The organism is Candidatus Contubernalis alkalaceticus (assembly GCF_022558445.1).
GTDB lineage: Bacteria > Bacillota > Dethiobacteria > SKNC01 > SKNC01 > Contubernalis > Contubernalis alkaliaceticus.
This window is the reverse complement of the sequence record NZ_CP054699.1, coordinates 3,340,759-3,558,951: the sequence shown is the minus strand read 5'-3', so window position 1 is coordinate 3,558,951 and position 218,193 is coordinate 3,340,759. Positions and strand designations below refer to the sequence as shown.

205 protein-coding genes, 1 tRNA gene and 4 pseudogenes are annotated in these 218,193 nt (G+C 42.5%); 196 read left to right on the top strand and 14 right to left on the bottom strand.

The genetic code is table 11. The annotated features are described in order from the left end of the window. The 13 genes from rpmH (at nucleotide 1) to HUE98_RS17465 (ending at nucleotide 10,037) form a co-directional block, all read left to right on the top strand. Nucleotides 1-135: a 50S ribosomal protein L34 gene (gene rpmH / locus HUE98_RS17525; RefSeq protein WP_241421871.1), complete on the top strand. Its 135-nt coding sequence runs from the start codon at nucleotides 1-3 to the stop codon at nucleotides 133-135. Nucleotides 136-193: 58 nt separating this feature from the next. Then, on the top strand, nucleotides 194-547 hold the full coding sequence (gene rnpA, locus HUE98_RS17520) for a ribonuclease P protein component (RefSeq protein ID WP_241421870.1): 354 nt from the start codon (nucleotides 194-196) through the stop codon (nucleotides 545-547). After that, nucleotides 543-767 (top strand): membrane protein insertion efficiency factor YidD, encoded by a 225-nt coding sequence (gene yidD / locus HUE98_RS17515; protein WP_318036572.1) that lies wholly within the window; start codon nucleotides 543-545, stop codon nucleotides 765-767. Before rnpA ends, yidD begins: the two co-directional genes overlap by 5 nt. Then, nucleotides 768-1,424: a YidC/Oxa1 family membrane protein insertase gene (locus tag HUE98_RS17510; protein ID WP_241421868.1), complete on the top strand. Its 657-nt coding sequence runs from the start codon at nucleotides 768-770 to the stop codon at nucleotides 1,422-1,424. Beyond that, the gene (jag, locus tag HUE98_RS17505; protein WP_241421867.1) at nucleotides 1,411-2,061 is read left to right on the top strand and encodes an RNA-binding cell elongation regulator Jag/EloR; all 651 of its coding nucleotides are present in this window, start codon (nucleotides 1,411-1,413) and stop codon (nucleotides 2,059-2,061) included. Before HUE98_RS17510 ends, jag begins: the two co-directional genes overlap by 14 nt. A gap of 131 nt (nucleotides 2,062-2,192) precedes the next feature. After that, entirely contained in the window at nucleotides 2,193-3,569 is a 1,377-nt protein-coding gene (mnmE, locus tag HUE98_RS17500) for a tRNA uridine-5-carboxymethylaminomethyl(34) synthesis GTPase MnmE (RefSeq protein ID WP_241421866.1), read from the top strand. A 51-nt stretch (nucleotides 3,570-3,620) separates the two neighbouring features. Further along, entirely contained in the window at nucleotides 3,621-4,337 is a 717-nt protein-coding gene (gene rsmG / locus HUE98_RS17495; protein ID WP_241421865.1) for a 16S rRNA (guanine(527)-N(7))-methyltransferase RsmG, read from the top strand. Nucleotides 4,338-4,448: 111 nt separating this feature from the next. Next, the gene (noc, locus tag HUE98_RS17490; RefSeq protein WP_241421864.1) at nucleotides 4,449-5,294 is read left to right on the top strand and encodes a nucleoid occlusion protein; all 846 of its coding nucleotides are present in this window, start codon (nucleotides 4,449-4,451) and stop codon (nucleotides 5,292-5,294) included. A 168-nt stretch (nucleotides 5,295-5,462) separates the two neighbouring features. Then, nucleotides 5,463-6,224 carry a ParA family protein gene (locus HUE98_RS17485; RefSeq protein WP_241421863.1) on the top strand — a complete coding sequence of 254 codons (762 nt, stop codon included), beginning with the start codon at nucleotides 5,463-5,465 and terminating at the stop codon, nucleotides 6,222-6,224. Continuing rightward, entirely contained in the window at nucleotides 6,217-7,080 is an 864-nt protein-coding gene (locus HUE98_RS17480; protein ID WP_241421862.1) for a ParB/RepB/Spo0J family partition protein, read from the top strand. The genes HUE98_RS17485 and HUE98_RS17480 overlap by 8 nt, the downstream gene beginning before the upstream one ends. 201 nt (nucleotides 7,081-7,281) lie before the next feature. Then, complete coding sequence (locus HUE98_RS17475; protein WP_241421861.1) at nucleotides 7,282-8,424, top strand: aminotransferase class V-fold PLP-dependent enzyme; 1,143 nt, start codon at nucleotides 7,282-7,284, stop codon at nucleotides 8,422-8,424. Between the two features lie 89 nt (nucleotides 8,425-8,513). Continuing rightward, the gene (locus HUE98_RS17470; RefSeq protein ID WP_241421860.1) at nucleotides 8,514-9,455 is read left to right on the top strand and encodes a peptidoglycan DD-metalloendopeptidase family protein; all 942 of its coding nucleotides are present in this window, start codon (nucleotides 8,514-8,516) and stop codon (nucleotides 9,453-9,455) included. Between the two features lie 210 nt (nucleotides 9,456-9,665). After that, complete coding sequence (locus HUE98_RS17465) at nucleotides 9,666-10,037, top strand: bactofilin family protein (RefSeq protein WP_241421859.1); 372 nt, start codon at nucleotides 9,666-9,668, stop codon at nucleotides 10,035-10,037. Here the strand turns inward: HUE98_RS17465 and yyaC are convergent. Beyond that, on the bottom strand, nucleotides 9,983-10,624 hold the full coding sequence (yyaC, locus tag HUE98_RS17460; protein WP_241421858.1) for a spore protease YyaC: 642 nt from the start codon (nucleotides 10,622-10,624) through the stop codon (nucleotides 9,983-9,985). The two genes, HUE98_RS17465 and yyaC, sit on opposite strands and share 55 nt — an antisense overlap. 267 nt (nucleotides 10,625-10,891) lie before the next feature. Here yyaC and HUE98_RS17455 point away from each other — a divergent pair, with 267 nt between their 5' ends. The 13 genes from HUE98_RS17455 (at nucleotide 10,892) to HUE98_RS17395 (ending at nucleotide 23,296) form a co-directional block, all read left to right on the top strand. After that, the gene (locus HUE98_RS17455) at nucleotides 10,892-12,022 is read left to right on the top strand and encodes a hypothetical protein (protein WP_241421857.1); all 1,131 of its coding nucleotides are present in this window, start codon (nucleotides 10,892-10,894) and stop codon (nucleotides 12,020-12,022) included. Nucleotides 12,023-12,058: 36 nt separating this feature from the next. Then, entirely contained in the window at nucleotides 12,059-12,748 is a 690-nt protein-coding gene (locus HUE98_RS17450; RefSeq protein ID WP_241421856.1) for a CvpA family protein, read from the top strand. 102 nt (nucleotides 12,749-12,850) lie between these two features. Continuing rightward, nucleotides 12,851-13,501 carry an adenylate kinase gene (locus HUE98_RS17445; RefSeq protein ID WP_241421855.1) on the top strand — a complete coding sequence of 217 codons (651 nt, stop codon included), beginning with the start codon at nucleotides 12,851-12,853 and terminating at the stop codon, nucleotides 13,499-13,501. 180 nt (nucleotides 13,502-13,681) lie between these two features. Next, nucleotides 13,682-14,551, top strand: coding sequence for a mechanosensitive ion channel family protein (locus HUE98_RS17440; RefSeq protein ID WP_241421854.1), 870 nt, complete (start codon nucleotides 13,682-13,684; stop codon nucleotides 14,549-14,551). A 448-nt stretch (nucleotides 14,552-14,999) separates the two neighbouring features. Beyond that, nucleotides 15,000-15,188, top strand: coding sequence for a DUF951 domain-containing protein (locus tag HUE98_RS17435; protein ID WP_241421853.1), 189 nt, complete (start codon nucleotides 15,000-15,002; stop codon nucleotides 15,186-15,188). A 197-nt stretch (nucleotides 15,189-15,385) separates the two neighbouring features. Further along, complete coding sequence (gene ychF / locus HUE98_RS17430; RefSeq protein ID WP_241421852.1) at nucleotides 15,386-16,483, top strand: redox-regulated ATPase YchF; 1,098 nt, start codon at nucleotides 15,386-15,388, stop codon at nucleotides 16,481-16,483. A 184-nt stretch (nucleotides 16,484-16,667) separates the two neighbouring features. Further along, on the top strand, nucleotides 16,668-16,955 hold the full coding sequence (gene rpsF, locus HUE98_RS17425) for a 30S ribosomal protein S6 (protein WP_241421851.1): 288 nt from the start codon (nucleotides 16,668-16,670) through the stop codon (nucleotides 16,953-16,955). 19 nt (nucleotides 16,956-16,974) lie between these two features. Continuing rightward, a complete protein-coding gene (locus tag HUE98_RS17420) occupies nucleotides 16,975-17,370 on the top strand; it encodes a single-stranded DNA-binding protein (protein WP_241421850.1) in 396 nt (131 codons plus the stop codon). 64 nt (nucleotides 17,371-17,434) lie between these two features. Then, on the top strand, nucleotides 17,435-17,665 hold the full coding sequence (gene rpsR, locus HUE98_RS17415; protein WP_241421849.1) for a 30S ribosomal protein S18: 231 nt from the start codon (nucleotides 17,435-17,437) through the stop codon (nucleotides 17,663-17,665). 269 nt (nucleotides 17,666-17,934) lie between these two features. After that, nucleotides 17,935-18,378, top strand: a complete 444-nt coding sequence (gene rplI / locus HUE98_RS17410) for a 50S ribosomal protein L9 (RefSeq protein WP_241421848.1) — start codon at nucleotides 17,935-17,937, stop codon at nucleotides 18,376-18,378. A 35-nt stretch (nucleotides 18,379-18,413) separates the two neighbouring features. Then, the gene (lonC, locus tag HUE98_RS17405; protein WP_241421847.1) at nucleotides 18,414-20,336 is read left to right on the top strand and encodes a Lon family ATP-dependent protease; all 1,923 of its coding nucleotides are present in this window, start codon (nucleotides 18,414-18,416) and stop codon (nucleotides 20,334-20,336) included. 32 nt (nucleotides 20,337-20,368) lie between these two features. Beyond that, nucleotides 20,369-21,718 (top strand): replicative DNA helicase, encoded by a 1,350-nt coding sequence (gene dnaB, locus HUE98_RS17400; protein WP_241421846.1) that lies wholly within the window; start codon nucleotides 20,369-20,371, stop codon nucleotides 21,716-21,718. Between the two features lie 294 nt (nucleotides 21,719-22,012). Next, a complete protein-coding gene (locus HUE98_RS17395) occupies nucleotides 22,013-23,296 on the top strand; it encodes an adenylosuccinate synthase (RefSeq protein ID WP_241421845.1) in 1,284 nt (427 codons plus the stop codon). A 128-nt stretch (nucleotides 23,297-23,424) separates the two neighbouring features. Here the strand turns inward: HUE98_RS17395 and HUE98_RS17390 are convergent, their stop codons facing one another. Next, nucleotides 23,425-25,137, bottom strand: a complete 1,713-nt coding sequence (locus HUE98_RS17390; protein ID WP_241420966.1) for an IS1634 family transposase — start codon at nucleotides 25,135-25,137, stop codon at nucleotides 23,425-23,427. Between the two features lie 247 nt (nucleotides 25,138-25,384). On the opposite strand from HUE98_RS17390, the gene HUE98_RS17385 reads away from it, so the two are divergent. From HUE98_RS17385 to HUE98_RS17330, 12 genes are all read left to right on the top strand, one after another. After that, a tRNA-Glu gene (locus HUE98_RS17385) sits at nucleotides 25,385-25,459 on the top strand. Nucleotides 25,460-25,649: 190 nt separating this feature from the next. Then, nucleotides 25,650-27,044 (top strand): peptidoglycan DD-metalloendopeptidase family protein, encoded by a 1,395-nt coding sequence (locus HUE98_RS17380; RefSeq protein WP_241421844.1) that lies wholly within the window; start codon nucleotides 25,650-25,652, stop codon nucleotides 27,042-27,044. Between the two features lie 222 nt (nucleotides 27,045-27,266). Further along, entirely contained in the window at nucleotides 27,267-27,959 is a 693-nt protein-coding gene (locus HUE98_RS17375; RefSeq protein ID WP_241421843.1) for a response regulator, read from the top strand. Next, a complete protein-coding gene (locus HUE98_RS17370) occupies nucleotides 27,952-29,763 on the top strand; it encodes an ATP-binding protein (protein ID WP_241421842.1) in 1,812 nt (603 codons plus the stop codon). Before HUE98_RS17375 ends, HUE98_RS17370 begins: the two co-directional genes overlap by 8 nt. Next, on the top strand, nucleotides 29,747-31,375 hold the full coding sequence (locus HUE98_RS17365; RefSeq protein ID WP_241421841.1) for a two-component system activity regulator YycH: 1,629 nt from the start codon (nucleotides 29,747-29,749) through the stop codon (nucleotides 31,373-31,375). Before HUE98_RS17370 ends, HUE98_RS17365 begins: the two co-directional genes overlap by 17 nt. A gap of 36 nt (nucleotides 31,376-31,411) precedes the next feature. Next, on the top strand, nucleotides 31,412-32,296 hold the full coding sequence (yycI, locus tag HUE98_RS17360) for a two-component system regulatory protein YycI (protein ID WP_241421840.1): 885 nt from the start codon (nucleotides 31,412-31,414) through the stop codon (nucleotides 32,294-32,296). A gap of 111 nt (nucleotides 32,297-32,407) precedes the next feature. After that, nucleotides 32,408-33,667 (top strand): UDP-N-acetylglucosamine 1-carboxyvinyltransferase, encoded by a 1,260-nt coding sequence (locus HUE98_RS17355; protein ID WP_241421839.1) that lies wholly within the window; start codon nucleotides 32,408-32,410, stop codon nucleotides 33,665-33,667. Nucleotides 33,668-33,701: 34 nt separating this feature from the next. Next, nucleotides 33,702-34,331, top strand: a complete 630-nt coding sequence (locus HUE98_RS17350) for a histidine phosphatase family protein (protein ID WP_241421838.1) — start codon at nucleotides 33,702-33,704, stop codon at nucleotides 34,329-34,331. Nucleotides 34,332-34,402: 71 nt separating this feature from the next. Beyond that, nucleotides 34,403-35,566: a S1C family serine protease gene (locus HUE98_RS17345; RefSeq protein ID WP_241421837.1), complete on the top strand. Its 1,164-nt coding sequence runs from the start codon at nucleotides 34,403-34,405 to the stop codon at nucleotides 35,564-35,566. Nucleotides 35,567-35,611: 45 nt separating this feature from the next. After that, nucleotides 35,612-36,091, top strand: a complete 480-nt coding sequence (gene rlmH, locus HUE98_RS17340) for a 23S rRNA (pseudouridine(1915)-N(3))-methyltransferase RlmH (RefSeq protein ID WP_241421836.1) — start codon at nucleotides 35,612-35,614, stop codon at nucleotides 36,089-36,091. A 439-nt stretch (nucleotides 36,092-36,530) separates the two neighbouring features. Next, nucleotides 36,531-37,829 (top strand): type I glutamate--ammonia ligase, encoded by a 1,299-nt coding sequence (glnA, locus tag HUE98_RS17335; protein ID WP_241423601.1) that lies wholly within the window; start codon nucleotides 36,531-36,533, stop codon nucleotides 37,827-37,829. Between the two features lie 211 nt (nucleotides 37,830-38,040). Continuing rightward, nucleotides 38,041-38,661, top strand: a complete 621-nt coding sequence (locus HUE98_RS17330) for an MBL fold metallo-hydrolase (RefSeq protein WP_241421835.1) — start codon at nucleotides 38,041-38,043, stop codon at nucleotides 38,659-38,661. A gap of 237 nt (nucleotides 38,662-38,898) precedes the next feature. Here the strand turns inward: HUE98_RS17330 and HUE98_RS17325 are convergent, their stop codons facing one another. Further along, entirely contained in the window at nucleotides 38,899-40,953 is a 2,055-nt protein-coding gene (locus HUE98_RS17325; RefSeq protein ID WP_241421834.1) for a transglycosylase domain-containing protein, read from the bottom strand. A gap of 338 nt (nucleotides 40,954-41,291) precedes the next feature. Between HUE98_RS17325 and HUE98_RS17320 the strand changes: the two genes are divergently transcribed. The 17 genes from HUE98_RS17320 to prmC all read left to right on the top strand — a co-directional run bounded on the left by HUE98_RS17320 (nucleotide 41,292) and on the right by prmC (nucleotide 57,296). Then, entirely contained in the window at nucleotides 41,292-41,750 is a 459-nt protein-coding gene (locus tag HUE98_RS17320; protein WP_241423600.1) for a pyruvoyl-dependent arginine decarboxylase, read from the top strand. A gap of 114 nt (nucleotides 41,751-41,864) precedes the next feature. Continuing rightward, a complete protein-coding gene (speE, locus tag HUE98_RS17315; RefSeq protein WP_241421833.1) occupies nucleotides 41,865-42,695 on the top strand; it encodes a polyamine aminopropyltransferase in 831 nt (276 codons plus the stop codon). A 1-nt stretch (nucleotide 42,696) separates the two neighbouring features. Then, nucleotides 42,697-43,560, top strand: a complete 864-nt coding sequence (gene speB, locus HUE98_RS17310; RefSeq protein WP_241421832.1) for an agmatinase — start codon at nucleotides 42,697-42,699, stop codon at nucleotides 43,558-43,560. A 19-nt stretch (nucleotides 43,561-43,579) separates the two neighbouring features. Beyond that, nucleotides 43,580-45,199 carry a CTP synthase gene (locus HUE98_RS17305; protein WP_241421831.1) on the top strand — a complete coding sequence of 540 codons (1,620 nt, stop codon included), beginning with the start codon at nucleotides 43,580-43,582 and terminating at the stop codon, nucleotides 45,197-45,199. 295 nt (nucleotides 45,200-45,494) lie between these two features. Then, nucleotides 45,495-46,436 (top strand): signal peptide peptidase SppA, encoded by a 942-nt coding sequence (sppA, locus tag HUE98_RS17300; protein ID WP_241421830.1) that lies wholly within the window; start codon nucleotides 45,495-45,497, stop codon nucleotides 46,434-46,436. Next, nucleotides 46,433-47,053, top strand: a complete 621-nt coding sequence (locus HUE98_RS17295; protein WP_241421829.1) for a Yip1 family protein — start codon at nucleotides 46,433-46,435, stop codon at nucleotides 47,051-47,053. Before sppA ends, HUE98_RS17295 begins: the two co-directional genes overlap by 4 nt. A 200-nt stretch (nucleotides 47,054-47,253) precedes the next feature. Beyond that, entirely contained in the window at nucleotides 47,254-47,715 is a 462-nt protein-coding gene (locus HUE98_RS17290) for a helix-turn-helix transcriptional regulator (RefSeq protein ID WP_241421828.1), read from the top strand. 157 nt (nucleotides 47,716-47,872) lie between these two features. Further along, a complete protein-coding gene (locus HUE98_RS17285; RefSeq protein WP_241421827.1) occupies nucleotides 47,873-48,268 on the top strand; it encodes a response regulator in 396 nt (131 codons plus the stop codon). Nucleotides 48,269-48,288: 20 nt separating this feature from the next. Next, entirely contained in the window at nucleotides 48,289-49,143 is an 855-nt protein-coding gene (locus HUE98_RS17280; RefSeq protein WP_241423599.1) for a class II fructose-1,6-bisphosphate aldolase, read from the top strand. Nucleotides 49,144-49,315: 172 nt separating this feature from the next. After that, nucleotides 49,316-49,960, top strand: a complete 645-nt coding sequence (gene fsa, locus HUE98_RS17275; RefSeq protein ID WP_241421826.1) for a fructose-6-phosphate aldolase — start codon at nucleotides 49,316-49,318, stop codon at nucleotides 49,958-49,960. 43 nt (nucleotides 49,961-50,003) lie between these two features. Continuing rightward, nucleotides 50,004-50,981, top strand: a complete 978-nt coding sequence (glpX, locus tag HUE98_RS17270) for a class II fructose-bisphosphatase (RefSeq protein ID WP_241421825.1) — start codon at nucleotides 50,004-50,006, stop codon at nucleotides 50,979-50,981. A gap of 104 nt (nucleotides 50,982-51,085) precedes the next feature. Then, complete coding sequence (locus HUE98_RS17265; RefSeq protein ID WP_241421824.1) at nucleotides 51,086-52,084, top strand: sodium:calcium antiporter; 999 nt, start codon at nucleotides 51,086-51,088, stop codon at nucleotides 52,082-52,084. 231 nt (nucleotides 52,085-52,315) lie between these two features. Further along, nucleotides 52,316-53,584 carry a transcription termination factor Rho gene (rho, locus tag HUE98_RS17260; protein WP_241421823.1) on the top strand — a complete coding sequence of 423 codons (1,269 nt, stop codon included), beginning with the start codon at nucleotides 52,316-52,318 and terminating at the stop codon, nucleotides 53,582-53,584. A 77-nt stretch (nucleotides 53,585-53,661) separates the two neighbouring features. Further along, nucleotides 53,662-54,639 (top strand): peptidoglycan DD-metalloendopeptidase family protein, encoded by a 978-nt coding sequence (locus tag HUE98_RS17255; protein WP_241421822.1) that lies wholly within the window; start codon nucleotides 53,662-53,664, stop codon nucleotides 54,637-54,639. A 246-nt stretch (nucleotides 54,640-54,885) separates the two neighbouring features. Continuing rightward, nucleotides 54,886-55,086: a 50S ribosomal protein L31 gene (rpmE, locus tag HUE98_RS17250; RefSeq protein ID WP_241421821.1), complete on the top strand. Its 201-nt coding sequence runs from the start codon at nucleotides 54,886-54,888 to the stop codon at nucleotides 55,084-55,086. A gap of 170 nt (nucleotides 55,087-55,256) precedes the next feature. After that, nucleotides 55,257-56,324, top strand: coding sequence for a peptide chain release factor 1 (prfA, locus tag HUE98_RS17245; protein ID WP_241421820.1), 1,068 nt, complete (start codon nucleotides 55,257-55,259; stop codon nucleotides 56,322-56,324). A gap of 75 nt (nucleotides 56,325-56,399) precedes the next feature. Next, nucleotides 56,400-57,296, top strand: a complete 897-nt coding sequence (prmC, locus tag HUE98_RS17240) for a peptide chain release factor N(5)-glutamine methyltransferase (RefSeq protein ID WP_241421819.1) — start codon at nucleotides 56,400-56,402, stop codon at nucleotides 57,294-57,296. Here prmC and nikR read toward each other — a convergent pair. Continuing rightward, nucleotides 57,293-57,712, bottom strand: a complete 420-nt coding sequence (gene nikR / locus HUE98_RS17235) for a nickel-responsive transcriptional regulator NikR (protein WP_241421818.1) — start codon at nucleotides 57,710-57,712, stop codon at nucleotides 57,293-57,295. The genes prmC and nikR overlap by 4 nt on opposite strands. A 194-nt stretch (nucleotides 57,713-57,906) precedes the next feature. On the opposite strand from nikR, the gene sigG reads away from it, so the two are divergent. From sigG to HUE98_RS17195, 8 genes are all read left to right on the top strand, one after another. Beyond that, the gene (gene sigG, locus HUE98_RS17230; RefSeq protein ID WP_241421817.1) at nucleotides 57,907-58,692 is read left to right on the top strand and encodes an RNA polymerase sporulation sigma factor SigG; all 786 of its coding nucleotides are present in this window, start codon (nucleotides 57,907-57,909) and stop codon (nucleotides 58,690-58,692) included. A 5-nt stretch (nucleotides 58,693-58,697) separates the two neighbouring features. Next, complete coding sequence (locus tag HUE98_RS17225; protein WP_241421816.1) at nucleotides 58,698-59,447, top strand: stage II sporulation protein R; 750 nt, start codon at nucleotides 58,698-58,700, stop codon at nucleotides 59,445-59,447. Between the two features lie 336 nt (nucleotides 59,448-59,783). Beyond that, on the top strand, nucleotides 59,784-60,467 hold the full coding sequence (locus HUE98_RS17220) for an ABC transporter ATP-binding protein (RefSeq protein WP_241421815.1): 684 nt from the start codon (nucleotides 59,784-59,786) through the stop codon (nucleotides 60,465-60,467). Then, complete coding sequence (locus HUE98_RS17215; RefSeq protein WP_241421814.1) at nucleotides 60,436-60,825, top strand: DUF4920 domain-containing protein; 390 nt, start codon at nucleotides 60,436-60,438, stop codon at nucleotides 60,823-60,825. Before HUE98_RS17220 ends, HUE98_RS17215 begins: the two co-directional genes overlap by 32 nt. Before the next feature lie 74 nt (nucleotides 60,826-60,899). After that, nucleotides 60,900-61,835, top strand: a complete 936-nt coding sequence (gene cysK / locus HUE98_RS17210) for a cysteine synthase A (RefSeq protein ID WP_241423598.1) — start codon at nucleotides 60,900-60,902, stop codon at nucleotides 61,833-61,835. A gap of 201 nt (nucleotides 61,836-62,036) precedes the next feature. Beyond that, nucleotides 62,037-63,194 (top strand): cysteine desulfurase NifS, encoded by a 1,158-nt coding sequence (nifS, locus tag HUE98_RS17205; RefSeq protein ID WP_241421813.1) that lies wholly within the window; start codon nucleotides 62,037-62,039, stop codon nucleotides 63,192-63,194. A gap of 17 nt (nucleotides 63,195-63,211) precedes the next feature. Next, the gene (gene nifU, locus HUE98_RS17200; RefSeq protein ID WP_241421812.1) at nucleotides 63,212-63,601 is read left to right on the top strand and encodes a Fe-S cluster assembly scaffold protein NifU; all 390 of its coding nucleotides are present in this window, start codon (nucleotides 63,212-63,214) and stop codon (nucleotides 63,599-63,601) included. A gap of 76 nt (nucleotides 63,602-63,677) precedes the next feature. Further along, nucleotides 63,678-64,967, top strand: coding sequence for an O-acetylhomoserine aminocarboxypropyltransferase/cysteine synthase family protein (locus HUE98_RS17195; protein ID WP_241421811.1), 1,290 nt, complete (start codon nucleotides 63,678-63,680; stop codon nucleotides 64,965-64,967). A gap of 74 nt (nucleotides 64,968-65,041) precedes the next feature. On the opposite strand, the gene HUE98_RS17190 is transcribed toward HUE98_RS17195, so the two are convergent. Further along, entirely contained in the window at nucleotides 65,042-65,539 is a 498-nt protein-coding gene (locus HUE98_RS17190) for a rubrerythrin family protein (RefSeq protein ID WP_241421810.1), read from the bottom strand. Nucleotides 65,540-66,183: 644 nt separating this feature from the next. On the opposite strand from HUE98_RS17190, the gene HUE98_RS17185 reads away from it, so the two are divergent. The 24 genes from HUE98_RS17185 to HUE98_RS17070 all read left to right on the top strand — a co-directional run bounded on the left by HUE98_RS17185 (nucleotide 66,184) and on the right by HUE98_RS17070 (nucleotide 88,816). Next, nucleotides 66,184-67,788 (top strand): Na/Pi cotransporter family protein, encoded by a 1,605-nt coding sequence (locus HUE98_RS17185; RefSeq protein WP_241421809.1) that lies wholly within the window; start codon nucleotides 66,184-66,186, stop codon nucleotides 67,786-67,788. A gap of 127 nt (nucleotides 67,789-67,915) precedes the next feature. Beyond that, nucleotides 67,916-68,953 carry an L-threonylcarbamoyladenylate synthase gene (locus HUE98_RS17180; protein WP_241423597.1) on the top strand — a complete coding sequence of 346 codons (1,038 nt, stop codon included), beginning with the start codon at nucleotides 67,916-67,918 and terminating at the stop codon, nucleotides 68,951-68,953. A 151-nt stretch (nucleotides 68,954-69,104) separates the two neighbouring features. Further along, the gene (locus tag HUE98_RS17175) at nucleotides 69,105-69,584 is read left to right on the top strand and encodes a low molecular weight protein arginine phosphatase (RefSeq protein ID WP_241421808.1); all 480 of its coding nucleotides are present in this window, start codon (nucleotides 69,105-69,107) and stop codon (nucleotides 69,582-69,584) included. Nucleotides 69,585-69,723: 139 nt separating this feature from the next. Next, nucleotides 69,724-70,185, top strand: coding sequence for a ribose 5-phosphate isomerase B (rpiB, locus tag HUE98_RS17170; RefSeq protein ID WP_241421807.1), 462 nt, complete (start codon nucleotides 69,724-69,726; stop codon nucleotides 70,183-70,185). A 147-nt stretch (nucleotides 70,186-70,332) separates the two neighbouring features. Further along, the gene (locus tag HUE98_RS17165; protein ID WP_241421806.1) at nucleotides 70,333-71,568 is read left to right on the top strand and encodes a serine hydroxymethyltransferase; all 1,236 of its coding nucleotides are present in this window, start codon (nucleotides 70,333-70,335) and stop codon (nucleotides 71,566-71,568) included. Between the two features lie 92 nt (nucleotides 71,569-71,660). Continuing rightward, entirely contained in the window at nucleotides 71,661-72,131 is a 471-nt protein-coding gene (locus HUE98_RS17160; RefSeq protein ID WP_241421805.1) for a deoxycytidylate deaminase, read from the top strand. A 231-nt stretch (nucleotides 72,132-72,362) separates the two neighbouring features. Beyond that, on the top strand, nucleotides 72,363-73,388 hold the full coding sequence (locus HUE98_RS17155) for a lysylphosphatidylglycerol synthase transmembrane domain-containing protein (RefSeq protein ID WP_241421804.1): 1,026 nt from the start codon (nucleotides 72,363-72,365) through the stop codon (nucleotides 73,386-73,388). Nucleotides 73,389-73,508: 120 nt separating this feature from the next. Beyond that, nucleotides 73,509-73,757, top strand: a complete 249-nt coding sequence (locus tag HUE98_RS17150; protein WP_241421803.1) for an AtpZ/AtpI family protein — start codon at nucleotides 73,509-73,511, stop codon at nucleotides 73,755-73,757. A 2-nt stretch (nucleotides 73,758-73,759) separates the two neighbouring features. Continuing rightward, the gene (locus HUE98_RS17145; RefSeq protein ID WP_241421802.1) at nucleotides 73,760-74,155 is read left to right on the top strand and encodes an ATP synthase subunit I; all 396 of its coding nucleotides are present in this window, start codon (nucleotides 73,760-73,762) and stop codon (nucleotides 74,153-74,155) included. Between the two features lie 77 nt (nucleotides 74,156-74,232). Then, entirely contained in the window at nucleotides 74,233-74,934 is a 702-nt protein-coding gene (atpB, locus tag HUE98_RS17140; RefSeq protein WP_241421801.1) for a F0F1 ATP synthase subunit A, read from the top strand. Between the two features lie 239 nt (nucleotides 74,935-75,173). After that, nucleotides 75,174-75,425 carry an ATP synthase F0 subunit C gene (gene atpE, locus HUE98_RS17135; RefSeq protein ID WP_241421800.1) on the top strand — a complete coding sequence of 84 codons (252 nt, stop codon included), beginning with the start codon at nucleotides 75,174-75,176 and terminating at the stop codon, nucleotides 75,423-75,425. Nucleotides 75,426-75,502: 77 nt separating this feature from the next. Beyond that, the gene (gene atpF / locus HUE98_RS17130; protein WP_241421799.1) at nucleotides 75,503-75,988 is read left to right on the top strand and encodes a F0F1 ATP synthase subunit B; all 486 of its coding nucleotides are present in this window, start codon (nucleotides 75,503-75,505) and stop codon (nucleotides 75,986-75,988) included. Next, nucleotides 75,985-76,536 carry a F0F1 ATP synthase subunit delta gene (locus HUE98_RS17125; protein WP_241421798.1) on the top strand — a complete coding sequence of 184 codons (552 nt, stop codon included), beginning with the start codon at nucleotides 75,985-75,987 and terminating at the stop codon, nucleotides 76,534-76,536. Before atpF ends, HUE98_RS17125 begins: the two co-directional genes overlap by 4 nt. A 21-nt stretch (nucleotides 76,537-76,557) precedes the next feature. After that, nucleotides 76,558-78,090: a F0F1 ATP synthase subunit alpha gene (gene atpA, locus HUE98_RS17120; protein WP_241421797.1), complete on the top strand. Its 1,533-nt coding sequence runs from the start codon at nucleotides 76,558-76,560 to the stop codon at nucleotides 78,088-78,090. Nucleotides 78,091-78,125: 35 nt separating this feature from the next. Next, nucleotides 78,126-78,986 carry an ATP synthase F1 subunit gamma gene (gene atpG, locus HUE98_RS17115; protein WP_241421796.1) on the top strand — a complete coding sequence of 287 codons (861 nt, stop codon included), beginning with the start codon at nucleotides 78,126-78,128 and terminating at the stop codon, nucleotides 78,984-78,986. Nucleotides 78,987-79,020: 34 nt separating this feature from the next. Next, nucleotides 79,021-80,421 carry a F0F1 ATP synthase subunit beta gene (atpD, locus tag HUE98_RS17110; protein WP_241421795.1) on the top strand — a complete coding sequence of 467 codons (1,401 nt, stop codon included), beginning with the start codon at nucleotides 79,021-79,023 and terminating at the stop codon, nucleotides 80,419-80,421. 34 nt (nucleotides 80,422-80,455) lie between these two features. Further along, nucleotides 80,456-80,869, top strand: a complete 414-nt coding sequence (locus tag HUE98_RS17105; RefSeq protein ID WP_241421794.1) for a F0F1 ATP synthase subunit epsilon — start codon at nucleotides 80,456-80,458, stop codon at nucleotides 80,867-80,869. A gap of 502 nt (nucleotides 80,870-81,371) precedes the next feature. Further along, nucleotides 81,372-82,670, top strand: a complete 1,299-nt coding sequence (gene murA / locus HUE98_RS17100) for a UDP-N-acetylglucosamine 1-carboxyvinyltransferase (protein ID WP_241421793.1) — start codon at nucleotides 81,372-81,374, stop codon at nucleotides 82,668-82,670. Nucleotides 82,671-82,755: 85 nt separating this feature from the next. Further along, nucleotides 82,756-83,781 (top strand): stage II sporulation protein D, encoded by a 1,026-nt coding sequence (gene spoIID, locus HUE98_RS17095; protein ID WP_241421792.1) that lies wholly within the window; start codon nucleotides 82,756-82,758, stop codon nucleotides 83,779-83,781. Between the two features lie 124 nt (nucleotides 83,782-83,905). Next, nucleotides 83,906-84,724 (top strand): M23 family metallopeptidase, encoded by an 819-nt coding sequence (locus HUE98_RS17090; protein WP_241421791.1) that lies wholly within the window; start codon nucleotides 83,906-83,908, stop codon nucleotides 84,722-84,724. 124 nt (nucleotides 84,725-84,848) lie between these two features. Beyond that, on the top strand, nucleotides 84,849-85,103 hold the full coding sequence (gene spoIIID / locus HUE98_RS17085; RefSeq protein ID WP_241421790.1) for a sporulation transcriptional regulator SpoIIID: 255 nt from the start codon (nucleotides 84,849-84,851) through the stop codon (nucleotides 85,101-85,103). A 112-nt stretch (nucleotides 85,104-85,215) separates the two neighbouring features. Beyond that, the gene (gene mreB, locus HUE98_RS17080) at nucleotides 85,216-86,256 is read left to right on the top strand and encodes a rod shape-determining protein (protein WP_407080329.1); all 1,041 of its coding nucleotides are present in this window, start codon (nucleotides 85,216-85,218) and stop codon (nucleotides 86,254-86,256) included. Between the two features lie 475 nt (nucleotides 86,257-86,731). Beyond that, nucleotides 86,732-87,784, top strand: a complete 1,053-nt coding sequence (locus HUE98_RS17075; RefSeq protein ID WP_241421789.1) for a CehA/McbA family metallohydrolase — start codon at nucleotides 86,732-86,734, stop codon at nucleotides 87,782-87,784. A 117-nt stretch (nucleotides 87,785-87,901) separates the two neighbouring features. Beyond that, a complete protein-coding gene (locus HUE98_RS17070) occupies nucleotides 87,902-88,816 on the top strand; it encodes an LCP family protein (RefSeq protein WP_241421788.1) in 915 nt (304 codons plus the stop codon). A gap of 72 nt (nucleotides 88,817-88,888) precedes the next feature. Here HUE98_RS17070 and HUE98_RS17065 read toward each other — a convergent pair whose 3' ends face one another. Both HUE98_RS17065 and HUE98_RS17060 read right to left on the bottom strand, forming a co-directional pair. Next, entirely contained in the window at nucleotides 88,889-90,649 is a 1,761-nt protein-coding gene (locus HUE98_RS17065; RefSeq protein ID WP_241421787.1) for an SH3 domain-containing protein, read from the bottom strand. A gap of 27 nt (nucleotides 90,650-90,676) precedes the next feature. Then, nucleotides 90,677-92,020: a hypothetical protein gene (locus HUE98_RS17060; RefSeq protein ID WP_241421786.1), complete on the bottom strand. Its 1,344-nt coding sequence runs from the start codon at nucleotides 92,018-92,020 to the stop codon at nucleotides 90,677-90,679. Nucleotides 92,021-92,349: 329 nt separating this feature from the next. Here HUE98_RS17060 and HUE98_RS17055 point away from each other — a divergent pair, with 329 nt between their 5' ends. The 40 genes from HUE98_RS17055 (at nucleotide 92,350) to HUE98_RS16860 (ending at nucleotide 138,776) form a co-directional block, all read left to right on the top strand. Next, nucleotides 92,350-94,545: an LCP family glycopolymer transferase gene (locus tag HUE98_RS17055; protein ID WP_241421785.1), complete on the top strand. Its 2,196-nt coding sequence runs from the start codon at nucleotides 92,350-92,352 to the stop codon at nucleotides 94,543-94,545. Between the two features lie 29 nt (nucleotides 94,546-94,574). Then, the gene (locus HUE98_RS17050; RefSeq protein WP_241421784.1) at nucleotides 94,575-94,748 is read left to right on the top strand and encodes a hypothetical protein; all 174 of its coding nucleotides are present in this window, start codon (nucleotides 94,575-94,577) and stop codon (nucleotides 94,746-94,748) included. A 115-nt stretch (nucleotides 94,749-94,863) separates the two neighbouring features. Beyond that, the gene (locus HUE98_RS17045) at nucleotides 94,864-96,228 is read left to right on the top strand and encodes a hypothetical protein (protein ID WP_241421783.1); all 1,365 of its coding nucleotides are present in this window, start codon (nucleotides 94,864-94,866) and stop codon (nucleotides 96,226-96,228) included. Then, nucleotides 96,218-97,156 carry a UbiA prenyltransferase family protein gene (locus tag HUE98_RS17040; protein WP_241421782.1) on the top strand — a complete coding sequence of 313 codons (939 nt, stop codon included), beginning with the start codon at nucleotides 96,218-96,220 and terminating at the stop codon, nucleotides 97,154-97,156. The genes HUE98_RS17045 and HUE98_RS17040 overlap by 11 nt, the downstream gene beginning before the upstream one ends. Then, complete coding sequence (locus HUE98_RS17035; RefSeq protein WP_241421781.1) at nucleotides 97,153-97,803, top strand: HAD family hydrolase; 651 nt, start codon at nucleotides 97,153-97,155, stop codon at nucleotides 97,801-97,803. The genes HUE98_RS17040 and HUE98_RS17035 overlap by 4 nt, the downstream gene beginning before the upstream one ends. A gap of 70 nt (nucleotides 97,804-97,873) precedes the next feature. Next, on the top strand, nucleotides 97,874-99,331 hold the full coding sequence (locus tag HUE98_RS17030) for an MBOAT family O-acyltransferase (protein ID WP_241421780.1): 1,458 nt from the start codon (nucleotides 97,874-97,876) through the stop codon (nucleotides 99,329-99,331). Nucleotides 99,332-99,367: 36 nt separating this feature from the next. Beyond that, a complete protein-coding gene (locus tag HUE98_RS17025; RefSeq protein WP_241421779.1) occupies nucleotides 99,368-100,372 on the top strand; it encodes a hypothetical protein in 1,005 nt (334 codons plus the stop codon). Nucleotides 100,373-100,512: 140 nt separating this feature from the next. Further along, nucleotides 100,513-101,661: a GumC family protein gene (locus HUE98_RS17020; protein ID WP_241421778.1), complete on the top strand. Its 1,149-nt coding sequence runs from the start codon at nucleotides 100,513-100,515 to the stop codon at nucleotides 101,659-101,661. Between the two features lie 47 nt (nucleotides 101,662-101,708). Beyond that, the gene (locus HUE98_RS17015; RefSeq protein ID WP_241421777.1) at nucleotides 101,709-102,545 is read left to right on the top strand and encodes an ABC transporter permease; all 837 of its coding nucleotides are present in this window, start codon (nucleotides 101,709-101,711) and stop codon (nucleotides 102,543-102,545) included. 82 nt (nucleotides 102,546-102,627) lie between these two features. Next, nucleotides 102,628-103,893 carry an ABC transporter ATP-binding protein gene (locus HUE98_RS17010; RefSeq protein ID WP_241421776.1) on the top strand — a complete coding sequence of 422 codons (1,266 nt, stop codon included), beginning with the start codon at nucleotides 102,628-102,630 and terminating at the stop codon, nucleotides 103,891-103,893. Nucleotides 103,894-103,944: 51 nt separating this feature from the next. Beyond that, nucleotides 103,945-105,141, top strand: coding sequence for a CgeB family protein (locus HUE98_RS17005; protein WP_241421775.1), 1,197 nt, complete (start codon nucleotides 103,945-103,947; stop codon nucleotides 105,139-105,141). Beyond that, nucleotides 105,138-106,172, top strand: a complete 1,035-nt coding sequence (locus tag HUE98_RS17000; protein ID WP_241421774.1) for a glycosyltransferase family 2 protein — start codon at nucleotides 105,138-105,140, stop codon at nucleotides 106,170-106,172. Before HUE98_RS17005 ends, HUE98_RS17000 begins: the two co-directional genes overlap by 4 nt. Before the next feature lie 17 nt (nucleotides 106,173-106,189). Further along, nucleotides 106,190-107,614, top strand: a complete 1,425-nt coding sequence (locus tag HUE98_RS16995) for a mannose-1-phosphate guanylyltransferase/mannose-6-phosphate isomerase (protein WP_241421773.1) — start codon at nucleotides 106,190-106,192, stop codon at nucleotides 107,612-107,614. A 71-nt stretch (nucleotides 107,615-107,685) separates the two neighbouring features. Continuing rightward, nucleotides 107,686-108,471, top strand: a complete 786-nt coding sequence (rfbF, locus tag HUE98_RS16990; RefSeq protein ID WP_241421772.1) for a glucose-1-phosphate cytidylyltransferase — start codon at nucleotides 107,686-107,688, stop codon at nucleotides 108,469-108,471. Further along, entirely contained in the window at nucleotides 108,453-109,547 is a 1,095-nt protein-coding gene (rfbG, locus tag HUE98_RS16985) for a CDP-glucose 4,6-dehydratase (protein ID WP_241421771.1), read from the top strand. Before rfbF ends, rfbG begins: the two co-directional genes overlap by 19 nt. Continuing rightward, entirely contained in the window at nucleotides 109,540-109,989 is a 450-nt protein-coding gene (locus HUE98_RS16980) for a dTDP-4-dehydrorhamnose 3,5-epimerase family protein (protein ID WP_241421770.1), read from the top strand. The genes rfbG and HUE98_RS16980 overlap by 8 nt, the downstream gene beginning before the upstream one ends. Before the next feature lie 181 nt (nucleotides 109,990-110,170). Beyond that, on the top strand, nucleotides 110,171-111,070 hold the full coding sequence (locus tag HUE98_RS16975; protein ID WP_241421769.1) for an SDR family oxidoreductase: 900 nt from the start codon (nucleotides 110,171-110,173) through the stop codon (nucleotides 111,068-111,070). A gap of 92 nt (nucleotides 111,071-111,162) precedes the next feature. Further along, nucleotides 111,163-112,251 carry a GDP-mannose 4,6-dehydratase gene (gene gmd, locus HUE98_RS16970; RefSeq protein ID WP_241421768.1) on the top strand — a complete coding sequence of 363 codons (1,089 nt, stop codon included), beginning with the start codon at nucleotides 111,163-111,165 and terminating at the stop codon, nucleotides 112,249-112,251. Next, on the top strand, nucleotides 112,235-113,167 hold the full coding sequence (locus tag HUE98_RS16965) for a GDP-L-fucose synthase family protein (RefSeq protein ID WP_241421767.1): 933 nt from the start codon (nucleotides 112,235-112,237) through the stop codon (nucleotides 113,165-113,167). The genes gmd and HUE98_RS16965 overlap by 17 nt, the downstream gene beginning before the upstream one ends. 27 nt (nucleotides 113,168-113,194) lie before the next feature. After that, nucleotides 113,195-114,925: a phospho-sugar mutase gene (locus tag HUE98_RS16960; RefSeq protein ID WP_241421766.1), complete on the top strand. Its 1,731-nt coding sequence runs from the start codon at nucleotides 113,195-113,197 to the stop codon at nucleotides 114,923-114,925. Beyond that, the gene (locus HUE98_RS16955; RefSeq protein ID WP_241421765.1) at nucleotides 114,922-116,160 is read left to right on the top strand and encodes a glycosyltransferase; all 1,239 of its coding nucleotides are present in this window, start codon (nucleotides 114,922-114,924) and stop codon (nucleotides 116,158-116,160) included. The genes HUE98_RS16960 and HUE98_RS16955 overlap by 4 nt, the downstream gene beginning before the upstream one ends. A 75-nt stretch (nucleotides 116,161-116,235) precedes the next feature. Then, nucleotides 116,236-118,248 carry an asparagine synthase (glutamine-hydrolyzing) gene (gene asnB / locus HUE98_RS16950; RefSeq protein ID WP_241421764.1) on the top strand — a complete coding sequence of 671 codons (2,013 nt, stop codon included), beginning with the start codon at nucleotides 116,236-116,238 and terminating at the stop codon, nucleotides 118,246-118,248. Nucleotides 118,249-118,373: 125 nt separating this feature from the next. After that, nucleotides 118,374-119,123: an N-acetyltransferase gene (locus tag HUE98_RS16945; RefSeq protein ID WP_241421763.1), complete on the top strand. Its 750-nt coding sequence runs from the start codon at nucleotides 118,374-118,376 to the stop codon at nucleotides 119,121-119,123. Nucleotides 119,124-119,146: 23 nt separating this feature from the next. Beyond that, complete coding sequence (locus HUE98_RS16940; protein WP_241421762.1) at nucleotides 119,147-120,208, top strand: Gfo/Idh/MocA family protein; 1,062 nt, start codon at nucleotides 119,147-119,149, stop codon at nucleotides 120,206-120,208. A gap of 167 nt (nucleotides 120,209-120,375) precedes the next feature. Then, nucleotides 120,376-121,491: a DegT/DnrJ/EryC1/StrS family aminotransferase gene (locus HUE98_RS16935; RefSeq protein ID WP_241421761.1), complete on the top strand. Its 1,116-nt coding sequence runs from the start codon at nucleotides 120,376-120,378 to the stop codon at nucleotides 121,489-121,491. 49 nt (nucleotides 121,492-121,540) lie between these two features. Further along, complete coding sequence (locus HUE98_RS16930) at nucleotides 121,541-122,656, top strand: glycosyltransferase (protein WP_241421760.1); 1,116 nt, start codon at nucleotides 121,541-121,543, stop codon at nucleotides 122,654-122,656. A gap of 27 nt (nucleotides 122,657-122,683) precedes the next feature. Further along, nucleotides 122,684-124,060 carry a hypothetical protein gene (locus HUE98_RS16925; RefSeq protein WP_241421759.1) on the top strand — a complete coding sequence of 459 codons (1,377 nt, stop codon included), beginning with the start codon at nucleotides 122,684-122,686 and terminating at the stop codon, nucleotides 124,058-124,060. 52 nt (nucleotides 124,061-124,112) lie between these two features. Beyond that, nucleotides 124,113-125,288: a glycosyltransferase family 4 protein gene (locus HUE98_RS16920; RefSeq protein ID WP_241421758.1), complete on the top strand. Its 1,176-nt coding sequence runs from the start codon at nucleotides 124,113-124,115 to the stop codon at nucleotides 125,286-125,288. A 491-nt stretch (nucleotides 125,289-125,779) separates the two neighbouring features. Beyond that, a complete protein-coding gene (locus HUE98_RS16915; RefSeq protein ID WP_241421757.1) occupies nucleotides 125,780-126,826 on the top strand; it encodes a polysaccharide biosynthesis protein in 1,047 nt (348 codons plus the stop codon). Next, nucleotides 126,798-127,940, top strand: coding sequence for a polysaccharide biosynthesis C-terminal domain-containing protein (locus HUE98_RS16910; protein ID WP_241421756.1), 1,143 nt, complete (start codon nucleotides 126,798-126,800; stop codon nucleotides 127,938-127,940). The genes HUE98_RS16915 and HUE98_RS16910 overlap by 29 nt, the downstream gene beginning before the upstream one ends. Before the next feature lie 3 nt (nucleotides 127,941-127,943). Then, nucleotides 127,944-129,077, top strand: coding sequence for a non-hydrolyzing UDP-N-acetylglucosamine 2-epimerase (gene wecB / locus HUE98_RS16905; RefSeq protein ID WP_241421755.1), 1,134 nt, complete (start codon nucleotides 127,944-127,946; stop codon nucleotides 129,075-129,077). Between the two features lie 14 nt (nucleotides 129,078-129,091). Further along, nucleotides 129,092-130,369: a glycosyltransferase family 4 protein gene (locus HUE98_RS16900; protein WP_241421754.1), complete on the top strand. Its 1,278-nt coding sequence runs from the start codon at nucleotides 129,092-129,094 to the stop codon at nucleotides 130,367-130,369. Between the two features lie 455 nt (nucleotides 130,370-130,824). Then, entirely contained in the window at nucleotides 130,825-131,436 is a 612-nt protein-coding gene (locus tag HUE98_RS16895) for a sugar transferase (protein ID WP_241421753.1), read from the top strand. Between the two features lie 193 nt (nucleotides 131,437-131,629). Continuing rightward, nucleotides 131,630-132,595, top strand: coding sequence for an ATP-grasp domain-containing protein (locus HUE98_RS16890; protein ID WP_241421752.1), 966 nt, complete (start codon nucleotides 131,630-131,632; stop codon nucleotides 132,593-132,595). Further along, nucleotides 132,595-133,302: an HAD family hydrolase gene (locus HUE98_RS16885; protein WP_241421751.1), complete on the top strand. Its 708-nt coding sequence runs from the start codon at nucleotides 132,595-132,597 to the stop codon at nucleotides 133,300-133,302. The genes HUE98_RS16890 and HUE98_RS16885 overlap by 1 nt, the downstream gene beginning before the upstream one ends. Beyond that, a complete protein-coding gene (locus tag HUE98_RS16880; protein ID WP_241421750.1) occupies nucleotides 133,286-134,437 on the top strand; it encodes a DegT/DnrJ/EryC1/StrS family aminotransferase in 1,152 nt (383 codons plus the stop codon). Before HUE98_RS16885 ends, HUE98_RS16880 begins: the two co-directional genes overlap by 17 nt. A gap of 57 nt (nucleotides 134,438-134,494) precedes the next feature. Next, entirely contained in the window at nucleotides 134,495-135,163 is a 669-nt protein-coding gene (locus tag HUE98_RS16875; protein WP_241421749.1) for a YdcF family protein, read from the top strand. Nucleotides 135,164-135,215: 52 nt separating this feature from the next. Continuing rightward, nucleotides 135,216-136,268 (top strand): Wzz/FepE/Etk N-terminal domain-containing protein, encoded by a 1,053-nt coding sequence (locus HUE98_RS16870; protein ID WP_241421748.1) that lies wholly within the window; start codon nucleotides 135,216-135,218, stop codon nucleotides 136,266-136,268. Nucleotides 136,269-136,297: 29 nt separating this feature from the next. Next, nucleotides 136,298-137,623, top strand: coding sequence for an O-antigen ligase family protein (locus HUE98_RS16865; RefSeq protein ID WP_241421747.1), 1,326 nt, complete (start codon nucleotides 136,298-136,300; stop codon nucleotides 137,621-137,623). After that, on the top strand, nucleotides 137,580-138,776 hold the full coding sequence (locus HUE98_RS16860) for a glycosyltransferase (protein ID WP_241421746.1): 1,197 nt from the start codon (nucleotides 137,580-137,582) through the stop codon (nucleotides 138,774-138,776). Before HUE98_RS16865 ends, HUE98_RS16860 begins: the two co-directional genes overlap by 44 nt. Nucleotides 138,777-138,800: 24 nt before the next feature. Here HUE98_RS16860 and HUE98_RS16855 read toward each other — a convergent pair whose 3' ends face one another. After that, on the bottom strand, nucleotides 138,801-140,270 hold the full coding sequence (locus tag HUE98_RS16855) for an oligosaccharide flippase family protein (RefSeq protein ID WP_241421745.1): 1,470 nt from the start codon (nucleotides 140,268-140,270) through the stop codon (nucleotides 138,801-138,803). Nucleotides 140,271-140,677: 407 nt separating this feature from the next. On the opposite strand from HUE98_RS16855, the gene HUE98_RS16850 reads away from it, so the two are divergent. The 27 genes from HUE98_RS16850 to HUE98_RS16720 all read left to right on the top strand — a co-directional run bounded on the left by HUE98_RS16850 (nucleotide 140,678) and on the right by HUE98_RS16720 (nucleotide 173,023). Further along, the gene (locus HUE98_RS16850; RefSeq protein WP_241421744.1) at nucleotides 140,678-141,556 is read left to right on the top strand and encodes a glycosyltransferase family 2 protein; all 879 of its coding nucleotides are present in this window, start codon (nucleotides 140,678-140,680) and stop codon (nucleotides 141,554-141,556) included. Nucleotides 141,557-141,867: 311 nt separating this feature from the next. Continuing rightward, nucleotides 141,868-143,670: a polysaccharide biosynthesis protein gene (locus tag HUE98_RS16845; protein ID WP_241421743.1), complete on the top strand. Its 1,803-nt coding sequence runs from the start codon at nucleotides 141,868-141,870 to the stop codon at nucleotides 143,668-143,670. 325 nt (nucleotides 143,671-143,995) lie between these two features. After that, nucleotides 143,996-144,739, top strand: coding sequence for an ABC transporter permease (locus HUE98_RS16840; protein WP_241421742.1), 744 nt, complete (start codon nucleotides 143,996-143,998; stop codon nucleotides 144,737-144,739). Next, nucleotides 144,739-145,980 carry an ABC transporter ATP-binding protein gene (locus HUE98_RS16835; protein WP_241421741.1) on the top strand — a complete coding sequence of 414 codons (1,242 nt, stop codon included), beginning with the start codon at nucleotides 144,739-144,741 and terminating at the stop codon, nucleotides 145,978-145,980. The genes HUE98_RS16840 and HUE98_RS16835 overlap by 1 nt, the downstream gene beginning before the upstream one ends. A 12-nt stretch (nucleotides 145,981-145,992) precedes the next feature. Further along, nucleotides 145,993-147,105, top strand: coding sequence for a glycosyltransferase family 4 protein (locus HUE98_RS16830; protein WP_241421740.1), 1,113 nt, complete (start codon nucleotides 145,993-145,995; stop codon nucleotides 147,103-147,105). A 79-nt stretch (nucleotides 147,106-147,184) separates the two neighbouring features. Then, nucleotides 147,185-148,123 (top strand): GDP-mannose 4,6-dehydratase, encoded by a 939-nt coding sequence (locus HUE98_RS16825; RefSeq protein WP_241421739.1) that lies wholly within the window; start codon nucleotides 147,185-147,187, stop codon nucleotides 148,121-148,123. A gap of 36 nt (nucleotides 148,124-148,159) precedes the next feature. After that, the gene (locus HUE98_RS16820; RefSeq protein ID WP_241421738.1) at nucleotides 148,160-149,281 is read left to right on the top strand and encodes a glycosyltransferase; all 1,122 of its coding nucleotides are present in this window, start codon (nucleotides 148,160-148,162) and stop codon (nucleotides 149,279-149,281) included. Between the two features lie 208 nt (nucleotides 149,282-149,489). Beyond that, nucleotides 149,490-150,713 carry a peptidoglycan recognition protein family protein gene (locus HUE98_RS16815; protein WP_241421737.1) on the top strand — a complete coding sequence of 408 codons (1,224 nt, stop codon included), beginning with the start codon at nucleotides 149,490-149,492 and terminating at the stop codon, nucleotides 150,711-150,713. A gap of 129 nt (nucleotides 150,714-150,842) precedes the next feature. Next, nucleotides 150,843-152,399 (top strand): polysaccharide deacetylase family protein, encoded by a 1,557-nt coding sequence (locus HUE98_RS16810; RefSeq protein ID WP_241421736.1) that lies wholly within the window; start codon nucleotides 150,843-150,845, stop codon nucleotides 152,397-152,399. Between the two features lie 104 nt (nucleotides 152,400-152,503). Beyond that, entirely contained in the window at nucleotides 152,504-153,730 is a 1,227-nt protein-coding gene (locus HUE98_RS16805) for a glucosaminidase domain-containing protein (protein ID WP_241421735.1), read from the top strand. Nucleotides 153,731-153,899: 169 nt separating this feature from the next. Next, nucleotides 153,900-155,102 carry a class I SAM-dependent methyltransferase gene (locus HUE98_RS16800; protein ID WP_241421734.1) on the top strand — a complete coding sequence of 401 codons (1,203 nt, stop codon included), beginning with the start codon at nucleotides 153,900-153,902 and terminating at the stop codon, nucleotides 155,100-155,102. Nucleotides 155,103-155,118: 16 nt separating this feature from the next. Then, on the top strand, nucleotides 155,119-156,348 hold the full coding sequence (locus tag HUE98_RS16795) for a class I SAM-dependent methyltransferase (RefSeq protein WP_241421733.1): 1,230 nt from the start codon (nucleotides 155,119-155,121) through the stop codon (nucleotides 156,346-156,348). Between the two features lie 17 nt (nucleotides 156,349-156,365). Beyond that, complete coding sequence (locus HUE98_RS16790) at nucleotides 156,366-157,412, top strand: glycosyltransferase family 4 protein (protein ID WP_241421732.1); 1,047 nt, start codon at nucleotides 156,366-156,368, stop codon at nucleotides 157,410-157,412. Nucleotides 157,413-157,421: 9 nt separating this feature from the next. After that, nucleotides 157,422-158,765: a glycosyltransferase family 4 protein gene (locus HUE98_RS16785; protein WP_241421731.1), complete on the top strand. Its 1,344-nt coding sequence runs from the start codon at nucleotides 157,422-157,424 to the stop codon at nucleotides 158,763-158,765. Nucleotides 158,766-158,948: 183 nt separating this feature from the next. Next, nucleotides 158,949-159,398, top strand: a complete 450-nt coding sequence (locus tag HUE98_RS16780) for a GtrA family protein (protein WP_241421730.1) — start codon at nucleotides 158,949-158,951, stop codon at nucleotides 159,396-159,398. A gap of 9 nt (nucleotides 159,399-159,407) precedes the next feature. After that, nucleotides 159,408-160,463 (top strand): dTDP-glucose 4,6-dehydratase, encoded by a 1,056-nt coding sequence (rfbB, locus tag HUE98_RS16775; RefSeq protein WP_241421729.1) that lies wholly within the window; start codon nucleotides 159,408-159,410, stop codon nucleotides 160,461-160,463. Between the two features lie 69 nt (nucleotides 160,464-160,532). Continuing rightward, a complete protein-coding gene (locus HUE98_RS16770; protein ID WP_241421728.1) occupies nucleotides 160,533-161,228 on the top strand; it encodes a YveK family protein in 696 nt (231 codons plus the stop codon). A gap of 1 nt (nucleotide 161,229) precedes the next feature. Beyond that, a complete protein-coding gene (locus HUE98_RS16765; RefSeq protein ID WP_241421727.1) occupies nucleotides 161,230-162,258 on the top strand; it encodes a glycosyltransferase family 2 protein in 1,029 nt (342 codons plus the stop codon). Between the two features lie 2 nt (nucleotides 162,259-162,260). Continuing rightward, the gene (locus HUE98_RS16760; RefSeq protein WP_241421726.1) at nucleotides 162,261-163,490 is read left to right on the top strand and encodes an O-antigen ligase family protein; all 1,230 of its coding nucleotides are present in this window, start codon (nucleotides 162,261-162,263) and stop codon (nucleotides 163,488-163,490) included. Between the two features lie 103 nt (nucleotides 163,491-163,593). Then, the gene (locus HUE98_RS16755; protein ID WP_241421725.1) at nucleotides 163,594-164,616 is read left to right on the top strand and encodes a 50S ribosomal protein L11 methyltransferase; all 1,023 of its coding nucleotides are present in this window, start codon (nucleotides 163,594-163,596) and stop codon (nucleotides 164,614-164,616) included. Nucleotides 164,617-164,659: 43 nt separating this feature from the next. After that, nucleotides 164,660-165,745, top strand: a complete 1,086-nt coding sequence (locus tag HUE98_RS16750; RefSeq protein ID WP_241421724.1) for a GNAT family N-acetyltransferase — start codon at nucleotides 164,660-164,662, stop codon at nucleotides 165,743-165,745. Nucleotides 165,746-165,824: 79 nt separating this feature from the next. Continuing rightward, complete coding sequence (locus tag HUE98_RS16745; RefSeq protein WP_241421723.1) at nucleotides 165,825-166,973, top strand: DegT/DnrJ/EryC1/StrS family aminotransferase; 1,149 nt, start codon at nucleotides 165,825-165,827, stop codon at nucleotides 166,971-166,973. Nucleotide 166,974: 1 nt separating this feature from the next. Next, entirely contained in the window at nucleotides 166,975-167,949 is a 975-nt protein-coding gene (locus HUE98_RS16740) for a glycosyltransferase (RefSeq protein ID WP_241421722.1), read from the top strand. A gap of 24 nt (nucleotides 167,950-167,973) precedes the next feature. Then, on the top strand, nucleotides 167,974-168,948 hold the full coding sequence (locus tag HUE98_RS16735) for a glycosyltransferase (RefSeq protein WP_241421721.1): 975 nt from the start codon (nucleotides 167,974-167,976) through the stop codon (nucleotides 168,946-168,948). A 49-nt stretch (nucleotides 168,949-168,997) separates the two neighbouring features. Continuing rightward, complete coding sequence (locus HUE98_RS16730) at nucleotides 168,998-170,143, top strand: glycosyltransferase family 2 protein (protein ID WP_241421720.1); 1,146 nt, start codon at nucleotides 168,998-169,000, stop codon at nucleotides 170,141-170,143. 109 nt (nucleotides 170,144-170,252) lie between these two features. Further along, the gene (locus tag HUE98_RS16725) at nucleotides 170,253-172,061 is read left to right on the top strand and encodes an ABC transporter ATP-binding protein (RefSeq protein WP_241421719.1); all 1,809 of its coding nucleotides are present in this window, start codon (nucleotides 170,253-170,255) and stop codon (nucleotides 172,059-172,061) included. 38 nt (nucleotides 172,062-172,099) lie between these two features. Then, nucleotides 172,100-173,023 carry a glycosyltransferase gene (locus HUE98_RS16720; RefSeq protein WP_241421718.1) on the top strand — a complete coding sequence of 308 codons (924 nt, stop codon included), beginning with the start codon at nucleotides 172,100-172,102 and terminating at the stop codon, nucleotides 173,021-173,023. A gap of 5 nt (nucleotides 173,024-173,028) precedes the next feature. Here HUE98_RS16720 and HUE98_RS16715 read toward each other — a convergent pair whose 3' ends face one another. Continuing rightward, nucleotides 173,029-174,324 carry an RNA-guided endonuclease InsQ/TnpB family protein gene (locus tag HUE98_RS16715; protein ID WP_241421717.1) on the bottom strand — a complete coding sequence of 432 codons (1,296 nt, stop codon included), beginning with the start codon at nucleotides 174,322-174,324 and terminating at the stop codon, nucleotides 173,029-173,031. Nucleotides 174,325-174,328: 4 nt separating this feature from the next. After that, nucleotides 174,329-174,726 (bottom strand): annotated as a pseudogene (gene tnpA, locus HUE98_RS16710) (IS200/IS605 family transposase). 148 nt (nucleotides 174,727-174,874) lie between these two features. Between tnpA (HUE98_RS16710) and HUE98_RS16705 the strand changes: the two are divergent. The 29 genes and pseudogenes from HUE98_RS16705 to rfbB (HUE98_RS16560) all read left to right on the top strand — a co-directional run bounded on the left by HUE98_RS16705 (nucleotide 174,875) and on the right by rfbB (HUE98_RS16560) (nucleotide 201,241). Beyond that, entirely contained in the window at nucleotides 174,875-175,789 is a 915-nt protein-coding gene (locus HUE98_RS16705; RefSeq protein WP_241421716.1) for a glycosyltransferase family 2 protein, read from the top strand. 25 nt (nucleotides 175,790-175,814) lie between these two features. After that, nucleotides 175,815-176,939, top strand: a complete 1,125-nt coding sequence (locus HUE98_RS16700; RefSeq protein WP_241421715.1) for a glycosyltransferase — start codon at nucleotides 175,815-175,817, stop codon at nucleotides 176,937-176,939. Between the two features lie 20 nt (nucleotides 176,940-176,959). Beyond that, nucleotides 176,960-178,159, top strand: a complete 1,200-nt coding sequence (locus tag HUE98_RS16695) for a glycosyltransferase (protein WP_241421714.1) — start codon at nucleotides 176,960-176,962, stop codon at nucleotides 178,157-178,159. Continuing rightward, nucleotides 178,119-178,679 (top strand): GNAT family N-acetyltransferase, encoded by a 561-nt coding sequence (locus HUE98_RS16690; RefSeq protein ID WP_241421713.1) that lies wholly within the window; start codon nucleotides 178,119-178,121, stop codon nucleotides 178,677-178,679. Before HUE98_RS16695 ends, HUE98_RS16690 begins: the two co-directional genes overlap by 41 nt. Nucleotides 178,680-178,825: 146 nt before the next feature. Then, nucleotides 178,826-179,509 (top strand): YveK family protein, encoded by a 684-nt coding sequence (locus HUE98_RS16685; RefSeq protein WP_241421712.1) that lies wholly within the window; start codon nucleotides 178,826-178,828, stop codon nucleotides 179,507-179,509. Nucleotides 179,510-179,802: 293 nt separating this feature from the next. After that, the gene (locus HUE98_RS16680; RefSeq protein WP_241421711.1) at nucleotides 179,803-180,639 is read left to right on the top strand and encodes a tyrosine-protein phosphatase; all 837 of its coding nucleotides are present in this window, start codon (nucleotides 179,803-179,805) and stop codon (nucleotides 180,637-180,639) included. Between the two features lie 55 nt (nucleotides 180,640-180,694). After that, a complete protein-coding gene (locus tag HUE98_RS16675) occupies nucleotides 180,695-181,471 on the top strand; it encodes a CpsD/CapB family tyrosine-protein kinase (protein ID WP_241421710.1) in 777 nt (258 codons plus the stop codon). Between the two features lie 281 nt (nucleotides 181,472-181,752). Beyond that, nucleotides 181,753-182,676, top strand: coding sequence for a tyrosine-type recombinase/integrase (locus HUE98_RS16670; protein WP_241421709.1), 924 nt, complete (start codon nucleotides 181,753-181,755; stop codon nucleotides 182,674-182,676). Nucleotides 182,677-182,754: 78 nt separating this feature from the next. Further along, the gene (locus HUE98_RS16665) at nucleotides 182,755-183,780 is read left to right on the top strand and encodes a tyrosine-type recombinase/integrase (protein WP_241421708.1); all 1,026 of its coding nucleotides are present in this window, start codon (nucleotides 182,755-182,757) and stop codon (nucleotides 183,778-183,780) included. Between the two features lie 64 nt (nucleotides 183,781-183,844). Continuing rightward, on the top strand, nucleotides 183,845-184,180 hold the full coding sequence (locus HUE98_RS16660) for a hypothetical protein (protein ID WP_241421707.1): 336 nt from the start codon (nucleotides 183,845-183,847) through the stop codon (nucleotides 184,178-184,180). Next, the gene (locus tag HUE98_RS16655; RefSeq protein ID WP_241421706.1) at nucleotides 184,164-184,589 is read left to right on the top strand and encodes a type II toxin-antitoxin system VapC family toxin; all 426 of its coding nucleotides are present in this window, start codon (nucleotides 184,164-184,166) and stop codon (nucleotides 184,587-184,589) included. Before HUE98_RS16660 ends, HUE98_RS16655 begins: the two co-directional genes overlap by 17 nt. Before the next feature lie 15 nt (nucleotides 184,590-184,604). Continuing rightward, nucleotides 184,605-184,862 carry a hypothetical protein gene (locus HUE98_RS16650; protein ID WP_241421705.1) on the top strand — a complete coding sequence of 86 codons (258 nt, stop codon included), beginning with the start codon at nucleotides 184,605-184,607 and terminating at the stop codon, nucleotides 184,860-184,862. 12 nt (nucleotides 184,863-184,874) lie between these two features. Next, entirely contained in the window at nucleotides 184,875-185,180 is a 306-nt protein-coding gene (locus tag HUE98_RS16645; RefSeq protein ID WP_241421704.1) for a UPF0175 family protein, read from the top strand. A gap of 461 nt (nucleotides 185,181-185,641) precedes the next feature. After that, nucleotides 185,642-186,166, top strand: a complete 525-nt coding sequence (locus HUE98_RS16640; protein ID WP_241421703.1) for a MarR family transcriptional regulator — start codon at nucleotides 185,642-185,644, stop codon at nucleotides 186,164-186,166. A 325-nt stretch (nucleotides 186,167-186,491) separates the two neighbouring features. Continuing rightward, entirely contained in the window at nucleotides 186,492-186,638 is a 147-nt protein-coding gene (locus tag HUE98_RS16635; RefSeq protein WP_241421702.1) for a hypothetical protein, read from the top strand. A 537-nt stretch (nucleotides 186,639-187,175) separates the two neighbouring features. After that, nucleotides 187,176-187,436 (top strand): hypothetical protein, encoded by a 261-nt coding sequence (locus tag HUE98_RS16630; protein ID WP_241421701.1) that lies wholly within the window; start codon nucleotides 187,176-187,178, stop codon nucleotides 187,434-187,436. Further along, nucleotides 187,402-187,665 carry a type II toxin-antitoxin system RelE family toxin gene (locus HUE98_RS16625; RefSeq protein WP_241421700.1) on the top strand — a complete coding sequence of 88 codons (264 nt, stop codon included), beginning with the start codon at nucleotides 187,402-187,404 and terminating at the stop codon, nucleotides 187,663-187,665. Before HUE98_RS16630 ends, HUE98_RS16625 begins: the two co-directional genes overlap by 35 nt. Before the next feature lie 968 nt (nucleotides 187,666-188,633). Further along, nucleotides 188,634-189,794: an NAD-dependent epimerase/dehydratase family protein gene (locus HUE98_RS16620; RefSeq protein ID WP_241421699.1), complete on the top strand. Its 1,161-nt coding sequence runs from the start codon at nucleotides 188,634-188,636 to the stop codon at nucleotides 189,792-189,794. A 6-nt stretch (nucleotides 189,795-189,800) separates the two neighbouring features. Beyond that, nucleotides 189,801-190,814, top strand: coding sequence for a CgeB family protein (locus tag HUE98_RS16615; RefSeq protein ID WP_241421698.1), 1,014 nt, complete (start codon nucleotides 189,801-189,803; stop codon nucleotides 190,812-190,814). A 112-nt stretch (nucleotides 190,815-190,926) separates the two neighbouring features. Then, entirely contained in the window at nucleotides 190,927-191,481 is a 555-nt protein-coding gene (locus tag HUE98_RS16610) for an acyltransferase (protein WP_241421697.1), read from the top strand. Nucleotides 191,482-191,596: 115 nt separating this feature from the next. After that, complete coding sequence (gene wzy, locus HUE98_RS16605; RefSeq protein WP_241421696.1) at nucleotides 191,597-193,033, top strand: O-antigen polysaccharide polymerase Wzy; 1,437 nt, start codon at nucleotides 191,597-191,599, stop codon at nucleotides 193,031-193,033. Further along, complete coding sequence (locus HUE98_RS16600; RefSeq protein ID WP_241421695.1) at nucleotides 193,011-193,958, top strand: glycosyltransferase family 52; 948 nt, start codon at nucleotides 193,011-193,013, stop codon at nucleotides 193,956-193,958. Before wzy ends, HUE98_RS16600 begins: the two co-directional genes overlap by 23 nt. Before the next feature lie 29 nt (nucleotides 193,959-193,987). After that, nucleotides 193,988-195,352 (top strand): capsular polysaccharide export protein, LipB/KpsS family, encoded by a 1,365-nt coding sequence (locus tag HUE98_RS16595; RefSeq protein WP_241421694.1) that lies wholly within the window; start codon nucleotides 193,988-193,990, stop codon nucleotides 195,350-195,352. 111 nt (nucleotides 195,353-195,463) lie between these two features. Beyond that, nucleotides 195,464-195,667, top strand: a pseudogene (gene tnpA, locus HUE98_RS16590) (IS66 family insertion sequence element accessory protein TnpA); the annotation flags it as partial. Continuing rightward, nucleotides 195,664-196,125, top strand: a pseudogene (locus HUE98_RS16585) (IS66 family transposase); the annotation flags it as partial. The pseudogenes tnpA (HUE98_RS16590) and HUE98_RS16585, both read left to right, overlap by 4 nt. Before the next feature lie 215 nt (nucleotides 196,126-196,340). Further along, complete coding sequence (gene murJ / locus HUE98_RS16580) at nucleotides 196,341-197,873, top strand: murein biosynthesis integral membrane protein MurJ (protein WP_241421693.1); 1,533 nt, start codon at nucleotides 196,341-196,343, stop codon at nucleotides 197,871-197,873. A gap of 23 nt (nucleotides 197,874-197,896) precedes the next feature. Further along, nucleotides 197,897-198,781, top strand: coding sequence for a glucose-1-phosphate thymidylyltransferase RfbA (rfbA, locus tag HUE98_RS16575; RefSeq protein ID WP_241421692.1), 885 nt, complete (start codon nucleotides 197,897-197,899; stop codon nucleotides 198,779-198,781). A 28-nt stretch (nucleotides 198,782-198,809) separates the two neighbouring features. Further along, a complete protein-coding gene (gene rfbD, locus HUE98_RS17830) occupies nucleotides 198,810-200,219 on the top strand; it encodes a dTDP-4-dehydrorhamnose reductase (protein WP_318036509.1) in 1,410 nt (469 codons plus the stop codon). Beyond that, nucleotides 200,216-201,241, top strand: coding sequence for a dTDP-glucose 4,6-dehydratase (rfbB, locus tag HUE98_RS16560; RefSeq protein WP_241421691.1), 1,026 nt, complete (start codon nucleotides 200,216-200,218; stop codon nucleotides 201,239-201,241). The genes rfbD and rfbB (HUE98_RS16560) overlap by 4 nt, the downstream gene beginning before the upstream one ends. A gap of 775 nt (nucleotides 201,242-202,016) precedes the next feature. On the opposite strand, the gene HUE98_RS16555 is transcribed toward rfbB (HUE98_RS16560), so the two are convergent. Then, nucleotides 202,017-203,270 (bottom strand): IS4 family transposase, encoded by a 1,254-nt coding sequence (locus HUE98_RS16555; protein ID WP_241421690.1) that lies wholly within the window; start codon nucleotides 203,268-203,270, stop codon nucleotides 202,017-202,019. A 165-nt stretch (nucleotides 203,271-203,435) separates the two neighbouring features. Between HUE98_RS16555 and HUE98_RS16550 the strand changes: the two genes are divergently transcribed. The 5 genes from HUE98_RS16550 to HUE98_RS16530 all read left to right on the top strand — a co-directional run bounded on the left by HUE98_RS16550 (nucleotide 203,436) and on the right by HUE98_RS16530 (nucleotide 206,991). Further along, on the top strand, nucleotides 203,436-203,624 hold the full coding sequence (locus HUE98_RS16550; RefSeq protein ID WP_407080268.1) for a YhcH/YjgK/YiaL family protein: 189 nt from the start codon (nucleotides 203,436-203,438) through the stop codon (nucleotides 203,622-203,624). A 156-nt stretch (nucleotides 203,625-203,780) separates the two neighbouring features. Further along, nucleotides 203,781-204,512, top strand: coding sequence for a 3-deoxy-manno-octulosonate cytidylyltransferase (kdsB, locus tag HUE98_RS16545; RefSeq protein WP_407080267.1), 732 nt, complete (start codon nucleotides 203,781-203,783; stop codon nucleotides 204,510-204,512). Further along, nucleotides 204,493-205,011 (top strand): KdsC family phosphatase, encoded by a 519-nt coding sequence (locus tag HUE98_RS16540; RefSeq protein ID WP_241421687.1) that lies wholly within the window; start codon nucleotides 204,493-204,495, stop codon nucleotides 205,009-205,011. The genes kdsB and HUE98_RS16540 overlap by 20 nt, the downstream gene beginning before the upstream one ends. Nucleotides 205,012-205,156: 145 nt before the next feature. Beyond that, nucleotides 205,157-205,993, top strand: a complete 837-nt coding sequence (gene kdsA / locus HUE98_RS16535) for a 3-deoxy-8-phosphooctulonate synthase (RefSeq protein WP_241421686.1) — start codon at nucleotides 205,157-205,159, stop codon at nucleotides 205,991-205,993. Nucleotides 205,994-206,016: 23 nt separating this feature from the next. Then, nucleotides 206,017-206,991 (top strand): KpsF/GutQ family sugar-phosphate isomerase, encoded by a 975-nt coding sequence (locus HUE98_RS16530; RefSeq protein ID WP_241421685.1) that lies wholly within the window; start codon nucleotides 206,017-206,019, stop codon nucleotides 206,989-206,991. Nucleotides 206,992-207,300: 309 nt separating this feature from the next. On the opposite strand, the gene istB is transcribed toward HUE98_RS16530, so the two are convergent. The 3 genes from istB to HUE98_RS16515 all read right to left on the bottom strand — a co-directional run bounded on the left by istB (nucleotide 207,301) and on the right by HUE98_RS16515 (nucleotide 208,767). Then, on the bottom strand, nucleotides 207,301-208,023 hold the full coding sequence (gene istB, locus HUE98_RS16525; protein WP_241421684.1) for an IS21-like element helper ATPase IstB: 723 nt from the start codon (nucleotides 208,021-208,023) through the stop codon (nucleotides 207,301-207,303). Then, nucleotides 208,010-208,279 carry a hypothetical protein gene (locus tag HUE98_RS16520; RefSeq protein ID WP_241421683.1) on the bottom strand — a complete coding sequence of 90 codons (270 nt, stop codon included), beginning with the start codon at nucleotides 208,277-208,279 and terminating at the stop codon, nucleotides 208,010-208,012. The genes istB and HUE98_RS16520 overlap by 14 nt, the downstream gene beginning before the upstream one ends. Nucleotides 208,280-208,452: 173 nt before the next feature. After that, nucleotides 208,453-208,767 carry a hypothetical protein gene (locus tag HUE98_RS16515; RefSeq protein WP_241421682.1) on the bottom strand — a complete coding sequence of 105 codons (315 nt, stop codon included), beginning with the start codon at nucleotides 208,765-208,767 and terminating at the stop codon, nucleotides 208,453-208,455. 2,155 nt (nucleotides 208,768-210,922) lie between these two features. Here HUE98_RS16515 and ltrA point away from each other — a divergent pair. The 8 genes and pseudogenes from ltrA to HUE98_RS16480 all read left to right on the top strand — a co-directional run bounded on the left by ltrA (nucleotide 210,923) and on the right by HUE98_RS16480 (nucleotide 217,699). After that, a complete protein-coding gene (gene ltrA / locus HUE98_RS16510) occupies nucleotides 210,923-212,251 on the top strand; it encodes a group II intron reverse transcriptase/maturase (protein WP_318036508.1) in 1,329 nt (442 codons plus the stop codon). Nucleotides 212,252-212,596: 345 nt separating this feature from the next. Further along, complete coding sequence (locus HUE98_RS16505) at nucleotides 212,597-213,289, top strand: nuclease-related domain-containing protein (RefSeq protein WP_241421680.1); 693 nt, start codon at nucleotides 212,597-212,599, stop codon at nucleotides 213,287-213,289. A 176-nt stretch (nucleotides 213,290-213,465) separates the two neighbouring features. Continuing rightward, on the top strand, nucleotides 213,466-213,705 hold the full coding sequence (locus HUE98_RS16500; RefSeq protein ID WP_241421679.1) for a hypothetical protein: 240 nt from the start codon (nucleotides 213,466-213,468) through the stop codon (nucleotides 213,703-213,705). A gap of 167 nt (nucleotides 213,706-213,872) precedes the next feature. Further along, on the top strand, nucleotides 213,873-214,007 hold the full coding sequence (locus tag HUE98_RS17725; protein ID WP_277623689.1) for a hypothetical protein: 135 nt from the start codon (nucleotides 213,873-213,875) through the stop codon (nucleotides 214,005-214,007). Next, nucleotides 214,003-214,377: pseudogene (locus tag HUE98_RS16495) on the top strand (UDP binding domain-containing protein); the annotation flags it as partial. The gene HUE98_RS17725 and the pseudogene HUE98_RS16495, both read left to right, overlap by 5 nt. A 110-nt stretch (nucleotides 214,378-214,487) precedes the next feature. Continuing rightward, a complete protein-coding gene (locus HUE98_RS16490; protein ID WP_241421678.1) occupies nucleotides 214,488-215,543 on the top strand; it encodes an HRDC domain-containing protein in 1,056 nt (351 codons plus the stop codon). 717 nt (nucleotides 215,544-216,260) lie between these two features. After that, nucleotides 216,261-216,902: a hypothetical protein gene (locus tag HUE98_RS16485; protein WP_241421677.1), complete on the top strand. Its 642-nt coding sequence runs from the start codon at nucleotides 216,261-216,263 to the stop codon at nucleotides 216,900-216,902. A gap of 2 nt (nucleotides 216,903-216,904) precedes the next feature. Continuing rightward, on the top strand, nucleotides 216,905-217,699 hold the full coding sequence (locus HUE98_RS16480) for a hypothetical protein (RefSeq protein ID WP_241421676.1): 795 nt from the start codon (nucleotides 216,905-216,907) through the stop codon (nucleotides 217,697-217,699). Nucleotides 217,700-218,193: the final 494 nt, after the last annotated feature.

Below are 218,193 nucleotides of genomic sequence, written 5' to 3'. Positions count from 1 at the left end.
TTGAAAAGAACATATCAACCAAAGAGAATAAAAAGAAAAAGAAACCATGGATTTAGAGCAAGAATGAAGACAAAGGGCGGGAAATTAGTTATAAAAAGACGAAGAAAAAAAGGAAGAAATCTTTTATCTGCTTAGGTCGCATTAAAGGGCCTTTTTTAGCTTTTTAGGATTAAAAATTTTTGGCGGTGCTTATGTGATAAAAAGCATAAAGAAAAATTGGGAGTTTAAAAAAGTTTATAATCAAGGAAAATATATTGTTTCTCCCTACACAGTACTTTACCTTTTACCGAATAAAGAGGGAGAGAAGAGGTTGGGTATTACAGTCAGTAAAAAAGTAGGCAACAGTGTAGAAAGACATCGAATTAAGCGGATTTACAAAGAAATATTTCGGTTAAATCATAATAAAATTATTGATGGTTATGATATGGTTTTGGTAGCTCGAAAGAAGGCGGCAGAATTGAATTTTAAATTGGGCTGTAAAGATGTTATTGGCCTTTTAAAAAAAGGAAAATTATTGGAGAAAACGTATAAAAATGAAATTAATTAAAAAAATAACAGTTGTGGTTATTCGATTTTATTCAAAGTATATATCCCCTTTGTTTCCTCCAAGATGCAGGTTTTATCCGACCTGTTCAAGTTACGCATTAATGGCTTTAGAAGAGAGAGAATACAAGGAAGCCATTATACTAATTCTTAAGAGAATATCCAAATGCCATCCGTTTCATGATGGGGGCTATGACCCTCTGCCCGTTAAAAGGAGGAATTAGATGATTCAGTCCATAGTAGAAATACTTTTTGAGGTTCTGCTTTATTTTTATGAATTGACCGGAAATTATGGGGTTGCTATTATTATTCTTACGATAATCGTAAAAGTAATAACTTTTCCCTTAACAAATAAACAACTTCAGTCTACTAAAGCAATTCAAGAAATACAGCCTGAAATAAAAAAATTGCAGGAAAAGTATAAAAATGATAAAGAAAAATTAAATGAAGAAACTATGAAGTTGTGGAAAGAAAATAAAATTAATCCTCTGGCAGGTTGTTTACCGCTGATTGTTCAATTTCCAGTGCTGATTGCAATGTTTAGACTGCTTCAGGATACAGAGGCTTTATTTTTAAGTAAGGGAATTATGGAATTCGATAAAATGTTTCTTATTTTCGATATGACACAAAGAGATACAACATTTATTTTGCCTATTTTGGCAGGGGTATCAACGTTTTTACAACAAAGGCTTATGACTACCGACCAATCTCAAAAGGCAATGTTATATATGATGCCCATTATGCTTTTTGCATTTAGTATTTCCCTTCCGGCAGGACTGGCAATGTACTGGGTGCTGCAGAACCTGTTGTCTGTGGGGCAGCACATGTTAATTAATAAACCCGTTTTGAAAGGGGCGCTAAAAAAGAATGAAAACAGTTGAAAATACCGGGAAGACAATTGAAGAAGCAATTGAGTTAGGTTTGGAACAATTGGGAATTAAAAGAGAAAATGCAGAAATCGAGATATTATCTGAACCCAGTCAGGGGTTTTTCGGATTAATTGGAGCTCGCGCTGCAAAGGTTAGAATTAGTGTGAAAAAACTTCCCGCTGAATATGCCCGGGATTTTATATATGAATTAACCAAAAAAATGGGACTAGATAATGTTAAGGTTGAGATAGAAAAACAAAATGAAAATACAGTATACTTAGAAATAGTAGGGGATAATTTGGGTATACTAATTGGAAAAAGAGGACAGACCCTAAATTCAATGCAGTATCTGACAAATTTAGTGGTGAATCGACAATTTAATGAGTTTACCCGGGTAATGATCGATATAGAAAAATATAGACAGCGCAGGGAAAAAACCCTACGAATGCTGGCAGAGAATTTGGCACACAAAGTTACCAGAGGAAAAAGAAATATTGTACTGGAACCAATGATTCCACAGGAAAGAAGAATTATCCATACCGCACTTCAAAATAATTCATACGTTTCAACCTACAGCCAGGGAGACGAACCATTTAGAAAAGTAGTTATTACCTTAAGAAGAACGGGAGAAAACACCAGTTCAAAGTAAAGTTTGAAACAGTTCAAAAGGGTCAAGTTATTTACTAGATGGCACGGACACATTATGTGGAGGTGCCTTTTTTTATAAATCTAACTAAAAAGTATTTACGATAAAAGTAACTAGAAAGATAGGTGAGATAGGTGAAGGAAGATACTATTTCTGCCATCTCTACGTCACTGGGAGAGGGGGCCATTGGAATAGTCAGGATGAGTGGAAAAGAGGCTTTTATTATTGCCGAAAAGATATTTGTTAAGAAAAATCGAAAAATCCCTAAAAAGAATTATGTTTTAAATTATGGATGTATCAAAGATCCTGAAAATAATGCAATTATTGATGAGGTATTAATTAGTTTTATGCCGGCTCCTCATACCTATACCCGGGAAGATGTTGTGGAAATAAACTGTCATGGCGGTATTGTACCCATTAAAAAAATTTTAGATCTCACTTTAAGACTGGGGGCACGAATTGCAGATCCCGGGGAATTTACCTATAGAGCTTTTATGAATGGGCGTATTGACTTATCTCAAGCAGAAGCGGTAATAGATATTATAAGGGCCCGGACAGAGACTGCCGGAGAGGTAGCAGCTTTACAAATGGGGGGGTCACTTTCAAAAAAAATAGATTTAATTAAAACAGAAATAGAAAGGATTATTACTCAGATAGAAGTAAATATAGATTTTTCACATGAGGATATAGAAGAAATAAATCTTGAGGATATTAAAGATGATATAAAAAATTTGATTGAGGAAATGAATACTCTTTTAGAAACAGCAGATAAGGGCAAATTACTTCGGGAAGGAATAAAGACAGCCATTGTTGGGAAGCCCAATGTTGGGAAATCATCTCTATTAAATGCGCTGCTGCATGAACAGAGAGCCATAGTGACTGATATACCAGGGACTACCAGGGATCTGTTAGAAGAAACCATAAATATAAAGGGCTTACCGCTAAAGGTAATAGATACGGCAGGAATCCGAAAAACAGAGGATTTGGTAGAGAAAATAGGAGTGGAGAAGGCAGAACAATTAATATCTGAAAGTGACCTTATACTGTTTATTCTGGATGCCCAGACGGGAATAGAAGAAGAAGACGAAAGGATAATGGAAAAAGTCAAAGGTAAAAGGACAATTGTAATCATTAATAAGATAGATAAGGTTAATGAAGAAGAGGTAAAACAGCTGCAGAGTAAGATTAAAGAAGTTCTAATTCTAAAGGCTTCTGTAAAATATGGAAAAGGATTACCCCAGTTAGAGGAAATGATTTCTAGCTTATTTTTTGAAAAAGGCATAATTATTACTGAATCCCTATTGATTTCCAATACAAGGCATAAAAAATCCCTGGAAAAAAGCAGAAAGCTTTTAGAGGAGGCACAGACTGGATTGGAAGATGGAGTTCCCATGGATTTGATTACTATTGACTTAAAGAGCAGTTGGGATGCTATGGGGGAAATATCAGGAGAAAATCTAGATGAAAAAATATTGGGAAATATCTTTAGTCAATTTTGTATTGGTAAATAGTTTTTTAATTATATTTAAATTATAAATGGTAGTAATAGATGGGAGTATAATATGTTTCCTGAAAAAATACTTCAGCTGGGTGCTGAAGAAATGAATATAAGAATTGATAAAGAGAAAATGCAGAAACTTGAAATATTTTACAAAACATTGATTGAATGGAATAATTATTCAAATCTCACCCGTATTATTGAACCAGAAGAAATAATTACCAAACATTTTTTAGATTCTTTTACCCCGGCTGTTTTTTTGTCTTTTCAAGAGGGGAGAAGGGTATGTGATGTTGGTACTGGAGCTGGAATTCCAGGTATACCATTGAAAATATTATTTCCTGGGATATATATGACCTTGATTGAATCTCAAAAAAAGAAAGTGGCATTTTTAAAACATGTGGTTGGGATATTGAGAATGAAAGATATTAGTGTCCTTCACGGGAGAGCTGAAGTACTGGGAAGGCATAAAGAACACCGGGAAACCTATGACCTGGTTATGGCCAGGGCTGTGGCACCGCTGAATGTACTGGTGGAACTGTCTTTACCCTTTGTTGTGGTGGGGGGAGTCTTTATTGCCTATAAGGGGCCAAAAGCTTTAGAAGAAGTGAATGACGCGGGAAATGCTTTGGAGCTTCTAGGTGGAAAGATAGAGAAAATTGAAAGTATACAAATTCCCTATCGGGAAGAAAAGAGAAGCATAATATTAATCAAAAAGAAAAGAGCATCTACTGGCGGGTATCCCAGGAGGCCCGGAATACCCGAAAAAAAACCGTTGTAGTAAAACAATTATGGAAAAATATTTTAAATTTTCCGTAACAGGCAGGAGAGAGAAGGGTGTTTGTCGAATAATTTTATAAATTTAGCAAATATTTACACGGGTGGTGAAAATATGAAAGAGTGGCCTAAAATATTTAAAGCTACAGAACATGAAGATGATAACATAAGAAGCTTAGATATTAACAAAATACAATCTAACCCCTATCAGCCCAGGACATTATTTGACCCTGAAAAGATAAAAGAACTGGCTCAGTCAATAAAAACATATGGATTGCTGCAACCTGTTATTGTTCGGGACATGAATACCTGTTTTCAATTAATAGCTGGGGAAAGAAGATTATTGGCCTGTCGAGAACTGGGATGGGAGACTATACCGGCAATAATTAAAGATATAAATGACAGTGGTATGGGAGCGGTAGCCTTAATTGAGAATTTACAAAGAGAAAACCTGCATTTTTTAGAAGAAGCTTCAGGATTTCTAAGACTTATTGAAGAGTTTGGATTAACTCAGGAGGTTTTAGCTCAAAGATTAGGAAAAAGCCAGTCTACTATTGCAAATAAATTAAGAATTTTAAGGCTTTCTCCAGATATTCGTGAGCTGATATATGCAGGTAACTTAACAGAAAGACATGCCAGGGCACTGTTAAAGCTTCCTTTAGAAGAAGATCATGAAAAAATCTTAAAACAGGTAATTGAAAATAATTATAATGTTAAGCAGACAGAAAATATAGTAGAAAATTACCTTCAGTATTTAAAAGATAAAGAACGGCCCAAAAATATGAATAAAAAGAAAGTGGTAATTAGAGATTTAAGAATTTTCATAAATACCATACGTCAGTCTATTAAAGTAATTAAAAAGGCCGGCTTGAATCCTCTAGTCACGGAAAAAGATTGTGGAAATCATTTTGAAATTACCATTAGGCTTCCTAAAGATATGGAGAGCACCCATGAATATTAGAATGAAAAATTAGTTTTAAAGTTAAAAAAATATAATAAAAATAAAATCTCGAATATAACTTCGGGATTTTATTTTTTTGGGTTAAAGAAGGAACTTATAAAATAAATCACGAAAATAAGCTTTAGAAATTAAAATAGTATAGGGGAAAGCAAGAGGTGAAACAACCTGATGGCAAAAGTAATCGCTATAACTAATCAAAAGGGAGGGGTCGGCAAAACTACCACTTCAGTAAATCTAAGTGCCTGCCTGGCAGAACTTGAGCAAAAAGTACTTTTAATAGATATTGATCCACAAGGAAACAGTACCAGCGGAATAGGGTTAGATCGAATGAAAATTAAATTTTGTATTTATGATGCGTTAATTAATAACCTGCCGGTTAAAAATATTATTAAAGATACAGACGTAAAAAACCTTAAAATTTTACCTGCCACCATTCAATTGGCCGGTGCAGAAATAGAACTGGTGCCTACTATGTCCAGGGAGGTAAAACTTAAAAAAGTTATACAGATAATTAAAAAAGATTTTGATTATATTCTTATTGACTGTCCGCCCTCCTTGGGACTGCTCACCATTAATGCATTGACAGCAGCTGATTCTGTGTTGGTGCCCATACAATGTGAATACTATGCTCTGGAAGGCTTGAGCCAGCTAATTAATACCATTAAACTGGTTCAGAAGCATTTAAATCAAGATTTAAAAATTGAAGGAGCCCTTTTAACCATGTTCGATGTAAGAACTAATCTTTCATCACAGGTGGTAGATGAGGTTAAAAAATTCTTTGGTTCGCTGGTTTATAAAACCATAATACCCCGAAATGTAAGACTTAGCGAAGCTCCCAGCCATGGAAAAGCTATAATTCATTATGATGTTAAGTCAAAGGGAGCCCGGGTTTATCAAGATTTAGCCAGGGAGGTTGTCAGCAATGATTAAAAAAGGTTTGGGAAAGGGACTTTCTGCATTAATACCTGACGAAAATGAAAATGAGGCACAAGAAGCTCATAAAATATTACTTAAATTGATTTCCACTAATCCATATCAGCCCCGAAAGACATTTAATAAGGAAAGTATGGAGGAACTGGTTAAATCCATTGAAGAACATGGGGTAATACAGCCTATCCTGGTCAGAAAATCCGGTAAAAACTATGAATTGGTTGCAGGGGAGAGACGGTTTAGGGCTGCACAGCAGGCAGGATTAAAACAAATTCCGGCTGTGGTCTTGGATCTAGAAGATGATGAAATGCTGGAGTATGCTATTATAGAAAATCTTCAAAGGGAAGACCTGAATCCATTAGAAGAAGCAGAAGCGTATAAACAACTGATGGATGAGTTTAGCTTTACACAGGAAAAACTAGCTAAAAGAATTGGAAAAAGCCGGCCGGTTATCGCAAATACTTTGAGGCTCCTCAGTCTGGAACCAGAAGTAAAGCAATATTTAAGAGAAGGTAGTTTAAGCGCCGGCCATGCCAGAGCCCTGGCTTCTATAGAGGAAAAGAAAATACAAAGAAAAGCTGCGGGAAGGATACTGCAGGAAAAAATGACCGTTAGGGAAACAGAAAAATTCATATCAGATATCAATAAAAACCCTGAAGAAATTGGTGCTGAAAAAGAAGAAGGAATAAAGAAAAAGCAAATAGCAGTAGACCCTCAAATTATTGACATTGAAGAAAGGCTTTGTCGACAACTGGGGACACGGGTTAAGATAAAAGATAAGAAGCAAAAGGGAAGAATAGAAATCGAATATTACTCTCATGAAGAACTGGAAAGAATTTTAGAAAGGTTGTTCTAATCTGCTGGCAAGTACATGGTGAACAGGCAAAGTATTTTTTTATTAAGAAACTTAAAAAATGTTTCACGTGAAACATTTATAGCTATATGAATATAATAATGTAACGGACAAATTTTAAAAAGTGAAAGCGTTGGCTAAATGTTTCACGTGAAACATTTTCCCTTAATGAAACCATTACTAATCTAGGGGGAATTTCTAAAAATGATTTATCTGGATAATGCCGCTACTACCTGGCCTAAACCAGAGAGTGTCTACCAGGCTGTATTAAATTTTATGAGGGAAACAGGTGCAAATCCGGGAAGGGGTGGGCACAGGGCTTCAGTTAGAGCCGGTAAAATTATTGAGGATACCCGCAAAAAAATGGCCCGTCTTTTTAATGTTAAAAACTCCAACAGGGTCATTTTTACGTTTAATGCCACACATTCTATAAACCTGGCCTTAAAAGGACTTCTAAATAAAGGGGACCATGTAATTGCTACAGCACTGGAGCATAATTCCACCCTTCGTCCCCTTTTTAAACTAATGCAAAAGGGGGTAAGGGTAACCATAGTTCCCTGCTCTTCCCAGGGCTATATTGATCCAATGCTCATAAAAAAAGAAATACTCCCAAATACCCGCTTAATCTGTCTTAATCATGCCTCTAATGTGCTGGGAACCATAACTCCTGTTCAGGAAGTGGGCAATATAGCAAGGGAAAATGATATAATTTTCATGTTGGATGCTGCCCAGACCGCAGGAGTATTTCATATTGATGTAGAAGCCCTGAACATTGACCTGCTTACCTTTCCGGGACATAAGGGCCTTATGGGGCCACAGGGGATCGGGGGCTTATGTTTAGGAGACCGGGTAAAACTGGACAGTATTTTTGAAGGAGGCACAGGCAGCGTTTCAGAATCCTTTGAACAGCCCAGCAGACTTCCTGATAAGCTGGAAAGCGGCACCCCTAATACTCCCGGTATCGCTGGCTTGGGATCAGGAATAGATTTTATTCTGCAGGAGGGAATGGATAAGATTAGAAAACATGAAATTGAGCTAACCTCATATCTGCTGCAGGGCCTTGGGAAAATTGAAGGAATAAAGATATATGGACCCGGCAGTTCAGAAAAGCAGGCTCCTTTGGTGGCCTTCAATGTTAAGGAGAAGAACTCTACGGATATTGCCTATCTGCTGGATAAATATTTTGATATTGCCACCCGTTCTGGACTTCACTGTGCTCCGCTGGTTCATAAAGCCTTAGGTACGATGGAGCAGGGGGCGGTAAGGGTCAGCATCGGATATTTTAATACACGGGACCATATTGACAAATTGTTTGACGCTCTGGAGAATATAATGGAAGAATTTTAGGAAATATAAAGGAATTATGGGATGTTTGACGAACTATATTTCTTACGTTACTAAAATATTATTGTAGAGTGTTAAAAGGTGATATTAGTATGAAAAAGAGAAATAACAGGCTTACTATAATGTTTATCCCTCACTATGATAGTAATCCCCGATCCTTTGTCATTACCCATAAAGCCATATTAATTGCTGCAGTTATATCTATGTTGGCAGTAGTTAGTTTTTCTTTATTAGGAAATAACTATTATTTTATGCTGTCTCAAATGGATGAACTAAAACAGCTTCGGATTATTAATGACCTCCAGGGGGAACAGATTCTTTCTTTAGATGAAGAGACTAAAGCTATATCTCAAGAATTAAAAAGTATTGAAGCGTTGGATCGAGAAGTGAGGAGCATTTTAGAACTGGAGGATTTCCAGGAGATTTTATCGGAAATGGAAGTTCCTGAAAAACAGCATTCACTGCTTAGCCGAGGAACCTCCTATGATTTCCCTGTTCCTCCGGAAACCACAGGGGAAGTTAGAGAGGGTACTTTTGGCCTTTATGAAGAGTTGGACCAGATAAAAATAGAACTGCCCTTAACCAGGGCTGCCATGGAGGATTTAAAGGTCTTAGTTGAAGATAAGAAGGAGCAGTTGGCAGGCACTCCTACCATTTGGCCTACTCAGGGCAGAATAACATCTCCCTTTGGAGAAAGAAGGGCCCCCTATAGTCGTAGAATTGAGTTTCACAGCGGCATTGATATAGGGGCAAGCCGGGGCACTCCCGTTTATGCTACGGCTAGAGGCGTGGTGGAGATGGCAGCATACAATGGCGGCATGGGAAGAATGGTTACTATCAAACATCCTTATGAGCATCGAACCCTGTTTGCGCACTTGACCAATTATGTGGTGGAAGCGGGGGACTCAGTGGAAAAAGGAGACCTGATCGGGCACGTGGGAAGTACCGGTTTCAGCACAGGGCCTCACCTTCACTATGAAGTACATGTTAATGGACAACCTATGGATCCCATGCTCTTCATTCCCCAAAATTAATATTCTAATTACATTAAAAAACGAAAACCTGCCCATTAAAGGGCCGGTTTTTTAATTATCAGGGAAAGAAGCAGGTTTGGTTAGAGTTTTAGAAGAAACAAAAATATAAGAAAAAAAGAATAACCAAACATGGCAGGATATTCAAAAAATTAAGTAGAATATAAATTCTATTGTGATAGCGGGTATTTACCTTAAAAAAGGAGCCAATCCATGTTTAAAACTAAAAAAATAAATAGCGGAAATGTTGAAGTTTTAATGGGGAAAGAAAGTTTCTTTGAAGGAACCCTAAAATCCTCGGGTATTGTAAGAATAGACGGAAAAATTGAAGGAGCTTTAGAAGTAGAGGGTGACTTGATAGTGGGAGTATCGGGAGAGATTATTGGAGAAATCAGAGCTTCAAATGTTGCTTTGGCGGGAAGTGTTAAAGGAAATATTTATGTGGAGCAAAAAATGGAGATTAATAAAACCGGACGCTTAGAAGGGGATATCCGGGCAAACAGCTTAATAATTGAAGAAGGAGGTGTTTTTCACGGAACATCCCTTAGGTCTGAAGAAGAAGGGAAGGAACAGGAAAAAGAATAATTTTTTCTTAAGGCCATATGAATACCTGCAGATATTACTCTGGCTAGATTCATAACTAGAAATAGGCGGGTATTCTGCAGAACCAAATGTTCCATGTGTCCGCTGACATTTACCGTCCCTGTTACATGAAGGTCGCCTACGGCGGGAAGGTTTTTTTTAACGGCCAATCCCGGCAGCAGTGGCCCCTCTTCTATTTTTATCATGCCCACATTTTTTTTGCTTCCCAAGGCGGCATCTACTGCCAGTATAAAGGGATTTTTAAACTGACGGTTAATATTCTCTAAGGTTTCTTTCAGGTTTAAAGCATGCACTGGATCCCCTAATGTGCCTAAAACCACAATTCCAGGGGATCTACGCTCTTCCAGCTTGCTTCCTACCAGGGGGCCCAGGCAATCTCCTGTAGAGCGGTCACTGCCGACACCTACAAATATTAACTGGTTTTTTCCTGATGTGGGCAGAACCGAAGCTAGTAATTCTGCCAGTGTGTAAGGGGTTTTAGGGTCTTCTACCGAGAATAACTCTTTACGATTTTTCCCCGTTGAAGCCCTTTGATTATCTGGGGTTTTTTTATATAAAGGGATTTTCATGGTTTACCTCTCTTTCCATAATTAGTATATGTTAATTCCCGGGCAATATGTATGTTCTTTAATATTAAAAAGAGAACTGGTTTCAGCAAGCTGAAAAATTGGGGAATCAGGTGAAGACAGAGCTCCAGTTAATTAATAGCCATTACCTATCCTAACGCTTTATGGTGGGTTTTATACCCTAAAAAAAAGGTAAAGGGGTTATGGGTGAAAAGCCGAATAATTTTATAGGGTCGGCAAATATAATATAAATAGTCATAGGAGGTAAAATTGAAAAAGACGTTACTGGCGGGAACATTCCTGGTAGTTTTAATGCTGCTTATTGTTTATTCAGGCAAAATTGCGGAATTTTCCTGGGAAGGGAAAATGCCCGGAAGCAGTCCTGCAGAATTATGGGTTCGTCATGTATCCGGAGAGTTAACTGTGGAGGAAAGGCTTGGAAAAGTTGTTTTAAAGGAGGTCCTGGAGGGTAATACTTCGTTAATAGGAATTGATTATAATGGCAGGAATAAATGGCAGGAAAACTGGGATGGTAAGCCGGAAATTTATTTTGACAATCATTCCTGGGGCTATTATGATCAATCCCAAGGAACAATAACTTTCTTTGATTATAACGGCAACCTTGTCCGAAGAGTAGAACCTCCCCCCGATTATAAATACTTTTGGTCTGGTTCAAAAGGGGAAACTATTTTTAGCTGTAGTGTTATATCAGGGAAGGATAGGCTGGAGGGGTTATATGGAGAAAAGGGGATAGTTGTTAATAACCGGGGTGAGCAGATATTTGAAGAAACCTTCCCTGGGATGGGAATCATGGATATAAAATTTCTTTCCGGCACAGATAACCTGATTATCAGCCTGGTAGAAATATTTCCTTATATTTCAGCCAAAGTATATTTCTCTACCCTGGAGGGAGAAAAATTAGCAGAAATTAGGGGAGATCAATTCTTTTTTTCTCCTATTATTCTAAAGGACCATCAGACGGTAGTTCTTATTTCTGATTCACATCTTTATGTATATTCTTTTAAAGGAGCTCCTCTGTTTAAGAGGGAATGGGAAGACTCTATAAATGCTTCTTTCTCTGGGCCCGGGGGTGATAGCCTGATAGTAGTTATTACCCCTGAGCAGATACTAAAAGAAAAAACAAATCTTGTTTGTTTAAGCCTGGAGGGAGAAGTTATTTGGGAAAAAGAACTACCCGGTGCTTATCGACAGGGTAAGAGCAGACAAGATGGTGGGATATTGATAGAAACGGATCTGTTCTTATATCTTTTACAGCCCGATGGAAATACTCTGGGGTATTACTCTCCCGAAGAAGGGCATGAGATCTATCTTTTATCCACGGATACATTTTTAACCTTTGATAGAGGAAAGCTCACTGCATACAGATGGTCTTTAAAGTAAATATCAACCGGATAAGAAAAATGAGGAGAGAAAAGTATGCCTGTCAACTGGTTTGACATTGCTGTCCTGGGATTTTTGACCTGGGGGGCGGTTAATGGCTATTTCCGAGGGCTAACCTTGTCCCTTATCAATGTTTTGTTCTGGCTGTTCAGTATGGCCCTGGCCTTTTATGCGAAAGGGCCCGCTGCTGTATTTGTAAACCAGCAGTATGGCTTGAATCCTTTGATAACACAGGTATTATCTAAAAATATGGATTTATCCCTAAGGGTTACCACGGTGCCGGCAGTGGATGATGCCCTCCCTGTATTTATACAGTATATGCCTGTAAACCCCCCGGTAAAAGTGAGCATGTTGGAATATTTTTACCGGGAAGGAGAAAAATTCATATATCAGGGCAGCGGCCCGGCTGAGTTCCTCTACTCCTGGGTTGCGGAAGTTCTGGTTCAAATATTATGCTTTGCGGCTGCTTTAACTATCATTATTGCTCTTTTTAAACTGGTGGAGGGTGCGTGGGTTTTAAAAAAGCAAGAAAAACTATTGGCAGGAACTAAGTCTTTGACGGGGCTTTTTATGGGGTTTTTCAAAAATTTATTTGTACTGTCAGTTATTATATTTCTGGTAAGTCCCCTGTTGGAGGTATCTGATTTTTTCCTTATGGAGGATCTTAGCACTTCGTATGTGCTAAAAATTTCAAATTTTTTTCAATACATATTTTGGAGGATTTAATATATTTTTTTGGAATAGCAGGATTTTCAAATGCATACGGAGAACTTAATTTATGAAAATTCTGTTAATAAACTTACAGAAAAAATTGGGAGGGATTTTGTAATGCGTTTAATTTTATTAGGACCACCGGGAGCAGGAAAAGGAACACAGGCAGAAGGAATTGTACAAAAATATAACATACCCCATATTTCAACCGGCGACATATTCAGGGCAGCCCTGAGGGAAGGGACTGAAATGGGTTTAAAAGCCAAGGGTTATATGGATAGTGGACAGCTGGTACCAGATGAAATTGTAGTAGGCGTGGTAACCGAGAGGCTCCGTAAGTCTGACTGTGTAAAAGGTTTTCTTTTGGATGGTTTTCCTCGGAATGCTAACCAGGCAGAAGCTTTAGACAAAGTTGTGGAGCATATGAGCATTAAAATAGACGGAGTCATTAACATTGATGTTCCTGACGAAGAATTAGTGGACAGGTTGACTGGACGGAGAATGTGCAAAGGTTGCGGCGCAAGCTTCCATGTTAAGTTTAAAGCTCCAAAGGTAAGAAATGTTTGTGACAGCTGTGGAGGAGAACTATATCAGAGGGATGACGATACGGTAGAGACAGCCAAAGAACGTTTGGAAATATATCATTCCCAAACTGCTCCTTTAATTGAATACTATACAAAGAAGGGTGTCATTCTAAATATTAATGGCAACCAGGATATGAAAGCAGTTTTGGCAGAAATTATTGAAGCTTTAGGGAAAATAGAATAAGGAAAGAATCTATCCTTTTGCAAAATAACAGCGTCGGGACTGAAAAGGCCCGGCGCTGTTATTTGTATCAGGTATAATAAAACCATCGGGGTAGAGAATAATAAGTCAAAAAGAAAACAGGAGGTGAAAAAACTGGTTATTAATCTATTATATCTATCAATAGATTTTTAAACCAGTCAAATGGAGCCATATGTACAAACTATCCAGAAATACTTTAATTTAGATCAAGAAATTATTTCCGCGTCCATCACCTTGATTAAAATCTTGATTATTGCTATAATGTCATATTTTGCTCTGCGGTTAGGGTATGTTGCTATAGAAAAGCTATTTAAGGAAAGAGAAGGCAAATTTACTCTGTCTTCAGGAAAACTAAAGACCTTAAAAACACTAACTAAGAGTGTATTTCGCTATTTTATTTTTTTTATATTTGTTATTATGACCCTCCGGGAATTGGACATAGACTATACCCCTATCCTGGCCAGCGCAGGAATCTTGGGCCTGGCGGTGGGCTTTGGAGCCCAGAATTTAATTATGGATATTATAACCGGTTTTTTTCTTATTGTTGAAGGACAGTATACCGTAGGGGATTATATTACTGCAGGTAATTACTCGGGGGTAGTGGAGGAAATCGAACTTCGAACCACCCGTCTTCGGGATTTCTCCGGGGAACAGCACATCATTCCCAATGGCAAGATTGAAGTAGTTACAAATCACAGCAGTGGAAATATGAGAGCTATGGTGGATGTAGACGTTGCCTATGAGGAAGACCTGGAGAGGGTTGAACAGGTATTGAAACGGGTAAGCGATGATATGGCCGGGCGCTTTAGCGAGATAAAGCAAGGGCCTATGGTGTTAGGAGTGGTTGATTTAGCGGACTCCGGTGTGACCTTTAGAGTGATTGCTTATACCGAGCCGCTGCAGCAGTGGAATATAGAAAGAGAAATGAGAAAGACCATAAAGGAATTTTTTGACCGGGAAAACATCGAGATTCCTTACCCCCGCAGGGTGATTTACCAGCAGCATGAACAAATTTCCTTGCCAGAGGAGTAAAATAATAACAAAAAAAGAATAATGGGTATTGACATCTTATTCCATTACCATTATAATATGGATATATCGAACTCTTGTTCTTGCGGCATGCTGGTATTTTTTTATCTAACCTACAACTCAACCAAAAAGTTTATACTTAGAGAGGGTAGAGGTTTGAGCCGGGACAGAGTAGACAATTAATCCAATGCTATAGTGATGGTAGTTTTAAGCAGAAAGAGATTTCCTCAAACATTGGTAATTGATGAAAAAGCTATTATAATTCGTAAATTTTCCGGCTTTAACATGATAAAGGATCCGTAAGCTGACGACAGACAGTAGTGAACTGGTTCCAGCAAGCTTTAAAATCGGGGAATCAGGTGGAGACTCTACTCCACCTGATTAAAAGCCCCACCTACGCTAACGCTTAGAGGTGGGTGGGGTCTTATAAAAAAGGGAAAAGGGTACTATTATGGCAGACTATGAAGTTGGACAAATTGTCGAGATGAAAAAAACCCACCCCTGCGGCAGCAGCCGCTGGGAAATCATTCGGGTGGGAATGGACTTTCGTATTAGATGTATTAAATGCAGTAGAAGCATTATGCTGTCCCGGGTAAAGTTTGAAAAAAGTGCCCGTAGGGTTATTCCAAGAGAAGAATAAGACTTATAATGAACCCCTTACTATTTACTTTAAAAAGTGAACTGGTTTCAGCAAGCTTTAAAATCGGGGAATCAGGTGGAGACTCTACTCCACCTGATTAAAAGCCCCACCTACGCTAACGCTTAGAGGTGGGGGTCTTATACCCTAAAAAAAAGAGATAAAGGAAGTGGAGTTATCCGCTTAAAAGGAGGGAGATATTGTCATTTAAATGTGGAGTAATCGGTCTTCCTAACGCCGGCAAGACAACTCTTTTCAATGCTTTAACCGGCCTTGAGGCACAAGCGGCCTGCTATCCCTTCTGTACTATTGAGCCCAATATAGGCAGGGTATTTGTCCCCGATCCCCGGCTGCAGGTGGTTGCACAGATTGCTGGAGCACAAAAAATTACTCAAACCTATATAGAATTTGTAGATGTAGCCGGGCTGGTAAAGGGTGCAAGCCGGGGGGAAGGGTTAGGTAACCGGTTTTTGGGTAATATCAGAGAGGTGGACGCTTTGATTCATGTCCTGAGGCACCCCAGAGACCCTGGGTCCGTCGGCACTGAGGTAACAGGAAATTGTCGGGAGGACCTGGCCATCATACAATATGAATTGGTTATGGCCGACCTGGAGACAGTTAATAATAGAAGAGAAAAAACTATGAAAATGGTGAAAACCGGGGAGCGTCATTATAAAGAAGAATTGTCCTTCTTGGATAAGCTGGAGGCTCATTTGAACCAGGGGGGCATGGCCAGGGATCTCATGGGAGAAGACGAGGGAAGCTTTTTTCTTCAGGAGCTTTTTCTTTTGACTGCCAAGCCTGTACTGTATGTATTTAATATGCATGAAGATATTTCGGTTCAGGAGCGCCAGGTTCTTCGGGAGGAATTGATGCATGCTTTAGGAGACGAAAGTGCGGAAATATTAACTCTTTGTGCCCGGCTTCAGGCAGAACTAAATGACTTTACATTGGAAGAAAGAAGAGAGTTTCTGGAAGGATTGGAGTGGTCAGACACTGGAGTAGAGGAACTTATAATCGCCAGTTACCGGTTATTAAATCTCATTACGTTCTTTACAGCCAAGGGAAAAGAAACCAGAGCCTGGACTCTGCCAAAGGGGACAAGGGCGGTTACAGCCGCAGGCAAAATTCATACCGATATGGAAAGAGGTTTTATTCGTGCAGAGGTCATTCCCTTTGAAACATTAAAGCAGGAGAGCTCCTTTGTAAAGGCTAGAGATAAAGGCCTGATAAGGCTAGAAGGTAAGGAATATTTGGTGCAGGACGGTGATGTGATCCAGTTTCGTTTTAATGTGTAAAAGTATAGGTAGTGCCTACCTCGGCCAAGGGCAGTAAATAAAATAATAATGGGCAAAACCTTAATTTGCTTGCTCTTGTTAATAATGCCTGATATAATAGTCTTTGTCTGGCCAAAGCTGCCAGAAGAGAAGATCCCTGCTCCGCAGTTCCTGCGGGGCCGTTAGTCCGAAGGGAGGTGAGCTAATGCAAAAATATGAGACCATGTACATTCTTCAATCCCAGCTTGAAGAGGCAAAAACAGAGGAACTAATAGAAAAATTCAAGTCCATTGTTGAACGGGAAGGCGGAGAAGTGTCCAATCTGGACAAGTGGGGCAAAAGAAAGCTGGCCTATGAAGTAAAAAAACAAAAAGAAGGCTTTTACGTTTTGATGAACTATACTGCCCCCTCCAAAGCCTGTGACGAGCTGGAAAGGTCTTTTAAAATAGCCGAAGAGGTTCTGCGCTACCTGATTGTTAGAGAAGAAGATTAAAAAAAAGGTGGTGCGTTAAATGATTAATTCAGTAGTTTTAGTAGGAAGGCTTACCCGGGATCCGGAATTGAGGTATACTCCTTCCGGGGGAAACGCCGTAGTTAATTTTACCTTGGCTGTCAACAGGCCCTTTACTAACCAACAGGGTGAAAGAGAAGCAGATTTTGTTAGAATTGTAGCCTGGAGAAAACTGGCAGAGAACTGTGCCAATTTTCTAGGTAAAGGCAGATTAGCAGCGGTAACCGGCAGGCTGCAGGTCAGGAGCTACGAGGCCGATGACGGTCAAAGGAGAACTATAGCCGAGGTTGTTGCGGACAATGTTCAGTTTCTCGACAAAAAAGATTCACAGAACAAAGGTGATTCTTATGAAGATTTCATGGGGGGAGAAGTATCTGAAGATGATGTCCCCTTTTAAACTAGTTATAAACTAAAGGAGGTGTAACCTGACTGTATTATTGTTTTTGCAGTCGGGGATCTGCTTGAGAAGAGAGCGAGGCAGAAAAGGAAGAAAAAAGGTATGTAATTTTTGTGTAGAAAAAGTAAAAAGTATCGATTACAAGGCAGCTGATAAGCTCAGACGTTATATAACGGAACGGGGCAAAATCTTACCCCGTAGGATTTCCGGTAATTGTGCCAGTCACCAGAGACAGCTTACCAGGGCTATTAAAAGGTCTCGGAATATTGCCCTTTTGCCCTATACCATAGAGTAATATCCTAAAATTAAGGTGCATGTGCAATCAGGCTTGACCAGCAAATCCTGTTTTTTATTTTACGCATGGGGTTTGTTGGATAAGGGCAAATTACAATGGAGTAAAAACCCGTGTGGTGAAATTAGAGGGGGACATTTTTTAAAAAAGGTGTCCCCCTTTTCACTGTTTCCAAGTATAAAGAAAGTTACCATAAACTACTCTACAGGAGAGAAGGAAAAATCACTTTAACTAGAGAATTAAAGTTAAAGCTGTACAGAAAGGAGATTTCTATGAAGGTAATACTGCTCAAGGGAGTAAAAAAGTTAGGTGAAGCAGGGGATGTAAAGGATGTTTCCCAGGGTTATGCCCGCAATTATCTTATTCCCAACGGGATGGCTGTAGAAGCTACTCCCAGTGCATTGAAGGATCTGGAAAAGCAGAAGAACATTCTTGAGCGCAAGGAAAAGAATCTAATGGAAAAGATGGAGGCCATGGCTGAGAAATTAAAGGGGCTCCAGCTAACGCTCAGCGCTAAAGTAGGTGAAGGGGGCAAGCTTTTCGGTTCGGTTACCAGTAAAGACATTGCCGAGAAGCTTCAGGAACAGGGTTTCAATATCGACCGACGGAAGATTGACTTAAAAGATCCTATTCGGGGGCTGGGTGCTTATAACTTAAATCTGAAGCTGCATCCGGAAGTATCTGTGGAGATAGAAGTAATAGTGGAAGAAGGGTAGAAAAGGTTTTCGCTGCAGCGGGGAGGGATTAACATATGAAGAATTTAGAGCCGGATAACATAGATTCCCTATTAAAACGCTTTCAAAAAAACTTATCCCAGAAAGAAAAAACAAAGAAAAGAGTGTCTGCCATCTATGATATGCTGGCAGACATATATGGGGCAGACAAGCTTATCTTAAAGGCAGGAAAACTAGAGTCTTTGAAGCTGCTTCGTTCCAAGGAGACAGAAGAAAGGATTTTAGGGCTTCAGAAGATTTTATACGAAGACCCAACCCTGGAAAGCCCTCCGGAACCGGAGAATATCCCGGAGGTTTTGGAGGAATTAGAAGAAAAGATAGCAGATTTATTGGCACGGCAATCTCTGGAGGATTCCCTGCAGAGAAAAATTAACAAAAAGATGCAGGAAAAACATGATGAGTATATGCAGGATTTAAAAAAACAAATTTTAACTGAACAGGAGAGCGCTGAAAATTCACAGACCCTGAAAAAGCTGGCGGTTCTGGAAAAAAAAGAACATGTTCGGCTTTCCCGTTCCATAATGGAGGTACTGCGTCCTTCTGTTCTGCAGGAAATTGTAGGCCAGAGCAGTGCAGTCAAGTCCCTGCTGTCCAAATTGGCAGCCCCTTATCCTCAGCATATTCTTTTGTATGGACCGCCGGGGGTAGGGAAAACCACTGCAGCCCGGTTGGCGCTTCAGGCGGCTAAAGAACTTTCCTATACCCCTTTTGAGAGGGAAGCTCCCTTCGAAGAGGTGGATGCCACCACATTGCGTTGGGATCCTCGGGAAGCAACAAATCCTCTTACCGGTTCCGTGCATGATCCAATTTATCAGGGGGCAAAAAGAGACCTGGTGGAAGGGGGCATCCCTGAGCCGAAACCGGGGCTGGTTACTGATGCCCATGGAGGAGTATTGTTTATTGATGAAATTGGGGAAATGGACCTGCATCTGCAGAGTAAACTCTTAAAGGTGCTGGAAGATAAACGGGTTTTCTTTGATTCTGCTTATTATGACCCCAGCGATGAAAACATTCCTCAATATATAAAGAAGCTTTTTGATGAAGGAGCTCCAGCAGACTTTATTCTAATTGGAGCAACCACCCGAAGCCCCTCGAAGATATCTCCGGCCCTGCGTTCTCGCTGCACCGAAGTATATTTTGAGCCCCTGGGGCCTGAAGATATTAAAGCAATTATTATTGGGGCTGCCGGAAAACTGAAGGTGGAACTGTCCCCGGAAGTACCGGGTATCATCAGTGAATACACTATCGAAGGACGAAAGGCCATCAATATATTGGCTGATGCTTACGGACTGGCCCTTTATGAACAGGTGGGTGAGGCCGCCAATCCAAAGGACACCAATGTTCAGATAAAGTCGGAAGAAGTCTATAAAGTGTTACAAACTGCCCGTCTTGCTCCCCATGCTCCTGTTAAAGCCGGGTCAAAAGAACAGTCAGGAAAAATATTTGGGCTGGGTTCCTTTGGTTATGTAGGCGTGGTTCTGGAGATTGAAGCAGCCGTATTTCCCTCCTCCAACGGCAAGGGGAGTATAAGGTTCAATGATACCGCCGGTTCCATGGCCAGGGATTCCGTTTTTAATGCCGTAACCGCTATTAAAAGGCTTACGGGCCAGGATTTAAATGACTATGGCCTTCATGTAAATGTGGTTGGAGGGGGAAACATAGAGGGGCCCTCGGCGGGGGCAGCTATTTTAGCGGCCATGTACAGCGCTTTAAAAGACCTGCCCATTAAAACCGATCTGGCCGTAACTGGAGAAATATCCCTGCAGGGCACAATAAAGCCTGTGGGAGGCATACAGGAAAAAATCTACGGCGCTAAACAGGCGGGAATAAGCAAAATATTTATACCGAAGGCCAACCTTAAAGATGTTCACACCCGGTTTAGTGAAATTCAAGTGATAGGGGTCTCAACTGCTAAAGAGCTTCTAGAGCAAATTTTTTGAAACAAAAATAATAAATTTCGAGGATATCAAAAATGAGTAATTTGTTAGATAAGGTCCCTCCACACAGCCTGGAGGCAGAACAATCGGTGCTGGGCTCCATGCTTCTGGAACGGGAGGCTATTATTGCCGGATCGGAACATTTAAAACCCCAGGATTTTTATAGGGAAATACATCAGAAAATTTTTGAAGCTATGCTGAATCTCTCGGATCGTGGGGAACCGGTAGATCTGGTGACTTTAAGTGAAGAACTCCGCCAGAATAACCAATTGGAACTGGTAGGGGGAGTATCATACCTGACTCAAGTGGTGGATATGGTGCCCACAGCTGCCAACATAGTAACCTATGCTTCCATAGTAAGGGAGAAGGCAGTGCTCAGGCAGCTGATTGGTGTCTCTTCACAGATTGTCAGCCGGTGTTATGACGGGGGACGAGAGCTGGATGAAATATTGGATGAGTCGGAAAAGATGATCTTTCAGGTGGCCAACCGGGGTGATCAGAGGGGCTATGTGGTTATCAAAGACATTCTTATGGAAACCTTTGAGCGCATCGAATATCTGTATGAGCACAAAAAGGGGATAACTGGAGTACCCACGGGATTTGTGGACCTGGATAATATGACTGCGGGTTTTCAAAATTCCGACCTGATTATTGTTGCTGCAAGGCCAGCTATGGGTAAGACCACTTTGGCTCTGAACATGGCTCAAAATGTTGGCACCCGACAAAAACTCCCTGTGGCAATTTTCAGCCTGGAAATGTCTAAGGAGCAGCTGGTTATGCGTATGCTCTGCTCTCAGGCAGGGATAGATGCCCATCGTCTGCGCAGAGGTTTTTTAACAGGAGATGATTGGCCCAAGCTGGTTCGGGCCGTAGGGCCTCTGGCAGAAGCTCCTATTTATATTGATGATACCCCGGCTATAAGCGTAATGGAAATGCGGGCCAAATCCCGACGGCTGATGGCAGAGCATGGGCTTAGCATTATATTTGTGGATTATCTGCAGCTTATGCAGTCCCATGGGAGACAAGAAAACCGGCAGCAGGAAATTTCTTTAATTTCCCGTTCTCTCAAGGCCCTGGCTAAGGAATTGAATGTACCCATTGTAGCCCTTTCTCAGCTGAGCCGAGCGGTGGAGACCCGGAACGATAAGAGGCCTGTTTTGAGCGACCTGTTGGAATCCGGTGGCATTGAGGCTAATGCTGATCTGGTAGCCTTTATATATCGGGATGATTATTATCGACAGGATTCCCAGGACAAGAATATAGCAGAGATAATTGTTGCCAAGCAGAGGAATGGCCCTACAGGCACTATTCGTCTTGTTTTTCAGGATTCCTTTACCCGTTTTCAAAATGCATCAGCGGAGCACATGCAGGAAACGGGGACTTAGAGTTTTAGCCTTTCAATAAGGCTGGTCTGACGGGTTTCACTGCTTGACAGAATGGGGAGGTTCTGTTATTATCTCGTAGGTTGATGTTTTAATGTAAAAAGAAAAGAACATATTTTAATCAGCTGGACATATATAAGTAAGGTAGTCTTAAATTCATTAGAAAGAATTGACTGCATTATGAATCAAAAGGGGTCTAACCCGTTTGTTTATGTCTAATTACAGCAATTTTAAACGAATCAATTCTTTAAAGAAACACAGGAGCAGTTAAAATTTTGGATTCGGGAGGTTTTGTATTTGGGTACCATAGTAGTGGTGGGAACACAATGGGGAGATGAGGGAAAAGGTAAAATTACTGATATACTGGCGGAGAAAGCCGGTTTGGTAGTGCGTTTTCAAGGGGGAAACAATGCCGGTCATACCATCGTGATCGAAGACAAAACCTATAAACTTCACTTGATTCCCTCGGGAGTCTTTAATCCTGGGACCATAAGTATCATTGGAAATGGATTGGTAATAGACCCGGAGGTTCTGATAAATGAAATAAAAGGCCTGGAAATACAGGGTATCGATACCTCCTGTATTAAAATCAGTGACCGGGCTCACGTGATTATGCCTTATCATAGAAGGCTGGACACTCTGGAGGAGGAAAAGCGTCAGATCAAGATTGGCACCACTAAAAGGGGCATCGGCCCAGCTTACTTTGATAAAATATCCCGTACAGGGATTCGCATAGGAGAGTTGATTAACCCGGAGGAGTTTTCCCTCCGGTTAAAAACAGTTCTGGAATCAAAGAATGAAATTTTTGAAAAAATATATGGCGTAGAATCTATGAATTTTGAGGAAATATTTGAAGAATACAGCCAATATGCCCTTCTGTTGAAGGATAAAGTGGCAGATACCTCAATTTTAATCGACCAGGCGGTTGAGCAGGGGGAATCGGTATTGTTTGAGGGAGCTCAGGGAGTTATGCTGGATATCGACCATGGCACCTATCCCTTTGTTACCTCCTCAAATCCTACAGCGGGAGCAGTATGTGTGGGTGCAGGAATAGGCCCGGGCAGGATTGATAAGGTGGTAGGAGTGGTTAAAGCTTATACAACTCGAGTAGGGGAAGGCCCTTTTTCAACAGAACTTTTTGGTGAACTGGCAGACAGCCTTAGGGAAGCCGGAGGAGAATACGGCACAACTACAGGCCGGCCCCGAAGGATTGGTTGGATGGACGCAGTGGTGATGAGGCATGCCCGCCGCCTGAATGCTTTGACTCATCTAGCTATAACCAAGCTGGATGTGCTTAGCGGCCTTCCCACAGTAAAAATCTGCACTGGTTATGAATTGGATGGAAAGGTGATAAAGGAATGGCCGGCAAGCCTGGGAGTCCTGGAAAAGTGTAAGCCCATTTATGAGGAAATGGAGGGTTGGACTCAGGATCTGTCTAAAATTGATAGGTACGAAGACTTCCCCCCTCAGGCAATTGCTTATGTAAAACGTATTGAAGAGCTGGCAAATGTTCCTGTTTCCATTGTTTCTGTAGGTCCCGGCAGGAACCAGACCAAATTTCTTGAGGAAATCAGTTTTTAGTGTTGACAAAAGCATGAAAGTATAGTAATATCTCGTCTTTGACAGTTGTTACAAGCAAAAAGCTTGATGATCCCTGATTTACAAGGATTATCAAGCTTTTTTTGTATTCAAAAAAGTGAGTAATGTTTTTATTTTTTTGTCGCTTTAAAAATTTTTTTCATTTGTTTTGTTTTTATAATCTGGTAGTCTGTACGGAAATCAAATGCCTCATGTAAATCATCAGTAAAGTCAGTTCTCGTATATGTTGGAGTGTAACCCTCCCCCTTTATTTCATGAAAGTTCATATCCTTTAATCCTCTAATTATTTCACTGCAGGTATATTTCTCACCAAGCTTTTTTTCCAATAATCTGTAAATAATTAAGGATATAAAGCAAGTTGTAAAATGTGCTTCTATTCTGTCATCACGGCTTAAATAAACAGGTCTGGCTTTAAATTCACTTTTCATAATTCTAAAACATTCTTCAATCTCCCATCGTCTATTGTTTACTTTAATTATTTCAGAAGCATCATCCTCAAGGTTTGTACATACAGCATAAAACCCATCAAAGGCTTCTTCTTTAGCGATAACCTCTGTATCAATACTGTATATTTCTTTTTCAGCAATTTCTCCATCAGGAGTAAAATTAGTTTTTTTAATAAATCTTCTGCAATCATTCTGATTACATTTTTTTATTTTTGTAGGATTTGAATCTATTGTTTTTTGTGCACGTTCTATCTGTGAATTACGGATTTTTCTTTGATAATCTCTATACTTGATAGAGTACGTCACAATGATTTTTTGTTCAAGGTCATTTTCTTTAATCCAACGTTCTTTGTAAAACATTTTATTTTTAGCTTTCTCATCATCTAGTTTAGAGATGTCATAGGTTTTTACATCGTTAGAGAGGTGCCATTCGTTTGGATCAAGTGCCCATTTTTTTAGATGTGCTTTTAATTTCTTAATTGATTGAGTTGTAATAAATGCTCGTTCTTCCCTGTCGTTAAATTTTCTGTTATTTTTGGACGCTAGACCGGCATCGGTACATACGATAAATTTAGAAAGATTAAAATCAGATAGAATTTTCTTTTCTAAGGGTTTTAGTGTTAATTGTTCATTTGTATTTCCTTTGTTGATGCTAAATGCAAGAGGGATACCGTCTCCATCCATAAATAGGCCCATTTGAATGATTGGGTTTGGTCTATGCTCTTTTGATGGACCGTATTGCTTATCGCCATCTGCCTGTTCAATTTCAAAAAAATAATTGGTGCAATCATAATAAAGTACACCAGTATTTCTCTTAGAAACTTTTAAACTGTTGTTGTACAAGGATGATTGTAAAAAATCCGTTTCCTTAGCAATAACTTCAAGAGCTCTGTATATATGTTGAAGTTCAAAGTTAGGTTGTTCTATAAATCTTGAGGAAAGTTGGTAAGTGGCGAGCTTAGATGAAGGGAAGATTATTCTTCCGTAAATCAATCTGGAGAGTATGGAGTTTAGGTCATATGTAACCTTGTATTTTCCTAACATTTCTTTACATATTTTGTGAAGGCCAAGTTGATAGTATATTTGTTGAAGAAAAAGATAACCACCGTTAAAAGAGCGCTGTTCATCTTTCGTAATGACCTTGGAAGGTGAGTACTTTACCAACACATCAAGCTTTTCTTCCTTCTCTTTTTGATTCAGCTCTGCTATGTATTTCTTTGCCCATTCAATGGGATCCTGGCCGTTTAACTTTTTACTCAAATCATTAACTGTTCCAAGTTTTTCAACAATCTTTGATGAATGTACACCATTCTCATAAGTTGATTTAATTACGTAAAGAGATGTGGAATTTTTTGATTTCGAAATAGACAATCTCATATTAACCCCCCAATCCCTTATATTATAACATAATACTCAATAATACTCAATAGAAATAGGTGAAAAATTGACAAATTTGCAATAAAAAAAGCCCTATTTTCAAGGCTTTTAAGACATGTGTTCATTATTCAACTGTCAAAGACCCGAGGAACCAGACCAAATTTCTTGAGGAAATCAGTTTTTAGTGTTGACAAAAGCATGAAAGTATAGTAATATCTAAACTCGTGAGAGTGAATAATTCTTGTGTGGCCCCTTGGTCAAGCGGTCAAGACACCGGCCTTTCACGCCGGTAACGGGGGTTCGATTCCCCCAGGGGTCACCATTAAAATTAAAAGCAGCCACAGCTGCTTTTTTTTAATTCTTAAATTTAATTAATAATTTATCATGTTTTTGGCAGGAATTTTAAATATTTTATCGAAATATAATCTTTGGGTTAACAGGACAGAATCTCTTTGTTCTCCTATTTTATTACATATTTTCTGCTCCGGTTCTACAAAAACGGAGGTTATAGGATGATACTTAAAAGAGATGTAGATTTATCCCGTCGATTGATTGGGAGCTTAAAGCCCATGGCGGTCCTTATGCTGGTTGTTCTTCTCATCGCCGGTGCATTTTCTCTACACGACTATCTCGGTAGTTTTTATTACCAGGTTTGCCTGGATGGACAAGTTCTGGGAGCTATTAAAGATCCGGTGGAAGTAAAGGATTATGTGCTCCAATTACGAGATGAGGCTGAAGAATACTACGGGATGGAAGTTGTTCAGATGGGCATAATATCTGCCCCACAGGTCAGGGATGTTTCTCTGACTGAAGAGTCGGAAAATGTTATGGCTTTATTGAAGGACAAGCTCACCTATAAAACGGAGGCCTGTGATATTCAGATTAATGGGTCTACTAATTTTTTGGTGAAGAGCGATGAGGAATATGAAAAAGTTATAAGGCTGGTTAAGGAAAGCTATCTTCAAGACGGAGATGAAGGGAAAACATTAGTCGATGTATTTATTGAAGACGACATAACCGTCGATTATGTGCTGGCAGATCCTACCAGAATATTGGAACCTGAAGATGTAGCAACGGTTCTGGTGGAAGGACGAAATCGCCGTCAAGTTTATCTGGTTTCCCGGGGAGATACATTGTCTCAAATAGCACAGAGACATTCCTTAAAGACCAGCGAATTGCGGGAGATTAATCCGCAGCTTAACGGAGACTCACTTCAAATTGGTGACGAACTGAACTTGAGTGTGGTAGAAACACTGGTGAACGTAATAGTAGTTGAAGAAGTTGTCAAAGAGGAAAGAATTCCTTTCAAAACTAATACGACAAACAGCTCCACTATGCTGTACACTCAATCAAAGGTCACCACAGAGGGTGAAAACGGACTGAAAGAAGTGACTTACAAAATCACTTCAAAAAACGGAGTAGAAATTGAGAAAGAGATTCTAAAGGAAGAAGTTATTAAACAGCCTGTAACCCAAGAAGTAGTAAAAGGCACAGCAAGGCCTGTAGTCGTAAACAATAATACTGTGAAGGTTAATGCCACTGGACGGTTTGCTTGGCCGTCAGCATCCAGAAGAATTACTTCTTATTTTGGAGCCAGAGGAAGTGGATGGCACTCCGGTATCGATATTGCTGGACCTGTGGGTACTGCAATATACGCTGCAGACAATGGAGTTGTAACTTTTTCCGGTTATTCCGGAGCATATGGAAGAACTTTGATAATCAACCATGGAAATGGTTTTAGCACGTTGTATGCGCATAATTCTTCTAATCTGGTCGGAGTTGGAGCAACGGTAACAAAGGGTCAAACTATAGCTACCACCGGTGCAACCGGTAATGCAACGGGGCCTCATGTGCACTTTGAGATTAGAGTAAATGGCACCGCTGTAAACCCTTTAGGGTACTATTAAATTAAAAAAAAAGCCAATGTAACACAAATTTTACCCCATTGTAACTTAATTGTAACATTGAGTCGTTATAATAAGAGCATAAGTTGGAGTTTGACCCCCTCTTAATATATTCTTAAAAAGCGCGGCATAAGCCGCGCATTTTTTTTTGGATGCGGGATTATGCCAGGTGTGCTATAATTTTATATATATAGTTCCCATTAAATTGGGTCAGGGGGAATAACTATGCAGGCAAAAATCCTGGTGGTAGATGATGAAAAACCTATTGCCGACATAATTATGTATAACCTGGAACAGGAAGGATTTACGGTTTTAACCGCCTATGATGGAGAAGAAGCGGTAAACATTACCTTTAGGGAAAAACCCGACCTGGTAATTTTAGATATCATGCTTCCTAAAAAGGATGGGTTTACAGTTTGTCGAGAAATTCGAAAAAGGCTTTCTGTCCCCATTATTATGCTGACCGCCAAAGAAACGGAAACGGACAAGGTGTTGGGGTTGGAATTGGGAGCCGATGATTACGTAACCAAACCTTTTGGAACCCGGGAACTGATTGCCCGGGTCAGGGCCATATTAAGAAGGACCGAGGGCAGCATGCCGGGTCAGGAGATTATTAAGTGCGGCAGCATAGAAATAAACCAGAATACCATAGAAGTTAGAAAAGGCGGTCGATTGTTAGAATTGACCTACCGGGAATTTGAACTGCTTACATATCTGGTCAGAAATGCTGGCTGTGTGATTACCCGAAGCAAACTCTTATCCGATGTATGGGGTCATGATTATTATGGTGATGATCGTACCGTAGATGTAACGGTGCGGCGCCTTCGGGAAAAGGTGGAGGAAGACCCCAGCCGACCGGATTATATTTGCACCAAAAGAGGTATTGGTTACTATTTGAGGAGGCAGGAACATGTTTAAAAGCATGCAGTGGAAAATCGTGCTCATGTACAGCCTTCTCATTCTTTTTGCCATGCAGTTTTTTGGGTTTTACCTTTTACAGGGAATCGAGGAATACTATTTAAATGATTTTTCTGCATCTCTGGAGACCCAGGGAGAGCTTTTAGCAAGTTTTGTCCGGAGGCACCTGGTAGATGAACAGGCGGAGTTATACATACACGACCTGGTAAAGGGTTTTGGGCTCCAGGCCGGAACAGAAATTATGGTGTTGGATGGCTTTGGCAGGGTTATTAGCAGTAACAATGAAGACACCGAACTTTTGGGCAGAAGGATAGTGCATCAGGAGGTGACCCGGGCTCTAACCGGTCACAAGAGTGAAGATTTAAGAATCGTACCGGACACCAACCAGAGGAGTAAATACCTGGCGCTTCCGGTAAAATCAGGGCAGAATGTAGTGGGAGTAATTTATCTGGTGGGTTCTCTGGAAGGCCTGGATAATACCTTGGGACAAATTCGGAGAATTCTACTCACCGGAGGACTTTTGGTCATGACTATAACTGCCTGCCTGGGCTTTGTCCTGGCTAAGACTATTACAGTCCCCATACAGTTCCTTACCTCTAAAGCTGAAAAGATGGCCTCTGGAGATTTCAGTCAAAAAATCATAGTAAAAGAAGACGATGAGATCGGGCAGTTGGGCATGATGTTTAATCACCTGGCACAGCAGCTGGACGAAACCTTAAAAGAGATTTCTTCGGAAAAAAGTAAAAGTGAGGCAATTCTCAATTATATGACAGACGGGATTTTGGCTTTTAGCCGTCAGGGAATTTTAATTCATATGAACCCGGCAGCCCAGCAGATGCTGGGTATACATGATGGGCAGCCTGTTGAAGAATACGCTAATAAGCTATTGATTCAGATGTTTCCTCAAGGGGATTATTGGAGTAGTATGGAGGAGAAAGAACAGTTGGTTTCAGAGTTTACCTGGGGTGAGCAGGAGGAAAAAGTGCTTAAAGCTTTTTTTGCCCCTTTCAAAACCCGCGAGGGCTCTTTAACCGGTTTTTTAGTAGTGCTGCACAATATAACCCGGGAAAGAAAATTAAGCCAACTGCAGCAGGAGTTTGTGGCCAATGTTTCTCATGAACTGAGGACACCCCTTACCACCATAAAAAGCTATGTGGAAGCATTGGTGGAAAACCCCATGGATGACCGAAATTTACAGTCAAAGTTTCTTCGGGTGGTGAAAAACGAGACTGATAGGATGGTGCGCCTGGTTCAGGATTTGCTTACCCTGTCAAGGTTGGACTACCGACAGGTACGTTGGAAAAAAGAGTGGGTAGATATAAAAAAATTGGCAGAAGAAACTGTTGAGCTGGCAGCGGTGGAGCTGGAAGAATTAGGCATTTTTTGGAGCATTAAGTTTCCCAATTATCTTCCTCCCCTCTATTTGGACAGGGACCGCATCAAACAGGTACTTTTAAATCTGCTGAACAATGCCCAGCAGTATACTCCCTCCCAGGGCAGTATAACCTTGGAGATAGAAGTGGAGACAGACAAAGTTATCATTAGTTTGGAGGATACCGGCTGCGGTATTCCTGAGGAGGATCTCCCTCGGGTATTTGAAAGGTTTTATCGAGTGGATAAGACCCGCTCCCGGGATTACGGCGGCACCGGTTTGGGACTGCCTATTGCCCGTCAGATTATAGAAGCCCATGGAGGCCAGATGATAATTGTCAGTAATTTGGACCAGGGAACCCGGGTAAGTTTTATTCTCCCTCAGGACCTGGACCAGGAAGAAGGTGACAAATTTTATGTGGGAGAAAATTAAATCCTTTTTGCTGGTGTTTTTAATACTCCTAAGTACGGCCATGAGTTATCGGCTGTGGTTTGGTTCACCCAATTATGAGGCTATAATTTTACCCATCTTTGAACGTTTCCCAACAGGACAAGAATCCTCTGCAGTAAATCTGCTGCTTCCGGAAAAAATAATATACTATCAAGCTGTAGATTTGCCCCAAATACAGGAAGAGTCTTTATCCCCGGTGAATCAGGAAGAACAGGAAGGCCAGGAAGAACAGGAAGGCCAGGAAGAACAGGAAGGCTTGGAAGAACAGGAAGGCCAGGAAGAGCAGGAAGGCCAGGAAGAGCAGGAAGGCCAGGAAGAGCAGGAAGGCCAGGAAGAGCAGGAAGGCCAGGAAGAACAGGAAATGACGCCCTTGAACGAAGTTGAGGAAGCTCTTGTTACGACAGGTTTAACCGGGGGAGGAATTTACTCCTATAACTTTTCACAGCCTAATTTCGGCAGGCTTTGGGAAGCCTTTACATATCACCTTCTTAGAGTAGACAATATTTCCCTATCCCTGGTAAATTCGGAGGAAATAAGCTTCAGATTGAAAGAGAGAAGGAATTCTTCCCTGGAGTTATCTTTCACTGCTCCCTTTGATGCAGAATTATTCTTTTCCTCAATGGAAAGCACTTTAGATATGCAGGAGCTTCCGCTGATCCAAAATATCTTTATTTTTTGGGAGGAGGAACCAATGACTTTTTTTCAAACTTCTCAGGGGAGCACTTATCAAGTCAGTTGGGATAACAATTTTTCCTTTCTCTTTAACGAAGTAAAGGAACTGACTTCAACCAAAGAACCAGACCATTTCCTTTTGTCTGAGCTGGCGGATACAGTTCCATTTATCCTGGAAAATCAACTGATATTTGAGGAAATGTATGTCCCTGTTCAAAACCCTCTTCTTCCGGACTTTAATCTCAGCAGGGACTTTGCCAGGGGGGAGGAGCTTGCAAAAATGTTTTTTGTAGACCTTTCCCTGGTCAGGCAAATTAAAGAAAGAGATGAAGCCATTATTTTTACCGACGGGCAGAAAGGGCTGCGGATTAGCTCCCTGGGAATGATTGAATTTACCGCTCCCCTTGAGAGCGATGTGGGAAAAAGACTATCCTATCGTAATGCTCTAGAAATAGGGACCAAGTATGTCAATCTGTATGTGGCCCTGCCTGAGGAAATAAGTTTGAGGATAATGGAACTTAAACCTGTTGCTCTAAATAACAAAGAATACTATCAAATGAAGTTGAACGCTTATTATGGCGGCCTGGTCTTAGACCCGGAAAGTTTTATTTTGGAAATGACTTATGACGAACAGGGGCTGGTAAGCTATACTTGTCAAAGTTACACTATAAAGTCTAATAAAGAAGAACTTGTGGAAGTCCAATTGGAAAAAGCCCTGTCAGCAGTTCAGTCAAGCTTGCCGGAATTGTTCCAGGGAGAAACTGCCAGGAGGATAACCGGTGTCAATCTAACTTACATGGTGATAGAGGATGGATTGGAAGAACTGCTTCAGCCTTTTTGGAACATAGAAATTGATGAGAAGTATCTGGTTATGGTTAATGCCCGAAGCGGAGAAGTGACGAGTATGAAAGATGTGAATTAAAATTACAGGAAAAATAGGATCGGGGAGAATCTACGCATGGAATGGTCTAAAGCAAAAAACATTTTAATTATGATATTCCTGGCATTAAATCTGTTTTTAGGTTACAGCCTATGGGAAGATATTTATTTGAATTATCCCTCTCGGATAATATCTCAGAAGGAAATAGAAGAGGCTGAGGCCCGCCTGGAGGCAGTTAACCTGGAATTAAAGATTAATATTTCCCCTCAGATTTTTACTATGTCTTTTCTTACCGTCAGCAACCAGGAACAGCAGGGAGAAATTTTGGCGGAAAAGTTGCTTGATCCGGAACAACCCTTTAGCTTTAATAAGGGAACAGAAGGAACTCCTCAGGTTTATCGCCAGGATAAAAATCAGATTTATATCTGGGAAAACGGAAGGGTTATTTTTACCCGGGAACCCATGGTCGATCTGGAACAATCTCAAGATGAAGTCCTGGAGGAAGGGGCTGCAATTTCTTTAGCCGAGGAATATCTGGAGAACGCACAGCTTCTTCCCGTGGATGCCAGGTTAGAGGAGGTTCATTCTATTGGGGATAATCGTTACCAGATAAGGTATAATCAAGTTTACAAGAATCAAACCCTATATGGTGGTTACCTCTTGGTTCAGATAACACCCCGGGGATTGGAGCAGTTTGAATTATACTGGCTTGACCCTCAAGGTTTTAGCGGGCAGGAAATGAATAATATTTCAGCGGCGGCAGCCTTGGGAAGACTGGCGGACAGTCTGGAGCCCTTTTCAGAGAGAACTGCCGTGGAGTCCATGAACATTGGCTATTATAGTGAAGTTTTTGATGCCCAAAAATGGGACATGGTCCCTGTTTGGCGCATTCGGTTATCCAATAGAAGGACATACTATATAAATGCCTATACCGGGGAGTTGGAGGGGATAGAAGAACTGTAAATTTTTATCAAAACTTAAAATGTAATAATTAGAGAAGGTATAGGACTTTTTTTGCAGAATAAGTCCATAAATAATAGCATGACACTTTTATCACAGGAGGATTATTACATAATGGAACAACTGGTTGTGAACGGAGGAGTTTCTCTTGAAGGGGAAGTGGTAACCAGTGGGGCTAAGAATTCTTCCGTAGCTATTCTGCCCGCTGCCCTGATGGCAGGTTCTCCGGTAACTATAGAAAATCTCCCCTTAATAGACGATATAATTACACTAAAAGAGTTAATTCAATTTCTGGGAGCGGAAGTGCAAACTAATGGATACGGCAGTTTAACCGTTGATCCCCAAAAAGCTAATAGCTTTGAGGCTCCCTATGAACTGGTCAGCAAGCTTAGAGCATCTTATTATTTTTTAGGAAGCCTGCTTACTCGTTTTAAAAAGGCGATTATCCCCCTGCCTGGAGGGTGTCCCTTGGGGCCCCGTCCCATGGACCAGCACATAAAAGGTTTTCAAGCCCTGGGAGCCAGGGTGGAAATACGGCACGGCTGTATCCATATGGAAGCAGAACAGCTCAATGGCACAGAAATTTATCTGGATATAGTCAGTGTAGGCGCTACTATTAATCTTATGTTGGCATCAGTTACGGCCCAGGGAAAAACTATTTTGGAAAATGTGGCTAAGGAGCCTGAAATAGTAGATATTGCTAACTTTTTAAATGCCATGGGCGCTGATATTGTGGGCGCCGGTACCGATGTTATTAAAATCACCGGAGTTAAAAAATTGGGGGGGACAAACCACATGGTTATCCCTGACCGCATAGAAGCCGGCACCTTTATTTTGGCCGCGGCCAGCACTAACAGCAGTGTGCTTGTGAAAGAAGTAATACCCAAGCATTTGGAAGCAGTTACTGCCAAGCTTAAGGAGTTGGGGGTGGATTTGGATGTGGGAGAAGATTGGATTCATGTAAATGGCTGCTCATGTCCTAAACCCATAAGTATAAAGACTTTTCCTTATCCCGGGTTTCCTACGGACCTTCAGTCTGTAATTATGCCCATTATGACCAAGGCTAAAGGCCCCAGTATGATTACAGAGAATGTATTTGAGGCCCGCTATAAACATGTAGATGAGCTAAAAAGAATGGGAGCTAATATATTGGTGGAGGGAAGAACAGCCATTATAGAGGGAGGGGAAAGCCTCTCCGGGGCACCGGTTAGGGCAACGGACCTTCGAGCCGGAGCCGGTTTGATTATTGCTGGATTGATGGCTAAGGGTGAAACTATAATCAGTGGGGTAGATCATATTGATCGAGGATACGAAAACATAGAGGAAAAATTTAACAAGCTGGGAGCGGGCATAAAAAGGATAACTGAGGAGTAATTTAAGGTAGTATGATTTAGGAAGGACATCTACCTTGGAACTTTTTCTAGTGAGGCACGGTCAAACAAAAGCCAATAAAGAAAACCGTTTTCAGGGGTGTATAGATTATCCCTTGAGTCAGACAGGGAAAAGGGAGGCTCAGCAGGCCGCCCTAAGACTGGCTTCCATTTCCTTAGATGTTATTTACAGTAGTCCCTTAGTTCGCGCTTATGATACCGCACAAATTATTGCCAATGCACAGCATAAGGATGTCAGGGTATTAACTTCTTTAAAGGAGTTCCGCTGGGGCGTCATTGAGGGTTTAACCCGGGAGGAGATTCAGCAGAAGCACCCCGGTTTGGCTTACAGCTTAAAGAAGGGGTTCCAAAAGTCATCCATCCCCGGGCAGGAGCCCATAGATATTTTTTGGAATCGAGTAAACCGTACTATAAATTTTCTATGTGGTGCCCATGCGGGTAAACGGGTTCTGGTAGTAAGCCATGGGCGGTTTTTGAATGCATTTGCGGCGTCTTTTTTTAATATGAGTATTTGTAATAGCTGGCCCTTTCGTTTTTCTCATGGTTCACTTTCCCTATTTGAAGTGAACAGAGAAGGCAGGAGGGTTTTGATTTTTTTTAACGATACCTGTCACCTGGGGGAAACCCCTTATTGTCCCCTTTCCTGAAGTCTGGTATAATTTAATCATTAATTGAAAATTTTTAAATATTGCACTCATCCTAAAAGGGAGAAGTGTGTGTGAGGTGTGTTTTTAAGATGGATTCCTTTGACAACTACCAGAGAAAGTCTTCAAAAAACAAAATGCCTGTTTATTTTATAATGATTATTATGGGGATGGTCATCGGTGGGTTCTTAGTATCCTTTTTTCTTCCGGATATACTTGACCGCAGAGAATCCTTGAACGGGGACAGGCCTCCAGTGGATTGGGAAATTCCTGAGGAACATGAAGAGCCGGAGTACTATGAATACCAAAACACCGCTGTTGTCAAGGCAGCTGAAAAAGTAACGCCCTCTGTGGTAGGCATTACCAACATGGCTGTGGCGTATGACTTCTTTCAAGGGGACTCTCGATTGCAGGAAGTGGCCGGCGGTTCTGGAGTAATTATTGATTCCGCCGGTTATATTGCTACCAACAATCATGTAATAGCTGATGCCGATGAGATTGTGGTTACTCTATACAATGGAGAAGAACTAATTGCCGAAGTAATTGGGACGGATCCTGCTACAGACCTGGCAGTACTTAAGATTGAGCAAACCGGGCTTCCCGCAGCCAGTTTTAGCGACTCAGACAAAGTATTGGTAGGGGAACTGGCCATCGCTATCGGCAATCCCTTGGGCCTTGCCTTTCAGCATTCGGTAACCGTGGGATATATCAGTGCCCTTCAGCGTTCCATGCGGATTGGAGAACAGAATTTTTCATTTATACAGACAGATGCCGCCATTAATGCCGGCAACAGTGGAGGCCCTTTGGTTAATGCCGTAGGTGAAGTTGTCGGTATTAATACTGCAAAAATAAATATCACCGGTGTTGAGGGTATGGGGTTTGCCATTCCCAGCAACACAGTTAAGAAAATTGTCAATGACCTGATCGAACACGGCAGGATAATCCGTCCCTGGATAGGGATTTATATTCGTGAAATTGATGAAAAAATCGCAGAGGAAATGCAATTACCTGTGGGATATGGGCTGATTGTGGAGGAAGTGATAAGCGGAGGCCCGGCCCAGAAAGCAGGTTTAGAACCCAGGGATATCATCACGGATATTGAGGGTGAAAAAATTCAGACTTTTGACCGGCTCCGGGAAGTAATTAACCAGTATAAGGTGGGGCAAAAGGTGAACATTAAAATAATGAGAAAAGATACAGAGATAGAAGTGGGCCTGATTTTTGAAGAGATGCCATAGAGTCTCCTTGGCCCTTTGCTGTTTGACATCTTAGGAAGGTTAGCCATGCATATAAAAATTATTGCCGTGGGCAGGTTAAAGGAAAAGTATTTGCTGCAGGGAGTTTCAGAGTACTCAAAGCGCTTGAAGAAATATGCCCGGGTGGAGATATTGGAGATATCTGATGAGAAGGTCTCCGAAAAATTTTCTCCTGCTCAGGAAGAAACATTATTAAAAAAAGAAGGAGAGCGGATTCTTAAATTGCTGGAACCGGGCTCCTTCTTAGTTGTAATGGCGCTGGAGGGAAAGCAGCTGTCTTCGGAACAGCTGGCGGAAAAAATGGAAGGGTTGGCCCTGGGGGGCCGAAGTAAAATATTTTTTGTTATCGGTGGCGCCTTGGGTTTATCCCCAACAGTAAAAAAAAGGGCAGATCTGCTTCTCTCCTTCTCCCCCATGACCTTCCCTCACCAGCTTACCCGATTAATTCTCCTGGAACAGCTGTACCGGGCTTTTAAAATTATTAAAAGTGAACCATACCACAAGTGATTTAGCGGAAGTATACCTTCTAGAGGAAGCTATGCCTGCTTACTCTTATTTTTAGGTATAAGACACCCACCTCTAAGCATTAGCATAGGTGGGTATTGGGGAATCAGATGGAGTAGAGCCTCACCCGATTCCCCAATATTTCAGCTTGCTGAAACCAGTTCACTATAAACAGCATCATTGGACATCCCTCTGGAGTAGAGCGCAGGTTACTATTTATATAAATAGGCTCTCCTATGGGCCCGAACCCGGGCTCAGGCACAATAATATGTTCTAAGGCGGCATAAGCCTCTTTGAACCGAAGGCCTTATTTTGATAAAGTATAGTCAAAGGTGTAAAACACTGGAAATAGCCGGTGTTTTTTCATTTTAAAAATACAGGAGATGATTTTTTGTTATCTGGTAGTGACGATGTAGAGAAACTGAGGAAACAAATTAAGGAAATGATTGAAAAGGAGAAGATTAAATTTATTCGGCTGCAGTTTACGGATATTTTCGGGCAATTGAAAAACGTATCTATCAATTCCAAGCAGTTGGATCAGGCCCTGAATAATCAGGTGATGTTTGACGGTTCTTCTATAAAAGGGTTTGTTCGGGTAGAGGAATCGGATATGTATCTGGCACCGGACCCTTCTACTTTTACCATATTTCCCTGGAGGTCAGCGAGAGGGACGAAAACAGCACGACTTATATGTGATGTCCACACTCCAGAAGGGGAACCCTTTGAGGGCTGTCCCCGTAGTGTAATGAAAAAAATTCTAAAGGAATTAAAAGACATAGGTTATCAGCTGTTTGTGGGACCGGAGGTAGAGTTTTTTCTTTTTGAAACCGATGAAAATGGCAATCACAGTACTCGTACCCACGATAAAGCCGGATATTTTGACCTTGCCCCCACAGATTTAGGGGAAGATGCCCGGAGAGATATATGCCTTACCCTGGAGGAGATGGGTTTTGAAATAGAAGCGTCTCATCATGAAGCGGCTCCGGGGCAGCATGAAGTAGATTTTAAATACAGCGATGCTTTGACTGCCGCAGATAATGTTTCTACATTTAAGCTGGTGGTAAAAACAGTGGCCAAGGAACACGGCCTGCATGCCACTTTTATTCCTAAACCTATGACATGCGAAAACGGCAACTGCATGCATTTAAACATGTCTCTCTTTCAAAATGGAGTAAACGTTTTCCGCTCTGAAGAAGATGAAAAGGGATTAAGCCAAAATGCCTATTATTATATCGGGGGCCTTTTGAAGCATGCCCGGGAGTTTGCTGCCATCACTAACCCCACTGTGAATTCATATAAAAGACTGATGCCCGGTTTTGAAGCGCCTACACATATTGCCTGGGGTGAGGGAAACCGCAGTCCTTTGGTCAGAGTTCCTGCTGCCCGGGGCGAGGCAACCCGAATCGAACTGAGGAATCCCGATGCTACGGCAAACCACTACCTGGCCTTTGCTGCTGTTTTAAAGGCAGGAATGGAAGGAATAAGAAATAAAATTGATCCTCCCGACTGCTGCTGTGAAAATATGTATGATTTGGATGGTAAAACTCAAAAGCGCCGGGGAATTAAAAAATTTCCCGAGAATTTAAATGAAGCTGTACAGGAATTGGAAAACAGCCTGTTGATGAAAGAAACTGTGGGTGAACACATTTACAAACTCTATCTGAAAGCCAAAAAACGGGAATGGAAGGAGTACAGTAAAGCCGTTCACCAATGGGAACTCAATCGCTACATGGAAATGTAAGGGTAGAAAATGCAGGGAGCACAATGGGTTTTACTAAAAATTAGAATAAATTACAAATAAGTGTAGGATAATACAGGGGAAGTGGAGAATTCGTAAAACAATTCTATGAATTCAGTTTCGATAAAAGGATTTTGTGAAAACATGTAGTATAATAATCCAGTAAAGGGTATCCTTACAGTTGATACAGGATTCCTTACCAGGAGGTGCAGCAATGATATTAAAAAAGCTTGAAGTGGGCGGTTTTATGTCCAACTGTTATATTGTAGGATGCAGTGATACAAAGGAAGCGGTGGTGATTGACCCGGGGTCCGAACCGGAGGTCATCTTAGCCACGCTGGAAGAAATGGATCTGACGGTGAAGTATATTATAGCCACCCACGGACATATTGACCACATTGGAGCAGTTAAAGAAGTAAGGGAAGCCACCAAAGCCCCGGTAATTATCCATGAGGAGGATGCCGCCCTTTTTGAAAATACCCACGAAAATCTTTCCATGTTTGTAGGTTCAGAGCTGATTTTGAGCCCGGCGGAAAAAATTGTGGTAGAAGGGGATACCATATCCTTTGGTAATTACAATATGAAGGTGATCCATACTCCCGGTCATACCCGGGGAGGGATCAGCCTGAATATGGATGGTGTAGTTTTTACAGGGGATACTTTATTTGCTGCTTCTATAGGCAGGTCAGACCTGCCCGGCGGCAATCATCGTCAGCTAATTAGTGCCATTAAAGAAAAACTATTTCCCTTAGGTGATGATACGGCGGTATACCCAGGGCATGGACCGGAGAGCACTATCGGCAGGGAAAAAAAGGTCAATCCTTTTCTGCGCTAATCAATGGGAATTAACCCCGGCATAACAACTGTATGTGTTGTTAAAAAAGGCTGTAGCGAAGTTAAAGTTTTTCGGTTACAGCCTTTTTTTGCATTTTAATAAGACCCCCACCTCGAAGCGCTAGCGTAGGTGGGGGTCTTATTAAGGAGGAGTAGAGTCTCCACCTGATTCCCAGATTTTAAAGCTTGCTGAAACCAGTTCACTAATTTAGTTTCCTAATTAAAATGTTTTGGCTGCCTAAAACCAGGGCAGCTGGGGGATATCGAAAGGCCACTGCCAGCGGCGTTCCGGTTCTACATAGGGGCACGTGTCTTCACTACAATACTCCTGGGGTTCCGTGCCGCTAATAAAAATTTCCTCCAGGGCAGGGCCGCTGCACCGTTCGTTTTGCCTCAAACCGGTTTCAGCACAAAGCTTTACCTGTAAGATGCCCTGCGGCATCGAAAAATCCTGGGGAGAATAATCCATCAGAGCTTTCGCCATAAAATTGGCCCAGATAGGAACAGCCAACTTTCCTCCAGTCTGCCCCAGGGATTTGTTGTGGTCGTCCCCTACGTAAACACTGGCCACCAGCTGAGGGGTGTAGCCTACCATGTAGGCGTCGGTATAGTCGTTGGAGGTTCCGGTTTTTCCGGCAGCAGGCCTTTTTAGAATGTCCCCGGCAGCGGAACCGGTCCCCGGATAAACCAGCACACCTTTTAAAATATCGGTTAATATATAAGCCACCCTTTCATCCAGGGCCGCTGTTTGTTTGTAATCCTGTTCCCAGAGCACCCTACCCCGGTGGTCGGTGATGCGGGTGACAAACACCGGCTCTGCGGCCATTCCACCGTTAGCCAGGGGAATATAGGCAGCAGCCATCTCCAGTGCTGTTACTGTTGATGTTCCCAGGGCCAGGGAGGGGTATGGGTCCAGATGGCTCTTAATTCCCATATTGTGAGCATAGCGAATGGTTTCCTCCGGGCCTATGTCCATGTGCACCTTCACTGCGCTTACATTACAGGACAGCACCAGGGCTTCCCGGACCGTCAGATGCCGGTAATGAAATCCTCCCCCGTAGTCTTTAGGCTCATAGTCTTTGTTGGAGCCCGGGTTGGGAATTGCTATGGGTTCACAGAGGATTTGAGAAGCAGCCGTATAGCCTGAGTCTAAGGCTTTAGCATAAATAAAGGGCTTGAAAGCAGAACCAGGCTGGCGTTTGCTGTCTATAGCCCTATTTAAATTGCTTTCCCGGTAATTCAACCCCCCCACCAGAGCTTTTACATGTCCATTGGTAGGATCTACTGCTACCAAAGCCCCTTGGGGCTGCAGGATACCCTGCTCATCCACGTAACTCTGGGAGAAATTTTCCAACTCCTGCCGCAGGGCATCTTCTGCCGCTGCCTGCATGGTTGGATCCAGGGTAGTATATATATTCAGGCCGCCGCGGTAGACGTCTTCTCTCTGAATATCCAGCAGAACCTCCAGATGAGTGGAAGCAATATAATTGATAAAATGGCCTGCGGGACGGTCTCCACTTTCCAAAGATTTGTAGACTAGCTCCTGGTCCAGCGCCTCCTGTTTCTGTGCAGGAGTGATGAATTCCAACTCTACCATACGGTTTAATACGTGGGTCTGCCTGTTTCGGGCCGCCTGCTGGTTTCCTTCAATCAGAGGAGAATAATATCCGGGCCCCCGGGGGATTCCAGCCAGCATAGAGGACTCAGCCAGAGTAAGGTCTTTGGCTGATTTACCAAAATAACGCTTGGCCGCAGATTCTACCCCGTAATTGCCGTGGCCAAAATAAATAATATTTAAATACATATTCAGGATCTCGTCCTTGGTATAAGTCCTTTCCAGGTGCAATGTCAGAATCAGTTCATCCGCCTTCCGTTGAAAAGTCCGGTCGTGGGTCAAATATATATTTTTGGCCAACTGCTGGGTTATGGTGCTGCCCCCTTCTACAATGCGTCCCTTTTGAATATTTCTTAAGGCAGCTCGTCCAATGGACAAAAGGTTAATTCCAAAATGGTCATAAAAATGAGCGTCCTCTACGGCAATGACCGCTTGTTGAAGTTCTAAAGGGATTTCATTCAGCGTCACCTCCCAGCGGTCCTCCTGGTACATGGTGGTCAAAAGATCCCCATTACTGTCGTAAAACTTGCTGGTGAGAGCGATATCGGGTTCAGGCAGCGTATCTAGAGAGGCGATAGAGTAAAAAATATAGCCTGCACCTATAATGCCGGTAAGAAAAAACACAATAAAAGTTAAAATAATTATTTTGAAAAATGATATTTTTCTTTTTTTGGCCATAAGTATGCTCCTCGTTCTATCCTGACTATTATGCTTAAGCCATTATTCTAAAACTAAAATACAGATATAATTTAAGCATATTCTACCTTGTACATATTATACCATAGTTATCAAAGGTTTTATTCTAAATGGAGTTAGTAGAAAAGACCTCTGATTAATAAAGAGTATTTGGATATTGCAAGCAAAGTTTTACTCTATGAAAGCAGGGAATTAGGGTAAAGCTTGTAATTGGCAAGTCTAAAAAAAAAGTTTATTTTTTAAACTCTTTTTGGTATAATTGCAGATGTATGTGTTTGCTCAAAGACAATTATATGTTAAATATGGAAGAAGGTGCTTTGGTGATACCGATACCCACTAAATTTAAAATTGTAGCCGGTGCAGCGGAGGGAGAGCACAAGCTTACGGCTTTTGACCATGCCCTGCTGGAGGCCGGCATCGCTAACATTAACCTGGTAAGAATCAGCAGTATTATGCCCCCCGGTGCTCAGCAGGACCAGGATATGGCCATAGCTCCCGGCACCCTGGCACCTACGGCTTATGGAGCCATCTGTTCAGATATTCCCGGTACCGTAATTTCGGCAGCGGTAGGAATAGGCTTTTCTCATGACACCTTCGGAGTGATTATGGAATATGCCGGAGAATGCAGCAAAGAGGAGGCAGAGTCTCGTATCAGCTCTATGATTAAGGAGGCTTTTCATCTCAGGAATATGCCTCTGAAGGAAACCAGGATAAGCTCTGTGGAGCACGTGGTAGAAAAGACGGCTTCTGCCCTGGCTGCTGTAGTCTTGGGCTATTAAGCGGGTTTTTTTGCTGTAATAGAAGTTATACATTAAGGTTTATGTTTATAGTGTAACAACAATGTTTATATCGTGACGACTAACTGAAAAGAGATAAAGGAAGGAATCTAAAATATGGAGCTGTGGTATACGGAAAAACAGACTCCCCACCTGGGCATCACCTGTCAGGTTAAGGAGACTCTCTGCACCAGGATGACTGCCTTTCAGGAACTGGCCGTTCTGGATACTCTGCAGTTTGGCAAAATGTTGGTATTAGACGGAATGGTACAGACCACCGTGGAGGACGAATTTATTTATCATGAGATGATTACTCATGTGCCGCTTTTGACTCATCCTAATCCTAAGCAGGTGCTGGTGATTGGAGGAGGAGATGGTGGAACCATCAAGCAGATTGTCAAGCATCCGGGAGTATCCCGGGCTGTGCTGGTCGAAATAGATGAAGAAGTGGTAAAGGCCTGTAAAGAACATCTGCCGGAAATAAGCGGCGGCGCACTGGAGGATTCCCGGGTAGAGGTTATTATTACCGATGGATTAAAGTATGTAGAATCCTGCAAAGAACAATTCGATATAATCCTGGTGGACTCAACGGAACCGGTAGGGCCGGCGGTGGGGCTTTTTACCCAGGAGTTTTATCAGAATATCTTTGACGCCCTTACACCTCAGGGAATTATGGTGGCCCAGACGGAGTCACCCTTTTACAATAGGGACCTGATCCGCTCTGTAACTAAAAGAGTTGAAAAGGTATTCCCTGTAACGCGGCTGTATCTGGCTTCGGTGCCCACCTATCCCAGTGGATTGTGGAGTTTTACTTTGGGCTCTAAAGTGCATGACCCTTTGAAGGTGGAGATTTTTGAGGATTTGGATACCCGATACTATTCACCGGAGGTTCACAGGAGCTCCTTTGTCCTGCCGGGATTCACAAAAGAACTTTTGGAGGGGAAATAAATTGGATTTTCGGAGCTGCCTGGACAGTGAACAGGGTTTTATGGAATCCAGCCAGGACTATGAAGGCTCTTCTATCGTTCTTTTCGGGGCGCCTATGGACTATACCGTCAGTTATCGGCCCGGTTCCCGCATGGCGGCTCAGGCCATACGCCGGGTCTCTCGGGCTTTAGAGGAACACAGCCTGGTTTTGGAAAAAGACCTGAGGGAGGTCCGATTTTTTGATGGAGGCGACCTGGTCCTGCCCTTGGGCAATGTAGAGAAAAGCCTGGAAATAATAGAACAAGCCTGGAGAACACTTTTAAAGGAGGGTAAGTTCCCCCTGATGATTGGGGGAGACCATTTGGTAACCCTTCCTGCGGTGAAAGCGGCAGCAGAACTTTATCCGGATCTGGCGGTGCTGCAGTTGGATGCCCATGCAGATTTACGGCCCCATTATTTGGGGGAAGAGAAGAGCCATGCCTCGGTTATGTATAGGATATACTCAGATACCTGTGTGAAAGATATTTATCAGTTGGGGATCCGATCTGCCACCTCTCAAGAACTGGCTTTTGCCCGGCAGAATACAAGGTTCTTCCCCTTTGAAATAATAAAACCTTTGGAAACGCTAAAAGATGAACTGGCCAAGCGTCCTTTATATGTTACCTTAGATATAGATGTGGTTGACCCGGCATATGCTCCAGGGACAGGCACACCTGAACCCGGCGGCTGCAGCTCCCGGGAGATAATGGAAGCCGCAGTTAAGCTGTCGGATTTCCAGTTAGTAGGCTTTGACCTGGTGGAAGTGGCGCCAGATTATGACCGGGCTCAGATTACCTCTTTATTGGCTGCTAAAGTCATAAGAGAGATAATACTGTCACACGGCTAGAAAAAGGAAGGGTGATTATATGACCAAGTATATTTTTGTTACCGGGGGTGTGGTTTCTTCCCTGGGTAAAGGTATAACCGCTGCCTCCCTGGGGCGTCTTTTGAAGAACCGGGGACTGAAGGTTACTATTCAGAAGTTTGACCCCTATATCAATTTTGACCCCGGAACCATGAGCCCTTACCAGCACGGAGAAGTATATGTAACCGACGATGGCGCGGAGACTGATTTGGACATAGGGCATTATGAGCGGTTTATTGACATCAATCTGTCCAAGAACAGTAACATAACCACCGGAAAAATTTACTGGTCAGTGATCACCAAGGAACGGCACGGGGACTATTTGGGTGGGACGGTACAGGTTATTCCTCACATCACCGATGAAATAAAGTCACGGATTAAGGTGGCCGCCCAGGAAGAGGAACTGGATGTGGTGATTACCGAAATTGGCGGAACTGTCGGGGATATCGAAGGGCTCCCCTTCCTGGAGGCTATTCGTCAAATGAAGGTAGAGGTAGGCCGGAATTCGGTAATGTATATCCATGTTACTTTGATTCCTTATTTGGAGAAGGGTGGAGAACTGAAAACAAAGCCCACCCAGCACAGCGTAAAAGAACTGAGAAGCATTGGAATTCAGCCGGATATCATCGTCTGCCGGACGGAAAGGCCCCTAACCCGGGATATTAAAGAAAAAATTGCCCTGTTTTGTGATACGGACTTTGAGGCAGTCATAGAGAACCTGGATGTGGAAAGCCTTTATCAGGTACCCTTAATGCTAAAAAAAGAGGGCCTTGACGATATTGTAGTGAATAAGCTGAAACTGGAATGCGGCCCACCGGAACTGGCTCAGTGGGAGAGCCTGGTGCAGCGGACCCGGGAGATTAAGGCCCTGCCGCCGGTGAATATCGCCCTGGTGGGCAAGTATGTAGCTCTGCATGATGCTTACCTTAGTATAGCGGAAGCTTTGAACCATTCTGGTATTTATAATGGAGCAGAGGTGGAAATTAAATGGGTAAGTGCTGAGGAGCTGGAGGATGATCCCAAAGCTGCCTGCCTGGAGGGGGTAGACGGCATACTGGTCCCCGGTGGTTTTGGAAGTCGAGGGATTGAGGGCAAGGTTAAGGCAGCTAAGTACGCCCGAGAAAATCGGATTCCTTTTCTGGGGGTCTGCCTGGGACTGCATTGTGCTGTAGTGGAATTTTCCCGTAATGTGCTGGGGCTCAATGGAGCCCACAGCTCAGAAATAGACCCTGAGACCCCTTATCCTGTTATAGACCTGCTGCCGGAACAGAAAAAAGTTACCGATAAGGGAGGTACCATGAGGCTGGGCAGCTATCCCTGCGTAATCAAGGAGAACACTCTTGCTTATCAAGCCTATCAAGTTAATAATATTTACGAACGGCACAGGCATCGGTACGAGTTAAATAACAGCTACCGGGAAGTTCTGGAAAAAGGCGGCATGGTATTCAGTGGGATTTCTCCGGACCAAAGATTAGTAGAAATCATAGAACTGAAAAACCACCCATGGTATATGGCCACTCAGTTTCACCCGGAATTTAAGTCCCGGCCTAACAATCCGCAGCCGCTTTTCCGGGATTTTGTTAAAAATGCTATAAAGTTTCAAAAGGAAAAAAAGGTCTAAAGGCCTGTTGGTAGAAACCCTATGGTGTTTTATGTTTCTTGACATAAAACACCATAGGGTTTTTGTTTGAGCATATCTATTAGGGCACTACTTTTTGTTAACAGGAAGGAATAATTGTTTCTCAGCAGAATAGATAAATAATGGTAAGGTATTCTAAAAAAGCTGTGGGGAAATCTAAGAAAGCCTACTGGCTAAAAGAGATTCCCCAAAATATCAAGATAAAAAAGAACCAGGGAAAAGATAGCATGAAAATATGGAACAGGCAATAATAATAATTCCAAAAGGATGTGAAAAAATGAATGGGAAAAAAATAGTTATGATAGCTGTTGCAGCTGTCATTGTGATTACCCTGTTTCTCAGCGTCAGGGATGTTTTCTTGGGGAGAGGGGATTATGCCCCCAATAAAAGCAGTTCTCAAGGAGGGGGCTTGGCCTTGATTTATGTGGAAGGGGAAATATCCGGAGGCAGGTCACAGGGTGCCGGAATAATGACTGTATCCGGGGGCATGGACCATGTCCTGGAACAGCTGCGGGATGCTCGATTGAACCCCTCGGTGGAAGCGGTGGTGCTTCGGGTAAACAGTCCGGGGGGAACAGCCTCCGCCACCCAGGAGATCCACAGTGAAATACTCAAACTGAGGGAGGATGGCAAGGTGGTGGTGGTATCCATGTCGGATATGGCTGCCTCCGGCGGATATTACATTTCTGTGGCCGCCGACCATATTATGGCTAACCCGGGGACCACCACCGGAAGTATTGGGGTAATTCTACAGCATATTAGTCTGGAAGAACTCTTTGAAGAACTGGGCATAGAATTTGAAACTATTAAGAGCGGGGAATTTAAGGATATCGGGGATATCTCCCGGGCTATGACTTCGGAGGAAAGAGAAATTCTTCAATCTTTTTCCCAGGATGTGTATGAGCAGTTTGTGGAGGCAGTTGCCAGCGGCAGAAATATGTCTAAAGAGCAGGTTCTGGCGTTGGCTGATGGACGGGTGTTTACCGGCCGGCAGGCATTGGAACTGGGCCTGGTGGATGAACTGGGGAATATTTACGATGCGGTGGACCGGGCAGCTGAGCTGGCCGGCATGGAAGGGGCCCCTAATATTATTGGGCACGGAGGGATTACATTTTGGGATATTTTTTTCGGCAGCAGTATTAACTCTCCCATTGATTCCCGCAACTTTTTAGAACATTTGTACTTTTATCGCTGGAATAGAGGAGTGGAGATACGATGATGAGTAATTTTTTAGATGACATATATGACATTCTTTTCAGGCCCTCTCAGGGAATGGAGAAAATCAGCAAGAAAAAGAATATATGGCACGGATTTCTGGTATATACAGTGGTTTCCCTAATTGTATCCCTGGCCAACACCGCCAATCAAACGGGACAACTCTTAGAGGAATTTCAGGAGTTATCTGTACCCATTGAACTAATTCAGGGAATGAGCCGGTTTATGCCCTTTTTCAATCTGCCCTTTATTCCCTTGTATTTTTTTCTTTCCGCAGCGGTACTGCACTTAACTGCAGAATTGTTGGGAGGAGAAGGTCGGGTTTCCCGGTTAGGTGCTGTGTTGGGCTATGGGCAGATCCCCTATATTTTTATGGTACCCATCAGTTTGATAACTCGATATTTACCTATTGATCCAACCAATTTGTTTTCCCTGATAATATTCATATGGGCCCTGGTTCTAAAAGTCTTTGGTATTCAGGCAGTCTACGGTTTTTCCTCCGGCAAGTCCCTGGTGACCTATTTTCTTCCCATCATTATTTTAACTGCTTTGTTGGTGCTGTTTATGATTTTTCTTGCTGTTATCATGGCGCCTTTTCTGGGGGAGTTTTTTCAATACTAGTCTTTGGCCATTTCCCTGACAGCATACTCTTTGGAGAAGAGTCGGTTATCTGAGAAAATTTTTCGACAACGGCTTTTTCAAGGAGAATCTGGGACTTACTTTATCCATTGGAAGCTTTTTGCTGTATTTTCAAATGTTGACAATATCGAGGAATCCTTTTATAATTAATTGTTGTAATATACAACAGGGAGGTATGTTTGATGAGTATCTACCGACCGGGAAAAATACTGGGAACTTTTCAAGTTTCCGACCAGGGAGATTATAGTTTGGAATTCCTCCGGCTTTTACAAGAGCATAACATTGATTTGGACCCCTCGGATGAAGGGACGATCCTCTGGGAAAGTGAAGGTTTTTTAGTGAGAAGCTGCAGCACCCGAAATAAAAAATACATTATTGAATTTTTTAACGAGCAGGAAAAAGAGGTTACCGTAATTCTAAGAAAGGATTTTCCCCATCATCAGCGTCCACTTAACATTGTAGGAACAGCTGAAGCAGCAGAGATGTTGGGTTGGAGCCCAAAAAAAGTAAGCGTTTATCGACAGAGGGGAAAGCTGCCGCGGCCATTATATCAGCTGAAGATGGGGCCGGTGTGGAATAAGGAAGATATTGAACGGTGGGCCTTGGAACAGGGATTGATAAAAAAAGTTATTAAGTTTTACTAAAGGTTGAAGTTATGTTTTGAATCCTCCGGTAACAATTGGTATAATTAAATAGAGGCGAAAGAGATTGTTTCGTCGAAGGCCGCAGTTATTAAGGTTACATAATTTTTTTAAATGCAGCGTAAGGTAAATATCCAATATATGCTATGGGGGTTTTTTCATGAGTAGCGACAGACTAATACTGGTAGCCGATGACCAGGAGGGAATTCGTACTCTAATTAAGGAAATTTTAGAGGAGAGTTATTCCGTTCTGGTTGCTGAAAATGGTCCAGGTGCTGTGGAAATTGTAAAAAAGCAGCCGGTGGACCTGGTGCTTTTGGATATTAAAATGTCGGGAATGTCCGGCCTGGAAGCCCTGAGTTTAATCAAACAAGTGAAACCAAAAGTACCGGTGATTATGATCTCAGGTTTTAACGACCCTGAAACCCTCTCTCAGGTTTTGAAGAGGGGGGCCCAGGGCTGCCTGTTAAAACCTTTTGAAATAGAGGACATGTTGGACAAAATTGAAGATGTCCTTAATAAACATGAAACACAAAACCAGGTTTTTCAAGATTAAAGTCTAAGGAGGCAGCTGTAATTATGTTGATTACCTTAAAAGAGATGCTGGGGGAGGCCCAAAAAAACGGATACGCCGTAGGGGCTTTCAATACTAACAACATGGAAATTGTTCAAGCCATCGTGGAGTCTGCGGAGGAGGAAAGAGCGCCGGTAATTCTTCAGGCCAGTCAGGGAGGATTAAAGTATGCCGGAATTGAGTATATTACGGCTATGGTGAAAGCCGCTGCTAAAAAGGCTAAAGTCCCTGTGGCTCTTCATTTGGATCACGGGACCAGCTTTGAACAAATTATGCTGTGCATAAGGCACGGTTTCAGTTCAGTTATGATAGATGGCTCTAAGCTTCCCCTGGAGGAAAATATTGCTCTCACTGCTAAGGTGGTTGAGGCAGCCGGCCCTGTAGGGGTCTCGGTAGAAGGAGAGCTAGGGAAAATCGGAGGCACTGAGGATGATATCAGCGTTGATGAAAAGGATGCTCTTTTTACCAACCCGCAGGAGGCTCAAATGTTCGTAGAAAAAACCGGAGTAGACGCTCTGGCCATTGCTATCGGCACTGCTCACGGCCCTTACAAGGGTGAGCCTAAGCTGGATTTTGACCGGCTGGAGGAGATTAAGAAGAGAGTAACTATTCCCCTGGTCCTGCATGGGGCATCTGGTGTGCCAAATGAAAGTATCTGTCGGGCTATTGAGCTGGGAATCTGTAAGATTAACATTGACACTGACATTCGTCAGGCCTTTGCCCGTGCGGTAAAACAGGTTATTGCGGAGCATCCTCAGGAGTTTGATCCCAGAAAGATTTTAGGGCCTACAAAAGTGGAAATGAAAGAAATTATTAAGACTAAAATGAAGCTGTTCCGCTGTTCTGCCAAAGCGTAAAAAGCTTTGACTGCCGCCAGTCCTGTATGGGGATAGGCGGCGTTATAATGATTAATCCAAAAAGAGATAGACAAAAAAGGTACTATAAACAGTTATGGTTTTAAAAAGACAAAAGCATACTATAAAGGATAGATGAAGTGAGTGAATAAAAAAAAGATTGGAAGGTGAAAGGATGAAGCTTTTCCTGGATACCGCGAACTTGGAAGAAATTCGAACTGCTGCCGAATGGGGCATCATTACCGGAGTAACAACCAACCCCAGTTTGATTGCCAGGGAAGAAGGAGATTTTCAGGAGATTGTGAGGGAGATTACTACCCTGGTGCCGGGTCCGGTTAGTGCGGAAGTAATTAGCCTTACAGGGGAAGAAATGGTGGAGGAGGCCAAAAATCTTGCCAAGATGGCCTCCAATGTAGTTGTTAAAATTCCCATGACCCATGAGGGGATGAAGGCGGTAAGCGTGCTGGCCCCCGAAGGGATTAAGACTAATGTGACTCTGATGTTTTCTCTTAATCAGGCTTTGATGGCAGCCCAGGCCGGGGCATCATATATCAGTCCCTTCATTGGCCGACTGGATGATATCGGCCACTCGGGGGTGCAGTTGGTTAAGGAAATTGTTGAGGTTTACAACTATTATGGATATGAAACAGAAATAATTGCCGCCAGCATCCGGCATCCTCTGCATGTCATGGAGGTTGCCCAGGCCGGTGCGGATATAGCTACTATTCCCTTTAAAGTGTTAAGCCAAATGTTTCAGCATCCTTTGACGGAAAAGGGGATTAAAATGTTTTTAGATGATTGGCAGAAATCCGGAAGGTAACAATGTTTAATAATTAAATTCCTTAGAATGGGAGAGGATAAACTTGGAGAGAGAACTAGCGCTGGAATTTGTAAGGGTAACAGAGGCGGCAGCTTTGGCTTCAGCCAGGTTAATGGGCCGGGGGGATAAAATTGCTGCGGATCAGGCAGCAGTGGATGCCATGCGCCGAACCTTTGATACTGTATTTGTTGACGGCACAGTAGTTATTGGAGAAGGGGAAATGGATGAAGCCCCCATGCTTTACACCGGAGAAAAGGTAGGAACAGGAGATGAACCTCAGGTGGATGTCGCTGTGGATCCTTTGGAGGGGACTAACCTGGTGGCCAAGGGCCTGCCCAACTCTCTGTCGGTCCTGGCGGTATCGGGACGGGGATGCCTGCTGCATGCTCCGGACATATATATGGACAAGATTGCCGTGGGGCCAAAAGCGGCAGGGTCAATACACCTTGATGCCCCTGTAAAGGATAATCTTAAGGCTGTGGCTAAAGCGTTACATAGAAATGTAGAGGACCTGGTAGCCATCATCCTGGACCGCCCCCGTCACCAGAGGATTATTCAGGAGGTTAGGGAGGCGGGAGCCCGGGTAAAATTAATTACTGACGGTGATGTTTCTGCTGCTATTGCCACCGCAGTGGAGGATACCGGCGTAGATATTCTTTTTGGAATCGGTGGGGCGCCGGAGGGGGTTCTTGCTGCTGCCGCGTTGAAATGCCTGGGAGGGGAAATTCAGGCCCGGCTTTACCCCGAGGACCATGAGGACAAAGAAAAAATTATTAATATGGGTATTGCCGATATGAACAAGCTTCTTCTGTTGGACGACCTGGTAAAAGACGATGACGTTATCTTTGCCGCCACCGGCATAACCGATGGTGATATGCTCAAGGGTGTGCGATTTTTAGGAAAGACTGCCTCCACCCATTCACTGGTCATGAGGGGTAAGACCGGCACCATCAGGTTCGTGGAGGCTGTGCACCGCCTGGACAAAAAGCCCCAGTTTGTAGTCAGCCGGGATTGTTCTTAAATCGTGTTAATGACCTTCAGGTTCCACTTTTATTTGAAAATCTTATAATATTGTAGAAAGAGTCCTGCCGCTATTTCTGGCAAATAACCCCGGAGTTGATCTTTTTGACAATTTGGATAAAATTTATTTTGAGCATGGTATTAATAATCTTTGCCGGTACACGGCTGACCAGAAGTGCGGACTTAATCGCTGAAAGAACAGGATTAGGTATGATGTGGGCAGGGGCACTGCTGCTGCCCCTGGCTACTTCACTCCCGGAAATTGCCACCTCTGCCCGTTCCTCCTTGATAGGGGCCCCAGACCTGGCACTGGGGAACATTTTCGGCAGCAATATCTTCAATGTGGTCATTATTGCACTGATAGACCTGATCAGCCCCGGGTACCCTGTTCTGCGTCAGGTAAAGGTAGTTCACATTCTTACAGCGGGAATATGTATTGCCATGACCAGCTTTATTACCGTAAATATTATGCTTCCCACCACTATTTCAATTTTTGGGATCGGTTTGGAAAGCTGGATGATCCTAGTTTTTTATATTTTTGGCTCCCGTCTACTCTTGAGGTATGAAAGGCGTTTTCCGGTTTTGAAGGATGAAAACGTGTCCTGTCATCATCTAGAGGGGAAAACCCTGACTCAGGGGATTGTAGTTTTTCTTATCTCTTCGGCCATAATTATATTTGCAGGAATTATTTTGGTAGACTCAGGAAAAGTGATCGCTGATCAGACAGGGTTGGGGGAAACATTGGTGGGATCCATATTTATTGCTATTTCTACCTCCCTTCCGGAGCTGGTGACTACTGTTGCTGCTGCCCGCATGGGACTCCTGGACATGGCAATCGGCAATATTTTTGGCTCTAATTTTCTAAACCTGTTTATCGTTTTTATAGCAGAAATATTTTATAGTCCCGGTCCCGTTCTTAAAGATGTCAGCGTAGAGCACCTTTTAACCGCCCAAATAAGTATATTTTTAATGGCCGTGGCTATAATAGGCCTTATATATCGTTCCAAGAAACAGGTGGCCAGCCTGGGATTGGACTCAATAGCCATCGTTATAACCTATCTCATTACCGTGTTCCTGCTATTTTCCATGGGAATTACTTCTTGAACGAAGCCCCCTTATTTCATTCCTGTATTTTCGCTTATTTCAAAACTTATTAATTAAAGATATACGTAAAGAATATACTGGATTAATATATTTCTAATAACTTTATATTTTTCGCTTTTTGGCTGCAGCGAAGCAGTAATTATCAATCTACCTGTTAATAATGGAGGGTAGAATCACTTTGAGTACATATATAACAGGCATTAATTTATTTTAAAAAACAGGAGGACTTATATGATGGAAGCAGTTTACAAGGATTTAAAAATAGAAACTCTAGAAAAGATGACCCTGCCTGAGCTGGGAAAAATAGCTCAGGAACAGGAGGTCAAAGGGTATACAACCCTTAAGAAGAAAGATCTAATATTTGCCATAATGAAAGCGGCAGCGGAACAGGAGGGTTATTCCTTTGATGAAGGGGTTTTAGATATTATGCCCGATGGTTTTGGTTTTCTCCGGAACAAATCTTATCTTCCCGGGAATGAAGATATTTATATATCTGCTTCTCAAATCAAGCGCTTTGACCTGCGTACCGGGGATCAGGTAAGTGGTAAAGTAAGAAGGCCTAAGGATAATGAGCGCTATTATGCTCTGCTGCATGTTGGCGCTGTCAACGGATCGGACCCGGAAAAGGCTTCCAAAAGACCTTACTTTCCCTCTCTTACTCCGGTTCATCCTCATGAACAGCTTATACTTGAGACCTCTCCCCAACAGTTTGCTACCCGAATTATTGACCTGTTAGTCCCCATTGGAAAGGGGCAGCGGGGCCTGATTGTTTCTCCCCCCAAGGCTGGAAAAACCCTTCTTTTAAAAAAGATCGCCAACAGTTTGACCGAAAACTATCCGGCCTTAGAATTGATCGTGCTTTTAATTGATGAAAGGCCTGAAGAGGTAACGGACATGCGTCGTTCCGTAAAGGGTGATGTTTTAAGCTCTACCTTTGACGAACAGCCGCAGAACCATGTGCGGTTGGCTGAAATGGTATTGGAGAGGGCACAGCGTTTGGTGGAGCATGGTAGGGACGTGGTGATTTTATTAGACAGCATCACCAGGTTGGCCCGGGCCTATAACCTGGTGATTCCCCCCAGCGGCAGAACCCTTTCCGGAGGGATTGACCCCGGCGCTTTTCACAAGCCCAAGCGTTTTTTTGGTGCCGCAAGAAACATGGAAGAAGGGGGCAGCCTAACTATCTTAGCCACCGCCCTGGTGGAAACCGGCAGCCGCATGGATGATGTTATTTATGAGGAGTTCAAAGGTACTGGAAATATGGAGATTCATTTAGAAAGAAAACTGGCGGAGAGGAGAGTTTTCCCGGCTATAGATATAAACAAGTCGGGGACCCGAAGAGAAGAACTGCTGCTGCCGGAGAAAAAGCTGGAGCTGATGTGGACCCTAAGGAGAGCTATGCATAGTTCCAGCCCGGGGGAATTCGTGGAACTGCTCATCAGCAAGCTGTCTAAGACTGTTTCAAACGAAGAATTTTTAGCCAATATGCATAATTTATAGGATATTTAGTATATTTATTTAAAATTTAGTCAACAATAGGAGGTGAGTTATTATACCAAAAATGAGGTGACATGAAAATGGTTGGGAAATTGCGCTGTTCTTGCTGGGTTTTACTGATGGCAGCCTTTTTGTTTACGGTTTTTCCAAATAATGTCCAGGCCCTGGAACAGTCGGCGGCGGCCAATATTCGCCCGCCTTTTTTAGATAAGTTAATAGAATATGTGGACAAAAACAATCCTCAGGAAGAGGAAGTAGAGCCGGAGGAAGAAGAGGACCTTGTGGAGATAATCTTTCATCGGGTTCAGAGTGGGGAGACTGTGGACAGTATAGCTGACCGGTACAAGTCTTCGGGGGAGGTAATTGCCCTGAATAACCATCTAAACACATCAACCCAGATCCAGGAGGGGGAGGTTCTTAGAATTACTCGGGGGTATATGATTATCCATGAAGTTGCTCAAGGGGACACCATCTGGGATATAGCGTCAGAATACAGCATCGGCAGAAATGAACTGTTGGATGTCAACAATGTAGATAATCCTGAACAACTGCAGATTGGAGAAACTCTGATTATCCCGGCGGATAAAACCAGCCTGGAAAAGGTGGCAGCGGAAAATGACGCTCAAGCTACGATTGCTGCCCGCAGCGCCAGCACCCTTACTCTCAGTCGTCAATCTCCTTCATCGCCCCAATTTATTTGGCCTGCTGACGGCTGGATATCCTCTCACTTTGGACCCCGGAGCGGGGGGTATCATTTTGGACTGGATATTGCGGTGCCCACAGGGACTCCTCTGCTGGCCATTGCTTCTGGAAACGTAGAATATTCCGGCTGGAGAGGCGGTTATGGCCGGGCAGTGATCCTTGACCACGGTGATGGTTGGAGAAGCCTGTACGGTCACGCTTCCCGTCTGGAGGTAAGCCAAGGCCAGTGGGTGAACCAGGGCCAGGTGATTGCCCTGGCAGGGGAAACCGGAGATGCTACGGGACCTCACCTGCACCTGGAAATTATTAAAAATGGCGAAAAGCTGAACCCTATAAATCATCTGCCCAAAAGGTAAACCTTTTGGGCAGTTTTTAATAATTTTAAAAAATTTATCCAGGAAAGTGACAGAAAGTAATATCTGAGAAAAAGATTTTGGTTGCATTGGCTATTTAGCTGTGTTATGATTTATAAATGTTTAGACAGGAAATTCTGATGGACTTGCCCTCAGGATAAATGGCTGATATAATATATAAGGGTTAATTCAACGGGGTTTACCCCAGATTTGTGCATTTTTAATTTCTACCGAAAGAGGTGAAGACCATTGAAAGCAAAGATTCATCCTGAATATCACGCAACTACTATTAAATGTGCCTGTGGCAAGGTTTTTGAAATCGGATCCACAAAAAAAGATCTGAAAGTGGAAATATGTTCAGCATGCCACCCCTTCTTTACAGGGAAACAGAAATTTGTAGATGCCGGCGGACGGGTAGAGAGATTTAAACGTAAATACGGCAGGAATTAAGAAGCGGGGCGGAAAGGCTCTGCTTTTTCTTTATGGAGGGACAACTTTTGGAAAGCGAAAGAGAATTGATTTTTATTTAATTTTTCGATAAAATAAAAATACCAAGAGGTACAACTTTTGCCCGGATGGCTCTTAGTTCCGGGCTTACCTGTAGATATGAGGTGAAGAACATGTTAGAAAAACTGCAAAAGCTTGAAGATTATTTCCTGGAATTGGAGGCACTTATCAGCGACCCCGAGATAATCAACCGTCAGCAGGAATGGCAAAAGTATACCCGGGAACACTCCCGTTTGAGTAAAACGGTGGAGGTTTTCCGCAATTACAAAATAGTCAACCAACAGCTGATAGAGGCCCAGGAGATGCAGAATGAAAAGCTTGAGGAGGATATGGCCCTTATGGTCAAGGAGGAGGTGGCGCTTCTCTCAAATCAGAAGGAGCAGCTGGATGAGCAGCTGAAAATACTGCTTATTCCAAAGGACCCCTTTGATGAAAAGGATGTTATTGTAGAAATTCGTGCCGGCACCGGTGGGGATGAAGCGGCCCTTTTTGCCGGGGAATTATTCCGTATGTACGCTCGATATGCTGAGCGCCGAAACTGGAAGCTGGAAATCTTAAATTCCAGTGAGACTGATATCGGGGGATTTAAAGAAATTGTTTTCATGGTGGAGGGGGAAGGGGCCTACAGCTGCTTGAAATATGAATCCGGAGTGCATCGTGTGCAGAGGGTTCCTGCCACAGAATCCAGCGGAAGGATCCATACCTCTGCTGCTACGGTGGCGGTTTTGCCCGAAGCAGAAGAGGTGGAGGTGGAAATAAATCCCCAGGACTTGAGAATTGATACCTTCTGTTCCACGGGACCAGGAGGACAGAGCGTGAATACTACTAAATCTGCTGTTCGGATTACCCATGTGCCTACCAATATTGTGGCTTCCTGTCAGGATGAGAAATCCCAACACAAAAACCGGGATAAGGCCATGAAGGTCCTCCGGACCCGACTTTTAGAAGTCATACAGAATGAACATGATGCGGAGATGGCCCAGAACCGGAAGAGCCAGGTAGGTTCCGGTGACCGCAGTGAGAGGATTCGCACCTATAACTTCCCCCAGGGGAGAGTTACTGATCATAGGGTGGGTTTGACCCTGCATAAACTGGACCTGGTTTTAGACGGAGATATTGGTGAGTTTATAGAAAAATTGGCAGCAGCGGAACAGGAGGAACTTTTGAAACGGGCACAGTGATGGTGGACAGTGTTCAGTGGACAGTTGGTCGGTTGGTCAGGTGGATAAATAAGTTCTCACGAGGTGCACATAGATATGAAGAATGCAACAATAAAAGAAGCCCTGAAAGGGGCTTCTCTACAGTTAAAAGAGGCGGGAATTCCTGGCTGTGGCAGTGAAGGAGTGCTGCTTTTGGCCTTTTGCATGAAAAAAGACCGGGTGTTTATATATGCACATCCTGAAGAGGAAATATCTTCTGAACAGCTGGAGCATTTTCAGGAACTGGTGCGCAAAAGGGTTTCCGGTGTGCCCTATCATTATATCGTAGGAAGTAAGGAGTTTATGGGCCTGGATTTTAAGGTAACCCCTGAAGTCTTGGTTCCCAGGCCGGAAACAGAGATACTGTGCCAGACTGTCCTGGATTATATAGAGGGGCGATATTTAGGGCCCCTTCGCCTTCTTGACCTGTGCTGCGGAAGTGGAGTACTGGCCGTAACCCTGGCCAAAAGGCTGCCCTCCTGTCGGGTATGGGCTGTGGATCTGTGCCCTAAAGCTCTTAAGGTAGCAAAAGAAAACGCTGAATTTCATAGAGTATCCAAAAAAATCACCTTTTTAGAAGGTGACCTGTGGGAACCCCTCCGTGTTCAAGAGGAGCTTACTTTTCACGTGGTTGTTTCCAATCCTCCTTATGTAGCCACCGGGGAACTGGCTGCACTGCAGCGGGAAGTTAAGGGCCATGAACCGCTGCTGGCTCTCCAGGGAGGTAAAGATGGGCTGAACTTTTACCGAAGAATATTTGGCAGCCTTCATAATTTTTTAAAACCTCAGGGCATGACGGCCCTGGAGATGGGAAAGGGTCAAATGCTCAAGGTTAAGTCCCTGGCGGCCTCCACAGGAATATTTGAAACTTTGGATGTTGTAAAAGACTACAGCGGTATAGAACGGGTGCTAGTGGCCCTATCCGGGAAGAATGGCCTAAGCAAACTGCCTTAGTCCAGGTTTTTGCCGGTACTGGTAATTGAAAGCTGTCCGTGTTTAACCCCTTTGATGCTGATAAGTTTTTCCGCCAGTTTACGGGTATCCGAAGCTTTTCCCTTAATCACCAGCACCTCCAGGCAGTTGTAATGGTCCAGATGCACGTGCATGGTGGACAGTACCAGGTTATGGAAGTCGTGCTGTATCTCCATTAAAACGTTGGTAAGCCCCCTTACATGGTGGTCATATACCAGAGTAACAGTCCCTGCCACCTCCTGGTTTTCGTCCTCCCACTCCAGCTGAACCAACTGGTTGCGGATAAGGTCTCGGACCGCTTCTGACCGGTTGCTATAGCCCTTCTTGACAATTTGTTGGTCAAATTTTTCTAAAAGCTGTTCGTTCATGGAAACACCAAAACGTATTAATTTGCTCATAAAAATTATTCCCTCCGGGTTTAATTCGTTATTTAAATAGTAATAATATTCTCTTAAACTCTCCTATTTCCTTTGGAGAGTTAAATTTTTGTCCATAATTTACCCAATAATTTAAAAATTTATGAATATTTTTGTCTAAGGTCACTAAATATTGGCAATACTAATGGGTAGAGAAGTAAGAGGAGGGATAACTAATGCTGCCTCGAAAAGTGGAAATAAGTGGAGTGAACACTTTTAAACTTCCTACCTTGACCAATAAAGAGATTATGGAACTCTTTAAGCGTCTGCGGCAGGGACAAGAAGAGGTCCGGGAAGAGTTAATTAATGGAAATCTCCGATTGGTTTTAAGCGTTATGAAAAAATTTAACAACCGCGGTGAATATGTAGATGACCTGTTCCAGGTAGGCTGCATCGGATTGATGAAAGCTATAGATAATTTTGACCTCAGTCAGAATGTTCAGTTTTCAACCTATGCAGTGCCCATGATTATAGGAGAAATTAAGCGATATCTCAGGGACAATAGTTCCCTTAGGGTGAGCCGCTCCTTAAAATTACTGGCCCAAAAAATCATGCATACCCGGGATAAACTGGCCAGGGTCAACCAGGCAGAGCCTACAGTAGGGGATATTGCCAAGGAGCTGGGGATTACCAACGAAGAAGTAGTATTTGCCTTCAATGCCAACTATGACCCTGTCTCTCTACATGAACCGGTTTTCAACGACCCCACCGATCCTGTTTATGTAATGGATTTGATAAGTGACCAGAAACAGAGCTCTGATTTATGGGTGGAGGATTTGGCCCTAAATGAAGCCCTTAGCAAGCTGCCAAAGCGGGAAAAGGATATTATGGAAATGAGATTCTTTCAGGGTAAAACTCAAATGGAAGTTGCAGAGGAGATAGGTATTTCTCAGGCCCAGGTTTCCCGAATAGAAAAAACAGCCCTGAAGTTTATTCGCAGCAACCTTCAGGCGGAGGAGTAGATAATATGAGAAAAACCCTGTGGATATTCATACTGCTGGCGTTAATGGCTTTTCAGGGGTATCACAGTTTTTTTACCGAAAGCCTTTCTGGTTCCGTGCCGGAGGAACAACAGATAATCATGGTGGGGGGAGAATCCCTGGACAAAGAAGAAGCACTGCGTTTCCACGTGGTGGCTCACAGTGATGAGCCCAGGGATCAAGAGATTAAAGAACAGGTAACCCGGGAAGTATTGGTTTTTATGGCGGACCGTCTAAAAGAGGCAGAAACCAAAGAGCAGGCACGGGAATTATTGAAGGAAAAGATGCCTTTGATTCAGGCGCTGGTGGAGCAGGAGCTGGAGACGGCGGGCACTCCCCATGGGGTAGAAATAAGTTTAGAGCAGGAGATATTTCCTTCCAGGCAGTATATTTTCGGAGAATTTCCTGCGGGGGAATATGAGGCTCTGCGGATTGTCATCGGCAGCGGAGCCGGGGAAAATTGGTGGTGTGTTCTTTTTCCACCCTTGTGTTTTAACCACCTCCCTGAAGATAAGCAGGGAAAAGACAAAGACAGTATTAAAGGGATTTTAGACAGCCGCTGCACCGAAGACAGCCTCCAGGGATCTAAAGAGGATTCCTTGAACCAGACACCCTGCCAGGATTCCTCAAATAACTCAACGGAAAACGAAGGCGGGGAAGTAGAAGTGCGGTTTAGGGTGGTGGAATGGGTAAATAACCTGCTGCCCTCCTATTACGGTTTTGGACGTAGAGATTAATTTGGGTTTGTATTGTTTAATAAGCAGCCCTTGTTGGAACCCGGGGCAATTTTATAGGCAAAAAAGGCTTCCCGAACATACGGGGCAGCCTTTTTTGGTTTTTACCCGTAGGAAATTAAAAATGCCGGAAGAGAGTGTTATCTGCAGGAGAGGCCTTAGGAGCTTAAAAATTTATAATTTATATACTAGTAAATACATAGGAATTATAGTATAATTTTTTATAGCTTGTAAATCAGTGCTTTTAATTTAATTAAATGCTTTAGGAAATGAATAGCTGCTGTTAAAATATGAAGGATATTTTCTCATCTTAGAAGTAAATAAGGAGGGCGTAAGGCGGTGATTCAGACGGTTAGTGCTACTAAAATTTATAAACGTGGAGGCGAGGAAGTTTATGCCCTGGATCGTTTATCTTTGGAAATTAAAAAAGGTGAATTGCTGGGGATCCTGGGGCCATCCGGTTCGGGAAAATCTACTTTAATGAACCTTATGGGCCTTTTGGACCGTCCCACGGGAGGCAGCATTGATATTTTTGGCCTCCCGGTAGAAAAATTAAGTAATAAAGAGAGGGAAAAACTTCGCAGAGAAACCATAGGTTTTATATTTCAACAGTTTCTGCTGGTTCCCACCATGACAGCCCTGCAAAATGTAATGCTGCCGATGTATTTTTCCGGCAGGCAAAAGGCAAGGCAGCGGGCCCAGGAGCTGTTGGAACGGGTAGGTCTCACTGAACGTTTTAATCACCTGCCTTCTCAAATGAGTGGCGGTGAAACCCAGCGAGTTGCTGTAGCCCGGGCTCTGGCTAACCAACCGGAGATACTGCTGGCTGATGAACCTACCGGTAACCTGGACAGCAAAACGGCTGAGGAAGTATTTTCCTTGTTTAAAGATATTAACCGTTCAGGCACAACAGTGGTCATAGTTACTCACAATACTAAAATGTCGGCTCAACTACCTCGAATTATTACATTGCAGGACGGGAGGATGATGGATGATGTCAAAAAAAATGCTGCATTTAATTAGTAATGCCTTGATACTATTTGTTGTTATTAGTTTAATGGGCTGCAGTATAGGTCAGAAAAAAAAGTATGGGCAACCCATAGACAGTGAATCTGGACAGTTGGTGGAGATAGAATCTCTGTTTGCTGATACCCAAAACTATCAGGGAAAGAATGTTATAGTGGAAGCGAAAGTGGTTCAAGTCTGCCAGGCCTCAGGCTGCTGGATTATAGTATCAGAGGGGGCTGAGCAGCTGTTTGTTCAATTCTATGATTTTACGGTAACAATGTCTGCCGGCACTCCAATTCGGGTTCAAGGAGAGATTAGAATTCGAAATCAGGTGCCGTACCTGGCAGGCCAGGGGTTGGAAGTTCTGCTTTAGGAGAAAATGTGATTATTCACTTTGTAAAAGGTGAAAAAGCCATTAAAAAAAATATTACAAAGGGGTGATTAAAAATATCTGGTATAGCCGGGAATTTAACCGATTTGATTGGAAACACACCACTGCTTGAATTGTCTAACTACAACTGTATAAATGGTCTAAAGTCCAAATTGATTGCAAAGCTGGAATATTTTAATCCTGCCGGGAGCGTAAAGGATAGGATTGGCTATGCCATGATCAAGGATGCAGAAGAGAAGGGCTTGATAGGCAGAGGTTCAGTAATCATAGAACCTACCAGTGGCAACACCGGCATTGCCCTGGCTTTTGTATCTGCCGCCAGGGGCTACAGGCTGATACTTACCATGCCTGACACCATGAGCATTGAAAGAAGAAACTTGTTAAAAGCTCTGGGGGCCGAATTAGTTCTAACCCCGGGGGTTAAAGGTATGAAAGGGGCAATTGCCAAGGCTGAAGAGTTGGCGGCAAAAACACCCCGTTCATTTATCCTGCAGCAGTTTAAAAATCCTGCAAATTCGGAAATACATCGGAGGGCTACGGCAGAAGAAATTTGGAGGGATACTGGTGGGCAGGTAGATATATTTGTGGGTGGGGTGGGCACCGGAGGAACTATTACCGGAGTAGGTGAAGTGATAAAATCCCGTAAAACCGGTTTTCAGGTTATAGCCGTGGAGCCCTATGATTCACCGGTTCTCTCCGGCGGCGTTCCAGGCCCTCATAAGATTCAGGGAATTGGGGCTGGTTTTGTGCCGGAGGTGCTGAACTTAGATATTATCGATGAAATAATAAAGGTTAAAAACCAGGATGCTGTTGATACCACAAGGAATCTTGCCAGGACCGAGGGGCTGCTGGTGGGAATATCATCAGGGGCAGCAGTTTTTGCCGCCTTACAGGTGGCTAAAAGGCCGATAAACAAAGATAAAATAATCGTTGTCTTGCTGCCTGATACAGGGGAAAGGTATTTGTCGACAATTCTATACCACCATCCTTAAACCTTTTGAAATACCGGCGGGAATCCTTGGGGTTTACTGACCCCGCTGAGGGAGGTCATTAATTAGTTATTATTAAAAGTTGGAATGTCACATACATTTAAGGTCGGGTTATTAATTATTTAATTTTAGCAAATACCGGCGGAAATCCTTGGGGTCTATAGGCCCCGTGAGGACGTCATGGGAAAGGAAGGGTGTGGAGTTATGCGACAGGTATACATGGACCATAGTGCTACCACTCCGGTTGATCCGGAGGTTTTTAAAGCCATAATACCCTACTATAACGATAGGTATGGTAATCCATCCAGCATTTATTCCCTGGGCCTTCAGGCCAAAGGGGCTGTAGAACGAGCCAGAGAACAGATTGCTTACTTGATTAACGCTGACCCTGAGGAAATATACTTTACCAGCGGGGGGACCGAAGCGGACAATCAAGCCATTATTTCTTATATGATGACAAATAAGGATAGGGGAAATCACCTGATCACCTCTGCGGTGGAGCATCATGCCGTTTTAGATACCTGCCGTTTTCTGGAAAAACAGGGTTTTGAGCTGACTGTACTGCCGGTATGCCCTGATGGTTTGGTTGATCCGGAGGTCTTAAAAGCAGCGCTTAGAGAGGATACCCTCTTGGTGTCTATTATGCATGCCAACAATGAAGTTGGAACCATACAACCCATAAAGGAACTGGCGGCCATCAGCCGCCGGTCAGGAGCCGTTTTTCATACTGATGCAGTGCAGACTGCAGGTAAGATTCCCCTTAATGTAGGAGAGCTGGGGGTTGACATGCTGTCTGCCTCCAGTCACAAAATTTATGGCCCTAAGGGGATTGGTTGTTTATATATAAAAAAAGGGACACGGATTGAAAATTACCTTCACGGTGGAGCGCAGGAAAAGAAAATAAGGCCGGGCACTGAGAACGTACCAGGAATTGTGGGTTTTGGAAAAGCGGCTGAACTGGCACAACAGAACCTTGAGGAAAGGAGGGAAAAGTTAGATTCTCTGGCGTCCCAATTGAGGGAGGGAATACTAGACAAAATCCCCCGCACCAGGTTTACCGGGCATTGGGTAAACCGAGTTCCCGGGCATGTCAGCGTCTGTTTTGAGTTTGTGGAAGGGGAGGCTATACTCTTAATGCTGGATAGCTTCGGTATAATGGTCTCCAGCGGATCAGCCTGCACTTCCGGTTCCCTGGATCCTTCTCATGTGCTGCTGGCATTGGGCCTATCCCACGAAATTGCCCATGGTTCTTTACGGCTTACCCTGGGCAAAAATAATACCAAAGAAGATGTAGATTACGTGATAGAAGCTTTACCCGGAATTATTAATAATCTCAGGGAGATGTCTCCCTTGAGCAGATAAAGGAAGGTGGGTGTATTATGTACAGCGAAAAAGTAATGGAGCATTTTAAGAATCCCCGAAATGTGGGAGAGATTGAGGAGGCCTGTGGAACCGGTGAAGTTGGCAACCCTACCTGTGGCGATATTATGCATATTGAGATTAAAGTGAAGGACAACACAATAGAAGATATTAAATTTAAAACCTTTGGCTGCGCTGCAGCCATTGCCACCTGCAGCATGGTAACGGAAATGGTGAAGGGCAGGACCCTGGAGGAAGCAGAGAAAATTACTAACAAGACTGTTGCAAAAGCCCTGGACGGCCTTCCCCCCATAAAGATGCACTGCTCTAACCTGGCCGCTAACGCTCTGCATATGGCTATTAAAGATTACAGGAGTAGGGGCGCCAGGGAAAGGGGAAATCTCTTTTAATGCGAGGAATTTCAGGTTAAAATATAAGAATATTGACCACAAAAAGAAATAGTGAAGTTAAGGGGGAGATTAAAGGATGAGTGAAAGAAAACTTAAATTTGACACCTTACAGGTGCATGCCGGTCAGAAGCCTGACCCTACTACAAATTCCAGGGCTGTTCCCATTTACCAGACCACCTCTTACATGTTTGACAGCACGGAGCATGCAGCAGATCTGTTTGCCCTGAAGGATTCAGGGAATATCTATACCAGGATTATGAACCCAACCACAGATGTTTTTGAACAAAGAATGGCGGCGTTGGAAGGCGGGGTAGGAGCCTTGGCCACAGCCTCAGGTTCTGCTGCCATTACCTATGCCCTGTTAAATATTTTAGGAGCAGGTGATGAAATTGTATCAGCCGGCACTTTGTATGGCGGCACCTATAATCTATTTTCTTTTACCCTGCCTAAACTAGGGATTAACACAACCTTTGTGGATCCAGACAATCCTGAAAACTTTCAAAGGGCAGTCAATAAAAATACGAAAGCAATTTTCATAGAAACCATTGGTAATCCCGGGATAAACTTGATTGATATCACAGCAGTAGCCGATATTGCTCACAAAGAAGGTATTCCTTTAATTGTTGATAATACTTTTGCTACCCCTTACCTTATCAGGCCTATAGAATTTGGCGCAGATATAATCGTTCATTCCGCTACAAAGTTTATAGGCGGCCATGGAACTTCTATTGGCGGTATTATTATTGATTCCGGTAATTTTGACTGGGCAAAGAACGGAAGGTTTCCTGGTTTAACGGAGCCGGATCCAAGCTACCACGGGCTGAATTATGTGGATTCCTTCGGGCCTCAAGCCTATATCGTAAAGGCCAGAGTACAGCTGCTTAGGGATACCGGTGCGGTTTTAAGCCCGTTTAACTCCTTTTTGTTCCTTCAGGGACTGGAGACTCTTTCTTTACGGGTTGAAAGGCATGCTGCTAATACCAATAAAGTGATAGAATTCCTGCGGAAAAGCCCTTTTGTTTCGTGGGTGAACTATCCTGGTTTGGAGAACAGCAAATACTATCCTTTGGCCCAAAGGTATTTTCCTTTGGGAACCGGTTCTATATTTACCTTTGGTATAAAGGGGGGGGTTGAAGCGGCCAAGGAAGTGATTAATAATCTTGAGATTTTTTCGCTGTTAGCCAACGTTGCTGATGCCAAGTCCCTGGTTATACACCCGGCCAGCACCACCCATGCCCAACTTACCCAGAAGGAACAGCTGGCTTGTGGGGTAACTCCGGATATGATCAGGCTTTCCATAGGGCTGGAGGACCCAGAGGACCTTATCTATGATTTAGATCAGGCCTTTAATAGGGCGTTAGCATAAAATTCCCCCATCTGCACTTTATGCATAGGGTACAGATGGGGGAGTTTTAACCTGTAAAGGATGAAGCGATTATTCTAATAGGCTTTAAATACTTTGGATTTGGCATTGCAGATGGGACATTTTTCTGGAGCAGGGTCAGTTCCCACCCAACCGCAGATGGGGCACATAAATATCTGTTTATCCTCCATATCATTTCCCTGTTCAACCAGGGTCTTAAGTTCCTGTAAGGTTTGGTGGTGGACTTTTTCTGCCTCTATGGCGTATTCAAAGGATTTTAGTGCTTTATCCTGTCCTTCGGCTTTGGCAGTTTCAATAAAGGCGGGATACATTTCGGTAACTTCGTAATTTTCTCCGTCTACTGCTGTTTTCATGTTTTCCAGGGTGCTTCCCACTTTCCCCGCTGTTTCAAAATGTTTTAGGGCATGGGAGGTCTCTGCCTCGGCGATGGCCGTGAAGATTCTGGCAATATTTTTAAATCCTTCTTTCTCGGCCTTTTTAGCAAAGGCTAAATACTTCCGGTTTGCCTGGGATTCTCCGGCAAATGCTGCCAACAGGTTTTCAATAGTTTTCATAAATGATTGCACCTCTTTCTTTTAAATTAGATAAATAATTAAAAACATTGCTTGCATTTTCCAAGGATAGAAACAACTGATCAAGGGAAAACTTTTATCATCTTGTAATTATTATATGACAGCCGAAGGTTGAAGGTCAAGGGCTTAATTAAGCAAATTGCCTTTATGTGCCTTCCTTGTAAATTAAAGGATATTAGTTACATATTATTCACTGAATTTCTTTGTGGCAGGACTCTTTTTTTGAAATTTATCTCTTTTTGTTAGGTTATAAGGCCACCGCCTCTAAGGGTTAGCGTAGGTGGAGCTTAAAATCTGGTGGAGTAGAGTCTCCCCCTGATTCACCAATTTTAAAGCTTGCTGAAACGAGTTCACTGACATTATCTAATATTATTCTCAGATGGTCGTCAGATAATTCCATCTTTTACAGGGCAGTCACCCTCATGAAACATTAGAAACATCAATTACCATGGTGATTTTCTAAGGATATGGTATATTTCAGCCCAAAAAAAAATAGTGAAAGTGTCATTGAAAAACAAATTACAATCATTTATAATGAATTTGTTATGTCTGAATGATGGTTTTCCAGCAGTTGGAATTATGGCAGAATATTTCTGCTAATTCAATGGGGAAGGCAGGAATAAACCATGACCGCACAGATATTGATGGGCCTGGCAGGGGGCCTGGGGCTTTTTCTTTTTGGGATGCAGATTATGGCTTCCGGTATGCAGAAAGCAGCCGGCGATAAACTCCGAAAGATTCTGGAGGTATTGACGGCCAACCGGTATATGGCAGTTGTTACAGGATTCGTGGTTACCATACTGGTTCAAAGCAGCAGCACCACCACAGTAATGATTGTTGGTTTTGCCAACGCAGGCCTTATGAACTTGACTCAGGCGGTAGGAACCATAATGGGAGCTAATATTGGGACCACCGTTACCGCCCAAGCGATTTCTTTTAATCTGGAGTTCATAGCTCTTCCGGCCATTGGACTTGGGGCGGTGCTGAATTTTTTCTCTAAAAGACGTTTGAAACGTTATATAGGACAGGCGATTTTGGGCTTTGGCCTATTATTTTTGGGTATGACCACCATGTCCTCGGCTTTAAGCCCCTTGAGAGAATCACCATATTTTTTGAACCTGATTTCTAGTTTTGCACAAAATCCTCTGCTGGGGATTATGGTAGGGGCGCTGTTCACAGCGGCCATCCAGAGTTCCAGCGCTGCCACCGGAATAATTATAGCTTTATCTCTGCAGGATTTACTCACCTTTCAATCCGCTATGAGCTTGATTCTAGGCACCAACATAGGAACCTGTATCACTGCTCTTTTAGCCAGCATGGGTAGTTCCCTTTCCGGAAAGAGAGCTGCGCTGGCCCACATTACCTTTAATCTTATGGGATCTTTGTTTTTTTTGCTTATCATAAATCCTTTTTCCTCTCTAATGATGCTGACTGCCAATACTGTTCCCCGGCAGATTGCTAATGCCCATACCGTTTTTAATATAACGAATACTCTGCTGATGCTGCCCTTTTTTAATCCTTTTGTGAAGCTGATAACCAAGATTCTTCCCGGAGAAGAAGGGGCCATCAGCATCGGTCCTAAATTTCTGGATCAAAGGATGCTGAAGACCCCGGCAGTAGCTATTGGTTCTGCTCAGAAAGAGGTCCTGCGTATGGCTGCACTGGCCCGGGAGATGGTTGAAGGCTCTATGCAGGCTTTCATAAAGGAGGACCATAAGCTTATGACTCATTTGACTCAAACCGAAGATATTCTGGACAGCCTGGAAAAGGAGATTACGACTTATTTGTCCCAGCTTTCCGTTCACTCCCTGACGTTGGAGCAGTCTAACACAGTGACGGGATATATGCATGTTTTAAATGATCTGGAGAGGATAGGTGACCATGCCGAGACCGTCAGCAATATGACGGATATTAAGTCGGGAGACCGGCTTCCCTTCTCCGAGGCAGCCCTGGATGATTTGAGAGATATGCATAGGACCGTGGATAAAATGTTGGAGAAGGTTATATGGGCCTTTGAGCATAATGATCTTAAGGCGGCCCGGGAGGTAATAGAAGAGGATGATGTGGTTGATAACATGGAAAAGAGGCTGAGGAAAAAGCACATTGAAAGAATAAACAGGAAGAGCTGTATTCCCGCTTCGGGCGTAATTTATCTGGATGTCCTAAGCAATTTTGAAAGGATTGCCGACCATGCCACCAATATCGCTCAGGTGGTATTGGGAGAATTTTAATCAAAACTACCGATTCGCAGTTCCTCCAGGCCCCGGGTCACGTAAGTAAACCCCTGGGCTTTTGTTTTATCAATTCAAATAAACTTGGAAGGATGCTGTTAAATTGTGGCGTAAAGTTAAAGGGACAATGGTGGCCAACGCCAGAGACCTAAAAAAAGCAAAAAAAGATATACAGCAGGCTGCCGAGATTATCCGCCGGGGGGGACTGGTTGCTTTTCCGACGGAGACAGTCTACGGTCTGGGGGCCAACGCTTTTTCAGCCCCGGCAGTGGAGCGAATTTTCCGGGCCAAGGGAAGGCCTGGGGATAATCCCCTAATAGTACATATTTCCGGGGGAGAAGGCCTGGGAGAGCTGGTAAGTGAAGTGCCTCAAAATTTTCGGTTGCTGGCGGAAAAATATTGGCCGGGACCCTTGACTATGGTTCTTCCCAAGGGGCTTCGGGTGCCCCGGGAGGTCACTGCCGGACTGGATACTGTGGCCCTAAGAATGCCCCAACATCCGGTAGCATTGGCCCTGATTCGGACAGCCCGCCTGCCAATAGCGGCCCCCAGTGCCAATCTTTCCGGCAGGCCCAGCCCCACCACCGCAGAACATGTGCTGGAGGACCTGGCTGGCCGAATCCAATTTTTGTTGGACGGAGGGCCCTGTACTGTAGGGCTGGAATCCACTGTGCTTGACTTAACTCATAAAGTTCCTCTGCTGCTGCGCCCCGGAGGAGTAACTCTAGAACAGCTGCAGGAGACCCTGGGGGAGGTGCAGGTGCTGGATTCTATGGAATTTAAAGATGAAGCCCCTCCTTCTCCAGGACTAAAATACCGCCATTATGCCCCTCGGGCCCCCATGTTTTTGGTGGAGGGGGAACCTTCCCGAGTAGTGAAAGAAATACAAAAAATATGTAGGGAAAATCGTTTAAAGGGAAGGCGGGTAGGGCTTTTGGTTACAGAAGAAAACCGGGCATATTTCAGGGCAGAGGCCATAGAAGTCCTGGGCTTTCGCAGTTCCCCTGAGGAAATGGCCTCCCGGTTGTTTGATTCTCTGAGGCGGTTGGACACCGCAGGGGTGGATTTGATACTGGCGGAAACCTTTGAGAAAACAGGAATGGGCCTGGCTTTGATGAACCGTCTGTGCAGGGCCGCACAAAACCGTATAATTAAAGCCCGTTAAGGCTCATATGCTGTCGCAATCTTAGGGAAAAGCCTGGGAAAGAAAAACATTTCCCGGGAAATGTCTATCCTTTCTGGAGGTTGGTGTGGAATTCTAAAAAAGCCGGATAATATCGTCGTTTTTCCTTAAAATATGGGTAAGGGGTGTTTAGGTGATAAAAAAAATATTGTTTGTCTGTACCGGCAATACCTGTCGAAGCATTATGGCTCAGGCTCTTTTCGAAGAGCTGGTACGTAAGCAGTCAGGGGAGCAGTTAAATTTGGAAATTCAGTCAGCAGGGTTGGCAGCTTTTCCTGGTGATGGTGCCTCAGTCCATGCCCGGAAGGTATTGAAGGAGCAAGGGGTGGAGGTGGATAACCATCGGGCCCGGATGCTTACTCCTGAAATGGTGGGAGAGGCAGACCTGGTGCTGACTATGACCCTGAGGCATAAGGAAACCGTGCTGGCTTTAATGCCCCTGGCGGAAGGCAGGGTGTTTGCTTTGAAAGAATATTGTTTTTCAGGAAACCAACAAGCCTTATTAGACGTGGAAGACCCTTTTGGACTCTCTTTAAAGGCCTATGAAAGGGTGATTCAGGAGTTCAAAGAAATCCTGCCTCTGCTGTGGCAGAAAATAAAGGGGAAAGTTTAGTTGTTTTTTGGCTCGGAAGGGCAGGAAAAAGCCGGGATAAAAAAGAATTAATAGTAGAAAACTTTTGCCTGTTTGTATTTGTCTATTTAGATAATATGTTAATAGATTCTATCGTTTTTAAGAAAGAGGGTATACACCATTGAAAATAGCTTTAGCCAGTGACCATGGAGGATTTAAACTAAAAGAGCTGATTAAAACGTACCTGGAGGATGACGGCCTGACCTATGAGGATATGGGCTCATATGATTTGGAAAGTGTGGATTATCCTGACTTCACCTTGAAGGTAGCAGAGGCGGTAGCTAGAGGTGAATATGAAAAGGGCATTGTGGTCTGCTCTACCGGCCTGGGGGTTTCTATGGTATGTAACAAGGTGCCGGGCATCAGGGCTGCTCTTTGTGGGGATTGTTTTTCCGCCCGGTATTCTCGGGAACACAACGATGCCAATATTTTGGCCATCGGAGAAAGGGTAACGGGGCCGGGGTTGGCCTTATCTATTGTAGAAATATTTCTCTATTCTCGTTTTCAAGGGGGCCGGCATCAGAGGCGGGTTGACAAAATCACAGCCATAGAAAAGAAATACACCGGGGGACTGAATAACTAAATTGATCAAAGTTTAGAGGGACACCTCCTGCTGTTTATAAACAGAGAGAATAGGGATCCAGTATTAGTCTCTTTAGTTAGGGGAGACAGGCTAACCTTTGGTTGGCTTTAGGCTTAACAATAAAGCGTGGGAAAAGGAAGTGAGCAGATGTCGACTCTTCGGCTGGTGGACAAGGAAATACATGAAGCCATAGAGAAGGAAATTAATAGGCAGCAAAGCAGTCTGGAGCTGATAGCTTCAGAAAATTTTGTAAGCAGGGCGGTGCTGGAAGCTCAAGGTTCTGTGCTGACCAACAAATATGCCGAGGGTTATCCGGGCTGCAGGTTTTACGGTGGCTGTCAGCACGTAGACCAGGTGGAGGATATCGCAATTGAGCGGGCAAAAATGATATTTGGCGCCGACCATGCCAATGTGCAGCCCCATTCCGGCGCCTCGGCCAATACGGCTGTGTTTTTGACCGTGTTAAAGGCCGGTGATACGATACTGGGAATGGATCTGGCCCATGGGGGACATTTAACCCATGGGAGCCCGGTTAATATATCCGGCAAGTATTTTAAAGTATGCAGCTATGGTGTAGAAAAGGATACCGGTAGGATAGACTACAAAAAGGTTAGAGACACCGCTATTAAGTGCAGGCCGCATTTGATAATTGCTGGAGCCAGCGCCTATCCACGGAAGATAGATTTCAGCATATTCCAGGAGATTGCTGATGAAGTAGGAGCTTATCTTATGGCTGACATTGCCCATATTGCAGGGATAATTGCCGCAGGGCTTCATCCAAACCCCGTTCCCTATGCTGATTTTGTGACTTCCACCACTCATAAAACTTTGAGAGGCCCCAGGGGCGGGTTGATACTCTGTACTCAGAAGTATGCTAAGGCTGTAGATAAGGCTGTTTTCCCCGGCCTTCAGGGAGGCCCTCTGATGCACGTCATCGCCGCTAAGGCCGTGTCCTTTAAGGAGGCTATGCTTCCGGAGTTTAATCTATACCAGCAGCAGGTGGTAAAGAATGCCGTTCACCTGGGAGAATGCCTGCGGGAGAAGGGATATAACCTGATTTCAGGGGGCACCGATAATCATCTCCTTTTAGTGGATTTGCGGTGCAAGAACTTAAACGGTAAAGACGCGGAGGAAATGTTGGACAGGGTAGGGATCACCGTAAATAAAAACGCTGTGCCCTACGATACTCAAAGCCCGCTAATTACCAGCGGCCTTCGTATCGGAACCCCGGCTGTAACCTCTCGAGGCATGAAGGAGGAACAGATGGCAATGATAGCCGAACTTATAGACTGCACTTTGCAGAGTCCTAAGGACAGCCAGTCTGCCCGGCAGGTGCGGGATAAAGTGGCCGGGCTCTGCCAGGAGTTTTCTATTTATACATAAAGATAATATAGGTAAGCAAATGCAGGATAATAAGACAAGGGAGGGTTCTCTTGTCTTAAATTTATCATGTTACGGTAAGGAAGGAGCAGCCTATGAGACCCAGTTGGGATGCATATTTTTTGGAAGTGGCCCAGGTGGTGTCCACCCGGTCAAATTGTCTGCGGCGCAGGGTGGGAGCCATTATTGTTAAAGACAAGAGAATTCTTTCCACCGGTTATAATGGGCCGCCCACCGGAATGAAACATTGTGATCAGGTGGGTTGCCTCCGGGAAAAGATGAATATTCCCTCCGGGGAGCGTCATGAACTCTGCCGGGGGCTTCATGCGGAACAGAATGCCATACTGCAGGGAGCGCTGTACGGTTTTTCTGTTAAAGATTCTATCCTCTACGTCACCCATCAGCCCTGTATCTTATGTGCCAAAATGATCATAAATACAGGATTAAAAGGAATTATAATAAAGGATAATTATCCCGATGACCTGGCCTTGGAACTGCTGAAGGAGGCGGGGATAAGTGTGAAAATATGGAGGTCGGAAGGATGCGTAGAATGGGTTACCCCATGATATCTTTATGGATAGAAGGGGGTTTTTACTCAGAGCATATTATTATTTTTAAGGTTAAATATATGGCAGCAGGTAAGTGGGAAGACAACAGGATGGCACCTTGTCTTCTCTTATTATTTAGAAGGGGAATATAAAAAATTCTTCTTACATATATAATTAGGAAAAGATTGTATAGGTGAGTATCTTGTTACCATGTATTGCATAACATATAGAAAGAATCGGTGATGTGAGATGCTTCAAAGGGGATTGCCCTCCCGTCAAAAGAAGGGACTTTATCTTTCTCTGGGCTTTAGCCTGGTTACAGTAATCTTAATCCTTTACTTTACCACAGATGAACAGACCTGGATCGGCCTGCAAGAGGTGCGGCCGGAATACCTTCTGCTGGCCCTGGCAGTAGTAGTTGGGGCCTGGTTTATGGAGGGGACTCGGATTCGCTGTATTTTAGCTTCTTTGGAGGAAGGGAAAAAAATAAGTTTCTGGGCCGGCCCAAGGGTATTTCTCTCTGCATTCTTTTTTGCGGGAATTACTCCTATGGCTATAGGGGAATGGCCCGCATTAATTTATTATCTTCACCGGGAAGGTGTTTCCCTGGGAGAGTCCACCGCTACTATGGTGATTCGATCTGCCATGACCCGGCTGCTATTCTTAGTGTTGTCCCTGGTGCTGCTGGTGGCATATGACGGCCGGGTGGGGGGCGGCGATACGATGACCATTTTTTTTCGTTCCGCCTTGAGCGTATTGGCTGTTACCTCACTTGTCTATTTTGTAATTTTATTTAAGCCCCGGCTGATATGGATTGTGCTCAGGACATTAAAGCGGGTTCCTCCCTTGAGAAAAATGGCCAACTCCCGTCGTCTGCGGGGAATTATGCAGAGGCTGCGGGAGGAGGCGGAAATGTTCCAGCAATCTTTAGCCCAGTTGAAGAGGACAAATCGTGCCCGTTTAATTTTACCCATTCTCTTAACCTTTGGCTACTGGTTCAGCTATTTCCTGGTGGCCCCGGTGCTGCTTGTGGGCCTTGGCCTGGCCTTCGATTTTTGGCGCATTTTGGTGTGGCAGGTGTTCATAATTCTTATCATTGGTTATACCCCCCTTCCCGGGGGAAGCGGAATAGTGGAACTGAGCCTGGCTGCTTTTTTCAGCAGGTATGTGCCCTCCAGCCTTATCGGCATTTTTGTAGTCAGTTGGCGCTTTTTCACCTACTATATTTACCTGATGGCCGGCGGGTTTCTCGCTGCCCGACGGTTCTCCCGTTAAAGAGCCGCAGGGTAAAAAAAATTATATTTTAGCAGGGATTTTTAAAATTCCGTCGAATAAAGGTTTATAGGTGGATACCTTATAGGTATTACCTCTACCTCAAAGAAAAGGTGGTATTTTTTGCCGCAAAATACGAAGAAAAACAATCAGGAGCCGAAAAAACTTGACCTTCGCCCCTTGAGATATATGGGGGTAGTAGGTCAGCTGGGAATAACCATCGCTCTTCCTCTGGTATTTATGATTTTCTTAGCTCAATGGATTATGACTAATTATATCGACAGTGTCTGGGTATTAATTTTTTTGATTATCTCAGGCCTTGTGACAGGCTTTAGAAATGCGTACCGAATGATTATGAAACTGAGGTTTTAATCATGAAAACATCGGAAACCATTTGGATTCAAATAAGCATGACCTGCATAAAAATTAGTCTAGTGGTCATGGTTGTGCTGTTTATCAGACAGGATTATCCGGCCGTGGTGGGCCTTCTTTTAGGTACTGTGGCGGCAGTTGTTAAGTTTTATTTTCTGGCTAACTCACTAACTAAATCTATGGAGATGAGTTCCAGCAAAGCTTCTACCTACAGTTATACCCGCTATATTATGAGACAGGTTTTTACAGCCGGGGTATTGATTGTGGCCGTGTTTGTAGACAGCATTAATTTTTTTTGGGCGGTAGGAGGAATTTTGCTTCCCCAGGCCGTGATTGTGGGAGGCCAGGTTTATGAGTCCATTAAAGCATACCTTAAGCTTTCCCGAAAAACTGGTTAAGGGCTTTAAATAAAGCCCCTTAAAAACGGCTTTAATGTAATAATTATATAAAAATTAATTATAAAGGAGGGAAGAAGATGATCAATATTTTCAACGCGGCAACTTTCGTAGCTTCGGCTGAGAACGGTCTGACCTTTGATCCGGCGGTTATGTTTGAAATTAACGGGATTCAGGTCACCGAAACGGTCACAACGACCTGGGCAGTTATGGCAATCCTGGTTGTTTTGTCCATTTTAGCTACACGAAATATGAGCATGGTTCCCAAAGGACTGCAGCACTTTTTCGAAGTATTTATAGATGGCATTCATTACCTGTTGGACAGCACCATGGGTTATGCCCGAAGAGGCTTTGCTCCGTATATAATGGCTCTGGCCATGTTCTTAATTTTATCCAACATTACCGGACTCATCGGTATCAGACAACCCACAGCCGACCTTAACACTACTTTTGCTCTCTCGATTTTAACCTTTGTTTTGACCCAGTTTTATGCTTGGAAAAACAAAGGCCTGGGGAAATACATTAAAGAAACATTTTTTTCACCGGTACCCCTTTTAGCCCCCTTGTTTATTGTCGGAGAGCTGGCCAACCCCGTTTCACTGGGGTTTCGTCTATTCGGCAACATGCTGGGTGGTTTGGTAATGATGGGTCTTATTTATCATTTTGCACCATGGTTTGTGCCGGTACTGCCTCACCTTTACCTGGACGTTTTTGCTGGTTTAATTCAGGCTTTGATTTTTGTTATGCTGACCATGACCTATATTACTATGGGGATGGATTAATGGGCTTCTAATGTCCTCAGGATATCCAGTGTGGGGCCGGAGCTAAAAAATACTCATATAAGAAAAATATTCATATAATAGTGTTTTTTTTGAATATTTTGAAAGGAGTGATGGCTTTACTATTTTCTTAAAAGATGTAGAACAGCCAAGCTTATTCAATTTATTAGTTTAACATTACTTATTTAAGAAATTATTACTAAAAAATTTATATTTTTTAATTTAAAGGAGGAACATTAAAAATGATCGATAATGTAACAATTATAAGAGCTGCTTCCGCTTTAGGGGCAGGATTTGCAATGATCGCTGGTATTGGCCCTGGAATTGGACAAGGATACGCTGCAGGTAAAGGTGCTGAAGGAGTAGGAAGACAGCCCGAAGCAAAAGGTGACATCATGACCACTATGATTCTTGGACAGGCTATTGCTGAAACTACTGGTATTTATGCTCTGGTTGTAGCTTTAATTCTTCTTTTCGCCAACCCATTCCTGTAAAAATAAATCCTATGGATAAATGCAGGATGCATAAAGTAAGGTGCTAACCATACTGTTGAAGAAAGGGGGAAAGAAGTGTGGTTGAATTTAATATGAATTTTGTCTTTCAGCTGATAAACTTTGCTATCATCTACCTGCTCTTAAGAAAGCTTCTTTACGCACCCATTGCTGGTTATATGGAAAAGCGGCGGGATGAGATAAGAAACTCTATTGAACAGGCTGAGCATGATAAGGAAGTGGCCCGTAAGACTCGGGAAAAATATGAGAATCAGATTTTGGAAGCCAAAAAGGAAGCTGCTGAAATCTTAAACCGTGCCGCCAAGCAGGGTGATGATATGATCAGCCAATCTAAGGTAGAGGCTAAAAAACAGTCTCAGAATATCATTGAGCAGGCCAAGAAAGAAATTAATCTGGAGAAGGAAAGAGTATTTATGGAGCTCAGGGACGAAGTTGGACGCCTCTCTGTGGATATAGCACAAAAAATTATTGTGCAGAACATTGATTACGCTTCTCAGGAGCAGCTTATTAAAGAATATCTGGCAGAGGTAGGGGAGGTATCATGACCATGCAAGCGGTAGCCAACAAGTATGCTTCCGCCCTTCACGCCGTTGCCCAGGAGAAAAATAAAATTGATGCAATTGAACAAGACCTTCAGATCGTTGTAGATTTTCTCAAAGAAAAAGGGAAAATCAAGGCTGTTTTGGAACATCCTTTACTGGACAAAGATGAAAAAAAAGAAATTATATCTGACATTTTTAAGGGATTGGAAAATCCAGAAGTTTTGAATATACTAAAACTTTTGGTAGACAGAAATCGCTTTGAAATTGTGGATGCAATGTTGATGGACTATGTGAGGTTGGCAAACTACACCAGGAAAGTGGCGGTGGCCGAAGTGACTACAGCCATTGAATTAAATGACCAGCTTCAGGAAGCCCTTCAGAAAGCCCTGGAAAAATATACAGGCAAAGAAATTCGCCTGGTGTTAAAAACAGATCCCTCCATCATAGGTGGAGTGGTGACCAAAATCGGCGATTCTGTTATGGACGCCAGTATTGGCCGCAAACTTTCCAGGCTGTATCAAGCCATTACTACTGCCAGTTTAAGTCTATAAGAAATGAGGTGACAAGGGAGAATGAGTGTTAGGCCAGATGAAATTAGTTCCATTATCAGGCAGAGAATAGAAAGCTATGAGGAAAAGTTAGAACTTGTGGATATTGGTACCGTAACCTACGTTGGGGACGGTGTTGCCCGGATCCACGGGTTAGAAAATTGTATGGCCGGTGAACTCCTGGAATTTCCGGGAGAAATCTTCGGTATGGCTTTAAACCTGGAACAGTACAGCGTAGGTTGTGTTATTTTAGGTAGCTACGAAAAAATTAAAGAAGGCGATACGGTAAAAAGGACCGGCAGAATTGCCGAGGTTCCTGTTGGCCCTGAGTTGGTCGGCCGTGTGGTGAATCCCTTGGGACAGCCGATTGACGGCAAAGGACCTATTAATGCTAAGAAGTTCCGTCCCATTGAGACTATCGCCCCTGGGGTTACCCATCGTCAGCCCGTTAAAGAACCTGTACAAACAGGATTAAAAGCGATTGACTCCATGATCCCTATTGGAAGAGGTCAGCGGGAGTTAATCATTGGTGACCGGGGTATCGGTAAAACTGCGATATGTGTGGACACCATCTTAAATCAGAAGGATTCGGATCTGTTCTGCATTTATGTAGCCATTGGCCAGAAGGCCTCAACAGTGGCTTCCGTGGTAAATCTTTTAGAAGAAGCAGGGGCAATGGAATACACCACCGTAGTTGTGGCTTCCGCCAGTGACCCGGCACCTCTTCTGTATATCGCTCCCTATTCCGGCTGTTCCATGGGAGAAGAATTTATGTTTGAAGGAAAACACGTGGTCTGCTTCTACGATGACCTTTCCAAGCAGGCGGCTGCTTATCGTGAGCTTTCACTGCTCTTGAGGCGTCCTGCCGGCCGTGAAGCGTTCCCCGGAGACATTTTCTACCTGCACTCCAGACTGCTGGAGCGGGCGGCTAAATTAAACGACGAGCGGGGCGGCGGTTCCCTGACGGCCCTACCGGTTATTGAAACCCAGGCCGGTGACGTTTCCGCCTATATTCCCACCAACGTGATTTCCATTACTGACGGTCAGATTTATCTGGAGGGCGACCTGTTCTTCGCCGGAACCCGGCCGGCCATCAGCGTAGGTCTATCGGTATCCCGGGTAGGGGGCTCAGCCCAGATTAAGGCTATGAAACAGGTGGCCGGACGTCTACGTCTTGACCTGGCCCAGTACCGGGAACTGCAGGCTTTCACCCAGTTTGGAACAGACTTAGATAAGTCTACCCTGGCAACACTGACCCGGGGTGAAAGAATGGTGGAACTTTTAAAACAGGATCAGTATCAACCCATGTCTGTTGATGATCAGATTCTGGTTATTTACGCCGGGACCCAGGGATACCTGGACGATATCCCTGCATCTGAGGTTACCCGCTTTGAGAAGGAATTCCTGAAGTTTATGGAAATGAACCACGCAGATATCGGTAAAACCATTAGGGAAACCAAAACATTGGATGATGAAACCACCGAAAAGGTGAAGAAAGCCATCGGGGAATTTAAAAACCAGTTTGTGGTGACCGATACCGCCACAGTAGTAGCCTAGAGTGTGGCTATGGATAAAGAAAAGGTGGTGATTGGATGAAAAGCTTACGGGAAATCCGACGACGCATTAGAAGTGTGAAAAGTACTCAGCAGATTACTGCAGCCATGGAAATGGTGGCGGCAGCAAAGCTGAGGAAAGCCCAGGAAGCCGCAGAATCTGCCCGTCCTTATGCGGAGCAGATGAAGGGCATTATCTCAAGGCTGGTAGGGGCTATGCCCAACTTAAAGCACCCCTTGGTGGAACAGCGGGAGGTTAAGAACTCTGGTTATCTAGTAATCGCTGCGGATCGGGGCCTCTGCGGAGGCTATAACACCGGACTGCTGCGTTTTGCCGCAGGGCATATCAAGGACAAGGACAAAGCACAAATTCTGGCGGTAGGGAAAAAATCCCGGGATTATTTCAAGCGTCGCCAGTATAACCTCTACGCATCCCATGTGGACATAGAGGATAGGCCTGAGTTGAAGAGGGTTAAGCAGATTGCACAGGAAGCGGTAGAAAGCTTTTCTAGTGGAGAATGTGACGAGCTTTTCCTGGTATATACAGAATTTATAAACACCATAAGGCAGGTTCCTAGAATTGTAAAGCTTCTGCCTATGGAACCTGTAAAAGGGGAGCAGGAGGAAGCGAAGGGGGCTAAAGCCCTGTATAACTTCGAACCCGATGAAGAGATTATCATCGATAAGTTCCTGCCCAAATATATTGAGAGTTTGGTCTATCATTCCATGCTGGAGGCCAAGGCTTCCGAGCTGGGTGCTCGGATGACCGCCATGGGCTCAGCAACAGAAAATGCTCAGGAGATGATTGACAGCCTAACCATAGTGCTCAACAGGGCACGTCAGGCGGTCATTACTCAGGAGATTTTGGAAATCAGCAACACAGCATTGGCCATGGAGTAGTACATTTGTAGAAAGAAGGAGGGAAACGAACAGTATGAGTGATAACGTTGGAAGAGTGATTCAAGTTATCGGGCCAGTTGTTGACGTAGAATTTCCTACTGGTGCTATGCCCGAGATTCATGACGCTCTCAAAATAGAAATTACTGAAAAGAATATAGATATAACGTTAGAAGTAGCTATGCACTTAGGTGATAACGCTGTGCGCACCGTATCCATGTATCCCACTGACGGAATGGTCAGGGGAATGGAAGCCAGGGCAACCGGCAAACCAATCAGCGTTCCTGTGGGTAAAGGGATGTTGGGACGCCTGATTAACGTTATCGGGGAACCCTGCGATGAACTGGGCCCCGTAGATACAGATGTGTTTTATCCCATTCACCGTAAAGCCCCTGCCTTTGTAGAGCAGGAGCCGGCCACAGAGATTTTTGAAACAGGAATCAAGGTGGTTGACCTTTTAATCCCCTACGCTAAGGGTGGTAAGATCGGTCTCTTCGGAGGCGCCGGTGTGGGGAAAACCGTTGTGGTTATGGAACTGATTCGTAACATCGCTTATGAGCACGGCGGATTTTCCGTCTTTGCCGGAGTGGGTGAGAGAACCCGTGAGGGGAACGACCTTTGGTTAGAGATGAAAGAATCCGGAGTTATTAAGAATACTGCCATGGTGTTCGGACAGATGACCGAACCTCCCGGAGCCCGCCTGCGGGTAGGACTTACCGGCGTAGCCGTGGCTGAGTCCCTGAGGGACATGGAAGGACAGGACGTGCTTCTGTTTATCGACAATATTTTCAGGTTTGTACAGGCCGGTTCCGAGGTGTCCGCGCTGTTAGGACGTATGCCTTCTGCGGTGGGTTACCAGCCTACCCTGCAGTCTGAGATGGGTGAACTTCAGGAACGTATTACTTCCACTAAGAAGGGTTCCATTACTTCCATCCAGGCCATTTACGTTCCCGCTGATGACCCCACTGACCCTGCGCCGGCCACAACCTTTGCTCACCTGGATGCAACCACATACCTGGAGAGGAAGATTTCTGAATTGGGAATTTACCCTGCGGTGGATCCCCTGGCCTCCTCCTCAAGGATTTTGGACCCCAGAATCGTGGGTGAAGAGCACTACCGGGTAGCCCGGGGCGTTCAGGAACTTCTGCAGCGCTATCAGGAGCTGCAGGATATCATTGCCATCCTGGGTATGGATGAACTTTCTGATGAGGATAAGATTATCGTAGCCCGTGCCCGGAAGATTCAAAGATTTTTGTCTCAGCCTTTCCATGTAGCTGAGCAGTTCACCGGGATTCCTGGGAAGTACGTCCCCATCAAGGAAACCGTTAGAAGCTTTAAAGAAATCTTAGAGGGCAAGCATGACGACCTGCCGGAAGCAGCTTTCTTTATGAGAGGACCCATTGAGGAAGTCATAGAGGCAGCCAAAGAAATGGCTTAAAGCTCTATGCGGCAAATTTTAGGAGGGTTGTACAATGGCATCTACAATTAAATTAGATGTGGTTACTCCGGAACGGGTTGTTTACAGCGAAGATGTGGATATGGTTATCGCCAGGTCTTTAGACGGAGACCTGGGTATCCTGGCAAATCACGCCCCTGTAATAGCGGCTTTAAAAATTGGTATCCTCCGCATTAAAAAGGATAATCGATTTAGTCACCTGGCCGTCAGCGGTGGTGGGTTTATGGAAGTAAGCCCTGAAAAAATTACTATCCTGGCAGATTCCGCTGAAAAGCCTGGTGAGATTGATTTAGAGCGGGCAAAAGCAGCCAAGGATCGGGCAGAAAAGAGACTGTCCACCCCCAGGGAGGATATAGATCAGACCAGGGCTGAAGCTGCCTTACGGCGTGCTGTAACCCGATTGGAGACCATAGATAGAGAAAGATCATAAAGGTAAAGATAAGAGTAAAGAAAAAAAACAAAGAAGACACCAAAAAAGGCGGCTTTTCTTTAAGAAAAGCCGCCTTTTTTGGTTGAGCAGAAAGGGAGCAGAGCACCAATCTCTGGTAACCTGTTTCAGGTATAAACCGGCAAAATCAGGCAATAATTATAGATAGATATATTTCTCCATGGAGAACAAGCACATAACTACCTGTGTGACATATAATGTATTCCGTTAAAACAAGTATCTTGTTTTATAGTATTTTTAGTAATTATCTTACTTTAAAAACACTTTGCATTTATTTCACATTTCTTTTTAGTTGATATTTTACAATAGATTTATCTCTTTTTTTAGGGTATAAGACCCCCACCTCTAAGCGTTAGCGTAGGTGGGGCTTATAATCAGGTGGAGTAGAGTCTCCACCTGATTCCCCGATGTTAAAGCTTGCTGAAACGAGTTCACTAGATGTTAAGGTTATTTTAGGAATAGAAAAGAAAGGTTAAACTGGGTAATGGATAAATTATTAATTAATGGTGGAAAGAAACTTAGCGGCCGGGTAAAGATCAGCGGGGCTAAAAACGCCTGTCTTCCCATTCTGGCAGCCTGTCTTTTGACTAAGGGGGAAGTATGTCTTAAGGATGTGCCTCTTCTTTCTGATGTACATTTTATGAAAAAGACCCTGGAAAGACTGGGGGTTCAGGTATACTCATCAGATGACGGCTTAAAAATTAAGGCGGAGGTTATTCATGGAGAGGGGCCTCCTTTTGATTTGGTTTCTCGTATGAGGGCTTCTTTCCTCACTGCTGGAGCTCTCTTAGCCCGCAGAGGTCGGGTAAGAATTTCTCTTCCCGGGGGTTGTTCCATCGGGAGAAGGCCCATTGATCTTCATTTGAAGGGTTTTAGGGCCCTGGGGGCAAAAATAGAGGAAACCTGTGGTTATATATGTATACAATCAAAGGAACTCAAAGGGGAAAGGATTTATTTGGATTTTCCCAGTGTAGGTGCCACGGAAAACCTTATGATGGCTGCTTCCAGGGCTAAAGGTATTACGGTGATTGAAAACGCTGCAGAGGAGCCGGAAGTTGTTGACTTAGCCAATTTTTTAAATGCATTAGGGGCAAAAGTAAGTGGTGCCGGAACCAAAATTATCCGAGTTGAAGGAGTTAAGCATTTGGGGGGGGCAGTTCACACCATTATTCCAGATAGAGTTGAAGCGGGAACCTTTATGGTGGCAGCGGCCGTCACCGGCAGCAGAATAATTCTGGACAACGTGATTTTGGACCACCTTAAGGCCGTTGCAGCCAAACTAAAGGAGGCCGGCGCTTGTATTAAGGAGCATTCTGATGGCGGAATTCTGGTAAATGGAGAGAACTGCAGTCGCCCTATAGATATAAAGACTCTTCCCTATCCCGGTTTTCCTACGGATATGCAGGCTCAGTTCATGGTAATGTTAACCCTGGCTGAAGGAAACAGTGTGATTACTGAAAACATATTTGAAAACCGGTTTATGCATGTATCGGAATTGAATCGCATGGGCGCCAATATCAGGGTAGAAGGGGCTAGTGCTTTTATTCAGGGAGTGCAGCGGCTTCAGGGTTTTCCCGTGCGTTCTACGGATCTGCGGGCGGGGGCCTCTCTGGTTTTGGCGGGGTTGGTTGCCCGGGGCCGCACTGAAGTTTTGGAGGTAAATCACATTGATCGAGGATATTGCCGGATAGATGAAAAGCTTAGAAAATTAGGGGCAGACATACATAGAGTTAAAATGGAAGAAGATATAGAAGCGGAAACAGAGACGGCCGTTCCCAGGTAGAGGGGAAGGCCGTTTTTTTATCATAATATTTTTAAAAGGGCATATATTAGGTAAGAAGAACAAAGCGGAGGGAAACTTACAAATTATGAGAAAAATTTCAGCCTATTTGATTATTACTCTTTTTATTGGGGTAGTGTGTCTCCCGGCATTAATAGTGATTGTTGGCAGCAACTTTGAGCCTTTGTTCCAGGCAGAAGACCCCCCCCAAAAATTATTTCAGGAACAGCCAACCCAACCAGGAGAACTGACCATTCAGGTGTGGCATCACCAGGAGAAACAGATACGGGAGATGCCCCTGGAAGAATATGTGGCAGGAGTAGTAGCGGCAGAAATGCCCGCTTCTTTTGAGCCGGAAGCCCTGAAGGCTCAAGCGGTTATAGCTCGGACGTATGCTTTGGGACAGACCTTGACCAGCGGCGGTCGGGGCTGTGACAATCATCCTTCTGCGGATATTTGTACCTCTGACCAACACTGTCAGGCTTGGATCAGCCGGGAAGATGTGGAGGAAAAGTGGTCTGAACAAAAAAGGGAAGAATATTGGGGAAAAATCGTATCTGCGGTTCAGGGAACCCAGGGAATGGTAGTCACCTACCATGGTGAACCGGTAGATGCAGTATTTCATTCCACCTGTGGAGGTCATACCGATAACTCCGAAGAGGTGTGGAGTGCCTCTGCCCCATACCTAAAAGGAGTAGAATGCTCGTATTGCCAACACTCTCCCTGGGCACAAAAAGAAACTATCTACAGCCTAAATGAATTTTCTGAGCTTATGAGTCATTTTCCAAAGGCCAGTCCGGTGTCCGCTTACAGCACTCCAACTTTTCTTTCTGTAAACCGCAGCTCTACGGAACGATTGATGACTTTACAAGTAAATGACCTGACTTTGACCGGTCATGAATTGAGGAACCTTTTAAGCCTACCTTCTACCCGTGTCAGTTGGAAGGTTGAACAAAATAAAATTGTTTTTACTACCAAGGGGTTTGGCCACGGAGTAGGCCTATGTCAGTATGGGGCTGATGGGATGGCCAAAGAAGGCTATGACTACCGGGAAATTTTGAAGCATTACTATCAGGGAGTGGATGTGATCCCCATAAAAAGTCCTGCCGGGTAGGATGATATATGCTTATTTCACCCCTAACTCTTTCCATAAAAAAATTATTGCTCACTGCGCTGTAGGGATAAATATGTATATTTTAGAAATATGCGGACATACTATTCCTCGAGGTGAGGAATATATGAAGGATAGGATTAAAGCCTTAAGGAAAATCATGGAGAGAACGAAGACTAAGGGTAAAGAATTAAGGGAAAAATTAAGGGGAAAAATGTCCCTCAAGGGTATTGGTGGCAAGGGTTGGTACAAGTTATCAGATAATAAATTGGCAGATAAAACATCAAAACATGTAAGGCGCCAAAGAAACATTTTTGCTGCATATTTTATGTTAGTTATTATTATGATAGCTGCAGTTGTTGTGGGACAAGGCCAAAGAACGGAAAGAATAATATTCGAACCCATGGAACGCCAAGAGACAAAAATTAATCAGGTTGAAACCGGTAAAGACATTGAAGAGTATAAGGATTTAGCCCAGAGCTCATTGGCCCAGGGCGCAGTTGATCTGGATTATGAAAAGGGAAACATTGCCCCTGCAGGACAAGCAGAAATATTGGATTCTCTTGTTTGGCCCGCAGCAGGTAAAATAACTGTGCGGTTTCATGAAGTTTACAAATATCAGAACCAGTATCGGCTTCATGACGGAGTGGATATACAAGCCTCTGAAGGACAAGAAGTAAAAGCTGCTCTGGCGGGAACAGTGGAAAAAGTGGATATAAACCCAATTCTGGGGGAAACAGTAATTTTAAGTCATGCTGGAGATATTGAGACTATTTACGGCAACCTTTCAGAAGTAAAGGTAGTGCCAGGAGACAGTATAGAGAAGGGGCAGACTATTGCCGTTGTTGGAAATACGGCTCTTTTAGATGCATCTCAAGGATATTTACTTCACTTCGGCTTAAGAGTGGAAGGTCAGTACCAGGATCCACAGGAATACCTTCCCTAGAAGAAATAAGAAAATTTAGGAAGTCGGCGTAAAATCTGACTTCTTTTTTACTTCTATAGGTAGGCATCTTTAGAAGAAAACCTTCATAAAAATAAGATAGGAAGGAAAGCAAGGGGGCAGCCAAGTGCAGGATTATATAGAACAAAGAGTTATGGAAATAAGTAATTATATTCTAGAAACCGGTGCCACAGTGAGACAGGTGGCCAGCATGTTCGGGGTAAGCAAAAGTACCGTACATAAAGACATCACCGATCGACTACCGGACATTCATCCCACCTATGCCAGGGAGGTAAAAAAGGTATTAGATAGGAACAAGGCAGAAAGGCATATCCGGGGGGGAGAGGCTACCCGTAAAAAGTATCTTTCTCTCAAAGTTTAACTTCTTTTCAGTCGGAAAAAAGAGGATATAATAGAAAAATATCGAATATGTACACTACCTTTTTTTGCGTCAGAAAACGTGGAGATTGTCAGGTGAAAGGAGCGTACATAGACTGATGAGCATGATGGCAGATGTGGGGATAGACTTAGGAACTGCAACAGTTTTAGTATTTTTGCGTGGAAAGGGAGTTGTACTCAACGAACCCTCTGTAGTAGCTATAGATCAGAATACTAAGAAGGTGCTGGCGGTAGGAGAGTCAGCACAGCGGATGCTGGGAAGGACTCCGGGGAATATAGTTGCAACTCGGCCTTTGAGAGAAGGCGTTATAGCGGATTTTGATGTGACGGAGATTATGCTGAAGCATTTTATTTATAAGGTTTTTAATCGTAAGATGCTGCTTCGTCCCCGGGTAGTGGTATGTGTCCCTACCGGGACTACCGCTGTTGAACAAAAGGCGGTGCTGGAGGCTGTAGCCCGTACCGGCGCCCGTCAGACTTTTTTGATTGAGGAACCAAGGGCAGCAGCCCTGGGGGCCGGACTGGAAATTTTCAAACCCAGTGGAAGTATGGTGGTGGATATTGGCGGTGGAACTACCGATGTGGCTGTCCTTTCTCTGGGAGAAATTGTGGTCAGCGAAAGTATTCGCGTGGGTGGAGATAAGTTGGACGAAGCCATTGTCCGGTATATTAAAAAACAGTATAACCTTCTGATTGGAGAGCGTACTGCTGAGAACTTAAAAGTTATGGTGGGTTCAGCTTTCCCTTCGGGTACGGAAAAGGAAGTAACCTCCCTATCTGTGAGAGGGCGAGACTTAATGACCGGCCTTCCCCAATCTCTAGAGGTAACAACAGAACATGTGTATCAAGCCATTCAGGAATCCCTGTTCGAAATAATTTCATGTATCAAACTGGTGCTGGAGAAAACCCCTCCGGAACTATCCGGGGATATTATTGAAAAGGGTATTGTGCTTACAGGCGGCGGTGCCATGTTAGAAGGATTGGACAAGCTGGTGTCTCAGTATACAGGCGTTCCCGCTTTCATTGCTGAAGAACCGGTTTCCTGTGTGGCCAAGGGTGCTGGAAAAGTGTTGGAACATCTGGATTTATTGATTCCATCCCTGATATCCCGGCGTCGCATGGCAGCCATGTTTTAACAGGTTTTTAATACAGGGCTGTTTGGCAGGAATTCCCCAATTTTTTTTTGAAATAAGTAAGACGCTTTTTTCTTAAGCGTCTTTTTATTTATAAAGTTTTCATTTTTTTCAAAAACTTTTACCTCTTTCCCAACGTCTCTATTAAAGAAGGGTCAACCATAATTTAAAAGTTAACTCGTTTCAGCAAGCTTTAAAATCGGGGAATCAGGTGGAGACTCTACTCCACCTGATTTAAGACCCCCACCTACGCTAACGCTTAGAGGTGGGGGTCTTATACCCTTAAAAAAAGAGTTAAAAAGAAATGATTCACAAAATAATTAAAATTTATAAATAAATTTCCAATACGTTCACCTGTTATGCTATATTTATATAAGGTGGCTGATAAGCAGAAAGCCTTTAGTTAGCTCCAGAAAGGGAAGGATTTTTATCTTCATTAAGAGAAATAATAGGGAAAAAGGATCCGGAGGTTATGGTAATGCATGAGTATGCCGGCAGCATACATGTTCATTCTACGTATTCCGATGGAAGTGGGACCGTGGAAGAAATAGCTTCAGCTGCTCAAAAAGCCTGTCTAGATTTTGTGATGATAACAGACCATGAAACCTTGCACGGACTTTTTGAAGAGAAAGACGGTTGGTATAAAAACACTTTGGTATTGATAGATACAGAGCTGAACCGGGAGGACCATCACTACCTGGCCTTTAATTTGAAGGAGGAGATTTCTGCCAGGGGGCTCACCCCTCAGGAACTAATCGACCGGGTTAACCAGCTAGGGGGCATTGGTTTTATTGCACACCCTTTTGAAAAAGGGGCTGCCATGATTTTAAACGGGAAAAATTATCCATGGACAAGCTGGCATGTTAGGGGTTTTAACGGAATAGAAATCTGGAATTATACCTCCCAATGCAGAGATGGCGCTGCCAATTTATTTAAACTCTACTGGTCGGCTTTTTTTAAAGGAAATGCTAACGTTAACCGCCCTGACCCAAAGGCATTAAAGAAATGGGACCAACTGCTTTCTGACTCCCAGAGAGTACTGGCTATAGGAGGAACGGATGCCCATGCTATAAAGGTTAAAAGAGGCCCTTTCAGGTTTGTTTTGTTTCCTTATCAGTTTTTGTTTAACACTATAAACACTCACCTGCTCTCTCCCCTGGAATTCACCGGCAAAAAGGAGGTAGATCAAAATATTGTATATTCTGCGCTGCAGGCGGGGCATTTTTTTACAGCCAATAACAAAGTATATCCCCCCCGGGGTTTTAGCTTTACTGCTGAGAATCAAAATGAACAAGTGATACAAGGGGATAGTATAAAAAACAACAAAAATACAGTGTTGGCCGTTAAAAGCCCTACTGCCCGAAGCCTGATTCGGATTATAAAAGATGGTAAAGTGGTGAGCGAATCTTCTTCCAATCGTTTGTGTTTTAAAGTCCTGGGAAAGGGCTCTTTTCGAGTTGAGGTTTATTACAGGCCGCACCTCAGGCGTATGAGGCCCTGGATATACTCTAATCCCATTTTTGTTGAGTAAGCAGGTTCCCTAAAGTTTTGGTTTTACCATGCAGTACAAGTTTTAGTGTAATTATTAATTTGATAAACCCTGTCACGATTCTTTTTCATAATAATATTGTTAAAGGAGTACGGAGTAATGAAGAAAAAAAGAAAGTGGAAAAAGGTTTTGGGGTTATTATTTTTAATTATTCTGATTTGCATTGGTTATATAGGATTTAAGTTTGGACATTTTCTATTTAGTATTCGGGAAGAACCTAATTCATATGTTGACAGTAATTACAATTCAACAGAATCATACCCTCCGGTGGAGATGAAACAATCGCCAAATAAGTTGAATGTTCTTCTTTTGGGAATAGATGCACGGGCTAATGAGCCCAGCCGTACTGATACAATTATCGTTTTGTCCATTGATAAAAAAACAAAGGATGCTGTGATGATCTCTATTCCTCGAGATACCCGGGTTAATATTCCCGGGAGAGGGTTGGACAAGATTAATCATGCCCATGCCTTTGGAGGGGTTAATCTAACCATAGCGGCACTGGAAGAATTTTTAGAAATTCCCATTCATCATTATGCAAGAATAAATTTTCCGGGCTTTAAAGATATTATTGATGTCCTGGGGGGCGTTACCATAGATGTTGAATCCAATGTCGCCGACTTAACTCCCGAATTACGTGGAAAAGCGGGAGTTAATAAGCTAAATGGTGAAGAAGCCCTGGCTTATGTAAGGTTTCGGATGGACAGCCAGGGAGATATAGGCCGTGTAAAAAGACAGCAGAAATTTTTACAGGCGGTATTTCGAGATTCCGTGCAGCCGTCAATAATAGTAAAAGCTCCATCTTTATTGGACAGCCTGGGAGAGAATCTCAGAACCAATATACCCGCCTGGGAATCTATCAGCCTGGGAACAATGTTTTTAAGCTTAAGCCTGGATGAACTTCCTATGGCCATGATTCCAGGGAAAGGTCAATATATAAATCATATTAGTTACTGGATTCCAGACCTGGACAAAATGGAAGAGGTCTTTGAGGATTTAGGAGTCAGGGATTGAAGGTAAAACTAATTGAATGACTAATTATCGTGAACAAAAGAGCCGACCTTTAAAGGTCGGCTCTTGGGCTTGTTACCAGTCTATGGTCACATAATTGCCATTGACCCAGCCTTCATAGCTGCCAAAATGAATAAGGTACCAGGCCGTTTTATTTGTCACCGTAACTGCTTTTACAGAAAAATCAGTATGATTTTCAAGGGTTGTTATAACCGCCTGATCAGAGCCCGGTCCGGAATGGACGTCTAAAGTTACATTATCATTTTTGCGGGATGCACTTAAATAGACGACACCCCGAGGGGTTGTAATCAATTCTATGTATTTACCGCAGGCCCAACCACTTTTTCCATTAGTTTCAACTTTAAACCAGCAGCAATCATCAATCACTTTAATCCCGTTAATATTTACCTTAGTACCACCGGGCATGCTTCCTATGACAGTATGAGCTGTTCCAGCTCCGCTGCGAAGATTAAGGGATGTGCTTACATTTACCTGTCCCTGATTAGATGATTTTGTGTTTATGTTTACTGCAGCTCTGTCTTGAGGCAGGATACTGTGCATCAGGTTGGCAATTTTCATTGACCACATTGGGTCAGTGGCATAGTAATGGTTCATTCCCAGCAGATGTTCACCTTTAAATCTCCAGTTGCCCTCTGTTAAATAAGTGCCCCGGATAAAACCGCTAACCCACAAGATACATTCTTCTACCGAACTGAAAGTTGCGGCACTGGCATAGGGGTTTGAATCGTAGGCCATATAACCAAAAATATTATTCTTATCCCTGGCAATAGCCGAAGTTCCCCAGCTGCTTTCCATGGCAGCATGAGCCATAAGATACAGCGCATTAATCCCCCATGTACTTTGAGCCAGGATAAAGGCAGAAGCCGTTTCCCCTACAAAGATAGTGTTTCTGTTTCTCTTTTTTGCTTCAAACTCTAAAAAAGAAGCAGTAACCCGGGGCTCCGGCCTGTTGAGGGGCGTCAGCAGGTAGGGAACATACTCCGGGTAATAAAAGGTTCCTTTAAAAACAGGCTCTTGAGATGTAATAAGAAAGAAATTATACTGCTTGTCCACTATATAATTTCCAGCAGGAATAGCATTGGGCGCCTCGGTAATTCTTATCCTTGAACCCCAGTGATCCAGGCCGTAAATCATTCCATTAATCACCTGATGAGTGCATTTTCTGTTTGCTGGTGGCAGAGGCGCAGGCTTATCAAGGTTTTTTGGCTCTGGAATTGTTGTGGATTCCTCTAATTCTTCTATAGCCTCAGTCTCCTCTGGTTCTTCCGGCACCTCTTGTTCCTCAGGCTCTCTAGGATCCTGTAATTCTTCTTGTTCCTCAGGCACCCTGGGATCAGGCAATTCTTCTTCTGGTTCTTCTTCTGGTTCCCAAGGCTCATGTATATCAATAGTTTTCGCTGTCTTTATCAGTCTCCCCCGTGAATTAACCGAAACTACATAAATAACCTCAGGCATTACAGCCTTCTTTGCATCTTCTCCAGAGGTATATGCATTTAGGTCAAAATCTTCCCCTTCAAGAATAGATATAACATATTTTTCCAGCACATCTTCATAATCCACATACCCGTTTATATCGTCAAAAAAGGCTTTTATTTTTTTTTCGGAATAATCTTGATAAACTTGAGCCTCTATTTCCAGGAGACTTAAAATATAGGATTCCAACAGTATTTCATACTCATAGGCATAATAATTTCCATCTTCGCCCTCGGTTATAAATCCCATTACAGCTGCTGAGCCAACAGAAGGAAAGTGTAAGAGAAGTAATAATACTAACAATGCCCAGAAGAAATGTTTGAATGGGGTTTTTCCCAACATATACCGGTCCTCCCTTTTCTATTTCAATTATTTTTTTTCAACGTTTACGTTACTTCCGACGGCATCCTCTTTATTAATATCTCCGTAAAAAATCTGTTGGGAATCAATATATGTTAGCTGCTCACCTTTTACAAATACATAATAATCCCTGGGATCTTTAGTGTCGGTTAGCCTCACTAAAACAACTTTTTTGCCCGGCATTAAGGAATCTTTTATTTGGAAGCTAAAACCCAAAGTTGTTTCCGTATTTGGCTCATGTGCAGTGTCCAGGTTGGCTTCAAGTAAAGGGTCAGGATTTTGTAGAAAATTTGTCTCCGGTATAGTTTCAGGCTCGCTTAAGATATCAGGCACTTCTTTTCCTGCTATGACAGCAGTAATATCTTCTGCTAAAAGAAACTCTGTGGGTTCTTGTTCAATAATTGACCCGGGAGCTTTAATTACCAATAGTTCAATGGTTCCTTGGCCTTCAATAAAAGCAGCACCATAGAGTTCAATATTGACCACAGATACATTCTCATGCAGGTATATATTTATTCCCGTCTCTTCAATTATTAAATTTTCTATAATGCCAACGTAAATTTCTATGGAACTGTACATCTCTCTGGCAACTACAGTGCCATATTCACCGGAAAGTTTGGTCAGTCCCGGGGCATCAACTATGATAATATCTATGGGTTTTTTTCCGGAGACTGAGGCAGCGGCATAGAGTTCCAAAGAAACAGCTTCAGCTTCGTCTAATATTAGGATATGAGAGTTTTCAGCGTTTTCTTTTACAACCAACCTCATAATCAATCCTGTAACATGAGAAAAATCAGTGTTTTCTTTTTCAACAGTTACATATTCATAATTTCCAAAGAGTTCTGTTTTTTCAGAAGTGTTTATATGGACATTTCTAAATCCTACATAATCTGAAGATAAATTATTTTCTACAAGAATTGCTCCGCTCATTAAAAATGTATTTTCAATTACAGTTTTTCCCTGGATAATCACTCGCACTCTGCCGTCTATTCTATTAAGCACTAAATCTTTTAGTCCACAGTCTTCCAAAACAATACTGTTTTCTCCTCCCCCGCTTACAATGACCGAGCCCTCCACAATGACGTTTTTAAGTTCTAATGATCCGTCTCCTACCTTTTCTGTAACATAAAGGTTGCCGGTAATAACGGCATTTAATAATTTTACATCGGCAGCATTAATGGTGGCATCGCCGTTAATGAAATCCATGTCCTTCAGGTCATAGGTTCCCGGGGCATTAATTTCAGAAAAAGCCTGGACTTGTGAATCTGAGGAACTTTGAAGAAATATATGAAGTCCAAAAATAATATTTAAAGTAATAGATGAAAAAAGTAGTAAACCAGCTAAAATTTTCATATAGAAGTAAACCCCTCCTTTTATGGTTTAAAACTTATTCGATATTATGTTAATTTTATCCTGCATTTGTTGTAATAAATAGAAATTTAATGTAGAAATAAAAGGGTTTTTTCAAAAAAGCATAGAAAATTATTACAATAGCAATTATTTAAATTCATTACCTATTTAAGAAAGGACGATTTCAGTTGATAAATTTGTAATTATAATGATATAATGTCTTTGTACTTTACTAATCTTTTACATATTTTAATAGAAAACTATAATGCTTTTGTGTATTTAAAATACAGGCTTTGAGTCTGTAAAAAGAGAAAAGATAGGAGTTAAAATATATGGAACCTAACAAGCCTAAGGATGGTTTTAATAATGATTCTAAAGAAATTAACCAGGAATCAAAGGATGAACCCCAGGAGCAGCCTAACTCTTCTATGAAAGAAGAGCCATTTGAGGAATTAAAACGATTACTAAGGGATGAGGACCCCAAAGGGGAATCAACTGAGGAGCCCCCAAATGACCTTGATGATGAACTAATAAACATAAAAAAAGAAAGTTTTGACGTAGACTTAAAAAAACTTTTCCATGAAGAATCTGAAAATAAGGATAGTGCAAAATCCCATGGGGAACTTGAAAAAGACCCAACTCACATTGACCCGGATGACTCTGAAGATTATCTTGGAGGTGGCCCTGGAAACTTTGAGGGCCAACAGGGGATGGCTCTAGATAAAGAGGCTTTTGAACAATTTGCTGATAGTGAGCCCTCCGGCAGTGCAGTAAAGACTTTTTTTTCAAAAATAAAGAAGAAATTTTTAGGTTTAAAAAGAGTGTATCAGGTTATAATTGTTTTATTTTTGGTAATTTTTATGTCCGGAGGTTCCTATGCAGCCTGGTACTATAATCAGATTAAGAATCCTTCTTACCTGTTTGCTTTTGATTTTGATATGGACAAGTCTTCTTTTGGGGATGACGATGAATTCAACTGGTGGGCCGACCTGGATGTCAGGCAGCACTATGACCAAAGTATTGTCAACCTGGTTTTTCTGGGCTTTGATACTAGTGAGGATAGAGGTTCTGTTCCCGGAGATGAGTGGGATCAGAGACTCATTGGAGCCCGAACCGATACTATAAAGATAATCTCTATTAATTTTGCGAAAAGCACCGTTAACATTATAGATATCCCCCGGGATACTTATACTAAAATATCCAATACCGATACCTGGGATAAAATTAACCATTCCTATTATTATGGCAGCCGCTATGGACGGGGCGAAGATCGTCATCAAAATGGGATCGAGTATACTCTGCAAAGCATCAGCAATGTGTTGGGGGGGGTCCCTCTTAAATACTATGTCTCCGTAGACATGGATACAGTGATAACCTTTATAGATCATATGGGCGGGATAGAGTTTGATGTGGACAGAAACATTCATGATTACTTAGGTAATGTAATTATACCCAAGGGGCGTCAAAAACTGGATGGACGACTGTATTTAATTTATTTGCGGGATCGACAGCAGGTAGGGGATATCGGACGAATTAAAAGTCAGACGGAACTTTTGATTTCTACCCTGGAATATTTTCAAAAGGAAGGAAAGTTAATGGATATTCTTTTCTTTTACTCCTCCCATGGTGGTTATACCATGATTGATACGAATTTGGACTCAAAACAGATCCTGTCTCTGGTCAACTATTCCCGGTTTATTAACAGGGAATCCATAGATACTTATACCATGGAAGGGTTTGGCCAAATGAGTGATGGTATATCTTACCTGGTTATGAACGAGTCCAGGCGTGCTGAAATTATAAAAGCTGTATTTGGTATCGAATATAAGCCGCAGCCGCAGATTACGTTAACGGATACGGTACCTGCCGCACCCCGCTCCTTTACAGCATCAGTTTTAGGGCAGGGGGTTTCCCTCTCTTGGCAGCCAGGAGACCGGCTTAACCGGGCTTATAATCTTTATCGTCAAGAAGGTTCAGGGCAGGAAGTCCTCATTGCTGATGGCATTGACGTAACCAGTTTCGTAGATAAAAACGTTGAGAGCGGTAGAGCCTATAGATATCGGTTGGAGGCTGTTAATTCCCGGGCAGTTTCTCAGTCTGTAACAGCCCAGGTGACCATTGGTGATGTTCGTCCTGCAGGTCCTGTTAAATTTACAGCAGGTTACAGCAGTGCTAGAAATGAAGTTTCTCTTGCCTGGCAGCAGGGGGATGACAGAGCTGTAAGTTATCGCATCACCCGAACGGCAGGAGGGGAAGTAGAGGTATTTACCACCACAAGTTTACAGTATATTGATAACAAAAATCTTAGGGCGGGGGTAACGTATACCTATGAGATTGTAGCAGTAAATTCTGAAGGCCAATTTTCCGCAGCGGTCAAAGCCACTATTAGTATTCCTGGGACGGAACCAAAACCTGAGCCGGATCCAGAACCAAAGCCGGACCCGGATCCGAAGCCGGACCCGGATCCAGAACCGGACCCGGATCCAGAACCGGACCCTGAACCAGATCCCTCCGGCTCTGGTTCCTGAGCTAGAATATTTATAAGAGATGGATTTCAATGACGGAACTGGCCCAAACCAGAAAATTATCGGCTCAGGACGTGTTAACCAATGGGGATAATCACCATTGTATATTAGGCCTTTCCAGGGGAGAGGCCTTCCTTTACGATATTTTCTCCGGTGACCCTGGAACCGTCCCCATGGCACCGCTTATTTGCCAGTTTTCGCTGTAGTGTTATTGTTAAGCTTGTTTGTTCTGTGAGGATCTTAAAAACGCAGCTTATTTTTTGAAAAGTTGTTAAAAAGGCCAATCTTTACCAAGATTAATAATTATCCAGGGGCAGGATTATGTTAACTGAAAACAGAAATCATTCTTTCACGCAGCCTTTATATATAAAACATGTGATTTTAATTCTTTTGTTGTCTATCTGGGCAGCAACGTGTCCTACGTTTCCCAGTGAGGCAGTTTTAGAGTTTGGTTTTACTTCTGAGTTCACGGATATAGCAGAGAACATAGAAAATTTAGCTTTCTATGGTTCCACTCTACCAGACGGTACCATTTATCCAGATGTCAGAAGGGAACCCCTTTATCCTGCCGCTTTATTTGTTGCCCGTTCCTTATTTAAGCATTATACCGGGTTGGTATACATACAGATTACGCTGTTGGTTCTTACCTTTTACATGTGGGGGGTCTATCTATATCGTAAATATGGGCAGCTGTCCTCCATATTCTTTGTTATATTTTTGTTTGCAGCACCCATACCAACTTTTTACGGTTCAGTTTTATATCCCTATGCTTTAAACTTTTTTTTCCTTTCCAGCTCACTTCTATCGCTGATATCGGGGATACAAAAGCAAAAGGCCGGATACTTTATCTTGTCGGGAATACTATGTGCTTCAGCCGTTTACGAACGGGGCATTTATTTATTTCTACCGATATTTATAATTATTGTGTTATTGCTATTTAGAAAAAATTTTAACATACATACCAAGAACCTGGGGTATTATTTTGCTGCCTTCATGCTGGTGCTGGCTCCCTGGTTGGTTCGAAACTATAATCATGGAACTGTGGGAATGAATCAAATGATGGGGTATACCCTGGGGTATACCTACGGAATGCATCCTTCCATTAGTGAAAGTCAATATTCCCGGCTTTTTGACCAATATATGGTTCAATATGACGATACAGATAAAGCTTCCTTAAAATTTCTTAACCATTTGATGACAGTTGAAAAAAAGTCTTATATAGAGGCGGATAGTATTTTGACCTCACTGGTGGTTGAAAAAATTAGAAGTAACCCGATTCGGGTTCCTGTCACCGTGATTAAAAATACTCTGGCTCTACCGGCCAGGCTGGTGGATCCGGGGATTCGGTTTACTACTTACGAAACTCCACTGGATTATTATTTGGAATCATTAACCAGCAATACTCCTAAGCTATTAGATTTTATAGTATTTTTCTTAAGCCTGTTTGGTTTGGTGTACCTCAGCAGGCGGGTGGATTTATTGGCAATTTTATCCTTGTCTGTTTTGATCTATACCTATCCCTTCATAACTGCCATTACACTTTTTGATCCCAGGTACCGGGGAGTCAGTGATATCATCATATATGCATTTGCTTCCCAGGGGTTGGGGGTAATGTATCAAACAATTACTTTAAAGCTGCAAAAAAAGGGCAGCGAGAAAAAGAGAGGCATGCAGAATGAGTATTAAAAATTATATTGCCATAGCCAGGCCGGATCATTGGTTTAAAAATGTTTTTGTGCTGCCGGGGATTGCCTTTGCAGCCATGCTTAATCAGGTTCCCATCAGTGAAATTTATGTAAAAATTATCATTGGCTTAGTCAGCGTCTGTTTTATTGCTTCTGCCAACTACGTGATCAACGAATGGCTTGATGCTGAGTTTGACCAGTTTCATCCGGTGAAAAAGAATCGGCCTTCGGTGGTTGGAAATCTAAAACCTGTGCTGGTATATACGGAATATGCAGCCTTTATAGCAGCGGGATTACTTCTGTCCTACCTGGTCTCCCCTTATTTTCTTGCAGCCAATACTTTCTTGCTGGTGATGGGATTTCTTTACAATGTTAAACCTTTTAGAACCAAGGACAAGGTCTACATGGATGTTTTGTCAGAATCTGTTAATAACGCCATCCGGTTGATGCTGGGATGGTTTATTGTAACCAGCTTTCCACTGCCCCCTGCCAGCCTGGTTTTGGGGTATTGGATGGGAGGGGCATTTCTCATGGCTGTTAAGCGTTATTCGGAATTCCGGTTTATCAATAATAATGAGGATGCGGGCCTTTATCGACGATCCTTTAAATATTACACCGAGGAAACCCTGTTGATATCTGCATTTTTCTACGCCTTAACCGCCATTTTTTTCCTGGGAGTATTTCTGGTAAAATACAGGGTAGAGTTGGTTCTCAGTGTGCCTTTTTTTGCTACCCTGTTTGCCTGGTATCTACATATCGGGATGAAGAAAGAATCTGCAGCTCAAAACCCGGAGCACATGTATCGGGAAAAGAAGTTTCTCTTGTTTACGATACTTCTGGTAGTGGTTGTTGCCGCCCTTTTATTTATAGACATTCCTGAATTAACGTGGCTTTTAGATAATGCTTTTATCGTACAGGCAAGGCCATGAGGGATCTATTAAGTCTTATAAAAGAAAAAAATGTTCAAGCAGTAATCTTTGATGTGGACGGGACGCTGTATGATCAAAAGAAGCTTCGCAGGCTCATGTTTTTTGCAGTCATCAAGTACTATTCAATTCGACCCTGGCGTTTAAAGGAGATTAAAGTATTGCAGGATTTTAGGGGCCAGCGGGAAAAGAATGCATCAGTTGTATGTCAAGATATTGAGAAGGTACAGTATGAATGGGGGGCCAAAGCCTCAGGGGTTTCACCGGAACAGGTTAAAAAGGTTACTGCTCAATGGATTTTCCAATACCCTTTAAAATATCTTTACCGCTGCCGTTATCCGGGAGTATGCCGGTTCATGGAAAAACTCAAAGAGCAGAAAATAATTACGGCGGTTTTTTCTGATTATCCGGCGGCAGAAAAGCTATCAGCCCTACAGGTTTCACCTCATCACATATTTAGCTCCACGGATAAAAACATCGACCGGCTGAAACCGGACCCCAAAGGCCTCCTTGTTGCTGCCAGAAGTTTAAATATTCCCGTTGAATACTGTTTATTTGTTGGGGACCGGGAGGACAGGGACGGAGAATGTGCCAGAAGGGCCGGCATGCCTTATTACATATTGCAGGGAGACCTGGATTTTATTCCCTAAGCATTGAATGTGTTTGTAATTAACAAGATTAGCACAGCACCTGTTTATTATTTTAAAAAGGCGGTAAAAAATGTTATTTAATTCTTTTGAATATTTGTTCTGTTTTCTTCCTGTGGTGGTAATTATTTATTTTTTGGTAAATAAAATAAATATTGTGGCTGCTAAATGCTGGCTTCTTGTATGTTCCCTGTTTTTCTACAGCTGGTGGAATATTAATTATCTACCTCTAATTTTAGTCTCTATTATAGTAAATTACACTGTAAGCACTGCCTTGAAAAGGAGGGCGGCAGGGTACTGCCGAGGGCTTTTGGCGCTGGGGGTTACCTTTAACCTGTTACTTTTGGGTTATTTTAAATATACAGGCTTTTTCATTTCCAATGTGAATGCACTGTTTGCAGTTAATGTTCCCATGCTTAATTTGCTGCTGCCCCTGGCTATCAGCTTTTTTACGTTTCAACAGATTGCTTATCTGGTGGATGTTTATCGAGGGGAAACAAAAGAGTACAGCCTGTTACATTATTCTTTATTTGTATGTTTTTTTCCTCAGCTTATTGCCGGCCCTATTGTTCAGCATAAAGAAATGATTCCTCAATTTCAAGACCCCAAGAATAAAGCGGTTAACTATGAAAATATTACCCGGGGGCTATATATCTTTGCCATGGGGCTTTTTAAAAAAGTGGTCATCGCAGACAATTTTGCCACCTGGGCCAACTTTGGTTTTGATCAGGCTAACAGTTTGACTTTTTTAGATGGATGGGTAACCTCCCTTTCCTATACCTTTCAGCTGTATTATGATTTCAGTGGTTATACCGATATGGCCATTGGCGCGGCTCTGCTTTTGAATATTCGCCTGCCTATAAATTTTAACTCTCCTTACAAAGCAGTGAACATTCAGGATTTTTGGCGAAGATGGCATATCACCCTGAGCCGTTTCTTGATGAATTATTTGTATATCCCCCTGGGAGGAAACAAAAGAGGTAAGAGAAGAACCATGATTAATATTATGATTGTTTTTGTGTTGGGCGGTTTCTGGCATGGTGCCGGTTGGACCTTTGTGTTTTGGGGATTTCTTCACGGCCTGGCCTTGATTGTTCATAGGGGTTGGACAACCTTAAATAGAAAGGGAAATAACCTGTGGGGAAGAATTATAACCTTTAACTTTGTAAATGTTGCCTGGGTTTTCTTTCGAGCTGAACAGTGGCAGGATGCAGTAAAAGTGCTGAAGGCAATGTTTGGAATCAACGGGTTCATACTGCCGGATTTGCTGGCCTCCAGGCTGTCATTTTTATCCACCCTGGGAGTCCAGTTTTCACAGCCCGCCATGCGGGAAGTAGGCCTGTACAGGGGCATGTTGATGGTCACCATTTTTATTCTGTTGGTTTTTTTCATGAAAAACTCTGTAGAATTAACCCGTCAGTTTAAGCCCACCTGGCAGAGGTCCGTGCATTTTTCTTTGATGGTATTTATCGCACTTATTACTATGTATGCCAGCGTTCATACCGCAGAGTTTTTATACTTTAATTTTTAACAAATTTATAAGAATTGGATTAGAGGGATTATAAATATGCAGACTGAAAAAGGGATGGAAGTTAGTAAATATAAAAAATATCTTTTAACCTCCTTACTGTTAATTCTTGTGTACATATCAGCCTTTATATTTCAGGTGGTATTTATTTCCCCTCCCCCTCCCTCTGAAGGGGTGGAAGTTCTCTACTGGATCAATAATTGTAAAGAAATAAAAGAAGACCTTATATTAAAGGTTGAGGGCCCAAAGATTATCTTTAACGGCGGCAGTAATACTTTATTTAATGTGCGCACTGAAGATATCACTGAGGCTTTGGGGGTTCCCACCTATAACCTGGCTATTCACTGGGATCTGGGCATGCATTTTTTTATTGAGGAATCAAAACCATTATTAAATGAAGGTGATGTAATTATTTTGCCCCTGCAGATCACCCATTTTTCAACTAATCAGAAAAGCACAAAGCTGGCCTTTGATTATTATAATCTCTATGAACCGGATAAGGCAGGGCGGATTTCCTACCTGGACCGGGTGAATTTCAGTTTTCAAAATAACCCTTTAAATTATATTATTGATAGAACCTTAGGGATATTATCCCCTATAGAAATGGTTATGGATGAAGGGAATTACAGCAGCAGTGATTTAAATCAGCATGGGGACCAGACCAATCATACAGGGAACTTATTGAAAAAAGCCTCTCCTTTTCCTGTACCTAACCTTAAAGAAACCCTGAGTTTAAAAAAGCTAAAGGATTTTAACTATTGGTGTAAGGAAAATGGAATTCTCTTGTTTGTGACCTATGCCTCCATGGTTAAATTTGATGATTATGAACAGGAGGCCTACCTGGCTTATTTCGAGTTTTTGGAGCAGTATTTTATGGAAAACTATATAAAAGTTATAGGAACACCATGGGATTTTATGTTTGATATTCATCTATTTTACGATCATGATCAGCATATGCACCAGGGGGGAATGACTAAAAATACTAAGAAGCTAATACAGATGATGAAAGAAATAGATATTGTGGGTATGATGACAGCAGCGTAACCCCTGCTGCACCGCAACACTTTAACCAACGCAGTAAGACTGTGAAAGAATGGAATATCCTTGATAGAGAAAGCAGGATTACCTAAAAATTTGTTGAATCAGAGAATAGAACAGTACATATTAAGGGATGGTGAGGAAACATGAAAGAAGAAATCAGCCTGAAAGAATTATTGCAGACCTTGTTAAGAGGAAAAGGTACGGTTGTTAAAATTACTTTAATTGTTTTTTTAATCAGCGCTGTATACAGCATTATTATTGTTAAACCTTATTATACCGTGGGTTCATTGATGTATATAGATTTCCAGCCTTATGAATACAGTAAGGATTATATGCAGCTTTATGATGACTTTGTGGTACATACCAATCTGGAATTGGAAACTTTTCGGGGGACTTTAAAAAGCTATCCCTTACTGGAAGAGGTAATTGAGGACCTTAATCTAGACACCAAAAAGTATTCTCCTAAAAGTATCAGCCAGTCCGTTGATATGAACCGTTTGAGTGACGAGAGGCTCTATGGGATTACCATGAAAGAGTCGGATCCTGAAACAGGGGCAGCCATTATCAATGCTCTTTCTGATAAGTTGGTAGATTCTTTAAAGGATTGGGAGGTCAAACTGATTTTTGAGGTGGCCAATAAAGAATTATTGCAACAAAAGAAAACCGCGGAAAAAATGGTGAATGAGGCTCTGAAGGATCTGGAGGCTTTTATGAAACAAACCCCCAGTGTTCTGGAACTGGATGCTTTGATTCCCAATTATTTAAATAAATTAGCGGCTCTAAAGAGTCAAGAAATTGATGCAGAAATAAGACTGAGGAAAAACCGGGAAGAAAAAGAATACCTGGAAACCCTTAACCTAAGTTCTGATGTTCGAGAGGCATTATTATATGCCAATATTAACATTGCTTCCTCAGAGGGAGAGATTTCTATGTTGAAAGAATCTATCTCCCAGTTGGAAGAAGAAATCAGGGAGCTGCAGCTGGATCTGGCTGGGAAAAGCATAACTTATGATAACCTGCACAGATTATTAGAAGTTCGCAAGAATGCTCTGCAGGAGATATCTGATAAGTATAATGCCAGCTATATCTCTGAATTGAATAACGCCGGAAATCTGGTAGTTTCAGTAGTTTCCCGGGCCTATGTACCCAGTCAACCAGACGGACCCAATGTAAGGTTGAATCTCTTAATGGGATTGGCAGCCGGGTTGATGATTGGCTCGGTGGTTGTTCTTTTCAAAGAATATTGGAATAAGGAACCTAAAGGCATGGATTATTCTTCAACTGCCAGGTAGTGCACAAGCTTGCTAACTTAACCAACATATCATTTAAGGAGAAATTGATGAATCAAGAACATATACCTGAAACTATAATCGAGCCGGGACGTATGACTAAACAGTATTGGCGGGACCTGTGGGTTTTCCGAGAACTTTTCTATTTTATGGCCTGGAGGGATATCCTGGTTCGTTACAAGCAGACTGCCATTGGCGTAGCCTGGGCCATTATCAGGCCGGTGCTGACCATGGTGGTTTTTACCGTTATATTCGGTGGCCTGGCGGGACTTCCATCGGAGGGAACAGCCCCTTATCCGGTGATGGTGTATGCAGCTATGCTGCCATGGAATTTTTTTGCAAATTCTTTAAACGAAAGCAGCAATTCTTTAATTGCAAATGTTAACTTGATTTCCAAGATTTACATGCCGCGCCTGATACTACCGACCAGTTCTGTTGTGGTAAACCTGGTGGATTTTTTTATATCCTTTGCTATACTGGTAGTGCTAATGATATGGTATAGATTTGTGCCTGACTGGAGAATTATTACCTTACCACTTTTTCTGCTGTTGGGTATAATTACAGCATATGGTTTCAGCATTTGGTTTGGAGCCCTTAACGTAAAATACAGGGACTTTCGTTATATTGTTCCCTTTGTGGTGCAGTTTGGCTTATATATTTCCCCCGTGGGCTTCAGCAGCAGTGTGGTGCCTGAGCAGTATCGGCTCCTATATTCTATGAACCCTCTGGTAGGGGTTATTGACGGCTTCCGCTGGGCCATATTGGGAGGGGATGTTCAGTTATACTGGCCAGGATTATTGCTGTCCATTGCTTTGGCCCTGTTGATATTTATTACCGGCATATGGCATTTCGTCCGTATGGAACGTATCTTTGCAGATGTAATATAGGTAACAAAATATGCTGCTCTGGAATTAATAAAAATCTCTATTATAAGCCTTATATAAGCGCAAAATAAGAAGGTGTGAGAAAATGGACCCGGTTATTCAGATTGAAAATTTGAGCAAAAAATACCTGATCAGGCATCAACAGCAGGAACCTTATTCAACGCTGCGGGATGTTATGGCTGACACAGCCAGGAAAGTGGTCAAAAAATTAAAAAGTCCTTTCCAGGGAAAAAAAGAAACGGACCCCACCCGGGAGGAATTTTGGGCTTTAAGTGATATAACTCTGGATATTAATCCAGGGGATCGTATTGGGATTATCGGTAAAAATGGAGCGGGAAAAACAACTCTATTGAAGGTATTAAGTAGAATCACTGAGCCTACCAGCGGCAGAGTAAAGGTAAGGGGCCGTATTGCCAGCCTGCTGGAGGTGGGTACCGGCTTTCACCCCGAACTAACCGGCAGGGAAAATATATACTTAAACGGTGCTATATTAGGTATGCACAAGAGTGAAATATCAAATAAGTTTGATGAAATAGTAGAGTTTGCTCAAGTGGAACAGTTTTTGGATACACCAGTAAAACGTTATTCCTCAGGAATGCATGTGCGCCTTGCCTTCTCCGTAGCCTCTCACCTGGAACCAGAAATATTAATCGTGGATGAGGTGCTGGCGGTGGGGGATGCCCAGTTCCAAAAAAAATGTCTGGGCAAGATGGAGGACGTGGGCAAAGAGGGAAGGACGGTGCTTTTTGTCAGTCACAATATGAGCCTGATTAAACAGCTGTGCAGCAGGGCTGTTCTGTTGGAAAAAGGAAAGGTGAAGGGAATAGGCGATACCGAATCAACGGTTCTCTCTTATCTGTCTGATTATGTGAGTCATGGTGCAGTGGTTGACATGACTCAATTTCAAAATACCTTTGGCAGCGAAATAGAAGTTGAGTCAATAGAAATACTAAATCCTGTAGAGAATTTTTTTGCCGTCTGGTGGGATGAGCCGGTTAAACTGAGGATTAATTTTAAATCCCATAAAAAGCTTTCTAACGTATCTGTCTCCTTCGGATTCTTAACCATGGACTATATTCAGGTGGTCAATGTAAGAAATGAAAATGAAAACTGTGCTTTTGACCTGGAGGAAAATAACAGATACCAGATTACTGCTTCTATTGATCACAGCTTACGGGCAGGTTATTACAATCTCTATATCGGAATTTATTCCGGGGCAAAGATTTATTATCATATCCCTACTCCGGTGGCTCAAATAGAAATTTTAGATAACGGTAAGTCCAACTATTTTATGAGAAACGACGGACTCATATACTGCAGGTCCCAATGGAAATTGGATGAGTCCCTTTAACGAGAATAGAAAAACTAGCTTTTATAAAATTTATTAAAAGAGGGTTGAACCATGCGAATATTTTATGCTTCCGATACCAGGCCCACCCTGGTTCAGTCTGACCTGTGGCGGAGCAATCTTTATCTGTCCCTAACGGACCTGGGACATGATGTGGTGGAATTTCAGTATGACCTGAGGGAAACTTTTCAGTATTTAGATACTAAAAACCCTAAACATTTGGAGTTTATTAAAAAAAACCGTCCCCGGGTGACGGAAGAACTGGTAAAACAGATCAGGGCGGCCCACGAAGAAAAACCTGTAGATTTATTCTTCAGCTATTTTTATGATGCCTGTATACTGCCGGAGGCGGTGGAGGAGATAAAAAGTTTGGGCATAAAGACTGTTAACTTTTTTTGCAATGCCTCCTATCAGCTGTATCTGGTGCAGGAAATATCACCCCACTATGACTGGTGCCTGGTTACAGAAAAATTCCGTTTGGAGGATTACCGGGCTCTGGGGGCTAATCCCATATACTGCCAGGAAGCGGCCAATCCCAACGTATATAAGCCCTATGACCTGCCGGCGGAATTTGATGTCACCTTTGTAGGGCAAGCGTACGGGGACCGTTCCCATTTCATAAAATATCTTCTGGACCAGGGGATAGATATCCGGGTATGGGGATACGGCTGGCAGGATTTTTCTCCGGAATACCGACAGGCTAATCGGCCCAGCACTCTTAAGCGGGCGGTGAACATAGGCTGCCGCTTGATGACCCGGGAGGGCTGGAAAATAGCGGCGGAACGAATCAAAAGTAAAAGCGCAGTTCAAGACAGTGATGGAGATGGTTCTCCCCACTGTTCGGTAATCCCGGTGGATCTCCCCTCTCACCTGTTGGGAGGCCCTCTATCAGACCTGGAAATGATACAGATGTACAGCCGCTCTAAAATTAATCTGGGCTTTTCCACCTGCGGCAGCACCCATACCACCGGTGAGCGCATCCTTCAGATCCGTTTACGGGATTTTGAAGTTCCCATGAGCGGAGGGTTTTACCTGGTGGAATATATGGAGGAGCTGGAGGAGTTTTTCAAGGTGGGAGAAGAAATCGTCTGCTATCATAACTTAGAGGATTTGGCGGAGAAAATACACTACTATTTGAAACATGATGAAAAGCGGGAGAAAATCCGCAGAGCAGGGGTTGAAAGGTGCCGTCGGGACCATACCTGGCAGAAGAGATTTCAAGCCGCTTTTAAGGAGATGGGCCTGAAATGAGTAAAGTCCCTAAGGTAACCGTATTAATGTCTGTATATAACGGGGAAGAGTTTCTTGCGGAAGCCGTGGAGAGTATTTTGGAACAGACCTTTCAGGATTTTCAATTTCTGATTTTAAATAATGGCTCCACAGACAAGACTCCGGAGATTGTTGATTCATACAACGATCCCCGGATTCGACTGGTGCATAATGAAAAAAATTTAGGCCTGGCCGGTTCATTAAACAGAGGACTTGACCTGGCGGAAGGTGAATATGTTGTGAGAATGGATTGTGATGATATCAGCCTTCCCCAGCGTCTGGACAAACAGGCTGCCTTCATGGATTCCAATCCAAAAGTGGGGGTCTGCGGCACCTGGGTGGAGACAATGGGGGAAACCCCTGGGGAGATTAAAAGATTTCAGCAGGACCCTGACCTTATAAAAGCCGGGCTGTTGTTTGGAAATTTTTACATAACCCATCCCTCGGTAATCATGCGCAGTTCATTATTTAAGAAGCATAAGCTTTATTATAATCCTGCACTGTATCCGGCAGAGGATTATGCCCTATGGCAGAAATGCAGTAAACTATTTCCTTTGACCAATATTCCGGAGGTGCTGCTTAAATACCGCATACTGCCCACCAGCGGCAGCCATGCCAATCAAGAACATCTTTGGGAAGTATTACGACTGATCGCCCGGGAAAGCCTGCTGGAACTGGGGGTCTACAACGGGGAAGAGGATTTATCCATGCACATGGACTTCAGAAGCCTGAAAAGGCCCGTCAGTCAAGAAATGTTGATAAAAGCAGAACAATGGCTGCAGAGAATAAAAACTGCAAATCAACTCAAGAAAATATATCCAGAGAAAGCCTTGATGGCGGTGTTGGAGGAACGTTGGTTTTACCTCTGCAATACTGCTGCCGGTTTGGGCCCCCGGGTCTGGCATATATACAGTAAATCACCCTTCAGCAGCACAAACCATCTGCCCTTTTCTAAAAAAGCCAGGTTTGGGCTAAGGTGCCTGTTGAAAAAGAAAACAATCACCGGGATGTAAAAGAAAGGTGGGGCATTATGGAAACCATTGCATTAATATTGGCCGGAGGTTCCGGCACCCGCTTATGGCCCTTGAGCCGGCAGTCTATGCCCAAGCAGCTGTTAGCCTTAACGGGGAACCGGACACTGCTCCAGGAAACCTGCAGACGCCTCTTTCCCCTGATCCCCCCCTGGGGGCAGTGGATTATTACAGGAGAGGGCTTCTACCACCAGGTGCAGAAGCAGGTGGAGAACCTTCAGAAGGAATTTCCCTCCTCTCCAATAGAACAGTACATAGAGGTGATGTTGGAGCCGGAAGGCAAAAATACTGCCCCTGCCATATTCTGGGCGGCTGAACGCTGCCGGAGATTATATGGGGAGGATACCAGGCTGCTGGTTTTACCCTCCGACCATTTGATTACCATGGAAGATAAATATATTGAATCCTTAAAAAAGGGAATAGATAAAGCCGGGGAGGGGAGCCTGGTCACCTTTGGCATTCCTCCTACCCATCCGGAAACAGGTTACGGCTACATAAAAGTGAACGGGGACTCTTCAGAAGAAGTTATTCCGGTAGAGGGTTTTGTGGAGAAACCCGATGCGGTTACTGCAGAAAAGTTTCTAAAAGACGGTTCTTATTACTGGAACAGCGGGATGTTTGTTTTTCACGTAGGGACACTGCTTCAGGAAGCCATGGAACGGTGCCCGGATATTTGCGCTCCCTTTTGTCAACAGGACCCCTTTAATCCGGAACAGGTTAAAAACGCCTACCGGCAGACTAAAACACAATCCATCGATTATGCAGTGATGGAGCATACTAAACGGTCCTTTATGGTGCCGGCCTCCTTTGGCTGGAATGATGTGGGCAGCTGGCAGAGTTTATATGAGGTAAGTGAGAAAGATGAGCAGGGCAATGTAGCCAGCGGGAAAAACATCGCAATTGATACCCAGGGCTGTTTGATTTACGGAAAAGAAAGGCTCATTGCCACCATTGGCATAGAAAACATGGCGGTCATAGATACTCCCGATGCCTTAATGGTCTGTCCCCTGGACCAGACCCAGAGGATCAGGGAGGTGGTGGACAGGCTAAAAGAGCAGAACAGCCGGGTCCATATAGAGCATCAGACGGTGGAAAGGCCCTGGGGCAGTTACACGGTGATTCAGGAGGGGCCGGGGTATAAAATAAAGAAGATTATCGTGAACCCTAAACAGAAGCTCAGCCTGCAGATGCACTATCACCGCAGCGAACACTGGATCGTGGTTCAGGGGACTGCCAAAATAACCAATGGTTCTACGGAAATATTTGTTCATGAGAATGAATCTTCATATATTGCCAAATCTACCCTTCACCGCCTGGAAAACCCCGGGACCATCCCCCTGGAAATCATTGAAGCCCAATGTGGGAGCTATTTAGGGGAAGATGATATCGTAAGGATAGATGACGATTATGGCCGTGAAGTATAGCGGGACCAATTGATTTTTTGGAAGAAGGCTGCAGAGCCTAAAAAAAGTTGTTCACCAGGGAGGCGCTAACATTGAAATTAGCAATACTGTGCGGTGGTTATGGAACCCGAATACGGGATGTTGCGGACAACATTCCTAAACCCATGATTCCCATCGGAGGGTATCCTATCCTTTGGCATATAATGAAGTATTATGCTCACTTTGGACATAATGATTTTTTGCTCTGCCTGGGCTATAAGGGCAGCGTTATTAAGGACTATTTCCTAAATTATAAGATTCACAATAGTGATTTTACCATTGATCTTTCAGGCCAAAAAGATATCCAGTATCTTGACGGCACCTGTGAACTGGATTGGAAAGTTACCCTGGCGGAAACCGGCACCAATGCCATGACTGGAGCCCGGGTGAAGCGTATCCAGAAATATCTTTCCGGAGAGGATAACTTTATGTTAACTTATGGGGACGGGGTGGGGGATGTTGATTTAGAAAAATTAGTAGATTTTCATCTCTCCCATGGAAAAATTCTCACCGTCACCGGGGTGCGGCCTCCGGGAAGATTTGGTGAACTGAACTGCGATGCTAATGGCCAGGTTACTGAATTTAATGAAAAACCCCAGGCCAGTGGCGGCCGGATATCCGGAGGATTTTTTGTCTGCCGTTCTGAGATTTTTTCCTACCTTCCGGATCGGGAAGACCTGGTGTTTGAAATAGATCCCATCCGGCAGCTGGTGCGGGAGGGACAGATGATGGTTTTTGAACATGACGGTTTTTGGCAGCCTATGGATACCTTTCGGGACTATAAGCTGTTAAACGATACTTATGAAAAAGGAGAAGCTCCATGGGTGCTTTGGCGCTAAAAGAAGGACTGTCCCTGTTCAGGGATAAACGAGTTTTGGTAACCGGCCACACCGGATTCAAAGGTTCATGGCTCAGTTTATGGCTTCATATGCTGGGGGCAGAGGTAACCGGTTATGCCCTGCCTCCTGAAAGAGAACAGGACCATTTCAACCTGCTGGGGCTGGATAATATTATTCACTCCGTGGAGGGGGATATCCGGGATTTATCATGTTTTATCAACACCGTGGAAGAGTTTCAGCCGGAGTTCCTGTTTCACCTGGCGGCCCAGCCCCTGGTAAGGCTCTCCTATGAAGAGCCCAAACTAACCTTTGATACCAATATAGCCGGTTCTGTAAATATTTTGGAGGCCTGCCGACAGGTGCCTTCGATACGAACCTTAATCTATGTGACCTCGGATAAGTGTTATAAAAATCAGGAATGGATATGGGGCTACCGGGAGAACGATGAACTGGGGGGGCACGACCCCTACAGCGCCTCCAAAGCGGCGGCGGAGATAGTATTTCAGTCATATCTGGCTTGTTTTTTCAATACTAATGACCGGTTGGGGGCGGCCAGCGTGCGAAGTGGAAATGTAATTGGCGGCGGTGACTGGGCCCAGGACCGTATCGTTCCAGACTGTATCAGAGCTCTTCAGGAAAAACAACCTGTAGTTCTGCGAAACCCCGGATCCACCCGGCCCTGGCAGCATGTGCTGGAACCCCTGGGTGGGTACCTGTTCCTGGCGACCAGGCTGCATGAAAACTCAAAGGGTTACGCCGGTTCCTGGAACTTTGGCCCCCAGGCAGAGTCCCTGCGAAGCGTATCTGACCTGGCAGAAAGAATTTTGAAATGTTGGGGAGAAGGAAAAATCCAGGTTCAGGCACAACAAGGGGCACCCCACGAAGCGGGGCTTCTGCAGCTGAACTGTGATAAAGCCCGGCAGGAAATGGGTTGGAGCCCCCGATGGGATTTTGACCGTACCGTAGAGAGGACAGCTTTGTGGTATAAAGAAGTGGGGCAGGGCCAACCGGCCCTAACCATAACCCGGGGACAGATCCAAGAATATATGAAGGAGTTGGAAAGCAATCATGATTGAAGGAGTAGTAATTACACCGCTAAAACAGTTTTTAGATGAGCGGGGAAAAGTAATGCACATGTTTCGCTGTGACAGCGACAACTTTGAACAGTTTGGTGAAATATATTTTTCCTGCGTATATCCCGGGGCTATTAAAGGATGGCATATTCACAAACTTATGACCCTGAACTATGCCGTGCCCACCGGAAATATAAAACTGGTACTATATGACAACCGAGAGGACAGCGCAACCCGAGGAGAACTTCAGGAAATTTTCTTAGGTCCCGACAACTACTGCCTGGTAACCATTCCCCCTCTGGTGTGGAACGGATTTAAGGGTATCGGCACAGAAATGGCCGTTGTAGCCAACTGCTCCTCCATTCCCCATGACCCTGAGGAGATTGACCGTCTGGACCCCTTTGACGCCAGCATTCCCTATAACTGGGATATCAAACACCAATAAGCGTGCCAAGGGCCAAGCACTTGAAAGCTGCCAAGAGAGTTCCACTTTCTCGAGACAAGCTCAAAAAAGGATAGGCTGTTTTAAGAAATCCGATGTCGTTTTAAAGGCGTCAAGGTTTCAAGTGCCTACCCGGTGATATGCTCAATGGTCTATCTAAAGAAATCAAAAAAGGGGTGAGAAAATGAACCAAACAGCTAAATCCCTAATAATCGGGGCCAACGGCCTGATCGGCCGGCAGGTGGCAGATCAGTTAGAGTCCCGGGGCACGGAATGGGTTGGTTTTTACAACAAAAGGCCTGCCGAGAACTTACGTCCGCTGGATATTACTGACTTTCCTCAAGTTACCGCAGCTCTAGAGGAGCTGAAACCTGAGGTAATTTATTTCTGTTCCAATTTGGCGGGGGGAGTTAATTTTTGCGAAGACAATCTAGAAAAGGCAAAGCTTTTTCATGTGGGCTCTATACAGAACCTGGGAGGAGCCTGTGCTGCTCTTGGAACCCGTCTGGTCTTTATTTCATCGGATTATGTTTTTCCGGACATGGATCGCCCCGCCCGGGAGGATGACCCTCCCCAACCATTAAATATCTATGGAGAGTTAAAATTAGAGGCGGAACTGTGGATACGGGAAAATGTTCCCCTACATGTCATCGTTAGAACTACTAACGTATATGGTTGGGATCCCCAAACGGTTACGCCCAACTATATGATGAGCCTGTACCGCACCCTGCAGCAGGAGAAGGCCTTTAAAGCTCCCTCTTTTCTTTGGGGTAATCCCACCTTTGGAGGAGATCTGGCGGCAGCTATGATAGAGTTATCGGATTTGAACGCCCGGGGAGTTTTTCACGTGGTGGGCCCAGATTATGTAAACAGGCATGAATGGGCTCTGGAGGCCTGCAATATACTGGGGTTAAATCCCCGGCTGGTGGAAGAAATAAAAGTTCCTCCACCTGACCTGGTACCCCGCCCCATGACCCTTTCTTTGGATACAAAGAAATTTAACAGCACTTGTACTACGGTGCTTAAGGGATTTCGCCAGGGACTTCAAAAAATGAAGGTTCAGATAGAGAATCATAACGAATAACTAACAGAAGAGTAAACAGTAGAATAAAGCCTTATCGCTTCCTATGGGTAATTCCAGGGTTTTGCAAAGGCAGAAAAGCAGGTGATATAATTATGGCTAAAATTGCATTAATTACCGGTGTTACCGGCCAGGACGGTGCGTACCTGGCGGAACTGCTCTTAGACAAAGGGTATATCGTCCATGGGATTAAGAGACGTTCCTCTCTGTTTAACACCCAGAGGGTAGACCATCTCTATAAAGACCCTCAAGAGGAAAAAACCAACTTCTACATGCACTATGGGGACCTGACCGATGCTACCAATATTATCCGTATCATTCAAGAGACCCGTCCCGATGAAATATACAATCTGGCTGCTCAAAGTCATGTTCAGGTGTCCTTTGAGACCCCGGAATACACTGCCAATGCCGATGCCCTGGGGACCCTGCGGATACTAGAAGCTCTACGAATTTTAAAACTGGAGGACAAAGTACGATTTTACCAGGCCTCCACATCTGAGCTCTACGGCAAGGTCCAGGAAATACCCCAAAAGGAGACTACTCCCTTTTATCCCCGCAGTCCGTATGCCGTGGCTAAGCTTTACAGCTACTGGATTGTGGTGAACTACCGGGAGGCTTACGGTATCCACGCCAGCAACGGCATTTTGTTCAACCACGAATCCCCCATCCGGGGAGAGACCTTTGTAACCCGGAAAATAACCCGGGCGGCGGCCCGTATTAAGATGGGGCTGCAGAAAAAGCTCTACCTGGGCAACATGAATGCCCAAAGGGACTGGGGTTTTGCCGGGGACTATGTAAAGGCCATGTGGCTGATGCTGCAGCAGGACCAGCCCGACGATTACGTTATTGCCTCCGGTGAAACTCATACCGTGAGAGAATTTTGTCAGCTTGCTTTCCAGGAAGCCGGGACTATTCTTCGTTGGGAAGGTGAAGGAGTTAATGAAAAAGGCATAGACAATGAAACTGGAAAGGTTTTAGTGGAAGTGAGCCCTAAATATTTCCGACCCACAGAAGTTGAGCTGCTCTTGGGTGATCCCTCCAAGGCTAAAGAAAAATTGGGTTGGAAGACGGAAGTAAGTTTAGCAAAATTGGTGAAAATGATGGTGGCTTCAGATATTAAAGAGGCAGAGCATGAGGTGTTCTGTATCAAGGAGGGTTATCCTTACTATGCAGCCAACGAGTAAAATTTATGTGGCGGGCCATACCGGCCTGGTGGGGTCAAACATTTTACGCAGGCTTAAAGGAGAGGGATTCAACAACTTGGTCACCCGAACCTCCAAAGAGCTGGACTTAAAAAACCAGCAGGCGGTGGAGGATTTTTTCAAAGCTGAACAGCCGGAATATGTTTTTATGGCGGCAGCCCGGGTGGGGGGGATTATGGCCAACAGCACTTTTCCTGCAGAATTTATATATGACAATCTTTCCGTTCAGATAAATGTGATTCACCAGTCCTATGTAAATGGAGTGAAAAAGCTTCTTTTTTTAGGGAGTTCCTGTATATATCCCAAATTCGCTCCGCAGCCCATGAAAGAGGAATACCTGCTGAGCGGCCCTTTAGAGCCCACCAATGAGCCTTATGCCGTTGCTAAAATAGCGGGAATTATCATGTGTCAGTCCTATAACCGGCAGTACAGCACCAATTTTATTTCTGTTATGCCCACCAACCTTTATGGGCCTGGGGATAACTTTGACCTGGAAACTTCCCATGTTCTGCCGGCCTTAATACGGAAATTCCATGAGGCTAAGGTCAATGGGGAACTCTCGGTAACCGTATGGGGGACCGGTATCCCCCGCCGGGAATTCTTGCACGTAGAAGATCTGGCTCAGGCCTGTACTTTCTTAATGAGTGATTACGACGAAAACGAAATAGTCAACGTGGGGGTAGGTTCGGATATTTCTATTCTTGAGCTGGCCCACATGATTAAGGAAATTGTTGAATATGATGGGGAAATTATTTTTGATGACACCAAACCCGACGGCATGGCCCGGAAGCTTTTAGACGTCAGCCGGATAAACCAGATGGGATGGAACCCCGTCTATAGTTTATATGACGGGATTAAGAGCACATATAAATGGTATGTTGAAAAATACGGGAAGTAATAAATTTAAAATAATGGAGAAATAATTATGTGTCTAAAAAATGCTGTGGAACAGTATGAACAATGGCTCAGCCAGGTACCCCAAGATCACCCTCTATATAAAGATCTTCAGGAGCTTAAAAATAATCAACGGGAAATCCAGGAATGCTTCGGCAGCTGCATATCCTTTGGTACCGGAGGAATCCGGGGGATCATGGGGGCCGGCACCAACCGGATGAATTCTATTGTGGTAGGCCGTACAACTGAAGGGTTGGCCAACTATCTTCTCTCCCAGCCCAATTCAGGGAAAAAGGGAGTGGTGATCGCCTGTGATACCCGGGCTTTATCCCCGGAATTTTCCCGGGAGGCAGCCAGAGTGCTGGCCTCTGCCGGGATAACCGTTTATCTCTTTGAAGACTGCCGTCCCACACCGCTGCTCTCCTTCTCGGTTCGCTATCTTAAGGCCCAGGGGGGAATTGTAATTACCGCCAGTCATAACCCTCCGGCCTATAACGGCTATAAAATCTACGGAGAAGATGGTGGACAGCTGGTTCCCTCCACCGCCCAGGAGATTTCCCGGCACATTGACAAAGTGCCCTATAAATTTATCCCCCTTCCCCCCTTTAAAGAGCTGCAGCAGCAGGGATTGATTAAAATGGTGGGAGAAGAATTAGATAAGGCATATTTAGACTGCTATGGACAGCACCAAATATTTTCTCTAAATAAAATGGAGGACTCGTCCTCCCTGAAAATAGTTTACACCCCCCTTCATGGTACCGGAGGGCCATTAGTTAAGGAAATATTAGAACGCTTTGGATTTAAGAACACTTATTTTGTAAAGGAGCAGCAGTCACCGGACTCTCAATTTTCCACAGTAGCCACCCCTAACCCCGAAGACGAAAGAGCTTTTGAACTGGCACTGGTCAAAGCCCGGGAGCTGGAGGCGGACTTGATTTTAGCCACCGACCCTGACTGTGACCGGGTAGGGGTGATGATCAAAGGCCCTAACTCAAGTTACAGGCTTCTAAATGGAAATGAGCTGGGGGCTTTACTGCTGGATTATGTTTTACATACTCTTAAGCAGAATAATGCTCTGCCACCTTTGAGCTTTGTGGTAAAAACTGTGGTTACCAGTGACTTAGGAAAAGAAATTGCGGCCAGGTATGGAGTTTCCATGACTGAAACTTTAACCGGCTTTAAATATATCGGAGAACAGATTGAATTAAGGGATAATATCGGTGGGGAGCACTTCGTTTTCGGCTATGAAGAAAGCGGCGGCTACCTGGCGGCTCCTTTTGTCAGGGATAAAGACGGTGTCATGGGAGTTCTTCTTATCTGTCAATTGGCCGCCTACCATCGAGAAAGAGGCCTGTCTCTTATGGAGGCCCTGCAGGAAATTTACCGGAAGTACGGTTATTTTAAAGAAAAGCTTATGACTGTTGATGCTCCAGGTAGTGAAGGCTTGAACTATATTAAGAGAATTATGGAAGGATGGCGGGAAGAGATTCCCGAAACTATAGCCGGCTTTAAGGTCTGCCACAGGCTTGACTACAGCCGCCCGGATACCGGCCTGCCTGAAGAAAACTCAATTAAAGTTGTCTTTGACAACGGGTCCTGGCTCTGCCTGCGGCCATCAGGCACCGAACCCAAGCTGAAAATTTACCTTTCCGCCCGGGGAGATAGCCAGGCGGAGGTGGAGGATATTATTAACTCCTTAAGCAGTGAAATGGCTGTTTGGAAACTGCAGGGGGCAGCTGAAAAGACAGAAGGGGGAGTATGAACCTGAATATATTTGTTATTCCTTCCTGGTACCCTGATGCTCATAACCGGGTTTCCGGTGTTTTTATCCGGGAGCAGGTGCTGGCCATTGGGGAACTGCGTCCCCACTGGAGGGTTGCAGTCAGCCTGGGAGGGCAGAGCGCCCAAAGCCTTTCTTTTAGAAGCCCTCGGCACAATTATAGAATCATAAAAGAGTATTTACAGGATTCTAAAAATCCTGTATGTGAAATTTCCCCCAATGTGATGGAACTGAGAAAGCCTGTTTTCCGCTGGACGCCGCGGATTGCCCGGGGGAACTGGCCTGGCGTCATCGCCGCCAATCTGCAAAATCTGCAGCTGACTCAAGAATTGTGGAAAGAGGTGCATCTAATTCACGCCCACGTCAGTTATCCTGCAGGGAAAATTGCCATGGAACTCAGCCATCAAACCCAAATTCCTTACGTGGTTACGGAGCATATGGGCCCCTTTCCTTTTCCGGTTTATCTGGATTCCCGGGGGGGCTTAATCCCAGAGGTTCGGGAACCTCTTAAAAAGGCCCATGCTTCTATTGCCGTAAGCCCTTTCCTGGCAGAGAAAATGAAACAGTTCAGGCTGCCGGATCCGGTGGTGGTGCCAAACCTGGTCAACGAGACACTGTTTAAACCACCAAAAACCTTTCCTGATAAAGGGGAAACCCCTTTTAGATTTTTAACTGTTTGTGCCATGGTCCCGGAAAAGGGAATTTATGAACTTCTGGAGGCCATCTCTATTATGGTAGGAAAAGGTTCCCCGGATACTCAAGTGGTGCAGTTTAGACTGCTGGGGGAAGGGCCGGAAAAACATTCTGCCCGGCACAGGGCTCAAAGTTTAGGAATTTCTTCTTATATTAAGTGGCTGGACAGCCCCTCCCGGGAGGAAGTGCGAAGGGAATTTCAGCAGTGTGATGCCTTTGTGCTGCCCAGTCATTACGAAACCTTTGGGGTAGTATATGCCGAAGCTATGGCCTGCGGTAAACCGGTGATTGCCACCCGCTGCGGCGGCCCCGAATCTATGGTTAACCAACAAAACGGTATGTTGGTGGAGGTAAAGAATGTAACCCAGCTGTCTTCCGCTCTTAAGCAGATGTATGAAGGGGCCGGCAATTATGACTCCCAAATGATTCGGAGGGATTTCATGGAGAGATTTTCCCGGGAGGCAGTGGTGAATTCCTTAGAAAAAGTTTATAATAAAGTGAAAGTAATAAAATGTAATTATTAATAAATTTAAACTATATTTAAAGAAGCTTATCCGGTCTCATAATTACAAACAAGAACAGGGTATGGGGGAGCAAATATGTGTGGTATATCAGCAATTTTTCAAACAGGGGGACAGGCCCCGGTTATCGGGAATATTATAGAAATGACAGACATAATTCGCCACCGGGGGCCCGATGGTGAGGGATTTGTGTTTCTGGGTCAAAATGAACCCCTCCAGGCCTGGTGCTTTGGCGGTGCGGAAACGCCCCCGCCGGTTTACAGCGCCCCCTATCAATACGCTCCGCAAAAACATTTCCCCGGAGAGGCCCCTACAGGTGCCTTTGCCTCCCTGGGACACCGGCGGCTGTCCATAGTTGACCTTACCCCCTCGGGCCACCAGCCAATGTGTTATGGGGAGGGCCGATACTGGATTACCTATAACGGAGAAGTGTACAACCATATAGAATTGCGAAGGGAATTGGAGGGTTTGGGGCATCGGTTCTGCTCCACCAGTGATACGGAAGTGATTTTAGCTGCCTACAACCAGTGGGGGAAGGAATGCCTGTCCCGCTTTAACGGCATGTTCTCCTTCGTGCTGGTGGACCTTACCAAAGGTAAAGTATTTGCAGCCCGGGACCGGTTTGGGATTAAGCCCCTTTACTACTGGTTTTCTCCTAAAGGGTTTTTGGCTTTCGCTTCAGAAATTAAGCAGTTTACCGTGCTGCCGGGATGGGATCCTTCCCTGAACGGACAGCGGGTTTATGATTATTTAAACTGGTCCCTGATGGACCATACCCGAGAAACTCTTTTTGGAGAGGTTTTTCAGCTGCGGGGGGGAGAAGCGGTAGAGGCTGAATTTTCAAAGCTTGGCAGTCCCCTGCCGATATATTCCTGGTACCGGTTAAACCCTGCCGCTTTTTCAGGAAATCTTAAGGAAGCTGCAGAGGAGTTTCAGGAACTGCTGCGGGATTCCATCCGGCTCCGGTTACGGGCAGATGTAGCTGTGGGGTCCTGCCTATCCGGCGGCCTGGATTCTTCTGCCATAGTCTGTATTGCCAATGAACTGCTGCGGCAGCAGGGAGTTAACTCACTGCAGAAGACCTTTTCTGCCGGTTCCCGGGTGAAGAAATTTGATGAAGGAGATTACATAAAAGAAGTGGTAAAACAAACCGGGGTGGAAGCATATTATACCTATCCTACCCTGGAAGACCTTTTTGAAGATTTAGATGCTTTAACCTGGCATCAAGATGAGCCTTTAGGTTCCACCAGCATCTTTGCCCAGTGGTGTGTCTTTAAGCTGACCTCAAAAAACCAGGTGAAGGTGATGTTGGATGGCCAGGGAGCCGACGAACAGCTGGCAGGATATCATGAGTTCTTTCCCCCCCGCATGGCCGGCCTTTTACTTCGGTTTAAGTGGCTTTCCTTATGGCAGGAATTACGGGCAGCCTCAGATATTCACCGGAGCAGTCCCCGGCATTACTTGAAGCAGACCGCCAGCCTGCTGTTTCCGGAGGGACTCCGGCGCACTGTGCAGCGGTTGAAGGGCAGGGGGGACCCTACTTCCCCTGATTGGCTGGACATGAATAAGCTGGGGGCAGCGCCTGAGGACACCTTTTTTAAATCAGGGAACAAGGCTCATTCTGTAGGTCAGCTTTCCTACGCCCAGCTGACCGCCACCAGCCTTCCCATGCTTCTGCACTGGGAGGACCGGGACTCCATGGCTCATTCTGTAGAATCCCGGGTTCCTTTTCTGGATTACCGTCTGGTGGAATTTGTGTTGAGTCTTCCCGATGAATATAAAATTTTTCAAGGGACCACCAAGTATGTCCTCCGCCAGTCTATGAAAGGGGTCCTTCCGGAAAGGATCCGTCTCCGGCAGGATAAGATGGCCTTTGTAACCCCGGCGGAGGTTTGGATGAAGCAGCAGGCACCCCAGTGGTTTATTTCTGAATTGAAGCAGGCAGTTGAGGTTTCCCGTGGGATATTGACCCCCCGGGCACTAGATCAGCTGGAGCAGATGCTGGCGGGAAAAATACCTTTTAGCTACTTAACCTGGCGGTTTATCAGTTTTGGCCGCTGGCTTAAGCAGTTTTGCATCAGCCTGCCTTAAATGAGAGTAGAAAGGAATACAAACCCTTCTTGAAGAAATAAAAGATGAACTAAAACTTTTTTTATATAGAAAGCAGCACACAGAAGCGGTCTTTTTTATCGGGATCGGTCAAAGGGAGGAATATTTTGAAAGATTATATAAAGGGTATACATAAGAATGCCGTTGTTTCTGACACCAGCAGCATTGGGTTTTATACCATTGTTTATGAAGATGTGGTGATTGGAGATAATGTGACCATCGGAAACAGTGTTATTATTTATCCGGGCACCGTGATTAAAGAAAATGTCTCTGTGGGAGACCATACCATCCTGGGCCGGCCCCCGGTCTTAAGTAAAAGCAGCACAGAAAACCGGGCAGGGGATTTTATTCCCCTGGTGATTCAAAGGGAGGCCATTATCGGAGCGTATGTGGTTATCAATGCCGGGACTACCATCGGCGAAAACGCCACTGTGGCTGACGGTGCCTCGGTCAGGGAAAGGTGCCGGGTGGGGGAAAATTCCCTCGTCGGCAGAGGAGCGGTGCTGGAAAACGATGTGCTGCTGGGAAACCGGGTAAAAATCCAGACCGGTGCTTATATCACCGGCTATACAGTGATAGAGGACGATGTCTTCATTGCTCCCAAGGTGGTTACCACCAACGATAATTACATGGGACGGACAGAAAAAAGATTCAAGGAAAAGAAAGGCCCGGTAATTCAAAGGGGAGCCCGGGTCGGAGGCAATTCACTAATACTGCCGGGAGTAGTGATCGCCCCGGAAACCTTTATTGCCGCCGGTTCCCTGGTAACCAGGGATACCCAAAGGGGAAAACTGTATATGGGCCGCCCCTGTAAAATAGTTAGAGAGGTTCCCGAAGAAGAGCTTTTGGAGGATTAAAACTATGGAGGAGGAAACACACAATGACTTTTAATTTTGCATTCCTGGGCTGCAGCAATATTGCCGCCAAACATGCATTGTCCCTGGAGAAAATTCCCGAAGCAAAGCTGGTGGCAGTCTGTGATATTGACCCCGAAAAGGCCAGAGCTTTTGGAGAGAAGCATGAGGTAAAATGGTACACCGATTATCGGGATATGATAAAAGAACAGGAAATCGACGTAATAAGCATTCTGACCCCCAGCGGCCTGCACGGTAAGAATATCATTGAACTGGCGCCCTACGGCCGGCATCTGATGGTGGAAAAACCCTTGGCCTTAAAGCTGGATGAAGCGGATGAAGCCATAAAAGCCTGTGATGAGAATGGAATCAAACTATTTGTGGTACAGCAGAACCGGTTTAACCCCCCCATCGTCAAATTAAAAGAAACTATTGAACAGGGTAAGTTTGGCCGCCTGGTCATGGGGACCGTGAGGGTAAGGTGGTGCAGGCCTCAGCATTATTACGACCAGTCCAAGTGGAGGGGAACCTGGGCCATGGACGGTGGAGTTTTAACCAACCAGGCCAGCCATCATATTGATATGCTTTCCTGGCTCATGGGCCCCGTAGAAAGCGTCATGTGCATGACCGATACCTTTCTGGCGGATATCGAAGCGGAGGACACCGGCATTGCCGTAATCCGCTTTGCCAATAAAGCCTTAGGTATTATTGAAGCAACCACGGCCACCCGCCCTAAAGATCTGGAGGGCTCCATCAGCATCCTGGGAGAAAAGGGCAGTGTGGAAGTGGGAGGGTTCTTTATGAATGAAATTAAGACCTGGGAATTTATAGGCATGACTGAAGAAGATAAGGCCCAGCTGGAAAACTACCGCCAAAACCCCAATGTCCCAGCCTGGAACCATACGGAATATATTAAAGATGTAATTCACAGCCTAAAGGATAATGTAAAAGGCCTGGTGGACGGCCTAGACGGCCGCAAATCCCTGGAACTGATCAATGCCCTTTATGAATCTGCAGAAACCAGAAAGGAAATTTTCCTTAGGTTTAAACCTAAAAAATGCAGATTGGGACAGGAGGTAGTTGGGTAGAAGGTAGAAGATAGAAGGTAGAAGATAGAAGATAGAAGGTAGAAGATAGAAGATAGAAGATAGAAGATAGAAGATAGAAGATACCATCCAACTATCCAACTATCCAACTATCCAACTATCTAACTATTTAATCCAACTATCCAACTATTTAATATGGAGGGAAAATTATGGATAATAAAAAAGTGCCATTTGTAGATTTGAAAGTGCAGTATCTTACCTTAAAGGATGAAATCGACGAAGCCATGCAGAAGGTAATTATGAACACACAGTTTATTCAAGGGGAAGAAGTTTCTTTATTTGAAAAAGAGTTTGCCAACTTTTGCGGCTGTCAGTACTGCGTGGGGGTGGGGAACGGCACCGATGCCCTGACCATCGCCCTACAGGGATTGGGAGTGGGCCCCGGGGATGAAGTGATCACCGTGGCTAATACCTTTATAGCCACCACCGAGTCCATATCCCAGGTGGGGGCAAAGCCGGTAATGTTGGATATTGACCCCGCAACCTATAATATGGATTTGAATTTATTAGAAAGTGCTATTACCGAAAAGACGAAAGCAATATTACCGGTTCACCTCTACGGCCTGCCGGTAGATATGGACAGGCTCCTGGAAATCGCTGAAAAATATAACTTGAAAGTGATAGAGGATTGTGCTCAGGCCCATGGAGCCACCTATAAGGGTAAAAAGATTGGTTCCTTTGGAGATGCCGGATGTTTTAGCTTTTTCCCGGCAAAAAATCTAGGTTGTTTCGGAGACGGCGGTGCTGTAACCACCAATAACGCTGAAGCAGAAGAAAGAATTAGAATGCTGGCCAATCACGGACGAAAAGAAAAGTTTACCCATGAGATAGAGGGATGCAACAGCCGGTTGGACAACCTGCAGGCCGCAGTGTTACGGGTGAAGCTAAAGCATCTTTCCCGCTGGAATGAAATGCGTCGGGAAGCAGCCGCTGCTTATGACCTAGGATTTAAAGAGGTAAAGAATGTAATTACCCCGGCAGTACCCTCAAATGATTATAAGCATGTTTACCATCTGTATGTAATCCGGACTGAGGATCGGGAAGGTTTAAAAAATTTCCTGGGTCAAAACAACATTGCCTCGGGAATTCATTATCCGGTCCCACTGCATAAGCAGCCGGCCTATAACTATTTGGATCTAGACCCCGAAAAATTTAAAGAGGCTGAAAAGGCTGCGGACAGCATCCTCTCCCTGCCCATGTATCCTTATATTGAGAAGGATTCAGTCCACAGAGTCATTGAGATGGTGAAGCAGTTTGTAGGGTAATTCTTGAAGCAGAGCTTCACCGGACAGGAAGGAGAGTGTTTTTAGCCCATTGTATACTGTAGTTCTTGTAACCCGAACCCGCTGGACAGAACTGCCCAGGATCAGGCATCAGCTGGCCCGGCAGCTGGCCCGGTTCTACCGGGTGCTCTTTGTAGAGACTCCTGTGTATGGGGAGGCGAAAACTCCTACCCGGGTAGAAGAAGTGGAGAAAAATATAATTCGGTGTTCCCTGGGGGGGCAGATGAGCCTTCCGGTAAAGCTGCAGCACTATTTTCCTCCGGCTCACCGCATTATGGAAAAATTATGGGTGAAGGAAATTCACCGGGTGCTGCAGGGCTATGGAGAATATCCCCTGATCCTGTTTAACTTTAATTATGATTTTATGGAGATTATGAATTCTGATAAGTTTGTTTTGAAGATATATTTTTGCAACGACGATTTTCCCGCCATGGTAAACAACTCCATTTCCCGGCGGATTGTCTGGGGGCAGCAGCATAAAACGGCCTCCCGGGCGGATTTATGCCTGGCGGTTTCTTATCCTCTGGTGGAGGCTCTAAAAAAGAGCAATGGTCAGACCCGTCTGTTCCTTCCAGGCCATGACCTGAAAGAATTAAAGAGCATTTCTGCGGTAAGGCCAAAGGGCTCAAAGATTAGGTTGAGTTTTATGGGCTATATCGGTAACCGCCTGGAGTTTGAATGGCTTCTAGAGGCAGCAGCCCAGCCGGACATGGAGGTTCACCTGGTGGGCCCCCTGGAGGAAATAGATCCCGGTTTGATGGAAAGGCTTACACAACAGGACTCCTTACATATTCATCCGCCTATGTTTGATGAGCCATTAAATGAAATATTAGAAACTATGGATGTTTTGGTGATTCCCTATAAGATATCCTTTCAGGATGTGCTTGCCATCACCGCTCCCAACAAATTTTTTAAGTATTTAGCCCTGGGAAAGCCGGTGGTAATTTCCAATATGCCGCACTTTATTCAGTTTTCAGAAGGTGTAATTTACCGGGCTGATTCTGCCGAGGCCTTTGTAAAGCAGGTGAGAACCGCTTTTCAAGAGGATTCCCCTGAGAAAAGGGAACAACGATTTAAAATCAGTGAAGAGAACACCTGGGATAAAAGAGGCCTGGAAATTAAGCAGATTATTGAAGATATACTTTGATGCAAATGTAAAGGAGCAAGTATGGTTATGTCAATTAACATGCCTCTGCGGCAGGAGCAGGTGCAAAGGAAAATTCATTTTCCCGATGTGGCAGGAATCCTAAAGGCCAGAACAGGGCTTTCCCTGGGCCGCCTTTTGGACCTGTTTCTTTTCAGTGTACTGCTTTCCCTGGTGCTTCTCTACCAGTTTCAGCTTTTGACTGAATGGATGCCCAGGGTGTTCAGGCTGCGGGAAGTATTATATTTTTATTTATATTTGAAGATTATTCTTTTTTACCGGGTACGCTTAAACTATAACCTGTTATTTATTTTCGCGTTCCTTTCTTACTGCCTGGTGGTGGCGGCGCATACTTATTTTCTTCACGGCGGCGGGCTGGCCATACAGGGCCTTATGCGCTTTGTCAACGTGGCTATGCTGGCACCTTTAGCTGCGGTGCTTTTTACCAATCTCAAACAGGTGAAATTTTTTATTGGGATCTGGCTGTCGGTGTTTGCCCTTGGGGCAGCTTCCGGAGTGTACCAGATGCTGGGAGGGGAACTGGAATGGTTAGTTCAAGATTACCTGGCCATGCGGGCCGGGCTGGTCCGTTATAAGACCCTGTTGGGGGAACCCAATGTGGGAGGCATGGCCTCTGTTATCGTTTATGGGTATACCCTTTTCAGTGTGCGTTCCTGGATAAGGAAAGCATTTTTAATGGCTGCGGTTCTGATTCTCTTTTTATTGAGTCTCTCCAAAGCGGCTGTGGGAGGGCTGCTCTTAGCAACCTTGATTGTGCTGGCTTTCGAATATAAAGCCCTTTTTACCCGGAGCTTTTTAAAAAAAATCATGGTTTTAGGCCTGATTATGCTGCTGGCGGCTTCTTTAGTCGTGGGGAAAAGCGCAGGGTTAAGGGAAAGTTTAGTCAGTTATACGAAAGCCATCTTTACTACCTTTGTTCCCTTTGCTGATTCGAGAGGCACCGATAACGATATTGTAAACGACCTGTTGTATCGAGTCTTTGGGACTACCATGGCAGGAATGGAGCTGGCCAGGGAACATAGTGAATTTTATGCAATGAATGTTCTGATGGGCAGCAGTTTTGGCCTGGCAGGCAGCGCTGCCCAGGATTTCTTGGGACCTGAAAACACAATTTTACCCCACAATAGTTTTTTGGAGGTTTACCTGGTGGGGGGTATTTTTATGATTCTAATTTTTATAGTAATGATCCTTTTAGCCTTGTACAAATTACTGTATTTAAGTTTTTTAAATCCATATTACAAAGGTCTTTTTGTGGCCATGGTGATGATTACAGGCTATATGTTCAGCTATTCAAATATTTACGACCCCATCACCGGAGGATTTTTTTGGCTGATAGTGGGAGTAGCTGCCAATTCCCAGCTGAACCGGAACGTTACAGCTGGTTGACTCTAGAAACTATACCGGGAGGGTATGACTCCCTACCCAAAAAGGAGAAGTTATGGCTGCAATAAATATCTTGGCTTTTTCAGGGGAATACCTGCCCGGTTACAAGGGGGGAGGGCCCATTCGCACCCTGGCCAACATGGTGGACCACCTGGGGGAAGATTTTTCTTTTCATATCATCGCCGGGGACCGGGATCTGGGGGATTTGGACCCTTATCCGGGGGTTATCACAGATTCCTGGCAGACTGTGGGGAAGGCCCGGGTCTATTACCTTTCATCAGAAAACAGGTCTATGAAAGCCCTGGGGGAGTTAATCAACAGCACTCCCCATGATATTATATATCTGAGCAGCTTCTTTTCACCGGTGTTCACCATCAAGCCTTTAATTCTCAGGCGCCGGGGGTTAATTCCCAGGGTTCCCCTGCTAATTGCTCCCCGGGGGCAGTTTTCCTCGGGGGCCATGAAGATAAAAATGAGAAAAAAATTGTTTTACCTTACATTGTCCAAAAGGCTGGGGCTTTTTAAACAAGTTGTCTGGCAGGCTTCCAGCCCCTATGAAAAAGAGGATATCCTTCGCTGTATGGGCAGCAGTGTGAATATTTGGGTGGCCCCGGACCTGCCTCTTCTCCCCCCCACCGGGGTGGATTCTCGCCGGGAAGGGGAGAGTCCCAGGGAAAAAGCGCCGGGCTTATTAAAGGTAATTTTTTTATCCCGGGTATCCCCCATGAAGAATTTGAAGGGTGCTTTAGAAATATTAAAAGACACCGATGGAAAGATACAGCTGGATATAGTGGGCCCTCTGGAGGATCAGGATTATTGGGGAGAATGTCAGAAAATTATCAGAGGGATGCCGGAAAATATTACTGTGGGATACAAGGGCACACTGCCCCATGATCAGGTAACTTCTACCTTCAAGGAATACCATTTGTTTTTTTTGCCAACACTGGGGGAAAACTTCGGTCATGTGATTTTAGAGTCCCTGGCGGCGGGCTGTCCGGTTTTAATCAGCGACCGAACCCTTTGGAGGGATTTGGAAAAGAACGGTGTGGGTTGGGCACTGCCCCTGGAAAACCCCGGACTCTTTAGGGAGGCCCTGGAGACTATGGTGGCTATGGAGGGAAAAACCCACCGGCAGATGTCCCAAAGGGCCGTGGAGTACGGGTTGCGTTTTTGCCGGGATGAAAGTATACTGGAAAAAAACCGCCAGCTTTTCATCCAATGCCTTGGGTAGTTGGACAGTGGACAGTGGGTCGGTTGGTCAGAAACACAATCAAACCGACCAACTGACCAACTGTCCAACTGACCAACCGACCAACCGACAAAAGCATTGTCCGGGGTCAGACCCCCCTGGGTAGATAAGTGCATCAGATGAGTTAGGCCGGGGGTCAGACCCCGCAAGCCATGCTGCATTTATTTAAGTCTGTTACATAAATTATCAACCTAGAGTGGCTGGTGTCCTGACCAACCGACCAACTGTCAGCTGACCCACTGTCAGAGGCGGTTTCCGGGGTCAGACCCCCCTGGGTAGATAAGTGCATCAGATGAGTCAGGCCGGGGGTCAGACCCCGCAAGCCATGCTGCGTTTATGAAGTCTGTTACATAATTTATCAACCTAGAGTGGCTGGTGTCCTGTCCAACTGACCAACCGTCAGCTGACCAACTGACCAACCGTCCAACCGGACACAAATGTTTAATTAGTTAATGAAATCAGGGGGTGACCAAATGTTTAAAGGAAAGATACTGCTCATTACCGGGGGGACAGGTTCCTTTGGCAATGCTGTACTTAGAAGGTTTTTAGATACGGATATTAAAGAGATCCGAATTTTCAGCCGGGATGAAAAAAAGCAGGAGGATATGCGTATTCGGTTGAACAATCCTAAAGTTAAGTTTTATATCGGGGATGTACGAAACAGCAGCAGCGTTATGATGGCCATGAACGGGGTAGATTACGTGTTCCACGCTGCGGCACTAAAACAGGTGCCTTCCTGTGAATTCTTCCCCATGGAAGCGGTAAAGACCAATATCTTAGGAACTGAAAACGTTTTAAACGCAGCCTTGTTAAACGAAGTGAAAAGGGTTATTGTCCTGAGCACCGACAAGGCGGTTTTTCCCGTCAATGCCATGGGGATTTCCAAGGCCATGATGGAAAAACTGATGGTGGCCAAATCCCGAAGCGCCGGTGAAGGTAAAACTATACTGTGCGGCACCCGTTACGGAAACGTCATGGCTTCCAGGGGTTCGGTAATCCCCTTATTTGTCAGCCAGGTTAAAGAGGGGAAGCCCCTGACTGTAACCGATCCGGATATGACCCGTTATTTAATGTCTATAGATGATGCCGTAGATCTGGTGCTGTATGCCTTTGAGCACGGTCAGCAGGGGGACATATTTGTCCAAAAAGCCCCGGCGTCAACCATCGGTGATTTGGCTTTAGCTTTAAAAGAGCTGTTTAACGCGGACAATGAAATCAAAATTATCGGTACCCGCCATGGGGAAAAGCTCTATGAAACACTGCTGTCCCGGGAGGAGCTGTGCAAGGCCCAGGAATTTACCAGATATTACCGGGTGGTGGCGGATAACCGGGATTTAAACTATAATAAATACTTTATTGAAGGGAAAGAACAGCTTTCCAGCCAGGAGGACTATACCTCCCATAATACCCGGAGGCTCACCATCCCGGAAATCAAAGAAATCCTGTTGTCTCTAGAGTTTATTCAAAGGGAACTGGAAAAGGGGGAAGCTTATGAAGACCGTCTTAGTAACTGGAGCTGATGGATTTATGGGTAGAAACCTCAAGCTGGGGTTAGAGCAGTATGAGGATTTAAAGATTATAACCTTTTCTCGGAAAAATAAACCGGAAGAATTAGAAGGTTATCTGCAGCAGGCTGACCTGGTGTATCACCTGGCGGGCATAAATCGCCCGGAAAACCCTGAAGAATTTGAAACAGGCAATGCCGGCTTAACAGAAACCATAGTGGATATACTGGGAAAAAATAATCTAAAGCCCGACATTGTTTTTTCCTCCTCCATCCAGGCTCTAAAAGATAATCCCTACGGAAAAAGCAAAAAACAGGCGGAGGATACCCTCCTTAAATACCGGGAGGAATCCGGCGCACAAGTTTATATATACCGCCTTCCCAATGTTTTTGGGAAATGGTCCAGGCCCAATTACAACTCGGTGGTGGCCACCTTCTGCTATAACATCTGCCGTGGGCTGCCCATCACCATATCAGACCCCAATAATCAGCTGGAGCTGGTTTATATTGATGATGTAGTTAAGGCTTTTACCGGAATTCTGTCTGAAAAGCTTATCGGGGGAGAGGGTGCCCCGGCAGTAAAAGCGGCAGAGGAAGGGTTTTTCACTGTCCCCAGGACTTTTTGCCTCACTCTGGGGGAATTGGCCCAACAGCTTTACCATATCCGGGATAATCGGGAAAAGCTTACGGTGCCGGATTTTTCACATGATTTGACCCGCTGTCTTTATGCCACTTATCTATCTTTCCTGGATAAAAAAGATTTTTCCCGGGCCTTAGATTTAAAAACTGATCAACGGGGCAGCCTGGCGGAGGTAGTTAAATCTGAATCCTTTGGGCAAATTTTTGTATCCAGTTCCCATGAAGGGGTTATGCGGGGAAATCACTACCACCACACTAAGGTAGAAAAGTTCTGCGTCATCAAGGGTGAAGCTGTGATTAAGTTCAGGAAATTAGATGAAGAGGAAGTTTTGTCCTATGAAGTTTCCGGGGATAAACCCGAAGTGGTAGATATTCCCCCGGGATATACCCACGCAATCGAAAATTTAACCCGGGGAGAAATGATTGTTTTGTTCTGGGCCAACCAGATCTTTGACCCGGAAAATCCTGATACATACTATTGTGAGGTTTAGCATATGAAAAAAATGAAAGTTATGACCGTGGTGGGTACCCGGCCGGAAATAATTCGGCTTTCCCGGGTGCTGGCCCTGCTGGAAAAGTATACCCATCATCTGCTGGTTCACACCGGTCAGAATTATGACTATGAATTAAATGAGATTTTTTTTAAGGACCTGGAGGTAAAAAAACCAGATTATTTTCTTAATGCTGCGGGAAGTTCCCCTGCCGGCACCATTGGGCAGACTATTATCAACATTGATACCGTGTTGGAAAAGGAAAAACCGGAAGCTCTGCTGGTGTTAGGGGATACCAACAGCTGTCTCTCGGTGCTTCCGGCCAAGAGACGGAAAATTCCCATCTTTCATATGGAGGCGGGAAACCGCTGTTTCGACCAGAGGGTGCCGGAGGAGACCAATCGAAAAATTGTCGACCATATCAGTGACATCAACCTTACATACAGCGATATCGCCCGGGAGTACCTGCTGCGGGAGGGGCTTCCTGCGGATCGGATTATTAAGACCGGTAGCCCCATGTTTGAGGTGCTTACTCATTACCGGGACAGGATTGAGGGATCCTCAGCGCTAAAAAACCTTGCCCTAAAACCTTATGACTATTTTGTGGTCAGCGCCCACCGGGAGGAAAATATTGATTCAGACCTAAATTTTCAAAAGCTGGTGGAAATTCTAAAATCCCTGGCCGTCCAACATGGAAAAAGAATCATCGTCTCCACCCATCCCCGAACCCGAAATCGGATTGAAGCGGGAGAAGTGACCTTTCCTCCCCAGGTGGAACTGCTAAAACCTCTGGGATTTTTTGATTACGTAAAGCTGCAGAAAAATGCTTATGTGGTGCTGTCCGACAGCGGCACTATCACCGAGGAATCCTCCATCCTTAACTTCCCCGCCTTAAATATCCGGGAGGCCCATGAGCGGCCTGAAGGGATGGAAGAAGCGTCGGTGATGATGACGGGCCTTGAAATTAACCGCATTCAGCAGGCCCTGGAAATACTGGCGGATCAACCCCGGGGGGAAGAACGGCTGCTGCAGCCGGTATCGGATTATGATGTGCCTAAAGTATCTGAAAAAGTGGTGCGGATTATTCTAAGCTATACAGATTATGTTAACCGTAACGTCTGGCGGAAATTAATGTAAGGTGGATGCCGTATATGAGAATCTTAATGCTCACTCAGTGGTTTGACCCGGAACCTCATTTTAAAGGCCTGGAGTTTGCCCGGGAGTTAAAAAGAAGGGGACATGAAGTGCAGGTGCTCACCGGATTTCCTAATTATCCCGGCGGCAGCCTGTATCCCGGTTACCGGGTGCGGCCATTACAGCGGGAGGTCCTGGAGGGAATTCCCGTAATTCGGGTTCCCCTTTACCCCAGTCATGATAAATCCAGCCTCCGTCGTATGGCCAACTATTTTAGTTTTGCCTTTTCTGCTTCACTGCTGGGAACACTACTGGTGAAAAAAGCCGATTGTATGCACGTTTATCATCCTCCGGCCACGGTTGGGTTTCCGGCCCTGGCCCTTAATTTTTTCAGGAGAATTCCTTTTGTTTACGATGTGCAGGATCTTTGGCCGGATACGCTGGGGGCCACAGGGATGCTGAGCCAGGGGCCAATTCTTAAGTCTGTTGATTGGTGGTGCCGCCGGTTATACCAAAGAGCTGCTTGTGTGGCTGTGCTGTCACCGGGATTCAAAAAGGCCTTGATAAAAAGAGGAGTTCCCCCGGAAAAAATTGAAGTGATATATAACTGGTCGGAAGAAAAACAGTTCCTGTCCTGCCGGAAAAAGCAGGAACAGCCTCTTCAGCATCAGGCCGGTGATTCCCCACAGCATAAGGAACGCCGGCAATTGGCCCAAAGCCTGGGGCTTCAGGGAAAATTCAACATAATATTTGCCGGGACCATGGGACAGGCCCAGGCCCTGGATGCTGTGCTGTCTGCTGCTGCCCGGATTGCCGGGAAGTACCCCCGGATTCAGTTTGTTTTTGTAGGGGGAGGCGTAGATGTGCCCCGATTGAAGCAGAGGGCGGCGGAGATGAAGCTGGACAATGTGATTTTTTTGCCCCGCCTTCCCTTATCAGAAATAGGTGCGGTTTTGGAACTGGCGGAGGTCCTTCTGGTACACTTAAAAGATGACCCGTTGTTTTCCATCACCATCCCCTCCAAGACTCAGTCCTATCTGGCGGTGGGCAAACCCATTTTAATGGGTGTTCGGGGGGATGCCGCCGACTTAGTAAAACAGGCTGGCGCAGGGATAACCTGCACCCCTCAGGATCCTGACTCAATCGCCGGGGCGGTGGAAAAGCTCTATAATCTGCAGGGGCCGCAGCTGGAAGCCCTGGGCAGAGCGGGCCGGGATTTTTACCAACGGGAATTGTCCCTGGTTACAGGGGTTAAGAAATTTGAAGCAATTTTTGAGAGAATTGCCAAAAAATAGTTAGATAGTTAGATAGTTGGGTAGTTGGATAGAAGATAGTTGGATAGTTGGATAGTTGGTTGGATGAGTTGGATGGTTTAGTTGGATCGTTGGTAGTTAGATAGTTGATAGTAAGGCTTACGGGGTGGAATCGGCTTGAGGGTTCTGACCCCCGGCTTAACTCATTTGCTGCGCTTACCAATCCTATCCAACTATCCAACTACCTAACTATCCAACTATGCAGGCTTACCTTATCTGCTGCGCTTACCAATCCTATCCAACTGTCCCACTACCTAACTATCCACTAACAAGGCTTGCGGGGTCTGACCCCCGGCCTAGCTCATCTGCTGCACTTATCAACCCAGGGGGGTCTGACCCCGGACTCCACTTCTGACAGTTGGTCAGGACTCAGTCGGCGAGGGTTTAGTTGGCCGGGGTCAGGTTGGAACTAAAAATGCGGGGGCGAGGATTTAAGCATGAAACGGTTATTTGATTTTTTGGTCTCATTTATATTAATAATTTTATTTTCGCCGGTGCTGATGGTTACCGCCCTTTTGATTTACCGCCGCATGGGCAGCCCGGTGCTTTTTAAGCAGGTGCGCCCGGGGCTCCGGGGGAGAGCCTTCACCCTTTATAAATTCCGCACCATGGAGGACAAAAGAGATAAAGAGGGAAAGCTTTTGTCCGATGAAGAGCGGTTAACCCCCTTGGGACAAAATATCCGCAGGTTCAGTTTGGACGAACTGCCCCAGCTGTTTAATGTCCTGAAGGGGGATATGAGCCTGGTGGGGCCAAGGCCCCTGTTGATGTCCTACCTGCGCCGTTATACCGGGGAGCAGGCCCGGCGCCATGAAGTGAAGCCGGGAATTACTGGTTGGGCCCAGGTTAACGGCAGGAATGCCATCACCTGGGAGGATAAGTTTGCCCTGGACGTATGGTACGTGAATAACCAAACCTTTTGGCTGGACCTGAAGATTCTGTGGAAGACCCTGATTAAGGTGCTCCGCTCCGAGGGAATCAGCCAGGAGGGCTTCGCTACCATGCCTGAATTTAAAGGTTCAGACAAAGATCAATCTACCGGGCTTTAAAATCTAAGCTTTTACTCTCTTTCCCCTGTTTTATTTGTCAACAGCACAACAAAAGTGAACTGGTTTCAGCAAGCTGAAAAAACGGTTAATCAGATGGAGGCTCTACTTCACTTGATTAAAGGCCTCACCTACGTTTAGAGGTGGGGGGCTTATACCTTAAAAAAAAAGGAAACGGAACAGGAGAAAACTGAGGATGACTCTAAACATTATGTTAACTTCCATTGGCCGCCGCGGCCAGATGGTTAATTTTTTTAAAGAGAACCTGCGGGGGGAAGGAAAAGTGTTTACAGCGGACTGTGACCCTACCGCCCCAGGGCTGTATTTAAGCCATCGGGGTTTTGTGGTGCCCCGGGTGAACGAAGCAGATTATTTGGAAACAATTTTGGAGCTGTGTTCAGCCAATGACATCAAGGCGGTGGTGCCCTTTATTGACCCGGAACTTCCAATTTTAGCGGAAGCAGCCCCTCTTTTTGCTTCCCGGGGTATAAAGGTGATGATATCCAGTCCCGAAGCTGTAAATACTGCCATGGATAAATACAAGACTTTCCAATATTTTAAAAAGCAGCATATCCCCACGGTGGAAACATGGCTGGCCCAGGATTCCCAGGATTTTTCCTCCCTGCCTTATCCCTTAATTGTTAAACCCCGACAGGGTTCCGCCAGCCAGGGGGTGCACCGGGTGCAGTCTAAAAAAGAGTTGGATTTTGCGCTGGCACAGGTGGAAAACCCGGTGATTCAGCACTGCCTTAAGGGGCAGGAAATAACCATGGATATGTTCTGCCATGAACAGGGAAGTTTAATTCAAGCAGTCCCCCGCCGCCGTATCAAGGTTAGGGGCGGTGAGGTGGAAAGGGCCATAACTGTTTTTAAACAGGGCTTATTGGACTGGGCTCCAAAAATTGCTAAGGGGTTAAAACTTTTTGGTCCTGTTAACATTCAATGTTTTATAGAGGGAGATAAAATTACCTTTACAGAAATTAACTGCCGCTTTGGAGGAGGGTATCCCCTATCCTATTATGCCGGGGCAAATTTTGTCCAGATGATAATTAAACTGACCCGGGGAGAGCCCTTAGAAATACCTGTTAAAGGCTATGAGCCGGGATTAGTGATGATGAGGTATGAAGAAACAGTTATAAAAAGGGAGGAAGATCTCATATAGTGATTAAAGCGGTAGTTTTTGACCTGGATGATACTTTATATCCAGAGATGGACTTTGTGAGAAGTGGTTTCTCTAAGGTGTCTCAATACCTGTCCTCCCTGTTCCAAATATCAAAAGAAGCCCTGGAAAAGGAAATATGGGAGCAATTTCATAAGGATTCCTCCCGGGTTTTTAACGGGATTTTGGAAAGATACGGAAAAAGTTCCCCTGAACTGGTGCAGCAGTTGATTCAGCTCTACCGCACCCATGAGCCTTCCCTTACACTTCCCACCCAATCTCAGGAGATTTTAGATTGGATACGAGAACAGGGGTTAAAGACAGGAATTATCACCGACGGTTACCTGGCAGCCCAGAAGGGCAAGGTAAAAGCCCTGGGACTGGAAAAACTGGTGGACAATATCATCTGCACCGACAGCCTGGGAAGAGAACACTGGAAACCTTCACCCCTGGCCTTTGAAATAATGCTGTCGCAGTTGGACTGTGCCCCAAAAGCTTCTATTTATGTGGGAGATAACCCTAAAAAAGATTTTATTCCGGGAAACCAACTGGGAATGGTTACAGTTCAGTTAATCTCCCGGCAGGGGGTCTATAGAGAAGCCATCTGCAGCAAAGAACAGGATAAAGCCAGGTATGTCATTAACAGACTGTCTCAGTTGAAACCGCTGCTAAAAATGATGAGGGGGTATAAGAATGGCTCAATCAAATAAACCCATATATCTATCTCCTCCCCATATGAGCGGTATGGAGGAAAAGTATGTCCGGGAAGCCTTTGAGAGCAATTGGATTGCTCCCCTGGGCCCCCATGTGGATGCCTTTGAAAAGGAATTTGCCCGGTACACCGGTGCCAAAGGGGCTTTAGCCTTGAGTTCCGGGACGGCGGCCCTTCATTTGGCCCTGCGCTATATTGGCGTGGAACCCGGGGACACGGTTTTTTGTTCTACTTTGACTTTTGTAGCCAGTGCCAATCCGATACTTTACAGGGGAGCCCTTCCGGTGTTTATAGATTCTGAACCGGAATCCTGGAACATGTCACCGTTAGCTCTAAAGCGAGCCCTTAGGGAAGCCGAAAAAAATAACAGGCTGCCCAAAGCCATAATCGTTGTGAATCTTTACGGCCAGAGCGCAGACATGGAACCTATATTGGAGCTCTGCCGGCGTTACGGAGTTACCCTCATTGAGGATGCTGCAGAATCTTTGGGAGCCACCTATGATGGAAAGCCCAGCGGCACCTTTGGCAAATTCGGAATCTTTTCATTTAACGGCAATAAAATTATTACTACCTCCGGAGGCGGGATGCTGGTCTCCCATGATACAGAAGCCCTGGAAAAAGCCTGCTTCTGGGCTACCCAGGCCCGGGACCCTGCTAATCATTACCAGCACAGCGAAGTGGGGTATAACTACCGTTTGAGCAATATATTAGCGGCAGTCGGCCGGGGTCAGCTTGAGGTTTTAGAGGAAAGGATAAAGTCTAAGAGAGCAGTTTTTGAACGCTACCGGGAAGCTTTATCTTCCATAAAAGGCCTTACCTTTATGCCTGAAGCTCCCTTTGGGCGTTCTACCCGTTGGCTGACGGTCCTCACCCTTGACCCCCGACCATACGGCGTATCGGTGGGGGATATATTACAAAGGTTTAATGAACAAAGTATTGAGGCCCGTCCCGTCTGGAAGCCTATGCATCTGCAGCCGCTGTTTCAAAGGGCCCCATATTATCCTCACCATGCTCATGAAAGTATTTCAGACAGGCTGTTTGCTCAGGGCTTATGCCTGCCCTCCGGTTCAAATCTTACTCTGGAGCAGCAGCAAAAGGTCATAGAGGTATTTACAGAGGCCATAAAAGAATAGATAATCATGCTTTAAGCGTTGGGGGGATAGCCTTATATAAGGATGTGGTAAAAGTAAATGAGAAGATCTTCTAACTCTGTTTTTAAGAAGGCAGTAATAACGCTGGCTGTAATCATGGTTTTCTTTGTGCTTTACAACGAAGTGAAAATAGCTGCGGAAATAGATTTTAATTATAATGTAAAGGATTTCTTGCGGCCCCGGCTGCCCCTGGTGGGGAACTTAATCGTCTCAGATGACCCGCTGGAGCCGGCGGACTTGATTGTAGTTTTGATGGGGATACGGGAGGTAAGGATTTTTGAAGCGGCGGACCTCTACCATGAAGGCTATGCTCCGGAAATTCTCATGGTTAAGGATTACAGCTCCGATGAAGCAGATTATAATCAGGAGGCGGCTGTAAACAGGGGTGTCCCGGCAGGACGAATAATCATCTTGGAGGGGAATGCGTACAGCACAGAGCAGGAAGCCTTATATGTTACAGAATATTTAAAGGAAAGAAAAGATGTAAGCTCTATTATTCTGGTAACTTCTAGATTTCATACGGCCCGGGCAAAAAGAATTTTTTCCCGGGAGTTTCGAGTTCTAGACAGGAACGTCAAGGTTATTTCCAGGCCCAGCCGTTATGACCATTTCGACCCGGAAACCTGGTGGCGGGATGAGGAGGACAAAAAACAGGTTGTCTTGGAGTATTTGAAAATGGTAAATTACACCTTGAGAACAATTTTTTGACCTGAACATGCTGCGTGTCTCTACTAATCTATTTAATATGGAGAGTGTTTCGGTGAAAGAAGACATAACTTTAAAACAAATTGTTGATTTAATACTGAGAGAGAAAATTATCATTTTAGCAGTTACTATAACGGCGGTGATTGTCAGCGGTTTTTACAGTTATTTTATTATTAAACCGGTGTATGAGGCCAAAGTTACTTTTCTTATAAAGGAAGACCTTCCCCATATTGATACTACCCATTTTTTTAATACCATGCAGGAAGTAACCAACATTTCAATGAGTAATCCAGAAACCTGTCAGTCATATCTAAAAGACCCTGATTTTTTAAGTTCGGTAATTGAAGAGTTGAATCTCCGGGAAACCTATGACGTGGATAACCTTGGGAGTTCTTTACACATAAGTTGGCAGGAGGAGGATACTTTTTATCTTATTTCAAGACAAAGGGATCCCAGGCTGGCGGCAGATATCGCAAACACAGCGGCCATGAGTTTTATTGACTATGTAAAGAAACAAGAAAGTCAGGTAATTGAAGTATTTATAGATTTTGTTTTGCTGCAAAAAGAAAAAAGCCGGAGGCATCTGGACGATTCTCTAAAAGAGCTGAACGCTTTTCTTGTGGAACCTGGAGGATTACTGGAATTAGGCCTGGATATAGATTCAAAGAAAGAGACATTAATCTCTCTTAAGTCCAGGCTGCTGGAATTGGAACTGAAGCAGGATTTGGACATAACCTTAGAGGAAAAGGACTCCGTTAAAAAGTTGCAATTGGAAAATAATATTGACCAGCTGCAAACAGAGGTGAAAGAACTTCAAATGGAATATATGGACAAACAGATAACCCAAGAAGTTTTTCAGCAGGAGCTTGACAGCCATAAATCCGACTACCTGTTTTGGGCCGGCCTGTATGCCGTAGTTCAGATTGTCCAGTCCCATGAAATAAGCAAGTACAGCTTAACCATTACAGCCCCTGCTTCCGCCCCTGAATACCCTATAGCGGGGAATATCTTCGGGAATATATCTACCGCCTTAGTTTTAGGACTAATACTGGGTGTCTGCCTGGCCTTTTTCCGTAAATATTGGCAGGATTTAAACCAGCATAAATAGGGACAAGGTAGGGGGAGGAACAAAATCAGGTGAAATTATTAAAGCTTACTTTACCGCAGATTATTTTGTTTCTGGTGATATTTTTTAGTTTCTTTGGGCCGTCAATATATGTTTATGCCCTGGGGAGCTTTTCACTCTTTCCCTATAGAATTGTATTATTTGTACTTATCTTTTATATGTTATTGAATTTATTATATAACCAAGGAGCCATAAGCCTAAAAAATATTCAGGTTAAAGAATACCTGGTGTTTTTCCTCATTTGGTTCTTATATGCGGTTTTTTCTGTGACCTGGGCAGCTTCTTTTCAGCATGCAGCTAGAGATATTTTTTTATTATTTACGGGGGTTTCTTTGATTCTTTTTATGGTTTACTTCCTATCGGATTTAGAGTCCCTTCAGGGGGTCTACTGGTTATGGTTAACTGTGGCATGCATAACATTACTGACTGCCTTTTGGGAAATAACTACGGGAAATCACCTGGCCTTTTCCGCTTATTACCAGACCACCAGGGAAAAGTTCTTGTATGTGCCCACGGCAGTCTTCAAAAACCCTAATGACTTTGCAACATTTTTAACATTCGGTGCAGCATTTCTGATCCCTTTTACAAGGTATAAGCAGGGCAGATTTGCCAAGGTATCAGGATTAGTAGTGCTGATTTTTTTATTTTTAATTCTACTTAAAACCAATTCCCGGGCAAACTATATTGCGGTATTGTTACAAATTTCTATTATTTTTATGTTTCTTAAATCAACAAAGAAAATGTATGTATTATTCTTGGCAGTCGTACTGGGGCTGGGCTTTTTTGCGGTAATGCCCGACAAGGCGGTTATATTTAACCAGGCATACACACACCTGGAGCATATTTTATATGAGCTGTCTGTGGCAGGAACATCAGCATCAACCAGGATAAATTTAGCTAAAAACTGTATTTATTTTCTATTATCCAGCGGCGGCTTTGGGGTGGGAGCTGGAAATGCCGAGTATTATATGGCCGGCAGGCAGATGTATGACACCGGGGGCATTTTAAATGTTCATAACTGGTGGATGGAGATATTAACAAATTATGGTTTGTTTATTATTACAGGATATCTGTATCTCTACGTAAAAATGATTAAAAGTATAATTTATTATCTAAAATCAGAGATTAATACGCAGGAGAGAATGTTTTGTGAAGCAGCACTGCTGGGCCTGGTGGGCTTTTTTGCAGCCAGCCTCAGTCCCAGTTCGGTTATGGTGCTGGGGTTTAAATGGACCTTTATGGGTTTTGTTATAACGCTATTAAATGCATTACGTATAAGAAAGGGTAAAAAAATTGAACATCATAGTAATAGCCCGGTGTTATCCTACAAAATATAATGAAACGTATGGTATTTTTGTTCATGAGCAGGTGAAAGCTTTAATCCAATCCGGTTGTAACATTAAGGTAATCTCCCCTACTCCCTGGGCTCCCTTTCCTTTAAACAGAATCAGTCAAAAGTGGAGCAACTATTCAGAGGTCCCCCCAAGCGGGGTCTTTCAAGGGGTGGAGGTGTTCTACCCCAGGTATATGGATTTTCCAAAATCTTTTTGGAAAGCTTCCTCCGGGATAAGGGCTTATTTTGGGATTAAGAGCTGCCTGGAGAAAATTCACCAGGATTTTAAGTTTGAATTGATTCATGCTCATGCGGCACTGCCCGCCGGCGCTGCCGGGGTAAGGCTGGCCTCCTACTATAATGTACCCTGTGTGGTTACTATTCATGGGGATGATTTGCAGAAAAGCATACATATGGGAAAAGGATCTTATAATGAAATCTCCCGCTGTTTAAATTATGCGGATTCCATAGTTTTAGTCAGTAACAAGCTTAAGAATCTAACATACAAATATTTTCCGGAAGTGATTGACCGGTGCCTGGTCATTCCAAATGGTTTTAATAAGGACCAAATCTTAAAAAATAATAAACCTGCTGCGAATAAATATAAGAATAAGAAAGTAATGTTGAGTGCAAGTAATTTATACCGTCCCAAAGGTATTGACTTAAACCTTTTAGCGGTTAGTCAGCTGATTCATGAATTTCCCGATTTGTTTTACGTAGTCCTGGGGGACGGCCCTGAAAAACAAAGGCTATATAATATAGCAAAAAAGCTGGGAATATTAAAAAATGTTGAATTTACCGGAAGAGTCCCCTATCAGAAGGTAATGGAATATATGTCTAACTGTTATCTTTTTGTTCTGCCCAGCTGGGAGGAAGGCTTTGGGGTTGTATATTTGGAAGCTATGGCTCACGGTAAACCGGTAATTGCTTGTAAGGGAGAAGGAATAGATGGCGTGGTAGTTCATCAGGAAAATGGAATCCTGGTAAAACCAAATGACCTGTCAACTCTGGTTGAGGGGATAAAATACCTGCTGAGCCATCCCGATGAAGCTGTCAAAATGGGGAATCTGGCCCGGAAGCTGGTACATTCAGAATATACCTGGAGTCTTAATGCTCTAAGAAACATTGAAGTATATAATAATATTTTAAAAAATTAGAACAGTGCTGACTTAGTTTTTAGATTAAATTGAAAGATTCTTTTCTTTTTTCACGGTTTTTTTCAGCAGGGCAAATATTTTTTGAAATTCACAATAAGGCATTATCTTCATGCTGACTACTAAAAACAAGTATAGGGCAATTAAAATCATATTGGCAGCAAATTCAACATAAAAAGCGGTGGAATATATTCCCAAAAAGAAATATGCCCCATATATAAAAAGAAATACCGGGCAATATTTATAAGGTTCCCACAGGCTGATTCCTAAATCATAATACTGTTTTCCCGCCAGGTAATATAAGATATTGATTATTATATAAGAGATAATTGTAGCCGCGGCTGCCCCATACATACCCATTACGGGGATAAAAATAATGTTTAAAAGGATATTGAATAGAGCCCCTACCATAATAATCATAGAATTAACAGACATTTTTTTGGCGATGTGCAGCCCTAAACCGTAAAACTGTTCCAACCCCCACAAAAAGTATGAAAAAACAATCAACGGTACAATTTTGAAAGCTTCTCCATACTCTGCGGTAGCTAAAACTTTAATTCCAATATTTGCATATAATGAAATCCCTGTTATTAAAAACCAGCCAATAAAGCTGTAGTATTTAAATTGTTCCCTCAGCTGCCCTTTGCCGTCTTCATCTTTATAAACTTTATATTTAAAGGGGGTAAAAGCGGTTGAGAAGGGGAGAAGGAAAATTGGCTTAATAAGCATACCAATGTTGTATCCCAGGGAATAAACAGCTACAGTACTTAGATTTACCATGGCCTGCAAAAAGTATCTGTCAATTAAGGTTAGAACCCATACGGCTGCCTGTCCCGGCACCAGGCCTGCACCATAACTTACGATTTGTTTTAATTGTTTTTTATTTAGAATAAATTTTAAGTTTTTTCTATCCATTAATAGCAGTAGAGCTGCCACCAGGGCATATGCAGTAAATTGAGCCTTTAACGCACCGATGATTCCCTGTTCAAGAATAGTGATCAGGTAAATGGTTAGAAACAATACCAATAAAAGCTTGCCGGTATTGATTATACCGGTTTTAAGTGGTTTATTATCCATGTTATAAAAGGCAGTATATATTGAGATAAAGCAGAGCAGAATTGAATTTCCTATGATAAAATAAGTATAATGGAGCCCATCAGCATAACCCCCGAAGGCAAAAGAAGCAAAAGCAGGGGCTGTGATTATGCCTAAAAATCCAATAACGGCGCTCCAAACTAGCGAAAAAGATAAAACCAGGTTTTTAATCTGGTTCTTATTATTATAATCATAGAAAAACCTTGACAACCCCGAAAAAACCCCCAGAGCTGCAAAAATAATAAGTAAGTTTTGAATGGATGCAATGATAACATAAAGGCCGTATTCCTCAGAAGTGAAGTTCCTGGTGTATATGGGTATTAACAGAACATTAATAGCCTGTACAAAAATTGAGGCAATCACATAAACAAAACTGCTTTTTAAAAGATTAGCTTTACTCATTTGGTTGTCCTTTACTTCATTTATCTCTTTTTTTTGGGGTATAATACCCCCACCTCTAAGCGTTAGCGTAGGTGGGGCTTATAATCAGGTGGAGTAGAGTCTCCACCTGATTCCCCGATGTTTCAGCTTGCTGAAACGAGTTCACTAGGATTCTTGTTGTACCATGTAATTATAAGCAATGTCAGTTACTTAGTTTATACAAAGATTTCCGATTAATTTTAGCCTGAACATTTACAAAAAATTATATCACAATGGTGAAAACAATACCAATAAGTATTATTTGCCTTATATTTTGTTAGAGAGGATTCTTAAAATTAATTTATTCTAATTATGGTAACAAGCAGGAATTTTTAAAGATTATGCGGAAAAGAAATAGTTAATTAACTAGATTCTTAAAGGGGATTAAAGTGCTTATTTCCGTAATTACGCCAAACTATAATTATGAAAAATACATAGGCGAAACGATTCAAAGTGTACTGGACCAGGATTATGAATATATTGAACATATAATTGTGGATGATGGTTCCACGGATAAATCTGTAAAAGTGATTCAACATTATGCGGATAGATACCCTGATAGAGTGCGTCTCATCAGACAAAATAACAGCGGTCAGACTAAAGCCCTAAATACTGCTTTAGAAAGTGCCCGGGGGGATATCATCTGCTGGATTAATTCAGATGATACTTTTTGTCCCGGGGCTTTTAAGAAAGCCGCCTCATTTTTTAAAGAGGATGAATCCCTGGACATTGTATACGGGGATTACAATGTTATGGATTCTCAGGGCAGGTATCGGTATAGATTTAAAGAACTTAAATTTAATCGTTTTATGGCTTCAATGATTGGTTTTGGCGTTGTGCTGGCCTCTAACTCTATTTTTTGGAGGAGAAGATGTACGGAAAAGGTGGGTTTGTTTGACGAATCTTTTAATTTTTGTATGGATGATGAATATTTTTCCCGATTGACCAGGAATGCCAAAATGAAAAAGGTAAACATAGCCCTGGCTAACTGGCGGTGTCATCCTCAGGCCAAAACAGTAGTGTTTCACAGTGAGAATACTCTAAAATGTGAAGAAGAAAGACAGCGTTTGTTTCGAAAGTATTATGCGGAACTCCCTATTTCCCGAGTTTTATCAACTCAATATATAGGGATCCCCCGTACATATGTCCGGGGGAAAATGATTTTATTAAAAATTATTAACGGTAATTATCTCCTTCGTCTAAAAGATAAAATAATTTACCATCAGAATAAAACTTTACCGGAGGAAAGAAATAACAACAAAATTTAACAAATTGGCTGCCAAAAAATCCATAATTTTTAAAGGTAAATTTATTTTAAATGTAGAATGATTAGTAAGGTTGTACTGAATTTACATAAATGGCTTTACTATTTTTTTTATCTCTTTTATTTGGGGTATAATACCCCCACCTCTAAGCGTTAGCGTAGGTGGGGCTTATAATCAGGTGGAGTAGAGTCTCCACATGATTCCCCGATGTTTCAGCTTGCTGAAACGAGTTCACTTTGAAAGGAAGTATTTCAGTTTTGAACCTACTGCGCAAATATAAGAAAACCTTAACCGACAGTTTAAAGAGGCGGCAGTTGTCACTATTGTTTTGGGATATCGTATTGATTACGGCTGCTTTATATTTAGCTTACATGCTGCGTTTTGATGGAAGAATTTTGGAGATGTATGACAACTATTTCGCTCTTAAAGCCGCAGTTTTTGTAGTCTGTTTTTTGATTTCCTTTAAAGTATTTGGACTATATAACAGCCTGTGGAATTATGCCAGCATTGATGAGCTGATTTCAGTTCTATTTGGTGTTACTTTGGGGACCGCTTTATCCGGCTCTGTAATTTACATAATTAATATGAACCTGGCGGATTTCAATATGCCCCGCAGTATTCCGGTTCTTATGTGGTTGATAAACATTATTTTTACCGGGGGCCTGAGGTTGGGTGCCAGAATCATCAGAAGGCTTATCAAGAGCACTCTGCCGGTGAGTTTCAAAAGAGTATTAATTATGGGTGCCGGGTCAGCGGGAAGCATGGTGCTGAAGGAAGTCAAGGAAAACATGCAAAAGCTTAACTATCAGCCGGTGGGATTTATTGATGATGATCCCTCCAAAGAGAAGATGACCATTCACGGGCTTCCGGTTTTAGGTAACCGTTCAAACTTAAAGCAGGTACTCATCGACAACTATATTGATGAAGTGATTATTGCCATGCCCACCGCGGAAAAGGCCGTCATGAGACAGGTTCTGCAGATTTGCAAAGAAGTAGGGACAGTGGTGAAAACACTGCCGGGGGTTTATGAATTCTTAAACGGAAATATAGAGTTGAATAGAATTAGGGAAGTGGATATTGAGGACCTGCTGGGGAGAGATGCGGTCAGTGTGGATATTGACCAGATTGCCAATTATCTCAATGGAGAAACGGTCCTGGTTACCGGGGCCGGCGGTTCCATCGGTTCTGAATTGTGCCGTCAGATTTCCAGGTTTCATCCCCGGGATCTGATTCTCTTAGGCCGGGGTGAAAACAGTATTTTTGAAATACATATGGAGCTTTTACTGAACAATAAGGACTTCAATATCGTTCCGGTTATTTGTGATATTAAGGATACCCAGGCCATGGAAAATGTCTTCAGCCTGTACCGGCCCACGGTGGTTTTTCACGCCGCCGCCCATAAACATGTTCCCTTGATGGAGTTAAACCCTGAGGAAGCCGTCAAAAATAATGTATTCGGCACTAAAAATGTAATTGACCTTTCGGATAAATATAAAGTAGAACATTTCGTTTTGATTTCTACGGATAAAGCGGTGAACCCCACCAGTATTATGGGTACTACCAAGAGAATTGCCGAGATCATCATGCAGGTGACCGCCCGGCAGAGTTCCACTAAATACTGTGCTGTTCGCTTCGGAAATGTTTTGGGAAGCCGGGGAAGCGTGGTTCCCATATTTAAAAAACAAATTGCCTCCGGTGGGCCCGTTACCGTTACCCATCCGGAAATGACCCGTTATTTTATGACCATAAGTGAGGCGGTGCAGCTGGTGATTCAGGCCGGGGCTATGGAACAAAAAGGGGAAATATTTGTTCTGGATATGGGCGAACCGGTTAAAATTTTGGATATGGCTGTAGACCTGATTAAATTATCGGGATTTGAGCCGTACCAGGATATTGCCATTGAGTTTACCGGGGTAAGGGATGGGGAGAAGCTCTTTGAAGAACTGCTGACCAAAAAGGAAAGGGTGGCCTCCACCAAACACGAAAGGATTTTCATCGCTGATCCTGATGAAGTTAAGCTTCAGAAATTTAAAAAAGAAGTGATTCAAAAAATTAATTTTATCCTGGAGGAAGAAGGATCCTTAAGAGAAAAACTGTCTAATATAATCAATGGCTGAATTAGTTAAAGACACCTGAGCAGTAACTACCCATTCTTACAACCTAGCCTTCAGCCGTTATCATTATGTAAGGTTTTTCATTGCATGCCCTTCTGGGGTATCTTTTTGTTTTCCCATATTTTAGAATTTTTTTTATATGGAAACAAAAAACTAAAGGATAATAGCAGTTTTTAGCGAATGAAATACCTGAAAGGAGCTTAAAAGCATCCTATGCATATTTACATAAACTGATATAATTTGATTGGCGGCAAAGATTTTGTTATGACCGGAGGAGGAGCTTGTTATTTTACGACAATTATGGACATATCGCCCTTTTATTGTGGGCATGGTATCCAGGGATTTTCGTTCCCGATACCTGAATTCACTTTTGGGTTCTTTCTGGGCGATTTTGAATCCTCTTTCTATGATTTTGATATATACTCTGGTTTTTTCCCAGGTTATGCGGGCCAAGCTGCCGGGAATTGATGATACTCTGGGCTACAGTATATACCTGTGTGCCGGAATCCTGCCCTGGCAGTTTTTTACAGAAGTGCTGCTTCGCTGTCAAAACGTTTTTTTGGAACAATCTGCCCTGCTGAAGAAGGTGAGCTTTCCCCGTACCAGCCTTCCCATCTACATTTTCCTTTCTGCCGGTATAAACTATATTATACTGATGGTACTGTTCATGGTATTTTTGGCCTTTGTGGGAAGATGGCCCAACTGGTCCTGGACCTCCATCATTGTATTAGTCACTCTGCAGCAGGGTTTTGCCGTGGGCCTGGGGATTTTCTTAGGCACTCTTCATGTCTTTTTCCGGGATGTAGGCCATGTCCTGGGAGTAGTTTTACAGTTTTGGTTCTGGCTAACACCTATGGTTTATCCCATAGAGGTGGTTCCCGAGAATTATAGATGGCTGCTGGGCTTAAATCCCATGACCGGCATTGTGCAGGGCTACCAGAAGGTTTTTTTGCACAACCAGTGGCCCAATTGGTGGACGGCTCTGCCCATGGCTGTTTTATGTGTTTTGTTTTTATTCATAGGATATAAAACCTTTACTGCACTGGACAAGGAAATGGTGGATGAACTCTAATGGACAGCTGTGTGGTGGTAAATAATCTGGGAAAAAAATATAAGCGTTATACCAACCGCTGGCACAGGATTATGGAGTGGAAATCCCGGGGTAAAGTCACCCTGCACCAGCCCCAGTGGGTGCTGAGAAACATCAGCTTTTCCGTTAAATCCGGCCAGTCCCTGGGGTTAGTGGGTCAAAACGGTGCCGGGAAAAGCACTCTTTTAAAAATATTGACCGGGACTACACAGATGAGTGAAGGCAGTTATGATGTAAAGGGCAGGGTGTCTGCCCTGCTGGAACTGGGAATGGGTTTTTATCCGGAATTTACCGGACGTCAAAACGTGTTTTTGACGGGACAGATTATGGGTTTTGGAAATGAACAGATACAGGAGATGATGCCGGAAGTCCAGTCTTTCGCGGAAATTGGTGATTATTTTGATCAGCCAATCCGCACTTATTCCAGCGGCATGATCGTTCGGCTGGCCTTTGCTGCCGCCACCGCTGTCCGTCCCGAAGTACTTATCGTGGACGAAGCCCTATCGGTGGGGGATGCCTATTTTCAGCATAAATGTTTTGCCCGGCTGAGGAAATTTAAAGAACAGGGCACAACCCTTTTATTTGTCTCCCATGACCCTGGAGCAGTAAAAAACCTCTGCGACCGCGCCATCCTTTTAGATGGGGGACAGTTGATCAAGGAGGGGTACCCCGAAGAAATACTGGACTACTATAACGCCGTAATTGCCACCCGGGAAGCCGGTTATGCCATTCAACAGAATCCCGGGGAAGGGAATAGAATGATTACCCGATCCGGAGACGGAGCCGCCCGAATATCCCAGGTGGAAATGCTGTGTAAGAACCAGGTGGTAAATGCTGTTCAGGTGGGAGATATGGTGGACCTCCGGGTTAAGGTAGGGTTTTTGAAAGAGGTAATTCAACCCACAGTGGGAATACTTTTTAAGGACCGCCTGGGCAACGATATTTTTGGCACCAATACATACAACCTGGGATTGGAGCTGGGCACATGTAAGGCGGGAGAAGAGCGGGAAGTGATTTTTCGAATGCCTATAAATTTTGGGGCGGGACATTACAGTCTTACGGCAGCGGTCCACCACGGGCCCACGCACCTGCAGGGAAACTACGATTGGTGGGAGCACGCCGTAATACTGCAGGTGGTTCCCGGTAAAGAAAGTCAGTTCATCGGGGTTTGTTACCTTCCGGTTACGGCGGTTTTGACTGATAACAGTGAATTTTACGGGTAAAGGGGTTCAGCTATGGTTAAGATCGGAGTCAATGCAGCTATGCTCAGCACCGCCAAAACCGGTATTGGCCACTATGCTGCCTCTCTGCTGCAGGCCTTACATGAAGTGGATAAAGAGAATGAATATTATCTTTATTCCCCCAGGCCCTTTGAGGCTTCTGAATTCAAAGAGTCTTTTCACCTGAGGGTTATTCCCTCCCGGCGTACACTGTGGTGGTTTCAAAAAATCCTGCCCCAGGCCCTGGTGCAGGATAAGATACAGCTTTTTTGGGGTGGGAATTACTCTCTTCCCCTGTGGCCTAAACACATAAAAAAAGTGGTAACGGTGCATGACTTTGTTTACTATAAGTACCCAAAGACACTGCCTTTTCGGATTAATGCTCATTTAAAGGCGGCTATGCCCCTTTATCTGAAGAAGGCCCATCATGTTTTGACAATTTCCCATAATACTGCCCGGGACCTGGTTCAGTTTTACGGATACCCGGAACATAAAACTACAGTGATTCATTTGGCCGCCCGGGGGGAATTTTTTCAGGAGCCCCGGCAGAATATAATAGAGAAAGTTCTTGCCCGGCACAGCCTGTCCCCAGGGTACATGCTGTTTGTGGGAACGGTGGAACCCCGCAAAGGGGTTGATACTATATTAAAAGCTTTTGCCGCATATAAAAAGAAGTCCGGCACCAGACTGCTGCTGGTCATAGTGGGACAGACAGGCTGGAAGGTACAGGATATTCCTCTTTTGATCCAGCAGTTGTCCTTACAGGATTCCGTCCGTTTCCTGCATTATGTGGATACTGAGGAATTGCCGATATTATACCGGGGAGCCTCTCTGTTTGTATATCCCTCTTTATACGAAGGTTTTGGCCTGCCAGTGCTGGAGGCCATGGCTTCAGGAGTTCCGGTGATTACCTCTAACGTTTCTTCCCTTCCGGAGGTGGCGGGAGAGGCAGCCCTTTACGTGGAACCGGGTGATGTTCAGGGCCTTTGCACACAGATGGAAAGGGTCCTTTCGGATAAGCTGCTGCAGCAAAAGTTAAAAAAATTGGGGAAGGCTCAAGCCCAGGGATTTTCCTGGCAAAAGACTGCGGAAAAAACCCTGCAGGTATTTCATAAGTTAATGACGTAATAGTTAATGTAGGACTCATCACTTATACGAAAAATATATTTCCAACTATACGACATATATCTTTAAGGGGAGAACAGAGATGCGAATTTTAGTTACCGGTGCCGGTGGTTTTGTGGGACGTAATCTGGTGGAGGAGTTAAAGAGAAGAGAAATTCATGAAATATATGCCGGATTGTATCATGAGATGGTTAATTATGGTTCCCAGGTCAAAATCATTCCTTTGAATATTATGGATTCAGAACAATTTCGACGGGTTGTATATGAGATTGAGCCCCACTGTATAATTAACCTGGCGGGGCAGAGTTATGTGGGGGTTGCCTGGGACAACCCTTCTGAAACCTTTCAGGTAAATACCCTGGGGACCATTAAGATGATTCATGTCCTGAGCCAAGAATTTCGCCAGGTTAAGCTGATAACCATAGGTTCTGGGGAGGAATACGGCTTAACGGGCAAATCCGGCCGACTATTACTGGAGCAGGACCCCTGTTTCCCCCAAAACCCTTATGCTACCAGTAAACTAGCCCTGGGGCAGGTGGCTGTGCAGTATTCTTGTAAAGAAAAATTAAACATTATTCATATTCGTCCCTTTAACCATTTTGGACCGGGGCAGATGGAGGGATATGTAGTAAGCGATTTTTCTTCACAAATTGCCCGCATAGAAAAATCTTTGATTCCTCCGGTGATCAGGGTGGGTGACTTGGCGGTTCAAAGGGATTTTACCGATGTCAGGGATGTAGTCAAGGCCTATGCAGACTTGATGGAAAAGAAGGTGGACAGCGGCATATACAATGTTTGTTCCGGGACTCCCCGCTTTATAAAAGATATTTTGAACTATCTGATAGAAAGTGCCTCAGTTTCCGTAGATGTGAAGATTGATGAGGCAAAAAAACGTTCTTCTCTGGTTCCCATTGCCGTGGGTTCGGCGGAGAAACTCAAAAAAGCCACCGGTTGGAGGCCCCAAAGGGAATTTAAAGAAAGTTTGGCAGAAACGCTGGACTGGTGGCGCAGCAGGACGTAATAGTAGAAAAAAACCTAAAAACCAGGGGATGCAAAAATGTCTAGACTAAGAGTGCTGCAGGTGAACAAGCTATATTCTCCTCATATCGGCGGGATTGAAAAAATTGTCCAGAATATCGCCGAAGGCTTGAAAGATAAATTGGATATAAAAGTGCTGGTATGTCAGGAAAAAGGAAGAGGTGCAAATGAGGTAATCAATGGAGTGGAAGTAATACGTTCCGGCAGTTTAGGCCTTTATGCTTCTATGCCCTTATCTCCGGGGTTTCCTCTGCTGTTAAACAGGCTGAGCCGGGACCGGGATATCCTCCATTTTCATATGCCCTTTCCCCTGGGGGATTTGTCCTATCTTTTCATGAAGCCTAAAAACAAGAAAATTGTGGTTTCCTGGCACAGCGATATTATTCGCCAGCAGTTTTGGTTGAAGTACTACCGCTCTTTTTTATATAAATTTTTAAATCTGGCGGATAAAATACTGGTAGCAGCCCCCGCCAATATAGAATTTTCCCCATTTTTAAAAGAATTTAGGGAAAAATGCATGGTGATTCCCTACGGCATTGATGACTCTCCTTTTCAAAGTAAGGATATGCCGGAAAAGATAGAAAATATTCGAAATCAATACGGCGGCGGCCCCCTGCTTTTGTTTGTAGGCCGGCTGGTATATTATAAAGGGTTGGAATATCTTATCCGGGCCATGGGGCAGGTTAATGCCAGGCTGCTGGTCATTGGCCACGGACCCTTGTTGGAACAGCATAAAGCCCTGGTCCATAAAACAGGCCTGGAGAAGCGGGTATTTTTTTTGGGAGAGATAGACCAGGAGGACATGCCCCTATACTATGAAGCCTGTGATATTTTTGTCCTGCCCTCCTCTGCCAATTCGGAAGCTTTTGGTTTGGTTCAGTTGGAGGCTATGGCCTGTGCCAGGCCTGTCATAAACACCCTGCTGCCCACAGGAATCACTTTTGCCAGCCTGGACCGGCAGACAGGGATAACGGTACCTCCCCTAAACAGCGGGGCTTTAGCCAATGCCATTAAAGAACTACTGGCGGATGAAGGGCTGAGAAAAGAATATGGTTACAACGCCCGAAAAAGATTTCAGCATTATTTTACCCGGGACAAAATGTTAAACAATATCTTACGCCTGTATGAGGGCCTTTTTTAAAGCCCTTTGATCGGAAATGTTTGGAACATTCTCTCTTATTTTTCATATTTACCGTGGGGCCTTTTTTTTGTGTGAAAATTTACTATCCCTGGAAGGAATTTTATTTGATTTTGTCGAATATACTCTTTGCTTGGAAATAACTGTGTAAAGTGCATTGAATTGGTTAACGTATTACATTCAACATAATGTTGTTTCAGGAGGAAAGCAAATGTTATCAGAAGGTACAAAAAAATTTTTGTCCCGTAAAAAATTTATATTTATACTGGTAAAGGGTGTTGCGGTTTTTTCCCTGTCCCCCTTATATTTCACCCGTTTAGTAGAAGCCATGGAGGACCCTAATAACCTTGACTTTATGGAGGCCCAAACAAATTTTAATGTTTCGCTGGATGTTCAAAGAATCAGTGCCAACAGGCTGCTGTTGACTTCAGCCTGCTCCCCGGCAGGGGATATCCGTTATCGGTTTGATGTGAGGGTAATGGGCAGTGGAAGCAGTTACTCCATGATTAGAAATTATTCAACAAACAACAGTTACACCTGGGAAAATGCCCAGGATGGAACTGTCTATGAATTAGTAGCTCACGGGATATCTGACCAGGGGGCTTATAACGGTTGTTACGTAGTTTTTGGAAACACCAGTCCCTCGTCATCCGCTCCATTCAGGGGCTTGAGTATGCAGGTTAACTCTCAAGGGAATAATGTGCATATTTCTGCTGTCCCACAGGGGGGTACCAATGTAATATACGCCCTTCAGTACAGGCCGGTGGGGGGTCAATATAATTCCTTGAATGCGTCTAATCCTTATCAGATTTCCCCCAATTTTGTCAGACAGCTAAATTACGGCCAATATGAGATTGTGGTTCATGGAATTGAAATGGCGTCAGGGGCAATGGCTTACTATGGCGCATATACCTCCTTTAATCATGCAGCACCTCCCCCGGCAGCACCACCCGCCATCCCGGTAACCATTATAGACCCCGGTTTAGTTTTTAGTGGAGCGTTAACTCCCATTAGGGAACCTATTATAAAACTGATTCAGCATCACATGGCTCATCCAACCTGGACAGTTCATGATGTTCATATTTATCATAGGGACACAAATGGCTGGTACGGAATTGGCTATAATTATTGGATTGCTAAAAACGGTCAAATCTATTTAGGAAGGGGTTTAAACTGCGGAGCTCATGCCGGGGCCAACTGGAACAGCCGAACCCTGGGAATTGGCTATCAGGGTCATTTTGAGCAGGAGTCTATGACCGATGCCCAGGTGAAAAGCGGAGCCCTGTTAAATGCCAAATTTTTACGGGATAATAAACTGAACCTTTCTGATATCATTGGGCATAATGACGTGTCTGCCACCGCCTGCCCCGGCAGGTTTTTCAGAATGGCAGAACTGAGGCAGGAAACGGAAAGAGTGTTAAATACATATAAATAAGATAAAGGAAATGATGAAAAATTGAAACTTTTCATGGGCAATAAAGCTTTTTGGAGAGTCTTCCTGTCAACATGTTTAATCTTTTCATTACTGTTGACAGGATCGGCGGCTGCTGCAGGTGGGGAAAAAGTGACGTCTGAAGGTACCTTATATTTCACAGAAGGCGAAGCCCAAGATGCAGGAGATGACATAGACAAAGAGATAGATGAGGACACAGACAAGGATACAGATAAGGATACTGATAAAGACACAGGTAAAGATGCAGGTGATAACTCAGGCAAAGACACAGGCAGTGATGCAGCTGATAACTCAGGCAGAGATACAGGCAAGAGCACAGGCGGGGATACAGATGGGGATGATTATAACCTGACCCAAACACCATTTAATGTTTCACTGGGGGTTCACAGGGTTAGTTCCACCAGTCTGCAGTTGACCGCAAGCTCCTCCCACGCAGGGGATACTCTTTACCGGTTTGATGTAAGGGAAATGGACAGCGGCGGTGGTTACACCAAGATCAGAGATTATTCAACAGATCATCGTTTCACCTGGGAAAATGCCCGGGAAGGGGCTATTTATGAAATAGTGGTTCATGGGATATCAGCACAAGGGGTTTATCACGGTAATTATGTGGTATTTGGAAACAGCAGCCCTTCATCCTATGTGCCTTTCAAGGGTGTCAGCATGCAGGTTGCTTCTCAGAAGAATACATTAAGGGCTACTGCTGTTCCCCAGGGGGGCACCAACGTCATATATGCCCTCCAATACAGGAAGGTAGGGGGGCAATACAGTCCCCTGGATTCCTCTAACCCCTATCAAGCTTCACCTGAATTTGTCAGAGAGCTGCCTTATGGACAATATGAAATCGTGATTCACGCCATAGAAATGGCGGGAGGTGCAATGATTTACTATGGTGCCTATACCCCCTTTAACCTTACCCTGCCTGACCCATCGGACCCCAGCAGCAGAGGCCTGGTAACCTTTGTGCTGGATGACGGCACCCTGAACCAGTATCAACGGTTATATCCATTATTTCAGTCCAAAGGAATTCCCGCGGTGTGGAGTATTCCCCCTGCCTTGATTGACAGCGGCAGTTTTCAGGGATATCCTTTAGCCAGCTGGTCGCAAATTGACCATGCGGCACAGAATTCCGCCCCCCGCTGGGAAATCAACTCCCACAGCCATACCCATCCCATGGAGTTGATATATTTAGATGATGCGCAGCTTAACTATCAGCTGGCGGAGAGCAAAAACAGGTTAGCTAAATACGGCGTTTATTCCTTTACCTATCCTTACTATTCCGTAGATGACCGGGTGGCCCAAAGGGCCTCTCAGCATTATAGTGCCGCCTATGCCGGGGGTTTGAGCAGTAACAACCTGGTTAACGAAATGTATGGAGCAGGAAACCTGAATAATATTAATTACGCAAGTTATGTCAAAGCCAACAGGCATAAGCTGAAGAGGGTAACTTTAACCAATATGAGCGGCAATCTGTTATGGGATGTAAGCGAAAAAAACTGGAAAGCCTTGATAGATACCGCTCTACAGAATAATGGATGGCTGGTATTTTGTGTTCATAATGTCAATGACACTTCCCAGGCTGAGCTGACACGAATCATCGACTACTGCTTCAATGTAGGTATACCCATTGGTGTCACCCGAGACGGTTTAAACCGTTTCGCATCTTGATGGTTGGAATACCAATAACCTAAAAAATCTGCCGAAAGGCACAAGTGAATAGAATTATGGGGAGTAAACAAATCATTCTATTCACATGAAAAGGGAGAAATGACATGAAGTTTACAGGGCAAAAAGCATTGAGATTACTGATTTTCACCTTAACTATTTTGTTGATAAGCTCATCACCCATGGCAGGATTGCCCAAGGCCGTAGAATCGGCAGGGGCCAACGGATCTCATACAGTTGACGATTCCTTAGTTGGGACAAGCCTTTTCAGCATAAATCTTGCTGTGCAAAGAGTTAGCTCCACCAGGCTGCGGTTGACTGCAGGTTCTTCCGAGAACAATACCCGCTACCGGTTTGAGGTAAGGGAAATGGACAGTGGCGGCGGGTACAATATGATTAGGGATTACTCATTAGATAGTGAGTTTATATGGGAAGGTGCCCGGGAAGGAGCTATTTATGAAATAGTGGCTCATGGGATATCTAACCAGGGGACATACACCGGTTCATATGTGGTTTTTGGAAACACCAATCCTTCCTCATACGTTCCTTTCAGGGGTGTAAGTATGCAGGTTTATTCTGAAGGGAATAAGGTGCATGTTACCGCTGTCCCCCAGGGGGGTACCAATGTAATATATGCCCTTCAATACCGGAAGGGGGGCGGCCAATATAGTCCCCTGGATTCATCCAATCCATATCAGGCTTCTCCTAATATGGTCAGGCAGCTGGATTATGGCCAATATGAGATGGTGGTCCATGCAATTGATATGGCGGGGGGTGCAATGACTTACTATGGTGCCTATACCCCCTTTAACCATGCTGCGCCAAATCCTCAGCTGCCTTTGAATATAATCGTCAGGCCGACGACTACTACCGTTCAAAAAGCCCAGCAGTGGGCAGCCTCCAAACAGGCTCATCAGCGTTTTATTGACATTGCTCCTCTATACTGGCATTACGGAAATTTGACCGGCATTAATCCAGAGATTTTATACGTCCAGTCTGCCCATGAGACAGCCTATGGACATTATACCGGAATTGTTTCCCCTGAGCAGAATAACTGGGCAGGCATTAAGACCCGGTATGCCACCGGTGATACCCCTGCGGACCATGAAACTTTTGCCAGCCCGGAGGATGGTGTTAGGGGGCATTTTAATCATATGAGTGCTTATGTAGGATTACCTCCCATCGGAGTACCCCATGGACGATACCATACAGTTATGAGCCTTACCTGGGCTGGAACTATTACCACGGTGGAAGAAATGGGGGCAAGATGGGCGGTTCATTCCATTTATGCAGAAAGAGTTATGCAGCTTTTAAATGATTTATTAGCGTATTAAATTTTAAGCGGCCTATCCTGGCAGTTTCCGTCTGGATCTTACAGCTTCCTCCATTTTTAAAGGGGAAGCTTTTTTTTGGGGATTTTATTAATTCCTGTCTTTTAGGCAGGAAGAGTACAGGAACAAAGCGAAATTTATCCTTATTGACTGACATTGGAGGGTGGATTTTTTGTCTGAGAAAAAAATGCCGAAATGTAAACGGCGGGTATTTTATAAAGACCGGCAGTATGGTGAATTTATCACTGCAGCCAAGAACTATGTAGATAATTTAGCCAAAGAAGAACTGGAATATATCTATCGGAAGCCTTATGACCCCATGCCTTACAACGGGGATTATTATCAAAATATGTACGGGCTTTTGGGACTGCTGCAGGCTATGAAGATTAAGCCCCGGGGAAAAGTATTGGAGGTGGGCAGCGGCCCGGGATGGGTTACGGAGATACTGGTGGGGTTAGGTTACTCCGTGGAGGCTGTAGAGCCCAGTGAAACCTTTTTAAATATTGCCAGGGAACGGGTCAGTAATTTTATCAGGCATCTTCACCTTTCGGATCCTCCTCCGGTAGTTTTCCACTGCACTACTCTGGAGGAGTGCTCTCTTAATCCGGGGGAATTTGACGGGGTTATATTTTTTGATGCTCTGCATCATATTGTGGATGAAAATGTCGGCCTGGAGAAGTGTTACCATCTTTTAAGCCCCGGAGGAGTTATAGGAATCCATGAAAATGCCTGGGTGCCCCAGGATAGGGAGCAGGAGAAGCTGTACCAGGAAACCATGAAAAGATTTGGGACTTTGGAGAGTCTATTTTCTGAAGAATACCTGGATTATTTGCTGGGGGAAAAAGGGTTCATTCAGCTGGAAAGATACCACCAGATAAACGGTTTTTTCCCTGCAGCATTGGAGAATATACCCATAGGGCAGGCAGCGCAGACGCCGGCCGGGGGAAATAATATTTTGACCGCTATCAAGCCTTACGGGGAAGGGCCTACCACAGAGGATCCCCAGGCCCATTCAGCGGGGGAAATCACTGTGCTGCAGTCTTCATTCAGCAGGGAGAAACGTTTATTGGAACTCTCCCTGTGCCTAAAAAATACCGGAGATACCATTTGGCTTTATCGGCACAGCAGCAGAGGGGTTGTTTCCACTGCTCTTTATCGGGGAACCCCGGGGATGGAAAATTTTCAGGAGGCCAAATGGCGTTTTCGACTTCCCTGCCATGTCTTACCGGGGAGTCAAGTTGAGTTTCAAATGGCCTATGAACTGCCCCCGGACTATGACCGGGATATCTGGAAATTAGATTTGGTTAACGAAGGTTTTTTCTGGTTTTCTCAGAAAGGCACCGCCCCACGGGAAGTATCTTTAAAAAACATCTGAGAATAGAGGTGAACTTGTGTCTAAAGAGAACAAAACTGCAGAAATTGAAGAATATATTTACAAGCGAATATTGGAGAACCAGGAGAAAAATTTATTAAAAAAAGAAGACAGCTCTTTCCATAGTCACCATGATTTTTCTTTGGATATAGGCGCTGTCTACAGGGAAATGGAGGAAGGTAATAATACCTGGAATATTCAAGGGACTGCTCCCTCCTCTCAAAAGAAAATAATCGGCCCGGTGATAACCTTATTTAAAAAAGTAATTCGAAAACTTATTTCCTGGTACCTGGAGCCCATCATGGAGCAGCAGAGGATTTATAATGCTTCTGTAAACAGAAGTTTACAGGAACTCTGCCTGCAGGTATCCGGCAGTGTGAATTATCATCATGAGACGATTCATGAGCTTAAGGCCGTGGCTGCTGATTTAAATAACCAGGTTAGTGAATTGAAATTAAAGGGGGAAATCCGGGAGGAACTGCTTATAAAGCAGATGAAAACGATGGAAGGCCGGCTAAAATATATTGAAAACAGTTTTTTACCCTCTAGATCCAAACAGGCAGGCCTTATGGGTGCAGTAGTCCCCTTTGATTATCTTGAACTTGAAAATCAGTTCAGGGGAAAAGAACAGGATATAAAGGAAAGGCTCAGTGTTTACTTGCCCTTTTTTCAGGGGAAAAGCAAGGTGCTGGATATCGGATGCGGCCGGGGGGAAATGCTGGAGCTTTTACAAGAAAATGATATTGATGCCCTGGGGATAGATACCGATGAAGAAATGGTTAAGCACTGTGGAGGTAAGGGGTTAAAGGTCAAAAAGCAGGACGCCGCCCTTTTATTAGAAACTTTAGAGGATAATACCATAGAGGGAGTTTTTATGGGCCATGTGGTGGAACATTTAGATCTAGATTATATGATCGAGCTTTTTAGGCTGATCTACAAAAAAATAATGCCCGGGGGCGTTTTGTTGCTGGAATCCCCCAATCCCATTTGTCTGTATATTTTTTCTGCTTCCTTTTATATAGACCCTACCCATATAAAGCCCCTTAATCCCTATACCTTAGAACACCTGCTGCAGTCCATTGGCTTTAAGGGTTTAAATATAATGTTTCATTCCCCGGTTCCCCATGAACAGAAATTAGAGCTTCTGAACCTGCCGGAGGAGCACTTTAAGAGGATAGACAATAATATGAAGAAACTCAATGACCTGATTTACGGTTATCAAGATTATTCTATTGCAGCAGTTAAATAGGATGGTGTACAAGAAAAATGAAAATTAAAAAAATTGCCATATGCTCAACCCAGGTACCCTTTATTTACGGTGGGGCTGAAGTACTGGTAGAAGAGCTGGATAGACAGCTGAAAGAAAGAAATTTTCAATCGGAAATTATCAGAATCCCATTTAAATGGTATCCCAGCCACCAGCTGGTGAGTCAGGCCTTGATCTGGAGGATGCTGGATCTCAGTGAAAGCAATGGGGAAGTAATAGACCGGGTGATTTGCACAAAATATCCTACCTATGTGGTAGAACATTCCAATAAAGTTACCTGGCTGTTCCATCAGCACCGGCAGGCATATGATCTTATGGGGACTGAATATTCTTATCTGGCAGATACTGTAGAGGATTTTTCTTATGTTCAACAGTTAAAAAACATAGATAACAACACCCTGGTGGAATCAAAAAAAATATTTACCATATCTGAAAATGTAGGGAAAAGGCTTAAAAAATATAATGGTATAGACAGTGAAGCTCTTTACCCTCCCACAAAATATGAACAAAAATATTACAGTGACAGTTATGGCGATTATATATTTGTAGCCGGCAGGCTGGATCCTTTAAAAAGATTGGACCTGATGATTAAGGCCATGCAGTATACTCATAAAGATATTAAGTTTGTCATTGCCGGTAAGGGAAGCCAGGAGAATGAACTGAAAAAGCTGGCCCAAAGGGTAGGGGTTATGGACCGGGTTATTTTTAAGGGATTCGTAACTGACCATGAACTTCTGTCCCTCTACGCCAACTGTTTTACGGTTTATTATTCTCCCCGGGATGAAGACTATGGATTTGTAACGGTGGAAGCCTTTAAAAGCAGAAAGCCGGTGATCACCACCTGTGACTCCGGTGGGGTATTGGAATTTGTGGAGGACGGAAGAAATGGGTTGATTACCGGTAATGATCCCCTGGAAATAGCTCAAAGTGCCAACTACCTTTACCAACAAAAAGCGAAGTGCCGGGAGTTTGGGGAAAAGGGTTATAAAAAGGTAGAAAAGATTGTGTGGGATAATGTTATAAAAAAATTAACCGCAGAGTATTAGGAGGGTAAAATGAAAATTGCCTATTTTAGCCCACTGCCTCCCCAAAAATCAGGGATATCCGATTACAGCCTGGAGCTGCTTCCTTCATTGGGCCAACACTTAAAAATCGATTTGTTTTCTGATATTGATGGTGCCTCTCAAGAGCAGCTGGCCTCAACTTTTACTTTTTTTAATACTACGGATTTCCTTAAACACAAAATGCACGCCTTCTATGACCATGTACTCTACCATATAGGAAACAACAACACGTTTCATCAAAACATTTATGAGACAGCCATAAAATATCCGGGGATTGTGGTTCTTCATGACTATGCTTTACACCATATGCTGGCTCATCAGACTGTGGGAAGAAATGATTTTAAAGGCTATATTGCAGAAATGAAATATAATTATGGGTTAGAAGGAGAACAGTTGGCCAGACAATCCCTGGAGGGGGAGCGGCGGAGGATATGGAATACTGTAAGTACCCTAAAATACCCATTAAATAAAAGGATTTTAGACTGTTCCAGGGCGGTAATTGTCCACTCTAACTTTATTAAAAAGTTAATTCATGAAACTCATAAAAGCCTGCCTGTCATAGTGGCTCCTCTCCCTACTCCGGATATAGGGCTTATTTTATCAGCAGAGAAAAAACTTTTGAGGCAGCGGTACAATATTGGGGAAAATCAGAGGGTATTCTCCTCCTTTGGTTTTCTATCTAAGGATAAGAGGGTAGACAAGGTGCTGGCAGCACTGAAACAAATAAAAAAGGAAGCTGATAATTTTCTTTACATAATAGTGGGAGACCGACAGGAGGATTTTCCCATCAAGGAGATGGTAAAAGAGATGGGGTTACAGAAACATGTTAAGTTTACGGGATTTGTGAACCTGGATACTTTCAAGGATTATATAAGATTATCGGATTTCTGCATTAATCTTCGTTATCCCACCCAGGGAGAAACCTCTGCCAGCCTTATTAGAATCTTGGGCATGGGAAAACCGGCCATTATCACTAATGTGGGAACCTTTTCTGATTTCCCCGATACAGTTACCCTGAAGGTCAGCTGCGGCCAAAATGAAGTAGAGGATATAGGTAGGGCTTTGAGGCTGCTGTTGAAGGACAAAGGGAAGAGGGAAAATATGGGCAGAGCTGCTTATGAATATGTAAAAGAAAATCATCATATCTCTAAGACGGTGAAATCCTATTTACAGCTTTTGTGGGATATTCAGGGGGGCCGCTTATATAAAAATAATATTCATGCCTATGGTTCCTTTTATGCCGCCGTAGGAGATTCCCTCTACAGTATGGGAGTCAGGGAGCCGGATAGGAATTTAATTAAAAAAATTGCAGAAAGATTAAACGAAATCATCTAAGCACCAACCCCGGATTTTTATTGTTAATCACCGGGGAAGTCCCAATAACAGCCTCATCCCTTGCTATATAAGGGGTTTTCATAGGAGCACAAAAATTTTTAGAAAAAGAAGGGTTTATAAAAGGGAACTGGAATTTATAATCATTCACTTTAAATTAAAATGGTAACAGGGAAGAAAACTATCATGGTGCAATCCAAGGGCTTATCAGCTTTTTGCAAAGAAAAATTAAAAGCAGTTTTTTCCCGGGAAAAAGGAAATAATACCTGTCAAATCCTTAGATTTCTTATGGTGGGTATTCTGGCAGCAGCCATAGACATGGGCCTGTTAATCCTACTGGTAGAGGCCTTTTCTTTGTACTATTTGCTGGCAGGTTTAATCTCTTTTATCGCTGCAGTTATTTTTAATTATTTGGTAAGCCGCATCTGGGTGTTCCAAGGGGGGCGATATTCCCGGGGCCTGGAATTTATGGTTTTTGTAGGGGTCAGTGCCGCAGGGCTGGCTTTAAATCAGCTGATCCTATTAACTTTAGTAGACATGCTGAAGGTCCATTACCAGCCTGCTAAAATTATATCTATTATGGTAGTAGCCCTTTGGAACTATATCCTCAAAAAAAAGTTTGTTTTTAAGGGGTAGGTGGTACATTTGAATATACTGGTTACCGGGGGGGCCGGGTTTATCGGTTCGAATTTTTTAAACCTTTATGTCCCCAGATATCCATACTACAACTTTATTAACTTAGACAAGCTTACTTATGCTGCTAATCTTTTAAATTTAAAAAATATAGAAAACAGTGATAATTACTGTTTTATCCAGGGAGATATCGCGGATTACGGTCAGGTAAACCGGGTATTTGAAAAATATCAACCGGATATTATTGTACACTTTGCGGCGGAAAGCCATGTGGACAGAAGCATTGCCGGTCCCGGGGAATTTATACATACCAATATTGTCGGCACCTTTAACCTCCTGGAAAACTGTCGGAAACACTGGGACAATCCCTTAGAAAAAGTGTTTCACCATGTAAGTACCGATGAGGTGTACGGCTCATTGGGGGAAACCGGTGTTTTCACTGAGGAAACCGGGTATGACCCCAGCAGCCCCTACTCTGCCTCCAAGGCCTCCGGCGATCACCTGGCGAGAGCTTACTACCGCACCTATGGCTTACCCGTTAAGATAACAAATTGTTCCAACAACTATGGGCCTTACCAGTTTCCGGAAAAGCTGATCCCCTTAATGATTTTAAATGCTTTGGAGGGAAAACCTCTGCCGGTCTACGGCCGGGGAGAAAATATCAGGGACTGGCTTTATGTGGAGGACCACTGCCGGGCTATTTGGGAGGTTTTAAGCCGAGGCAAAACAGGTGAAACTTATAATATCGGTGGAAACAATGAATGGAAGAACATTGATATAGTCAATAGGATCTGTGAGGTCCTGGCAGAAGAACTGGATATGGATACCTCCATTTATAAAAAATTAATTACCTTTGTAGAGGATAGGCCCGGCCATGATCTGCGCTATGCTGTAGATTCTACTAAAGTATTGGGGGAATTGGGATGGCAGCCCCGGGAAAACTTTAATACCGGGTTAAAGAAAACTATAAAATGGTACCTGCAAAACCGACAATGGGTGGACAGTGTTAAAACCGGAAAATACCGGAAATGGCTAAAAATGAACTACAGCAGCAGAATGGCCCTATGAACACCTAAATTATGCTATCTGTAAACTAAAAAAGATTTTAAAGAACAAGGAGATACGGGGTGAAATAACATGGAGGAGCACGTAACCCAGGAAGTTGATCTCAGGGAGGTAATCCGAATTCTCCGAGAGAGGCTTTTATTATTGATTATCATACCTTTCCTGGCGGTTACGGCCAGCGCACTTATCAGCAGCTATTACCTTATCCCTGTTTATAGGTCCACCGCCAGCCTGATGGTATGGGAGTATTATCCGGATGCCCCCGATTATCAAGACCTCTACTTTAACAACTATCTTCTCACCACCTACCGGGAGATTGCCAAAAGCCGGATGGTAGCGGAGAAAGCAGCGAACAGGCTGGAAACTTCTTTGTCCCCGGGGCAGCTCAGGGGGAAGGTGGATGTCCATGTGGTAGAGGGCACAGGGATGCTCTTCATCACCGCTTATGATTCCAATCCCCAATTAGCCGCCGACATAGCCAATGGATTAGCTGCTGCTTTACAGGAAATAATGCCCCCGGTATTTAATATGGATAACCTTAAATTAATAGACGAAGCCCTTGTGCCCGGGAGGCCGGTGTCTCCCAACCACCGTTTAAATATGACGGCAGCGGCAGTAGTGGGATTAATGTCGGCGGTAGTTCTGTCTTTTTACCTGGAATTTTTAGATACCACCATAAAAAAACCTGAACAAGTACAAAGGTACCTGGAATTTAAAGTTTTGGGGGTTATTCCCCTGGTGAAGGAAACCCGAGGCAAGGAGAACTGAAGTGAATCTGAGCATAATAGTACCTGTATATAATGTAGAAAAATATTGTGCCGCAACCCTAAAATCTTTAATTAGCCAGAGGGAAAAGGAATTTGAAATAATCATCGTTGATGATGGTTCTTCTGATAAAACGATCAGCACAATAGAGGAGATATTTAAAAAAAGCACTTTCAAGAATTATAAGATATTCAAACAGGAAAACAGCGGAGTAAGCTCTGCCAGGAATAGAGGGTTATCTGAATCTCAAGGAAAATACGTAATGTTTCTAGATGGAGATGATTATGTATCTGAGGATTTAGTGAAGAATATATACTGCTGTATGGGTGAACAGGAGATGGAGGTTCTATGCTGGGGATACAATACGGTTAAGGAAGATAAAACCGTTATAATTAACTATATTCACAGGTTTGGTTTAAATCCGGAGAATAATTGCCTTACGGGAATTGAAACCTTAAAGAAAATAATTCTAGAAAAGGCCATGTGGATCTGGACCGGCAGTGCAGCCTACAGCAGGGAATTTTTATTGGAGAATAATTTTAAGTATACTCCAGGCTGTTTTTGTGGGGAGGATCAGGAATTTACCTATAAAGCCTTATCCAGGGCGAAAAAGGTGTATTTTATAAACAAAGTGCTGTCTTTTTATGTCCAAAGGGAAGGATCTATCTCCAACCGTTATGACCTGAAAAAATTTGATATCATCGGTGCCTTGAAAAGAACCTGTGAATATCTTAATAATATTCCCGGGGAAGACTTAAATGAAGTAATTAATGAGTTGAATACTAAAAAAATAATAATAAATTACTTTAATGCCCTGGAATCCTGTCTGTATTATTCCCACAGGAAGAACATTGGCGTTCTGCTCAGGGAGATTGATGAAAAATATCCTCAATTAAATAAAGAAATGATTAAAACCATGAAGGCTGTCCCTAGAAAAAATAATAAAATTTCCAGAAAAATCAAGTATTACTTAATTTCTCCCTCATTATATTATGCGTGGGTGAAAAAACCGTTTGTGCAGCCGGGTGATTAAATATGGTTATAAAATCAGCTCCCATAAACAAGTGGAAATATTTCGGCCTTGAGGACAACTCTTTGTTCCCCAAAATTCTTTTATTATTACTGATGCTCATTGCCTTCATGAGCATCAGCGAAGAATTGTTTATGTTGGGGGGGAGGACTCTCACTGCACCCTTAATGGCTTTGCTGGGGTTTTTTTTAATACTGGACATTATAGTCAGTGAAAAATTGGTTATCCCAAAGCCCCTGGTATTTTTGTTGATGTTATTTTTCTCCTGGTCCTATCTCTCGGTTACCTGGGCCGAGACTTTTTCCCGCTGGCATGTGCTTCGATTGGCAGAAGTTTCAATCTTTTTCCTGGCTTTTCAGTATATATGCAGTAATGACCGAAAGTTTCGCATAATTATTCTGGTAATCTTTTTGGCAGGGGCATTATTTAGCTGTTACGGTTTGTATAAGGCTTTACTTCTGCAGGACTTTGGAAGGCAGGTTTTGGTAGATTCTCAAAATCCCAATAATTTTTCCAGAAGCCTTACCCTTTCCCTTCTGGCGGCCCCTTTATTGTGGGATTGGCTGAAAAATACCTGGACCCGGTCCTTCCTGCTGTTGGGATCCATGGTAATCGTAACTATGATTTTTTTAACCGGTTCAAAGGGTGCCTGGATTGCTCTCTTGATTACCTTTATCACTTTTACGGTCTTCATCAGTCTGAAACAGAAAAAAATAAATTCCCGCTTACTAATGACAGCGGTCCTGTTATTTACTTTGATTTTCTTTGTTATCTTAATGGGGGGCGAATTATTTGCCCGATTTGAAGCCTTTGTAAGGTTTACAGACTTAATGGAAGAGGGTATAGGCACGGCCACGGGCAGAACAGAAATCTGGAGCGCCGGTTTCAAGCTTATTCAGGACAACTTTCTTTTTGGCGTAGGGTTAAACAATTTTGCTTATTGGGTGGGGAGAGAACCTCACAGTATATATATTTCCATACTGGCAGAACAGGGAGTGATAGGATTAATCATCTTTTTATTATTTATGGGGATTATTATTTGGGACCTGTTAAAGTTTAGTAAAGATATCAGGGCCCAGACAGCACTGCTCTTTACTCTAAGTGTTTTATTTGGCGGGCTGGCAGCAACTAATTATTTTTTACGATATTTTTGGATAGCCCTGTCCCTGGGTGCCTGCATACCAAGAATAATAAGGGTTGAAAAGCTTAGAAAAAATTCAACCTGCAAAAATTAAAAATAGGATGCAGGACAAAAATATAAGTAGTAGAATAGAATAAACATTAGTGCAAAAAAATTAACAAGAAGACGATTGTTATAGGGGTGATGATAGAGAAAGTATGAGCAGATCATTGGGTTCTTTCAACAGTACTCTGAAGCGTAAAATAATAACACTTATGGTAAACTTAATTAAGAGTAAACCTAAAATTTTAAAGCAGTATACAAATATATTTAATAGAATTTATAATGAACAATCCTTCAGTAACATGGTGGAGCATGAGGCAATGCTGGCTGACAGAGCCCGGGTTGAGTTCTATTATGCCGCTATCTCCAGGTTTGTAAAGCCCGGGGATACAGTGCTGGAGCTGGGAACAGGATTGGGGATACTTTCTTTTTTTGCAGCCCAACAGGGGGCAAAGAAAATATATGCTATCGACCACTCGGATATTGTTTCAGCCGCAAAAAAAGTGGCTGAATATAACCAAATTAATAATATAGAGTTTCTCAAGGTTCACAGCAAACAGTTAACCTTAGATACACCGGTAGATGTTATTATTCAAGAACAAATGGGCAATTTTCTTTTCAATGAGCATATGGTGGAAAATGTGTGCGACCTCCGGGACCGATTTTTAGTAAAGGGAGGGATAATAATCCCCAGCCGTTTTGAATTTTTTATTGAACCGGTAAAAATTAACGACTTAAGTTATGTGCCCTACATAAGAGAGCAAAAAATTCATAATATAGATTTTTCCTGTCTCAAAGAAGCATCATCAGGTTTCCGTTACAATTCCGTTATGCTGAACCAGCCATGGTCATTTGATTTCTTTTTAAGCAGGCCTGAGTCTATTTATGACTTTGACCTTCACACCATCAACCCTACCGACATACCCAATGAATTTACATTTTCAAAAAAAGTAGCCCGAGGGGGAAGGTTGGATGGGTTTATTGTCTATTTTAGATGCCTCCTGGATGATGATATTGTGATTACTACTGCACCAGAAGAAAGTCGTGCTTCCAATTGGAAGTATTTTTTACTGAGGGTGGAGTCGGATATTGTCGAAAAAGGACAAGAAATCAACTTTGAGCTTAAGGCGGAGAATATCAATGTGCCCCAGACCTGGCGCTGGAGCCATTCCTTATAAGTTTTTTTTAAATTAGATTAGCCCAGAACACGGGAGTGATACCATGGAAAGTTTTGAGGTTTTGGAAATTGAAGATGACACCCGTTGGCTGGAAGAGTTGAAGCAGGTAGGGACCTTTGATATCTATCATCTGCCCTCTTACCACCGGCTCTCGGAAACAGCCGGTGAGGGACGGGGTGTAATGATTATTTATAAAAACAACGGCCTGACGGTTCTTTTCCCACTTCTTCTCCGCAGAATCCAAGACCTGCCATTTGTAAAAGATATGGGGAAAGGCTTTAAGGATGCAGTATCGGTATATGGGTATGGGGGCCCTGTGGCCTCCCGAATGCCGGTAGAGGAAGAAAAGGCATCTTTTTGGAAATGCCTTCTGGACTACTTGAATTCTGCCCGGGTGATTTCTGTTTTTAGTTCTCTGCACCCTCTTTTGGGGCAGGAAAATATTTTAAGGGGCCTTGGAGAGATTATGCCCACCAGCCCTACTATTTCCATAGATCTCACCGGCACAGAAGAAGCCCAATACAGTGATTACCGAAAGTCCCATAGAAGAAGGCTCAAAGGGTTGGAGAAAGAGGGCTGCGTATGTTTTGAAGACCGGGAAAAGCAGTACTGGGAGGAATTTGAAGAAATTTACCTGGAAACCATGGAGAGAGCCAATGCTTCCCGTTACTACTTTTTTTCTAAAGAATATTTTTCATTCTTAAAAAAAGAGATGGCGCAGGATATTCACCTTTTTGTCTGCCTGAAGGGAAGTACAGTGATAAACGCTGGAACGGCTTCTTTATGTAACGGTATTGTTCAGGCTCATCTGGGGGGAACCCGCAAACATTACCTGGCTTTGTCCCCGGAGGTGCTTTCAGTGGATACCCTTCGGGCTTGGGGTAAGGAGAAGGGCGCCCATACCTTACATCTGGGCAGAGGGTTTGGAGGGGCTGATGATTCCCTTCTTCATTTTAAGAAAGGATTTTCCAAAAGGGATCATTCTTTTAATTTCTGGAAATGCATTATAAGGAAAGATATATACAGCCAACTCTATGGGGAACTCTGCAGAAAAACCGGTGTTCAGCCCGAAGGGGCTTATTTTCCTGCCTACAGGCACCCGGCCTTTTTTGAAGGACACCCCCGGTAGTGCAAAAGAGCTAATTTAACAGACACCGGGAAAAAGGGCTGTAGTTTAGAGATATGATTTTTGGAAAGGGGTCAAGATAATGGCCGGGGATTTATTTAAAGCATTCAAGGAACCTGTTTTTGTCACCCGTCCGGTACTGCCGGACCTGAAGCAGTATACGGCCAGGCTGGAACAGATCTGGGAATCAAAATGGCTCACCAACCAATGGCATCAACATGAAATGCTGGAGGACAGGCTGGCGGGAACCCTTAAAGTTCCTCTGCTTTCCTTGTTCAATAATGGTACCACTGCACTTATGCTGGCCTGCAAAAGCCTCAGGATTACCGGGGAGGTCATCACCACTCCCTTTACCTTTCCCGCTACCCCCCATGTTTTAACCTGGAACAACGTAAAGCCTCTTTTTTGTGATATCCACCCGGTAACTATGAATATAGATGCCGAAAAAATAGAATCTATGATTACTTCACAGACTACGGCAATTTTAGGGGTACATGTCTTTGGCACCCCTTGTGAGGTAAAAAAAATCCAGGAGGTAGCAGATCTGTACGGACTTAAAGTAATTTATGATGCCGCCCATGCTTTTGGGGTAGAAATTGACGGTGTGGGCATTGGGAACTTCGGAGATATTACTATGTTCAGTTTCCATGCTACCAAGCTATTCCATACCGCCGAAGGGGGAGCTCTGACTTTCAAAGATCCCCTGCTTAAAAATCGCCTGAATCTATTGAAGAATTTTGGAATCAAGGGAGAAGAAGAGGTGGTTATGCCGGGGATAAACGGGAAAATGAACGAGCTTCAGGCAGCCCTGGGCTTGACTATTTTAGATATTTATGAGGAAGAGAGAAGAAAAAGAAAAGTTCTGGTTCAAAAGTACCGTCAGGGGCTGAAGGATGTTCAGGGAATCACCTGTCTGCAGGAATTCAGCGGCATAGAGGGAAGCTTCCAGTATTTCTGCGTTCGGATCAATGAAGAAGCTTTTGGGAAAAGCAGGGACTATGTTTACGAAGAGTTAAAGAAATACAATATATATACCCGAAAATATTTCTATCCTTTGTGCAGCCAGTATAACTACTATGGTCACCTGCCTTCTGCTTCTCTTTCTAATCTGCCGGTGGCCCGCAGGGTGGTGAAGGAAATATTGACTCTTCCTTTATACGGGGAACTCAGCGGCGGGGATGTAGAGGCCATTTGTGAAATATTAATTCATTTAGGCCGGGGGAAACTTTAAAATGTTACCTAAGGTCAGTATATGCATGCCTACCTATAACCAGGAAAAGTATATCGCCGAAGCAGTTGACAGCGTGTTGATGCAGCAGACGGATTTTGATTATGAACTTATTATAATGGAGGATTATTCTACCGATAGAACCCGGGAAATTGTTCTGGAATATAAGCATAAATATCCAGAAAAGATTGTGCTTTTGCTGAATGAAGAAAATACCGGAGCTGAAAGCTTGATTGGTTTTGTTAATGTCTTCAATTACTGCAGGGGCCAATACCTGGCTTTTTTAGACGGGGATGATTACTGGACTTCTCCCCATAAGCTGCAGCGGCAGGTGGATTTTTTAGACGGTCATGAGGATTTTGCCATCTGTTTTCATGCTACAGAATTATTTTGCCAGGAGGATGACTCCTTCCAGCCGGTGATTAATCCTCCCTCCCCTTTCCGCAGGGAAAAGATGACTATTGAAGACCTGCTGGAACGAAATTTTATCAGCACTTCTGCTTACATGTGCCGGCGGAGCGCCCTGGGGGAACTTCCCCCCTGGTACTTGTACCTCTACATTGGAGACTGGCCTTTGTTCCTTTTATGTGCTCAGCATGGTTACATAGGGTATATTGATGAAGTAATGTCCAGGTACAGGCAGCATCCTGCGGGAATCTGGTCCTCCAATACTAACAGGGGAAAACTTGAGGGTGTGATTGAAATGTATCAATTGATTAACTCACATTTTTCTTACCGTTACAGCAGGATAATTAATAATCAGCTGAAGAAAATGTATTTTAAACTGATGAAGGAGTTTCTCTTAGAAAATGATCTGGTCAATGCCAAAAAATGCTATCACCAGTGCCTGAAGAGGTGGAAATACAAAGAGGGGTTAAAGAATACCCGGCTGCTTTCCAGGCTTGGCTTTCGGGTATGTTTTCCGGGGCTGTATAAGATATTTAAGGCATCGGGCTCTGTAAAAGATGGCTGTAATTAACAAAGTAAACGGAGGAATGCTCCCTTGGCAGATGGTAAGGGTTACCGGCTAAACATTGTTAACCCATTAATATTTACGAATGAACCGAAAGAAAGCTTTATAAGTGTAATTGTCCCGGTTTTTCAAGATGAGCAGGGGCTTAAAACCCTTCTTTCTTCCCTGGAAAAACAAACTTTGAGCAGGGAGTGGTATGAAATCATTGTGGCCAACGATGGAGGGGCGGAAGAAATTACCCATATCTGCCGAAGGCATGGCACCAGAATGGTGGAAATTATGCCCAATGGCGGTTCTTATTTTGCCAGAAACCGCGCAGTAGAAATTTCTAAAGGGGAATATTTGGCCTTTACGGACTCAGACGTGACGGTTCCCCCGGATTGGCTGCAGAAAGGGCTGCAGGCCCTTAAAAAATGGGATTATGCCGCCGGAGAGATATGGATAGACAGAGAAAAAATTCTGAACTTAACCCACTATTACCAGCAGAATGCTTCATTTTTGGTGGAGGATTACATGAAAAATGAACATTTTGGCCCTACGGCTAACCTTTTTATCAGGAGAAAACTGATACAATCTGTGGGGGGCTTTGATGAGAGGCTTTTCTCCTCCGGTGACCATGAATTCGGGGAAAGGGTAAGCAGGGAATCAGAGTTTAAACAGGTTTACCGGAGTGATTTAATGGTTTTCCATCCCCCCCGGGATTACCGGCAGTTAATGATAAAATATGATAGGGTTGCTGCGGGTAAAAGGCAGCTTAATAGCCTATACCCCAAAAGATTTGCATACCGCAGCTTTTTAAAAATCTTAAAGCATATTATTTTCCCCAGGAAAATAAACACCGTGAAAAAGCTTTTTAAAGGTTCAAATATGAACATGCCGGTTTTATTTTTTTTCTGCTGGTGGATGAGAGCTGCAAAAAATATGTACTATTTAAAACATTTTTTTAAGCAGTATCACCAACCGCCGCCGGAACTTTCCAGTTTTAAAGTAAAAGAAATACATTAATCAACCTGGCTTATTATGCTTCTTCTAAGAAAGGAGAAGAACCAAAAAAATGGTGCCTGAAATTATCTTTTGGATTTTAACTGCAGTTCTCATTTATATTTATTTTGGATATCCCGTAATTATTTCCATTTTTTCTTATTTTATGACCAGGCCGGTGGTAAAAAACAATGAATATGAACCCTTTACCACCTTAATTATAACTGCTTATAACGAAGAAAAGCATATGGTGGAAAAGCTGGCAAATACTTTGGAACTGGATTATCCCCGGGATAAGTTGGATATTATTGTGGCTTCAGACGGTTCCAAGGACAATACCAACGAAATTGTAAGAAAATTTATTAAGCAGCATCCCGAAATCAGGCTGTTGTCCTTCAAAAAAAATCGCGGCAAAACAGCTGCACAGAACAGGGCTGTTACCTGTGCCCGGGGAGAGATTATTGTGTTTTCAGATGCCAATGCCAGGTACCGCCCGGATGCCGTTAGAAAACTGGTTAGAAACTTTTATGATACCCGGGTAGGCTGCGTCTGCGGGGAACTAAGATACCGTGTGGAGAACTGCGGGGCCGGGGAAGGGGAAGGGCTTTACTGGAAGTATGAAAAATATCTAAAAAAACTGGAAAGCCGGTTGGGGAATGTCCTGGGGGCCAATGGCTCCATATATGCCCTGCGAAAAGATCTATATGTACCTATAAAAGAAGATATTATCAGTGACTTTGTGGAACCTTTAAAAATAATTGAAAAGGGCTTCCGGGCTGTTTATGAGGAAAAAGCCGTTTCTTATGAAGATGCCTCCAAGAGTTTTCAGTTGGAGTTTCAACGGAAAGTAAGAATTATAACCCGAAGTTACCGGGGGCTCCTGTCGGTTAAAAAAATGCTGAATCCCTTAAAATATGGATTTCTGGCCTTGGGTTTGTTTAGCCGGAAACTTCTCCGGTGGTATACGGGGATTTTCCTGGGGGCGCTTTTTTTAACAAACCTTTATCTGGCTTTTTCTTCCAGAGGGTTTTTCTTGTTCACCCTGTTATTTCAGATGTTATTTATTTTTCTGGCCTTGGGTGGTATAATCAGTAAACGAAGCTTTAAACCGCTGTTAATCCCCGCCTATTTTTGTGTGGTGAGTTATTCTTCCATCCTGGGATTAGTTAACTACTACCGGGGAGACAGTGCAGTTTCATGGGTTCCCTCCCGGAAGTGACCTTCCATAAGGCTTATTGTACTCTGCTGTCTGGTATAAATTATTATTGTTAGAGAGTGAGCCGTAAGATTTCCTTAAAGGCTAACCTGGAAAGGATGTTAATTTAAGCATGCTTGAGACTCTTAAGAAACTAAATGTACTATTTACCTCCGGGGAAAAAAAGAAGGTTGGGCTGTTAATGTGTTTTCTGATGGTGGTAGCCTTTTTTCAGGCACTATCGGTAGTTTCTATCCTGCCTTTTATGAGCATGGTTATGAACCCGGAAACTATTTTAGAGGACCGCTGGATCAATTGGGCTTATTTAGGACTGGGCTTTACGGAAATTGGTTCATTTATTGTCTTTTCCGGTGTTCTTGTCTTGGGCATCCTGGTGGCAGGAAATGCCATGGCAGCTTTTACCACCTGGTACAAGCTGCTCTTTGTCTGGGAAAAAAATCATAATCTTTCCATGGCCCTTTTGAATAAATACCTGTCTCAACCTTATCCTTTTTTTCTGGACCGGCACAGTTCTGATTTGTGTAAGAATATACTGGGGGAAGTCAATGCTTTAACCTCCGGATTAATGATTCCTATCTTAAATTTAATTACCCGCAGCGTTGTGGTGGTTTCCATTGCCGTGATGCTGATTCTGGTGAATCCTTTAATCACGCTTTTAACGGTGCTGCTGCTGGGATTTTTATATGGAGCTATATATCTTTTTCTTCGGAAGAAACTAAAATCCAGCGGGAAAAAAATGTTGGAGGCAAATCAGTACCGTTACTTTTTGGCATATGAGACCTTTGGATTAATAAAAGACATTAAAGTCCTGGGCAAAGAATTTTCTTTTCAAAAAATATTTTCTAAACATTCCAAGGAATACTCTTTCCAGCATGCCTGGAATTCTACCGTAAGCCAGCTGCCCCGGTATTTTCTGGAAACAATGGCCTTTGGAGGAGTTATTGTTTTAACCCTTTATTTACTTTCTGTCAGTGGTGAGGCACACCTGGTGATTCCCATGGTTAGTTTATACGCCTTTGCCGGCTACCGTCTGATGCCCTCCCTACAGGAGGTATTTCAGGCTTTTGCACAGATACAGGTAAGTCAGGCGGTGCTGAATAAGATTTACGACGATTATACCGAAAAGTACGAAATGGGATACATGGACCGGATTACAGATTTCCAGGTAAAACCCCTTGTTTTCCAAGAAAAAATAGAACTGCAAAAGGTATCCTTCCGTTACCCTAATTCCGATGGCTTTGTCATAGAGGACTTAAATATGACCATCTATCCCAAAACCTCTATTGCTCTGGTGGGGTCTACGGGCTCAGGAAAAACTACTGTGGCAGATATTATCCTGGGGCTTTTAATGCCTCAAGAGGGCAGCATTAAGGTGGATGATGAAGTAATAGACGGAAACAACATCAGGAACTGGCAGCGTAACATGGGATATGTTTCCCAAAACATTTACCTTTTGGATGATACCCTGATCAGGAATATAGCCTTTGGCGTGCCCCAGGAGGAAGTGAATATAGCGGCGGTGGAAAAGGCAGCCCGAATTGCCAATATTCATGACTTTATTGTGAATGAACTGCCCCAGGGGTATAATTCCTTAGTGGGAGAACGGGGAGTCCGCCTCAGCGGGGGGCAGAGGCAGAGGGTGGGTATTGCCCGGGCGCTGTATCACGACCCTCAGGTTTTAGTGATGGATGAGGCTACCAGCGCCCTGGACGGGGAAACCGAGAAAGCTGTCCTCTCTGCCCTGGATAACGTGTCCTTGACCAAGAATTTAATTATTATTGCCCATAGATTTACCACGGTTAAAAATTGTGACCTTATTTATATGTTGGAAAAAGGTAAGGTTATCAGCTGTGGCACCTATGATGAACTGATTAGTTCCAATTCCCATTTTAAGTCCATGTCCAGCATGGGAGTCCAGTAGAGAATTATGTAAACCAAGAAACCTTTAGAGGTGGTTAAGTGGGAGAAAGCAAGCTGTCTGTAGTTATCAGTACATACAACCGGGAATCCCTCTTGTCTCAGTGCCTGCAGTCCCTGGCAGAACAATCCCTCTCCAAAGACAAGTATGAAGTGATTGTGGTAAACAATAATTCTACCGATGGGACCGGCCGGGTGGCGGGGGAATTTGCTAAAAAGTACCACAATTTTAAAGTTTTATTGGAGACTAAACAGGGATTATCCTACTCACGGAATCGGGGTTGGCAGGAGTCCTCGGGTAATTATACAGCCTTTATTGATGATGACGCCCGGGCAGGAGAGGATTGGTGCTGTCTTATGCTCAATGCTTTTGAAAATCTAATCCCTCAGCCCGATGTAGTGGGAGGGGAAATACATCCCTGGTACCAGGTGCCCCCTCCAGGCTGGTATTCCGATGATTTTGAAATAAGGACCCGGGGGCCAAAGGCCTGCTATCTAAGGGGGGAAAATCCCAAACTTTCGGGATCCAACATGGCTTTTAAAAGAAGCCTCCTGGAAAAATACCGGGGGTTTTCTCCCCGGTACGGTATGTCCGGGGGAAAATTGCGTATGGGGGAGGAGTCGGAATTTTTCCGCAGGATTATAAAGGACAATCCGGTAATCTGGTATGACCCGGAAATAAAAGTATATCACTGGACCCCTGCTTCTAAGATGAAGCTGATGAACATCCTCCGCCGGGAGTTTGAAGTGGGGGAAGCCCAGGCCAGCATGCAGAACCGCAAAATTTTCTCTCTATCATATGTAAAAAAACTTTACAGTTTTTTAATATTTTTAGCAAAGACACCCCTTGCTCTTTACCGCTCCCGGGAAAACCGAAAAGGTACAGCGGCCAGGAGGTTTAAGGAACTGGGAAACCGGCTGGGTTATCTGTTGGGCAGAGTATATGCAGAGGAAAATGATCTGTGACATCCTCACGGGGTCAATAGACCCCGTGCATCCTGGTAGTTCAGGATGACAGATCGACTTTCAATCCTTTGGTTTGCGCCAGTTACAGGGTTAAAACGATAACTGACGATACTGAGCACTTCGCCCAGGCCATGCCACATGGCATAATTATCGTTTTTTAAAAAATTAAGCACCGTGTTAATATCACGTTCTACTTTAAAGCCACACTTTGGACAAAGGTAAACCCTTTTGTTTGGTGGCATCTGCTGTTGGCTGCCGCAACCGGAACAGGTCCTGGTTGTACCCCTCTCATCGAATTCTTCGACCTGCTGAGCGTTCATAATGGCTTTGTAACGCAGGTATCCGATGAGTTTCTTGACAGGGTTGTTATTTTGAACCTGACGGTTGATGCGCTTGTCAACAATAACGATGCCCGTAGCAGCAAGGGTCTGCCCTTTGTTCCAGTTACCTATCTTAAAATTTGTATCCGGGTGGTCTTGTAAGATCTGGTTAGCCAGTTTGTGCAGGTAGTGTTTGGTCTGGGTGCGTATTTTGCTATATAAGCCGCTGATTTTCTTGTTCAGCCTGCGCCAACGCCCGGAGTGTTTCTGTTTTGTATCTCTTAGAGACTTTAGATGATCGATTAGCAGGTAATGCTTTAAGTTTAGCTCTCTTAAGGGGTTGATGTCATACTCTACAACTGAATAATCTGTCTTTATACCGGTCAATGTCATCTTGCAACCCGGGTCAAAATAGATAGTATGGGCATTGACACGTTTTTCGGGCAGCTGGACATGACGATTCAGCGATACGTACCATTTCTTGTCCCGCTGGTCATAAGAAACAACAACATTCTTGACCGCCTGGAAATCATACTCCCGTTGTGGTAATTTAATCTCGATCCAACTGGATTTATTCTTGCCGTAGGCCAGGCGCAAGATGCCGCAGTGGATTTCAAAGGAAACACCCTGCTGTGGGTATTTCTGGGTGAAGAAATATTTATATGATTTGAACCTGGGAGGCTTAACACCTGGATCACCTTTTTTATGCTTGGTGAAATACATCTGCCAGTTGGCATTGAGGGATTTGACTACTTCCTGTAAAACCTGGGAAGAGGGCACTTTCAATGCAGGGTGTTGTTGTTTTAGCAGCGGAAGCTGTTTTTTCTGTTGATAATAGTTGGTTTTCTTATCCCTATCATAACGCTCTCCGTTCAATCGGTTCCAGACGTCTTTGCAAGCATAAGAAACCGCCCAAAGTTTGTCTATAGCTGTTTTGTTCGGGGTAATGCGTATTTTGTCAGATAGGTAAAAGGCACTCACTATTTCACCTGCTTTTTTGATTTTCAATATATCTTTGGATAGTTTCCTGTGTAATACATTCTGCAGTCCCATAATACGTTGATGGGTTCCATATTTGATTTTTCCAATATACTTTCCTTAACTCAAGGGAACTGTATGAAAAGCTTCCTGCCAGAAATTCCTTTTAGTTTTTTTACAATATCTCCAGGCGCTTTTTTGGGATGTGCAGTCACAAAAAGATGTATATGATCCGGCATATTTCCATGTTGGCTATTTGAAACTCAAACTCATCAGCGATTTCATAAAATAGCTGATGACAGTAATCGGCTATTTACCGGTTAAGATCTTTTTACGGTATTTAGTTGACCAAACAATATGATACCAGATGTTGTAAACGCATGTCCTGGAACGTATGTTCTCCATGCAAATAGTATAGCATGCTTATAATGCAAATGCAAGTGTTGTATCCATTCATTTTGCGACATATAGTAGCTTTTCCGGCTTTCATCTCGGGGTCAATAGACCCCAAGGATTCCCGCCGGTATTTTCTAAAAAAAGGATTGTGTTTTTAATGAAGCCTTATGTTAGTATTATTATACCCACCAGAAACAGGGCACAGCTTTTGAAAACCTCCTTAAAGAGCGTGCAGGCCCAAACCTATAAAAATTATGAAGTGCTGGTGGTGGATGATTGTTCTACCGATGGTACCCTTGATGTGGTGAAAAATTATCAAAAACAGGGCATGGATATAGTTTATGTGAAACATTTAAGCCCCCGTGGGGGTGCCGCCGCCAGGAATACCGCCATAAAGAGATCCTCCGGCAGCATGACTGCTTTCCTGGATGATGATGACCTGTGGCTTCCGGAAAAGCTGGAGAAGCAGGTTAAGTTACTGACAGATTCCCGCAGTGAGACTGCTGCCGTTTATACGGGGCTTCGCTTCTGTGGGGAAAGTGACAATATCATTAAAGATGTTTTACCTGAGATAAGGGGAAACATCTTTGAACGATTACTGGAGAAAAACTATATAGGCACCCTCTCTTCGGTGCTCTTAAGAAAAGAGGCTCTTTTTGAGGTAGGAGGCTTTGATGAGTCTTTACCTTCAAAACAGGACCTGGATCTTTATTTAAGGATTTCTCAAAAATATGAATTTGATTATATTAAAGAAATTCTGGTTATTTATCGAAAACATCATCAGGGCCGCATCAGTGATAATATACATTCCAAGATAGAAGGCCATCACAAAATTTATAATAAGTATTATGCAAGTTTTAAAAAAAATCGCCGGGGCCACAGCTTCTACCTGATGAACTACGGCAGAAAGCTTTTGGAATTTAATTTAATTAAAGAGGCCAGGAAGAATTTTTTCAAAGCCTTTCTTATATATCCGGCAAACTTAGAAACCCTCCCTTACTTCACCCTCCTTTCCTTAGGAGAAAAGAATTATAAGAGGCTAAAAAGTTTAAGGCCGGGCAAAAATCCATAATTAATTGGATTAAAGGTGGGTGCCAGTGGATAAAGAAAAGATAGTTCATCTTACCAGCGTACATAATCCCTTTGACAATCGAATATTTCATAAACAGTGTAAAAGCCTGGCCGGGGCAGGCTTTTCCGTGGCATTAATTGCTCCCGGGGAAAAAAATCAAGTGGTGGAGGGCGTTTTTATTCGGGCTCTGCCCAAACCTAAAAACAGGATTATCCGGATGCTGCTTACATCTATTGGGATACTTAAGGCCGCAGCCGCGGAGAAGGGACAGGTTTATCACCTGCATGACCCGGAACTAATTTGGGTGGGGCTTTTGTTACGATTAAAAAAGAAAACCGTAATCTATGATGTTCATGAAGATTATGAGAGTTCCATTGCACTGAAAGAATATATTCCCAGGGTTTTACGGCCCATAGCAGCATCAATTTTGGGAGGTCTGGAGCAAAAGCTTTCCAGGTTTTTTACGGTGATTCTGGCGGAAAAGTACTACATTAAGCGTTTTCCCCGGGGGGTTCTGATATTAAATTACCCGGATAAAGCCAGGTTTTCATGGACTGACAAACCTCACCTTGAGGCCTCTCGGCCAAAGCTTTTGTATACGGGAAATATTTCAGAAGACCGGGGAGCCTTAATTTACCCTAAAATACTTAAAAGCATGAAACAGGTGGAATTGTTCCTGGTGGGAAGATGCAGTGGGAAATTAGCCCAAGAGATGTATCAGCTGGCGGGGGAGGAAAAACACCGGCTGCATATTGCGGGAATAGATAAGCATGTCCCCTTTGATGAAATAATGAATTATTATAAAAGGGGAGGCTGGACAGCGGGGCTGGCGATTTTCCCTGCCACGGAACATTACCTAAATAAAGAACTGACAAAATTCTTTGAATACATGGGGGCCGGCATACCCGTTATCTGTTCTGATTTTAAGGCCTGGCGTAATCTTATTGAAAAGACAGGCTGCGGCATAGGTGTAAATCCTAATGATACAGAGGAAATAAACGCAGCTGTAAATTATTTAATAAATAATCCTGAAAAAGCCGCCGAAATGGGTAATAAGGGCCGAGAAGCAGTAAGGGAAAGCTACAACTGGGAAAATGAAGAGAACAAGCTGATCAAATTGTATGAGCAATTAATTTATGGTGATTCTTAAAAAAATAATGGAGAACATATATGAGAAATATTTTGTTTATTACCGAACATTATCCCTCCAGGAACAGGCCTGGACGGGGGGCTTTTGTCCAGGCACTGGTTAGAGAGATGGCCAGGGCAGGGGTAGGGTGTACTGTGCTTACCCCCCGGGGTATGTTCTCCCAACGTTTTGAAAAATCAGAACCCCATTCATTTATAGATGATACTATTGATAACCCTATAACCATTATCAACCCCAGGTTTATCACCTTTTCCAACAGGAAACTTCTGGGCTATAATTCCTTTGATTTAACGCAAGTTAGTTTTGAGCGTTCGGTATTAAAAGCGGTAAAAAAATATAAATTAAGGCCTGATGTGCTGTACGGCCATTTTCTTTATTCCTCCGGAGCTACCGCCGTCAAGCTGGGGGTTAAGATGAATATTCCCTCTATTGCGGCCATAGGTGAATCAGAACCCTCCAGGCATTTTAAAAACAGGGGGATATACGTGAAACCGGAAAAAGATTTTCAAAATGCCTCAGGGATAGTCTCTGTTTCAAAAGCCAACAGGGAATTCTGCCGGGATAAGCTTCACCTTCCCGATGAAAAGATTCGAGTGTTTCCTAACTGTGTGGATTTTACCTCTTTTTATCCCAGGAAAAAAGCAGAGATGAGGAAAAAGTACGGCTTTCCCCCGGATAAAACTATCATTGCCTTTACCGGTGGGTTAATTCCCCGCAAGGGCCCCCACAGGGTTTTGGAGGCGGTAAAGGGGATAGAAGATATAGGAATTATTTTTATGGGTCAAGGGAAAATACCTCTAATTGGAGAAAACATCTTATTTAAAGGAGCCGTTGAGCATTCCAGGGTTCCTGAATTATTGTCTGCCGCAGATATGTTTGTGCTGCCTACCCTGGCGGAGGGCTCCTGCAATGCCATTATTGAGGCTATGGCCTGTGGGCTGCCTATTATTTCCTCCGTAGGGGATTTTAATGATGATATTTTGGGCCGGCAGTATTCCCTGCGGGTTAATCCTTTAGATATACAAGAGATCCGCAGTGCTGTTTTAGCCCTGCATAATAATGAGGAAATGCGCTGCAGCATGTCTAAAGCGTCCCTGGATAAAGCAAAAAGTTTTAACCTGTCCTGCAGGGCAGAAGGGATATTGCAATGGATAGAGGAAATTAAGGGAGGTTTCACCTATGGATTTAACCAAATTCAGAGTATACGTAAGGGCATTTGAGCCGGAGGATTATAAAACAACCATAACCTGGCGAAGAGATGAGGAGTTATGGTCTCTTTTGACGGGCAGAAGGTACTATGTGTCTTCAGAATATGAAAGGAAATGGGTAAATGATGCTATTTTTGATAACCAGGATAATGTCAGGCTAGCAGTATGCCTTAAGGAAAATGACCTTCACATAGGAAATACTTCCCTGGACAGCATTAACTGGTTGAACAGGAATGCCTGGCTGGGAACCATGATTGGAGATAAAAGATACCGGAGCCAGGGGTACGGTTCTGAGATTGCCATTTTAATGCTTCAGCATGGTTTTTATGATTTAGGCCTGGAAAGGATTTCAATTGATATATTATTGTCCAATACGGCGGCCTATAAGGGAATCGAAAAATGCGGCTTTAAACATGAAGGGGTTTTCCGGCATGCCGTATACAAGAATGGGAAGTTTGAGGATTTAAAAATTATGTCTTGTTTGAGGCAGGATTTTGAAGAGGTCTTGAAAAAAGAATCCCTATACCCTTAAAAATTATAATTAAAAGAATAAACAGTAAAATTAGCAGGATTTTTTACATCTAACAAGAATAGGTATAGGGGTGTTTAAAAAATGGAAGAGACTGCCTCCTCTCGGAGGCCGGTCTGACAGCAGTCTCAAGTAAAGGAGAAACAAGCATGGAAGAACACATGGAGCAAGAGATTGATATTCGGGATATATTTTATATCCTGCTAAAGCGAATAAAGTTTTTAATTATTATTCCTCTGCTGGCGGCTTTAATCAGCGGTTTGGTCAGCTATTTCTACTTGACCCCAATATATGAGGCTTCCACCACCTTAATGCTCTGGAAGGAGCAGACAACAGAGGTGGTGTACCAGGATATTCAGTTTAACCGGCAGCTGGTTAATACCTATCGGGAAATTGCCAAAAGCCGCCTGGTAGCAGAAGAGGCTGCCAAAAGGCTGCAGATGAATTTGACCCCGGCAGAACTCAGCAGCATGGTAGAGGTTTCCCTGGTTAAGGATACGGAAGTAATTTCCATCAGCGTTACCAATAAAAATCCCGAATTGGCTTCTATCATTGCCAATGAAGTGGCTGAGGTTTTTCAGAACCAGGTGCCGCTGTTGATTAAGATAGATAACGTTAAAGTAATAGACAAGGCTGTTCCACCGGTCAGCCCTATAGCTCCCCGCCCTCTTTTGAATATAGCGGTAGCCGGAGTTTTAGGGTTTATGGTAGCTGTTGGCCTTGCCTTTCTCTTGGAATACCTAGATGATACGGTGAAAACCCCTGATGAAGTCCACCGGCTTTTGTCTCTGAATGTTTTAGGCACAGTTCCTGCTATTGAGGAGAAGAATTAAGGTATAAAGGAGATAAACGCCGGCCCCTTTTAGAATAATATTCTCAGAGGGACCGGCTTTTTTTTCAATCCTCAAATATCTAACCCAGGGTATTCTATGGATAAAGAGATTGCTTATCATTAGTTAAGATACATTATATGGTTAGGAATCCATTATTTCTATATAAAAGTTAGCAAAATTTGCAGGAATATACAATGGTTTGTAGAATAAAAGCATAAAGTTTAACTACTTAAATATTAATCTTAATATGTATCCATCAATATAATGGGTAACAGCCGGATAGGGGTGGTAGTTTGTCCTACATAGATATACATGCCCATATCCTTCCCCAGTTGGATGACGGCCCTAAGACCCTGGAAGAATCTCTGGAAATGGCAGAGATGGCCGTCAAGCAGGGAATAAGCAGAGTGGTTGCAACACCTCATGTGGTGGAGGGTATCTTTGATAATGGAAAGCCCCTCATCTTAGAAAAAGTCCGGGAATTACAAGCTGCTTTACATAAAGAAAAAATCCCTCTGGAGATAATCCCCGGAGCGGAAGTTCATATATCTGTAAATATACCTGCACAGCTTGAAAAAAAAGAACTTTTAACCATCAATGATACCGGAAAGTATTTACTTTTGGAGCTGCCTCATTTTCAACCTATTCCTGCTTATCTGGAAAACCTTATCTTCAGCCTTTCAATCAAAGGGGTAAGGACCATTATCCCACATCCGGAAAGGAATATTAGTGTGCAGGAGAACCCCAATATTCTTCTTCCCCTGATTGAACAGGGAGTTCTGATGCAGTGTACCTTATCCAGCCTAACCGGATATTTTGGGGAAGAAGCACAAAAGGCGGCGGAGGTGCTTTTGAAGTGCCGCATGGTGCATCTTTTGGCGTCAGACATGCACAGCACCGGCGGCCGGCTCAAGTACTTTCAAGAATCTCTAAAGAAGGCCGAGGATTTGGTGGGGAAAGAAATGGTAAAGAGCATGATTACCTCTGTTCCGGAAATGATTCTGGAGGGAAGAGATTTTACAGTACCAGTGCCCCAAGAATATCAGGCCCGCACTGCGGGAAGGAACCTGTGGAGCTGTATCCTGGGGTTATTCACCTCCCGCGGGCAGGGTAGAAAGCCGGGTATTTAATAGACTCCTGGAACTAATATGTTCCAGGCATCATTCCTAAAGTAGGAGAGAAAGAATGAGGACAAAAACAAACATGGAACCAACAAGAGAAAACCGCAGCAAAATGCTGGTGAGCCATAATGCCACCAGCCCTGTAGCAGAGGCTTTTCGAACTCTTAAAACCAATATCCAGTTTTCCAGCATTGATAAGGATATCCAAACCCTCTTAATCACCAGTGCCCAGCCTTCAGAGGGAAAGAGCCTCACCACCTGTAATCTGGGCCTTACCCTGGCCCGCTCCGGTGTAAGTGTACTTCTGGTGGACGGGGATTTAAGAAAACCAACCATGCATAAATATTTTAATTTATCAAATCTGATGGGCCTGACTAACCTGCTCATTGACGACGAGTTGGACTTGGGGCATGTGGCCAACAATATTATGGATAACCTTACGGTTATGACCAGCGGACCCATTCCTCCGAATCCCACAGAACTGCTGCAGACAAAAAAAATGAGGCACCTTTTGCGGCAGCTTAAAGAACAGTTTGATATGATTATTATCGATTCCCCCCCGGTCATGGCTGTGGCCGATGCCTCGGTTTTGTCGATTCTGGTTGACGGAACCATCATGGTTGTAGGGCATGGGGTCAGCAGTAAGGCCTCCGTGTTGAAGGCCAAGGAACAACTTCAGATGGTAAAAGCCAATATTTTGGGGGTTGTGATGAACAAGGTCCCCCTCAATGGACAAGGGTATTATTATTACTATTATTATGGTGGGGACAAGTCCAAGCGGGAGAAAAAAACCGGTATTATAAATAGATTTTTAGGCAGGTTTTCCGGTAAGAAAAGATAAGGGGAGAGATGTTTTGGGCCATCCCAATCGTAAAAAAATGCGGGAGAAACGGAAAAAAACAAGACAGGAGAACCTTGAAAGAAGGAGTTACCTGTGGTTTTTAGATTTAACCCCGTATAATGCGGTTAAAAAATTAAAGGGTAAAAAAGATTCAATTGTATATAAGTAACCCATACTGCTGATGTGCTTTTTTTTAGCTTTCCGGCAGGAGGTTTTTTGTTGGTGTACTTATTACTATTTTTTTGGACTCTTAGAAAAGTACCTAAAAGGTGACTTGTGCCATGAATTATGAAAAATGCATGCAGGACTTTTTAGATTATATAGAGTTAGAGCGGAACTTGAGCCCCCAAACCCTTAAAGGCTACCGGGCAGAACTGGATTTAACGCTGAAATATTTTAAAAGCCATAATTTACCCCTGGATATTGGGGAAATAACCATACAGCACATAAGGAAATACCTGACTTACGTAAAAAAGGAAAGAAATAATTCCCCTGCGTCACTTAACAAAAAGATCTCTGTCTTAAGGTCTTTTTTTAATTTTCTAACCAATGATGATAGTTATGGAATTAAAATAAACCCTACCTTTAGGTTAAGTCAGATAAAAAAGGAAAGAAAGCTTCCCCAGATATTATCTTTAGAGGAAAGCAGAAAGTTTTTGCTGGGCATTAAAGAAGTAAGTTCTTATCCAAAAAGAGATTATGCTATTTTTCTAATGTTTTTACATACCGGATGTCGCTTAACTGAACTGAAAGAATTGACTATTACCAGCGTAGATTTACAAGAAAAATATGTGCGCTTTTTTGGGAAGGGCAGCAGGGAAAGGATTGTCCCCCTGCTGGACCAAACCTGTGAAGCTCTGGAGGAGTACTTGAAAATCAGGGAACCTTCCATAGAAACAAACCAGTTATTTTTAAACTCCAGAGGCAGGCCTATAAGTAAGGAGATTATCGCCAAAACCTTTAAAACCCTGGCCCAAAAGACAGGGGTTTATAAAAAAGGGTTAAGTGTACATAAGCTTCGTCATACCTGTCTGACCCTATTATTGAAAGAAGGTATCGATTTAAGGACACTGCAGGAGATAGCCGGTCATGCGGATATTGCCACAACCCAAATTTACACCCATGTGGCCCAGGTGGACTTAAAAAGACAGATGAACAAACACCCTCTGGCCAAAAAAATAGAGGATAATTTGATAACAGAGTAAGCAGGCTGCGGCAGAATTTTCGAACACATGTTTGACATGTTTTTGGAAAACTGGTATAATGTACCAGGGGTGCCGTCGGTGACCATAAAAAGCTGTTTTAAGGATTTTTTAGACTATTTGGAGCTGGAAAAGGGAGTAAGCCCTGGAACTGCATACGAATACAGCCTGGACTTAAATTTGTTTGCTGCTTTCTTAGAGCAGCACAACCTCCCACTGGAGGTTGGAGAGATCACCCTTCAGCATTTGAGGAAGTTTCTAGTTTATTTAAAAAGGGAGCGGAATAATTCTGCCGCCACCATTAACCGCAAACTTTCCACCCTGAAGTCCTTTTTTAGTTTTTTGCAGTATGAAGGAATATATGGGGTGAAAAATAATCCCGCTTTACAAATTTCGGTGATGAAAAGTTCAAAAAAATTGCCTCAGATTCTTTCCCTGGAGGAATGCTGCCACTTTTTATCTCAATTAAAAAATGTAAGCGCTTTTCCCCTCCGGGATTATGCCATGTTCCTTCTTTTTTTACAGTGCGGCTGCCGGCTGCATGAGGTAAAGGAACTAAAAATATCAGCCGTTGACCTGGAAGAAAAGCAGGTTCGCTTTTTGGGGAAGGGACAGAAGGAACGCATAGTCCCCCTGACCTCTGAAACCTGCCGGGCCCTCACAAGCTACCTGGAGGTAAGAAAACCGGTGGTGAAGACAGATATTTTCTTTCTAAGCGTATTCGGCCATCCCTTAAGCAGAAGGGGCATTCAGGATATCTTTCGCACCCTGGCGGAAAAAACCGGCATCTACCGGCCGGGCTTAAGTGTACACAAGCTGAGGCACACCACACTAACCTTACTCTTAAGAGAAGGGGTAGATATCAGAAGCCTGCAGGAAATTGCCGGCCATGCCAGCATATCCACCACCCAAATATACACCCATGTAACCCAGGAGGAAGTGCGGGCAAAAATGCAAAAACACCCCCTGGCCCGGCTGAAGAGCTCATTGGCGGATCGGGTGGAGGAGGTAGTGGGTGTGTATAATTGTAGTTTTTTTAATGGAAATGAGTATAATAGTAGGAAAGATAAGAGGAAGCTGTTTGACGGGAGAAGGGAATTATTGTAAGATAGGTGGTAGTAGGAGATATCTTTATAGTATGTTTTTAATATTTTGAAAGGGGGGTATATGCATGGGTGAAGCTAAGGAGGAATTATGTAAAATGATAGATGCCTTGCCGGCCAAAAAAATTAAAGTTTTAAAGATATTTTTAGAAAACCTATTGAAAACTAATTATATTGAAGATCAAGGTTGGCTGGAAGCTAACATGGGCATATTACCTTCCTATGAATGGAGGCCGGAGGGATTACCTAAAGGTCAGCCTATTATTTGTGAACTAAGGGCAGATGAATTGAAACCTGGCAAAAAATATCTCGATCTCTCAAAGTTCAAAGGTATAGCGAAAGGTGTTTGGGGAGTCGATGCTCAAAAATATATAGAGGAAATTAGAGATGAAGACAGGGATTAGTAAAGTTTTTATCGATACAGCCCCTTTTATATATTTAATTGAAGGTTCTAAAGATTATTCTAGCTATATTCAAAAAATATTTGAAGATTGTATGTCAAATGATATTATTTTATACACATCTATAATTACTTACTTTGAGTTTTGTGTAAAACCTTACCAATTAGACAAAGTTGAATTGATAAATAGTTTAAAGGAATTATTTTCTGAATTAGGGATTAGAATTATCTTAGCAGACTTAAATGTTGCTGATCTGGCCAGCAAGTTAAGAGCCAAATATGGTTTTTTAAAGCCAATGGATGCTCTTCAACTAGCTTCAGCTATAAGTGCAAACTGTCAGTTATTTGTTACAAATGATAGACAGTTAAAAAAGGTTTCTGAAATTGAAGTAACACTGGTAAGCGAGTGGTAAGGCAGGTGATATAAAATGAAAAGATTAGAAATCATTAATAAGGAATTGAAAGAATATAAAAAGCAAAAAATTATTTCAGAGTTAACACCTGTTAAAGAATTTTTAAAATTGTTAGAACAGAAATACCAGTGTAGTTTTTATGAATTTGTAACGAGAATACACAATGAACCTGAAAGCTTTGAAAAATGGGATGACTATATTGAATGGAAGTGGTATCAAAGAAAGCTTGAGAAATTAGAAAAAGACATTTTTGAGCAGAAATATAGTAAGTAAGGATGAACTATTATGTTTAAGCCTAATATATATGAATATTTTTATAAAGGTAGGTTATTTTTAATGGAGTGCAACATAAAAATTCCCCAACATATATATCTTGCATTAAAATTACCCGAAGGAGACAAAGAAAAGCTGCTTTTAATAGAGCTTGCAGTATCTTTGTATGAAAGAGGAATCTTATCCTTTGGGAAGGCAAGGGATTTAGCAAAAATGTCAAAGTGGGACTTTCATGAAGAGCTGGGAAAGCGAAAGGTTGAACGACATTATGATATAGAGTGCATGGAGGAAGATTTTTCTTATGGATATAAGACTTAGGCAGTTCGACGAATTTAAAATTGACCTAATTTGTATTTAGAAATTGCTTGAACTATTAATTTTAATGCACATAATGTTTACAAAATTTACCTGTCTTATTATAGCAAATAAGGCAAAAGTGTAATAAAAAAGTAATATTATAGTTATATTATACCAAGGTATAATATAACTTACTAAAAAGTATATAATATACAAAAACACCGCCATCCGAACGGTGTTTTTATATGTTATATACGACTTATCAGCTGTTTATTTGAAGAGTGCTGCAAAAAAATGAATATTCACATACACATACAATAGCATTTTCCAAAGCTCAAAAAGTAACAGGTTAATTGACTCAAAACAAGTTATAAAAAAAGTTAAAACTTACGTAAATTTCATATCTATTCTTGCAGGAATTTTAACTTAAAAAAAGAAATATAAGGAATGTGTTCAAATGTTGAACGCAAAAGGTATGATATATGGAAAAAGAATATGAAGTATTATCTCATTTAGGGAAGGAAAAGGAAGTAACCCAGCGCAAAATAGCTTCCGGAACTGGTTTATCCCTGGGGAGTGTAAATATTCTATTAAAAAAAATGGTTAAAAAGGGCTTGGTGAAAATCGAGCGCTTAAATACCAGGACCATTCGTTATATTTTAACCCCAAGGGGAATGAAAGAAAAAGCTCGGATCACATATCATTACATATCAAATTCTTATAGACTCATAACCGGTATATCCAATAACCTGGAAGAAATAATTGGTGAAAAAAAAGAGGCCGGTATTACAGAGATCTATTTATACGGCGAAAAGGACGATGTATACAGTATTATAGTGAATGTGCTTAACAATCATGGTTTTCCTTATGAATTTATAAGCGATATTGTAAGACTGAAGAGGTTGATCATAACTGAGAATAAAGGGCTTATCATTATTTGGGACGTAGAACTAGATAATGAAATCCCTGAAAACATAGAATATATAAATGTTTTAGAGCTGATTTAGGATTATTCTGTTCCTGATGTGCGATTGAGCTTTCCGGGAACCTTTGGTTTTGGTGTACGGAAAGCTTTTTGTGTTAACGTATCTGTTCATGGGCAGTATGGAAAATGAAGGTTGCCATATTTTAAGAAAATTACTTATTAACTATAAAGAAAGTGGAACCATGTAACTCAAGGGGAGATACGTCAGGCATTAAAGAAGCATCCTTTTAAGTAATAACAAAACCAAAAGGTATTAAAATAGAACTAATAATTTAGTAGTAATTATTAAGTTAGTAAAGAATAGAGTGTAGTAGCTTTCTAATAAGATATATTAAGGGGGGAACTGGATGAGTGATTCGGTTTCTAAAGACAGGCAACTAGTTTTTACCCTCAAGAGCTTACACGGAAGATTTCCACTTTCTTTACTAGCCAATGTATTTCAAGGTATCCAGAAAACGGGTTATTTATTAGCAATGGATATATCTCGATATTAAGCACAAAAAAGAATAAGAGTTCCTGAAAGAGGAGAGCCAGAAAAAATCGTAGATGTATATGATATTATTGAGGTTGATTTAAGACCATTAAAGCTTAATATTATTTGCGGTGATAATATTACATTAAAGTTTAAGAAAACCTTTGAAATCTAACCAGTATTTAATCAGGATATACAAGAATTTGAGTTTAATATTGAGGATTTTAACATATTAGCAACTGGTAAGCTAAGGGAAGAAGCTTTTGAATACTTAAAATCTGATGTAATTTGGCTCTGGCAAGAGTATTCTAATATTGAAGAAGAATTTGCAGAAGATGCAATTGAGCTTAGTAATCATTTACGTGATTTACTTGTGGAGGTAAGGTAAATGAAAAATACTAGGTCAAGGAGAGAGTTTGAAAATTCACTGAGGTAATAGCAACTACTCGAAATTTTCGAGTAGTTCAAAGAGAAGGAAATAGGGATGTTTCTGGAGATGTTGTATTCTACAACCTGGATATGAATTAAGTAATTGTTAAAATTGGGAGGAGGGTTAATGATGTCTAAGCCTATTAATAATAAAGAATTATTACTATTGTTAAAAAATCTTCCTGAACCAGCAAAAAAATCAGCCTATGACTATATTAAATTTTTATCCTTTACTTATTCACGGCCAGATTGGGACGAAATCATGAACTTAGAGCCTGATGATATTCCTTTAAGTGAAGAGGAAGAACGTCAACTTATGAATAACTCTGAATTTGTGTCATGGGAGGATGCTATGCATGAAATTAACCTACCAACTGACATTGAGTCGTGAGACAATTAAATTTTTAAAAAAGCAGGAAAAAAAGATTCAAACACGTATCTGTAAAGCATTAAAGGGGTTAACGGTGCGACCTCCGATAGGTGACATTAAACCGTTAATGAGCAGAAAAAATACTTTAAGACTTCGAATAGGAACATTTAGAGTAATATTTGAAGTAGACCATAATGAAAAAAAAGTATATGTTTTGGCAATAGATAATCGCGGAGATATTTTTAAATAGATATCTGTTTGATATTTCCTAATACCTGGTTAATATAGCTCAACAGAAAAATACCTATAAAAGAACAGGGAAACATATACAATTAATTTTATAGAGAAGAATAATATGAAAGATTTTGAAGAGTCAAATCAACAAAATTAAATAAAATTTTGAAATAGCTTTAAAAATATAGAATATACAAAAACACCGCCTGCCGAACGGTGTTTTTATATGTTCTTTATGAATATCAGCTGTTTGCTTGAAGATTTCTGCACAAAATGGGTATTGGTTGACTTGAGCTTTTTATGGAGGTCTAAATGGCTGTGACTGGTGAGGAGTATAATAGTCAGTTATATAATACGAGCATCAGTGTTTTCTATTTTTTAACTTGTGAGGATAGTGATTTAGTAAGAAAAAAAACGGCGTTAGCCGTTTTTTTCTTATTATAGCCTAAGATTATGATATTAATTGGTACAAGGATATTTTTAAAATCTTTCCTTTTTCAGGGAGGTACTATTGCTCCTTTTGTCGAAGTAATAAGTAAATCCCATGGAAAAGGAGACATTCATAAATAACAATTACATCAGATAAGACTACGCTTTATGGATTATTACAATCTTTAGGCCTTAGCCCAGCCATGCGTAACGACGAAAGAATCCTGAAAGCCTTGGAAAACGGAGAAGCTATTGACATATGCAAGGATTGAATGAACCTAGCCTTTTAGACCCTTTCTTTGATTTTCTTGCGGAGGTCGGCATTTATTCCTGTATCCAGAAAGTCAGTACTCTTTCTTATCGAAAAGTTATGGTCCCTATTGTGTTATTGCTTTTTTAGCGCAGTTAAAAGTGATGGTGTTGTTGAGGGTGGGACTGGGGGGAGCACGAAATGCAAAAATAGACTCCTATGAGAAATTTATTTTTATAAAAACTGTAGTAGTAGGAACGATATTAATAAATCTGAATACAGAAACGCGGGAAGGAAGTTGCGTTATGGAAAGAGTACTTATTACAGGCGGTTCTGGCTTTATCGGGACTGTATTGGTAGAAAAGCTACATAAAAAATATGAAGTTGTTATTTTAGATAATTTTTCTCCACAAATTCATGGGGATGACTATAAAGAATCTTATTTATATAATAATATAAAGGGAAAATGTGAAATAATAAAAGGAGACATTCGTAAGTATGATGACATTAGCTCAGTACTAAGTGGTGTCAACTATGTCATTCATCTTGCTGCTGAGACGGGAACAGGGCAATCTATGTATGAACTCAATAGATATACGGATGTAAACATCAAAGGTACATCTAACCTACTTGAGGTTATACTAAAAAACAAACTACCGATTAAGAAGCTAATCCTATCTTCTTCACGTTCTGTGTATGGAGAAGGTATGTATCTTTGTGAAACCCATGGTCTTGTTGTTCCAAATTCACGCGAGATAGAGGATATGAAGAGGGGCAATTTTGAAGTGAAGTGTCCCAAATGTGTTGGCAAAGTAAAGCTAAAAAAGACAACGGAAGACTGTCCTTTAACTCCGATCTCTTATTATGCTTACACTAAACTTGCTCAAGAAAAGATGTTTGAGGTAATGTGCCCAACAATGAGTATACCCTATACCATTTTTAGGTATCAAAATGTATATGGCGCAGGCCAATCTCTAAACAATCCATATACCGGTATTTTGTCAATTTTCTCAAAATTACTCTTAAAAAATGTGGCATTGAATGTATTTGAAGACGGCATGGAAAGCAGAGACTTTGTTCATGTTAATGATGTGGCAACGATTACTTGTAACGCTCTTGAGAACGCTAATACTAACAATCAACATATTAATGTAGGAAGTGGGGAAAGCATCTCTGTACTACAAGTAGCAGAAAAACTAAAAGCATTGTACAATTCAAAGTCGATTATCAATATATCGGGTGATTTTAGAAAAGGAGATATTAGGCATAACATTGCGAATATCGAAAAAGCAGGATCCCTATGTGGATTTAATCCTGAGTATGCTTTTAACAAAGGTATGGAAGACTTTGCAAAATGGGTTATTAATCAATACAGAACAAATGAACTAGTAACATTGGAAGACTTTTTTGGGCGCTCGTTAGATGAATTGAAGGAAACTGGCATGCTGATTAACGCTAAGGAGTGAGAGAGCGTGAGTACGAAAATGGTTCTGTATATTGGAACTCCTATATTTAACTATTATAAGAAAATTAAAACAGAAATTGAAAAACTGGGATATTCCGTTGATTATTATAATGAAATACCGAGCGAGAATTCTTTAATTAAGGGAGTTATCAAGATAAAAAGAAGCTTGGTTGATTCACTAATTCAAAGGTATTTTGACAAAATTATGTGTCAATCGAAAAGCAAAACCTACGATATAATATTCATTGTTAACTGTAAAGTGTTTACTCCCGTTATGATTAAACAGTTGCGGGACACTCAAAAGTCTGCAAGATTTATATTGTATATGTGGGATTCACTAAACTTATACCCACTTTGCAAGGAGGTAATTCCTTTATTTGACAAGGCTTACTCTTTTGATTCAGACGATTGCGGAAAAATAGATAATCTCACTTTTCTACCGCTATTCTTCAGCAGGGAATATGAACAGTTAGGTCAAGAGCCTGCCGGAGAAAAGGAATACGATATTGTTAGTGTATGCACCGCACATCCAAATCGCTATAAAGCTATGCATCATCTATTTCCTGAACTCCAGGCAAAGGGTATCAGAATATTTTCATATATGTTTTTGAACAAACTCCAGTATTTGTATAATAAAATGTTTGTATCAGAATTCAAGGGTGCAAAGCATAGTGAATTTAAATTTAAACCGCTGTCTGAAAGGGAAAACTTAGGAGTTCTACAAAGGTCAGATACGGTATTTGATATGCAGCACAATAACCAGAGCGGTTTGACAATGCGAACAATTGAGGCTCTCGGTGCTAAACGAAAGATAATTACTTCAAATGCAAATATTAAGAAGTATGATTTTTATAATGCTAATAATATTTTTATCTTGAATGAGCACAACTTATCCGAAATTGAATTATTCCTTAAAAATACATATGAACCTGTCCAGGCTGATGTATATAGTAAATACAGTTTGCACAGTTGGGTAGAGGCGGTCATTAATGAACGAAATAATAACTACCTAATAGAATGATACGAGTAATAAAGACTCTCTCAAGTTAGTCTGATTTCAGGGGCATGGTTTGTAACTTTTCTATGGCATCGCTCCTACACCATTAAATAGAAAGTTGGGAGGGGTGTAATTCATGAGCTTTATAAAATATCTGTGGGGGATTAGGGCAGTATTCTATAAATTACGGTTTCAATCAATTGGTAAGATGTCTTATATCGGTAAACCGTTATTTTTGCTCGGAACGAATAAGTGTAATATTGGCAATAGGGTAAGAATATATCCTGGGTTGAGAATGGAGATACATGGTAAGGGTGGGATATCTATTGAGGAGAATGTGTCAATCGGTCAAAATCTTCACATAATATCTAAAGACATAGAGCTAGTCATAGGAAAAAATACAACTTTATCAGGGAATGTTTTTATAACTAATATAGATCACGACTACAGGCAGATTGGGCAACATGTAATGAATCAGCATTATCTTGTCAAGGAAACAATTTTAGGCAAAAATTGTTTTATCGGGTATGGTGCTTGTATACAGGCTGGAACAAAATTAGGTAAACAATGTGTTGTGGGAGCAAATGCAGTTGTGCGAGGAGAATTTCCAGACTACTGTGTCATTGCTGGAGTACCGGCTAGAATTATAAGACAGTACAACAAAGATACGGGAGAATGGCAAAAGAAGTAGTCAAGCGAATAGAAACGGATGAGGTGCACTAAATTTGATATGACCAAAACACATCTAATGTATATGGAAACAGTAAAAAATAAATTGAGCCCGTGTTATGTTGAAGGTGGTCAGAATGAAAAATAAAAATGGGTACTTTATTTTCTTATTCTTCATTATTATAATTTTATTTCAAAAATTACTTGCTGAGTTTATGAGTTTCCATGGCTATGGTTCTTTTTTGAAGATTGAACTAGTGGTAATGTTTGTTGTTATATATATTTATGTAGTAAAAAAATCAGGTCCTTTGGGCACTTATTCTATTTTTTTAGCAACTAGTTTTATATTTCTATACTCAAGAATTGTTTTAGATATATTTAAATTACTTAAATTTGAAGAGTCTGTATTGTTTTCTAGAATAGTACTTAATGACTTAACTGTTATTATTGTGATTGAGTGTCTACTCTTTAGTCTGTTATTCTCCTTTTTGGCATTTCTTATGTTCTTTAGAAAGTCTGGCTGGGAGAAAAAAATAAGCACAAATACTTCTCTAGAAAAGATAAGTATGTGGATTCTGTTTATATTAGCTCCTCTTGTAATTTTAGACGCCTCATTAAAAATATACTTTGTTAGTCAATATGGATATTTATCACTATTTGATGGTCTATTTGTCCAGAACCCAGTGTATCGGTTATTAGGCTATGTGAGTAGGTCGTATATATATTTATTCTATGTGTTTTTGAGTTCTCATCCCACAAAAGCTAATTTTAAGAAGACTGCAGGACTCTTTATTTTAATTACCTTATTAGACATGTTGGCAGGTAAGCGAGGGGAAGCCATGATACTCCTTTTAATTGTATTATGGTACAACTTTAATTTTTATAACGGAAAAATCAAACTTAACCAAATTATTTTGGCTATAGGGAGTGTTGTAGTTTTCTCGCAGTTAACTTTGATGTTAAGAAGTGGTTTTTCAAATATTAGCTTCTTGGATGGTTTTCTTTCTTTCTTTGAGCTGAATGGGATGTCGATTTATGTATTAGGATACGTCGTTGAGTTAAGGGGTCTTTTTGTTAATGAGGGATTACCGTATTTCCTATCTCCTATCTATGATCTTTTTTTAAGGATATTAGGTAATAGCGCAGTCTTTTACCAAGGTAACACATTGGAGTTGCTTGAGAGTACTAATTATCTTGGTAGACAATTAACTTATTTTATTAATCCAGGTGCTTATTTAAATGGTCACGGAACGGGAACTAGCTATATTGCAGAGTTTTATGACTTTGGGGGCTTAGTCGGTGTTGCCGGTTTAAGTTTTCTTGTTATCGTGTTTGTGTTGAACCTAGAAAATATGATGCATAAGAACAGATTTTACTTCATGGTTTTTTTGGCTGTACTTTATAGATTTATCTATATGCCTAGAGATTCATTGCTAAGGTTTTTATCTGATCTGGTTCCGATGGGAGTGATTTATATTTCGATTGTTCTCATTACTCATATTTTGCTCCGTACATCTTCATCGAATCGATACAAAGGGTGTGATTATAGCATTGAAGAAAGTATACAGAATTAACTCAGTGTATCATATGCTATTTGTCTTATGTCTAATTAATAGACATGAAGAAAATCATTTAATCCTCGGGCATAAATCTTTATTTGGGCTTTACGATAAGTTATTTAATACAGGTATTTTTACAACTATCACGAAGATCGAGTACCCTAAAAGTTACCTGGGAAAGGGAATGAGATTGTTCTTGCCTGGTTTGATAAAAATTTTGAGACTCTTTGTAAAGAAAGATACTCATATTTTTACGTGTCCCAATGATGTGGAATATAAAAGCTTGATGCCTTTTGCAAAAGCGAGCAAAATAAGCCTAATAGAGGATGGAGTAGCGTGCTACTCTACATTCGATGGGAACAACCCCTTATACATGAGGAGGCCTTTACAAGCAATAGATGAGATTAAACGCTATTTCGGACTCCCCTATATCAATATATATAGATTGAAAATACATAAATTTTATTTAACCAATCCTTCTTTACTCAAACAGAATTTACCTGATATCTATAGCTATCTGAATGACTCTATAGTCGTGTTTGATATAAATAAAGAGATCTTACGGGATGTCAACAAGAAGCTTATCCTAGATATTTTTGGTATGGAAAGTTATGTGAATAAGGGTAAAAAGATGGCGATATTACTAACACAACCGCTGGTTGAAGATAACAAGATTGACCTATCCACCTTACTAAAAAAATACCTTGCTATATTGGAGCCCTTGGTTGATAGAGGGTATTCAATTTACCTTAAGCAGCACCCCCGCGAGGTTGGAAACAAATACATTGTTATAGGTATTGATCTTATAGAGATCCCTAAACTAATACCGTTTGAAGTATTAGCACTTAGTGGGATAACTTTTGATGTAGGCATTACATATAAGTCTACAGCTATGAGTGTGGACTTTATTAAGGAAAAAATATTTATAGAAATTAAGTAAAATAGAACCCACATATAAGGGGAGAAATCATGAAAATAGGAACAATATCTTATTACGGTTCTTTTGCTAGGTATTTCCATTATTTAAAAAAGAATGTTTCGAGAATATATCCTGAAGCTTGTTTTTATAATATTAGTATATATCCTACTGCTCATATCTATTGGAATAGCAAAAAGGAGCATTCAGTTTTTTTGACAAGTGAGGTTAGTAAAATAAAAGCAGAAAACCTTAATGGAATTAGCAATACCTATAAGGGCATTAATCTCAATGATGTGATGAGTTACCACCTCAAAGTACTAGATATAGAAAAAGGCAGTAAAGAATACGCAAAACTAAAAGACAGAACGATTAGGCATATTGATTACTTTGATAACCTCTTTGCAACTGAAAGGTTCGATATTCTTATATGTAGTGGAGATACAAGGATGTTTATTGAGGTAGCTATTTTACTTGCGCATAGATATGACGTAAAAGTCTATTTTTTTGAGCAAGGTCCTTACAGGACCACGATTATTGATGAACAGGGAGTTAACGTAAACTCTTCGTTTAGAACCCAGAACCTAGTTAAAAAAACTGACGTAGAACGGGTTAGTAATTTTATCAACAGGGAAAAAAATGCACAATTTAATCCAGCTTTAAAATTTTATTTCTATAAGTTGTTTGATGTGTTGCTTCTCTCACCTCCACTGCGTAGCTTTTTCCCTTTAGAGCTAATTGCAGAAAGAAATTATGCTAACTTTTTATGGCGCAATATTAGGAGATTCATTAAGAAAAATTCTAGCTTGGGTTCAACTAAGGAGATGCCATCGAAGTCAATATTACTTATTCTACAAGTACCTTATGATGCTCAAATGATATATAATTCTCCTCACTTTAGTAATTTCTTCCAGATGGTAAGAGTAGTAAATGAAAACATCCCTTCTGGGTATAGTCTAGTAGTAAGGGAACACCCTCTGTTTAAGGGAAGCTATGAGGATGATATGTATAGGTACATAGCAAAACATGATATACCTATTATTAACGATAAGCCGCTTAGTGAAATGATACTGCAGAGTGATCTGGTTATAGTGAACAACTCAACTGTTGGTTTAGAGGCACTATCCTTCTATAAGCCACTAGTAATATTAGGAGATTCTTATTATGATAGCCATGGAGTTGGTTATAAAGTTAATTCTCCTGAAGAAATAAAAGTCAAAATAAAAGAAGCCTTGGTAAATAAGGTTCCACAAGAACAAATTGACATCTTTTTATATAATTTGCTGTTTGAATATCTCTATGAAGGCCACTTTCAAGATGAAGTGCTAAAGGATGGCCACAAGATAGCCCTACAGATCTTAAAGGATTTTTTTCCATCTAAGATCGAGAAGGATGCATGTCTAACTCATGAAAAGTAAGTTTCCAATAAGTCGGTGTATGGTAACTTCCCTAGTAATATGAGACAATTCTCTAAATTAGAATTTGTAGAGTTTGGACCAGGTCGAAAAACTCCAAAAGGAGGTTTAGAGTTGAACACCAGGGAAGTTACTAGAAAATACCGGCTGAATCATTGGACCCAAATTATACGCGAATGTCGCAGCAGTGGACAAACCGTCAAGGTATGGTACGTTGACCATGACATCAACCCAAAAACTTACTACTATTGGTGGCGGAAAGTACTTGAGGCGGCATGCGGAGCCATCCCATCTCTTGAAGGAAATAGTTCAATAGTATCGTGAAACTTTCGAGCAAACAGCGCAAATTAGAGCGTCTGATGCAGGAAAAGCCTGTTTTGGATGCCTTTTGGGTGTGGATTTATTCCATCAAGAAAAAAGTGCTTCCCAAATCCAAATTGAGAGAAGCCTTGAACTATGCCCTAAACCATAAGAAGGAGCTAACGAAATATTTTGAGAATGGCAACGGCTCTATTTCTAACAACCTGGCAGAAAACAGTATCCGTTCCTTCACTATTGGACGAAAGAACTGGCTTTTCAGTGGAAGTCCTAAAGGAGCTGCAGCAAGTGCAGCCGTTTACAGTATCATTGAAAGTGCCAAGGCTAATGGCCTAAATTCATACAAATACCTATATTTCATCTTTAGCGAGCTTCCAGGCTTACAGTTTGGGCAACATCCAGAGTTCCTTGAAGATTATCTTCCATGGAATCAGGATATCCAGGAAAACTGCAAGTAAAGAAAAAGAGGCAAAAACTTAGTTTAACACTAGTTTTTGCCTCTTTTATATCCACTGACTTATTAGACGCTTACCATGAAAAGGAATTAGGACATAATGAACACCGTTTATTTATGTTAGATGTTTTTTTGCTACTTGAGAACTTTTTCCTAAAGCGACAGTATAGTAAATAATCTTGGGACAGTAAGTTCAACTACAAGAGAAGAGTGATCAGAATGAAGAAGGCTGCAGTAATTATATTGATCGCGACAATGTTATCGAAGTTATTTGGTTTAGCGAAAGATATTGCCTTAACATATTATTATGGAGCATCGAGTATCAGCGATGCATATATAATATCCTTAACAGTACCATCAGTGTTATTTGGGTTTATAGGTGCTGGAATAACTGCTGGATACATTCCGATATACAGTAAGATCGCCAATGATGCGGGTGTGGATAGTGCAAATCGATATACGAATAATCTATTAAATATTTTACTAATTATTTGTGCGTTGATTGTTATTATTGGAATTTATGGCTCGGAAGGTATAGTTAAACTATTTGCATCTGGGTTCGAAGATGAAACTATACAACTAGCTTCTATATTTACTAAAATCAGCTTACTTAGTATATTTTTCACAGCAACAACGTACGTTTTTAGTTGTTTTTTACAAATCAAAGGTAACTATATTATGCCGGCAATTATTGGAGTTCCATTTAACACTATTGTGGTGATGTCAATAATACTAAGTAAGAGTATGAGCAATGTTTTGTTATTAGCAATCGGAAGCGTAATAGCAATGGTTTCTCAGATAGTGATTTTGTTACCAAGTATCATAAAAAAGGGTTTTCGGTATCAATTAACGATACAATTAAATGATCGAAACATAAAAACAATGGCCAATATAGCCTTACCAGTAATAGTCGGTGCATCTGTAAATCAAATTAATAAGGTTATAGATAGAACTATAGCTTCGCAGGTGGCAATCGGCGGAATCTCAGCTCTTAATTATGCACATAAATTAAATGCCTTAGTTCAAGGATTATTTGTTATTTCAATTATAACAGTTATGTATCCAATTATATCAAAGTTAGCTGCAGAAAATAATTTCGAGAGTCTAAAAGAAACTATACGTGAAGCAATTGTTGGAATTGGTTTGCTTGTAATACCAGCCTCTATAGGAGTTATGGCATTTTCCGAACCTATTATTAGAGTCCTTTTTGGACGAGGTGAATTTGATTTACAGGCAATATCTTTGACCTCCTCAGCGCTTTTTTATTACTCTATTGGTATGATTGGGTTTGGGTTGAGGGAGGTCCTGTCAAGAGCGTTTTTTTCGATGGCAGATACTAATACGCCGATGGTAAATGCAATAATAGGCATATTATTAAATATTATTTTGAATATTGTTTTATCACGTTACCTTGGGATAGGTGGTCTCGCATTGGCAACATCTATTTCAGCAATCGCGACTACGGTTCTGTTGTTTATAAGTTTACGTAAAAAAATAGGCCCTCTAGGGTCAAGGCGAATACTTTTTTCCTTTTTGAAAATTCTAGCTGCGTCTATCATTATGAGTATTTTAGCAAAAATGACTTTCTATCATCTAGATGCTCTTATAGAGAAGCAGGTTTATTCACTTCTCATATCCATGATCGCTGGTGCATTATCGTATTTTATAGCAATATCCTTTATGAATATTGACGATGTTTCTGTAATTATTAGTGAAATTAAAAGGTTATTTTCTCTAAAAAAAATAACTTAAACTAAATTGCTAGGAGGAGTTCTATGAAAGGTATTATTTTGGCCGGTGGATCAGGTACACGCCTTTATCCATTAACAATGATAACAAGTAAACAACTGCTGGCTGTCTATGACAAACCGATGATTTATTATCCGTTATCTACCTTGATGCTAGCAGGGATTAGGGAAATCTTAATTATCTCTACACCTCAAGATCTTCCTAACTTTGAGAGACTATTAGGTGACGGTAGTCAATATGGTATTAAGCTGACTTATAAGGAACAACCATCACCGGATGGTCTAGCCCAAGCATTCATAATAGGTGAAGATTTTGTAGGTGATGATTCATGCGCAATGATACTTGGAGATAATATTTTTCATGGTAACTGGTTTGGCCCATTGCTTCGTAAAGCCCGTACTAAAGCAGAACAAGGACAAGCTACTATTTTTGGCTATTATGTACATGATCCTGAACGTTTTGGTATAGTTGAATTTGATGAACATGGAAAGGTTATATCAGTAGAAGAGAAACCAAAGAATCCAAAGTCTAACTATTGTATTACCGGATTATATTTCTATGATAATCGAGTTGTGGAATATGTAAAGCAGGTCATTCCATCAGCGCGAGGTGAGTTAGAAATAACAGATCTTAATCGTATGTACCTTGAGAACGATTCCCTGAATGTCCAACTATTGGGGAGGGGCTATGCTTGGCTTGATACAGGCACTATGGATTCTCTTTTTGAGGCCGCAGCCTTTGTTCAAATGATTGAAAAAAGGCAGGGTATAAAAATCTCAGCACCGGAAGAGATAGCATATATAAATAAATGGATTGGTAGAGAAACAATACTTAAGTCAGCTGAACGTTATGGGAAATCTCCTTACGGAGAGCACCTTAGGAGAGTAGCAGAAGGAAAAATCAGATACTAATGTTGAAATCCCCTAGGAGGAAATTGTTATGATGGTTACAAAGACAAATTTTAAGGGATTGCAAATCATCGAGACCGATGTTTATGGAGATAATCGGGGCTGGTTTACAGAAAGTTACACAAAGAGTAAGTTTGTTGAACACGGTATTGATATCGATTTCATTCAGGACAACCAATCTTATTCAGCTCAAAAAGGAACACTACGGGGCATTCACTTTCAGAATAATCCAAAAGCTCAAACCAAGATAATTAGGTGTACACGAGGCGCCATTATCGATACAGTTGTTGATTTAAGAAAAGGTTCAGATACCTACAAACAGTGGTTCAGTATAGAGCTGTCAGCTGAGAACAAGACACAGCTGCTAGTACCTAAAGGTTTCGGCCATGCATTTCTAACGATAACCGATGATGTGGAAGTACAGTATAAGGTGGATGAATACTATTCCAAAGAACAAGATCGAAGTATTAGATTTGATGATCCTCAGATAGGTGTCGAATGGGGCGTTAAGGATCTCATTTTGTCAGAGAAAGACTTAACAGCGCCGCTCTTAGAAGATAGTGATGCAAACTTTAGTATTCGAGTACTTGTAACTGGGGTAAATGGTCAACTGGGCCATGACGTTGTCAAAAGGCTGAATCAGCTTGGTATAGAAACTATAGGTGCAGGGAAAGGCGAATTGGATTTAACTGATCGAGAGCAGACTCAGGATCTTATCGTAAAAAACAAGCCAGATGTAGTGGTCCACTGTGCTGCATACACTGCGGTAGACCAGGCTGAGAAAGACAAAGATCTTTGTTATGTTGTTAATGTTAGCGGAACGAGAAATATTGCTGAAGCTTGTAGGAAGGTTGATGCGAAGCTAGTTTATATCAGTACGGATTATGTTTTTGATGGAGAGGGGACAGAACCTAATCTAGAAGCGAAGACTACAAAACCGATAAACTATTATGGCTATTCAAAAGAGCAAGGTGAACTAGCTGTAAAAGAAACCTTAGAAAAATACTTTATTATCAGAACATCGTGGGTATACGGCATGAATGGAAACAACTTTGTAAAGACGATGCTTAAATTGGCACAGTCAAAAGAGGAAATTAGTGTAATTAATGACCAAATAGGGTCCCCAACTTATACGCTAGACTTAGCCGTGCTAATTTGTGATATGCTTCAAACAACAAAGTATGGGATCTATCATGGGGTAAATGAGGGCTATTGTAGCTGGCATGAGTTTGCTATAGCAATTTTTGACATAGCAGGAATTAGTATTAAAGTTAATCCAATATCAACTATACAATATAATACTAAGGCGAAGCGGCCTCTAAATTCTAGGTTATCTAAAGAAAATCTTGATAAGAATGGACTTAAGAGATTACCTCAGTGGAAAGATGCTTTGGGTAGGTTTATAAAGGAGAAAATAATGACAGGAGAATTAAGCAAATGAAAACCATTATAGTTACAGGTGGCGCTGGTTTTATCGGTAGCAACTTTGTGGCAATGATGCTGAATAAGCATTCTGATTATCAGATAATCAATGTAGATGCATTGACGTATGCGGGTAACCTTGAAAATTTAAAAGGTATTGCTGACAACGAAAACTATACGTTTATCAAGGCGGATATTCGGGATAATAATAAGATTAAAGAGATATTCACCAAATATAATGCTGATGCAGTAGTTAACTTTGCAGCCGAATCACACGTTGATAGAAGTATTGAGGAGCCCGAGGTTTTTTTGACTACCAATGTTATCGGTACCCAGGTGTTACTAGAGGCAGCTAAAAACAGTTGGAAAATTAATCCTAATGATAATTACTGCAAAGAGTATAAACAAGGTGTTAAATTTTTACAAGTATCGACTGATGAAGTTTATGGAGCTTTAGGGGAAACTGGTATGTTTGTAGAAACTATGCCATTAATGCCTAACAGCCCATACTCAGCTTCAAAGGCTAGTGCAGATCTGATTGTTAGGGCCTATAGCGAGACATTTGGTATGCCTGTTAACATCACTCGCTGTAGTAATAACTATGGAGCATATCAATTTCCTGAGAAGTTAATTCCACTGATGATTAATAACTGCTTAAGAGAGAAAGATTTACCTGTGTATGGCGATGGTATGCAGGTTAGAGATTGGATCCATGTATCGGATCATTGCTCCGCTATTGATGTAGTTCTGCATAAGGGAAAGGATGGAGAAGTTTATAACATTGGCGGGAATAACGAGAAGGCAAACATCGAAATTGTTAAACTGATTATTAATACCCTTAGTAAATCAGAAGATCTAATCAAGTACGTAAAAGATCGCCCAGGACATGATAGAAGATATGCTATCGACAATAACAAGATCACTACTCAGTTGGGTTGGAAACCTGCATACACCTTTGAACAAGGCATAAAAGAGACTATTGAATGGTATTTAAAAAATAAGGAGTGGATTGAGAGCATTACATTACGTGATTATACTTAGCTGCTCCGGGTCACATCAATTACTATGCACATATTCGCAACCGGAAATTCGAAGCTGTGCTTACTAAGAAATTTGTAAGTTATTTCAGGTCTTTTGTCACGAAAGTGCTGTCGTTTTTTTTAATATTGCCACTGCCTCCTCAAGCTCTGCATTTCTGCGTTTTTCGGCTGTAAGTTCCACTTCCAGCTCTGTAATTCTTGCACTTTTCGGGCTTCTCACGGTGCTTTTGTTCGTTAAGCCAGTTGCGCAATGTCTGAGGATTGATTCCAAGGTCTTTTAATACACTTAGAACGGATTGATTGTCTTTTTTAACAAGCTTGATGGCATCTTACTTAAATTCATCACTATACCGATTTGAATAATATTACATTTACATCTCCTCCACATGATTTATTATATCTAACTCATGTGTGTCCGACAAATCGGGTATAGGTCAGACGGTGCCAATGTGATTGTATCGGCTATTTGTGATAGTGAGAAGTTTTATATTAGCGAAGATTTCAGTGCAGTTTTTAGTTACTTGAAGTCCCAGGATTTTGATAAGCTCCCATTAGGCAAATATGAGGTAAGCGAGCGTGTTTTTATAATTAAGGAGGCTTATCACTAATGTTGCATTAAATAATTTGAAAATTGTCAATACCTGATTACTGACAAAATAAACTAACTATAAATAACATATATGCAATATATTAACAGTAGGTATTCTCCATGGAAGCCAAAAGAACAATCAGTTATGAGTAGTCCCTGCTTCCACATTATTACAGTTATGGATTTCTTAGAGATACATAGGATCGTAAATCACATCATATAGATGTTCGACTTCGCCTGCTATCACCTGCCTTTCTGTCTCATCAAAGATTAAATCATAGTCGATGGCTCTTCGTCCTATTGAGATTCGGGAAGGTTTCCGGTGAAGTGTAAGGACAAAGTAAGTAAAGGGTTCATAAAGGCAGGTTTTCAGTATCCTTTTTAGGTCTAAAAGTGCTCCAGTAAAACCGGTTTTGAGCTGGAGCGATACCAGCAGGCAGTAGGTAATCAGAGCGATAAGCAGCTGATTCATTACAGCTTGTTGGCTCAATCCGTAAAAATGTTTCACGTACATGTTCTGCTTAAGCCATTTAAAAAACAATTCGATTTGCCAGCGGTTCCGATAAATATCACTGATTTCCTCAATGTCCAGGGCGAAATTGTTGGTTATGATTATTACGGGATTTCCTTCTGTATCCATTACTTCAATTAATCTAAGGAGGATTAATCTAAGGAGGTGCTTCATCTTTTTTGCTGGGGTACCCAGGTAGACTACCTGGTGATTTTGAATGCTCCCTGTAACAGGAAGGTTCTCCATCACTTGGACAACAGCATTTTTCTTAAGCCGGGTAACAAATCCAATACCTTTTTCACAGTAACAGTCAAACTTATCATAGTCCACGTATGCCCGGTCAAAGACATGTAACGCTTCTTTATCTTCAATCACCAGCGCATCCATCTGGGTTTTATCCGAAGGTTTTGCGGGAGTTATTATTACATCATCCGGCAGTAATACATTATCATGAAAGACTAGCCTTAGATGAAGTTTGATTCCGGCCTTAGTTTTCCTAAAATCTGCCCATGGGTACTGGGTAAGACACAAGCTTATGGTACTGGAATCAATCAAGTACAGTCGGTTCAAAGGTTGGCTTAATTTATGAAAGCCCAGGTCTTTTCCCAATTCTTTAACCAGTTCTTTAAACAAGGTGTCCAGCAGTTCTGTGGGAAGATCCTTTAATCTTCTAGAGATTTGAGAAGCGCTGAAAGATTCCTGGTCCATGGCCTCCTGAAAACCTTTATTATTAAAGCTGCTGCTGATATCCCTAAGACTTTTTAGTTGATTCAATTGTGCATAGGAGATTAATTCGATCATCTGGACAGTATTGAGTTTTTTAAAATACTTATCAGCCTCCAGTTGTTCCAAGTTTTCTTGAAAATTTTCATTATTAAATGGCTCAAACAGTTGAAAAAATGTGGAATTCGTGGTATCCTTGCCTTGCATATTTGATCTCCTTTATATTAGGGATTTGGGCAAGGACTACCCTATATCTCTATTATAAAGGATTTTTTCTTTTGGTACAATACTATATTGCAAATTCTTTAAAATAATCGTTATTTCATCGGTTTTCGTAACTTGACATTTTAAATAATTATTTATGCAAGGCTAGTGGAGGCTTATGAAACAATGCACATTGGCGAAACCTTTTGGGAATCCCATGAGAAATTCATAGACATACAACTTATCTTAAGTGGTGAGGAAAAAATTGCTTACGCGTCTAGTAGTGCACTTCAGGAGATATTGTATGCTCCTGATAAAGATCTGAGAATTTATAAGGGGAAGACACATCTTTATTGAGAAAGAATGAAATTGCAATCTTCTTTCCGGAAGATGCACATATGCCAAGATTAACCGTCGACGGCGTTTGAAGTAATGTAGTTGAAATCGTTGTCAAAATAAAAATTTGAATTTTCCATCGCAAGACTAAGTTCTTTTGCTAAGAGGTGATCAATTTTGCTAAAGGTAGTTGCAGTCATTCCTGCTCGACTAAATTCAACTCGGCTTCCGAGGAAGCTTTTGTTGGACATAAATGGTAAACCAATGATTCAGCATGTTTATGAAAATGTCTTAAAAGCTAATTTAGATGACGTTGTAGTTGCTTGTGATCATATGGAAATATTTGAATGTGTAGAGGCATTCGATGGAAAGGCTATCATGACAAGCGTTGATCATATTAATGGAACTAGCCGTATTGCTGAAGTGGCTAAAAAACTAGAAGCAGATGTCATCTTAAATGTCCAGGGAGATGAGCCCTTAATTGATAGTAACGTAATTAATAGGCTACTAGAAGGTTTTAAAGATCCTAGTTGCCAAATGGCAACACTTAAAACAGAAATTATAAATAACGATGAAGTTAAGGATCCTAACTGCGTTAAAGTTATAACTGATATGAATAATAATGCGATATATTTTTCTAGGTATCCACTACCATACTTAAGAGAAGAACGTGAACACAGATTTTTTAAGCACATAGGAATTTATGCTTATAGAAAGGATTTTCTTATTAAATATGTTAAATTTGAGCCAACGCCTTTGGAACTTTGCGAATCATTAGAACAACTTAGAGTGCTTGAAAATGGTTACAAAATTAAGATATTGGAGACCTCTCAGGATATGATAGGCATAGATACCCCAGAGGATTTAGATAGAATAAGGGAGATTCTAAATGATAGCAAAAAAAATTAAGCTTGTAGTTCTTGATGTAGACGGAACTCTAACGGATGGGAAAGTTTATATAGATAACAACGGTGTTGAGATAAAGGCCTTTAATGTTAAAGATGGCTTAGCTATTGCTCAGGCTATTAAGTTTAGTCTAGACATTGTAATCATTACAGGGCGCATTTCCAAAGTTGTTGAAGTCAGAGCCAGAGAACTAGGAATTACTGAATTACATCAAGAAGTTCATAATAAGCTAGTTAAGCTTATAGAAATAGTGAATGCTCGGGATTTAGAAATGGAAGAAGTATGTTATATTGGTGACGATCTAAATGATATTTCCGTAATGAAAATAGTTGGTCTGCCCGCTTGTCCATACGATGCTGCAAAACCAGTGCAAGACGTTGCTAAGTACGTATCCCAAAAAAATGGTGGAGAAGGCGCTGTTAGAGAGGTTTTAGAGTACATTTTGAAAGAAAAAAACATATGGCAGAAAATAGTTGAGTCATATGAATATGACGTTCAATAAAAGCTATCTTCTTATTCGGCGATAATGCCTTATCTAAAAAAATCAGTAATGTTTCCATAATTTGTTTTATATGATGCAGGTAGCAAGTACCTCTTTAGCTGATAATTTTTGTATAATTCACAAAAAAGGAAGTGTCAATACTATTATGAAACGCAGGCATGTTAATATCGGTAATAGTACTTTCGGAGGAAACAAAACATTCACATTAATAGCTGGTCCATGCTCTATTGAATCGGAAATGTTAGTAATGGAAACTGCTCACCGACTAAAGGAAATAACAGATGATTTAGGTATACCATTTGTCTTCAAATCCTCTTATGACAAGGCAAATAGAACATCATTTAGTTCCTTCAGAGGGCCTGGCATAGAAAAAGGGCTAGAGATTTTGGGTAAAGTAAAAAGACAATTAAATGTTGATATTACCACGGATATTCATCTTCCTCAACAAGCCGCAGAAGTTGCAAGTGTGGTTGATCTTATTCAGATTCCTGCGTTATTGTGCCGGCAGACGGACTTAATAGAGACTGTGGCTAAAACCAATAAACCAATGAGTGTTAAAAAGGGTCAGTTCCTGGCCCCTTGGGACATGACTTACGTAGTTAATAAAGCTTTAGAATGTGGAAATGAGAAAGTAATCTTGATCGAGAGAGGCACAACCTTCGGCTATAATAATCTCGTAGTTGACATGACTAGCTTGATAGAAATGGCTAATATTGGCTATCCAGTAGTTTTCGATGGGACTCACAGTGTACAGAAACCTGGTGGAAACGGATCATTTACAGGAGGAAATAGCGAATATGTTAGCTATCTATGCAGGGCAGCTGTTGCCATTGGAATAGACGGGTTGTTTCTAGAAGTCCATCCTAGTCCTGATAAGGCACTATGTGACGGTTCTAATATGATAAAACTTGATGATGTTGCGGTTTTACTTCAGCAACTTAAATTTATAGATAACCTTGTCAAAGGATTTAAGCGTAATTAGTGATAGGAGAAGGAGAGATAGTCATGTTTGATATTTCAGCTGAAGCTAAAAGAGTATTTGATGAAGAAATTGAAGCTCTTCAAGCAGTAAAAGATAATTTGAACGGCGATTTTTCACACCTTGTAGAGATCATTCTAAGTTGCAGTGGGAGAATTATACTCACTGGAATGGGAAAGTCTGGGTTAATAGGTAAAAAAATTTCTGCTACAATGTCAAGCCTTGGAACGCCATCATATTTTCTTCATCCTGCAGAAGCTTCTCATGGAGACTTGGGTTTTTTGACGGAAAAGGATGTCCTAATTGCAATTAGTAATAGTGGGGAGACAAGCGAACTGTTAGCTATCATTCCGTCAATTAAGCGGATAGGAGCGAAATTCATAAGTTTAACTTGCAGAAACAATTCTACTTTAGAAAGACATTCTGATCTTCATATTCACTTAAACGTAACTAAAGAGGCATGTCCCCTTAATTTGGCTCCAACTTCTAGTACTACAGCGACACTAGTGTTTGGTGATGCTTTAGCAATAGTTCTATCGAAAATCAGAGATTTTAAGCCTGAGCATTATGCTATTTTTCATCCTGGAGGAGCACTAGGAAAGAGACTTTTAACTACAGTGATGGATCTAATGCACTCAGGAAATGAAAATCCCATCGCTAATAGAAATGCTAGTTTAAGGCAGATTATATTTATTATGAGTGAAAAAGGACTAGGTGCCGTTAGCATTGTAGATGACTTAGGTAAGTTAGTAGGTATTTTAACAGATGGAGATCTTAGAAGGACTATCGAGAAACATGATAATTTCTTTGATACTATTGCAGATGACGTAATGACTAATATGCCAATTCAAATAGACCAAGATTCTTTGGCCGTAGAGGCTCTGAAACTAATGGAGAATAGAGAGAAGCCCATTATGGTGTTGCCCATAGTGGACAAAGAGCAGAAACCTATTGGAATGCTCAGACTTCACGACATTATTAGGGCGGGTGTTGTGTTTTAGTGTTTTTTGCAAGTGAAAATTCCTCACTTTTGCAAAAATTTTCCCCCAGGCACCGGTGGGGAATTTTTATGTTAACTTTTGGGCCATTTTCTTTGAAATAACATAAAATCATAAAACCAAAACACCATTTATGTTAAAATATACCTGTTTTAAAGTGCCATGCTGTACAAAAGCTACCTACTGAAAAGAAGGAAAGCTTCTCCAGACATTACAGCATGACACCATTGGCCTGGATTATTATTGCGGCAAGATCCCGCACCCCTTGTATCTAAAAAAATAGCACTTCATTTTCACTGACTCGGCTTAAAGCTAGGTTAATGAAGACTCTCTCATCCGATTGCTCGGCCCTGGGAACAGCAGCAGGTGGCAATGATGCAACACCCTATCCAATATGGCTCCTGTCATCTGTTCATCATAAAACACATTAACCCATCTGGAGAATTCAATATTTGTGTTTATGATTAAGGACTTTTTTTCATAGCACTCGGATACTACTTCAAACAGCAGTTGGGCACCTATCCGGTCCAGGGGAACGTATCCCCACTCATCACAGACTATAATATCTGCTTTTAGTATTTGCTTCATAAACTTTGACAAGGTACCGTTTTTCTTTGATTCTGAAAGCTTATTCACCAACGCTGCTGTCCTAAAGAACTTAGTTTTTATGCCTTTTTTACAGGCCTCTACTCCTAAGGCGATTGATAAAAAGGTTTTTCCGGTACCAACATTGCCATACATAACAATATTGGTGTTTGTATCAATAAACTCGCAGTTCTTAAGATATTCAGGTGTTACGGCTTTTGGCAAGGTAACTTCATCAAATTTGAAGCCTTCAAATGTCTTGATTGTGTAAAATCCAGCACTTTTGAGGAGTTTATCTTTCCTAGCCGCATCACGATGTTCCAGTTCCGATTTAAGTAATTTTAACAGGTATTCCTGATGGCTCTGGGCTTCTATTTTCTCAGACATTTCCACAATGTTTCGGCTTAATCTCAACTCTTTGCAGCAGGTGGCAATTTCACTGGTCAGCATTTTGTTCACCTGCCTCATTGAGTTTTGCGTCATAGTCAGCCAGATTGGGAGCATACAGTTTGAACTCTGGTATATTTTTTGCTACCCTGATGGGGGCAAGTTCAATCACGTTTCCGTGTAAACGATTATGGAGGCTTACCAGACTGTCGGTATCTGTTACATCGTATTGCAGGGCGCTAGCAACTGTTTCTACAGCACAAGTAAACCCGCTTTTTTCTGTCAGTGCCCGGGAGCTTCCGGCCTTTGCCCCCGGCAATTTCCAGAATCTCCCTCTCGGGGACAGTCCCCCACAACTTTAAAGCGCTAAAGTGTTTTAGCAAAAAAGCAGTCCTCTTGTTATGTTCTCAAGAGGACTGCTTTTCAATAAGTCCGGCAAATTGTCCTAAGTATAGCAAATTAGGGCACAGGGTCTCGCCCCACAACTTAATCTTAATTACTGCCCGGAGATTCTTCCAGACAAGCTTCCAGAATCTCCCAAAAGGGGTTGCCCGGAGATTCTTCCAGACAAGCTTCCAGAATCTCCCAAAAGGGGTTGCCCGGAGATTCTTCCAGACAAGCTTCCAGAATCTCCCAAAAGGGGTCAGTCCCCCACAACTTTAAAGCGCTAAAGCGTTTTGTGTTTTTATAAGGCAGTCTGATACCAATAATAATAATGGAGCAAATTGATAGATGGCTAAGAAAAAGAGATATAGAGGACATTATTGCAAAATATGCCCGGGAGCTTCTGGCCCTTGCCCCCGGCAATTTCCAGAATCTCCCTCTTGGGGACAGTCCCCCATAACTTTAAAGCACTAAAGTATTTTTGTAAAAGAATGCCCGGAGATTCCGGCCCTTGCCCTTGGCAAGCTTCCAGAATCTCCCTCTCGGGTTCAGTCCCCCATAACTTTAAAGCACTAAAGTATTTTTGTAAAAGAATGCCCGGGAGATTCCGGCCCTTGCCCCCGGCAAGCTTCCAGAATCTCCCTCTCGGGGACAGTCCCCCATAACTTTAAAGCACTAAAGTGTTTTTGTAAAAGAATTTTTTTAGTTGGTTCGGGTAGGAGCAGAAAACAATTTTTTTCAATACATAGAGTTGAATTAAAATAAATCGCAGGAGATAGTAATGAACTGTATATCTTTTGATAAATATGCTAAAAAACATGTGAAAAATAATACTGATATCAATACCAAGGAAGGAAAGAAAATATTAAAGTCTGTTCTGGATAGCAAGAAAAAAGGAGCATCTTGTAACATTTGTGACTAACCAATATGGGTGATAGGAAGTGCATTTCTGGATTTAATGGATGCTTCACATGTATTACGGGTGAGAGTGATGATTCGCAGGATTATGAAGTTATAAGTAAAAAAGCAAGGCTTTTGACAGTTACCCTATGAGTGGACAGAAATTAAGTAACGATGGTTCCTTGGGAATCATTCCCAAATGATTTAAAAATCAAGGTTACCACAAACCATAAAAACTAACAATATTTGACGTCATAGCTTTGGCAGCACATTAACTCAAAAGCACTGTCTTTAAAAATTACATACCAGTCTTCTCTATACTCTAACCTGCATGTTCTGTTTCTGCCAATGATCTTCATTTTCAGATGCTCATACCACAGTTTAAGCTAAAAATACTTTCATCGATTCCTGCAAATACCCAGCGATTTATCTCAGCATCGCATACAATAACTCCCTTAATCATGAAAGACCAGCCTCCTCACAGGCCTTAAATACAATCTCCTCATCAATTGTTTCGGCCTTAAGCTGGTAACCTAACAGTAACGAATTAATCGCCAGGTTGTTTATCAGTCTCGGCCATCCACGGGACCGGGAAGTCAAAACTTCAAATAGCTGTAGCAGGAAAAATCTCATGCTTGGCCTCGGCTAGCTCCAGGTGGTGCCCGGGAGCTTCCGGCCCTTGCCCCTGGCAATTTCCAGAATCTCCCTCTCGGGGACAGTCCCCCACAACTTTAAAGCGCTAAAGTATTTTTGTAAAAGAATAAAGTCAACCGTGCCGGTAGGGTATACAGAAAAGATGCCCGGGAGCTTCCGGTCCTTGCCCTTGGCAACTTCCAGAATCTCCCTCCCGGGGACAGTCCCCCATAACTTTAAAGCACTAAAGTATTTTTGTAAAAGAATGTTTATAGTTGGTTTGGGTAGGAGCAGAAAACATTCTTTTTAATACTTGGAGTTGAAATAAAATAAATTGCAGGAGATAGTAGTGAACCGTATATCTGTTGATAAATATGCTAAAAAACATGTGAAGAATAATCCTGATAGCAATGCCCGGGAGCTTCCGGCCCTTGCCCCCGGCATTTTCCAGAATCTCCCTCTCGGGGACAGTCCCCCACAACTTTAATGCCCGGAGATTCTTCCCGGCAAGCTTCCAGAATCTCCCAAAAGGGGTCAGTCCGTGCGTCCGAGAAATGGCGCGTCATATAGTGGGTGCGAATCCCATCCAGTAAGGTTGAGCCGACCACTGGTAGTTAGTCTTGGAGTGTAAATGGTAACATTTACATTTAAGCGTAGGCAAACAAGGTAGCGGGCCGAAAGCCAGAGAGCTGAATGGAGATTGAGCCCCGAAATCCCAAAATAGGAAGGCTGATGTGTTGGACTGCACAGAAAGCAACATCATGTTCGACGTTATAGGCTAGACGAACATGACTTCCTCGGGGTCGAAGCCCTTGGCACGTTACACAATGTTATGATGCGGCAACTCGGGAGGTCCCGCCTGCTCTTCCACGCACAAAGGGAGTATGGCCGACAAGCGATAAAAAGTAAGAAAGCCAAAAGGCGAGCGGGAATTCGGATTACTGCATAGTACCAAGGAAGCGGGGTAATGCCCGTGGAGGGAAGGCGGTAACCTATCATTGCTCTTTCAAGGGACACATTTACTACACACAGGGGTAGGTATAAAATGGAAACAAAACTTGCTAGAATAACAGAAGTAGCTAAGATGAGACCTGACGAGAAATTTACCTCGCTCTACCACCATATCAACGAGGAGATGCTTCTGCTCTGCCATTCTGAATTGAGTGGTGACAGAGCATCTGGTGTAGACCAGGTAACTAAGGATGAATACGAATCAAATCTTTACGCAAATATTAAAGACCTAGTCAACCGGCTTAAAACCCACAGCTATCGCCCGTTACCCGTCAAGAGGGTATACATTGATAAGGCAGAGACCAACAAGAAACGTCCACTGGGCTTACCTGCCTATGAAGACAAGCTTGTTCAGAAGGCCCTTGCCAAGATACTAAATGCCATATACGAAGCAGACTTCCTGGACGGCTCCTTTGGATTTAGGCCCAACCGTGGTTGTCACGATGCACTAAAGATACTTAATCACTACATCGAAAGGAAACAAATCAATTATATAGTAGATGCAGACATAAAAGAATATTTTGACCGTGTTGACCACCAATGGCTGATGGAATTCTTACAGCACCGTATCACTGACCCTAATATACTCAGGCTCATAAGCCGTATGCTAAAATCCGGGGTAATAGAAGCCGGTATAAAATATGATACGCCAGCTGGAGCACCTCAGGGCGGAGTAGCTTCTCCAGTACTCTGTAATATTTATCTACACTACGTTCTAGATATATGGTTTGAAAAGGTTATACGGAAGAAATGCCGTGGACAAGTATACATGGTGCGATATGCTGATGATTTTGTCTGCTGCTTCCAACACGAGCATGAAGCCAAAATGTTTTATCAGGCACTCATAGTAAGACTTGCCAAGTTTAAACTGGAAATTGCCGAAGATAAAACTAAAATTATTAACTTTGGTAGATACGCTGCACAGTTCTGCCAGGCAAGAGGCAGGAATAAACCTGATACCTTTGATTTTCTGGGTTTCACGCATTATTGCGGCAAGAGCCAAAAGGGTAAGTTTCGGGTTAAACGTAGAACTAGTCGAAAGAAATACAAAGCAAGCCTCCTCAGAGTCAACGACTGGCTAAAGGCAAACCGGCACCTACCGGCTGAGGAGCTAATTGGAAAATTGGGGCGCAAACTAAAAGGATATTACAACTACTATGCAATTACTGACAATGGCACTATGGTTGATAGGTTCTATGACAAAGTAAAGAAGCTCGTATTCAAATGGTTGAACAGGCGCAGTCACCGCAAGAGTTTTAACTGGGATAAGTTTCAACTGTTCTGTAACCTCTATCCACTACCAAGAGCGAAAATTGGGGTGGACATTTACAACCTGCGGTGTCACATTAGCTATATTCTATAAAGGTGATAGGAAGAGCCGTGTGCGTTAGTAGCGCAAGCACGGTTCTGTGAGGGGTGCGTGGCCAATTGAATCATAGGGCACTCCTAAGGCTCGAGAGGCCCGCATCTACTCGACCCCATAACTTTAAAGCGCTAAAGTATTTTTGCAAAAAGCAGTCCTCTTGTTATGTTCTCAAGAGGACTGCTTTTCAATAAGTCCGGCAAATTGTCCTAAGTATAGCAAATTAGGGCACAGGGTCTCGCCCCACAACTTAATCTTAATTACTGTGTAGAAACGGTTTGATAGAAGGTGAGAAGGAGTGGTATAAGAATAAAGATGTAGTGGCTTAACAGGGAGGGGGTTAAAATGGGGTTATTTGATAAGTTGGATAAACCGGTATTTCTTAAAGAAGAAAGTGATACAGTAGAATACATTGCTAAACTAAAAGCTCTACAGACAAAGACATCGGGAACTTTGAAAGAACGAATAGATAGGGAAATTAAATTTGCGTCAATTGGAGAATTCGGTGAAAATAATATTGCCTTTGAGTTGAAAAATAGTGGTATGCCCATGTATATCCTTCGTGATATTCATTTTAACACCGGGGAATTGTCCACACAAATAGATTACATAGTGGTAACCCGGAAAATTACTTTTGTTATTGAATGTAAGAATCTTATCGGTAATATTGAAATAGATAATGAAGGTAATTTTATTAGAAGTTATGAACTGTATGGTAAACGCATAAGAGAAGGCATTTATTCTCCAATCACTCAAAATCAAAGACATTTAGAGATTCTTAGACAGATAAAGAAAGAGACAAAGTCCAATCAAATTTTAAAAATGATGTTTGATAAGTATTTTGATGAAAACTATAAGTCCATTGTGGTTCTGGCAAACCCGAAGACCGTATTGAATGCAAGGTATGCCAAAAAAGAAATCAAACAGATGGTGATTCGTGCGGATCAGTTAAATCAATACATTAAGGATGTTTACAATAATTCTAAGCAGCCGACTATTAATGATAAAGAAATGAAAAAGCATGCAGAAGGTCTTTAGACATTACATACACCTAATCAAGCGGATTATGCTAAGAAATATGAAGAGATTGTTAGTAGTATCCCCAGGATAAGTCTGCCTCTGGGACAGTCCCCCATAACTTTAAAGCACTAAAGTATTTTGTGTTTTGCTTAAGGTAGTCCGTTACAAATGAAAAATAGATGCAGGAGGTAGTAGTGAATCGTATATTTGTTGATAAATATGCTAAAAAACATGTTAAGCATAATTCTGATAGCAATATCAATGATGTAAAGAGAGTATTAAAGACTGTCCTTGACAGCAAGAAAAAAGGAGCATCTTGTAATATTTGTGGCCAGCCAATATGGGCTATAGGAAGTGCATTCTCTGGTTTTAATGGATGTTTCACATGTATTATAGAAGAGAGTGATGATTCACAGGATTATGAACTTTATTAAAACTTTCTGGGAGTTTTCTGAGCAGACGTCAAGGCTGCTGCGAGTAATGCTTAGAGAGAATGGAGATTCCGGCTATTGCCCCAGGAAATTTCCATAAACTACCTCTCGGGATCAGTCCCCCACAACTTTACAAGCAAGGCTGAAAAAACTTGGGGTGGAAAGCAGATATGAAGATAGAAGATATGGTAGAGATGCGTAATGATTTGAGATGTAGAGTAAGTAAGTGCCCGGGAGTTTCCGGCCCTTGCCCCCGGCAATTTCCAGAATCTCCCTCTCGGGGACAGTCCCCCACAACTTTATGAAGATGTACCTAATAATATTATGGGAGCCATTGTGGATGCCAATAGAACCAGAAAAGATCATATTTCAGATAGGATATTAGCCAAGCAACCCAAGGTAGTAGGTATCTATAGACTGACCATGAAGATGGATTCTGATAACTTTAGACAGTCAGCCATACAAGGGGTTATGAAGCGTATCAAGGCAAAGGGTATTGAAGTTGTGGTGTACGAGCCTGCCCTGGATTCAGATGATTTTTATAATTCAAGAGTAATTAAAGACTTTGATGAATTTAAGAAGATTTCAGATGTGATTGTGGCAAACAGGCTGTCGGATGAAATTAAGGATGTAGAGGATAAGGTTTATACCAGGGATTTGTTTAGCAGGGATTAGAGAAAACCTGGCGATATGTGGCCTCATGCTGTGACCGATAGTTCAATATTGGATTATGTAAAGAAGATTTGGGAATTAATGAGGGGGTAAAAATGGGGTTATTTGATAGGTTGGATAAACCGGTGTTTCTTAAAGAAGAAAGTGATACGGTAGAATACATTGCTAAATTAAAAGCTTTACAGGCAAAAACATCGGGAACAGTGAAAGAAAAAATAGATCGGGAAATTAAGTTTGCGTCAATTGGAGAATTTGGTGAAAATAACATTGCCTTTGAGTTGAAAAATAGTGGTATGCCCATGTATATCCTGCGTGATATTCATTTTAACACAGGGGAATTGTCCGCACAAATAGATTACATAGTGGTAACCCGGAAAATTACCTTTGTTATTGAATGTAAGAATCTTATCGGTAATATTGAAATAGATAATGAAGGAAATTTTATAAGAAGCTATGAACTGTATGGTAAACGCATAAGAGAAGGCATTTATTCTCCCATTACTCAAAATCAAAGACATTTAGAGATTCTTAGACAGATAAAGAAAGAGAAAAAGTCCAATAAAATCTTAAAAATTATGTTTGATAAATTTTTTTATGAAAACTATAAGTCCATTGTGGTACTGGCCAATCCGAAAACCGTATTGAATGCAGGATATGCCAAAAAAGAAATCAGACAAATGGTGATTCGCGCGGATCAATTAAATCAATACATTAAGGATGTTTATAATAATTCTAAGCAGCCGGTTTTTAATGATAAAGATATGAAAGAGTCTGCAGAAGGCCTTTTGACATTACATACACCTAATCAAGCGGATTATGCCAAGAAATATGAAGAGATTGTTAGTAGTATCCCCAGGGTTAGTGAAAAGACTCATGTAGAAAAACAAAAAGCAACTAAAAAGTATTTTAATAAAAAAGAGCAGTCAGTAAAAATCAAATCTACTAGTGATCATGAGCAATTAGTAAAAAATCTTAAAACATTTCGACTGGAAAAATGCAAAGAAGAGAATATTAAGCCTTACTATATTTTTAATGATAAGCAGATGATGGACTTAATTGATAAAATGCCTGAATCTAGGGAAGCTTTATTGAGTGTCGCTGGATTTGGAGAGGTGAAAGTTGAAAAATATGGGGAGAAGATATTGCAGATACTGAGTGATTTTAGGTGAACGATGCCCTGGAGATTAGGGTGTTTGTCCTTGATAATTTATTTAAATATTTTTTTAGAGTTCAGTCTCCTACAACTATATTTAAATGAAACGTATGATTTTATTGCTTGTCAGTATCTTGTATAATAAGAGTAATAATCGCCCTTGGAGTTTTCAACCCCTGCCCTTATTAATTCTAGAATTTTCTGTAAGGGGTTAAGCCCTGGTCCCCCAAAACTTTATTGAATAAAAGGCCCCAGTTCCCACAACTTTAAAGCCCTAAAGTATGTTTTATAGAAAGGGTTTTTTTATGAAATTGTTTATTGAGTTATTTGATGAAGCTTTAGTGTCATCTTTCCCAACCTTGGTAAAAAAAGTATTTATTTTTCATTTACTAAGTGAGAGGACGGAGGCTGTTCATGCTGGAACAGTTAAGTTAGCTGGGGTCGACAGGAAAATAATTTATAATATGACAGAGTAGTTTTTGATTAATAAGGGGGAATATGAGAAAATAGCGAAAGCTGTAAATCCTTATGGTGATGGAAAGGCGTCAGACAGGATTGTGAAAGCCCTGCTAAAACATTATCGTAGATAATGAAAGTTTTGTTATGCCCGGAAGATTTTTTTACACTGAAACCATCCAGAGTTTCTGAACGTGGCGTAATAAAGAAGAAAAGAAGGAATTGAGAGATTTTAGTAGAATTATATGTATTACAACATTATTGGAGGAATGTAACAGTGCTCTCTAAAACTATTATAAGTTATTTTTTTAATGTAAATTTTAATGAAAACAGTAATATAGATAAAAAAAAATTGTCGGATTTTATTTTGAAAGAAAAGAAAGTATTTTCTAATTATAAATATTATAACATAGATGATTCCACTGAGTTTCATATATTTAGTGATAAAAAAGGAAATTGTACATACTTATTAACATCATTTAGTATGAAGGTTACTATTGAAAATACAACATTAAGTATTGACAGATTTGAGAAAGAAATTAAAGAATGGTACAATAAATTAAAATTTTTCATAGTAGATACTGAGGGTATCGATTACGAGATAGGTACAAGCATACAGCTTATTTTTGATAAAAAAGTTAAGTTATTTATAACTGATAATCAGGTAATAGAGGAGATTTTATCTATATTTAATAAAAATTTATCATCCATAAATTTTAACATTTATGTAAATGAGGATAAATATAATTTAATTCTTTCGATTGAACCTGAGAGTTTTAATGAATTAACAAATACTAAAGAAGTTAAGCTGAAAATCAACATACAAGAACCTTTAGATATAAAAGAAGTAATTTCAACTCATAGGTTATTGTTTGAAAAAGTGGACGTCATAATAAATAAAGTTTTTAAGGGGTTATAAAGATGAAAGGTAACAACAATGCGTTTTGGGATGGAAAGCCCGTTAAAGAAAATTTTCAACCAATACGATTAATAGAAGCACATTTAGAAAAAGAGATTGATCATTTGCACTCTTATATGTCAAAAAGTGATCGTAAGAAATTACTCGATTTTATGATTCAAAATTTATATTCTCCAAGTAATATATTAGACCATCTTCCGGATTGGGAAAATGAAATTTTTAAAAAGGAAGCAATACCTAGTAAGCGTAAGCATAAAATGAAACGAGAAAAGCTATTGAAACGGAGTGTCCAGAGAGTGGCTTGTGCATCATTAACTCCTACCCCGGTTGAGTTTTTAGAAGTCTTAAAAATACAAATCGAATTGTTTATAAGCAACCCTAAATTATCTGGCCTAGGTATATTGCTAGGAGCACTTCTTTCATGGATATTTGGTCCAGTAAATATTTTCTTTGCAGTCCCATTAACTGTGGTATTATTTTTATTATTAGGAAATCTAGCAGATGAAGTATTAAGTTCCTCGACTAAAAAGGGTCTTTTTATAAGGATAAAAGAAATAATGTTAATTGGGTTAAGTTATTTAATAATATTAGGGCTTTTTAATGTGCTATCTATATTAATAATTTCAGATTATTGGTTGAGAAATATTTCTTTTACCATGGTTGCTATCAGTGCAGGCAATCAATTAATCTGTTTGGTAAGCTCATGGGAGTTAGTACCTATCGATTCTTTAAAAAAACAAATTGCAGGATTTTTAAGAGATAGTGCAGATAAGATAGATAGTAATAAAAAATATTAATGCCGGGAGCTTCCGGTCCTTGCCCTTGGCAATTTCCAGAATCTCCCTCTCGGGGACAGTCCCCCAGCACTTTAAAGCATTAAAGTGTTTTTATGCGGGCCGCTGATATTGCCTAAAAATTGTATAATCTATGAAAAAGACGGCTTGCCCTGCCGGAAATGCCCGGGGAGCTTCCGACCCTTGCCCCCGGCAATTTCCAGAATCTCCCTCCCGGGGCCAGTCCCCCACAACTTTAAAGCACCAAAGTGTTGTGGTTTTTTTAAAGGTTTTAAACGATTGCTAATAAACAGCCCTTTTGGCTGTTTTACATTTAATAATATTTAAAAAAGGAAACTGCTTGAGTAAGTTGTCGCCTTGACTCCAGTTTTTTTATGGTTATGGATATGCCGGGATATGGATTTTGCTGGATAACCTCTGTGAGGTTACCCACAAAAACCACATCCATTGGACAGTGCTGCTTTCTTCTTTAGTGCTTCATATGCCTTCCGGAGCAG

Coding starts and splice junctions, on each gene's coding strand:
- HUE98_RS17190 (WP_241421810.1), bottom strand. CDS start 65,539: ATGAAAACTATTGAAAACCTGTTGGCAGCATTTGCCGGAGAATCCCAG.
- HUE98_RS16685 (WP_241421712.1), top strand. CDS start 178,826: ATGGAAGAACACATGGAGCAAGAGATTGATATTCGGGATATATTTTAT.
- HUE98_RS16780 (WP_241421730.1), top strand. CDS start 158,949: ATGGTGCAATCCAAGGGCTTATCAGCTTTTTGCAAAGAAAAATTAAAA.
- HUE98_RS16750 (WP_241421724.1), top strand. CDS start 164,660: ATGGAAAGTTTTGAGGTTTTGGAAATTGAAGATGACACCCGTTGGCTG.
- ltrA (WP_318036508.1), top strand. CDS start 210,923: ATGGAAACAAAACTTGCTAGAATAACAGAAGTAGCTAAGATGAGACCT.
- gmd (WP_241421768.1), top strand. CDS start 111,163: ATGGCTAAAATTGCATTAATTACCGGTGTTACCGGCCAGGACGGTGCG.
- nifU (WP_241421812.1), top strand. CDS start 63,212: ATGTACAGCGAAAAAGTAATGGAGCATTTTAAGAATCCCCGAAATGTG.
- HUE98_RS16790 (WP_241421732.1), top strand. CDS start 156,366: ATGAAAATTAAAAAAATTGCCATATGCTCAACCCAGGTACCCTTTATT.
- HUE98_RS17355 (WP_241421839.1), top strand. CDS start 32,408: ATGGAACAACTGGTTGTGAACGGAGGAGTTTCTCTTGAAGGGGAAGTG.
- HUE98_RS17390 (WP_241420966.1), bottom strand. CDS start 25,137: ATGAGATTGTCTATTTCGAAATCAAAAAATTCCACATCTCTTTACGTA.
- HUE98_RS17305 (WP_241421831.1), top strand. CDS start 43,580: ATGACCAAGTATATTTTTGTTACCGGGGGTGTGGTTTCTTCCCTGGGT.
- HUE98_RS17255 (WP_241421822.1), top strand. CDS start 53,662: ATGGTTGGGAAATTGCGCTGTTCTTGCTGGGTTTTACTGATGGCAGCC.
- HUE98_RS17025 (WP_241421779.1), top strand. CDS start 99,368: ATGCAGACTGAAAAAGGGATGGAAGTTAGTAAATATAAAAAATATCTT.
- rfbA (WP_241421692.1), top strand. CDS start 197,897: ATGAAAGGTATTATTTTGGCCGGTGGATCAGGTACACGCCTTTATCCA.
- HUE98_RS17065 (WP_241421787.1), bottom strand. CDS start 90,649: ATGTTGGGAAAAACCCCATTCAAACATTTCTTCTGGGCATTGTTAGTA.
- rho (WP_241421823.1), top strand. CDS start 52,316: ATGATGGAAGCAGTTTACAAGGATTTAAAAATAGAAACTCTAGAAAAG.
- HUE98_RS16975 (WP_241421769.1), top strand. CDS start 110,171: ATGAACCAAACAGCTAAATCCCTAATAATCGGGGCCAACGGCCTGATC.
- HUE98_RS16835 (WP_241421741.1), top strand. CDS start 144,739: ATGGACAGCTGTGTGGTGGTAAATAATCTGGGAAAAAAATATAAGCGT.
- HUE98_RS16965 (WP_241421767.1), top strand. CDS start 112,235: ATGCAGCCAACGAGTAAAATTTATGTGGCGGGCCATACCGGCCTGGTG.
- HUE98_RS17435 (WP_241421853.1), top strand. CDS start 15,000: ATGGCAGACTATGAAGTTGGACAAATTGTCGAGATGAAAAAAACCCAC.
- nifS (WP_241421813.1), top strand. CDS start 62,037: ATGCGACAGGTATACATGGACCATAGTGCTACCACTCCGGTTGATCCG.
- HUE98_RS16755 (WP_241421725.1), top strand. CDS start 163,594: ATGAGCAGATCATTGGGTTCTTTCAACAGTACTCTGAAGCGTAAAATA.
- istB (WP_241421684.1), bottom strand. CDS start 208,023: ATGCTGACCAGTGAAATTGCCACCTGCTGCAAAGAGTTGAGATTAAGC.
- HUE98_RS17010 (WP_241421776.1), top strand. CDS start 102,628: ATGGACCCGGTTATTCAGATTGAAAATTTGAGCAAAAAATACCTGATC.
- HUE98_RS16690 (WP_241421713.1), top strand. CDS start 178,119: ATGGATTTAACCAAATTCAGAGTATACGTAAGGGCATTTGAGCCGGAG.
- HUE98_RS16630 (WP_241421701.1), top strand. CDS start 187,176: ATGTCTAAGCCTATTAATAATAAAGAATTATTACTATTGTTAAAAAAT.
- HUE98_RS17165 (WP_241421806.1), top strand. CDS start 70,333: ATGTCGACTCTTCGGCTGGTGGACAAGGAAATACATGAAGCCATAGAG.
- HUE98_RS17045 (WP_241421783.1), top strand. CDS start 94,864: ATGTTAACTGAAAACAGAAATCATTCTTTCACGCAGCCTTTATATATA.
- HUE98_RS17105 (WP_241421794.1), top strand. CDS start 80,456: ATGGCATCTACAATTAAATTAGATGTGGTTACTCCGGAACGGGTTGTT.
- HUE98_RS16815 (WP_241421737.1), top strand. CDS start 149,490: ATGTTATCAGAAGGTACAAAAAAATTTTTGTCCCGTAAAAAATTTATA.
- HUE98_RS16640 (WP_241421703.1), top strand. CDS start 185,642: ATGGAAAAAGAATATGAAGTATTATCTCATTTAGGGAAGGAAAAGGAA.
- HUE98_RS16890 (WP_241421752.1), top strand. CDS start 131,630: ATGACTCTAAACATTATGTTAACTTCCATTGGCCGCCGCGGCCAGATG.
- HUE98_RS16925 (WP_241421759.1), top strand. CDS start 122,684: ATGTCAATTAACATGCCTCTGCGGCAGGAGCAGGTGCAAAGGAAAATT.
- HUE98_RS16830 (WP_241421740.1), top strand. CDS start 145,993: ATGGTTAAGATCGGAGTCAATGCAGCTATGCTCAGCACCGCCAAAACC.
- HUE98_RS16915 (WP_241421757.1), top strand. CDS start 125,780: ATGTTTAAAGGAAAGATACTGCTCATTACCGGGGGGACAGGTTCCTTT.
- HUE98_RS17185 (WP_241421809.1), top strand. CDS start 66,184: ATGACCGCACAGATATTGATGGGCCTGGCAGGGGGCCTGGGGCTTTTT.
- HUE98_RS17445 (WP_241421855.1), top strand. CDS start 12,851: ATGCGTTTAATTTTATTAGGACCACCGGGAGCAGGAAAAGGAACACAG.
- HUE98_RS17450 (WP_241421856.1), top strand. CDS start 12,059: ATGCCTGTCAACTGGTTTGACATTGCTGTCCTGGGATTTTTGACCTGG.
- HUE98_RS16675 (WP_241421710.1), top strand. CDS start 180,695: ATGAGGACAAAAACAAACATGGAACCAACAAGAGAAAACCGCAGCAAA.
- HUE98_RS17725 (WP_277623689.1), top strand. CDS start 213,873: ATGAAGATAGAAGATATGGTAGAGATGCGTAATGATTTGAGATGTAGA.
- HUE98_RS17510 (WP_241421868.1), top strand. CDS start 768: ATGATTCAGTCCATAGTAGAAATACTTTTTGAGGTTCTGCTTTATTTT.
- HUE98_RS16730 (WP_241421720.1), top strand. CDS start 168,998: ATGGTGCCTGAAATTATCTTTTGGATTTTAACTGCAGTTCTCATTTAT.
- HUE98_RS17040 (WP_241421782.1), top strand. CDS start 96,218: ATGAGTATTAAAAATTATATTGCCATAGCCAGGCCGGATCATTGGTTT.
- prfA (WP_241421820.1), top strand. CDS start 55,257: ATGTTAGAAAAACTGCAAAAGCTTGAAGATTATTTCCTGGAATTGGAG.
- yyaC (WP_241421858.1), bottom strand. CDS start 10,624: ATGAAAATCCCTTTATATAAAAAAACCCCAGATAATCAAAGGGCTTCA.
- HUE98_RS16955 (WP_241421765.1), top strand. CDS start 114,922: ATGAACCTGAATATATTTGTTATTCCTTCCTGGTACCCTGATGCTCAT.
- HUE98_RS17020 (WP_241421778.1), top strand. CDS start 100,513: ATGAAAGAAGAAATCAGCCTGAAAGAATTATTGCAGACCTTGTTAAGA.
- rfbG (WP_241421771.1), top strand. CDS start 108,453: ATGGGTGCTTTGGCGCTAAAAGAAGGACTGTCCCTGTTCAGGGATAAA.
- HUE98_RS17145 (WP_241421802.1), top strand. CDS start 73,760: ATGAAAACATCGGAAACCATTTGGATTCAAATAAGCATGACCTGCATA.
- HUE98_RS16820 (WP_241421738.1), top strand. CDS start 148,160: ATGTCTAGACTAAGAGTGCTGCAGGTGAACAAGCTATATTCTCCTCAT.
- HUE98_RS16635 (WP_241421702.1), top strand. CDS start 186,492: ATGAGTGATTCGGTTTCTAAAGACAGGCAACTAGTTTTTACCCTCAAG.
- HUE98_RS16540 (WP_241421687.1), top strand. CDS start 204,493: ATGATAGCAAAAAAAATTAAGCTTGTAGTTCTTGATGTAGACGGAACT.
- HUE98_RS17090 (WP_241421791.1), top strand. CDS start 83,906: ATGAAGGATAGGATTAAAGCCTTAAGGAAAATCATGGAGAGAACGAAG.
- HUE98_RS17470 (WP_241421860.1), top strand. CDS start 8,514: ATGAAAAAGAGAAATAACAGGCTTACTATAATGTTTATCCCTCACTAT.
- HUE98_RS16995 (WP_241421773.1), top strand. CDS start 106,190: ATGGAAACCATTGCATTAATATTGGCCGGAGGTTCCGGCACCCGCTTA.
- HUE98_RS17475 (WP_241421861.1), top strand. CDS start 7,282: ATGATTTATCTGGATAATGCCGCTACTACCTGGCCTAAACCAGAGAGT.
- rfbB (WP_241421691.1), top strand. CDS start 200,216: ATGAAAACCATTATAGTTACAGGTGGCGCTGGTTTTATCGGTAGCAAC.
- HUE98_RS17225 (WP_241421816.1), top strand. CDS start 58,698: ATGAGAAAAACCCTGTGGATATTCATACTGCTGGCGTTAATGGCTTTT.
- HUE98_RS16610 (WP_241421697.1), top strand. CDS start 190,927: ATGAGCTTTATAAAATATCTGTGGGGGATTAGGGCAGTATTCTATAAA.
- wecB (WP_241421755.1), top strand. CDS start 127,944: ATGAAAAAAATGAAAGTTATGACCGTGGTGGGTACCCGGCCGGAAATA.
- HUE98_RS17070 (WP_241421788.1), top strand. CDS start 87,902: ATGAAGAAAAAAAGAAAGTGGAAAAAGGTTTTGGGGTTATTATTTTTA.
- HUE98_RS17380 (WP_241421844.1), top strand. CDS start 25,650: ATGATACTTAAAAGAGATGTAGATTTATCCCGTCGATTGATTGGGAGC.
- atpB (WP_241421801.1), top strand. CDS start 74,233: ATGATCAATATTTTCAACGCGGCAACTTTCGTAGCTTCGGCTGAGAAC.
- HUE98_RS17440 (WP_241421854.1), top strand. CDS start 13,682: ATGGAGCCATATGTACAAACTATCCAGAAATACTTTAATTTAGATCAA.
- HUE98_RS17060 (WP_241421786.1), bottom strand. CDS start 92,020: ATGAAAATTTTAGCTGGTTTACTACTTTTTTCATCTATTACTTTAAAT.
- murA (WP_241421793.1), top strand. CDS start 81,372: ATGGATAAATTATTAATTAATGGTGGAAAGAAACTTAGCGGCCGGGTA.
- HUE98_RS17000 (WP_241421774.1), top strand. CDS start 105,138: ATGAGTAAAGTCCCTAAGGTAACCGTATTAATGTCTGTATATAACGGG.
- HUE98_RS17050 (WP_241421784.1), top strand. CDS start 94,575: ATGACGGAACTGGCCCAAACCAGAAAATTATCGGCTCAGGACGTGTTA.
- HUE98_RS17005 (WP_241421775.1), top strand. CDS start 103,945: ATGCGAATATTTTATGCTTCCGATACCAGGCCCACCCTGGTTCAGTCT.
- atpD (WP_241421795.1), top strand. CDS start 79,021: ATGAGTGATAACGTTGGAAGAGTGATTCAAGTTATCGGGCCAGTTGTT.
- lonC (WP_241421847.1), top strand. CDS start 18,414: ATGAAGAATTTAGAGCCGGATAACATAGATTCCCTATTAAAACGCTTT.
- HUE98_RS17160 (WP_241421805.1), top strand. CDS start 71,661: ATGAGACCCAGTTGGGATGCATATTTTTTGGAAGTGGCCCAGGTGGTG.
- HUE98_RS16785 (WP_241421731.1), top strand. CDS start 157,422: ATGAAAATTGCCTATTTTAGCCCACTGCCTCCCCAAAAATCAGGGATA.
- HUE98_RS16645 (WP_241421704.1), top strand. CDS start 184,875: ATGTTTAAGCCTAATATATATGAATATTTTTATAAAGGTAGGTTATTT.
- sppA (WP_241421830.1), top strand. CDS start 45,495: ATGAATGGGAAAAAAATAGTTATGATAGCTGTTGCAGCTGTCATTGTG.
- HUE98_RS17465 (WP_241421859.1), top strand. CDS start 9,666: ATGTTTAAAACTAAAAAAATAAATAGCGGAAATGTTGAAGTTTTAATG.
- HUE98_RS17325 (WP_241421834.1), bottom strand. CDS start 40,953: ATGGCCAAAAAAAGAAAAATATCATTTTTCAAAATAATTATTTTAACT.
- asnB (WP_241421764.1), top strand. CDS start 116,236: ATGTGTGGTATATCAGCAATTTTTCAAACAGGGGGACAGGCCCCGGTT.
- wzy (WP_241421696.1), top strand. CDS start 191,597: ATGAAAAATAAAAATGGGTACTTTATTTTCTTATTCTTCATTATTATA.
- HUE98_RS17365 (WP_241421841.1), top strand. CDS start 29,747: ATGTGGGAGAAAATTAAATCCTTTTTGCTGGTGTTTTTAATACTCCTA.
- rpsF (WP_241421851.1), top strand. CDS start 16,668: ATGCAAAAATATGAGACCATGTACATTCTTCAATCCCAGCTTGAAGAG.
- HUE98_RS17155 (WP_241421804.1), top strand. CDS start 72,363: ATGCTTCAAAGGGGATTGCCCTCCCGTCAAAAGAAGGGACTTTATCTT.
- HUE98_RS17295 (WP_241421829.1), top strand. CDS start 46,433: ATGATGAGTAATTTTTTAGATGACATATATGACATTCTTTTCAGGCCC.
- HUE98_RS17330 (WP_241421835.1), top strand. CDS start 38,041: ATGATATTAAAAAAGCTTGAAGTGGGCGGTTTTATGTCCAACTGTTAT.
- HUE98_RS17285 (WP_241421827.1), top strand. CDS start 47,873: ATGAGTAGCGACAGACTAATACTGGTAGCCGATGACCAGGAGGGAATT.
- HUE98_RS17290 (WP_241421828.1), top strand. CDS start 47,254: ATGAGTATCTACCGACCGGGAAAAATACTGGGAACTTTTCAAGTTTCC.
- HUE98_RS16705 (WP_241421716.1), top strand. CDS start 174,875: ATGAAGCCTTATGTTAGTATTATTATACCCACCAGAAACAGGGCACAG.
- nikR (WP_241421818.1), bottom strand. CDS start 57,712: ATGAGCAAATTAATACGTTTTGGTGTTTCCATGAACGAACAGCTTTTA.
- HUE98_RS16770 (WP_241421728.1), top strand. CDS start 160,533: ATGGAGGAGCACGTAACCCAGGAAGTTGATCTCAGGGAGGTAATCCGA.
- atpA (WP_241421797.1), top strand. CDS start 76,558: ATGAGTGTTAGGCCAGATGAAATTAGTTCCATTATCAGGCAGAGAATA.
- dnaB (WP_241421846.1), top strand. CDS start 20,369: ATGAGTAATTTGTTAGATAAGGTCCCTCCACACAGCCTGGAGGCAGAA.
- HUE98_RS16480 (WP_241421676.1), top strand. CDS start 216,905: ATGAAAGGTAACAACAATGCGTTTTGGGATGGAAAGCCCGTTAAAGAA.
- HUE98_RS16745 (WP_241421723.1), top strand. CDS start 165,825: ATGGCCGGGGATTTATTTAAAGCATTCAAGGAACCTGTTTTTGTCACC.
- HUE98_RS16880 (WP_241421750.1), top strand. CDS start 133,286: ATGGCTCAATCAAATAAACCCATATATCTATCTCCTCCCCATATGAGC.
- HUE98_RS16760 (WP_241421726.1), top strand. CDS start 162,261: ATGGTTATAAAATCAGCTCCCATAAACAAGTGGAAATATTTCGGCCTT.
- HUE98_RS17055 (WP_241421785.1), top strand. CDS start 92,350: ATGGAACCTAACAAGCCTAAGGATGGTTTTAATAATGATTCTAAAGAA.
- rlmH (WP_241421836.1), top strand. CDS start 35,612: ATGCATATAAAAATTATTGCCGTGGGCAGGTTAAAGGAAAAGTATTTG.
- atpE (WP_241421800.1), top strand. CDS start 75,174: ATGATCGATAATGTAACAATTATAAGAGCTGCTTCCGCTTTAGGGGCA.
- HUE98_RS17035 (WP_241421781.1), top strand. CDS start 97,153: ATGAGGGATCTATTAAGTCTTATAAAAGAAAAAAATGTTCAAGCAGTA.
- HUE98_RS16940 (WP_241421762.1), top strand. CDS start 119,147: ATGACTTTTAATTTTGCATTCCTGGGCTGCAGCAATATTGCCGCCAAA.
- HUE98_RS17030 (WP_241421780.1), top strand. CDS start 97,874: ATGTTATTTAATTCTTTTGAATATTTGTTCTGTTTTCTTCCTGTGGTG.
- atpG (WP_241421796.1), top strand. CDS start 78,126: ATGAAAAGCTTACGGGAAATCCGACGACGCATTAGAAGTGTGAAAAGT.
- HUE98_RS16660 (WP_241421707.1), top strand. CDS start 183,845: ATGGGTGAAGCTAAGGAGGAATTATGTAAAATGATAGATGCCTTGCCG.
- HUE98_RS16855 (WP_241421745.1), bottom strand. CDS start 140,270: ATGAGTAAAGCTAATCTTTTAAAAAGCAGTTTTGTTTATGTGATTGCC.
- HUE98_RS17195 (WP_241421811.1), top strand. CDS start 63,678: ATGAGTGAAAGAAAACTTAAATTTGACACCTTACAGGTGCATGCCGGT.
- HUE98_RS17075 (WP_241421789.1), top strand. CDS start 86,732: ATGCATGAGTATGCCGGCAGCATACATGTTCATTCTACGTATTCCGAT.
- rplI (WP_241421848.1), top strand. CDS start 17,935: ATGAAGGTAATACTGCTCAAGGGAGTAAAAAAGTTAGGTGAAGCAGGG.
- speE (WP_241421833.1), top strand. CDS start 41,865: ATGGAGCTGTGGTATACGGAAAAACAGACTCCCCACCTGGGCATCACC.
- HUE98_RS16725 (WP_241421719.1), top strand. CDS start 170,253: ATGCTTGAGACTCTTAAGAAACTAAATGTACTATTTACCTCCGGGGAA.
- HUE98_RS16825 (WP_241421739.1), top strand. CDS start 147,185: ATGCGAATTTTAGTTACCGGTGCCGGTGGTTTTGTGGGACGTAATCTG.
- HUE98_RS16650 (WP_241421705.1), top strand. CDS start 184,605: ATGAAAAGATTAGAAATCATTAATAAGGAATTGAAAGAATATAAAAAG.
- HUE98_RS17375 (WP_241421843.1), top strand. CDS start 27,267: ATGCAGGCAAAAATCCTGGTGGTAGATGATGAAAAACCTATTGCCGAC.
- HUE98_RS16655 (WP_241421706.1), top strand. CDS start 184,164: ATGAAGACAGGGATTAGTAAAGTTTTTATCGATACAGCCCCTTTTATA.
- spoIID (WP_241421792.1), top strand. CDS start 82,756: ATGAGAAAAATTTCAGCCTATTTGATTATTACTCTTTTTATTGGGGTA.
- HUE98_RS16695 (WP_241421714.1), top strand. CDS start 176,960: ATGAGAAATATTTTGTTTATTACCGAACATTATCCCTCCAGGAACAGG.
- HUE98_RS17370 (WP_241421842.1), top strand. CDS start 27,952: ATGTTTAAAAGCATGCAGTGGAAAATCGTGCTCATGTACAGCCTTCTC.
- rsmG (WP_241421865.1), top strand. CDS start 3,621: ATGTTTCCTGAAAAAATACTTCAGCTGGGTGCTGAAGAAATGAATATA.
- HUE98_RS17480 (WP_241421862.1), top strand. CDS start 6,217: ATGATTAAAAAAGGTTTGGGAAAGGGACTTTCTGCATTAATACCTGAC.
- kdsA (WP_241421686.1), top strand. CDS start 205,157: ATGAAACGCAGGCATGTTAATATCGGTAATAGTACTTTCGGAGGAAAC.
- jag (WP_241421867.1), top strand. CDS start 1,411: ATGAAAACAGTTGAAAATACCGGGAAGACAATTGAAGAAGCAATTGAG.
- HUE98_RS16595 (WP_241421694.1), top strand. CDS start 193,988: ATGAAAATAGGAACAATATCTTATTACGGTTCTTTTGCTAGGTATTTC.
- HUE98_RS17125 (WP_241421798.1), top strand. CDS start 75,985: ATGACCATGCAAGCGGTAGCCAACAAGTATGCTTCCGCCCTTCACGCC.
- HUE98_RS16555 (WP_241421690.1), bottom strand. CDS start 203,270: ATGCAAGGCAAGGATACCACGAATTCCACATTTTTTCAACTGTTTGAG.
- HUE98_RS17015 (WP_241421777.1), top strand. CDS start 101,709: ATGAATCAAGAACATATACCTGAAACTATAATCGAGCCGGGACGTATG.
- HUE98_RS16875 (WP_241421749.1), top strand. CDS start 134,495: ATGAGAAGATCTTCTAACTCTGTTTTTAAGAAGGCAGTAATAACGCTG.
- fsa (WP_241421826.1), top strand. CDS start 49,316: ATGAAGCTTTTCCTGGATACCGCGAACTTGGAAGAAATTCGAACTGCT.
- HUE98_RS16900 (WP_241421754.1), top strand. CDS start 129,092: ATGAGAATCTTAATGCTCACTCAGTGGTTTGACCCGGAACCTCATTTT.
- HUE98_RS16895 (WP_241421753.1), top strand. CDS start 130,825: ATGAAACGGTTATTTGATTTTTTGGTCTCATTTATATTAATAATTTTA.
- yycI (WP_241421840.1), top strand. CDS start 31,412: ATGGAATGGTCTAAAGCAAAAAACATTTTAATTATGATATTCCTGGCA.
- prmC (WP_241421819.1), top strand. CDS start 56,400: ATGAAGAATGCAACAATAAAAGAAGCCCTGAAAGGGGCTTCTCTACAG.
- HUE98_RS16505 (WP_241421680.1), top strand. CDS start 212,597: ATGGGGTTATTTGATAAGTTGGATAAACCGGTATTTCTTAAAGAAGAA.
- HUE98_RS16670 (WP_241421709.1), top strand. CDS start 181,753: ATGAATTATGAAAAATGCATGCAGGACTTTTTAGATTATATAGAGTTA.
- HUE98_RS16625 (WP_241421700.1), top strand. CDS start 187,402: ATGAAATTAACCTACCAACTGACATTGAGTCGTGAGACAATTAAATTT.
- HUE98_RS16980 (WP_241421770.1), top strand. CDS start 109,540: ATGATTGAAGGAGTAGTAATTACACCGCTAAAACAGTTTTTAGATGAG.
- HUE98_RS16935 (WP_241421761.1), top strand. CDS start 120,376: ATGGATAATAAAAAAGTGCCATTTGTAGATTTGAAAGTGCAGTATCTT.
- HUE98_RS16740 (WP_241421722.1), top strand. CDS start 166,975: ATGTTACCTAAGGTCAGTATATGCATGCCTACCTATAACCAGGAAAAG.
- HUE98_RS17180 (WP_241423597.1), top strand. CDS start 67,916: ATGGTGGCCAACGCCAGAGACCTAAAAAAAGCAAAAAAAGATATACAG.
- rfbD (WP_318036509.1), top strand. CDS start 198,810: ATGATGGTTACAAAGACAAATTTTAAGGGATTGCAAATCATCGAGACC.
- glnA (WP_241423601.1), top strand. CDS start 36,531: ATGATTGAAAAGGAGAAGATTAAATTTATTCGGCTGCAGTTTACGGAT.
- HUE98_RS16530 (WP_241421685.1), top strand. CDS start 206,017: ATGTTTGATATTTCAGCTGAAGCTAAAAGAGTATTTGATGAAGAAATT.
- HUE98_RS17485 (WP_241421863.1), top strand. CDS start 5,463: ATGGCAAAAGTAATCGCTATAACTAATCAAAAGGGAGGGGTCGGCAAA.
- sigG (WP_241421817.1), top strand. CDS start 57,907: ATGCTGCCTCGAAAAGTGGAAATAAGTGGAGTGAACACTTTTAAACTT.
- noc (WP_241421864.1), top strand. CDS start 4,449: ATGAAAGAGTGGCCTAAAATATTTAAAGCTACAGAACATGAAGATGAT.
- HUE98_RS16920 (WP_241421758.1), top strand. CDS start 124,113: ATGGCTGCAATAAATATCTTGGCTTTTTCAGGGGAATACCTGCCCGGT.
- HUE98_RS16840 (WP_241421742.1), top strand. CDS start 143,996: ATGGTATCCAGGGATTTTCGTTCCCGATACCTGAATTCACTTTTGGGT.
- HUE98_RS16960 (WP_241421766.1), top strand. CDS start 113,195: ATGTGTCTAAAAAATGCTGTGGAACAGTATGAACAATGGCTCAGCCAG.
- HUE98_RS16620 (WP_241421699.1), top strand. CDS start 188,634: ATGGAAAGAGTACTTATTACAGGCGGTTCTGGCTTTATCGGGACTGTA.
- HUE98_RS17215 (WP_241421814.1), top strand. CDS start 60,436: ATGATGTCAAAAAAAATGCTGCATTTAATTAGTAATGCCTTGATACTA.
- HUE98_RS16805 (WP_241421735.1), top strand. CDS start 152,504: ATGAAGTTTACAGGGCAAAAAGCATTGAGATTACTGATTTTCACCTTA.
- murJ (WP_241421693.1), top strand. CDS start 196,341: ATGAAGAAGGCTGCAGTAATTATATTGATCGCGACAATGTTATCGAAG.
- HUE98_RS16910 (WP_241421756.1), top strand. CDS start 126,798: ATGAAGACCGTCTTAGTAACTGGAGCTGATGGATTTATGGGTAGAAAC.
- HUE98_RS17420 (WP_241421850.1), top strand. CDS start 16,975: ATGATTAATTCAGTAGTTTTAGTAGGAAGGCTTACCCGGGATCCGGAA.